The organism is Labilibaculum sp. K2S, assembly GCF_030372765.1.
Classification (GTDB): domain Bacteria; phylum Bacteroidota; class Bacteroidia; order Bacteroidales; family Marinifilaceae; genus Labilibaculum.
Window position 1 is genome coordinate 115,343 of record NZ_JAUCMW010000003.1, and the last position, 230,686, is coordinate 346,028.

The 230,686-nt window shown below is 36.4% G+C and carries 177 protein-coding genes, 6 tRNA genes and 1 pseudogene (2 of these 184 cut by a window edge); 108 read left to right on the forward strand and 76 right to left on the reverse strand.

Annotation, left to right across the window (positions count from 1 at the left end; translation table 11 throughout):
• The 3 genes in view from ubiE to QUH73_RS06165 are tightly spaced (at most 41 nt apart) and all read left to right on the forward strand, a layout consistent with a single transcriptional unit that may run on beyond the window.
• Positions 1–662, forward strand: partial view of a bifunctional demethylmenaquinone methyltransferase/2-methoxy-6-polyprenyl-1,4-benzoquinol methylase UbiE gene (ubiE, locus tag QUH73_RS06155; RefSeq protein WP_289529570.1) — the 3' portion only. 67 nt of this gene lie to the left of the window's left edge; only the last 662 of its 729 coding nucleotides appear in the window; its start codon lies off the left edge, out of view; its stop codon occupies positions 660–662.
• Between the two features lie 41 nt (positions 663–703).
• On the forward strand, positions 704–1,408 hold the full coding sequence (gene porT / locus QUH73_RS06160) for a type IX secretion/gliding motility protein PorT/SprT (RefSeq protein ID WP_289529571.1): 705 nt from the start codon (positions 704–706) through the stop codon (positions 1,406–1,408).
• Positions 1,409–1,437: 29 nt separating this feature from the next.
• Positions 1,438–3,006, forward strand: coding sequence for an NAD(P)/FAD-dependent oxidoreductase (locus tag QUH73_RS06165; RefSeq protein ID WP_289529572.1), 1,569 nt, complete (start codon positions 1,438–1,440; stop codon positions 3,004–3,006).
• On the opposite strand, the gene QUH73_RS06170 is transcribed toward QUH73_RS06165, so the two are convergent.
• A complete protein-coding gene (locus QUH73_RS06170; protein ID WP_289529573.1) occupies positions 3,007–3,777 on the reverse strand; it encodes a TrmH family RNA methyltransferase in 771 nt (256 codons plus the stop codon). It abuts the gene before it with no gap.
• Positions 3,778–3,885: 108 nt separating this feature from the next.
• Between QUH73_RS06170 and tamL the strand changes: the two genes are divergently transcribed.
• From tamL to QUH73_RS06280, 22 genes are all read left to right on the forward strand, one after another.
• Entirely contained in the window at positions 3,886–6,279 is a 2,394-nt protein-coding gene (gene tamL / locus QUH73_RS06175; RefSeq protein ID WP_289529574.1) for a translocation and assembly module lipoprotein TamL, read from the forward strand.
• Between the two features lie 126 nt (positions 6,280–6,405).
• On the forward strand, positions 6,406–7,482 hold the full coding sequence (fbaA, locus tag QUH73_RS06180) for a class II fructose-bisphosphate aldolase (protein WP_289529575.1): 1,077 nt from the start codon (positions 6,406–6,408) through the stop codon (positions 7,480–7,482).
• Positions 7,483–7,633: 151 nt separating this feature from the next.
• A complete protein-coding gene (locus tag QUH73_RS06185; RefSeq protein WP_289529576.1) occupies positions 7,634–9,001 on the forward strand; it encodes a sodium-dependent transporter in 1,368 nt (455 codons plus the stop codon).
• Between the two features lie 63 nt (positions 9,002–9,064).
• A complete protein-coding gene (locus QUH73_RS06190) occupies positions 9,065–10,168 on the forward strand; it encodes a helix-hairpin-helix domain-containing protein (protein WP_289529577.1) in 1,104 nt (367 codons plus the stop codon).
• Positions 10,169–10,349: 181 nt separating this feature from the next.
• Positions 10,350–10,541 (forward strand): 30S ribosomal protein S21, encoded by a 192-nt coding sequence (gene rpsU, locus QUH73_RS06195; protein ID WP_101263213.1) that lies wholly within the window; start codon positions 10,350–10,352, stop codon positions 10,539–10,541.
• A gap of 71 nt (positions 10,542–10,612) precedes the next feature.
• Positions 10,613–11,491 (forward strand): tyrosine-type recombinase/integrase, encoded by an 879-nt coding sequence (locus tag QUH73_RS06200; RefSeq protein ID WP_289529578.1) that lies wholly within the window; start codon positions 10,613–10,615, stop codon positions 11,489–11,491.
• A gap of 19 nt (positions 11,492–11,510) precedes the next feature.
• Positions 11,511–11,807, forward strand: a complete 297-nt coding sequence (gene hpf, locus QUH73_RS06205; RefSeq protein ID WP_289529579.1) for a ribosome hibernation-promoting factor, HPF/YfiA family — start codon at positions 11,511–11,513, stop codon at positions 11,805–11,807.
• A gap of 104 nt (positions 11,808–11,911) precedes the next feature.
• Positions 11,912–11,985: transfer RNA gene (locus QUH73_RS06210), tRNA-Thr, on the forward strand.
• 14 nt (positions 11,986–11,999) lie between these two features.
• A tRNA-Tyr gene (locus tag QUH73_RS06215) sits at positions 12,000–12,081 on the forward strand.
• 35 nt (positions 12,082–12,116) lie between these two features.
• Positions 12,117–12,189, forward strand: a tRNA-Gly gene (locus QUH73_RS06220).
• Positions 12,190–12,204: 15 nt separating this feature from the next.
• Positions 12,205–12,276, forward strand: a tRNA-Thr gene (locus QUH73_RS06225).
• A 57-nt stretch (positions 12,277–12,333) separates the two neighbouring features.
• Positions 12,334–13,521: an elongation factor Tu gene (tuf, locus tag QUH73_RS06230; RefSeq protein WP_289529580.1), complete on the forward strand. Its 1,188-nt coding sequence runs from the start codon at positions 12,334–12,336 to the stop codon at positions 13,519–13,521.
• 49 nt (positions 13,522–13,570) lie between these two features.
• A tRNA-Trp gene (locus QUH73_RS06235) sits at positions 13,571–13,643 on the forward strand.
• An 18-nt stretch (positions 13,644–13,661) separates the two neighbouring features.
• Positions 13,662–13,853, forward strand: a complete 192-nt coding sequence (gene secE / locus QUH73_RS06240) for a preprotein translocase subunit SecE (protein ID WP_289529581.1) — start codon at positions 13,662–13,664, stop codon at positions 13,851–13,853.
• 15 nt (positions 13,854–13,868) lie between these two features.
• Positions 13,869–14,417: a transcription termination/antitermination protein NusG gene (nusG, locus tag QUH73_RS06245; RefSeq protein WP_289529582.1), complete on the forward strand. Its 549-nt coding sequence runs from the start codon at positions 13,869–13,871 to the stop codon at positions 14,415–14,417.
• Positions 14,418–14,440: 23 nt separating this feature from the next.
• Positions 14,441–14,884 (forward strand): 50S ribosomal protein L11, encoded by a 444-nt coding sequence (gene rplK, locus QUH73_RS06250; RefSeq protein ID WP_289529583.1) that lies wholly within the window; start codon positions 14,441–14,443, stop codon positions 14,882–14,884.
• A 20-nt stretch (positions 14,885–14,904) separates the two neighbouring features.
• Positions 14,905–15,600 (forward strand): 50S ribosomal protein L1, encoded by a 696-nt coding sequence (gene rplA, locus QUH73_RS06255; RefSeq protein ID WP_124991242.1) that lies wholly within the window; start codon positions 14,905–14,907, stop codon positions 15,598–15,600.
• A 30-nt stretch (positions 15,601–15,630) separates the two neighbouring features.
• Positions 15,631–16,149, forward strand: a complete 519-nt coding sequence (gene rplJ / locus QUH73_RS06260) for a 50S ribosomal protein L10 (protein WP_101308770.1) — start codon at positions 15,631–15,633, stop codon at positions 16,147–16,149.
• A gap of 37 nt (positions 16,150–16,186) precedes the next feature.
• Complete coding sequence (rplL, locus tag QUH73_RS06265; RefSeq protein ID WP_289529584.1) at positions 16,187–16,561, forward strand: 50S ribosomal protein L7/L12; 375 nt, start codon at positions 16,187–16,189, stop codon at positions 16,559–16,561.
• 106 nt (positions 16,562–16,667) lie between these two features.
• The gene (rpoB, locus tag QUH73_RS06270) at positions 16,668–20,480 is read left to right on the forward strand and encodes a DNA-directed RNA polymerase subunit beta (RefSeq protein WP_289529585.1); all 3,813 of its coding nucleotides are present in this window, start codon (positions 16,668–16,670) and stop codon (positions 20,478–20,480) included.
• An 81-nt stretch (positions 20,481–20,561) separates the two neighbouring features.
• Positions 20,562–24,827, forward strand: a complete 4,266-nt coding sequence (gene rpoC / locus QUH73_RS06275; protein ID WP_289529586.1) for a DNA-directed RNA polymerase subunit beta' — start codon at positions 20,562–20,564, stop codon at positions 24,825–24,827.
• Between the two features lie 130 nt (positions 24,828–24,957).
• On the forward strand, positions 24,958–25,281 hold the full coding sequence (locus tag QUH73_RS06280; RefSeq protein ID WP_289529587.1) for a DUF3467 domain-containing protein: 324 nt from the start codon (positions 24,958–24,960) through the stop codon (positions 25,279–25,281).
• A gap of 76 nt (positions 25,282–25,357) precedes the next feature.
• On the opposite strand, the gene QUH73_RS06285 is transcribed toward QUH73_RS06280, so the two are convergent.
• Positions 25,358–26,803 carry a carbon starvation CstA family protein gene (locus QUH73_RS06285; protein ID WP_289529588.1) on the reverse strand — a complete coding sequence of 482 codons (1,446 nt, stop codon included), beginning with the start codon at positions 26,801–26,803 and terminating at the stop codon, positions 25,358–25,360.
• Positions 26,804–27,338: 535 nt separating this feature from the next.
• Here QUH73_RS06285 and QUH73_RS06290 point away from each other — a divergent pair.
• From QUH73_RS06290 to QUH73_RS06355, 14 genes are all read left to right on the forward strand, one after another.
• Positions 27,339–28,214, forward strand: a complete 876-nt coding sequence (locus QUH73_RS06290) for an electron transfer flavoprotein subunit beta/FixA family protein (protein ID WP_101308764.1) — start codon at positions 27,339–27,341, stop codon at positions 28,212–28,214.
• 109 nt (positions 28,215–28,323) lie between these two features.
• Complete coding sequence (locus QUH73_RS06295) at positions 28,324–29,343, forward strand: electron transfer flavoprotein subunit alpha/FixB family protein (protein ID WP_289529589.1); 1,020 nt, start codon at positions 28,324–28,326, stop codon at positions 29,341–29,343.
• 64 nt (positions 29,344–29,407) lie between these two features.
• Positions 29,408–31,123: an acyl-CoA dehydrogenase family protein gene (locus QUH73_RS06300; RefSeq protein WP_289529590.1), complete on the forward strand. Its 1,716-nt coding sequence runs from the start codon at positions 29,408–29,410 to the stop codon at positions 31,121–31,123.
• Between the two features lie 258 nt (positions 31,124–31,381).
• The gene (locus tag QUH73_RS06305; protein WP_289529591.1) at positions 31,382–32,416 is read left to right on the forward strand and encodes an outer membrane beta-barrel protein; all 1,035 of its coding nucleotides are present in this window, start codon (positions 31,382–31,384) and stop codon (positions 32,414–32,416) included.
• Positions 32,417–33,067: 651 nt separating this feature from the next.
• Positions 33,068–34,405, forward strand: coding sequence for a glycerol-3-phosphate transporter (gene glpT / locus QUH73_RS06310; protein ID WP_289529592.1), 1,338 nt, complete (start codon positions 33,068–33,070; stop codon positions 34,403–34,405).
• Between the two features lie 123 nt (positions 34,406–34,528).
• The gene (locus tag QUH73_RS06315) at positions 34,529–35,839 is read left to right on the forward strand and encodes a glycerophosphodiester phosphodiesterase family protein (protein WP_289529593.1); all 1,311 of its coding nucleotides are present in this window, start codon (positions 34,529–34,531) and stop codon (positions 35,837–35,839) included.
• Positions 35,840–35,859: 20 nt separating this feature from the next.
• The gene (locus tag QUH73_RS06320; RefSeq protein WP_289529594.1) at positions 35,860–37,212 is read left to right on the forward strand and encodes an OprO/OprP family phosphate-selective porin; all 1,353 of its coding nucleotides are present in this window, start codon (positions 35,860–35,862) and stop codon (positions 37,210–37,212) included.
• Between the two features lie 222 nt (positions 37,213–37,434).
• The gene (locus tag QUH73_RS06325) at positions 37,435–38,658 is read left to right on the forward strand and encodes an OprO/OprP family phosphate-selective porin (protein WP_289529595.1); all 1,224 of its coding nucleotides are present in this window, start codon (positions 37,435–37,437) and stop codon (positions 38,656–38,658) included.
• Positions 38,659–39,073: 415 nt separating this feature from the next.
• The gene (locus QUH73_RS06330) at positions 39,074–39,574 is read left to right on the forward strand and encodes a hypothetical protein (protein ID WP_289529596.1); all 501 of its coding nucleotides are present in this window, start codon (positions 39,074–39,076) and stop codon (positions 39,572–39,574) included.
• 10 nt (positions 39,575–39,584) lie between these two features.
• A complete protein-coding gene (locus QUH73_RS06335) occupies positions 39,585–40,361 on the forward strand; it encodes a Rossmann-like and DUF2520 domain-containing protein (protein ID WP_289529597.1) in 777 nt (258 codons plus the stop codon).
• A gap of 90 nt (positions 40,362–40,451) precedes the next feature.
• The gene (locus tag QUH73_RS06340; RefSeq protein WP_289529598.1) at positions 40,452–40,979 is read left to right on the forward strand and encodes a KdsC family phosphatase; all 528 of its coding nucleotides are present in this window, start codon (positions 40,452–40,454) and stop codon (positions 40,977–40,979) included.
• 25 nt (positions 40,980–41,004) lie between these two features.
• The gene (locus QUH73_RS06345; RefSeq protein WP_289529599.1) at positions 41,005–41,964 is read left to right on the forward strand and encodes a UbiA family prenyltransferase; all 960 of its coding nucleotides are present in this window, start codon (positions 41,005–41,007) and stop codon (positions 41,962–41,964) included.
• Between the two features lie 2 nt (positions 41,965–41,966).
• Positions 41,967–42,545 carry a Maf-like protein gene (locus QUH73_RS06350; RefSeq protein ID WP_289529600.1) on the forward strand — a complete coding sequence of 193 codons (579 nt, stop codon included), beginning with the start codon at positions 41,967–41,969 and terminating at the stop codon, positions 42,543–42,545.
• Between the two features lie 49 nt (positions 42,546–42,594).
• Entirely contained in the window at positions 42,595–44,751 is a 2,157-nt protein-coding gene (locus QUH73_RS06355; protein ID WP_289529601.1) for a S46 family peptidase, read from the forward strand.
• A gap of 352 nt (positions 44,752–45,103) precedes the next feature.
• On the opposite strand, the gene QUH73_RS06360 is transcribed toward QUH73_RS06355, so the two are convergent.
• On the reverse strand, positions 45,104–45,919 hold the full coding sequence (locus tag QUH73_RS06360) for a hypothetical protein (protein ID WP_289529602.1): 816 nt from the start codon (positions 45,917–45,919) through the stop codon (positions 45,104–45,106).
• Positions 45,920–46,248: 329 nt separating this feature from the next.
• Between QUH73_RS06360 and QUH73_RS06365 the strand changes: the two genes are divergently transcribed.
• Genes QUH73_RS06365 through QUH73_RS06415 form a run of 11 tightly spaced genes read left to right on the forward strand, consistent with a single transcriptional unit; the run spans position 46,249 to position 55,023 of the window.
• The gene (locus tag QUH73_RS06365; RefSeq protein ID WP_289529603.1) at positions 46,249–46,596 is read left to right on the forward strand and encodes a DRTGG domain-containing protein; all 348 of its coding nucleotides are present in this window, start codon (positions 46,249–46,251) and stop codon (positions 46,594–46,596) included.
• A gap of 4 nt (positions 46,597–46,600) precedes the next feature.
• The gene (locus QUH73_RS06370) at positions 46,601–47,014 is read left to right on the forward strand and encodes an ATP-binding protein (protein WP_289529604.1); all 414 of its coding nucleotides are present in this window, start codon (positions 46,601–46,603) and stop codon (positions 47,012–47,014) included.
• Positions 47,015–47,021: 7 nt separating this feature from the next.
• On the forward strand, positions 47,022–48,389 hold the full coding sequence (locus tag QUH73_RS06375; RefSeq protein ID WP_289529605.1) for a [Fe-Fe] hydrogenase large subunit C-terminal domain-containing protein: 1,368 nt from the start codon (positions 47,022–47,024) through the stop codon (positions 48,387–48,389).
• Between the two features lie 3 nt (positions 48,390–48,392).
• Complete coding sequence (locus QUH73_RS06380; protein ID WP_289529606.1) at positions 48,393–48,728, forward strand: DRTGG domain-containing protein; 336 nt, start codon at positions 48,393–48,395, stop codon at positions 48,726–48,728.
• Between the two features lie 10 nt (positions 48,729–48,738).
• Positions 48,739–49,485: a PHP domain-containing protein gene (locus QUH73_RS06385; protein ID WP_289529607.1), complete on the forward strand. Its 747-nt coding sequence runs from the start codon at positions 48,739–48,741 to the stop codon at positions 49,483–49,485.
• A gap of 25 nt (positions 49,486–49,510) precedes the next feature.
• Positions 49,511–49,888: a four helix bundle protein gene (locus tag QUH73_RS06390; RefSeq protein WP_289529608.1), complete on the forward strand. Its 378-nt coding sequence runs from the start codon at positions 49,511–49,513 to the stop codon at positions 49,886–49,888.
• A 41-nt stretch (positions 49,889–49,929) separates the two neighbouring features.
• Positions 49,930–50,469, forward strand: coding sequence for an ATP-binding protein (locus tag QUH73_RS06395; RefSeq protein WP_289529609.1), 540 nt, complete (start codon positions 49,930–49,932; stop codon positions 50,467–50,469).
• Positions 50,470–50,495: 26 nt separating this feature from the next.
• Positions 50,496–50,888 (forward strand): (2Fe-2S) ferredoxin domain-containing protein, encoded by a 393-nt coding sequence (locus tag QUH73_RS06400; protein WP_101308746.1) that lies wholly within the window; start codon positions 50,496–50,498, stop codon positions 50,886–50,888.
• Between the two features lie 20 nt (positions 50,889–50,908).
• The gene (locus tag QUH73_RS06405; protein WP_289529610.1) at positions 50,909–52,702 is read left to right on the forward strand and encodes an NADH-quinone oxidoreductase subunit NuoF; all 1,794 of its coding nucleotides are present in this window, start codon (positions 50,909–50,911) and stop codon (positions 52,700–52,702) included.
• 22 nt (positions 52,703–52,724) lie between these two features.
• Positions 52,725–54,488, forward strand: a complete 1,764-nt coding sequence (locus tag QUH73_RS06410; RefSeq protein WP_289529611.1) for an NADH-dependent [FeFe] hydrogenase, group A6 — start codon at positions 52,725–52,727, stop codon at positions 54,486–54,488.
• Between the two features lie 55 nt (positions 54,489–54,543).
• The gene (locus QUH73_RS06415) at positions 54,544–55,023 is read left to right on the forward strand and encodes an NADH-quinone oxidoreductase subunit NuoE family protein (RefSeq protein WP_289529612.1); all 480 of its coding nucleotides are present in this window, start codon (positions 54,544–54,546) and stop codon (positions 55,021–55,023) included.
• A gap of 151 nt (positions 55,024–55,174) precedes the next feature.
• Here the strand turns inward: QUH73_RS06415 and QUH73_RS06420 are convergent, their stop codons facing one another.
• Complete coding sequence (locus QUH73_RS06420) at positions 55,175–56,179, reverse strand: Kelch repeat-containing protein (RefSeq protein WP_289529613.1); 1,005 nt, start codon at positions 56,177–56,179, stop codon at positions 55,175–55,177.
• A 279-nt stretch (positions 56,180–56,458) separates the two neighbouring features.
• Between QUH73_RS06420 and QUH73_RS06425 the strand changes: the two genes are divergently transcribed.
• The 4 genes from QUH73_RS06425 (at position 56,459) to QUH73_RS06440 (ending at position 61,226) form a co-directional block, all read left to right on the forward strand.
• Entirely contained in the window at positions 56,459–57,916 is a 1,458-nt protein-coding gene (locus QUH73_RS06425) for a DUF4270 family protein (protein WP_289529614.1), read from the forward strand.
• A 34-nt stretch (positions 57,917–57,950) separates the two neighbouring features.
• Positions 57,951–59,234, forward strand: a complete 1,284-nt coding sequence (locus QUH73_RS06430) for a hypothetical protein (RefSeq protein ID WP_289529615.1) — start codon at positions 57,951–57,953, stop codon at positions 59,232–59,234.
• 208 nt (positions 59,235–59,442) lie between these two features.
• Positions 59,443–60,876: a [FeFe] hydrogenase H-cluster radical SAM maturase HydG gene (gene hydG, locus QUH73_RS06435; RefSeq protein ID WP_289529616.1), complete on the forward strand. Its 1,434-nt coding sequence runs from the start codon at positions 59,443–59,445 to the stop codon at positions 60,874–60,876.
• Between the two features lie 86 nt (positions 60,877–60,962).
• Positions 60,963–61,226: a hypothetical protein gene (locus tag QUH73_RS06440; protein WP_289529617.1), complete on the forward strand. Its 264-nt coding sequence runs from the start codon at positions 60,963–60,965 to the stop codon at positions 61,224–61,226.
• 153 nt (positions 61,227–61,379) lie between these two features.
• Here the strand turns inward: QUH73_RS06440 and hydE are convergent, their stop codons facing one another.
• A complete protein-coding gene (hydE, locus tag QUH73_RS06445; protein WP_289529618.1) occupies positions 61,380–62,561 on the reverse strand; it encodes a [FeFe] hydrogenase H-cluster radical SAM maturase HydE in 1,182 nt (393 codons plus the stop codon).
• A 271-nt stretch (positions 62,562–62,832) separates the two neighbouring features.
• Here hydE and QUH73_RS06450 point away from each other — a divergent pair, with 271 nt between their 5' ends.
• The 9 genes from QUH73_RS06450 (at position 62,833) to QUH73_RS06490 (ending at position 71,123) form a co-directional block, all read left to right on the forward strand.
• Positions 62,833–64,890, forward strand: coding sequence for an acetate--CoA ligase family protein (locus QUH73_RS06450; protein ID WP_289529619.1), 2,058 nt, complete (start codon positions 62,833–62,835; stop codon positions 64,888–64,890).
• A 38-nt stretch (positions 64,891–64,928) separates the two neighbouring features.
• Positions 64,929–65,078, forward strand: coding sequence for a hypothetical protein (locus QUH73_RS06455; protein ID WP_289529620.1), 150 nt, complete (start codon positions 64,929–64,931; stop codon positions 65,076–65,078).
• Positions 65,079–65,220: 142 nt separating this feature from the next.
• Complete coding sequence (locus QUH73_RS06460; RefSeq protein WP_289529621.1) at positions 65,221–65,913, forward strand: hypothetical protein; 693 nt, start codon at positions 65,221–65,223, stop codon at positions 65,911–65,913.
• 62 nt (positions 65,914–65,975) lie between these two features.
• The gene (locus QUH73_RS06465) at positions 65,976–66,497 is read left to right on the forward strand and encodes a flavodoxin (protein ID WP_289529622.1); all 522 of its coding nucleotides are present in this window, start codon (positions 65,976–65,978) and stop codon (positions 66,495–66,497) included.
• 207 nt (positions 66,498–66,704) lie between these two features.
• The gene (locus tag QUH73_RS06470; protein WP_289529623.1) at positions 66,705–68,021 is read left to right on the forward strand and encodes a pyridoxal phosphate-dependent aminotransferase; all 1,317 of its coding nucleotides are present in this window, start codon (positions 66,705–66,707) and stop codon (positions 68,019–68,021) included.
• A gap of 378 nt (positions 68,022–68,399) precedes the next feature.
• Positions 68,400–68,627: a 4Fe-4S dicluster domain-containing protein gene (locus QUH73_RS06475; protein WP_101308731.1), complete on the forward strand. Its 228-nt coding sequence runs from the start codon at positions 68,400–68,402 to the stop codon at positions 68,625–68,627.
• A gap of 48 nt (positions 68,628–68,675) precedes the next feature.
• Positions 68,676–69,761 carry a 3-methyl-2-oxobutanoate dehydrogenase subunit VorB gene (locus tag QUH73_RS06480; protein WP_289529624.1) on the forward strand — a complete coding sequence of 362 codons (1,086 nt, stop codon included), beginning with the start codon at positions 68,676–68,678 and terminating at the stop codon, positions 69,759–69,761.
• Between the two features lie 3 nt (positions 69,762–69,764).
• Positions 69,765–70,538, forward strand: a complete 774-nt coding sequence (locus QUH73_RS06485; RefSeq protein ID WP_289529625.1) for a thiamine pyrophosphate-dependent enzyme — start codon at positions 69,765–69,767, stop codon at positions 70,536–70,538.
• Positions 70,539–70,571: 33 nt separating this feature from the next.
• On the forward strand, positions 70,572–71,123 hold the full coding sequence (locus tag QUH73_RS06490) for a 2-oxoacid:acceptor oxidoreductase family protein (protein ID WP_289529626.1): 552 nt from the start codon (positions 70,572–70,574) through the stop codon (positions 71,121–71,123).
• Between the two features lie 466 nt (positions 71,124–71,589).
• Here QUH73_RS06490 and nadD read toward each other — a convergent pair whose 3' ends face one another.
• From nadD to QUH73_RS06520, 6 genes are all read right to left on the reverse strand, one after another.
• Positions 71,590–72,165, reverse strand: a complete 576-nt coding sequence (gene nadD / locus QUH73_RS06495; protein ID WP_289529627.1) for a nicotinate (nicotinamide) nucleotide adenylyltransferase — start codon at positions 72,163–72,165, stop codon at positions 71,590–71,592.
• 18 nt (positions 72,166–72,183) lie between these two features.
• Positions 72,184–72,750, reverse strand: a complete 567-nt coding sequence (gene gmk, locus QUH73_RS06500; protein ID WP_289529628.1) for a guanylate kinase — start codon at positions 72,748–72,750, stop codon at positions 72,184–72,186.
• An 82-nt stretch (positions 72,751–72,832) separates the two neighbouring features.
• Positions 72,833–73,711 carry a YicC/YloC family endoribonuclease gene (locus QUH73_RS06505; protein ID WP_289529629.1) on the reverse strand — a complete coding sequence of 293 codons (879 nt, stop codon included), beginning with the start codon at positions 73,709–73,711 and terminating at the stop codon, positions 72,833–72,835.
• A 133-nt stretch (positions 73,712–73,844) separates the two neighbouring features.
• On the reverse strand, positions 73,845–75,191 hold the full coding sequence (locus QUH73_RS06510; RefSeq protein WP_289529630.1) for an MATE family efflux transporter: 1,347 nt from the start codon (positions 75,189–75,191) through the stop codon (positions 73,845–73,847).
• Positions 75,192–75,244: 53 nt separating this feature from the next.
• The gene (locus QUH73_RS06515) at positions 75,245–77,107 is read right to left on the reverse strand and encodes an ABC-F family ATP-binding cassette domain-containing protein (RefSeq protein ID WP_289529631.1); all 1,863 of its coding nucleotides are present in this window, start codon (positions 77,105–77,107) and stop codon (positions 75,245–75,247) included.
• Between the two features lie 203 nt (positions 77,108–77,310).
• Complete coding sequence (locus tag QUH73_RS06520) at positions 77,311–78,168, reverse strand: C1 family peptidase (protein WP_289529632.1); 858 nt, start codon at positions 78,166–78,168, stop codon at positions 77,311–77,313.
• Between the two features lie 474 nt (positions 78,169–78,642).
• On the opposite strand from QUH73_RS06520, the gene nth reads away from it, so the two are divergent.
• Positions 78,643–79,305, forward strand: a complete 663-nt coding sequence (gene nth / locus QUH73_RS06525; RefSeq protein ID WP_289529633.1) for an endonuclease III — start codon at positions 78,643–78,645, stop codon at positions 79,303–79,305.
• Positions 79,306–79,794: 489 nt separating this feature from the next.
• Positions 79,795–79,965 carry a DUF362 domain-containing protein gene (locus tag QUH73_RS06530; RefSeq protein ID WP_289529634.1) on the forward strand — a complete coding sequence of 57 codons (171 nt, stop codon included), beginning with the start codon at positions 79,795–79,797 and terminating at the stop codon, positions 79,963–79,965.
• Positions 79,966–80,041: 76 nt separating this feature from the next.
• On the opposite strand, the gene QUH73_RS06535 is transcribed toward QUH73_RS06530, so the two are convergent.
• Positions 80,042–81,637 (reverse strand): YfcC family protein, encoded by a 1,596-nt coding sequence (locus QUH73_RS06535; protein ID WP_289529635.1) that lies wholly within the window; start codon positions 81,635–81,637, stop codon positions 80,042–80,044.
• 400 nt (positions 81,638–82,037) lie between these two features.
• Between QUH73_RS06535 and hutI the strand changes: the two genes are divergently transcribed.
• Together hutI and ftcD are read left to right on the forward strand one after the other, a co-directional pair.
• Positions 82,038–83,291: an imidazolonepropionase gene (gene hutI / locus QUH73_RS06540; RefSeq protein WP_289529636.1), complete on the forward strand. Its 1,254-nt coding sequence runs from the start codon at positions 82,038–82,040 to the stop codon at positions 83,289–83,291.
• Between the two features lie 463 nt (positions 83,292–83,754).
• On the forward strand, positions 83,755–85,446 hold the full coding sequence (gene ftcD / locus QUH73_RS06545; RefSeq protein WP_289529637.1) for a glutamate formimidoyltransferase: 1,692 nt from the start codon (positions 83,755–83,757) through the stop codon (positions 85,444–85,446).
• Between the two features lie 503 nt (positions 85,447–85,949).
• Here the strand turns inward: ftcD and QUH73_RS06550 are convergent.
• From QUH73_RS06550 to QUH73_RS06565, 4 genes are all read right to left on the reverse strand, one after another.
• Positions 85,950–89,717: a glycoside hydrolase family 2 TIM barrel-domain containing protein gene (locus tag QUH73_RS06550; protein ID WP_289529638.1), complete on the reverse strand. Its 3,768-nt coding sequence runs from the start codon at positions 89,715–89,717 to the stop codon at positions 85,950–85,952.
• A 1,359-nt stretch (positions 89,718–91,076) separates the two neighbouring features.
• Complete coding sequence (locus QUH73_RS06555; RefSeq protein ID WP_289529639.1) at positions 91,077–92,336, reverse strand: Nramp family divalent metal transporter; 1,260 nt, start codon at positions 92,334–92,336, stop codon at positions 91,077–91,079.
• Between the two features lie 178 nt (positions 92,337–92,514).
• The gene (gene odhB, locus QUH73_RS06560) at positions 92,515–93,762 is read right to left on the reverse strand and encodes a 2-oxoglutarate dehydrogenase complex dihydrolipoyllysine-residue succinyltransferase (protein ID WP_289529640.1); all 1,248 of its coding nucleotides are present in this window, start codon (positions 93,760–93,762) and stop codon (positions 92,515–92,517) included.
• A 91-nt stretch (positions 93,763–93,853) separates the two neighbouring features.
• Entirely contained in the window at positions 93,854–96,709 is a 2,856-nt protein-coding gene (locus tag QUH73_RS06565; protein ID WP_289529641.1) for a 2-oxoglutarate dehydrogenase E1 component, read from the reverse strand.
• Positions 96,710–96,957: 248 nt separating this feature from the next.
• Here QUH73_RS06565 and QUH73_RS06570 point away from each other — a divergent pair, with 248 nt between their 5' ends.
• The 4 genes from QUH73_RS06570 to QUH73_RS06585 are packed head-to-tail and all read left to right on the forward strand — an operon-like array spanning position 96,958 to position 103,695.
• The gene (locus QUH73_RS06570; RefSeq protein WP_289529642.1) at positions 96,958–97,626 is read left to right on the forward strand and encodes a YiiX/YebB-like N1pC/P60 family cysteine hydrolase; all 669 of its coding nucleotides are present in this window, start codon (positions 96,958–96,960) and stop codon (positions 97,624–97,626) included.
• A 33-nt stretch (positions 97,627–97,659) separates the two neighbouring features.
• Entirely contained in the window at positions 97,660–100,530 is a 2,871-nt protein-coding gene (locus tag QUH73_RS06575) for a PD-(D/E)XK nuclease family protein (protein ID WP_289529643.1), read from the forward strand.
• A 46-nt stretch (positions 100,531–100,576) separates the two neighbouring features.
• Positions 100,577–102,523, forward strand: coding sequence for an OmpA family protein (locus QUH73_RS06580; RefSeq protein ID WP_289529644.1), 1,947 nt, complete (start codon positions 100,577–100,579; stop codon positions 102,521–102,523).
• 11 nt (positions 102,524–102,534) lie between these two features.
• Positions 102,535–103,695, forward strand: a complete 1,161-nt coding sequence (locus QUH73_RS06585) for a cysteine desulfurase family protein (RefSeq protein ID WP_289529645.1) — start codon at positions 102,535–102,537, stop codon at positions 103,693–103,695.
• Between the two features lie 115 nt (positions 103,696–103,810).
• Here QUH73_RS06585 and QUH73_RS06590 read toward each other — a convergent pair whose 3' ends face one another.
• Positions 103,811–104,359 carry a hypothetical protein gene (locus tag QUH73_RS06590; protein WP_289529646.1) on the reverse strand — a complete coding sequence of 183 codons (549 nt, stop codon included), beginning with the start codon at positions 104,357–104,359 and terminating at the stop codon, positions 103,811–103,813.
• A 472-nt stretch (positions 104,360–104,831) separates the two neighbouring features.
• Here QUH73_RS06590 and QUH73_RS06595 point away from each other — a divergent pair, with 472 nt between their 5' ends.
• Positions 104,832–107,942 (forward strand): glycoside hydrolase family 3 N-terminal domain-containing protein, encoded by a 3,111-nt coding sequence (locus QUH73_RS06595; protein ID WP_289529647.1) that lies wholly within the window; start codon positions 104,832–104,834, stop codon positions 107,940–107,942.
• On the opposite strand, the gene QUH73_RS06600 is transcribed toward QUH73_RS06595, so the two are convergent.
• The 3 genes from QUH73_RS06600 to QUH73_RS06610 all read right to left on the reverse strand — a co-directional run bounded on the left by QUH73_RS06600 (position 107,913) and on the right by QUH73_RS06610 (position 110,170).
• Positions 107,913–108,371: a CYTH domain-containing protein gene (locus QUH73_RS06600; RefSeq protein WP_289529648.1), complete on the reverse strand. Its 459-nt coding sequence runs from the start codon at positions 108,369–108,371 to the stop codon at positions 107,913–107,915. The genes QUH73_RS06595 and QUH73_RS06600 overlap by 30 nt on opposite strands.
• Positions 108,372–108,389: 18 nt before the next feature.
• Positions 108,390–109,157, reverse strand: coding sequence for a type III pantothenate kinase (locus tag QUH73_RS06605; protein ID WP_289529649.1), 768 nt, complete (start codon positions 109,155–109,157; stop codon positions 108,390–108,392).
• A 62-nt stretch (positions 109,158–109,219) separates the two neighbouring features.
• Positions 109,220–110,170, reverse strand: coding sequence for an NAD(P)-dependent oxidoreductase (locus tag QUH73_RS06610; protein ID WP_289529650.1), 951 nt, complete (start codon positions 110,168–110,170; stop codon positions 109,220–109,222).
• 222 nt (positions 110,171–110,392) lie between these two features.
• On the opposite strand from QUH73_RS06610, the gene QUH73_RS06615 reads away from it, so the two are divergent.
• Genes QUH73_RS06615 through QUH73_RS06625 form a run of 3 tightly spaced genes read left to right on the forward strand, consistent with a single transcriptional unit; the run spans position 110,393 to position 111,909 of the window.
• A complete protein-coding gene (locus QUH73_RS06615) occupies positions 110,393–110,590 on the forward strand; it encodes a hypothetical protein (protein ID WP_289529651.1) in 198 nt (65 codons plus the stop codon).
• A gap of 3 nt (positions 110,591–110,593) precedes the next feature.
• Positions 110,594–111,562 (forward strand): ATP-grasp domain-containing protein, encoded by a 969-nt coding sequence (locus QUH73_RS06620; RefSeq protein ID WP_289529652.1) that lies wholly within the window; start codon positions 110,594–110,596, stop codon positions 111,560–111,562.
• A 17-nt stretch (positions 111,563–111,579) separates the two neighbouring features.
• Positions 111,580–111,909: a hypothetical protein gene (locus tag QUH73_RS06625; RefSeq protein WP_289529653.1), complete on the forward strand. Its 330-nt coding sequence runs from the start codon at positions 111,580–111,582 to the stop codon at positions 111,907–111,909.
• A 213-nt stretch (positions 111,910–112,122) separates the two neighbouring features.
• Here QUH73_RS06625 and QUH73_RS06630 read toward each other — a convergent pair whose 3' ends face one another.
• Positions 112,123–112,674: a GNAT family N-acetyltransferase gene (locus QUH73_RS06630; RefSeq protein WP_289529654.1), complete on the reverse strand. Its 552-nt coding sequence runs from the start codon at positions 112,672–112,674 to the stop codon at positions 112,123–112,125.
• Positions 112,675–112,964: 290 nt separating this feature from the next.
• Here QUH73_RS06630 and QUH73_RS06635 point away from each other — a divergent pair, with 290 nt between their 5' ends.
• Entirely contained in the window at positions 112,965–113,420 is a 456-nt protein-coding gene (locus tag QUH73_RS06635; RefSeq protein WP_101309336.1) for a cold-shock protein, read from the forward strand.
• An 85-nt stretch (positions 113,421–113,505) separates the two neighbouring features.
• Here QUH73_RS06635 and QUH73_RS06640 read toward each other — a convergent pair whose 3' ends face one another.
• From QUH73_RS06640 to QUH73_RS06655, 4 genes are all read right to left on the reverse strand, one after another.
• On the reverse strand, positions 113,506–113,697 hold the full coding sequence (locus QUH73_RS06640; protein ID WP_101260024.1) for a cold-shock protein: 192 nt from the start codon (positions 113,695–113,697) through the stop codon (positions 113,506–113,508).
• A 468-nt stretch (positions 113,698–114,165) separates the two neighbouring features.
• Entirely contained in the window at positions 114,166–114,357 is a 192-nt protein-coding gene (locus QUH73_RS06645) for a cold-shock protein (RefSeq protein WP_101260022.1), read from the reverse strand.
• 357 nt (positions 114,358–114,714) lie between these two features.
• Positions 114,715–115,470, reverse strand: a complete 756-nt coding sequence (locus tag QUH73_RS06650; protein WP_289529655.1) for a DUF4197 domain-containing protein — start codon at positions 115,468–115,470, stop codon at positions 114,715–114,717.
• 119 nt (positions 115,471–115,589) lie between these two features.
• Positions 115,590–116,477, reverse strand: coding sequence for a hypothetical protein (locus QUH73_RS06655; RefSeq protein WP_289529656.1), 888 nt, complete (start codon positions 116,475–116,477; stop codon positions 115,590–115,592).
• A 363-nt stretch (positions 116,478–116,840) separates the two neighbouring features.
• On the opposite strand from QUH73_RS06655, the gene trhA reads away from it, so the two are divergent.
• On the forward strand, positions 116,841–117,524 hold the full coding sequence (trhA, locus tag QUH73_RS06660; RefSeq protein ID WP_289529657.1) for a PAQR family membrane homeostasis protein TrhA: 684 nt from the start codon (positions 116,841–116,843) through the stop codon (positions 117,522–117,524).
• 116 nt (positions 117,525–117,640) lie between these two features.
• Here the strand turns inward: trhA and QUH73_RS06665 are convergent, their stop codons facing one another.
• Positions 117,641–117,967 (reverse strand): hypothetical protein, encoded by a 327-nt coding sequence (locus QUH73_RS06665; protein WP_289529658.1) that lies wholly within the window; start codon positions 117,965–117,967, stop codon positions 117,641–117,643.
• Positions 117,968–118,176: 209 nt separating this feature from the next.
• A complete protein-coding gene (locus tag QUH73_RS06670; RefSeq protein WP_289529659.1) occupies positions 118,177–119,556 on the reverse strand; it encodes a tryptophanase in 1,380 nt (459 codons plus the stop codon).
• 484 nt (positions 119,557–120,040) lie between these two features.
• On the opposite strand from QUH73_RS06670, the gene QUH73_RS06675 reads away from it, so the two are divergent.
• From QUH73_RS06675 to QUH73_RS06685, 3 genes are all read left to right on the forward strand, one after another.
• Positions 120,041–121,672: a DUF3078 domain-containing protein gene (locus tag QUH73_RS06675; RefSeq protein WP_289529660.1), complete on the forward strand. Its 1,632-nt coding sequence runs from the start codon at positions 120,041–120,043 to the stop codon at positions 121,670–121,672.
• A 113-nt stretch (positions 121,673–121,785) separates the two neighbouring features.
• Positions 121,786–122,253: a hypothetical protein gene (locus QUH73_RS06680; protein WP_289529661.1), complete on the forward strand. Its 468-nt coding sequence runs from the start codon at positions 121,786–121,788 to the stop codon at positions 122,251–122,253.
• A 95-nt stretch (positions 122,254–122,348) separates the two neighbouring features.
• Entirely contained in the window at positions 122,349–122,783 is a 435-nt protein-coding gene (locus QUH73_RS06685; RefSeq protein ID WP_289529662.1) for a rhodanese-like domain-containing protein, read from the forward strand.
• Here the strand turns inward: QUH73_RS06685 and QUH73_RS06690 are convergent.
• Positions 122,780–123,277, reverse strand: a complete 498-nt coding sequence (locus tag QUH73_RS06690; RefSeq protein ID WP_289529663.1) for an O-acetyl-ADP-ribose deacetylase — start codon at positions 123,275–123,277, stop codon at positions 122,780–122,782. The genes QUH73_RS06685 and QUH73_RS06690 overlap by 4 nt on opposite strands.
• Before the next feature lie 239 nt (positions 123,278–123,516).
• Between QUH73_RS06690 and QUH73_RS06695 the strand changes: the two genes are divergently transcribed.
• A complete protein-coding gene (locus tag QUH73_RS06695; protein ID WP_289529664.1) occupies positions 123,517–124,611 on the forward strand; it encodes a 6-phosphofructokinase in 1,095 nt (364 codons plus the stop codon).
• 68 nt (positions 124,612–124,679) lie between these two features.
• On the opposite strand, the gene QUH73_RS06700 is transcribed toward QUH73_RS06695, so the two are convergent.
• The 11 genes from QUH73_RS06700 to pheT form a co-directional block, all read right to left on the reverse strand.
• Positions 124,680–125,105 (reverse strand): thiol-disulfide oxidoreductase DCC family protein, encoded by a 426-nt coding sequence (locus QUH73_RS06700; RefSeq protein WP_289529665.1) that lies wholly within the window; start codon positions 125,103–125,105, stop codon positions 124,680–124,682.
• 43 nt (positions 125,106–125,148) lie between these two features.
• Positions 125,149–126,186, reverse strand: coding sequence for a permease (locus tag QUH73_RS06705; protein WP_289529666.1), 1,038 nt, complete (start codon positions 126,184–126,186; stop codon positions 125,149–125,151).
• 15 nt (positions 126,187–126,201) lie between these two features.
• Entirely contained in the window at positions 126,202–126,906 is a 705-nt protein-coding gene (locus tag QUH73_RS06710) for an aromatic aminobenezylarsenical efflux permease ArsG family transporter (protein WP_289529667.1), read from the reverse strand.
• Positions 126,907–127,016: 110 nt separating this feature from the next.
• Positions 127,017–127,484 carry a nitrophenyl compound nitroreductase subunit ArsF family protein gene (locus tag QUH73_RS06715; RefSeq protein WP_289529668.1) on the reverse strand — a complete coding sequence of 156 codons (468 nt, stop codon included), beginning with the start codon at positions 127,482–127,484 and terminating at the stop codon, positions 127,017–127,019.
• Between the two features lie 11 nt (positions 127,485–127,495).
• A complete protein-coding gene (locus tag QUH73_RS06720; RefSeq protein ID WP_289529669.1) occupies positions 127,496–127,732 on the reverse strand; it encodes a thioredoxin family protein in 237 nt (78 codons plus the stop codon).
• Between the two features lie 16 nt (positions 127,733–127,748).
• Positions 127,749–128,045, reverse strand: a complete 297-nt coding sequence (locus QUH73_RS06725; protein ID WP_289529670.1) for an ArsR/SmtB family transcription factor — start codon at positions 128,043–128,045, stop codon at positions 127,749–127,751.
• A 112-nt stretch (positions 128,046–128,157) separates the two neighbouring features.
• The gene (locus QUH73_RS06730) at positions 128,158–128,877 is read right to left on the reverse strand and encodes a hypothetical protein (RefSeq protein ID WP_289529671.1); all 720 of its coding nucleotides are present in this window, start codon (positions 128,875–128,877) and stop codon (positions 128,158–128,160) included.
• A gap of 243 nt (positions 128,878–129,120) precedes the next feature.
• The gene (gene tnpA / locus QUH73_RS06735) at positions 129,121–129,573 is read right to left on the reverse strand and encodes an IS200/IS605 family transposase (protein WP_289529672.1); all 453 of its coding nucleotides are present in this window, start codon (positions 129,571–129,573) and stop codon (positions 129,121–129,123) included.
• Between the two features lie 737 nt (positions 129,574–130,310).
• Positions 130,311–131,054 (reverse strand): hypothetical protein, encoded by a 744-nt coding sequence (locus tag QUH73_RS06740; protein WP_289529673.1) that lies wholly within the window; start codon positions 131,052–131,054, stop codon positions 130,311–130,313.
• A 670-nt stretch (positions 131,055–131,724) separates the two neighbouring features.
• Positions 131,725–132,282, reverse strand: a complete 558-nt coding sequence (locus QUH73_RS06745; RefSeq protein WP_289529674.1) for a DUF4395 domain-containing protein — start codon at positions 132,280–132,282, stop codon at positions 131,725–131,727.
• 211 nt (positions 132,283–132,493) lie between these two features.
• Positions 132,494–134,944, reverse strand: coding sequence for a phenylalanine--tRNA ligase subunit beta (gene pheT, locus QUH73_RS06750; RefSeq protein WP_289529675.1), 2,451 nt, complete (start codon positions 134,942–134,944; stop codon positions 132,494–132,496).
• Between the two features lie 347 nt (positions 134,945–135,291).
• Between pheT and surE the strand changes: the two genes are divergently transcribed.
• The 3 genes from surE (at position 135,292) to lpxB (ending at position 137,700) form a co-directional block, all read left to right on the forward strand.
• Positions 135,292–136,074 (forward strand): 5'/3'-nucleotidase SurE, encoded by a 783-nt coding sequence (gene surE / locus QUH73_RS06755; protein WP_289529676.1) that lies wholly within the window; start codon positions 135,292–135,294, stop codon positions 136,072–136,074.
• Complete coding sequence (locus tag QUH73_RS06760; protein WP_289529677.1) at positions 136,058–136,357, forward strand: hypothetical protein; 300 nt, start codon at positions 136,058–136,060, stop codon at positions 136,355–136,357. Before surE ends, QUH73_RS06760 begins: the two co-directional genes overlap by 17 nt.
• Before the next feature lie 215 nt (positions 136,358–136,572).
• Positions 136,573–137,700, forward strand: coding sequence for a lipid-A-disaccharide synthase (gene lpxB, locus QUH73_RS06765; RefSeq protein WP_289529678.1), 1,128 nt, complete (start codon positions 136,573–136,575; stop codon positions 137,698–137,700).
• A gap of 14 nt (positions 137,701–137,714) precedes the next feature.
• Here lpxB and QUH73_RS06770 read toward each other — a convergent pair whose 3' ends face one another.
• Both QUH73_RS06770 and QUH73_RS06775 read right to left on the reverse strand, forming a co-directional pair.
• Positions 137,715–138,458 carry a GIN domain-containing protein gene (locus QUH73_RS06770; protein WP_289529679.1) on the reverse strand — a complete coding sequence of 248 codons (744 nt, stop codon included), beginning with the start codon at positions 138,456–138,458 and terminating at the stop codon, positions 137,715–137,717.
• Positions 138,448–139,557: an acyloxyacyl hydrolase gene (locus tag QUH73_RS06775; RefSeq protein WP_289529680.1), complete on the reverse strand. Its 1,110-nt coding sequence runs from the start codon at positions 139,555–139,557 to the stop codon at positions 138,448–138,450. The genes QUH73_RS06770 and QUH73_RS06775 overlap by 11 nt, the downstream gene beginning before the upstream one ends.
• A gap of 194 nt (positions 139,558–139,751) precedes the next feature.
• Here QUH73_RS06775 and gldF point away from each other — a divergent pair, with 194 nt between their 5' ends.
• From gldF to QUH73_RS06805, 6 genes are all read left to right on the forward strand, one after another.
• On the forward strand, positions 139,752–140,483 hold the full coding sequence (gene gldF / locus QUH73_RS06780) for a gliding motility-associated ABC transporter permease subunit GldF (protein ID WP_289529681.1): 732 nt from the start codon (positions 139,752–139,754) through the stop codon (positions 140,481–140,483).
• A 12-nt stretch (positions 140,484–140,495) separates the two neighbouring features.
• Positions 140,496–142,208 (forward strand): gliding motility-associated ABC transporter substrate-binding protein GldG, encoded by a 1,713-nt coding sequence (gene gldG / locus QUH73_RS06785; protein WP_289529682.1) that lies wholly within the window; start codon positions 140,496–140,498, stop codon positions 142,206–142,208.
• A 298-nt stretch (positions 142,209–142,506) separates the two neighbouring features.
• Positions 142,507–143,637 carry a DNA polymerase III subunit beta gene (gene dnaN / locus QUH73_RS06790; RefSeq protein ID WP_289529683.1) on the forward strand — a complete coding sequence of 377 codons (1,131 nt, stop codon included), beginning with the start codon at positions 142,507–142,509 and terminating at the stop codon, positions 143,635–143,637.
• A gap of 101 nt (positions 143,638–143,738) precedes the next feature.
• Entirely contained in the window at positions 143,739–144,506 is a 768-nt protein-coding gene (locus QUH73_RS06795; protein ID WP_289529684.1) for a 3'-5' exonuclease, read from the forward strand.
• A 10-nt stretch (positions 144,507–144,516) separates the two neighbouring features.
• A complete protein-coding gene (locus tag QUH73_RS06800; protein WP_289529685.1) occupies positions 144,517–145,128 on the forward strand; it encodes a fumarylacetoacetate hydrolase family protein in 612 nt (203 codons plus the stop codon).
• Positions 145,129–145,363: 235 nt separating this feature from the next.
• On the forward strand, positions 145,364–147,160 hold the full coding sequence (locus QUH73_RS06805; protein WP_289529686.1) for an AMP-dependent synthetase/ligase: 1,797 nt from the start codon (positions 145,364–145,366) through the stop codon (positions 147,158–147,160).
• Between the two features lie 70 nt (positions 147,161–147,230).
• On the opposite strand, the gene QUH73_RS06810 is transcribed toward QUH73_RS06805, so the two are convergent.
• The 5 genes and pseudogenes from QUH73_RS06810 to QUH73_RS06825 form a co-directional block, all read right to left on the reverse strand.
• Positions 147,231–148,100, reverse strand: a complete 870-nt coding sequence (locus QUH73_RS06810) for a class I SAM-dependent methyltransferase (protein ID WP_289529687.1) — start codon at positions 148,098–148,100, stop codon at positions 147,231–147,233.
• 117 nt (positions 148,101–148,217) lie between these two features.
• Entirely contained in the window at positions 148,218–148,643 is a 426-nt protein-coding gene (locus QUH73_RS06815; RefSeq protein ID WP_289529688.1) for a GNAT family N-acetyltransferase, read from the reverse strand.
• The gene (locus QUH73_RS20865; protein ID WP_442913397.1) at positions 148,624–149,328 is read right to left on the reverse strand and encodes an NfeD family protein; all 705 of its coding nucleotides are present in this window, start codon (positions 149,326–149,328) and stop codon (positions 148,624–148,626) included. The genes QUH73_RS06815 and QUH73_RS20865 overlap by 20 nt, the downstream gene beginning before the upstream one ends.
• A gap of 36 nt (positions 149,329–149,364) precedes the next feature.
• Positions 149,365–150,063: pseudogene (locus QUH73_RS20870) on the reverse strand (NfeD family protein); the annotation flags it as partial.
• A 96-nt stretch (positions 150,064–150,159) separates the two neighbouring features.
• Positions 150,160–150,966 carry an EI24 domain-containing protein gene (locus tag QUH73_RS06825; RefSeq protein ID WP_289529690.1) on the reverse strand — a complete coding sequence of 269 codons (807 nt, stop codon included), beginning with the start codon at positions 150,964–150,966 and terminating at the stop codon, positions 150,160–150,162.
• A gap of 189 nt (positions 150,967–151,155) precedes the next feature.
• On the opposite strand from QUH73_RS06825, the gene purB reads away from it, so the two are divergent.
• The 3 genes from purB to QUH73_RS06840 all read left to right on the forward strand — a co-directional run bounded on the left by purB (position 151,156) and on the right by QUH73_RS06840 (position 154,710).
• The gene (purB, locus tag QUH73_RS06830; protein WP_289529691.1) at positions 151,156–152,493 is read left to right on the forward strand and encodes an adenylosuccinate lyase; all 1,338 of its coding nucleotides are present in this window, start codon (positions 151,156–151,158) and stop codon (positions 152,491–152,493) included.
• Positions 152,494–152,597: 104 nt separating this feature from the next.
• Positions 152,598–154,424, forward strand: coding sequence for an ABC transporter ATP-binding protein (locus QUH73_RS06835; protein WP_289529692.1), 1,827 nt, complete (start codon positions 152,598–152,600; stop codon positions 154,422–154,424).
• Positions 154,425–154,554: 130 nt separating this feature from the next.
• Positions 154,555–154,710 (forward strand): hypothetical protein, encoded by a 156-nt coding sequence (locus QUH73_RS06840; RefSeq protein WP_289529693.1) that lies wholly within the window; start codon positions 154,555–154,557, stop codon positions 154,708–154,710.
• 78 nt (positions 154,711–154,788) lie between these two features.
• Here the strand turns inward: QUH73_RS06840 and QUH73_RS06845 are convergent.
• Positions 154,789–154,861: transfer RNA gene (locus QUH73_RS06845), tRNA-Trp, on the reverse strand.
• A gap of 256 nt (positions 154,862–155,117) precedes the next feature.
• Here QUH73_RS06845 and QUH73_RS06850 point away from each other — a divergent pair.
• Positions 155,118–155,561 (forward strand): (4Fe-4S)-binding protein, encoded by a 444-nt coding sequence (locus tag QUH73_RS06850; protein ID WP_289529694.1) that lies wholly within the window; start codon positions 155,118–155,120, stop codon positions 155,559–155,561.
• Between the two features lie 33 nt (positions 155,562–155,594).
• On the opposite strand, the gene QUH73_RS06855 is transcribed toward QUH73_RS06850, so the two are convergent.
• From QUH73_RS06855 to QUH73_RS06930, 16 genes are all read right to left on the reverse strand, one after another.
• On the reverse strand, positions 155,595–156,461 hold the full coding sequence (locus QUH73_RS06855; RefSeq protein ID WP_289529695.1) for a DUF4249 domain-containing protein: 867 nt from the start codon (positions 156,459–156,461) through the stop codon (positions 155,595–155,597).
• A gap of 4 nt (positions 156,462–156,465) precedes the next feature.
• On the reverse strand, positions 156,466–159,048 hold the full coding sequence (locus tag QUH73_RS06860) for a TonB-dependent receptor (RefSeq protein WP_289529696.1): 2,583 nt from the start codon (positions 159,046–159,048) through the stop codon (positions 156,466–156,468).
• 8 nt (positions 159,049–159,056) lie between these two features.
• Positions 159,057–160,007, reverse strand: a complete 951-nt coding sequence (locus QUH73_RS06865) for a FecR family protein (protein ID WP_289529697.1) — start codon at positions 160,005–160,007, stop codon at positions 159,057–159,059.
• 144 nt (positions 160,008–160,151) lie between these two features.
• Positions 160,152–160,700, reverse strand: a complete 549-nt coding sequence (locus QUH73_RS06870; protein ID WP_289529698.1) for an RNA polymerase sigma-70 factor — start codon at positions 160,698–160,700, stop codon at positions 160,152–160,154.
• 143 nt (positions 160,701–160,843) lie between these two features.
• A complete protein-coding gene (gene hpf, locus QUH73_RS06875) occupies positions 160,844–161,137 on the reverse strand; it encodes a ribosome hibernation-promoting factor, HPF/YfiA family (RefSeq protein ID WP_289529699.1) in 294 nt (97 codons plus the stop codon).
• 347 nt (positions 161,138–161,484) lie between these two features.
• Positions 161,485–163,758: a beta-glucosidase BglX gene (gene bglX, locus QUH73_RS06880; protein ID WP_289529700.1), complete on the reverse strand. Its 2,274-nt coding sequence runs from the start codon at positions 163,756–163,758 to the stop codon at positions 161,485–161,487.
• A 15-nt stretch (positions 163,759–163,773) separates the two neighbouring features.
• The gene (locus QUH73_RS06885) at positions 163,774–165,234 is read right to left on the reverse strand and encodes a glycoside hydrolase family 30 protein (RefSeq protein WP_289529701.1); all 1,461 of its coding nucleotides are present in this window, start codon (positions 165,232–165,234) and stop codon (positions 163,774–163,776) included.
• Positions 165,235–165,326: 92 nt separating this feature from the next.
• The gene (locus QUH73_RS06890) at positions 165,327–166,913 is read right to left on the reverse strand and encodes a RagB/SusD family nutrient uptake outer membrane protein (RefSeq protein WP_289529702.1); all 1,587 of its coding nucleotides are present in this window, start codon (positions 166,911–166,913) and stop codon (positions 165,327–165,329) included.
• Positions 166,914–166,931: 18 nt separating this feature from the next.
• Positions 166,932–169,967: a SusC/RagA family TonB-linked outer membrane protein gene (locus QUH73_RS06895; protein ID WP_289529703.1), complete on the reverse strand. Its 3,036-nt coding sequence runs from the start codon at positions 169,965–169,967 to the stop codon at positions 166,932–166,934.
• Positions 169,968–170,329: 362 nt separating this feature from the next.
• A complete protein-coding gene (locus QUH73_RS06900; RefSeq protein WP_289529704.1) occupies positions 170,330–172,057 on the reverse strand; it encodes a glycoside hydrolase family 9 protein in 1,728 nt (575 codons plus the stop codon).
• Positions 172,058–172,069: 12 nt separating this feature from the next.
• The gene (locus tag QUH73_RS06905; protein WP_289529705.1) at positions 172,070–174,502 is read right to left on the reverse strand and encodes a GH36-type glycosyl hydrolase domain-containing protein; all 2,433 of its coding nucleotides are present in this window, start codon (positions 174,500–174,502) and stop codon (positions 172,070–172,072) included.
• Positions 174,503–174,565: 63 nt separating this feature from the next.
• Entirely contained in the window at positions 174,566–176,170 is a 1,605-nt protein-coding gene (locus tag QUH73_RS06910; protein ID WP_289529706.1) for an MFS transporter, read from the reverse strand.
• Between the two features lie 9 nt (positions 176,171–176,179).
• The gene (locus tag QUH73_RS06915) at positions 176,180–176,920 is read right to left on the reverse strand and encodes an NUDIX hydrolase (RefSeq protein WP_289529707.1); all 741 of its coding nucleotides are present in this window, start codon (positions 176,918–176,920) and stop codon (positions 176,180–176,182) included.
• A 659-nt stretch (positions 176,921–177,579) separates the two neighbouring features.
• On the reverse strand, positions 177,580–179,976 hold the full coding sequence (locus tag QUH73_RS06920; RefSeq protein ID WP_289529708.1) for a response regulator: 2,397 nt from the start codon (positions 179,974–179,976) through the stop codon (positions 177,580–177,582).
• Between the two features lie 4 nt (positions 179,977–179,980).
• Positions 179,981–183,037 carry a response regulator gene (locus QUH73_RS06925; RefSeq protein ID WP_289529709.1) on the reverse strand — a complete coding sequence of 1,019 codons (3,057 nt, stop codon included), beginning with the start codon at positions 183,035–183,037 and terminating at the stop codon, positions 179,981–179,983.
• A 41-nt stretch (positions 183,038–183,078) separates the two neighbouring features.
• Entirely contained in the window at positions 183,079–183,933 is an 855-nt protein-coding gene (locus tag QUH73_RS06930; protein ID WP_289529710.1) for a CheR family methyltransferase, read from the reverse strand.
• Positions 183,934–184,330: 397 nt separating this feature from the next.
• Between QUH73_RS06930 and QUH73_RS06935 the strand changes: the two genes are divergently transcribed.
• The 4 genes from QUH73_RS06935 to glpC all read left to right on the forward strand — a co-directional run bounded on the left by QUH73_RS06935 (position 184,331) and on the right by glpC (position 190,282).
• Complete coding sequence (locus QUH73_RS06935; RefSeq protein ID WP_289529711.1) at positions 184,331–185,794, forward strand: hypothetical protein; 1,464 nt, start codon at positions 184,331–184,333, stop codon at positions 185,792–185,794.
• Between the two features lie 338 nt (positions 185,795–186,132).
• Complete coding sequence (gene glpA / locus QUH73_RS06940) at positions 186,133–187,758, forward strand: anaerobic glycerol-3-phosphate dehydrogenase subunit A (protein WP_289529712.1); 1,626 nt, start codon at positions 186,133–186,135, stop codon at positions 187,756–187,758.
• 12 nt (positions 187,759–187,770) lie between these two features.
• On the forward strand, positions 187,771–189,015 hold the full coding sequence (gene glpB / locus QUH73_RS06945) for a glycerol-3-phosphate dehydrogenase subunit GlpB (protein WP_289529713.1): 1,245 nt from the start codon (positions 187,771–187,773) through the stop codon (positions 189,013–189,015).
• Between the two features lie 7 nt (positions 189,016–189,022).
• Positions 189,023–190,282, forward strand: a complete 1,260-nt coding sequence (gene glpC, locus QUH73_RS06950) for an anaerobic glycerol-3-phosphate dehydrogenase subunit GlpC (RefSeq protein WP_289529714.1) — start codon at positions 189,023–189,025, stop codon at positions 190,280–190,282.
• A 205-nt stretch (positions 190,283–190,487) separates the two neighbouring features.
• Here glpC and QUH73_RS06955 read toward each other — a convergent pair whose 3' ends face one another.
• The 3 genes from QUH73_RS06955 to QUH73_RS06965 form a co-directional block, all read right to left on the reverse strand.
• The gene (locus QUH73_RS06955) at positions 190,488–191,927 is read right to left on the reverse strand and encodes a TlpA family protein disulfide reductase (RefSeq protein WP_289529715.1); all 1,440 of its coding nucleotides are present in this window, start codon (positions 191,925–191,927) and stop codon (positions 190,488–190,490) included.
• Positions 191,928–192,159: 232 nt separating this feature from the next.
• Entirely contained in the window at positions 192,160–192,399 is a 240-nt protein-coding gene (locus QUH73_RS06960; protein WP_289529716.1) for a hypothetical protein, read from the reverse strand.
• 46 nt (positions 192,400–192,445) lie between these two features.
• Complete coding sequence (locus QUH73_RS06965) at positions 192,446–192,889, reverse strand: Hsp20/alpha crystallin family protein (RefSeq protein ID WP_156195029.1); 444 nt, start codon at positions 192,887–192,889, stop codon at positions 192,446–192,448.
• Positions 192,890–193,422: 533 nt separating this feature from the next.
• Here QUH73_RS06965 and QUH73_RS06970 point away from each other — a divergent pair.
• Entirely contained in the window at positions 193,423–194,340 is a 918-nt protein-coding gene (locus QUH73_RS06970) for a hypothetical protein (protein WP_289529717.1), read from the forward strand.
• Positions 194,341–194,437: 97 nt separating this feature from the next.
• Here the strand turns inward: QUH73_RS06970 and QUH73_RS06975 are convergent, their stop codons facing one another.
• The 3 genes from QUH73_RS06975 to QUH73_RS06985 all read right to left on the reverse strand — a co-directional run bounded on the left by QUH73_RS06975 (position 194,438) and on the right by QUH73_RS06985 (position 198,453).
• A complete protein-coding gene (locus tag QUH73_RS06975) occupies positions 194,438–195,133 on the reverse strand; it encodes a hypothetical protein (RefSeq protein ID WP_289529718.1) in 696 nt (231 codons plus the stop codon).
• A 440-nt stretch (positions 195,134–195,573) separates the two neighbouring features.
• A complete protein-coding gene (locus QUH73_RS06980; RefSeq protein ID WP_289529719.1) occupies positions 195,574–195,699 on the reverse strand; it encodes a hypothetical protein in 126 nt (41 codons plus the stop codon).
• A gap of 363 nt (positions 195,700–196,062) precedes the next feature.
• On the reverse strand, positions 196,063–198,453 hold the full coding sequence (locus QUH73_RS06985; protein WP_289529720.1) for a PAS domain-containing hybrid sensor histidine kinase/response regulator: 2,391 nt from the start codon (positions 198,451–198,453) through the stop codon (positions 196,063–196,065).
• Between the two features lie 637 nt (positions 198,454–199,090).
• Between QUH73_RS06985 and QUH73_RS06990 the strand changes: the two genes are divergently transcribed.
• Positions 199,091–200,623, forward strand: a complete 1,533-nt coding sequence (locus tag QUH73_RS06990; RefSeq protein ID WP_289529721.1) for an alpha-N-arabinofuranosidase — start codon at positions 199,091–199,093, stop codon at positions 200,621–200,623.
• A gap of 274 nt (positions 200,624–200,897) precedes the next feature.
• On the opposite strand, the gene QUH73_RS06995 is transcribed toward QUH73_RS06990, so the two are convergent.
• From QUH73_RS06995 to QUH73_RS07020, 6 genes are all read right to left on the reverse strand, one after another.
• Positions 200,898–202,505: an alpha-N-arabinofuranosidase gene (locus QUH73_RS06995; RefSeq protein ID WP_289529722.1), complete on the reverse strand. Its 1,608-nt coding sequence runs from the start codon at positions 202,503–202,505 to the stop codon at positions 200,898–200,900.
• Between the two features lie 27 nt (positions 202,506–202,532).
• Entirely contained in the window at positions 202,533–203,567 is a 1,035-nt protein-coding gene (locus tag QUH73_RS07000; RefSeq protein WP_289529723.1) for an arabinan endo-1,5-alpha-L-arabinosidase, read from the reverse strand.
• 22 nt (positions 203,568–203,589) lie between these two features.
• Entirely contained in the window at positions 203,590–205,203 is a 1,614-nt protein-coding gene (locus QUH73_RS07005; RefSeq protein WP_289529724.1) for an arabinan endo-1,5-alpha-L-arabinosidase, read from the reverse strand.
• Between the two features lie 123 nt (positions 205,204–205,326).
• Entirely contained in the window at positions 205,327–206,904 is a 1,578-nt protein-coding gene (locus QUH73_RS07010) for a RagB/SusD family nutrient uptake outer membrane protein (protein WP_289529725.1), read from the reverse strand.
• A gap of 21 nt (positions 206,905–206,925) precedes the next feature.
• Positions 206,926–209,940: a SusC/RagA family TonB-linked outer membrane protein gene (locus QUH73_RS07015; RefSeq protein WP_289529726.1), complete on the reverse strand. Its 3,015-nt coding sequence runs from the start codon at positions 209,938–209,940 to the stop codon at positions 206,926–206,928.
• A 137-nt stretch (positions 209,941–210,077) separates the two neighbouring features.
• Complete coding sequence (locus QUH73_RS07020; protein WP_289529727.1) at positions 210,078–214,448, reverse strand: two-component regulator propeller domain-containing protein; 4,371 nt, start codon at positions 214,446–214,448, stop codon at positions 210,078–210,080.
• 293 nt (positions 214,449–214,741) lie between these two features.
• On the opposite strand from QUH73_RS07020, the gene QUH73_RS07025 reads away from it, so the two are divergent.
• From QUH73_RS07025 to QUH73_RS07050, 6 genes are all read left to right on the forward strand, one after another.
• On the forward strand, positions 214,742–215,422 hold the full coding sequence (locus QUH73_RS07025; protein WP_289529728.1) for an NUDIX hydrolase: 681 nt from the start codon (positions 214,742–214,744) through the stop codon (positions 215,420–215,422).
• Between the two features lie 165 nt (positions 215,423–215,587).
• Positions 215,588–217,072, forward strand: a complete 1,485-nt coding sequence (araA, locus tag QUH73_RS07030; RefSeq protein WP_289529729.1) for an L-arabinose isomerase — start codon at positions 215,588–215,590, stop codon at positions 217,070–217,072.
• Positions 217,073–217,154: 82 nt separating this feature from the next.
• The gene (locus tag QUH73_RS07035) at positions 217,155–219,011 is read left to right on the forward strand and encodes a sodium:solute symporter family transporter (RefSeq protein ID WP_289529730.1); all 1,857 of its coding nucleotides are present in this window, start codon (positions 217,155–217,157) and stop codon (positions 219,009–219,011) included.
• 92 nt (positions 219,012–219,103) lie between these two features.
• Positions 219,104–219,790, forward strand: a complete 687-nt coding sequence (locus tag QUH73_RS07040; RefSeq protein ID WP_289529731.1) for an L-ribulose-5-phosphate 4-epimerase — start codon at positions 219,104–219,106, stop codon at positions 219,788–219,790.
• A 38-nt stretch (positions 219,791–219,828) separates the two neighbouring features.
• Complete coding sequence (locus tag QUH73_RS07045) at positions 219,829–221,541, forward strand: ribulokinase (RefSeq protein ID WP_289529732.1); 1,713 nt, start codon at positions 219,829–219,831, stop codon at positions 221,539–221,541.
• Between the two features lie 180 nt (positions 221,542–221,721).
• On the forward strand, positions 221,722–222,843 hold the full coding sequence (locus QUH73_RS07050; protein ID WP_289529733.1) for an aldose epimerase family protein: 1,122 nt from the start codon (positions 221,722–221,724) through the stop codon (positions 222,841–222,843).
• A gap of 79 nt (positions 222,844–222,922) precedes the next feature.
• On the opposite strand, the gene QUH73_RS07055 is transcribed toward QUH73_RS07050, so the two are convergent.
• The gene (locus tag QUH73_RS07055) at positions 222,923–223,981 is read right to left on the reverse strand and encodes a M24 family metallopeptidase (protein ID WP_289529734.1); all 1,059 of its coding nucleotides are present in this window, start codon (positions 223,979–223,981) and stop codon (positions 222,923–222,925) included.
• 273 nt (positions 223,982–224,254) lie between these two features.
• Here QUH73_RS07055 and QUH73_RS07060 point away from each other — a divergent pair, with 273 nt between their 5' ends.
• Both QUH73_RS07060 and QUH73_RS07065 read left to right on the forward strand, forming a co-directional pair.
• Positions 224,255–228,292, forward strand: a complete 4,038-nt coding sequence (locus QUH73_RS07060; protein WP_289529735.1) for a hybrid sensor histidine kinase/response regulator transcription factor — start codon at positions 224,255–224,257, stop codon at positions 228,290–228,292.
• A 401-nt stretch (positions 228,293–228,693) separates the two neighbouring features.
• On the forward strand, positions 228,694–230,686 hold the 5' portion of the coding sequence (locus QUH73_RS07065; RefSeq protein ID WP_289529736.1) for a SusC/RagA family TonB-linked outer membrane protein. Its footprint extends 980 nt past the window's final position; 1,993 of the gene's 2,973 nt are visible here — the first part of the coding sequence; its start codon is at positions 228,694–228,696; the stop codon falls past the right edge of the window.

The following is a 230,686-nucleotide window of genomic DNA, read 5'->3' on the forward strand; positions in this document are numbered from 1 at the left end:
TTGCAAGGAAATATGATTTTTTAAATCATTTTTTATCCATGGGAATTGATAAGCTTTGGAGAAGGAAAGCTGTTAAATTATTACAATCGATTCAGCCCAGACAACTTTTGGATATTGCAACAGGAACGGGTGATTTTGCCTTGGCTTGTTTAAAATTAAATCCTGATAAAGTTACAGGAATTGATATTTCAACTGAAATGCTTGCGGTAGGCCGAGAGAAGATTGCTAAGAAAAATCTTCAGGATAAAATAGAATTATTTGAAGGAGATTCGGAAAATATTCAGTTTGATGATAACTCATTCGATGCAATAACTGTAGCTTTTGGTGTTCGCAATTTTGAGAATTTAGAAAAAGGATTACAAGAAATGAATCGTGTTGTTCGTCCGGGAGGAAAAGTGGTTGTTCTGGAATTTTCAAAACCAAAAAAGTTTCCGGTAAAACAATTTTACAATTTTTACTTTTTTAATATACTTCCTTTCTGGGGTAAAATGGTTTCTAAGGACAGTTCAGCATATACCTACTTACCAGAATCTGTAGGAGCTTTTCCTGATGGAGAGAATTTTCTGGAAATATATAAATCCTGTGGTTTTGTAGATGCTGAGCAAATAAAGTTGAGTTTTGGAATTGCCTCCATTTACATCGGAACCAAACCAGTACAATAAAAGAGTATTTTGTAGGTTTATACTTAAAAGAATTCCAAAATTTGAAAAGAATACTATTTATACTGTTGTCATTGCTTAGCTTTTCATCCTGTTTTTCACAGAGAGGATATAAAGCTGAGAGCATTTTAAATTATCAAAAAATTGATCAGAAATGGTTGCATTTTGGGTTTACTTTGGGCGTGAACAGCATGGATTTTGCGATATATAATTCCGGGAAAGGTGATGCCCGCGCAGAACAGGTTGTTTTTTCTCCGGGCTTTACGGTTGGAATTGTTTCTGATTTGCGTTTGCATGAAGATTGGTCTCTGCGATTTCTGCCTGGTTTGGAATTTGGACAGCGAACCATAAGATATTCTAATCTGGATGTGGAAGAGGTTAATGTTGAATCGGTATTGGTAAATCTTCCTTTACTGCTTAAATATAGAGCCCGACGATTGAATAATTATCGTCCATACTTAATTGGTGGAGCAAGTTTTAAAATTGATGTGCAATCGCAGGATGCTTTAGATCCGGAAAACGATATGCTGGTGCGACTAAAAAATACAGATCTGTATTTGGAGTTGGGAGCGGGTATCGATTTTTATTTACCCTATTTTAAGCTCGCAACAGAATTGAAATTTGCTATCGGATTAAAGGATGTTATGAATCATGAATATGATATTGATAATCCGGGATATGAAGCTTACACCGATGTTTTTAGGAAAGTGAATTCCAAAATTATCACTCTTTCCTTTCATTTCGAATAGGGATTTTCATCTCATAATATTTTCTTAGAATGATTACCGAATTAGATATAGTATTAAGTCCGAAGGATGCTTCAGATAAAAAATATTACCAACCAATCTTAGCTAAAAAATTAGGTGTTAATGTTTCGCAGATTCATGAAATAAAAATTCTGAGAAAATCGATTGATGCACGTCGAAGAAACATTTTAGTTAATCTTCGGTTTCGTGTTGCCTGCGGGGAAGAATTCCCTCAATCCAAAGAATTTGCATTCGATTATTCTAATGTTGCAGGGAAAAAGAAAGTGATTGTGGTTGGAGCAGGACCTGCAGGTTTGTTTGCAGCTCTTCGATTAATTGAACTGGGATATCAGCCTGTTGTTTTGGAAAGGGGCAAAAGCGTTGAGGACAGAAAGAAAGATTTGGGAGAACTGCATCGGACAAGAAATGTAAATCCGGACTCTAATTATAGTTTTGGTGAAGGCGGAGCCGGAACATTCTCTGATGGAAAATTGTACACTCGTTCCAAGAAGCGCGGAGATTTGAAGAAAATTTTGAAGGTGTTGCATTTTCATGGTGCTCAGGATGACATTTTATTTGATGCGCATCCACATATTGGTACTGATGTTCTGCCAAAGGTAATTGTTCGGATACGTGAAAATATTTTAAAAGCTGGTGGACAGGTTCATTTCTCAACAAAGGTGGTTGATTATATTTTAGACGGTGATCGAATTTGTGGTGTTGTTACTGAAAGTGGTGAGGAAATTATTGGAGAGGGAGTAATACTGGCAACAGGTCATTCTGCTCGTGATGTATATCGTAAGCTTCACAAACAGGGAATTGAGTTAGAGGCTAAGTCATTTGCAATGGGTGTTCGAATTGAGCATTCACAAGAGTTAATTGATCAAATTCAGTATCACAATCCTGCCGGGCGAGGTGATTATTTGCCGGCAGCAAGTTACAGTTTTGTTCATCAGGTGGAAGACCGGGGTGTGTACTCATTTTGTATGTGTCCGGGAGGAGTAATTGTTCCTGCATCAACAGGAGACAGACAGCAGGTTGTTAATGGAATGTCTTCCTCGAATAGAAATACAGCTTTTGCAAATTCGGGTATGGCAGTTGAAATCCGCACTCAGGATTTGAAGGAATATCAGCAACACGGTGCTTTGGCGGGCTTGTATTTTCAGGAAGAATTGGAAGAAAGAGCATTTGTTGAAGGTGGCGAAAATTTAACGGCTCCTGCACAAAGAATGAATGATTTTGTGAATGGGAAAAGGAGTAGTTCTTTGCCTAAAACATCTTATCAACCTGGAATTGTATCGTCTCCTATGCATGAGTGGCTGCCGGAGCATATTCGACTCCGTTTGCAGGAAGGATTTAAAGTGTTTGGGCAGAAATCCAAAGGTTTCCTTACGAATGAGGCAGTTATTTTGGGCGTAGAGTCAAGAACGTCATCACCTGTGAGAATTCCGAGAGAACGGGAAAGTTTTCAGCACATCCGAATTGAAGGGTTATTTCCTTGTGGCGAAGGTGCCGGTTATGCTGGAGGAATTGTATCTGCAGCAATGGATGGAGAGCAATGTGCTGATGCATTTGACAGATATCAAAATCCCAATAAATAACTAGAATTCGGGTCTCCTGAATTCTGAGCAAATTATAGAGGTTGCAACCGAAACATTAAGAGATTCGGAAACAGCTTTTCCACTTGGAAAATCAGGAATGTAGAGCTTGTTGGTCACTAATTTTTGAATTGTTTCAGAAACACCTTTTCCTTCATTTCCCATTATGATGAACCCCTTTTTTTGAAGTTGACAATTGTAGATGATTTCCCCTTCGAGAAAGGTGCCGTAAATAGGAAAATCAGGTGTTTTATATTTCAAAATTAATTCTTCAAGGGAGGTGTAAATGACAGTAATACTGGAGATAGCACCCATGGTGGCTTGAATTACTTTGGGGTTGTAAAGATCAACCGTGTTAGGAGAGCAAAACAGATGTTTTATCCCAAACCAGTCGGCTATTCTTATTATAGTACCCAAATTTCCGGGATCCTGAACATCATCAAGAACCAGAGATAGTGAATCCTGAATGATTGTTTCATTTATAATTCGAGATGGGATTCTAAAAACAGCGACTACCGTTGATGGAGTTTTTAAAGAGCTGATTTTTTTTATCTGAGTCGCATCTGTTTCAATACGATTAGTAATTTTTGCTTTGTTGGAAACAGAATTACATTCTTTCCATTCTTTGGTGTAAATAAGAAATTCTACTTCGGTTTTTGCCTCAATAAGATCTGATACTAATTTATTTCCTTCTGCTACGAAAAGCTGATGCTGATCCCTGTATTTTTTCTGTTGAAGGCTGGTTATCAGTTTGATTTGATTTTTGGATAGCACGGTTTTTATTTTGAAAAATTATCATTTAAAGGCTGTTAAAGCCAAGAATATATCATTGAAGTTAAGTATCTTTGTCGTATTTTAAACCGAATAATACTTTTATTATATTTGAAATCATACGAGAAATACAAAAGTAGTTATAATTTCCCTATTTTATTTTTTTTGACAGGCCTGCTTTTAGTTTTAGGTGCTTGTTCTACTACAAAATATGTTGGTGAAGGTGAATATCTATTGAATAAGGTTGTTGTTAATTCTGACGACAAGTCCATTCCAAAAAGTGAATTAAAGCGCAATGTAAAGCAAACCCCTAATTTAAAGATTTTAGGGGTTTGGAAATTCCACTTGGGTTTATATAATTTATCCGGTAAGGATAAAGAGAAAGGATTTAATAAATGGCTAAGAAGAATTGGTGAGGAACCGGTTATTTATGAGGATTTTCAAACGAAGCGTTCCTTACGACAATTGGAGATTTATTTGCAGAAAAAAGGCTATTTCAATGCCGAAGTTCGGGATTCGGTAAGTTTTAAAAGAAAAAAAGCCAAAGTATATTACTTTATAAAATCCAAAGAGCCTTATCGTTATCGGAATGTTTATCGGGAAATAAACGAACTTCCTTATAATTTTCTTTCCCCTTTTCAGGAGAAAGGAGAGATGTCTGATTCCACTCTAATTCGTAAATATATTGTTTCCGATAAAAGTAATTCGGATGTTCAGTTAGGAGATAAAGTGGATTCCGACGTTTTGAATAAGGAGAGGATCAGGATTTCAAAATTGTTAAAGAATCAAGGGTACTTTAATTTTTCCAGAGAGTACATTCATTTTATTATGGATAGTACCAATAAAGCCAACAAAATGGATGTTTTTGTTGGAGTTAAAACACCTGAAGATAGTAAGGCCGTTAAAAAATACAAAATCAACAAAGTTTCAATATTTACCGAGTACGATCCTAAGTTGATGTTGATGAATGATGAGAAGTATTTAATGGATTTGGATACCATCCAGTATGAGGGTGTTGATTTTATTTACAGGAAAAGGATTAAAATTAAGCCAGACGTGATTTTATCTTCGATATTGATTCGTAAAAATGAACTTTACAATTTAAAATCAGTCGAACAGACATATAGCCACCTTCAATCTTTAGGTCAGTTTAAGTTTCTAAATGTAAAATTTGAAGAGAATACAGATTCTGATGAAGAGGAGTTCGGTAGCTTAGATTGCGTTATTCAATTAACTCCTCACGATCAGCAGTCATATTCCGTCGAATTTGAAGGAACTAATTCATCTGGGAATATTGGATTTGCAGGAAATTTAAATTATCAGCACAAAAATTTATTTGGTGGAGCAGAAATTTTTGATCTGCAATTTTCGACAGCAAAGGAAACCTTAAAATCTAATGAGCAAACAAATTTTAGTTCGTCGGAATACGGAGTTGAATCAAAATTGAGCATTCCGAAATTTTTATTGCCTTTGTTAACTGCCGAGAAATTCAGGAAATCTTACAATCCTAAAACAGTATTTTCTTTGTCGTATAATTTTCAAAAACGACCTGATTACACCAGAACGATTGCCGATGCCAGTTTTGGTTATGTTTGGAAATCTTCAAAGTATTTACGACACACACTTAATCTGATAGAATTGAATTTTGTTGATGTTAAAAACTTAAGTGAAGATTTTCTGGGATCAATAAGCAATTTATACATTAAAAATTCATTTACCGATCACGTAATTACAACCAGCAGGTATTCATTGACATATAATGATCAGAATATTAATAGGCCTGGGGATTATAATTACCTCAGATTTAATTTTGAGTCAGCAGGAAATAGCCTTAAAGCAATAAATAAGTTGATTGGGAAGACTGAAAAAAATGACCTTAACGATGAGGGAAATATTGAAGGAACTTATTCCAATTTTATTGGAATTCGATTTGCCCAATACTTAAAGAGTGATATTGAATATCGGTTTAGCCATCATATAAACAAAGCTAATACAATGGTTTACAGGGCTTTTGTTGGGGCGGGTTTGCCTTATGGAAACTTAGAGGTATTACCATTTGAGAAAAGTTATTTTTCCGGTGGAGCTAATGGTATTAGAGCATGGCAAGTGCGTTCATTAGGTCCGGGATCGTATTTTTCCGATGATGCAGCAATTTATCCAAACAATTCGGCAGATTTAAAACTTGAAGCCAATTTGGAATATCGTTTCAAATTATTCTGGGTTCTGGAAGGTGCTTTATTTGTAGATGCCGGTAATATTTGGGCAATTTCGAAGAGAGATAATCGTGTTGGAGCTGATTTTAAATTTGACAGGTTTTATAAAGAAATTGCTTTAGGAACTGGTTTTGGAACTCGTGTTGATTTGAATTTCATCCTTTTCCGTATTGATTTAGGTTTAAAATTGCACGATCCTTCTTTAGTATCTGGGGAAAGGTGGATTATTGCTCATCGTCCATTTAAACTTAATCAACTTACCTTTAATATTGGAATTGGATATCCTTTTTAAATCGCATTCGTTTGCGTAATTTTCTTATATCCAAAACAGTGCAAAATCTATAATTTCTTTTTAACTTCGTGCCAAATTGACTTCCCAGCCGATTTTATTTAGAACTATCCGATAAAAAATATTATTATGAAACGAGTATTAGATGTAGTTAAGCCAGGTGTTGTAACTGGTAACGATGTTCAAAAATTATTTCAAATAGCTAAAGAAGAAGGATTTGCTATTCCTGCTGTAAATGTTATTGGTACTAACTCAATCAATGCTGCTCTTGAGGCTGCGCGTGAAGTTAATTCTCCAATCATTATTCAGTTCTCAAATGGTGGTGCTTCATTTTTCGCTGGAAAAGGAATTGTTGCTGAAGGACAAGGTGCCGCTATTATTGGTGCTGTTGCAGGTGCTAAATATGTTCATGCTGTAGCAGAACATTATGGTATTCCAGTTATCTTGCATACCGATCATGCGGCTAAAAAACTACTTCCTTGGATCGATGGTTTATTGGATGCAGGTGAAGCCTTTTTCGCAGAAACAGGAAAACCATTATTTAGCTCACACATGTTAGATTTATCTGAAGAGCCATTGGAGGAAAATATTGATACTTGCGCTAAGTATTTAGAGCGTATGGATAAAATGGGTATGACTATCGAAATTGAATTAGGTTGTACTGGTGGAGAAGAAGATGGTGTTGATAATTCAGATATGGACAACTCATTATTGTATACACAACCTGCAGATGTTGCCTTGGCTTATGAAACTTTATTAAAAGTTTCTTCTAGTTTTACAATTGCTGCTTCTTTTGGTAATGTTCATGGTGTGTATAAGCCAGGTAATGTTGTCTTGACTCCAAAAATCCTATTAAATTCTCAGACTTTTATTTCTGAGAAATATGGAGTTGCGAAAAATACAGTTGATTTTGTTTTCCATGGTGGATCAGGTTCAAGTGTTGAAGAAATTCGTGAAGCAATCTCTTACGGAGTTGTTAAAATGAATATCGATACTGATACTCAGTGGGCATGTTGGGATGGTATCCGTACTTTCGAAGCTAAAAACCATGACTACCTGCAAGGTCAAATTGGAAACCCTGAAGGGGGTGACAAGCCAAATAAGAAATATTACGATCCCCGTGTATGGTTGCGTGCAGGCGAGGTTTCTATGAAAGATCGATTAGTTAAAGCTTTCGAAGATTTAAATGGAGTAGGACGTAACTAAATTACCTTCTATCGAAATATATAAAACCCGGATTTATTCCGGGTTTTTTGTTTTCAATGATTCTAAACTTCAATCGTGTTTTTGAATTTGAAGTTAATTTTAGCAAATTTGGAATTCCTCGAATTTGAATACAGGCAACTAAAAAGAACAAATGAATAAAGATAAGCTCTCTTCACGCGATGTGTTTTCAAGCAAGTTTGGTGTAATTGCAGCCGCTGCAGGTTCTGCTGTCGGTTTGGGAAATATCTGGAAGTTTCCATATATCACGGGAGTGTATGGCGGAGCTGCATTTTTATTTGTGTATTTAGGATTTATAGCTCTTATTGGATTGCCTGTAATGCTTTCAGAGTTGGCAATTGGACGAAAATCCAGACGGAATGTTTTTGGAGCCTTTAAGTATTTAGCTCCAAATTCTCCATGGAAATTTGTAGGAATGCTTGGTGTTGCTGCGGCGGTCATGATTTTAGCGTTTTATGGTGTTGTTGCAGGTTGGAGCATTGATTATATTGTTAAAGCATTTGCGGGTAGTTTTGTGGCTAAGAGTCCGGATGAGATGGAGTCGATGTTTGTGAATTTTATTGAGAGCCCTGTATCGCCAATTTTATATCAGCTTTTATTTATGGTAATGACAATGGCGATTGTTATTATTGGGGTAAAAGATGGAATAGAAAAATACGCAAAGTTTTTAATGCCCTTACTCGTTGTAATAATCATTGTGCTATGTGTTAGGTCAGTGACCCTTGAGGGGGCTTCAGAAGGGTTAAAGTTTCTTTTTAACCCTGATTTCTCAAAATTAACAGCTGATGGAATATTGAGTGCTTTAGGACATGCTTTTTTTTCTTTGAGTTTGGGGATGGGAACGCTGGTAACTTATGGCTCCTACATTGATAATAAGAATAATATTGCTGTTACAGCTCTTCAGGTCACTATTGCTGATACTGTGATTGCAATATTGGCAGGAATAGCTATTTTCCCTGCAGTTTTTGCATTTGGAATTGAGCCTAACAGTGGTCCAGGCCTTGTGTTTATTACCCTACCCAATGTTTTTCAACAAATGCCAGGTGGTTTTTTCTTTTCAATTTTATTCTTTTTACTCTTAACGGTTGCGGCCTTAACATCGTCAATATCTATACTCGAAGTTGTGGTAGCGTATTTTCGGGAAGAATTAAATTTGAAACGGAACTTCTCAACCATTTTGGCAACCGTAATGATCTCCTTTATTGGAGTGTTTTGCTCCTTGTCGATGGGGATGTTAAAAGAGTACACAATGTTTGGCTTGAACTTTTTTGATTTGTTGGATTGGATTTCTGCGAATATACTTCTTCCGCTTGAAGGCTTATTTATCTCCTTGTTTGTAGGATGGTATTTGGGAAGAAAGAAAATGGAAAAAGAGTTCGCGAAAGGGGCACGTACTGTAAATTGGTTAGTTGCGGCATTTATATTTTTGGTGAAGTTTATAGCTCCTGGTGCTATCGCAATTGTTTTCCTGCATGGATTAGGAGTATTTAATTTTGGATAATTGTCATAATTTATTAATATTGTTAAGTGTTAGTTGAGTTGATCATTGCACATTTCAATAAGAATGAATTTTAAGCACATAGTTAGAGAGTATTTTTCCTATTCAACATCAGAGAAAAATGGTTTATTGGTTCTGGTGGTTTTGTTGGTTATAATGTATTTTTTACCCTTGGTTTTTCAGCCTGGGGAAGTATCTGAATTTGTAATTGATCAAAAAAAACAGATTCAAATTGACAGTCTCATTTCTTCGATCGAAAATAAAGAGATCCATAAGAAGGAGCAAACTCTTTTTACGAATTTAGATTTCTTTGATCCCAATAAAACGAGTAAAGAAGAACTGATCAATCTTGGTTTTACCCCTTTTCAAACCAATAACTTAATAAAGTTTAGAAACAAAGGTGGAAGGTTTAAGGCGAAAACCGATCTTCTTAAAATCTATGGCATCACTCAATCCGACCTTGAGATAGTAAACGATTACATTCGTATTTCTGTTGATGAAAATAGTAAAAAAGAGAGTCGGGTAAGAACAAAGAAAGAATACCACCTATTTTCTTTTGATCCAAATGTAATATCCTTGAAGGAATGGAATCGCTTAGGTGTTGATAAAAGGACAAGCATTCGGATTAAAAATTATCTTGCTGCCGGAGGGTGTTTTAGGCAGGCGACAGATTTAAAAAAGATTTATGATTTTGATTCTGTTAAACTTGCGGAGCTTCTGCCTTATGTGAAGATCGTTGTTAAAGCTAATAGCGAAATGTCTTTGCAAAAAATACTTGTCCAACTAAATAGCTCTGATACGACCCAGCTAAAGCAACTGCCGGGAATTGGATCGGTACTTTCGGCACGAATTGTTAAGTATCGGGATTTGTTGGGAGGATTTGCTTCGAAAGATCAATTGCTCGAGGTTTATGGTATTTCAGAAGAAAAATTGATTCGAATCGAATCCAGTATTTGTGTCGATTCCATTTCTATCAGAAAGCTAATAATAAATTCTTTTGATGCACTGCGATTAAGAAAACATCCTTATATCAATCAACGAATTGCAAAAGATATTATCCGTTATCGGGAGCGAAATGGCAATTTCACCTCTGTTAGTCAATTACAAACTCATAAATTAGTCCCTGATTCAATATTTTTAAAATTGGTTCCTTATTTGGAATTAAACTAGAAAATTGCCTGTAAGTGGAGGAAGCATTGGTTATTTGCTATCTTTGTGCTCCCGCTTAGGACTGTAATTTCTTTATTTGAAGTAAATTTGTGTACTTTTCTTCGAATATATTTGAATTATAGTGAATGAATTGATAAATTTGCGGCTCAGTAAGAAAAATTAATATTTAAAGGAGAAAATTATGATTATTATTCCTATGAAAGAAGGCGAAAATATTGAAAGAGCCTTGAAAAAATTCAAAAGAAAATTCGAAAAGACTGGAGTAATCAAAGAACTAAGAGGAAGACAGGTTTATACAAAACCTTCTGTGAAAAAAAGAGTAGAAAAGCTACATGCTATCTACGTTCAGAACATGCAGCAGAACGAAGATTAATTTCTTTTTATTCCTTGATATCTTAATTTTTTGTATCTTGGATTATCCTGTTGGGTAAATATCCTGGATGTATGAGTTATAAGGAATCTTTTCTGTCTTATTTACAATTCGAAAAACGATATTCGGTACATACTATTCTATCTTACGACTGCGATTTGACTCAGTTTTTTGATTTTATGTCGAAAAATGAAGTTGAGGAAGTTAAAGATGTGGATTTTAAAAGTGTGCGGAAATGGATCGTTTTTTTAATGAATGAAGGTAACTCTTCACGAACAGTAAATAGGAAATTGTCTTCTTTGAAATCCTTTTTTAAATTCTTATTGCGGGAATCTGTTGTTGACACCAATCCTATGGATCGGGTTGTTGGGCCACGGCAAGGAAAAAAACTTCCTGGTTTTGTTGCTGAACATGCAATGCAGTTGTTGCGAGAAGTTGAATTTGGTGAAGGGTTTGAAGGGGTTAGGGATAGATTAGTTGTTGAAATGTTTTATCAGACAGGCATGCGATTGTCTGAGTTGATGAATCTTAAAATGACGAGTTTTGATCGTAAAACCTCTTTGGTGAAGGTCTTAGGTAAACGAAATAAGGAAAGGATCATTCCGGTAAGCAAAGGTCTGGAAAAACTTCTTGATGAATATCTTGAAGAAAGAAACAGAACTTTTGAAGAGAGGAGTGATTTTCTTTTTGTAACTAAAAAGGGGGTGCCTGTATATGAAAAGTTGTTGTATCGAATTGTGACAAAACATTTGTCAAAGATTACAACGCTTGCCAAGCGAAGTCCTCATGTGTTGCGGCATACGTTCGCTACACATTTGCTAAATAACGGAGCTGAATTGAATGCGGTTAAAGAATTGCTTGGTCATTCCAATCTTTCTGCAACCCAAATTTATACTCATACTACATTCGAGCGTTTAAATAAAGTATATAAACAAGCTCATCCAAGAGCATAATAAATGTGGAGGTATTAGCATGATAAATATTCAATCAATTGGTTTTGTTGCTGACAATAAGCTTGAAACTTTTATTCAGAGTAAATTGGATAAATTGTTGAAACTTGATGATGATGTTGTAGGGGGTGAGGTTTTTCTTCGTTTGGAGAAGTCCGATACTGCAGAAAATAAAGTAGTGGAAATTATTTTGGATTTGAAAGGTGTTGATTTGTTTGCCAAAAAGCAAAGTCAAAGCTTTGAAGAGTCTACAGATATGGTGGTTGAAGCTCTTCGTCGTCAGCTTGTGAAACACAAAGAAAAACTTCGCGCAAAATAATCGTAAAAAATGTTCGATTAGCTTGTGATAAATTTAAAATATTTTTACATTTGCAAACCATTTTCAGGGAAAAGTATGCCTGTTAAATAGGTGGTTTGTAAGTTGCCGATGTAGCTCAGTTGGTCAGAGCAGCTGATTTGTAATCAGCAGGTCGTGGGTTCGAATCCCTCTATCGGCTCGGTAATTTTTTTTGGGGAGATACCAAAGTGGCCAACTGGGGCGGACTGTAACTCCGCTGACATCGTCTTCGTAGGTTCGAATCCTGCTCTCCCCACAAAATTATAGGAGAAACAGAAATGTTTCTTTTTTGCGGGAATAGCTCAGTTGATAGAGCATCAGCCTTCCAAGCTGAGGGTCGCGAGTTTGAGTCTCGTTTCCCGCTCACATTTTTGTGATTGCCGTTGTAGCTCAGGGGTAGAGCGCTTCCTTGGTAAGGAAGAGGTCATGAGTTCAATTCTCATCAATGGCTCAGAAATATATTGTATTGTTTTTAATTGTTGTCTAATTTTAATTAACTTTTTGAGTTATGGCTAAAGAACATTTTGACAGGTCAAAACCACACGTAAATATCGGTACCATTGGTCACGTAGATCACGGTAAAACAACCTTGACTGCAGCGATCACAACTGTGTTAGCAAAAAAAGGATATTGCGAAATAAAGTCTTTCGATTCTATCGATAACGCACCTGAAGAAAAAGAAAGAGGTATTACTATTAATACTGCTCACGTTGAATATTCAACTGAGAATCGTCATTACGCTCACGTTGACTGTCCTGGTCACGCGGATTACGTAAAGAATATGGTAACTGGTGCTGCTCAGATGGATGGTGCTATTTTGGTTTGTGCTGCAACTGATGGTCCTATGCCTCAAACTCGTGAGCATATCTTGTTGGCTCGTCAGGTAAATGTACCTAAAATGGTTGTTTTCTTGAACAAAGTTGACATGGTTGACGATGAAGAGATGCTAGAGTTAGTAGAGATGGAAGTTCGTGAACTTTTGGATTTTTACGAGTTTGATGGAGATAATACTCCTATCATTGCTGGATCTGCTTTAGGTGGATTGAATGGTGAGCCAGAATGGGAAGAAAAAATTCTTGAGCTTATGGCTGCCGTTGATTCATGGATTCCACTTCCTCCTCGTGATGTAGATAAGCCTTTCTTGATGCCTATCGAGGATGTGTTCTCTATCACAGGTCGTGGTACTGTTGCTACAGGACGTATCGAAACTGGTATTGTTAAAACTGGTGAAGAACTTCAGATTATTGGTTTAGGTGCTGAAGGTATGAAAACAGTTTGTACTGGGGTTGAGATGTTCCGTAAGATTTTGGATGAAGGTCAAGCTGGAGATAATGTAGGATTGTTGTTGAGAGGTATTGAAAAGTCTGCTATCAAACGTGGTATGGTTATTTGTCATCCTAAAACTATTACTCCTCATACAAAAATCAAAGCTGAGATTTATGTGTTGAAGAAAGAAGAAGGTGGTCGTCACACTCCATTCCATAATAAATATCGTCCTCAGTTCTATATCAGAACTCTTGATGTAACTGGTGAGATCACTCTTCCAGAAGGAGTTGAAATGGTAATGCCAGGTGATAACGTTACTATTAATGTTGAATTAATCACTCCAGTTGCTTGTTCTATAGGTTTACGTTTTGCTATGCGTGAAGGTGGTAGAACTGTAGGTGCTGGTCAGATTACTGAAATTGTTGAGTAATTAAATATATAGAGATTGGTCTGGTTTTTCCGGATCAATCTTAATATAGACGGGTGTAGCTCAGTTGGTAGAGCACTGGTCTCCAAAACCAGGTGTCGGGAGTTCGAGTCTCTCCACCCGTGCAAAGACAAACAAGCCTTATGAGACTAAAAATTTATTTTGAAGAAGTTTATAAAGAACTGGTTCAGAAAGTATCTTGGCCATCATGGTCTGAACTTCAAAGTAGTGCGATCGTTGTAATGGTTGCTTCCGCTATTATTGCAACAGCGATTTTCGCTATGGACTTTGGGTTCAAAAATTTGATGGATATTATATACAGTATGTTTTACTAATTCCTGAAAGAAAACATGGTTGAAATTGATAGAAAATGGTATGTTCTTAGGACTGTCGGAGGAAAAGAGAAGAAAGTCAAAGAATATATTGATAGTGAAATTTCTAATCTAGGTCTGCAGGAGTATGTATCACAGGTTCTAATTCCTACCGAAAGAGTATTTCAAGTGCGCAACGGTAAGAAAATTAGCAAGGAAAGAATATTCTTACCTGGTTATATTCTTATTGAAGTAGCACTCGTTGGCGAAATTCCCCACATTCTTCGTGGTATCACGAATGTGATTGGCTTCCTGGGGGATACTAAAGGCGGCGACCCAACACCAATGCGAATGTCAGAAGTGAACCGCATTCTTGGAAAGGTTGATGAATTATCCGGTAAACATGAGGAGATTAATATTCCTTATTTTGTTGGAGAAATGATTAAGGTAACGGATGGACCGTTTAATGGTTTTACTGGTGTGATTGAAGAGGTGAATGCTGAGAAGAAGAAACTAAAAGTTATGGTTAAGATCTTCGGAAGAAAGACCCCTCTTGAATTAAGTTTCATGCAAGTAGAAAAAGAATAATTAAATCCTTAGAAAAGAAAGCTATGGCTAAAGAAGTTGCAGGATTAATAAAATTGCAGATCAAAGGTGGTGCTGCAAATCCTTCACCCCCAGTTGGACCGGCATTAGGGTCTAAAGGGGTTAATATTATGGATTTTTGTAAACAATTCAATGCAAGAACTCAAGATCAGGCAGGGAAAGTAATTCCAGTTGTGATTACAGTTTATTCTGATAGTTCTTTCGAATTTATTACGAAAACTCCTCCCGTTGCTGTTCAAATTCTAGAAGCTGCTAAATTAAAATCTGGTTCTGCTGAATCAAACCGTATTAAGGTTGGTTCTATTTCCTGGGATCAAGTTCGCGAGATTGCAGAAGGAAAGATGAAAGATTTGAATGCTTTTAAATTAGAAAGCGCCATGAGTATGGTTGCTGGAACAGCAAGAAGTATGGGTGTCACTATTAGTGGTGATAATCCTCTTAATCAATAATTATAAATACTGCAAGTAAAATGGGTAAACTAACAAAAAATAGTAAGTTAGCTTCAGAGAAAGTGGAGACTGGTAAGCTATATTCTATCGACGAAGCAGCAAAGTTGGTTAAGGAGATTACTTTCACCAAATTTGACGCCTCAATGGATATGGATGTTCGCTTAGGAGTTGACCCAAGAAAAGCTAACCAAATGGTTCGTGGTGTTGTTACCCTTCCTCATGGTACTGGTAAAAATGTTCGTGTTCTGGTTCTTTGTACTCCTGATAAGGAAGAAGAAGCGAGAGCTGCAGGTGCTGACCATGTTGGCCTTGACGATTATGTTGCCAAGATCAAAGGAGGATGGACTGACATAGATGTTATCATCACCATGCCAACTGTTATGGCAAAAGTTGGTGCTTTAGGACGAGTTTTAGGACCACGTGGTTTAATGCCAAATCCTAAATCTGGTACTGTAACAATGGATATTGCTAAGGCAGTTACCGAAGTGAAAGCTGGAAAGATTGATTTTAAGGTCGATAAATATGGTATTATTCACTCATCCATTGGTAAAGTATCTTTCGATGTAGACAGAATTCATGAGAATGCTAAAGAATTTGTTGGCATGATCAATAAATTGAAGCCTTCTGCAGCTAAAGGAACTTATATCAAGAGTGTATACCTGTCAAGTACAATGAGCCTTGGTATTCAGGTGGATGTCAAGTCTATTCTTGACTAATTTTAATTTTTAATCAAGACCTTAGTAATCATGAAAAGGGAACAAAAAATTCAGATTATTGATAGCTTGACGGAGGAAATCAACGCTTCAAACCATTTTTATCTTACTGACATCTCAGGAATGAGTGCAGAAAAAACATCTTCTCTTCGTAGAATTTGTTTTGAAAAAGAAGTAAAATTGGTTGTAGTGAAGAATACACTTCTTCGAATTGCTTTGGAAAAAGCAGAAGGTGATTTTGAAGGTTTAAATGTTGCACTTAAGGGATCTACTTCTCTTATGTTGGCGGAAACTGGAAATTTACCTGCAAAGCTTATCAAAGAGTTCCGTAAGGGACATGATAAACCTATCCTGAAAGCGGCATTTGTTGAAGAATCGCTTTATATTGGAGACAATGAGTTGAATGCTCTTTGTTCAATCAAATCTAAAGAAGAACTTATTGGTGATATCGTTGCATTGCTTCAATCCCCAATCAAGAATGTTATTTCTTCCTTGGAATCAGGAAAGAATATCCTAGCTGGTGTTGTGAAAACACTTTCAGAAAAAGAGTAATATATTTAGTAAATTAAATTTTAAAAACTGAAGGAAAATGGCAGATTTAAAAAAGTTTGCAGAAGAATTAGTTAATTTGACTGTTAAGGAAGTAAGTGAGTTAGCTACTATTTTGAAAGATGAGTACGGAATTGAGCCAGCTGCTGCTGCTGCTGTTGTTGCAGGTCCTGCTGCAGGTGGTGCTGAGGCTGCTGCTGAACAAACTGAATTCGATGTAATTCTTAAATCAGCAGGTGGTTCTAAACTAGCTGTTGTGAAATTGGTTAAGGAATTAACTGGTCTTGGATTGAAAGAAGCTAAGGCTGCAGTTGATGCTGCACCAGCTCCATTGAAAGAAAAAGTTTCTAAGGAAGAAGCTGAAGCACTAAAAGCACAATTAGAAGAAGCTGGAGCTGAAGTTGAACTTAAATAGAAGCGCTAAAACCTATATATAGGGTTATTTTGGTTTAGAGTTCCTAACCGGGACTCTAAGCCTTTTTGTTGTTTATTATCGTTTAGGTTCAATTAATTTTAAGTAAATGTCTTCAAATACAATTAGTCAAAGAATTAGTTTTACTTCAAATAAAAATCAGCTTGCATATCCTGATTTTTTAGAGGTTCAATTAAAATCTTTTCAAGACTTTTTTCAGCTGGAAACTACCCCGGAGAAAAGAAAGAACGAAGGATTATTTAAGGTATTTAGTGAGAATTTCCCAATTACTGATACTAGAAATAATTTCGTATTGGAGTTTCTCGACTATTTTGTTGATCCACCCCGCTACGCAATCGAAGAATGTATCGAAAGAGGCTTAACTTATAGTGTTCCACTTAAAGCAAAGCTAAAACTTTACTGTACCGATCCAGAACATGAGGATTTTGATACTGTGATTCAGGATGTATATCTTGGAACAGTTCCTTATATGACGGAAAAAGGTACTTTCGTAGTAAACGGAGCAGAACGTGTTGTTGTCTCTCAACTTCATCGTTCACCTGGTGTGTTCTTTGGACAAAGTGTACACGCTAACGGAACCAAGTTATATTCTGCCAGAATTATTCCATTTAAAGGTTCTTGGATTGAGTTTGCAACAGACATTAATAATGTGATGTTTGCTTACATAGATCGTAAGAAAAAACTTCCTGTAACTACATTATTACGTGCAATTGGTTATGAAAGTGATAAAGAAATTTTAGAAATTTTTGATCTGGCTGATGAAATTAAAGTTTCTAAAAGCGGACTCAAAAAAATTGTAGGTCGTAAACTTGCCGCCCGTGTTCTTAAGTCGTGGATTGAAGACTTTGTGGATGAAGATACTGGAGAGGTTGTATCTATTGAACGTAACGAGGTAATTATAGATCGTGAGACCATACTTGAACCAGAACATATAGAAGAAATTCTTGAGTCAGGAGCAAAGACTATTTTATTGCATAAAGAGGAGCAAAATCTTGCTGATTATGCAATTATCTATAATACTTTGCAGAAAGATCCTTGTAACTCTGAAAAAGAAGCAGTTCTTCATATTTATCGTCAGTTAAGAAATTCTGAGCCACCAGATGAGGCTACAGCCCGAGACGTAATTGATAAATTATTTTTCTCTGACAAGCGTTATGATTTAGGTGACGTTGGTAGATACCGTATCAATAAAAAGTTAGGCCTAAATACGGCCAATGATACTAAAGTATTAACCAAGGAGGATATTATTGAAATTATCAAGTATTTGATAAAACTATTGAATGCACGTACTGATGTTGATGATATTGATCACCTTAGTAATCGTCGCGTTCGTACTGTTGGAGAACAACTCCACACTCAATTCGGTGTTGGTTTAGCCCGTATGGCCCGTACTATTCGTGAAAGAATGAATGTTCGTGACAATGAGGTGTTTACTCCAATCGATTTGATTAATTCAAAAACATTATCTTCTGTAATTAATTCCTTTTTTGGAACAAATGCTTTATCTCAATTCATGGATCAAACGAATCCTTTGGCTGAGATAACACATAAAAGAAGAATGTCAGCACTTGGACCAGGTGGTCTTTCCCGGGAAAGAGCAGGTTTTGAGGTTCGAGATGTACACTATACTCATTATGGGCGCTTATGTCCTATTGAAACTCCTGAGGGACCAAATATTGGTCTGATTTCGTCTTTGTGTGTTTACGCAAAGATTAATAATCTTGGATTTATTGAAACTCCATACCGTAAGGTTGTAGATGGAAAGGTTGATTTATCTCTTGAGGGAATAAATTATTTATCGGCTGAAGAAGAAGAAGGGTTAATAATTGCTCAGGCAAATGCACCTATAAATGATGATGGATCTTTTGTTAATGCAAAAGCAAAATCTCGTATGGATGGTGATTTCCCTTTTGAGGAAGTTCATAAGTTAAATTTGATGGACGTTGCTCCTAATCAAATTGCATCTATCGCGGCTTCTTTAATTCCATTCCTTGAGCATGATGATGCTAACCGTGCTTTGATGGGATCTAATATGATGCGTCAGGCTGTACCGGTTATTAGTCCTGAATCACCTATTGTTGGAACGGGTTTGGAGGCGAATCTTGTAAGAGATTCAAGAACTCAGATCTGTGCAGAAGGGGATGGAGTAATTGAATTTGTTGATGCAACAAAAATTGTAATTGATTACGAGCGTTCAGAAGAAGAGGTTTTTGTGAGTTTTGAAGGAAATAGTAAAACTTATTTACTTCCAAAATATGGCAAAACTAACCAGGGTACAACAATGGATCTTAAGCCGATTGTAGCTAAGGGTGATAGAGTTGTTGCAGGTCAGATTCTGACTCAGGGCTATGCGACTCAATTAGGTGAACTTGCTTTAGGGCGTAATCTTAAAGTGGCATTTATGCCTTGGAAAGGTTACAACTATGAGGATGCGATTGTTATTTCGGAACGGATTGTTAAGGATGATGTATTTACTTCGGTTCACGTTGATGAATACACATTGGAAGTTCGTGATACTAAACGTGGTATGGAAGAGTTAACCTCTGATATTCCTAATGTTAGTGAAGAAGCAACACGAAATCTTGATGAGAATGGACTAATTCGGATTGGTGCCACAGTTGAGCCTGGAGATATCTTAATTGGTAAGATTACTCCAAAAGGTGAGTCTGACCCTTCTCCGGAAGAAAAATTACTTCGTGCTATTTTTGGTGATAAGGCTGGTGATGTAAAAGATGCTTCATTGAAAGCTTCACCTTCATTGCGAGGTGTAATTATCAACAAGAAGTTGTTCTCCCGTTCAATGCGCGATCGCAAGTCGAAGCAATCAGATAAGCCTTTAATTGCAAAATTGGATGAAGAACTTGCTAATCAGATTCACGAGTTAAAGATTCGATTGGTAGATAAATTGTTTATTCTGGTAAATGGAAAAACATCTCAAGGGGTTAAGGATTACTTAAATGTTGATGTAATCACTAAGGGAGTTAAGTTTACTCAGAAGCTTTTAGCGGATATTAACTACTTGGAAATTAATCCTAGTAAGTGGACTACCGATAAAGATAAAAACGATACCATTAAAAAATTACTGCACAATTACATCATTAAGTACAAAGAACTTCAGGGTGCTAATAAGCGTAAGAAATATAATGTTACCATTGGAGATGAGATGCCAGCAGGCATTATTCAGATGGCTAAAGTTTATGTGGCTAAGAAGCGTAAACTCCAAATTGGTGATAAAATGGCAGGTCGACATGGTAACAAAGGTATCGTATCACGTGTAGTGCGTGAAGAAGATATGCCTTTCCTTGAAGACGGAACTACGGTAGATATTTGTTTGAATCCACTTGGTGTGCCATCTCGTATGAACCTTGGTCAGGTGTTTGAAACTGTACTTGGTTGGGCTGGCAAAGAACTGGGATTGAAATTTGCTACTCCTATCTTTGACGGTGCAACTCTGGATGAGATAACTGAATATACTGATAGAGCTGGAGTTCCAGCCTTTGGTAAAGCTTATTTACACGATGGTGGTACCGGACTTCGATTTGATCAGCCAGCAACAGTAGGTGTTATTTACATGCTGAAACTGGGTCACATGGTTGATGATAAAATGCATGCACGTTCTATCGGACCTTATTCACTGATTACTCAGCAACCTCTAGGAGGTAAGGCACAGTTTGGTGGTCAGCGTTTTGGAGAGATGGAGGTTTGGGCTCTTGAGGCCTTTGGTGCGGCTCATATCTTACAGGAAATCCTTACCGTTAAATCGGATGATGTAGTGGGTAGAGCGAAAGCTTACGAAGCTATTGTTAAGGGTGATCCAATGCCTAGTCCTGGAATACCGGAATCTCTTAATGTATTATTACATGAACTAAGAGGTTTAGGGTTGAGCGTTAAATTAGTATAAGCCTTATTATAAAGCGAATGTTGGGTTTCCCGGCATTCGCCTTGCTTGAAACAAAATTGTTAATTTCCTAATTTTCAACATATGGCATTCAGAAGAGATAACAAAGTAAAGAGTAGTTTTACAAAAATCTCTATCAGTCTCGCTTCACCGGAAGAGATCTTAGAAAGATCCAGTGGTGAAGTTTTAAAGCCTGAAACCATCAACTATCGTACTTATAAGCCAGAACGCGACGGATTATTCTGTGAAAGAATTTTCGGTCCTGTAAAAGATTATGAGTGCCATTGTGGTAAATACAAACGAATCCGATACAGAGGAATTGTTTGTGACCGATGTGGTGTTGAGGTAACCGAGAAAAAGGTTAGACGTGAACGAATGGGACACATTCAATTAGTCGTACCTGTTGCCCACATTTGGTATTTTAAATCGTTGCCAAATAAAATAGGTTACCTTTTAGGTTTACCTACTAAAAAGCTTGATTCTATTATTTACTACGAAAGATATGTAGTAATTAATGCCGGAATTAAAGCGGCTGACGGAATAAAATACCTTGATTTCCTTACAGAAGAGGAGTATCTTGATATTATAGATGAACTTCCTGCAGATCAGCAGCATCTTGATGATGATGATCCAAATAAATTCATCGCTCAAATGGGTGCTAATGCTTTATTCAGCCTTTTAGCCCGTTTGGATCTTGACGCTCTATCATATGATTTGCGTCATAAAGCAAATACTGAAACTTCTCAGCAGCGTAAAAATGAAGCTTTAAAAAGACTTCAGGTTACTGAGTCTTTCCGTGAATCACAAGGAGTAAACCGTCCTGAATGGATGATTGTTAAGGTTGTTCCTGTAATTCCACCGGAATTACGTCCTTTGGTTCCATTGGATGGTGGACGTTTTGCAACTTCCGATTTGAATGATTTGTACAGAAGAGTTATCATCCGTAACAATCGTTTAAAAAGACTTATCGAAATCAAAGCACCCGAAGTAATTCTTCGAAATGAGAAGCGTATGCTTCAGGAAGCTGTTGATTCATTATTTGATAATTCCCGTAAATCGAATGCAGTTAAGACAGAAAACAACCGTCCGCTTAAATCACTTTCAGATTCATTGAAAGGTAAGCAAGGTCGTTTCCGTCAAAACTTGTTGGGTAAGCGTGTTGATTACTCTGCACGTTCGGTAATTGTTGTTGGACCTGATTTGAAAATGCACGAATGTGGTTTGCCTAAAGATATGGCGGCTGAGCTTTATAAGCCATTTGTTATTCGAAAATTGATCGAACGCGGTATCGTAAAAACAGTAAAGTCGGCGAAGAAGATTGTTGATCGTAAAGATCCTGTTGTTTGGGACATTCTTGAGAATGTACTAAAAGGACATCCGGTTCTTCTTAACCGTGCTCCTACTCTTCACCGTTTGGGTATTCAATCATTCCAACCTAAGTTGATTGAAGGAAAAGCAATTCGTTTGCATCCTTTAGCATGTACTGGTTTTAATGCGGATTTTGATGGTGACCAGATGGCGGTACATTTACCTTTAGGTAATGAAGCCATTTTGGAAGCCCAAATGTTGATGTTGTGTTCTCACAATATTTTGAATCCTGCTAATGGTGCTCCGGTAACCGTTCCTTCTCAGGATATGGTACTTGGATTGTATTACATTACCAAGGCCCGAAAAGGTGGTAAAGGAGAAGGTTTAAGTTTTTACTCAGCAGAGGAAGCGATGATTGCTTACAATGAGAAAGCAGTTGATCTTCACAGTCAGATTAAAGTAAAAGTTAAAGATCTAAATGAGAACGATGAATTGGTTGATACAACAGTTGAAACAACCATCGGTAGAATCATTTTGAATGAAGCAACTCCTCTTGGAGCAGGTTTTATTAATCAATTGATTACTAAAAAGGCACTTAGAGATATTATTGGATTTATTTTCAAGAAATGTGGTGTACATGCTTGTGCCAACTTCCTTGATGATATTAAAGATCTGGGATATCTTAAAGCTTTTGAAGGTGGATTATCGTTTAACCTTTCTGATGTTACGGTACCTGAAGAAAAAGAGGCTTTAGTAGCTGATGGTTATGCTCAGGTGGAAGAGGTGTTGAGTAACTACAACATGGGTTTCATTACGAATAATGAGCGTTACAATCAGATTATTGATATTTGGACGCATGTTAATGCGAACCTTACTCAAACTTTAATGACTCAGTTGGCTGAAGATAATCAGGGATTCAACTCTGTTTATATGATGCTTGACTCAGGAGCTCGTGGATCCAGAGAACAGATTCGTCAGCTTGGTGGTATGAGGGGATTGATGGCTAAACCACAAAAATCAGGTGCTACAGGAGGTCAGATTATTGAAAATCCAATTCTTTCTAACTTTAAGGAAGGTTTGTCAGTTCTCGAGTACTTTATTTCAACTCACGGTGCTCGTAAAGGTTTGGCGGATACGGCTCTTAAAACGGCTGATGCAGGATACTTAACCCGTCGTTTGGTTGATGTAGCACAAGATGTTATTATCAACGAACAGGATTGTGGTACTTTACGTGGACTTACGACTGCGGCAATTAAAAATCAGGAAGAGGTTGTAGCTTCATTGTTTGAGAGATTGCTTGGTAGAACTACTGTACATGATATTTTCCATCCTATTTCAGGTCAATTGATTGTTGAAGCAGGTGAGGAAATAACAGAAGAGATTGCCCAGCAAATTGAGAATTCTCCGATTGAAAAAGTGGAGATTCGTTCTGTATTGACTTGTGAGTCGAAACGAGGAGTATGTGCAAAATGTTATGGACGTAATCTGGCAACTGGTATAGCTGTTCAAAAAGGAGAAGCTGTTGGTGTTATTGCAGCTCAGTCTATTGGAGAGCCGGGAACACAGCTTACGCTTCGTACTTTCCACGTAGGGGGTACAGCAGGTAACACTTCTGCAGAGAATTCTGTTGTATCTAAATACAATGGTTATGCTGTGTTTGATGAGTTACGTACCGTTGAGCACAAAACTGAGGATAATAAAAAGTACGATGTTGTTATCGGTCGTTTGGCTGAATTACGTATTGTTGATAGAAATACCAATATTACATTAACAACACATGCAATACCATACGGGTCTAAATTGTACATTAAAGATGGTCAGGATGTTAAGATAGACGATCTTCTTTGTGAATGGGATCCATACAATGCAATGATCATTACTGAATTTTCAGGAAAGGTTTCATTTGATAATTTGATTGAAGGAATTACTTTCAGTCAGGAGTCTGATGAGGCAACAGGTTTTGCTGAAAAAGTGGTAATAGAATCTAAAGATAAATCTAAAAATGCCGGGGTTAAGATTTTAAATTCCAAAGGTGATGTTTTAAAATCTTACAATTTACCAGTAGGTGCTCACGTTTCTGTAGCTGAAGGTGAAATGGTTTTGGCAGGTCAGTCATTGGTGAAAATTCCAAGAGCTGTTGGTAAAGCTGGTGATATCACCGGTGGACTTCCAAGGGTGACTGAGTTGTTCGAGGCACGTAATCCTTCTAATCCTGCTGTAGTTTCAGAGGTAGACGGGGAGATTAGCTTCGGAAAAATTAAGCGTGGTAATCGTGAAGTTATCGTTACAACTAAAGGAGAAGATGTTAGAAAGTATTTAGTACCACTTTCAAGACAAATTCTTGTACAGGAGAACGATTATGTAAGAGCTGGAACTCCATTATCTGATGGTGCAACAACTCCTGCTGATATTCTTGCGATTAAAGGACCAACCAAAGTACAGGAATATATCGTGAATGAAGTTCAGGATGTATACCGTATGCAGGGTGTGAAGATTAACGACAAGCACTTTGAAATTATCGTTCGTCAGATGATGCGTAAGGTAATTATCGATGACCAAGGGGATACAAGATTCCTGGAAAAACAAATTATCGATAAGATGGCTATCATGGCAGAAAATGATGAAATTTTCGGTAAGAAAGTTGTTGTTGATGGGGGTGATTCAGAAGAATTGAAACCTGGAATGATTGTTACTTCTAGAAAACTGAGAGATGTAAACTCAGTATTGAGAAGAAGAGACTTGAAACTGGTTGACGCTCGTGATGCAATTCCTGCAACCTCTACTCAAATTCTTCAAGGTATTACCCGAGCTGCTCTTCAGACTAAGAGTTTTATCTCAGCTGCTTCTTTCCAGGAAACAACTAAGGTTCTTAATGAAGCTGCAATTAGCGGTAAAATTGATAATCTTGAAGGTTTGAAAGAGAATGTTATTTGTGGTCACCTTATTCCTGCTGGTACTGGTTTACGCGAGTACAGGGATATAGTTGTCGGTGCAAAAGCTGAATACGAAAAACTGTTAGATTCTAAGTCAAGAGAATATTAAGAGTTACTCTAAGTTATATAAAGGGTGTTTTCAAATTGAAAACACCCTTTTTTATTAGCTATTTAATCGGAATAGGGAATATTTTCATAATTTAGCAGGAAGACAAATTTTTTAATTATAAAAAACAATCATGAACGATAAAAAACAATCTAACCAAATAGATATTCAATTGAAGGAAGATGTTGCTCAGGGAACTTATTCAAACCTTGCTGTAATAACTCATTCCAGTTCAGAATTTGTTGTGGATTTTGTGAGAATCATGCCTGGAATTCCAAAAGCTGATGTTAAATCTCGAATTATACTTACACCAGAGCATGCAAAGAGACTGATGCTTGCTTTACAAGATAACATTCGAAAATTTGAATCGCTTCATGGAGCGATAAAAATTGAAGAAAACCACGGACCACAAGGTACTGTAATGCCTATGGGTTTTGGCCCTACGGGGCAAGCGTAATATCAAGCATATAAATATGAATCGGGAAATAGTTATTATTTTCCGGTTTTGTTATTATTTATGGTATGCGATCATATTACTTGTGGTTTTTGAATGTTTTTTTGTTACTTATCAGGAACCAAATAAATGTTGCACTTGCTATAAGTATTCCTAATAGAATACCCAATTGTGAGTCTATTGCAAGTCCTCCATTTTTGTTGGGTGCAACTAATAAATAAGTAAAGCATATTGCAGTCATAAATAGAGCAGGAATGCTTAGAGGTAAATGATTTTTGCCTTTTTTAGCCAAATATACAGCCGCTGTCCATAACATAACCATAGAAAGAATTTGGTTGGATAAACCCAAATATTTCCAAATGGTAGAAAACTCAAGTTGAGATAGTATAAACCCAAGAGCGAATAACGGTATCGATACTAATAATCTGTTTTTTATCGATTTTTGATTGTAGTTAAAGATATCAGCTATTGTAAGTCGGGCACTTCGAAATGCAGTGTCACCCGTTGTAATAGGGCAGGCAATTACTCCAATAATTGCGAATATAGCTCCGGTTTTTCCCAGCCAGGTATTGCATATTTCATTAACAATCCAAGCAGGGTTGTGGCCGGAAGAGATTGTGGAATTTAAATCGCTGGTATTACCGAAGAAGTTCATGGCGGCAGTAGCCCAAATAATAGCTACGATTCCCTCAGCAATCATCGCTCCATAAAATACAGGTCGCCCAAAACTTTCTTTTTTCATACAGCGGGCCATCATTGGCGATTGGGTGGAATGAAATCCTGAAATGGCGCCACAGGAAATTACAATAAACATCATTGGATATATAATATTCTGTGTGGGATTTACATGAAGGTTTTTTAGTTCTCCAAATGATATTTCATTCAAAATTAAAGCTCCTGTTGCACTTTTGAAAATCATTATACCGGCTATACTTACTGCCATGAGCAATAATGCGAATCCAAAAAGAGGATAAATTTTACCGATAATTTTATTAATAGGTAGTAGAGTTGCAAGAAGATAATATGCGAATATTCCATAAAGCCACCAGTTTAGACCACCTCCTGTAAAATCAGTAAGTAATCCTGCAGGACCGGTCACGAAAGCAACACCAACAAATAAGAGTAATAAGATTGTGAAAATCCTTATAAAATTCTGAATGCCAGTGCCTAAATATTTGCCAACGATCTCAGGAAGACTGGCTCCTTCGCTCCTAATGGAAAGCATACCTGAAAAATAATCATGGCTGGCTCCTATAAATATACACCCTAAAACAATCCAAATATATGCAATGGGTCCATACATGGCTCCTAAAATTGCTCCGAATATGGGGCCCAAACCTGCAATGTTTAGAAATTGAATGGTAAACATTTTCCAAGTTGGCATGGGTATAAAATCAACACCGTCTTCCAGTCTAACAGCTGGAGTTTTAATCGTGTCATCAGCACCGAAAAATCGTTCGATAAATCTACCATAGAAAATGTATCCAAGTACTAATGCCAAAATTGCGCTAAAAAATGTAATCATGTTTTTTAATCTTATTTATTTAAACAAATTTAAAATTTTAATTGAAATACTATTTCATCGATAGTAAAGAGGCATAAGTTGTGAAAGTTTTTTTCGGATATCCGAATGGAGGAATGACAAAAAAAAATTTAAACCAGAAGAGTTTTGGTTCAAGTTGGTAAAGGAATTTGGAGTGTTGATAGGGAAAATATGCAAATATGTCGAATTATTTGTAAGCAAAATGGTTTTGTAATATTGTCAATAGTGTGATTATTAGCGTATTGTTATTGCGATAATTGATTCTAAAACTTAATTATTTTTTACTAATATCACCTGTTGTGTAACTCGCAATCTAGATTTGTTTTAAGTACTCTAATCTTTATATTTGCTAATCTCTGATTTTGAGAAATTCAATCATTTTGGAGCAAACCTGAATAAGGAAATATTAATTAGTGATTTGATGATTTATTTAACTTGGAGAATTACACATAGGTAGTTTGAAAATAAGTTTTTGTATAAATCTGAATTAGTTACAGATGTTAAAATAGATATTACAATGAAAGGATTAAAAATTGTTGTTCTTGCTAAGCAGGTTCCCGATACCAGAAATGTTGGGAAGGATGCGATGAAAGCTGATGGAACCGTGAATAGAGCTGTATTACCAGCGATCTTCAATCCTGAAGATTTAAATGCACTTGAGCAAGCGTTGCGTTTGAAAGATAAGTACCCTGGAACAGAAATTACACTTTTAACTATGGGACCTGGCAGAGCCGCTGAAATTATTCGTGAAGGTCTTTATCGTGGTGCTGATAATGGAATACTTTTATCGGATCGTGCTTTTGCGGGTTCTGATACATTGGCAACTTCTTATGCTCTTTCTTGTACCCTTAAAAAAATGGGTAAAATTGATATTATTATTGCAGGTCGTCAGGCAATCGATGGAGATACTGCTCAGGTTGGACCTCAGGTAGCCGAGAAACTGGGATTTCCTCAAATTACATATGCTGAAGAAGTGGTTTCAGCAGAAAAAGGGAAAATTGTAATTAAACGCCGTTTAGAGCGTGGTGTTGAGACTGTAGAAGGAACTTTACCTATGGTGGTAACAGTAAATGCTTCAGCTCCTGAGTGTCGTCCGCGCAATGCTAAATATGTAATGAAATACAAGCATGCCAGAGCTGTTTCTGAAATGCAGAATGCTGATGAAGATTACATCTTGTTGCACAACAACCGTCCTTATTTGAATATTGGCGAATGGAGTGTAAATGATATCGAAACTAAAGCAGAAGAGCTTGGTTTAACTGGATCTCCTACAAAGGTAAAAGCTATCGAAAATGTAGTTTTTCAAGCTAAAGAGGCTAAAGTTCTTGAGCCAACTGATGCTGATATGGGTGAATTAATGAAAGAATTAATCGCTAACCATACCATCGGATAGCAGTTAACCAGGTTACAGTTCCCAGTTCCCGGTTGTCAGTTGTTTTTACACTGTTCACTGTTTACTGATTACTGTTCTCTGTAAAAGTGGAATTTAAAAATTTAAAACCGTGAACAACGTATTTGTATATTGTGAAATAGAAGAGGGACAGGTTGCAGATGTAAGCCTTGAACTTTTAACCAAAGGTCGAAAACTAGCTGACGATTTAAAATGTGAGTTGGAAGCTATTGTAATTGGAGCCGACCTTAAAGGTGTTGAGAAGCAGATTATGCCTTATGGTGTGGATACCGTTTGGATTGCCAGTGATAAGCGTTTGTACCCTTACACTACATTGCCTCACACATCAATTATTGTGAAATTATTCGGGGAAGAAAAACCGCAGATTGCTTTGATGGGTGCTACAAGTATTGGTCGTGATTTGGGACCTCGTGTATCTTCAGCTCTTCATTCAGGTTTAACTGCTGATTGTACCAGTTTGATTATTGGTGATCATGAAGACAAGAAGAACAACAAAGTATATAAGGATTTATTGTATCAGATTCGTCCTGCTTTTGGGGGAAATATTGTAGCTACAATTGTCAATCCTGACTGTCGTCCGCAAATGGCTACTGTTCGTGAAGGAGTAATGAAGAAAGAGATTCTTTCGGATGCTTACAAAGGAAAAGTGAAACAGCTCGATGTTGAGAAGTATGTAAATGCTGAAGATTTTGTAGTGAAAGTTATTGAGCGTCACATGGAAGCTTCAAAAGTAAACATTAAAAATGCGGGTATTATTATCGCAGGTGGCTACGGTGTAGGTTCTAAAGATAACTTCGATAAATTGTATGAATTAGCTGATGTTATTGGTGCAGAAGTTGGTGCTTCCCGCGCTGCTGTTGATGCTGGTTATGCATCTCATGAGCGCCAAATTGGACAAACAGGTGTTACTGTTCGTCCTAAACTATATATTGCCTGCGGTATTTCGGGGCAAATTCAGCATACTGCAGGTATGGAGGAATCCTCAATGGTTATTGCAATTAATACCGATAAGAATGCACCAATAAACAATTTTGCCGACTATATTATTACTGGTGATATTGCTGATGTGATTCCAAAAATGATTAAGCAGTACAAAGAAAACACTAAGTAAAAACCTATTTATGGTAATGGTGTTCGCTAATCGCTTTAATTTTTAACAAAAAACATCCAAAGAAATGGCTAATTTCTATAATGATAATGATGATTTGAAGTTCCACTTGGATCATCCGTTAATGAAAAAAATTGTTGCTCTTAAAGAGCGCAACTTCGAAGATAAAGAAACATATGATTATGCTCCTCTTGATTTTGAGGATGCAATGGATTCTTACGATCGCACACTGGAAATTGTAGGTGAGATTTGTGGAGATATCATCGATCCTAATGCGGAGAGCGTTGATCAGGAAGGCCCAAGAGTTGAAAATGATCGTGTAATTTATGCAAGAGGAACTCAAGAGAATCATGATGCTTTAACAAAAGCGGGTTTGATTGGAATGAGTTTGCCTCGTGAGTACGATGGGTTGAATTTCCCATTGGTACCTTACGTAATGGCTGCAGAATTAGTATCTCGTGCAGATGCGGGTTTTGCTAATATTTGGGGTCTTCAGGATTGTGCTGAAACAATTCATGAGTTTGCTTCGAAAGAGCAAAAAATGGATTACCTGCCACGTTTTGCCAAAGGAGCAACTGCTGCTATGGATTTAACTGAGCCGGATGCAGGTTCTGACTTGCAGGCTGTTCAATTAAAAGCTACTTATAATGCCAAAGAAGATCAGTGGTATTTAGACGGTGTGAAACGTTTTATTACCAATGGTGATGGTGAGGTTGCATTGGTTTTGGCTCGTTCTGAAGAAGGAACCAATGATGGTCGTGGTTTGTCTATGTTTATTTACGACAAAAAGCACATGGCTGTTAAAGTTCGTCGTATCGAGCACAAAATGGGTATTATCGGATCTCCTACTTGTGAGTTGGTATTTACTCATGCTCCTGCCGAATTGGTGGGAGACCGTAAAATGGGATTGATCAAATATGTAATGTCATTGATGAATGGCGCGCGTTTAGGTGTTGGTGCTCAATCGGTAGGTATTGCAGAAGCTGCATATCGTGAAGGTTTAGCATATGCTAAGGAACGTCGTCAGTTTGGTAAGGCAATTATTAAATTTCCAGCTGTTTACGAAATGTTGACCAATATGGAGGCGAAGTTGAATGCTTCCCGTTCCATGTTGTATGAAACTTGTCGTATGGTTGATGTTTACAAATGCTATTACCATATTTCTCAGGATCGTTCTTTGGATAAGGATGAGAGAAATGAGATGAAGAAGTACCAAAAAATTGCTGATGTACTGACTCCAATGTTGAAATTATTTGCATCAGAGTATTGTAATCAGATTGCCTACGATTCATTGCAGATTCATGCTGGTTCGGGTTATATGAAAGATTACCCAATTGAGCGATTGGTGCGTGATGCCCGTATTACGAATATTTACGAAGGAACATCTCAATTACAAGTTGTTGCAGCTGTTCGTGGGGTTACAACAGGTCAGTATTTAGCTTATATTAAAGATTATGAGGCTTCTGATTTAAACCCACAATTGGAATATATCAGAACCACGCTTAAAGGAATGACTGAGCAGTACGAAAAGGCAATCGCCAAAGTTAGTGAGATTAATGCAACAGCAGATCATAACGACTTTATGGATTTCCATGCTCGTCGTTTGGTTGAAATGGCTGGTTATATTATAATGGGATATCTTACTTTATTGGATACAACCCGTAATGATAAATACCATGAGTCATGTGAAGTTTATGTGAAAATGGGTAAATCAGTTTGCGCTTGTCATCTTGATTACATTCAAAACTCAGATTTGAAAGACTTAGGTATTTTCAAAAAATAAAAACTAAACAAATTATAGATAGCGGAAGTTCCTTAAGTGGGAGCTTCCGTTTTTTTTGTATTTAACTTTGTGAAGTGAAGAATTACCCGTATTTGAAAAAGTAGTATAGTCATGTTAATTTTTCGTTAAGTCGAATTAACGTTTATTTAAAACAGTTAAGAGTGAGACTTTTAAGAAACGAATTAGTTTTGTCGTCAGTTATTAAGAAAATGTGTCGACTTAATTGCAAAAAAATTACATACTACTAAAACAAACCAAATGAAAGGGAAAAAATTATTAATTGGTGCTATAGCGTTATTTTTAGGTTTTACTGCTGCTGCACAGGATAAAGCAGATTTCACTCCATCAGGAGAAGCGAATGCTAAAGTGTTCTTTAACTATCATTACGATATGACCAAAGGAACAGAAAAAGAAAGCAGCTTCGAAATTAAAAGAGCTTACTTTGGATACGATTACAATATTGCAAAAGGATTGAAGGCAAGTATTACACTTGATGTTGATAAAAATGACGGAGGTAGTGATTATACTGCATTCCTTAAGAAAGCTCAATTGGAGTGGAAAGCTTCTTCTGTGGTAAAAGTTTCTTTAGGTATGATTGGTACTGTTCAGTTTTCAGATCAGGAAAGTTTTTGGGGATATCGTTACATCATGAAATCATTTAACGATGAATATGGTTTCGGATCAAGTGCTGATTTGGGGATTAAAGCTAATTTTAAGTTAAGCGATTCTTTTTCTGCAAACGCATTTGTTATTAATGGTGAAGGATATAAGAAAGTACAGGATGAAGATGGAAAACAAAAAGTGGGAGCAAGTCTGATTTATCAGAACAAGGGCTTAATAGCAAAAGTATATGCTGATGCGAATACAACAACAATTGTTGGCGAAGGAGGAAGTGAAGAAGATGTAACTGTAACAGCTTTAGCTACTTTTGTTGGCTATAAATTTTCTGAGAAATTCAGGTTGGCTGCAGAATATAATCAATTGATTAATGCTACTAAGTATTCAAGTGCTTCAGACAATCACGATTTGGAGGGAATGTCGATTTATTCAACTTATACATTTGATAAGAAATGGGAAGTATTTGGAAGATATGATTACTTAACTTCAAACACTTTACAAGGAGAGACAGATAAATGGAATTTATCAAAAAATGGTAGTGCAATCACTGGGGGTGTTCAGTATGCGCCGGTAAAAGGTGTTAAAATGGCTCTAAACTATCAGGGATTTATGAAAAAGGATTCTGCATCGGAAGACAACTCAATGGTATACGTAAATTTGGAGTTCAAATTCTAAGAGAATAGATAGATATTATGATATTGAAAGACTGCCCTTGGGTGGTCTTTTTTTTGTTTTCTTTTTTGATTATTTACTAAGCTTAACATTGTGTTTTCTGATCTTAATTAAAATATGGAGTTGATTTGAAAGTTTTTAGTATTAGCTCTCTATATTGAAGGAATATCACAAAAACTTTAGTATAAATACGTTTTCAGGTTATTATTATGAGTGTTGTTTATTTTGAATTTAGCCGTTTATTATAATCATAAAGTTGAAGCATGGTCTGTTAATTTTTATAATACATTGACCAGTAGCATTTTAGATATTTGTATTGTAGAATAATTATAAATAATGAGGTATTTATAATTATTTTTGTTGAGGAATTATTTTATTCATATGTTTGTTGCCAGTTAAAATTAAAACGAAATACTAATGTCGTTTTTTTTTTATTCAAATACATAGCAATGCAATATATAAGGTAGAGTCATGTATGTAACTATAGGATGTATTTTTTAATGAGATATATTTTAAAAATCAAGAAAAGTTATCAATAGTAACTGCATTGAATTGAATAAGTTGAATGATTTGATTCGGCTTGGATAAAAAACAAATTGAAAAAACACAAATCAGAATGTGTTAGATTAATATAATCACTCTAAATCTTTTTATATGATTAGTTTTTTGAAACCGGCAGCACACCAGGAAATGTTGCCCGAAAATAAAATTGACTCAGCTTACAAACGATTACGGTTTCAGGTATTCGTAGGTATATTCCTTGGCTATGCAGGTTACTACCTTGTTCGAAAAGTGTTCTCTTTGGCGATGCCGGATTTAATTGCTTTAGGATATTCTAAAACGGAGTTGGGTTTTGCATTGTCTGGGGTGTCAGTTGCATATGGACTAAGCAAGTTTATAATGGGTAATGTTTCGGATCGAAGTAATGCCCGACGGTTTTTAACTTTTGGTCTTGTTCTTTCTGCAATTACCATGATAATAATGGGTTTATTGCCTGTTGCAACGTCATCGATTGTAATCATGTTTGTATTACTTCTGTTAAATGGATGGTTTCAGGGAATGGGTTGGCCTCCATGTGGTCGTGTTATGGTTCACTGGTTTTCTGTTCAGGAACGTGGAACCAAAATGTCTATATGGAATGTAGCTCACAATGTTGGAGGCGGAATTATTGGTCCGTTGGCAATTTTAGGTGTTGCTATTTTTACTGATTGGCATTCGAAATTATATTTCCCTGGCCTTGTAGCATTAGGTGTTGCATTTATTGCTTGGTTACTAATTCGTGATACACCTCAGTCTTGTGGTCTTCCAAACATTGAAAAATATAAAAATGATTACCCTGATTCTTATTCGGAGAAGTATGAAGAGGAGATGACAGCTAAGGAAATCTTTATGAAATACATCTTGAAAAATAGGTTGCTGTGGTCGATTGCCTTTGCCAACGCGTTTGTGTATTTGGTTAGATATGGTGTGCTTGATTGGGCTCCGTTATATCTGGAAGAAGCCAAGGGATTCTCAATTAAAGAAACAGGTTGGGCGTATTTTGCTTATGAGTGGGCAGGTATTCCTGGTACTATATTATGTGGCTACTTAAGCGATAAGGTGTTTAAAGGAAAACGTGCTCCTGTGAGTATTATTTATATGGTATTGGTTTTCGTTTCTGTACTAATGTATTGGTTCAGTGAGTCGATTTTGATGAATTCAATAGCTCTTATTTGTATTGGTTTCTTAATCTATGGTCCTGTGATGTTAATTGGTGTTCATGCACTGGATTTGGTTCCTAAAAAAGCAGCTGGAACTGCGGCAGGATTAACAGGACTATTTGGTTATATGGGAGGTGCCTTATTTGCTAATATCGCGATGGGTGCTGTTGTTGACGCTTGGGGATGGGACGGTGGTTTTGTTGTTCTCCTTGGAGCATGTGTTGCTGCTATCATCTTGATTGGGGTTTCTTGGATCCAAGAGCGTAACGGACACAATGGTTTACATGCTTAAATGTTTGAATTCCTATCAGATCGACTAGAAAACAGTTAAGATATATTGCTCGTTTGGAGTAGTAAATAATTTAAATAAAAATAATTACAAACCTAAATTTTAATACATATGAAAAACTTTAATGTGAAAAATTTGCTGGCTGGTGTTCTTATCCTGTCTGGTATCGGATTTGCAGGTTGTGAAGATGATACCCCTGATTATAATCCTTATAATAATTATAAAACTTATCCTCTTAAAGAGCTAAGCGCTGAAGCAAAAGCAGTTCGCGATTATGTGAAGGCCGATGCAGTTATTGCTCACCGTGGTTCTACATTTTGGGCTCCAGAAGAGACTGAAGCAGCTTTCCGTTGGGCTCGTAATATGGGTGCTGATTATTTGGAACTTGATCTTCAAAGAACTAGTGATGGTGTTCTATTAGCATTACACGATGGTAATCTTCAACGTACTTCTAATATTGAGTCTGTTTTTCCAGGACAAGATGATTATCCAGTAAGTCGTTTTACTTTGAAACAATTACGAGAATTAGATGCAGGTTCTTGGTTTAATATTGATAAGCCTGAAAATGCTCGTTCCTCATTCAAAGGACTACAGATCTGTACTCTAGAAGACGTTTTGTTAATTGCCGAAGGAATGAAAGTTAAGAGAAATTCTTTAAATCAACCATACTATAAGGTTGAGGATGGTTCTGAAACTATAGATTTAAAAGCTTCTACAGGTGTATTTGTTTTTGTTGTTGATGATAAAGATAATGGTAACCGTCCTGGTATTTATGCTGAGACAAAAGAACCATATTTATTTCCTAACATGGAAGCTGATTTAGCAGTATTCTTATCAGAAGTAGGATGGAATGTGACTGATTCTCCAAAAGTAATTCCTACAACTGTTGGTAAAGTTGATGTAGCGAACACAAAAGGTCGTTTTATTTTACAAACTTTCTCACGTGAGTCTGTTGTGAAATTAGAGAAAGTACTTCCCGGTGTACCTAAGTGTATGTTACTTTGGGAGGACGAAAGTGCTGGTTATGTTCGTCCTTCAAATTCCATTGAATCTATAGCGGAATTTATCAACTTTTCAGTTGAATACAACTGTCATATTGCAGGTCCTTCTATCGCTGGAAATCCAAATAAATATCCGGAATTAACAGAGCCTTGGATGTGTGAAATGTATCACCGTGCCGGTATGATTGTTCATGCGTATTCTTTCGATACTGAAGATCAGTTGAGAAAATACAATGGCGATTATTTTTATGCTGGAGTATCTCGTTTTGACGATCCTGCTCGTGCAATTAGTGGTGATTTTCAATATGACGTAAACCCTAATATGTTTATTGATGGTGGTTTTACGAACTTGACAGACTTGTCAATGAAGTATCAAAAACGTAGTGTTGATGAAACTGCTCAAGATGTATTTGAAACATTAGGTTACAATTTGTAAAATCTATAAACGATAAAGATATGTTAAGAAAATTATATATCGCTACACTAGCTTTAGGAATGGTGGCGACAAGTGCAATAGGGCAGGAAAAACAATTGACTGCAGAATCAAATAAAGGAGGAATCGTTTTAACCTCTGCTGATAAAGATTATCAAATTAGTCTTAACGGTAGAATTTACATGGACGGAGTACATTATTTCGATGATGCAACCGACTTAAGTTCGGATGCTTCTATCAGTGATATCCGATTAGGAACAAGCGTAAAATGGGGACAATGGAGTGCTAAAGTGAATGTTAGTTTTGGTAATGATGAAGTGAAAATCAAAGATGCATTTTTACGATATAATTATGCAACAAACAGCATTTTCACAGTTGGTAATTTCTTCGAGCCTTTTGGTATTGAAGGATCTGCGTCAAGTAAAGATCTTCGTTTTATCGGAGCTTCAAATATGACTGAAGCAATGGGAATTGGTCGTAGCATTGGTTTAGGCTACACTTACTATACCGATAAATTTTACGGATCAACTGGTGTTTTTGCAGGTTCGGTAGATAACCACAATAAAGGTGATCAGGGATTTTCAACAACAACAAAGTTGGTTTATACTCCGATTGTAAACGAGAAAGTAACTTTCCAATTGGGAGGATCATTTACTTATCGTATTCCAGAAGCAAATGGTTTCGATGAGTCTTTAAATGATGATGATTATAACAGAGAAGTTGTTTTAGCTGCAGGTCCTGAGCATAAATTTTTAAATGCAGATATTCAGCATGCAAGAACAGATATGCGTTATAATTTCCAATCAATGGTACTTAGCGGTCCTTTTATGTTGCAGGCTGAATATACTAAAACAAAAGTTACTCGTGACGATGACTATGTTTCAAGACTAATGAAGGATAATCCTTATTGGACTCATACTGCTACTGGAGGATATGCATGGCCAACTGTTCCAGGTGATTACCCAGGATGGTATGGTGAGTTACGTGATATCGAAACAAAAGCTTACTATGCTCAGGCAGGTTTCCTTTTAGGAGATAACTATGCTTACGATTCGGCATCAGCTTATATCAAGCGTCCAAAGGCAGGTTCTTACGAATTTCTTATACGTTACGATAATACTGATTTGAATGATATCGATGGTACTTATTTTAACGGAGCCTATGGTCCTGCTGATTTAGGTGCTGCTTTAGGCGGAGCTGGAAACATGAGTATTCAGGGTGGAAAATCAGAGAGCTATAGTGTAGCTGTTAACTATTACTTAAACGATAATGTAATGTTTCGTTTAAACTACAGCTACATGGATGTTCAAAACCAAGTGTATCCATTGGATGAAAAAATTGGTATGGTTAAAGCCAGAGTTCAAGTGAACTTCTAGTAATAAGAATACTATTTATCTATAATTTAGAGTGAGGTAATTTATTTTGCCTCACTCTTTTTGTATTTGATATGATCAAAATTTTAAATTGTTTTATTCTTGAGGAAAAACAAGAGCATGAGCTTGCTTTGTCAAATAAATAATTTATTGTTGATCTAAAAAATCTATTTGTTAAATTTACATTTTGAAAAAACACTGTACTAATCTTTACCAATACCCAAAATGAAAAAACACTATTTATTAACTTTTTGCCTGCTGCTTGTTGCAGGGCGTTTGTTTTCACAAGACTCTAATGAATTGAAATTAAGAGTCGAAAAAGGATCAATACAAATGGCCACTGATGATAGTCAGTTTAAATTTGGTATGGGCGGACGTGTGTTTATGGATGCTGCTGGTTATTTTGACGATAAAACAGATTTGGGAAGTGGCAGTGAAATTCGGGATGTTAGATTATTGATGACGGCTAGCCTTTGGGGAAAATGGGATGCAAAAATAAACATTGGTTTTGATGGGGGTGCAGTATCCCTTAAGGATGTATTCCTGCAATACAATATCAACAAGAATAGTTTTTTTAGAGCAGGTCATTTTTTGGAACCATTTGGAATCGAGCAAACGGAGAGTTCTAAAACAATTAAGTTTATGCATGTTTCGAGTACAGTAGAAGCATTCAGGCCAGGTCGTAATTTAGGGGTTTCTTATGACCGATGGGGCAATAATTATTATTGGGCTCTGGGTTTGTTTGGTAGTGATGTAAATAATACTGTAAGCAATCAAGATGAGGATTTTGGCATGACATCAAGATTAGTTGTTTCTCCATTTCACAAGGAAAATATAATGCATTTTGGTTTGTCCGGAACCTATAGGTCTGTAAATCCAATTACTACAAGTGTAGAGAATAGGTATTATAATACATCTACAGAAAAGGGATCGGTAAGATATCGTTCAAGAGCAGCAACACATATTGAAGGCCGTCGATTTATAGATGCTACAGTTGATAATGCTGAGTCTCAATTCAAATATGGAATCGAAATGATTGCAGCAACAGGACCTGTTTCAATTCAGGGAGAGGTAATTAAAGCAAAAGTAAATTATGATTCGGGTTCCAGTTATTATTCTGATGAATATATGACAAATGGTTTGTATGTTCAGATGGGTTTTTTACTTAAAGGTGGAAGTTATAAGTACAATATGAAATCTGCTCGTTTGGCCAAACCAAGTCCTGGTTCCATTGAACTTTTGGCAAGATATAATGAGACAGACTTGAATGATGATGATACTGAAATTATGGGAGGGAAACAAAAGGACATAAGTTTAGGATGCACTTGGTATGTAAATCACAATGTATTGATGAAATTGAATTTTACGAATGTTGATTTGGATGAAAATGCATTAAATGGAGAAGAGAATTTTAACATGATTCAAACCCGTTTGCAGTTTTCGTTTTAAGAAACATCAGAATAAATAGGAAATAAGGATGCTGTCTGTAAAGGGCAGCATTTTTTACAGGTTAAAATGTTGTGAGTAACATGTTTTTGAATGGCAAAGGTTCCAATTACCCACCACTTTTCACGATCCTGAAGAATGGGACAAAATAGTACTGGAGGGAGCCGTTAAAACGCCGGAGAACTCATAATAAATGCCGGAGAAGTGCTCAATATTGGTGGAGGACTACAATATATTGCCAGAGGGATACAAAATAACAGCGGAGAAGGGGGCAAATCTTCCGCGGGATAGTAGAATTAGGCCTTTCAGCTGTCTTCTCCTAAAATAGCTGCATAGCTTATCCTTAATTTCTGCAAGACTCACTATTTCCGATAAGATTGTGAAATGGTAATCGATATTATCTGTTTATATTTGTAGCATGGACAAAGAAAAAGCTGAACAGGAGAAACAGTTTATACGAAAGATTTTCATTGAGGAAATAGGTCGCTTGCAAAAAGAAGGATTCTATTTCTTCTCTTTTATCATGATGGGGCAGGCAATAGAGGCATTGGGATGTTTCCTGGATAATAAGCCATTAAAAGCCAAAGCTCAATCCTCCAAGCGTTTTTCAAAATCATTAAATATACTAATGGGGAACGATTATCGTGTTGTAAATAATGATCATTGGCTGTATGATAAGTTGCGTAATCAGCTGACTCATTCATTCGTGCCCAGTAAATCCTTACTGCTTTGTTCCCGTAAAAATCAGCCCGAAGGAGCTGAACATTTAGAGCAATTAAACGATAGATTGGTTTTGGTTGCTGAAGATATGTATGAGGATTTGGTAAAAGCTTGTGAAAAACTGTTTGGAATGATTGATAGGGGAAAAGTACCCTTGAAGCAAATAGCCGCATCGCCATTGGAGTTAGGCATAATATAAAATCAGGAAAATGATTCAAAAAGTAGTAATGATTGGTGCCGGTAATTTAGCGACTCAGCTATCTTTGGCTCTTCATGAAAATGGAATTGATATTTTGCAGGTGTACAGCAAAACTGTTGAATCTGCGAAAGCATTGGCCGGGAAATTGGACTGTTCGTTTACTATATCAGTAAAGAAAATAGAAAAGAATGCTGACTTGTACATTTTTGCTGTAAGCGATAAGGCATTGCAACCAATTCTTGATAAATGGTCGGTTCCAATAGGAAATTCTGTTCATACTGCCGGTAGTATTCCTGTGGATATTTTTGAGAATTATACGGAAAATTATGGTGTTTTTTATCCTTTGCAAACTTTCTCGAAGGAGCGTAAGGTCGATTTTTCAAACATACCTATTTGTATAGAATCAAATAGTTTGGAATTGCGAACAGATTTGATTGAGTTGGCAGCAAAAATATCAAACAGCGTTCATCTAATTAATTCGGAACAAAGGAAGCAACTCCATTTGGCGGCTGTTTTTACTTGTAATTTTACCAATCATATGTATTGCATTGGGCAAAAATTGCTGCAGGAAAAGGATGTTGATTTTGAATTGTTAAAACCTCTGATTGCAGAAACAGCACAAAAAGTATTGCAATTGGATCCTATGTCGGCTCAAACGGGTCCGGCTGTTCGTTTCGACGAAGAAATTATGAGTTCGCACGAGAAGGCACTAAAAAACACTCCTGTTTTTCAAAAATTGTATAGATTTGTGAGCGAAAGCATCTATAAGATGCATAAAAGTAAATAAGTAAATTTGTTGTATTTCGAAGAAGAAAATGGGAGGTAGAATTAAATATCTTTCTCACATCTCATATCTTGTTTCTCAATTCTAAATAAAATGGCGTTTTTTAAGGAAGATTTAATGAAAGTTTCTGCATTCATTTTCGATGTGGATGGAGTTCTTTCCAATGAGTGTATCGTTATTGATTCGTCAGGCGAAATGTTGCGGACCGCAAATACAAAAGATGGTTATGCCATTCAGTATGCTGTTAAAAAGGGCTATCCGATCGCAATAATAACCGGTGGAGTTTCAGATGCAGTCGAAAAGCGTTACCGAGGTCTTGGTGTTACCGATATTTACATGGGATCGAAAAATAAGAGTAAAGATTTTGAAGATTTTATTGCGAAATACGATTTAAATCCTGATCATATTATGTATATGGGCGATGATTTGCCTGATTATGAGGTGATGAAACGAATCGGAGTGCCGACTTGCCCATGTAATGCTGTGGAGCAAATAAAGGCTATTTCCAATTATATATCCGATAAAGAGGGCGGTTACGGTTGTGTTCGTGATGTAATTGAACAAGTATTGCGCGCACACAGTAAATGGCTCGAAGCAGATACAAATATCCAAAGTATATAAAAACAACCTTAACCCGAACAGCCCAATGAACAGTTATCTGAAATTGATCCGATTACCCAATCTGATTATTATTGCACTGACTCAATATGTGATGCGGTATTTCATTATTCAACCTATTTTGGGAATTAATAAAATTAAGCTTCAATTAGCCGATTTGGATTTTGCAATATTGGTTTTAGCTACCGTTTGTATGGCTGCGGCAGGTTATGTTATTAATGATTATTTTGATACAAAAGCAGATCGAATCAATAAAAAGGATGTTATTGTAGGTAGGAAGGTTACGCGAAGAATTGCCTTGTTTCTGCAGCAAATAATTGCGGCAATATCTGTTTTACTTGGAGGGTATGTGTCTTATAAAATTGGTCACTGGCAATTTGTGTTCATCTTTTTTATGGGAGGAGGCTTGCTTTGGTTTTATTCAACGTCTTACAAATATTACTTTTTATTGGGTAGTTTTTTAATCGCTTTTATTGTTGCCACTATTCCTTTTGTGGTAGTTATTTACGAAATTCCACCGCTTACTATAACTTATTCGGAAATATTAATTGCTTCAAAAACCAATTTTAATTACTTGTTGTATTGGGTAGGAGCCTTTTCTTTTTTCTCCTTTGTTGGTGTGCTCATTGCACAATTTATCAGAGATTTACTTTCCATTAAAGGAGACCGGGAAATTAATCGTCAAAGTTTACCGATTGTAATTGGTTTAAAATGGGCTAAGCTTGTAATCATACTGCTTATTTTGTTTTTATCTGTATCGGTTTTTGGAGTTTGGTATCAATTTCTAAATGCCCCAATGGATCAAATTACGCCATGGTATTTTGGTATTTTAATCATTTTACCATTATTTTTATTGGCTTATCGGGTATATCAGTTTTCGGAAGGAGACAAATTTAAGACTGGAATTTTTCTAATACGATTTGCCATTCTTGCAGGTATTTCCTATGCCTTTGTGGTCAATTATATTGTAAATCACACAAATTTTTAAGCATGCTGAATAATCTCAAAGATTATCAATTAATATTAGCCTCTCAATCGCCTCGAAGACATCAAATGCTGAAGGAATTGGGTTTGATTTTTGAAATAAGAACAAAAGAAGTAGAGGAGATTTATCCTGAAGGATTAACACCAGATCAAATTCCGGTTTACCTGGCCGAATTAAAAGCAAAAGCATTCGAGCAGGATCTTAACTCCAATGAGTTGGTGATTACTGCAGACACAATTGTTTGTGTTGATCATTGGATTCTTGGAAAACCAAAAGACAGAGAAGATGCTGTTAAAATGCTTAATGCATTGTCCGATAGATCTCACCAGGTAATAAGTGGTGTTTGCCTAATGAGTAAGGACAAGAAAATAAGTTTTTCTACAACTGCCAACGTTCATTTTAAAGCCTTGTCCGAAGAAGAGATTGAGTATTACATAGATAATTACAAACCTTTCGATAAAGCGGGAGCCTACGGAATTCAGGAATGGATTGGCTTTATCGGGATTGATGGCATTGAGGGATCTTATTTTAATGTAGTGGGTTTACCTATTCAACGCCTGTATCAGGAATTGTCAACTTTTTAAACAACAACACAAATATATTATCATGATTAAAAAATTAAGTCTACTTCTCATGGCAGTTCTACTGTTTATGGGAACTCAGGTAAAAGCTGATGAGGGAATGTGGATTCCCATGCTCTTGGAAAAATACAATATTGAAGACATGCAAAAGGCAGGATTTAAGCTTTCTGCTGCTGATATTTATGATATCAATAAGGCATGTTTGAAGGATGCTGTTATTGGTTTGGGACGTGAAGGAAGTCCGTTTCATCATTTTTGCACAGGAGAGCTAATTTCAGATAAAGGTCTGATTGTAACAAATCATCACTGTGGATACGGAGCCATTCAGAATCACTCAACTTTAGAGCACGACTATTTAAAAGATGGTTTTTGGGCGATGAGTCAGGATGAGGAATTAGTTAATGAAGGAATAACTGCTTCATTTTTAATTCGTATGGAAGATGTAACTGCGCAGGTTTTGGATAGTATTACTGATGAAACAAAGGAGGAAGTTCGTCAGAAAATGATTCAAAAGCGCATCAAGAAGATTCAGAATGCAACAGAAAAGGATTCGGATTACCGCGCAAGTGTAAAAGCTTTTTTTAATGGGAATCAATATTTTCTATCGGTGTATGAAATATATAAAGATGTACGTTTGGTAGGTGCTCCTCCATCAGCAATTGGGAAATTTGGCGGAGATACAGACAATTGGATGTGGCCTCGTCATACAGGAGATTTCTCGATGTTTCGGATTTATGCCGACAAAAACAATAAACCTGCTTCTTATTCTAAGGAGAATGTTCCAATGAAACCAAAGCAGTCATTTAAAATTTCACTTAAAGGTGTAAATGAAGGTGATTTTACGATGGTTTTTGGATATCCGGGAACGACCACTGAATATTTAACATCTGATGCATTGGATTTAATGACAAAGGTTGATAACCCACATAAAATCAAAATCAGAACAAAGAAATTGGATTTAATGAGAGCAGATATGGATGCTTCACCAATGGTTCGAATTCAGTATTCTGCAAAATATGCAGGTGTTGCAAATTCATGGAAAAGATGGCAGGGAGAAATCGCAGGTCTAAAGCGATTGAATGCAATTTCCAAGAAAAAAGAATTGGAAGAAAAATTTGAAATCTGGGCAAATAGCAGTGACGATTTGAAGGAAAAATATGCTGGAATTGTAGCAGAACTGGGAGCTTTGTACAAAGAGCTGACTCCAATTAGTTTGGCCCGCGATTATGCCATTGAGGCTGGTATGCGTGGCTCAGAAGCTGTAACTTTTGCTGTTAAATTTAAGAAACTGGCAAGCCTGGCCAAAAAAGATCAGGATCAGCTTGCTGGTCTTGTTGCTGAGTTGAAGAAGTCGAGTGAAGAGTTTTTCAAGAATTATAATAATCCAACAGATAAAAAGCTTTTGGCTGCTTTGTTGAAAATGTATAGTGAGAATCTGACAGATGAGTATTTGCCGAAAGAGATTGTAAATATCCGGGAGAAATATAATGGCGATTTCGAAGCTTATGCAGAGAAGGCAATGTCTAAATCGGTATTTGCTGACGAGAATAAATTGAATAATCTGCTGAATAATTATAAGTTGTCATTGGGTAAGCGTTTGACTAAAGATCCTATTTTTGTTTTGGCAAACAGCATATACTTCTTTTACGAATCGGAAATTTCTCCGGTTTACAGCAAAATTCTCACAAAAACGGCAAAGTTGCAACGTGCTTATATGGCCGGTTTAATGGAAATGCAAAAAGACAAAACCTTTTATCCTGATGCCAATTCAACGTTCAGAGTTCATTATGGGAAGGTAGCTGGTTACAAAGCTCGAAACGCTGTAACTTACGATTATTATACCACATTAGAGGGAATTATCGAGAAAGACAATCCTGAGATTTTTGATTATGATGTTCCTCAGAAACTAAGAGATCTTTATCAATCTAAGGACTTTGGGAACTATGCAAATACTAAAGGTGAAATGCCGGTTTGTTTTGCTGCAACCAACCACACTACCGGAGGAAATTCGGGCAGTCCGGTTTTAAATGCCAATGGTGAGTTAATCGGTTTGAATTTTGACCGCGCTTGGGAAGGCGTAATGTCTGATTTAATGTACGATCCTGAAATTTGCCGAAACGTATCACTGGATATTCGCTACGTATTATTTCTTGTTGATAAATTTGCCGGGGCAGGCTATTTGTTGGATGAGATGAATATCGTTCAGTAATTATTTCCTGATGAGTGCAAGAGTAATGAATTACTCTTGTTATTTTATAAGAATTTCCTTGTACAATACAAAGGGGTTTCCTAGCATTAGGGAGCCCCTTTCCCTTGTACTAGGAAACCCCTTTGTATTGTACAAGGGAAATCTTGTGTGTAATGCAAGAAAAAAGAAGAAACGTAGTACCAGAAAAATAATTGCGGCAATGCCAGGAATATAACAAACAAAATGAAAGAGACTGCTCTAAAAAAAAGTTCTATTTTATTGTGATTCTGTACTTTTGAAATGGGCTCTTTTTTATTGGAGTGAATTCAAGTTTCGGAAATGAATTAATGGGGCGCATTTGCAATATATTTTACTAATTGCAAGGTAAGTAGTAGTCTTTTAATGGATTAATAAATAGAATCGGATTGTCTTCTTTTTTAAGAATGCTTTTTAGTTGACTGGGACCGGACCAGGAGGCGATCCAGCCAGGATTACGATTCGACATGAGTACGATTAAATCGGAATTATAATTTTTCGAAAATTGAATTGCTTCCCTGTTGATGCTTTTGCTTTGGCATTCTGTTTTAACAATTTTGTATTCGAACTTAAACTGTTCAAACATTTTTTTAGTGAATAAAAGGGTTGCTTTTATGGTACGAAGATATCCTTCTGATTTTTCATTGGGAGCAATCAGATGAATGACTGCATTGTTGAATCTTCCAAAATAACTAGCCCAAATCATCTTCTCTTTACTCTCTCTCCTGTAATCTATTGGAACGATTATATTCTTGTATTCACAATCTGGATTCGTTTGTTCTGTTACAAGTATAGAAGGAATTTTTGCTTCCAGTATCCATTTGAAAATGGCATTTCGTTTTAGAAAATGATTTAGTGATTCTTTAGGAAATTGTGTTACAATAAAAATTGCATCCAATTCTTGTATACTGAGATTAGGTTCCCGTTTGTTATTTTTTAGTTCTATTATTTTGTAAGGGATTGACTGCAGATTAAATTTTTCAATCTGATTATGACTTATGGAGGGATGAGTTTTCCCCTTTAGCGAAGGGAAATTTGCAAAGGCTGCTTCCGATTTGAAAAATTTAGCTAATGTAAAAGCATGTTTAATCGCTGCGTTAGAACATTCAGGATCTTGAATTAAAACGAGTATGTGTTGCTTCTTAATGTTCATTAAATAAAGAAAAAAATAAGTAATAGAGTTCTGGTATTCTGCACTTGTATGCGAATATAATCAAAATAAACTTGTCTGTTTTATTCTAAACCTGCAAGAATTTAGAACAATTGTATTGACATAAAATGCCTGCGGATTTATGATCGTGTTGAAGTGATAAAATTGTAATTTGTCATGATCTGTTTTGTCTTTATTGAGTTATTTAGATTTAATATGTATTTTCTTTTTTTGTATCTATTCCGTTATATATCATTTATTAATCCTGCTCAAATACTTATCTTAGCGCAATCGGAATAGAATAAATGATAAACATAAGTTAGTACTGCGATATGGTGAAAGTGGCTGATCTAGTTGATAAACTTAATGCAAGTGTTATTTGTGGAAAAGATGATCTGAATCAGGGTATAAATTTTGGTTTTGCATCGGACTTGATGAGTGATGTACTAACATTAGATACAGATAACCTATTGTTAATTACTGGGTTAAATAATCTTCAGACAATTAGAACATCTGAAATGTCAGACATCTCTTTCATTTTATTTGTGCGGGATAAGAAGGTGTCACAGGAGATGAAAGACTTGGCTTGTGAGAATAATATTACATTAATTGAATGTGGTTATTCAATGTTTAAAGCATGTTCTATATTGTGTGAAATGGGGTTAGAACCAGTATATTAAAGGGATGAAGTTTACATTTTTTATTGAAGGGGAGAATTTTTCAAAAGCAGGAACGGCCTCTAGTGAAGTTAAAAAAATATTGAAGCAGTTGAATGTTGACCCGAAAATCATAAAGCGGACTGTTGTGTCATTGTATGAGGCTGAAGTGAACGTGGTCGCACACGCTTTTGAAGGGAATATGAATGTTGAAATTTTTCCGGATAAGATAGTAGTCAGGATCGAAGATAAAGGACCTGGAATTCCTGATATCGATAAGGCAATGGAAAAAGGCTTTTCTACAGCAACACCTAAAGTTCGGGAAATGGGTTTTGGAGCTGGAATGGGATTGCCGAATATAAAGAAGAATTCAGATGAGATGAATATTAGTAGTAAAGTTAATGTTGGAACAAAATTAGAAATCGTTAACTATCTGAAATAAAAAGAAGATGGAGAAGGCTCATTTTTATCATGCTCTTAAAGTGGTTGAGGAGGTTTGCATTGGTTGCACACATTGTATGAACGTGTGTCCAACTTCGGCAATTCGTGTGAAAAATGGAATTGCTGATATTAATAAAAATGCTTGTGTTGATTGTGGCGAGTGTTTAAATTCATGTCCGGTTAATGCGATTATTGTTGAGCAGGATGACTTTTCTCAAATTTTCCATTATAAGCAACGGGTTGCTCTTCTTCCAACCGTTCTTTTAGGGCAATTCCCGGATGATATATCCGAAAAACAAATCTATTCTGTTATCCTTGAGTTAGGTTTTACTCATGTATATGAAGTGGACGAAACTGCTGATATTCTTACGGAAGTTACTAAAACTTACATGCAGAAGCATCATCAGGAACGTCCGTTTATTTCCAGCTTTTGTCCTGCAATCGTTCGCTTAATTCAGGTTAAGTTTCCTGCCTTGGTTGAGCATATTATTCACTTAAAGCCGGTTATTGATATTTCAGCTATATTTTATCGTGAAAAACTAAAAAATGAAGGGTTTAGTGATGATGAAGTCGGGATTTTCTACGTGACTCCATGTGCAGCAAAAATTGCTGCAGTGAAAAGTCCCGTTGGTGAAGATAAATCTTTTATTGATGGTGTTATCAACATGGATTTCATATACAATAAAGTATTGCTAAGTATTAAGCAGAACAAATCGAAAGAGCTAAAATATGAATTGAACAAACACATATCCAGAAGAAGCATTGGCTGGACATTAACCAATGGAGAAGCATCACAATATTCTGGCAGATGCTTGGCTATAGATGAAATTCATAATGTGATTGAGGTGTTGGAGAAGCTGGAAAATGAGGAGATTACTGATGTTGATTTTATAGAACTACGGGCTTGCGACCATTCTTGTGCAGGTGGTGTTTTAACTACAGAAAATAGATTTTTAGCCATAGAGAGATTACGGAAAAGAGCAGATTGGTATCATCGAAATAAACCGATTATACTTGAGAAGAAGGAAATTGAAGAGTATAGACCATATTTGTTGGAGAACATTTCCATTAAGAGTATTGAACCCCGCTCAATCTTAAGTTTGGATACTGACATGATGGAGGCGATGAAAAAGATGGAGAAAATCAATCGCATTCTAAAAGTTTTACCAAGTATCGATTGTGGCGCTTGCGGTGCTCCGCGTTGTCAGGCTTTAGCAGAGGATGTGGTACAAGGAAAAGCCAAGATGACACAATGTGTTTTTTTACAGAAGATGCTGACAAAAGAAGGTTTGATTACTCCTCAGGAGTCTTTTGATATATCTGAAAATACCTGGGGGGTAAAAAGATTCGAAAAGAAAAATATAAACGATCATTAGATAATGAAAGTACAAGACATAGTTGATAAGTTGGGATTAAAAGTGTGCAGTGGAGCCACTGGATTAAATCGCAAAATTGAAGGAGGATATACTTCTGATCTTTTAAGTGATGTGATGGGAAACGCAGATGAGAATCAGGTTTGGGTTACTTTGCAAACTCATAAAAACATCATGGCAATTGCATCTTTAAAGGAGTTGGCGGCAATAATTCTTGTGAAAGGATACGAACCGGAAGCTGATGCCACTGAGCAAAGTAATTTAGAGGGAATCCCTATTCTGTCCTCAGAGGAGGAGACTTTTGAATTAACAGGAAAATTGTTCGAGTTATTGAAGAAGTAAACGAATTGAAATGAAAGTTTTTCGAGCTGATTTGCATACTCATACTGTCCTGTCTCCATGTGGAGATTTGGAAATGAGTCCTGTGAATATCGTTCGGATTGCAAAAGAGCGTGGCGTTGACATTTTGGGAATAACAGATCATAATTCAACCTTGCATGCTCCATTAATCAGGCAGTTGGCAGAAAAAGAAGGAATTATGGTGATGATGGGAGCAGAGGTTACCTCCAAAGAAGAAGTTCATTGTTTGTGCTTTTTTGAAACTGAACACTTGCTTTCTGATTTTCAAATTTACCTCGATCAACATTTGCCTAATATTCCAAATGATACAAAATACTTTGGATATCAGGTTGTGGTGAATGAAGAGGAGGAGATTGTGCAGGAAATAGATAATTTGTTGATATCAGGCTTGAATCAAGGAATCAATGAGGTTGAACAGAAAGTTCATAAACTTCAAGGTTTGTTTATTCCAGCACATATTAATAAGACACAAAATAGTATTATTAGTCAACTGGGTTTTTTACCGCCAGATTTAAAAGTGGATGCTTTGGAAATTTCAATGCATACCACGAAAGATGAGTTTTTAAGTAAGAATAAGTATCTGAAAGGCTATACTTTTATCCAAAGTTCGGATGCACATTATGTCGATAATATAGGTAATGTATGCAGCAGGTTAACAATGAAAGAAGCCAGTTTTTCTGAGATCAGAATGGCTTTAAAAGGAGAAGATGGAAGAAGTGTTGAGTTGGAAAAAAGGTAAAAGGTAAAAGAGGAAGGTTTGATGGATGAGAAATTTTAGATCTTTAGTTGTATGGCAGAAAGGTATGTCGATTGTAACGAAGACATATGATTTAACTGCAATGTTTCCCAATGAGGAAAAATACGGTCTGAAGAGTCAGATGTGTAGAGCCGCAGTTTCGGTTCCTTCAAATATAGCGGAGGGGTGTAGCAGAGGAAGTGATAAAGATTTTGTCAGATTTTTAGAAATAGCATTGGGATCATTATTCGAATTGGAGACACAATTATTATTAGTTCAAGAATTGAACTACTCGAATCAGGAGAGTGTTAAGTTATTATTATCTATTGTTTTGGAAGAAGAAAAAATGATTAGTGGGTTTGTTAATATGCTTAAATCTGAAATTTATAAAGTGAAATGCAAATAATGCTTTTAGCTAATACCTTTAAGCTTTAACCTAAAGCGAATATGAAAGACCTGTCTTTACATATAATGGATATTATCCAAAATTCAGTGAGAGCTGAAGCTTCTAATGTTGAATTGGAAATAAGGGAGGATTTGGAAAAAGATATCTATTCAATTTCTATTAAAGATGATGGATGTGGAATGTCGGAAGAAGTTCTGAGCAGAGTATTGGATCCTTTTTTCACCACGAGAACCACACGTAAAGTTGGACTGGGTTTATCGCTGTTAAAGCAAAGTGCAGAGCAGACAGGAGGTAAATTGGAAATTTATTCTAAAGAGGGAGTGGGAACAGAACTTCAGGTTTTGTTTTCTCATAAAAATATAGACAGACCGGTAATTGGAGATATTGCCGGGGTTATGGTGTTGTTGGTGAGTGCAAATCCAAATATGGATTTTGTATATAAGCACCATACAGCGAAGGGGGAGTATATTTTTGATACAAAAGAAATAAAAGAAGTGCTGGAAGATGTTTCGGTAACAGATCCAAATATTATGCAGTATTTGAAGGAATTAATAAACGAGAACCTAAACACAATAATATAAATTTTAACCTTTAATAATTTGAGATTATGGCAAAAGTTAAATCCCTTGCAGATCTGAAGAGAATGAAAGAAGAGCTTCAGTCGAAGATGGATCTTAGGGAGAAAAGCAACGATCCGGAAGGCCTTGTGCAGATTAAAGTTGCAATGGCTACATGCGGAATTGCCTCAGGAGCTAAAGAGGTAATGGAATTCCTTATTGAAGAAACAGCAAAAAGAGGAATTCGAACTGTAGTTACCCAAACCGGATGTATGGGATATTGTTATGCAGAACCTACAATTGAGGTTCAAATTCCAGGGAAAGAACCCATCGTTTTTGGCGATGTAGATATTAAAAAAGCTGACCAAATTGTTGAAAAATACATTAAAAATGGTGAATTGGTCGACGGAATAATACCTGTAAACTACAAAACTCTAGACTAAATCTAAACGAAACAACAATTATGGAAAAGTATAAAATGCATATTCTTATTTGTGGAGGTACCGGTTGCCGGGCTTCTGCCAGTGAGGCTATTCAAAGTAATTTGCAGGAAGCAATTAAAGCCAAAGGACTTGAAGATGAAGTACAGGTTGTAATGACCGGTTGCTTCGGATTTTGTGAAAAAGGTCCTATTGTTAAAATTCTTCCGGATAATACTTTCTATGTGGAAGTGAAACCTGAAGATGCAGAAGAATTAATCGAAGAGCATATTATTAAAGGTCGTAAAGTAATGAGATTGCTTTATGTGGATCCTGAAAATAAAGAAATGATTAGTGATTCGAAACATATGGGATTTTATAAAAAGCAAATTCGAATTGCGCTTCGAAATTGCGGTTTTATTAATCCTGAAAATGTAGATGAATACATTGCAAGAGATGGTTATGCAGCCTTGGGTAAGTGTTTGGCTGAAATGACTCCGCAGACGGTAATTGACGAAATTAAGGAATCTGGATTACGCGGACGAGGAGGAGGAGGATTTCCAACTGGTTTAAAATGGGAATTTGCAGCAAAAAATGAAGCCGATCAAAAATATGTGGTTTGTAATGCTGATGAGGGAGATCCCGGAGCATTTATGGATCGTTCTATTCTGGAAGGTGATCCACACTCGGTTTTAGAGGCTATGGCTATTTGCGGATACACCATGGGAGCTGATAAAGGTGTGATTTATATTCGTGCTGAGTATCCTTTGGCGATTACCCGATTAAAAGTTGCGATTAAGCAAGCTCGTGAATACGGTTTGTTGGGCAACGATATTTTAGGTTCCGGATTTAATTTCGATGTTGAAATGCGTTACGGAGCCGGAGCATTTGTTTGTGGTGAAGAAACGGCTCTGATTCACTCCATGGAAGGTCTTCGTGGAGAACCTACAGTTAAGCCTCCGTTTCCTGCCGAATCGGGATACAACGGAAAGCCAACGAACGTAAATAATGTTGAAACATTTGCAAATATTCCTGTTATCATTAACAAAGGAGCAAGTTGGTTCAATAAAATTGGAAGTGAAAAATCAAAAGGTACCAAAGTATTTGCATTGGCCGGAAAAATCAACAATGTTGGTTTAATTGAAGTGCCAATGGGAACTACTCTTCGTGAAGTAATTTACGAAATTGGCGGTGGTATTAAAGATGGTAAAAAATTCAAAGCTGTTCAGACCGGTGGTCCGTCAGGAGGATGTTTAACAGAAAAGCATTTAGATACTCCTATCGATTTTGATAATTTGATTGCTGCAGGTTCCATGATGGGATCGGGTGGTATGATTGTTATGGATGAGGATGACTGTATGGTGTCAATGGCTAAATTTTATTTAGAATTTACTGTTGAAGAATCCTGCGGTAAATGTACACCTTGTCGCATTGGTAACAAGCGTCTTCACGAAATACTCCATAAAATTACTTTGGGCAACGGAACAAAAGAAGATCTGGATTTATTAAGAAATTTGAGTACTGTAATTAAAGATACCTCTCTTTGCGGATTGGGGCAAACATCTCCGAATCCTGTTCTTTCGACACTAGAGAATTTCTACGATGAGTATATTGCTCATGTAGAAGATCATAAATGTGCTGCGGGGCAGTGTAAAGCTTTAATGCAGTATGTCATTGATCCTGAATTGTGTGTTGGTTGTACTCTATGCTCACGTAATTGTCCTGTTGATTGTATTTCAGGAGAACGTAAGGAAGCTCATATCATTGATGCATCGAAATGTATTAAGTGTGGTGCGTGTATGGAGAAGTGTAAGTTTAATGCAATAAGCATACAGTAAGGAGGATCTTAATATGGAAAAAATGATCAAATTAACCATTGATAAAAAACAAGTAGAAGTACCTCAGGGAACTACTATTTTGGAAGCCGCCAAAGGAATCGGTGTTGATATTCCAACTCTTTGCTATATGCATCTTGGCGATATGGGAATTGAACACAAGCCCGGCGGATGCCGAATTTGTGTTGTTGAGGTGGAAGGTCGTCGTAATTTGGCACCATCCTGTAACTCGAAGTGTGAGCAGGGTATGGTAATTCATACTCATAACATGAGAGTGTTAAATGCACGTAAAACTGTAATGGAACTGATGCTTTCAGATCATCCATTCGATTGTTTGGTGTGTGCGAAATCAGGAAACTGTGATTTGCAGTCAACGGCTCAACAATTAGGTGTTCGTGAACTGCACTATAAAGGTGAACAATCAACCTATAAAGTAGATTATTCTCCGTCGATTATTCGCGACATGGACAAATGTATCATGTGTCGCAGATGTGAAACAATGTGTAACGATGTGCAGACTGTTGGAGCTCTATCTGCAATAAACAGAGGTTTCCAATCTGTTGTTGCAACAGCTTTCGAAATGGATTTAGAAAAATCAACATGTACTTATTGCGGACAGTGTGTTGCAGTTTGTCCTACAGGAGCATTAACCGAGAAAGATCATACGAATCAGCTGATTAGAGATCTTGCAGATCCTAAGAAGACTGTTGTGGTTCAAACTGCTCCTGCTGTACGTGCTGCTTTGGGTGAGGAGTTTGGTATGGAACCAGGAACTTTGGTGACCGGAAAAATGGTTTCAGCTCTGCGTCAGTTAGGATTTGATAATGTATTTGATACTGATTTTGCTGCTGATCTTACCATTATGGAAGAGGGAACAGAATTATTGGGTCGTTTAAAAAGACATTTGGACGGTGATAAAGATGTTAAATTACCAATTTTAACCTCTTGTTGTCCGGGATGGGTGAATTTCTTTGAACACCATTTTCCTGAAATGAAGGATATTCCTTCTACAGCTCGTTCTCCTCAGCAAATGTTTGGCCCTATTGCTAAAAATTATTTGGCAAAGAAAATGGGAATCGAACGTGAAGACATGATTGTTGTTTCTATTATGCCATGTTTGGCTAAGAAATACGAATGTCAACGCGATGAGTTTAAAGTTGACGGCGATCCTGATGTAAATTATTCGATTTCAACCCGTGAATTGGCAAACTTGATTAAGCAGGCTAATATGGATTTAAAAACTCTTCCGGATGAAGAATTTGATCATCCACTTGGTGAATCTACTGGTGCGAGTGTTATTTTTGGTGCAACAGGTGGTGTTATCGAGGCTGCTGCCCGTACTGCTTATGAAATTTATACTGGAAAAACATTAGAGAATGTGAATTTTGAGGCTTTACGTGGCATGGAAGGCATTCGAAGTGCAACGGTAGATTTTGATGGGTTAGATGTTAATATTGGTATTGCTCACGGATTGGGAAATGCCCGTAAACTTCTCGAAGATATTCGTGATGGTAAATCAAAATATCATGCAATTGAGATTATGGCTTGTCCTGGAGGTTGTATTGGGGGTGGAGGTCAGCCATTGCATCATGGCGATTCTTCAATCCTGAAAAAACGTGCAGCGGCTCTTTATCGCGAAGATGCAGGAAAAGCGATTCGTAAGTCTCACGAGAACCCATACATTATTAAATTGTATGAAGAGTTCTTAGGTAAGCCATGCGGTGAATTATCTCACAAATTATTGCATACTCATTATTTCGATAAGAGTAAAGATATTGAGATTGAATAAATTATTTTGAACCATTAGGATTGATAAAATCCAATTAATATAAAGAGTTTATATTATGGCAAAAATTAAATTAGCAAAATCCAAAGTGGATAAACTTGTGGAGATTTGCAAATCATTTGATAATGAAGGAAGCGAGTTGATTAATGTGCTTCATAAAGCTCAGGAGACCTTTGGGTATCTTCCAGCTGAAGTTCAGGAAATTATAGCCCGCGAATTGAACGTTTCTGTTGCTCATGTTTATGGTGTAGTAACATTCTATTCATTTTTCTCGATGGTACCAAAAGGAGAATTTCCAATTTCTGTTTGTATGGGAACTGCCTGTTATGTTAGAGGTGCAGAGAAGGTGTTGGAAGAATTCAAACGTCAGTTGAGTGTTCCTGTTGGCGAAACTACTGAAGATGGTAAGTTCTCAATAAGCTGTTTGCGTTGCGTGGGGGCTTGCGGATTAGCTCCGGTTGTTACTATTGGAGAACGTGTTTACGGACGCGTTTCTGCAGGTGACGTAGCTGATATTATTAAAGAATATCAAAAATGAAGTGCTATTTTGTATTTGAAACCTCCGGCTCTTGAGTCGGAGGTTTTTTATTATTACAGATTTTTGTTGTCAGTTTAAATAATATCTGATTTTGAAGCAAAAAAAAACACTGCAATTATGCAGTGTTTTGAATTAAATATTTGGAGATAATTTAGAAATTATCATCATCAGTTTCTTTCATCGTTGGATTAAATTCCCACATGTTACTAAGGTAACCATTACCGTATCCAGTTGCAATAAATCCTTTGTTGTTTAAAGAGAAACCAACAGCACCTTCTCTTACGCCAACTTCATATTCTAAAGACGTTTTTTCGCTCCAATCATCTATTGTTGGATTATATTCCCATACCTCATTTGTGTAAGATCCAGTTTTTCCTGTAGCCACATAACCTTTGTTGTTAATCACAAAAGAAACTGCCTCAGAACGTTGTACATCTTCCCATTTGTTATCCTTATTCAAACTTTTTTTGGCTGTGAAACCTACTGCCGGATCAAATTCCCATACATCATTGGCACTACCTTCGCCTGAAATAATATAGGCTTTTCCACCAATAACAAAGCTGGTTGTGTTTCTACATTTTTCTCCGTTAAAATTAATTTTAGACCAAACTCCATTTTCAAATTTGTAAAAATCTTTAAGAAGGCTTCTGTCTTCTCCCTCAAGGAAACCGTATCCTGTACCAACATATCCAATGTTGTTGATTGAGAAAGCAACCGCATCTTGTCTTTTACTGCCAGGAAATTCACCTGCTACTAAAGTCCAGGTTCCAATTTCCTTGCCATCAGCATCAACAGCCGGAGTATATTCATAAAAATCAGATAAACGATTGTCTTCGTCATCTACTCCTGTACCTACGTATCCTTTAGAGTTTGCAGTAAATGCAACAGCTTTTAATCTTGCTGTACCAGGGAAATCAGCAATTTTCTCCCAATCTCGGGTAATTGTATATTTGTAGAATGAAGTTAATGCATCTTTGCCATTAAAACCTGTTCCAACATAAACAGCATCATCAATAACAAAGCTAACAGCTCCACTACGCTCAATACCCGGAAAAGTTGAGCTTTTAATCCAGTTACCATCTAGGTTGTCGCTACTGCCACAGCTGGTTATAAATAGAGATAATGCGAAAAATGCAAATAGTAATCTTAGTTTCATTTGTTATGAGTTTATCAATAAATATTGTAATTATTAAACTTTAAAAATGAAGAGAAAAAAGTATTCCCGTCCATATTGAGGACAAATATAAATAAAATTCAATAGGATTGTTTTTCTGTTCCTGAAAATAATGGGTTGTTTAGAAAATTTAACATTTAGAATAACGATATTTTATATACATTTGCGGGGTGTTTGATGATTTTAGTTAATTGTTGGCATAGTTTTTTGTTCATGATTTATCTTTTTCCTTATATGATTAGTAAACCGTATTTATTAAAAATGAGAAAACTTATTACTATACTATTTGTTTCTGTTCTTGGTTTTTTTACCAGTTGCAATTCAGATACTTTTCAGGAACACGAGATCGGTGACAATTTAATCGATAAATCGACTGAAGTACATTTAATAGACACATTTACTGTGCAAAGTGCAACTGTAAAATTGGATTCGGTATTAACTTCAGGTTATCCAGATATTTCACGACCTTATACTAATATTTTGTTTGGGGGCTACCATGATGATCACTTTGGTGATGTTACATCTGAGTTTTATACTACTTTAAGTTTGGGTGGTGCTTTTGAAATGGTGGCTGATATAAATAATAAGAAAAATATACCATTGCAATTTGATTCTTTGGTTTTTATAGGTTTTCCAGATACACGTTATTACGGGGATACCTTACAAGAGCAAACAATTAGTTTTCATAAATTAAATAAAGAGATTTATTTGCCAAATGGACAAAAAGGATTTTATGGACATCATACTATCGCCAATGATGATGTTGCATTTGGAAGTTCGGCATTTTATCTTAAACCTAGAAAGCAATCGGTAGAAATTAAGACAATCGGCGATAAAGCGATACCTGAAATAGAGAGAAAAAGGGACGGTTTACGTTTGAGAATAGCAGATGCTTTTGGACAGGATATTGTGAACCGGGTTAATTCGAATGATGATACGTTGCATAATATTTTTAAATGGAGAAAGTTTTTTAATGGAATGGTTTTGAAGCCCGGTTCGGGAAATTCTGTGATGTTTTCGTTTAAATTAGGAGATCCGGGAATGAAACTGCGTCTTTATTTTACCTATTCCGGGAGCAAAAAAGGCTATCATGATTTTCCTGTTGTAATCTCGAGGAATAGAAGTTCTGAGAGTACTTTGCCCTACTACAATTTTTCCAATTTTATTTCAGACAAAACTTCAACACCTCAGGATTTGGGTCGGATTGTTGAAGAAACAGAAGAACTGAAATCGGAAGAGACCGATAACCTCGCATTTATTCAGGGAGGGATTGGATTTTATGCAAAAGTGAAAATCCCTTACGTTGAAAATTTAAATAATTTGGGTGTAACAGGTGGTGTATTGAAATCTGAGTTGATTTTTTATCCTTTAGAGGGAAGTTTTGATAACTCAATTTTCAGGTTGCCATCTTCTGCGATTAGTGTATATGTTACAAACAGGGATAATAATAGAGTGGCGGCGTTAACAGACTCAAGAGGCTCTGCTTTATCAGCTGTATATAACAATTACACAGAGCATAAAAATGAAGGGTACTATTCTATAGATCTAACAAGCTATGTTAATGGTATTCTTACTAATGGTCAGGATTTTGAAGATGGATTATTAATTGGTTTCTCTTATGAAAATATTGGAAATACATTTGATCGGATGATTATTGAAAATGATCCTGGTTCTGATTTTAGAATTCGCCTAAAAACAACTTACGTTGTACAAAATTAATTACTAAACGTTGAATAATATTAATTGCAATTATATGTGGAACGTAAGAATGAATATTAACTTTTTTAATTCTACCGGAAAAATTACAGCACTGTTTGTTTTAGGTTTGTTACTTATTACTTCGAATGTTTTTTCTCAAAATAATACAAGTTCTCCTTATTCTTATTTTGGATTGGGTGAGCGCATGCAAAATATAAATGGAAATAGTGCTGCAATGGGTGGTGTTAGCTACGGTTACAAGAGAGGCGATGTTCTCAACTTAAGTAATCCGGCATCCTTAAGTAGTATTGACAGCTTAAAATTCCATTTTAATATTGGTACGACTTTTAAGTTTAGCAAATTAAATCAAGGAGATAAGAGTGATCACTTTAATGATTTTAATTTGTCGAGAATTGCATTTGGCTTTAAAGTTTCTCCTAGATATGGAACAGCTTTATCTATTTCACCTTATTCCAGTTTAGGTTATGAGATCAACAAACGTGATGAAATACTTGGAGATTCAAGAAGTGTGATTAGATCGCTGTTAGGATCGGGAGGGCTAAATCAGTTTGTCTGGTCAAATGGAGTTCAGTTAAGCAAAGATTTATCTTTAGGGGTAAATGGTATTTATTTATTTGGAAACAATACCCGAAGCGAAGATGTCGTAATTGAAGGTGGGGCTTCTACAGTTTATCGTGGTAAAACAGAATTAATATCTAAGGGGTTATATTTTAATTTGGCTCTGCAATACGAAAGAACCTTTGGAGATTATAAAATTAATTTTGGCGGTATGTATCAGCCGAACATTGGTGTGGATGCGAAGAGGATTACAAGTGTTAGTGTTTCAAATAGTGCGGCAATTAAATTTGAGGATGAGGATCGTGGCACCTTTGATGTTCCGGAAAGTTTTGGTGCGGGTTTTGGATTAAATAAGGGAAAACACTTTTGGTTTGGCGGCGATTATACTCATGAAAAATGGAAAGGAACAAGAATTTTTGATGAAGTTACTGATCTGGTTAACCGTGATAAGTTTAGTCTTGGAATGGAGTATAATGCCAATGATGGTTATGCAAGGAAATTCTTAAAGAAAATGACTTATCGTATGGGCGGATTTTATGATACTGGTTATATAAAAGTAGGAGGTAATAATATCGATTCTTATGGGCTTAGTTTGGGACTTGGAATTCCGATGGCACAACAGAAAGGAATGTTGAATATAGCATTAGAATTCGGGAGTACCGGAACCTTAAGTAATAATATGGTGCGTGAAGATTTCACTCGAATAACAATTGATTTTAATCTGTTTGAAACTTGGTTTGTAAAACGTAAGTATCAATAATAGATCTCATTAATTTATGTATAACCCAAGGCAGTTTTAGCCTTGGGTTTTTTTATGGAATACAAATAAAAATATAATAACTCTTAAACTCTAAATTATTCTTGAATCAAAATAATAATGTTTAATTTTGATCTGAAAACTAACAAAGTACATGAAAATATGGGGGCGTATGTGCTATCCATTTTTTTGTAACAATACAGCGCAAAACATGAAAATGATCTACAAACCTCAGGAGTATCGGATTAAAGATGAAAGGATGAAACCTTTTATTGATGAATCTGAAATTTGGGAGATTTTGGAAGAAGCCCAACCAACTGAAGAAAATGTTCGTCGAATTATTCAAAAATCATTGAATAAGAATCGGTTAAGCTTGCAGGAGACTGCCGTTTTATTAAAGGTTGAAGATGAAAAATTAATTGAAGAAATTAAAGCTGGGGCAAGAGAGCTTAAAGAAAAGATATATGGTGACCGTATCGTTATTTTTGCTCCTTTGTATATTGGGAATAAGTGTGTAAATAATTGTACCTATTGTGGTTTTAGAGCCTCAAATATCAAACAAAAAAGGACAACACTTGCACACGAGCAAATTAGAGCGGAAGTTAAGGCCTTAGAGGATTCCGGTCAAAAAAGACTGATACTGGTTTATGGAGAACACCCAATGTACGATGCTGATTTTATTGCTGATTCTGTAAAGACAGTATATGATGTGAAATCGGGTAATGGCGAGATCAGAAGAGTTAACATCAATGCGGCACCTCTTGATATTGAAGGATTTAAAATAGTTAAGGAATCGGGAATTGGAACCTATCAGATTTTTCAGGAAACCTACCACCGTGAGGCATATGCTAAATATCACTTAAGTGGTAAAAAGAGAGATTTTGAGTGGCGGATAACTGGTCTTGACAGAGCACAGGAGGCGTTAATTGATGATGTTGGTATTGGTGCATTGTTTGGTTTGTATGATTGGAAATATGAAGTGTTAGGTTTGCTTCGTCATGTGAATCATTTCGAAGCCTGTTACAATGTTGGACCACACACAATTTCTTTCCCGCGAATTAAAGCGGCTTCCGATTCTAATATTGATCCGGAATTTGAAGTTAGCGACAAGGATTTTGTTAGACTTGTTGCGATTCTTAGACTGGCAGTTCCTTATACGGGAATGATTCTTACAGCCAGAGAGTCAAAGGAAATAAGAGAAGAGGTTATTAAGTTGGGGGTTTCTCAGATTGATGCTGGTACGAACATCCAATTAGGAGGATATTCAGAAGATAATGCTAAAGAGCAAAAACTGGAGCAGGAACAATTTGAAATTGGAGATCCCCGTAGTTTATCGGAAGTGATTGATGAGCTTTTGGATAAGAAGTATTTGCCTTCATTCTGTACTGCCTGTTATCGGAAAGGTAGAACGGGAGAGCATTTTATGGAGTTTTCTGTTCCTGGTTTTATAAAACGGTTTTGTTCTCAAAATGCGATTCTAACTTTAGCTGAGTATTTGGAGGATTACGCCACACCAGAGATGAAAAAGAAGGGATATGATTTAATCGAAGTGAAGATTGATGAATTGAAAGATTTTCAGAAAACTGAAGATTTGCTTAAACGTTTGGAGATGGTGAAACAAGGGGAACGTGATCTTTATTATTAGCAATTTAAAGCGAATTTTTATTTTTGGAGATGAGATGTTTTTTGTAACTTGTTACTGATCCGTCTGACGACTCTAAATTTGCTTTTATGGAAACATCAGCTATTTGGATATTTGGTATCCTTATCCGCGACAAAGAAAAAGAAGATGGTTGTGTACAGAAAATTCTAGTTCAATATGCAGATTCTATTAAAACCCGCTTGGGTTTATATGATGTTGAACATCGGAAGAGTCATCCTCAGGGGTTGCTTTTGATTCAGGTGATTGGATCAAAAAAAGAAATGGAACAATTCGAAAAAGAAATTTATATGATTGAAGGAGTTGAAATTCAACATATGATGTTTGAATCGTAGCGACTAAAAAAGTTCGGTATTGCCGAACTTTTTTTACATCGCTTTTTTTAGTTCTATAACAAAATGGGAGTCTTTTCCGGGTTCACTTTCGCACCATACTTTATCTTTCATTGCCTCTATGTATTTTTTAATAATGGATAATCTCAGGCTTGTTTATTTTTCACCTGCAGATGGTTTGGTTCTTAAAATTTGAAATTTACCCAAGAGCTTTTTCTGATCTTCTATTGGAGCGACTGAAGACGCTTTATATTTGTTTTTACGTTTTTGATAGTGTTGAGAATCTCCCCATTCTCCGTAGCCTATAACTCCATCTGCCATATTAATTCTGGCTTCCATGCAGTTGGTGCAATCATCAGCACCTTCATCAATGCATGGTTTGTTTTGGTAAAGTAGATAATTTGCTCTTTCGGTGGTTGGCGTAATGTTGGGCATAATAATATTGGCTCCAATTCGCAGTGCTTTTTCTCTTCCCAGCGGATCGATTGCTTGAAGGGCAGTGGCCGAAGCAATATTAATATCCTTCATCATGATTCTAAGTACAGCAATCATTTTTAAAGTGAGGCGGAATCGATCATTCAAACTCATTAATTGATCTTTGAATTGATACATTGGAGTTTGATCGTGTTCAATAAATGGTCCCATGCCAACCATGTCGATATCAAACTTTTGCATAAAAAGCAGGTCGTTGGCCAAATCATCGTAAGTCTGAAAAGGAATTCCAATCATGACTCCGGTTCCGGTTTGATAGCCAATTTCCTGAAGATATTTTAGGCATTTCAACCTTGTTTCGTGCGAATGTTCTTCGTTGTTAGGGTGGATTCTATTGTAGAGATCTTTGTTGCTCGATTCAATGCGCAATAAATAACGGTGAGCACCTGCATCAAACCATTTTTGATAGGTTTCTTTTGTTTGTTCTCCTATCGAAATGGTAATTCCGAGTTCATTATTACTGACTTTTTTAATCTCTTTCAGTAAGTTCTCAATTCGATCAATAAATTTTTGGTCCGATCTTTCTCCCGATTGCAATACTAAAGAACCATACTTGTTTTCGTAAGCAAATTTTGCCGCTTTCAGTATTTCTTCATCTGCAATATCGTATCTGTTTACGGTGCTGTTGCTTGCACGAATTCCACAATAAAGACAATCTTTTTTACAAATGTTTGAGAATTCAACCAATCCACGGAAGTGCACATTTTTCCCAACATATTTTAGTTTTATTTTTGATGATTTCCCAAATAATGCTTTTTCATCTTCATCTTTCGATTGTAATAATCGAATAATATCACCTTTGGTGAATTGATCTTGTTGCAAGATCTGCTCAATTGTTTTAGTCATCTGGAATTAGTTGCTTTTAACTTGACAGCAAAATTACAGATAAAATTTTAGCTTTTTGTACCATGCGATACAAAATGGATATTTGCATTGTAAACTCCGAATTTAATTATTTTGTAATGCATTGATAAAAAAATGCTTATCTCAAATTTGAGAATTGTCAGTTTTTACGTTAACGTTTGTTTTTGCTTACAGTTTGTTGGGTAAATCACTCTTTTGGGAATAGAATATTATTATATTTGTCGCAAAATAGCAAAACACTAAACAACAAAAAATGATAAACGAACAGTTACTTAACCCTAAGAGTATTGTAGTTGTCGGAGGTTCCGATGATGTGCAAAAACCAGGAGGTAAGGTCTTAAAAAACTTAATTGATGGTAATTTTAAAGGAGATCTTTATGTTTCAAATCCTAAAATGGACAAAGTTCAGGGGGTTGAATCATACAAAGATCTGAAGGATTTACCACAAGTAGATTTAGCAATTATAGCCATTGCCGCTAAATTTTGTCCTTCAACCATTAAATTTCTTGCTGAAGAAAAAAATACGAGAGCTTTTATCATTCTTTCTGCCGGATTTAGTGAAGAAAATGAAGAAGGTGAGAAACTTGAAAAAGAGATTGTGGAGATTGTTAATTCAGTGGGAGGTTCTTTAATTGGGCCAAACTGTGTTGGTGTATTAAATTCCAATTATAATGGTGTTTTTACAACACCTATTCCAAGTTTAGATTCCAAAGGATGTGACTTTATTTCAGGTTCGGGAGCAACGGCAGTGTTTATTATGGAATCTGGTGTTCCAAAAGGATTATCTTTCTCAAGTGTATATTCTGTAGGAAACTCCGCACAAATGGGTGTTGAAGAGATTCTTAAATACATGGATGAGAGTTTTAATCCTGAAACAAGCAGTAAGGTTAAGTTATTATATATCGAGAACATCGATAAGCCAGCCATGCTTTTAAAGCATGCTTCCTCTTTAATCCGTAAAGGGTGTAAAATTGCAGCTATCAAATCGGGTAGTTCCGAAGCTGGAAGTCGAGCTGCATCTTCGCATACAGGAGCTCTTGCCAGTCCTGATGCGGCTGTTGCTGCCTTGTTTGAAAAAGCAGGTATTGTTCGTTGCAAGGGGAGAGATGAATTGGCTACGGTTGCCTCAATTTTCATGCATCCGGAGTTAAAAGGAAAAAATATTGCTATAATTACTCACGCTGGAGGACCTGCGGTAATGTTAACAGATTCTCTTTCTAACAATGGATTGGATGTTCCTCATATCGAAGGACTCAAAGCAGATGCGTTGTTAGAGAAACTATATGGCGGATCATCGGTTTCTAATCCTATTGATTTTTTAGCAACAGGTACTGCACAGCAATTAGGAGATATTATTGATGCTTGTGAAAATGACTTTGATAATATTGATGCAATGGCTGTAATATTTGGTAGTCCGGGATTATTTCCTGTGTACGATGTTTATGATCTTCTGCATGAGAAAATGAAGCAATGTAAAAAACCAATCTACCCAATTCTGCCATCGATAGTTAATGTTAAAGATGAAATTGAGCATTTTTTGGCTAAAGGAAGAATTAATTTCCCAGATGAAGTTGTGTTTGGTGATGCATTGGCAAAGGTTTATAATACATCAAAACCTCAAGCTGAGGAAATTGAAATGCCTGAAGTTGATAAAGAAGCAATTCGTAAAATTATTGATGAGGCTGAAAATGGTTACTTGAGTCCGGAACAACTGCATAATTTATTGGATGCAGCAGGAATTGCAAGAGCCAAAGAAGGTGTTGCCGATACTGAAGATGAAATTGCAGCTATGGCAAAAGAAATCGGTTTTCCTTTAGTGATGAAGGTTGTTGGACCGGTTCATAAATCGGATGTTGGCGGAGTTACTTTAAATGTGAAAGACGAGGAAACTGTTCGTTCTGAATTCAGAAGAATGATGCAGATTAAAGATACCTATGCCGTTATGCTGGCACAGATGCTAAAAGGTACCGAAGTGTTTATCGGAGCAAAACGCGAAGATAAGTTCGGGCACATGGTGTTGTGTGGTTTAGGAGGTATTTTTATCGAAATTTTAAAAGATGTGAAAGCATCATTGGCACCAATTGCCAGGCAAGAAGCACACGAAATGATTCAAGGATTAAAATCTTATGGAATTATTAAAGGTGTAAGAGGACAGGAACCTGTTAATGAAGATAAATTTGCTGATGCAATTACAAGAGTTGCGGCTTTAATGAAAGTTGCTCCTGAAATTTTCGAAATGGATTTAAACCCTCTTTTAGGAAATAAAAATGCTGTAGTTGCTGTTGATGCACGTATTCGAATTGAAAAATAATCCCGAATTTATTCGGAATTAAAATTTATAATTTTGTGATGAGAAAGTTGAAAGATCTAAGTTTAAATGAGAAGTTGATGATTAGTTTTGTGGTGATTTTATTGTTAGGAATTGCCGTGAAATGGAAAGGAGTTAAAGAAGGTTTTTTCAATGGGTGGAATAAATACACAGAACAAACAGATAAATAATAGTATTGATAGCATGGGAATTTCTCATGCTATTGATTTAGAATAAAACTATACATGAAACGTCCATGTATAAAGCTTTCTGCACACAGGGAGATGATTATATGGCAAGTTCCATCTGACAAGAACTTAAAATTATAAACAGATGAAAAAACAAGATTTTATTTTTGCCTTTAGCTTCCTTCTTTTGTTTTTGCCATTTTTTATTTCTCAAACAGTTTTTGATTTCTATGTTGACTTTAACAAGGCGCACGGAATGATTACCAGTTTTGCGAAATTTGCAGTGTTGGCAACTATAGGTGAGCTTATAGGACTTAGATTAAGAACAGGAAACTATTGTCAAACCGGATTTGGAATAGTTCCACGGGCAATCGTTTGGGGATTTTTAGGGATGACCATTAAATTGGCTTTTGTGATTTTTGCAACAGGAACACCTGTTTTCTTATCCTATTTGGGTGTTGAAGGAGCTGTTGACGCAATGAAAGGAGATTTTTCTCTTGTGAAATTATTGGTTGCATTTGTCACCTCTGCCTGTCTTAATTTAATTTATGCTCCGGTTATGATGACACTTCATAAAATTACCGACACGCATATTCTTGATAATGGAGGTACATTGTCAGGATTTATGAGACCAATTCAGATTTCCAGAATTTTCATCAATCTTAATTGGGATGTTCAGTGGAATTTTGTCTTTAAAAAAACCATTCCTTTTTTCTGGATTCCTGCCCATACAATTACCTTTTTATTACCTCCCGATTTTCAGGTTTTGTTTGCGGCCTTATTGGGGATCGTTTTAGGGGTTTTACTTGCAATTGCAAGTTTGAAAAGTTCCAAATAATTTTAACTTTGTAAGAACGTTAAACACACAAACAAAATTGATATCACTAAACACTGTATCCTATGAGTAAAATTGGATTGTTTTATGGCCCGGAAGGTGGAAATGTAGAAAGAGTAGCTAAGCTACTTGCTGAAAAAGTAGATTCTGATCGAATTGTAGTTCATAAGGTTAAGGATTGTGAGGCTAAAGATGTAGCTCAGTATTCCAATATTATTATGGGGATTTCGACTCTAGGTAAACACACTTGGTCTTCAGATAATTCCGGAAATGATTGGGATATTTTCTTGCCAAAATTGAATGGGGTAGATTTAAAAGGAAAAAAAGTAGCTCTTTTTGGTTTAGGTGATCATATTGCTTACGCAGATTTCTTTGTTGATTCAATGGGCGATTTGGCTGATAGTATTAAATTAACTGGTGCCGAAATTGTAGGACAGGTAAGTGATGAAGGGTATGAATATAGTGAGTCGAGAGCTTTTAGAGAGGGTAAATTTGTTGGTTTACCTTTAGATGAAGATTTTGAAGATGATTTAACTGAAGAAAGAGTGGAGAATTGGGTGAAATTAATTCTTCCTGAATTTGAATAATTAGAGGAATATAAATATTTAGGCTGACGGTTTACCGATCAGCCTTTTTTTTGTGCCGATTGTGTTGATTTGATATTTCGACAACGATTACTTTGATTGTATTTCAATTATATCAGGATGATTAGTTTTAAATTGTAATGAATTTTCGTAAAATTGCAATGATCTAAAATTACACCAGTTTTTAATAAAATACGTAAACCAAAAATGATGAAAACCCCAATAAACTCTCAAATTGTTGATCAAAAACTTGCTTTGTGCGAGATTCATAAGATGGAGGATGCCACAATTCGAGATGTGGTTCGTGTTGTTAATATGATTGAAGAAGAAAGTGGCGAGAAGTTCATTCGTATGGAGATGGGAGTTCCGGGACTAAAACCGGCAAAAGTAGGAATAGAAGCAGAAAAACAAGCTTTGGAAGATGGCGTTGCTTCTGCTTACCCTATGTTGGAAGGAGTAAGAGCATTAAAAGAGGAAGCATCAAAGTTCGTGAAGAATTTTATGAATGTAGACATTGCCCCTGAAGGTATTGTTCCCACAGTAGGTTCAATGCAAGGTGGTTATGCTGCATTTATGGCCATAGGTAATTGTGATGCTAAAAAAGACACCATATTATTTATTGATCCAGGATTTCCGGTTCAAAAAACTCAGTTAGAGGTAATGAATCAGAAATATGAATCTTTCGATGTATTCAATTATCGGGGAGATAAGTTGAAAGCAAAACTGGAAGAGTTTTTGGTAAAAGGAAATATCGCGGGTATCATTTATTCGAACCCAAACAATCCTGCATGGATTTGTTTTAATGAGGATGAGTTGAAAATAATAGGAGAGTTGGCGAATAAGTATGACACAATTGTTATGGAAGATTTAGCCTACTTCGCTATGGATTTCCGAACTGACCTTAGTCAGCCTGGTGTTGCTCCTTATCAGCCAAGTGTTGCTAATTATACCGACAATTATGTGTTGATGATTTCCAGTTCAAAAGCATTTAGTTATGCCGGTCAGCGTATTGGATTGCTATGCATTTCAAATAAATTATTTCACAAGCGTTTCGAACATTTAAAATCACGATTTGGAGCCGATGAATTTGGTTATACTCTTATTTATAGAATTATTTACACCTTATCATCCGGGACTTCTCATTCTGCTCAATATGCTTTACGTGCAATGTTGAAGGCTGCCAATGAAGGTGAATTTAATTTTATTGAAGAGGTAAAAGAGTATGGAGAGAGAGCCAAAATCATGAAAAAACTATTTTTAGAAAATGGCTTTGAGTTGGTGTATGAGAGTGATATTGATTTGCCTTTGGCTGATGGGTTTTATTTTACGGTTACATATCCTGGTTTAACCGGGTCGGATTTAAATAAAAAGCTATTGTATTATGGAATCTCAGCAATTTGTTTGAATGAAACCGGTAGTTTAAAAGAAGGACTTAGAGCTTGCGTTTCGCAAGTTTCCCGAAAGCAGTTTAATGTATTGGAGTTTCGGTTAAAAGAATTTCATAAACATCATCAGGTATTGGCTTAACAGATTGTTGCTAATGATGGTGATAAAGAAAATGTATTTGTTTGATAGATAGTGATTTGTGCGAAATACAGATTGAAACTTCAAAATAACAACACTTAAAGTTTCATGGATTTGTATTCATGAAACTTTTTTTTTGATGTATATTTATATGTTAGAGAATTGATTCTTGTATAAATAATATTATTTATATCAAGTTTCAATTTGTAAGCTACAAGAGGATAAAACAAATAAATTGTTACTTTAAGTTGGGATATTTATTTAGACTGATTGTAAATTTCGCAAAATCATAATGAATCGAAAGCAAAATAATGGAAAGTGCTTTTGATTTGTTACCTTTATCAGGTAAAATAAAATATAATTCTTAATTCTAAATACGCTATGGCAAAATTCAAAGGCGCTATTGTTGTTGATACCGAAAAATGTAAAGGTTGTGGCTTATGTGTTGTAGCCTGCCCTACAAAGGTTATTGAACTTGCGCGCGACGTGAATGGCAAAGGTTATCATTATGCACATATGGCCAATGCAGATGCATGTATTGGTTGTTCAAGTTGTGGTTTAGTTTGTCCGGACACTGTAATTACCGTTTACAGAGTAAAAGCAAGCTAGATTAAGCTACCTTATTCTAAATCTGAAAAATTTATAAAAATATTTGTAATGGGAGACGTTCGTTTAATGAAAGGAAATGAGGTTATTGCTGAAGCAGCCATTCGCTGCGGATGTGATGGGTATTTTGGTTACCCGATTACTCCTCAATCCGAAATAATGGAAACCCTAATGATCCGCAGACCTCAGGAAGAAACAGGGATGGTGGTTCTACAAGCTGAAAGTGAAGTTGCGGCCATCAATATGGTTTATGGTGGAGCTTCATGCGGAAAAAAAGTAATGACTTCTTCATCAAGTCCTGGTATTAGTTTAAAAGCAGAAGGGATTACCTATTTAGCGGGTGCCGAATTGCCTGCTTTGATTGTTAATATCGTTCGGGGCGGACCAGGTTTAGGTACTATTCAGCCAGCTCAGTCAGATTATTTTCAGGCTGTTAAAGGTGGAGGTCATGGTGATTATAAATTAATTGTATTGGCTCCCGCATCTGTGCAGGAAATGAACGATTTTGTAGATCTTTCATTTAAATTGGCCTTTAAATATTTAAATCCGGCAATGATTTTATCTGATGGTGTTATTGGTCAGATGATGGAAAAAGTTGAATTGTCAGATTTCAAACCACGATGGACTGCTGAGGAAATAAAGAAAATTTCGGGATCTTGGGCTACCATAGGTAAAACGGCGGATCGCGAGCGTAATATCTCGACTTCTCTAGACTTGGATTCTGCTAAACAAGAAATATTCAATCATAAATTGCAGGCGAAATATCGCGCAATGGAAGAGAATGAAGTGAGATTCGAAAAGATTGCATGTGATGATGCAGAATATCTTTTTGTTGCTTATGGATCTAGTGCCCGTATCTGCCAAAAAGCAGTAGAGCAAGCTCGTGAAAAAGGAATTAAGGTTGGATTGTTACGTCCGATTACCCTTTTCCCATATCCTACTAAAGCGATTCAGGAAATGTTGAAGGATGTGAAAGGAATTTTATCCGTTGAGATGAGCGCAGGTCAAATGGTTGAGGATGTTCGTCTTGCCGTTAACGGTAAAGTGCCTGTTGAGCATTTTGGACGTTATGGTGGAATCATTCCTACGCCTGAGGAAGTAGTTGAAGCATTGGAACAAAAAATTTTAGGAAAATAAGTTATGACAGCAACGACTGAAATCAACAAAATAATTAGCAAAGAGAATCTGGTTTATGGTAAAACCAGTGTTCTTTTGGATAATGAAATGCACTACTGTCCTGGATGTACTCACGGAGTAATTCATAAAGTAATTGCAGAGGTTATTGACGAGATGGGGATTCAGGATAAAACAATTGGTGTTTCACCAGTTGGATGTTCTGTTTTAGCCTACAACTATATTGATATCGATTGGCAGCAAGCCGCTCATGGCCGTGCTCCTGCATTGGCAACGGCAACTTCCCGTTTGATGCCAGGGAAATATGTTTTCACTTATCAAGGTGACGGTGATTTAGCATCAATTGGTTGTGCTGAGATTATTCACGCTTGTAACCGAGGTGAAAATATCGTCGTGTTTTTCGTGAATAATGCGATTTATGGTATGACAGGTGGTCAAATGGCTCCAACTACATTGGAAGGTCAGGTTACTGCCACTACTCCTTACGGACGTGATTGTAAAGTCACAGGATTTCCAATGAAAATTACTGAAATGATTGCCATGTTGCCAGGTACACGCTTTGTAACCCGTCAATCAGCAGAAACTCCTGGAGCAGTAAGAAAATTAAAGAAAGCAGCTCAGAAAGCTTTTGAAAATACACGAGAAAACAAAGGATTATCTTTTATCGAGATTGTTGGTACCTGTAGTTCCGGATGGAAACTTTCACCAGTTAAATCTAACGAGTGGATGAAAGAAAACATGTTTGCTTACTATCCGTTGGGTACATTAAAGGATGAATAAAAATCCATTTTAATCAATTAAACTGTAAAAAAAATGACAGAAGAAATAATAATTGCAGGATTTGGTGGTCAAGGTGTACTTTCAATGGGTAAAATTCTCGCTTATTCTGGAATCATGCAAAATCAGGAAGTATCATGGATGCCTTCTTACGGACCTGAAATGCGTGGAGGAACTGCAAATGTAACAGTAATCTTAAGTGATGATAGAATTAGTTCACCTGTTTTGAAAAAGTTTGATACTGCGATCATTCTTAACCAGCAATCAATGGATAAGTTTGTGGATGAGGTTAAACCAGGTGGTACTTTATTGTATGATCCAAATGGTATTACGCATCATCCGGAAAGAAAAGATATTAATATTTATAGAATTCCTGGAGCTGCTCTTGCTGCTGAATTAGGAAATCCTCAAACTTTTAACATGATTATTATGGGAGGTTTCCTTAAAGTGAAGCCAATCGTATTATTGGAAAATGTTAAAAAAGGTTTGGAGAAGTCTTTGCCAGAGCGCCATCATAAATTAATACCTTTAAATATTGAAGCAATTCAAAAAGGTAGTGATTCTGTAGAGACGGTTCACACCATATAAGAAATAGCACAACTATACTAACATAAGGATAGTCAAAAGGAGAATTCTATGTGGGATTCTCCTTTTTTGTTTCGAATTGTAAAATGAGAATATCTATTGTTATATGATTGATTTAGATTTTGTTAGTTGTTGTGTGAAGGTGGTTTGTATCTGCTGGAATAAGTCTCTGATTAAATACAAAAACCTTTGTTTTAGTTGAAATACTATTTGATGAAGGGGAGTTTGGAAGCGTTATTTTCTTTTTATAAAATGTGATGAAAATAACTGAAATTTTAATTTGAAATCGTTTTGAGGTTTTGAATTAATGTTTACCTTTGCACTCCGATTCGGGAGTGTAGTGGTTAGGCATGATGATCGTATCGGAATTTCCTTATGAATAGTATATGGTTTTAGGGTTAAAACTTCGTATTGGAAATCATTTTGGGTTAGATAAAAGGCTGGTGGGGACCAGCCTTTTTTCATTTCATCACTTTTCGTAAAAGTGCATCTCCTTCAGGTAATTGTAAGCCTTCTCGGGCATGAAATAAGGAACTTCTTTCTTCTCTTTTACAGCTTTACGGATGAAACTTGAAGAGATTTCTATTAAAGGGGCATCTGCAGTGTGAATGTTGCCTTTTAAAGTAATGTCTTCGCTCTTGAAATTGGGACGAGGATAGACAAATAAATCATGGTTTTTTAGAATTAATTCATGATTCTTCCATTTTGTGAAGTTTTTCAAATTATCAGAACCAATAATCAGACAAAATTGATGAGAAGGATTCTTTTCTTTTAAATAAGCAAGAGTGTCGATGGTAAAAGAAGGCTTAGGCATCCCGAATTCAATATTTGAGGCTTTAAAATTAGGATATCGTTCAATAGCTCTGTTTACCAATTCAAGACGATGGTAATCGGCTAAAAGACTGTTTTTACTCTTAAAGGGATTGTGAGGACTAACCACAAACCAAATTTGTTCCATATCGGTATATTCTGCCATGTAATTAGCAATAGCAAGATGTCCAATATGTATTGGATTAAATGATCCGAAAAACAATCCTATCTTCATCCTTTTTGTGTAATGCGCTTATTTACTAAGAAAATCGTGCAAAGCTGTTTCAGCTTCAGCGAAAGCATCTTCCAGTTTATCGTTAACAATTACTTTATCAAACTGATTGGAGAAAGCTAATTCAAATTTAAACTTTTCAACTCGTTTGGCAATTACTTCATCTGAATCAGTATTTCTGTTACGCAATCTGTTTTCCAATTCAGTAATTGACGGAGGCTGAATAAAAATAGCTAATGCTTCATGTTTGTAAAATTTCTTGATATTTGTTCCACCCACAACATCAACATCAAATATTACGTTTTTACCTTTTTTTCTAATCTTGTCAACCTCACTTTTAAGAGTTCCGTAAAAGCAACCTTCATAAACTTCTTCCCATTCAAGAAATTCATCGTTTTCGATTCTTGTTTTGAATTCTTCAACAGATAAAAAGTGATAGTCTTTACCGTCTGTTTCATTGGCTCTTTTGGCTCTGCTGGTGGCCGATATTGAGAATTCCAACTTGAAATTCTGTTTTAACAGATGTTGAACTATTGTGGTTTTTCCAGATCCACTTGGAGCGGAAAATATGAATAATTTACCAGACATTTGATATTGCGTTAGAGAGATTAGTATTATAAAAAAGCGCAGAGTGACTAACCCTACGCTAAAATATGATTTATTGTAATAATTACAAGACGTTTAAAAGTTGTTCCTTTATTTTTTCCAATTCATCTTTCATGTCAATTACAATTTTTTGGATGTTGGAATCATTGGCTTTTGAACCCAGTGTGTTGATTTCACGTCCAATTTCCTGAGCAATAAAACCTAGTTTTTTACCCTCAGAGTTGCCTGCATTCGATGTTTCTATGAAATATTTGCAATGGTTAGCCAAACGAACTTTTTCTTCTGTAATATCTAATTTTTCAAGATAGTAGATAATTTCCTGTTCGAAACGGTTTTTATCTACATTCTGTTTTTCAACAAAATCTCTAAGATTATCATTAATTCGGGTGCGAACTGTTTCAATTCGGTCATTTTCGTATTGAGGAACCTCGGCCAATAGATTCTCGATATTTGCTATTCTGGCAAAAATATCTTCCTGAAGTGCATTTCCTTCTTGATTACGGAAATCCATAATTCCTGCGAGGGCAGTTTTAAATCCTTCAAAAATAAGATTCCATTCTTCTTCGTCAAGTTCTTGATATTCTACTTTAAGAGCATCCGGCAACTTTACAATGGTTTGAAGAATAGGTTCTTTATCAATGGCGATTCCAAGATCCTGAGCCAGCTCATTTAATTGCTTGTAGTACGCTTCAACAATAGGTTTGTTGATTTTAGTTTCCTTGTCAGTACCAACACTTTCAATGAAAATGGAAAGTTCTACTTTTCCTCGTTCCAGCTTATTTTTAATCTCATTCCTTATCACCAAATCCTTTTCTTTGTAAAGGTTTGGTATTCGGGTATTGATATCTAGTTGTTTACTGTTTAGGGATTTGATTTCGATTGAAACCTTTTTGTTTTCCAGTTCAAGAATGGCTTTACCAAAGCCTGTCATCGATATTAACATATTTGGGCTATTTATTTCGGCAAAGGTAAGAGTTTGAAGTGGATTTACCAATCAAATTCTTTAGAAGCTCGAAGTTGATTAATTATTAATTCTATTTAATTTCTTAAGTAATTATTAGTAGATAAGGTTCTGTTTATGAGTATTCCTGATGCGATACAATGGATTTTTTTTTCCATCGACCAGTGCGGTAGTAAAGATATGAGAATATTGTTCCCATTGACCAGCCAATAGGTATTGACCACCAAATTCCGGTTTCCCCAATGTGGGATGAAAGAAAATAGGCGCAGGGAATACGAATAAGCCAAAGGGAAAAGAGCGTGATAAACATTGGTATTAATGTGTCGCCGGCACCTCTTAAAACTCCATTTGTTGTAAACATTGTAGAGAATAGAAGATAGAATGAGCTCACTATAATAAGGTACTTTTCACCAATAGCAATTACGTTTGCATCTGTGGTAAATAGTTTCATTAAGTGACTGCCAAATAGGATTATTATAGCTGTCATCATCAGGCAAAATACATTCGACATAATGAATGTAACCTTAAATCCTTGTCGCACCCGGTCAATTTTATTGGCTCCTAAATTCTGACCTACAAATGCAGCTACTGCCTGTGAAAAGTTCATTGCCGGCATTATAGCCAAGGAGTCAATTCTTCCAGCGGCTGTATAGGCTGCAATTACATCGGTTCCAAACGTATTTACAATTCCGAGTAAGGCCATCATTCCAAGTGCAACAAAAGTATGTTGAAGCCCCGAAGGGATTCCAATCTTTAAACTTTTAATAAAGAGCTCCTTATCAAACACTAGTTTAAAAAATGAAAAGTTAATGATGTTATGATTTCGGTTTAAATAAATTATACCAGAAATAAATGCACCACTTTGAGCCAATACTGTAGCCCATGCAGCTCCTGCAATTCCCCATTTAAATACCATTACAAATAACAAATCGAATATGATATTGAAGATAGAAGCCAGTATTAAAAAGTAAAGCGGCGTTTTGGAATCTCCCAGTCCCCGAAGGATTGAACTTGTTCCGCTAAAACCAAAAAACATGATCATTCCGGCCATGTAGACATTCAAATAGCTTGTTGCCTGAGGTATTAGTTCAATTGGCAGTTGTAGTAAAAGAAAAAGATCTTTACTAAAATAGATTCCGAGCACGGAAACTAAAATACCGGCACCGAATAAAAACAGGTACATGGTATCAATGGTTCTTTTTACTTTATTGATATCTTTTGCACCGTAAAATTGGGATATTACAATGGAAAACCCGGAGCCGATTCCAATAAGTAAAGCTATTAGGGTGAAAATAATCGGAAATGATGCTCCAACAGATGCCAGAGCTTCTTTCCCCAAAAACTTCCCAACAATAATGCTGTCTACAATGTTATAGAGTTGTTGGAACACATTCCCCAACAACATCGGTAATGTGAAATTAAAGATTAGTTTGGTAATATTTCCTGTGGTAAAATCTTTCATTAAGTTCCATGTTGGAGCTATAGAGCTCTGCTTATTTTATGAAGTTCGGAGAATTAAGCGCGCTCGCTCAATTCCAGCCATCGGAATTCTTTCTCGTCAATTAATTCAATTACTTTTTCAATACGACTCGCTTTTTCCATTAATTCATCGTTTGATAAGTTCCCTGAACTCATTGCAATTTCGATCTCTTCTTTTTCTGATGTTAAGGTTTCAATATCTACTTCCAACTGCTCAAATTCTCTTTTTTCATTAAAAGATAATTTTTTTGTCGGTTCCGATTTTGGTTTTGCTTTTTTAGGTGTTGCTAATTTTTCTGTTTTTTTGATTTCCTTTTCCTGCTGATCTAAAGAATCACGATAAATGGTGTAATTTCCGGGGAAATTTCTGATGATTCCATTGCCTTCAAATACAAATAATTGATCCACAACTTTATCCATAAAGTATCTGTCGTGAGATACAATGATCAGACATCCTGAAAAGCTAAGTAAATAATCTTCCAGAACATTCAAAGTCATAATGTCCAGATCATTGGTTGGCTCATCCAGAATTAAGAAATTCGGGTTTTTCATCAAGACAGTCATCAAATACAATCGTCGTTTTTCACCGCCACTTAATTTAGCAACCTGATTGTACTGAGTTTTAGTTGGAAAAAGAAAGTATTCCAGAAATTGAGAGGCCGACATCACTTTTCCATTGCCTAAATCAATAGATTCTGCAATTTCTTTAATTACGTCAATGATTCTTTCATTCTCATTAATTGTAATGCCATCCTGCTTGTAGTAGCCGTAAACTACAGTTTCTCCAATTTCAATTGAACCTGAATCGGCTTCAATATTCCGGGTAATCATGTTTAAAAAGGTTGATTTTCCGGTGCCATTTTTACCTACAATTCCTATTTTTTCTCCCCTTTGAAATTTATAGCTGAAATCTTCTAGTATTTTTAAATTGCCATAGCTTTTATACAGACGATCCAGTTCCAGAATTTTATTTCCCAACCTTGCGGATTTAATATCTAAATCCATTTTTGTTTCTTTAAATCCAGAGCTTGCTTTTTTCTTGATATCCTCAAAGGCATCAACTCTGTACTTGGCTTTTGTTCCTCGGGCTTGTGGCATTCTCCGTATCCATTCCTGCTCAGTTTTCATTAGTTTTTGAGCCTTACCAACTTCAGCATTTAGATTTTCAATTCTCTCAGCTCTCTTTTCTAAATAGTAGGAATAGTTGCCTTTGTAAGTGAATATGGTATTGGACTCCATTTCGATGATTTCATTACAAACCCGATCCAGAAAATATCTATCGTGAGTAACCATCAATAATGTACCTTTCGATTTGTTTAGGTATTCCTCAAGCCATTCTATCATTTCCAGATCCAAGTGGTTGGTAGGCTCATCAAGAATTAAGAAGTCAGCATCAGTGATTAAAACTTTAGCCAATCCAACCCTTTTTTTCTGACCTCCGGAAAGCTCGCCAATAATTTGATCGAAATTGGTGATTTTTAGCTTGGATAAGATTTGTTTGACCTTGTTTTCGTAATCCCAGGCCTTGAATTGATCCATTTTTTCAAGGATATCTGTCATTGCCTCCTGATCATTTTCATTGATTATCCTTTCGTAGTCGCGAATTACTGAAAGAACAGGATCTGAAGAGTTAAAGACTTCATTAAGAATTGTATTGCTGTTGTTGAGGTCAGGGTTTTGTTCCAGATATGCTATCTTTAAATCACTGCGAAAGCTGATATCTCCACTATCCTGACTGTCTAGTCCTGAGATAATATTTAAAAGTGTAGTTTTTCCGGTACCATTTTTTGCAATTAATGCAATTTTTTGTCCTTGTCCAACGCCAAAACTAATGTTTTCGAATAGTGTAAGCTCTCCGTAACTCTTGGTAAGGTTTTCAACCTGTAAATATGATATCATGTAATCTGTTCTTAAAATTATAGGAGCTCAAATTTACGAATAAGTACTGATACAATACTAATCTGTTCTTGAATTAGAATTAACTTGTAGAGGTGGGGGTGAATTACACTCGCAGAGAGAACCTTATTGGGCATAAAAAAATCCTGCTATTATATAAATAGCAGGATATAACTGACTTTGTTTCAATGACTACAATTTCAATTTTATAATTCGTTTAGTACATATGCTTCCGACCATACTTTGGTCATGATGCTGTAGGAAACCCATCCAAATCCATTGGTTCCCCAGTTTGTTCCCCATGAGTTCATTACAAGAAAAGCACCTTTACTGTCGTCGTAACCCACAACACAATAACAATGTCCGCCGTAATTTCTAACTGTTTTGGTTTGGATTTCATTATAACCCAAATAGTAAAACTGACGATAAACAGGTCCGCCAACAACAATTGGTTTGCCTGCAGCAAGTTGGTCTTTGAATGCATCGACTGTTTTTGGCACTGTATTATAGCTTGCTGCTTTGTAATTTGCTGCTTGCAATACTTGGTAATTGTCCGGATATACATCGCAGGAAATATCAGTGTATGGCATATCATTCCAAACACAAACTCCTTGGTCTACAACCAAATCTAAACCATCAGTTACGTAGGAGCCACTGGCACAGTCGGTAATTTTAATTTGATTGTAGATGTATTCAGGGCTGAAAATATTTGCGCTATAGTTGTATGAACCACCATATAAAGCTTGCCAGCTAATACTTCTCCCAGCGTATCCAACTCCCCACGAAACGCAGGATCCTTCTCCGCCTTGATTAAGAATTGGAGGACAGGAAAGGTTTACTGAAAGAGGGTAAGATTTAGTTGTGCTGATTTGTTTAGCACTGGGAATTTTATTGTATTGCTCAATTGGAAGTGGCAAATAACCCGAGTTTATGATGATATTTTCATCCTGGATTTGCTCTTGATTTGCAATAGAATCGTCATTGCTAGTACATGAAGGTGTTAAAAACAGGAAACTCAATGTGAATACAGAGAGTAAGGTGATTCTGATTAAATTCTTTTTCATAAGTAAATTGTTAAAAGTTTGTAATAATGGTTTTGTAGTTTTATTGAAACAGTAAAAATATCAAGAGTATCAGTCTAATACCTTGTTATGGTTTCAGTTGACGTGAATTTACAATAAATTTGTTATGTGTAAAATTAATTGTGGGTGTTGAAATGTGAATTATTTCACATTAGTGTAAGTTTTTTGAATTTTTGTGTATTAATGGTGTTGTTTAAGCATGTGGGAAAGGTGTTGTTAGGTCTTATTGATGATGGGTGATTTGAATTTATTTATTGTCTTTTTGTTTCGCAGGAAGATCTATTAAATTTCGTATAATCTCAGAATTTACAATTACGAAGGGGTATAATTCTTTGACTTTATTAAATTCGTATGATCCAAAGATAGATGAGGGCTATTTTTATTTGAGAACCTTAATTTGAAAATAGACATGATGGATTTACAAATTGAATATTAATCAGAAAGGATAAATTGACTATGCGAAAGAAAGATAGATTTGAGAATATAATATCATGGTTTAAAGAAAATATGCCTGTTGCAGAAACAGAGTTGCATTATTCCAATCCATATGAATTATTAGTTGCTGTTATTTTGTCTGCTCAATGCACGGATAAAAGAGTTAATATGATGACTCCGTTTTTATTTGAAAAGTATCCTACTGCTTTTGAATTATCTCATGCAACTCAAGATGATGTTTTCAATTTAATACGTTCTTGCTCTTATCCAAATAACAAAGCGAAACATTTGCTGGGGATGGCGAAAATGCTGGTGGCGGATTATAAAGAGATTGTTCCCGATGATATTAAAGAACTGCAGAAATTACCAGGGGTTGGCAGGAAAACGGCAAATGTAATTGCTTCGGTGGTTTACGATAAGCCTGCTATGGCTGTAGATACACATGTTTTTAGGGTTTCTGAAAGAATAGGGTTAACTACAAATTCGAAAACACCTTTGGAAACAGAAAAACAATTGGTGAAGTTTATTCCTGAGGAATATATTGCAACAGCTCATCATTGGTTAATACTGCACGGTAGGTATGTGTGTGTGGCACGAAAACCGAAATGTAAAGCGTGCGGAATTAAAGAGTATTGTAAATATTTTGAGAAGGAAGAAAAGAAAAAAGAAAAAGCGTCCGATTGAGACTCTTACTCTCTTGTTATAAGAAATCGGAGTAAGTGAAATGCCATAACAGCCATTAAGCCGTAAATAGCAATAAACAATATTCCACAAAAAATGAGATAACCCTATGCCAGATATCGGTAACTTCACCATGATCAAGAATTAATGCATTTTTTTTGCTTTTTGAAATATTTCTGCTAGTGATACGTAAATCATTACTATAGCAGAGAATCTTGGGGAAAGTGCCGGAAATTTAGTGTTTGTACGTTTGGTGATGAAGTCAATTGCATTTTCCATTCTCGTAGCCCGGCAAGCAAGATCATTCCAAATGCTATAGCAAGGGTATTCAATTCAAATTCCAAATATAGTTTATCCTCCTTGTGAATATTTAGAATTAATCTAAATAATGCACTGAGATATTTACATCTTGTTTTCAAAAAAGGCAAGTGGTAAATTGATTTAAATCAGATTGAGTTGATTCAATAACTTTTTAATTTAAATAATAAAATTATGGCTTATATTATTTCAGATGACTGCACTGCTTGTGGTTCTTGTATAAATGAATGTCCGGTAGATGCAATTTCGGAAGGAGATATTTATGTGATAGATGCAGAGGCTTGTATTGATTGTGCTGCCTGTGCCGAAGTTTGTCCGGTTGAAGCAATTTCAGAGGCGGATTAAAATTATCGGATTAAAGTTAAAATAAGGGCTCCAATTCGAATTGAGGCCCTTATTTTGTGTTTGAATTAAGATAGCATTAAAACCCATTCAACTCCATAGTAACGGTCGGGATTAATAGTAATAATCCCAATAAAATCAGGATAGCCATAAAACCGCCGATCCATTTTACCCATTTGTCATAAGGAATTTTGGCAACACCCAGTACGCCGATAAGAACACCGGAGGTTGGCGTAATCATATTGGTGAAACCGTCACCAAATTGGAAAGCCATTACGGTTGCCTGGCGTGATACACCTATTAAATCGGAGAACTGCGACATCATAGGCATGGTAAGAGCTGCTTTTGCCGAACCGGATGGAATGATAATGTTGATGATGTTTTGAATCAGATACATCATGCTTACTGAAGCCATTTTTCCAAAATCGTTCATCGATTGAGAGATGTAGTAAAGGATGGAATCGATAATGTGACCTTCTTCCAGAACGATTAGGATGCCGCCCGCCAATCCAACAATCATGGCTGCAGAAAGAATATCGCGGGCACCGTCAAGAAAAAGTTGAGTGATTTCGTTGGCTGTGTTGTTAAAGGCAATTCCTGAAAAGATTCCCATGGCAAAGAAAAGGGTGGCAATTTCCATGATGTACCAGCCGTAGCCCATTACGCCGACAATCAGGAAGATAATTGTGAACAGAAGTAGGTTTAGGATATAAAAATGAACCGATTTACGCAATGACATTATCCCTGAAATGGCAAATAGAGCCGTGATAATTGGCAACACCATAAAAGTACTTTCAGAGTTTCCGATTTTCAGGGTACTAACAGGATAGTAGTAGGAAAAGCCAATCATGGAAACCAGCAGAACGATGTAGGTTAGCCATGCTGATTTTGGCGTGTAATATTCAATAGTCTCCATATCGGTATTATGATGCTTTCTCCAGTATTCATCATCGGTGTAAACCAACGATTTTGCAGGATTTTTGCGAACTTTGGCCGCATATCGTAAGATGAAGGCAAAACCGATCACATTAATGACTAGCCAGCAGAATAATCGGTATTCGATACCTGAGAACAATGGCAGGTTTGATAATCCTTGTGCAATGCCAATGGTGAATGGATTTAAAAGTGCTCCGGCAAAACCTAATCCGGCAGCAACAAAGCAAATGGCTACACCAACAATTGAATCGTATCCCATTTTAATGGCCATGGGTACAAATATAATTGTGAAGGCTATGGTTTCCTCACTCATGCCGAAGGTGGCACCAAAAATGCTAAATATGAGCATGATTAGAGTGAGAATAATGTTGTTGACTCCAATTTTCCGGATCAGTTTGTTCTTCTCCAGTTTCTTGGTGAATTCGAGAAAGGAGTAAATTCCAATATCGATTGACTTGCTCGCATTCATGATCCAGAAGGCACCACCAATTACCAGAATGAACATGATGATGTCTGCTTTATCAACAAATCCCTTAAAAAAAGAAGAGAAAATCTCCCATGACTGCCCCTGGCTCTCGATTTGTTGGTAGGAATCCTGTACAATAACCTCGCGGTTGGTTCCATTAACATTTACGGTAGTTCGTTCGAATTCGCCCCCCGGAATCAGCCAGGTGAGAATGGCTGATAGAACGACTATAGCGAATACAATAACATAAGTATGAGGTATCTTTTTAAACATGATTTGTAGGTTTGTTGTAAGTTTTGTTTGTTGTTGTAAAATTGAATGTGTAAAAATAGAAAAATATGAAGAGAATGGAAGCTTTGAATTTATTTTAAAAGCATACCGAAAAGGTTTGTAAATTGCCCATTTTTCCCTAATATTTGCATTGTGATTTCCCAACTTTTTAGATTGTGAAAAGCAGTAGCTGAAAGTTGGTGGGCTGATCAATGATACAGTGCGTTAAGGATTGAAACGGATACCCCGGGTTGTGTTGGATTTTGCGGGGAAGGACGAGGAGTAGAAGTGAAAAGCCTGACCCGACCCAAGGAGGGAAACGCCCGGAAAGAAATATTGAGTTAAGAAAAAACAGAGAATGGGAATTTCTCATGTCTCACATCTAATATCAAATATCTATAACATGAAGTTGCTGATAAGTAATATAAAAACATTAGTTCAGGTTGATACGGAAGCTCGTAAGTGGGTTGCCGGAACCGATATGGCCAATTTGAATTGCATTGATGATGCCTACTTACTGATTGAAGGCGATAAAATTACTGATTTTGGTAAGATGGAAGACATTCCTGACTTTGATGATAAGGAAGGTTTTGATTGTATTGAGGAGTATGATGCTACCGGGCGAATGGTTTTTCCTAGTTTCTGCGATTCGCATACTCATTTGGTGTATGCAGGAAGTCGTGAAATTGAATATTCCGATAAAATTAAAGGTTTATCGTACGAAGAGATTGCCAAACGCGGTGGTGGAATTTTGAATTCGGCCAAATTGATGCACGAAGCAACGGAAGAAGAGTTGTTCGAATCAGCCATGGAGCGCATTCATGAGATTATTGGATCGGGAACCGGAGCTGTCGAAATTAAAAGTGGTTATGGTTTAACGGTTGCCGATGAGTTGAAAATGCTCCGTGTGATTAAGCGCATAAAGAAATCAACACCTTTGACCATTAAATCGAGCTTTTTGGGAGCACATGCTGTGCCTGCTGAATACATTGGCAGACAAGCTGAGTATGTTGATATGGTAATTAATGAAATGATACCGATGGTTGCCGCGGAAGATTTGGCAGACTATATTGATGTTTTCTGCGACAAGGGATTTTTTACGGTTGAGGAAACCGACCGGATTTTAAATGCAGGAATGAAACATGGCATGCGAGCTAAAATTCATGCCAATGAGCTGGATTATTCAGGCGGAATTCAGGTAGGAGTGAAGTACAATGCACTTTCGGTTGATCATTTAGAGTTTGTTGGCGATGCCGAAATTGAAGCTTTAAAAGGATCGGAAACCATGCCTACGGTATTGCCCGGAGCGGCATTTTTCCTAAACATGGTTTGTTCGCCGGTGCGTAAAATGATGGATGCAGGATTACCGGTTGCTTTGGCATCCGATTTTAATCCGGGATCGTCGCCATCGGGAAATATGAAATTTATTATGTCGCTGGCCTGTATCAATTATAAAATGCTGCCACAGGAAGCAATTAATGCAACCACCTTAAATTCGGCTTATGCCATGGGTGTTGAGGATGAATTGGGAAGCATTGCCAAAGGGAAAATTGCCAATGTTTACATCACCAAAGAAATTCCTTCGGTGGAGTACATGCCGTATGCCTACGGGAGCAACCTGATTGACGTAGTGATTTTACGCGGAAAAGTGTTGTAAGGCTATCTCTCAAGTTTAGAGGAGCGAATAATTAAAAACACCTCACCTAAGCTTCTCCTGAAGGAGAGGGAACAGAAGTGAAGTTGCAAGTTAAGTTCTCCCTTTTTAAGGGGAGATGTCCGAAGGACAGAGGGGTGATTATTTATAACTAATAAAGCACCCTTTTCCCGAATGTTGGGATCGGCACTTTCCCTTACAAGGGAAAGATTCTTTGATTGGGTGGAGGTGTAATAGATAAATGAAGTAAAATTCCCCTTTGCCTTTAGTAGAAGGGGCTGGAGGATGAGGTGAAAGAGGATAGAATTCGGGGATTTTAAATTTCTTTTCAATAAATTATCGAAAAAACTTTGAGCCCTTTGTGAAGTACTTTGTGCTCTTTGTGGTTAAATAATTAAACAGAATTCAAACAAATACTTAAAATACGATCAGGTAGCTAACAACTTGATTTAACAATTACACTATAATGAAAAAACTAATAGAATGCGTTCCTAATTTTTCTGAAGGGAACGACATGAATATCATTAAGCAGATTACCAACGAAATTGAATCTGTTGAAGGCGTACGTTTAATCGACGTTGATCCAGGAAAAGCAACCAACCGTACCGTAGTAACTATGGTGGGTACGCCCGATGAGGTTTGCGAAGCAGCCTTTCGTGCTGTAAAAAAGGCAGCCGAGTTAATCGATATGAGTAAGCACTCGGGTGCGCATCCGCGTTTTGGAGCTACCGATGTTTGTCCCTTGGTACCGGTTGCCAACATCACTATGGAAGAGACTGTAGCCTACGCACACAAATTAGCGAAACGCATTGGCGAAGAAGCAGGTGTTCCTGTTTATTGCTACGAAAGTGCAGCGCAAATACCAGAGCGTAAAAATCTGGCTGTTTGTCGTGCAGGCGAGTACGAAGCCGTTAAAGACAGAATCGGTACCGAGCAGTGGAAACCCGATTTCGGACCATCAGCCTTTACGTCAGCCGTTGCAAAAAGCGGGGTGACAGCAGTAGGAGCACGTAACTTCTTAATTGCCTACAATTTCAACTTAAATACAACATCAACCCGTCGTGCCAATGCCATCGCATTCGATGTGCGCGAGCGTGGACGTACCTTGCGCGAAGGAAATCCGGCAACGGGAAAAATAGTGACCGACGAAAAAGGAAATCCTGTAATGATTCCCGGAACCCTTAAAGCCACTAAGGCAATCGGATGGTTCATAGAAGAATTTGGCGTTGCCCAGATTTCTATGAACATGACCGACCTTACGGTAACCTCTATTCACAAAGCATTCGACGAGGTTTGCGCCAAAGCTCAGGCTCGTGGTATCCGTGTTACCGGATCGGAGCTGGTAGGTGTTGTGCCCTTAAAAGCAATGTTGGATGCCGGTAAGCATTACCTTCGTATGCAGGAACGTTCAACCGGTATTGCCGACCGCGAAATTATTAAGATAGCCGTTAAATCACTTGGATTGGATGAGTTGTATCCATTCGATGCCGACAAAAAAATTATCGAATACATTCTCGAAGATAAAGAGCAGAAGAAACTGGTTGACCTGAATCTGACTCAGTTTGTTGAGGAAACAGCTTCAGAATCGATGGCTCCGGGTGGCGGATCAATTTCTGCCTACATGGGAGCTATGGGTGCTGCTTTGGGTTCAATGGTTGCCAACCTGTCGGCTCACAAGCCAGGATGGGACGATCGTTGGGAAGAGTTCTCCGATTGGGCCGAGCAAGGCAAATCGTACCACAGAAAGCTGGTTCATTTGGTTGATGAGGACACCAATGCCTTTAATAAAATTATGGATGCCATTCGTTTGCCAAAAGGCACTGATACCGAGAAAACTGCCCGCACCGAGGCTATGGAAGAGGCCACAAAATTCGCGACTATGGTTCCTTTTCAAACCATGGAGCTGTGTTTGGGATCGATGGATGTTGCCAAAGCAATGGCCGAAATTGGAAATCCTAATTCGGTAACCGATGCTGGTGTTGGCGCATTGGCGGCCCGTTCGGGAGTTTTGGGTGCTTTCATGAATGTGAAAATTAACGCGGCCGATTTGCAGGATAAAGCCTGGGCTGCCGATATCATCGCCAAAGGACAGGCAATTGTTGACAAAGCCATTGCTCTTGAAAACGAGATTGTAGCCATGGTAAACGCTAAAATTTAATTCGTATTAATGATATTTTATTTAGACCTGTCAGGCTTCCAAAACCTGACAGGTCTTTTTTATTGCAGAAACCTGACGGCGGTTTTTAATCCCCGTCAGTGTTTTCATGAACGCCATAGCATGCTCTTACATTTCATTACCCATTATTAATTACCAATTTTTAATTATTTGTGGGGTTTCCACTGCTCCCGATAGCTATCGGAATCTTAACCCGCGGATGCGGGCATGGTGTTATTACATTATATTTAAAGAAAGGGTTCGGTTCCCTTAATATTAGCCCATAGCTAAGTGGTGTGACTAGTTCACCTTTACTCTTTCGGATAACTTAAATTCTTATCTAATTTAATAATGTAAATATAAAGGTGGTGTGAAAGCCTCTCCCTGCTAGTGATTACTAGCGGGGCGGGCTATTCGACTGTAGCCAGTTATTTTTTGAACACCTAAAGCCCAATGTCATATAGTTAAGCATTATATAGCTCTTATTATTTTAAATATTATCTGGCTTACTTATTGATTTTAAATGGTTTTATCGAACTTGTGAACTGTATGGTTTGAGGAACGGTTTGATATTTATTAATCACCCCTATTGCCGTACATCCTACCCCGGTAGTTTGATAGTCGAAATTGAATGTTACACCATCCGATTTGATCAATTGATAGGTGTATTTTGCCTTTGACAAATTTTCGGTGCTGTAATTATAGCAATTGAAATTGAATGGTTCTGCTGCCGAAAACTCAATTCCTATTCCTTCAGCATTTGTCAGTCGCACATAGCGGTTGTCGGTGCGTAAGCCACAATCCTGAGGAATCAAATACGGTACAAACATCTCATCAACGGTCGACTGATAAAGCCCAATACGGTAGCCGGTTTTGCGGTCGGGATAATTCTCCTGCGACCCACGTCCAAACCATTCAACATTTTGCATTTGGTCATCGAAAACCCATTTTGTCCCGATGCGTGGCAACGACATGGGCATTTTTCCTTTCGGATTAATCGTGTGCTGTAAACTAATTTCACCGTCGGGCGAAATTGTATAAATCATTTCATTTTCGAAGCCTGCATTGCCGGCATTTCCAAAAAGAGCAATTTCACGAATATTGACAATTACATTTTCAGCCTTATTTTCAATCCGAAATGATTCAAGTTTTGACTTCATCTTATCCAAACCGATGGCATACCATGAATTAGCAACCATCCTTCCGTAGCCCTCGGCTCTGCCTGAACCAGCGGTCCAGTCGTCCAGTTCGTTTGCCAGAGGTGCACGCCAAACATTGAGTTGCGCTCCCTGTTTCAGCAATTCTGTACCCATGTATTTCATGGAGTACAATTGTCCATCGGCTTTATTAAAGGCATAATCGAAATTTACTCCGGATACAATCAAATGTTGCTCATTTTCTGTCACTTTTAAAGGATTGGTCTGCTGCTGTACCAATTTTTTATCGGCGGGAACAAACCATGGCAATTCCAATTGATCCCAATACAGTTCAAAACCCTTCGGCGCCCATTGTGTAGCTTCTTTCGAATGAAAACTAACTGTTGCCAAATAGCTTGCACCAGCTTTTAGCTGAGGCTTTGAGATAGGTAGCACGTAGATTTTTTTTGCTTCCGGTTCCACATCCACCTCCAATTTTCCGGAAGCTATTGATAGTCCGTTTTCCTCCAGATTCCATCGTGCTTCAAAGGCATTCGCATTGGTAAAAAAGTTTCGGTTGTGCACTTCAATTTCCATTTTTTCGGCATTGCTCCATTTTACAGAAATGGGTTGAGCCGACTTTTTCATTTGCCACATCTCAGGTTGCGGAATACGATCAGGAAAAATACTTCCATAGGTACGCGCACCAATTCCATAGCTGAAAAACTCGCCTTCGTTTTGCTCCTGTTCAAAATCGAGCCACAAAGCTGCACGATTTTTCAAGTCTGGTTTTGCTGCAAATAAATCATTGATTTCAATCGCTTTTGGGAAAATACCCACCTGATCGATAATGGCATCGCACAAATAACCGGAGGTATGCTGACCATGTGTCTCTGCATTCTTGCCCACATTAAGAGGAAAAGGAAAATTGGTAATGTTCCCGGTGACCGGTTCTTCAGCCACCTTTTTATTGTCAATAAATAGTGACATCGATTTCCCGTTATAAATACCTGCCACATGATGCCAGTTTTGTGTCCAATCACGGGGTAATTCAGCACTGATGACTGTTTTTTTCGAATTGTAGATTCTTGAAGTATTGATGTAGAAATCAAGTGATTTGTCACCATTTTGCTGCAACCCAAATTGATAGTTTCCTTTGGTGAGCAGTGTTCCACCCATTTTCATTAAATCGCGTGGAAAAATCCAAAGCGAAACTGTTAGTTCATCACCAGAGATTTCAATATTTTTATCCTGATAAACTTCCACCCACTGATCGTGACCGTTAAGATCTATGCCTTTTCCTTCGTGCCCGGCAACCAGTTTGGCTCTTCCCATGATGTGAGTTGCTACCTTGTTGGGTGAAGAATCTGTCAATTTGCGAACTGGCTCGCGCAAGCCTGGACTCACAAAATCCCAGATTGCTCCGCCCATGATGCGTGGATATTCGTAAATCACATCCCAATATTCGTCCAGTCCACCACCGGCATTTCCGGCAACGGAAAGGTATTCGTCCATAAACGATGGTCGCGAATCCACACTTTCAGGTACCATCCCCACTTGGTTTTTGAGTTCAAAAGGTGATGGGTAACGTGGGCCGATAATCTCTTCGCAAGGGTGTGAAAAAGCATTTCCGCCATACATCCAAGAACGGGTAGTATCGTATTTTTTTCCTTCTTCAATCACTGCACAAATGTTTTTCCCTTCGCCACTTTCATTTCCGGCGCTCCAAAACAGAATACTGGCATGATTCCGGTCGCGCAACACCATTTTGCGCACCCGCTCGCGGTACATGGGCTCCCATTCAGTTTTATCGCTTAAATATTCAGTTGCATGAGCTTCATCTCCTGCTTCATCAATAATATACAATCCATATTCGTCGGCCAACTCCAGATATCTTGAAACCGGAGGATAGTGTGAAGTTCGCACACAATTGATATTGAATTGCTTTAGTATTTCAAAGTCTTTCCGGATGGTCGTTTCGTCCATGGTGTGCCCCAAATCGGGATGTTGCATGTGCGAGTTTATACCATTCAGTTTGATTGCTTTTCCGTTCAAATAAAAAACCTGATGGCGAATTTCAGTCTCTTTAAAGCCAATGCGACCGGCAATTATCTCTTCGGTTTTACCTTCGCCATTGATTAATTCCAGGGTTAACCGGTAAAGATTGGGCGTTTCTGCGGTCCACTTTTTAGGATTTAATACTTCTGATGAAATAGTAATAATTTGCTTATTATCAGCAGTTATTTGAACTGCATCAGAAGTAAAATTCTGAACCAACACATTGTCTGAATTATACAGCGAAGCTCGAACCTTGTAGTTCTGTTTATCGGTTTTCGATTGGTTATTTACCGTAATCTGCAAATTCAGTTTTGCGTTCTCATAGTTTTCGTCCAGGTCGGTAGTGGCATACCAGTCGAAGAGATGCACATCCGATTTTGCGTACAACCAAACATCGTCGAAAATACCAGCCAGGCGCCAATAGTCCTGACTTTCGAGATACACACCATCTGAATATTTAATTACGTTGACGGCAATGGTATTTTTTCCTGGTTTCAGGAAACTGGTAACATCATATTCAGCAGACTCGTGCGCACCTTCGTTGTAGCCAACTTCCTGTCCATTGATCCAGACAAACGATGCCGAAGCGGTTTTCTCCATGCGCAAAAAAATGCGTTTGCTTTTCCAATTTGCCGGTATGGTAAATGTTTTGCGATACGAGCCAGTCGGGTTGTATTCACGCGGAACAAAAGGCGGATTGGCGTGAAACGGTTGTGCAACATTTCGAAACAAAGGATCGCCAAAACCCTGCATTTCCCAGTTCGACGGAACTGTAATTTCAGACCATTTCTGATCATTAAAATTTGATGTAAAAAAGTCGTTAGGTGTACCTTCCGGAGTATTGGCAAAATGGAATTTCCACCTTCCATTCAACGAAAGCACATTTTCTGACTTCGATTTCTGAAGATTTAATGCTTCACCAACCGATTTAAAAGGAATACAAACCGTGTGACCTTCAGTTTGGTTGATTTCAAATACCGCTGTATTTTCGATGAACGGATAAACATCTGTAAATTTCGATTGCTGTGCTGAGATTGTAAAACTTGTCAAAGTGATAAATAAACCAACTATATTTTTCATGCTCGTTTGCGTTTTTATCTTGATGGAAGATTATATTTTTTCTCGAAGATAGACTATATGACATTGCCCAAAAGCCCAATTTCACCAATAAGTCCGTCCTTTAACTTTTTCGTAAATTTCAATTATGAGTCGGAGAACATAAATCCCTTCTCTTTGAGCTTTTCTTTCAGAAATTTATTTACAGCTTCTATAAATACTTCTTTAGGTTTCATGTCAATATTTAATCTTTGTGTGCTCAGTCTGTATAATTGGCTACAACGGCAGTCTGTCTAAAAACTTATAAAACTGCTCAATTAAGTCTTAAATATAGCGGTTTTAAGCATACATAAAAATTGAAAATCATTTTATTTGGAAATAGAATTAAGGTTCTTATTTGGGTCACATTTATCTCTAACAGCAACATAATTTCAAGAAAATAAGATAATTGTTGTAGAGCCCATTTTATGAGGGTTTTAATGCCAATTATATTGATTAAACGACGTAGGTTATAGGCGGTCATTAGTAAGCCCACATCAGCACTTGCCCTTGCCATGCTTTTTTTTGTCATAATGCGGTCGAATCCCTCCCGATTAATCATCATGTCTCCATTTCCTGGTGGCTGGGTTCTGTCAGGCCTTCAGCCTGAAATTCCTGCTTTCGCAGATATGTTATCTGCATGTTCCGTCCATTTATCATGAGATTGCCATGTCCTCATTCTTCGTCCTCGGGTTTTATAAAAACCTGCTGTGGTTTTACCCGAAACCTGCTGTGGTTTTACTCAAAACCACACGTGCTTTTGGATGAAACCACGTGTGGTTTGCATCGAAACCACACGTGGTTTTCTGAAAATATCAGATTTTGTTAAATTCAGCGTCTTTTATTGGATTGTATAATGCGACTGCAAGTATGGTAATTAACACCTGCTTTTTTAATTGAAACCGAGTTTCCTTTTGCAGCTTCCGGCCTCTTCTTCCAGTTGCCTCACTAAAGTCGTCCGGTTGATGACCAGCCGATGATAAAAGCAGGAGAGTAGGTCGTTTTTTAATTGATCAGGTTCCTGTGGGTTTGGAAGATTAATTTGACTGATTTTGCTGTAAAGGATATGGAAAAAAGGAAATGCTGGTTTGTGATCCTGATCAGAGGGAACACAATGTTTAGATGTCATGCTGGGTGGGGTGAAACATCTCCTTATTAATCAAACGGATTCTTCGGCTTCGCTCAGAATGACAATTACCGGGGCTTTTTTATGGTGGAAACCTAAGGGCGGTTTTAATCCCCGTCAGCGTTTTGTTTGGAAGAGTGAATCAGACCCAAAAGGGCAATGTTTTAGCATAAAAAAACGAGCGATGATCATTACAATTATCGCTCGTTGTTTTGTGTTTAGAAAAAGCTAACGAAAAGGGCAATATTAAGCAGGGTGATTATTCCTCCCATGGCATAAAGTGTGTACTTCGATAGGGGCGAGTTTTTGTATTTGCCCATTACTTTTGGTGATGAGGTTAGGTATACTTGTAAAAAAATGGTGAATGGTAACTGAATACTCAATATCATTTGCGAAATAATCAATCCCTGAAAAGGATTGGAGATAAAAAAGATAATTACCAATGCAACTATCAGCGAAATGGCGACCCCCAATCGGGAATGATTGTCTTTAATATCGTAGGGTTCTTTAAACATTCCTGCAAATATCGATCCGGCAGCCATTCCCGAGGTAATGGTAGATGCCAGTCCGGCGAACAAAAGAGCTATGGCAAATACAAATGCGGCATGCTCACCCAAAAGAGGTGCCAGTAAATGATTGGCTTGTTCCAATTCGGTAACCGGAGTTTTTGTTTTAAAGAAGGTGGCGGCCGCCAATAAAATCATGGCACTGTTTATTGCCCAGCCTATTATCATCGACACAAATGTGTCCATAAACTCATATTTCAATTGCTTTTTTATCACTTTTTCATCTTCCCGGTTCCATTGACGGCTTTGAATAATTTCGGAATGCAGGAATAAGTTGTGAGGCATTACAACGGCTCCCAATACACTCATAATTACAATCATCGAACCTTCAGGAAAGCTGGGGGTTACCCATCCTGTCATGGCACTGTTCCAATCAATATCTACCAACGAAAGTTCATAAAAAAACGACAGACCAATCACCGATACAAATGCGATGATCCATTTTTCAATCATCCGGTATGCATTGGTATACAGCATAATTAGTACGAATACGGTAACCAGAAAAGCTCCGGCCCGCATGGGCAAATCAAAAAGCATATTTAGAGCAATGGCTCCGCCTAGTATTTCGGCCAGGGAGGTTGAAATAGAGGCAAGCATAGCTGATGAAAGAATGAATTTTGAATAGAAAGGTTTGGTATGTATCATTGCAGCCTCCGAAAGACACAATCCGGTTGCAATGCCCAAATGCGCTACATTGTGCTGCAAAAATATCAGCATGATGGTAGAAAGACTCACCATCCACAACAGCGCATAACCATAGTCTGCTCCTGCAGCAAGATTAGAAGCCCAGTTGCCCGGATCGATGAAGCCGACAGTTACCAATAGTCCGGGCCCAATGTATTTGAATATGTCCAATCCACCGTATTGTGGCTTGTAACCTTTTTTGTCAATATTCTTTAGTCGTTTAAACATGCTATTTGTTGTGTTAATAAAAGGAAGTTGATACAGTTATCCCAGAGGTCGAAAGCTATTTTAGAGAGTATGTTCAATTCCTGATAGGGGCAGCGTTTTTTTCTAAATGCAAACCGGAAGCTGTATTGACCTCCGGTTTATAAATTTTTCTTTTCATTGAAAGGTGATAATCGGGAGATTATATTTCCAATAACAATGAATCCGGATCTTTGCCTCCGAACAGCATTTTCTGAGGATTCTCAATCATTTCTTTAATCTTTACCAAGAAACCAACCGAATCCTTGCCATCAATTACCCGGTGATCGTAGGACAGGGCGATGTACATCATCGGGCGGATTTCTACCTTGCCGTTGACAGCAACCGGTCGTTCCACAATATTGTGCATGCCCAAAATACCCGATTGCGGCGGATTGATAATTGGAGTACTCAACAAAGATCCGAATACACCACCATTGGTAATGGTAAAAGTGCCGCCGGTCATTTCGTCCAGACTAATTTTACCCGAACGGGCTTTGTTGGCCAAACTCATCAATTCCTTTTCAATATCTGCCAAACTCAAAGTTTCGATGTTTCGGATTACCGGAACCATCAACCCTTTTGGTGTTTGCACTGCAATAGCAATATCGGTGTATTCAGGACTTACAATTTCCTCACCATCCATCATCGAATTTACTGCAGGGTGAAGTTGTAAAGCCTCCGAAGCCGCTTTGGTAAAGAAGGACATAAAGCCCAGCTTAATATCGTGGGTTTCTACAAATTTCTTTTGATACTTGCTGCGCAATGCCATTACCGCACTCATGTCAACTTCATTAAAAGTAGTCAGCATGGCCGTTTCATTTTTTACGGAAACCAAACGGGTGGCCAGCTTCTTCCGAAGATTCGACATTTTTGTGCGTTTCACTTCTCTCGAAATGCCTTTGCTTTGCGCTGGAATTGCTGCCTGATTGCCAGGATTACTGACTACTGCCTGAATGTCTTTTTTCGACAAACGTTGAATGCCTGCAATTACATCATCAACCGAAAGGTGATTTTCTTCCATTAACTTTTTTGCAACGGGCGAAATCTTAACATCCTTGTACGTTTCAGAATTTGTTGGCTTAGATGCTGCAACAACTGCAGGAGCCGTTTTCTCAGCAGGAACTTCTTCTTTTTTAGCTTCTTTAGGAGCAGAGGAAGCAGATGCTTCTCCTGCAAAACTTGTGTCTATGCTGCAGGCAACAGATCCAACAGCAACCGTATCGCCTTCCTGCGCCATAATCTGAATTTTACCACCTTCATCAGCAATAAGAGTCAGAGTGGCTTTATCCGATTCAATTTCTGCAATTTCCTGATCCTTTTCAACAATGTCACCATCTGCTACAAACCAGTTGGCTATTTCTACTTCGGAAATGGATTCTCCGGGACTAGGTATTTTTATTTCGATCATCTTTATTGTATTATTGTTTTATCATCGGGTAAAAGCAACTAAACCAGTTGCATGTCTTGATACTTTGTACTTTTTACTTGGGTATTTTGATTTACATTAGCAACTTACTTTTCTTTTCTTCGAAATATTCGTGCTGAAGAAGGATGTCTGCATGAGAACTGCCTTCTACACATTGCAACCCGCAATATTTCAGTTTTCGATCGCAATTGCATTTTCGAAATACCTTGTTTATGATTTCGTTTTGCCCTGCCAGGTGAATTTTATTCAATCCGGTTGCCGGACTGCCACTGGCCTGGCGTGCTACAGGCACCAATTTAACATCTTTGTTTTTAAACTTGTAGTTGATAAACTGCCAGGCTCCCATGTTTTCCGGTTCTTCCTGAACCCACAAATGAAGAAGGGCATTTGGATATCGACTCAAAATCTGATCAACCTGTTTATCAGGAAACGGATACAACTGTTCCACGCGAACCAAGGCAATATCCTGAGCAAACAATTCCTCTTTTCGGGCCAGTAAATCGTAATAGATCTTTCCGGAACAGAATACAACACGGCGAACTTCCTCAGCAATAATATTGTTATCGTCAATTACTTCCTGAAACTGACCTTTGGCCATGTCATCCATTTTCGAAACACATTTTGCATGACGAAGCAGACTTTTTGGCGTAAAGCAAATTAACGGAACCCGTATGTCACGTTTCACTTGTCTTCGTAACATGTGAAACAGGTTTGCAGGTGTAGTTGGGTTTATCATCTGCATGTTGTTGTTGGCACATAGAGTAAGGAAGCGCTCCATTCTTGCGCTCGAATGTTCTGCGCCTTGTCCTTCGTATCCATGTGGCAAATACATCACCAAACCATTTTTTATGCCCCACTTGTCTTCGGCAGCACTGATGTATTGGTCGATAACCGCCTGAGCCACATTATGGAAATCACCAAACTGAGCCTCCCAAATGGTCAGTCCGGAAGGATGCGCCAAGGCATATCCGTATTCAAATGCAAGTACACCATATTCACTAAGCAATGAATTGTAGATGTGGAAAGGTGCTTGCTCGGGGCTGATATTTTTCAGCGGGAAATATTTCTCGTCTGAGTTCTCAATCACCAAAGCGGCATGCCGGTGCGAAAATGTACCTCTTTCCGTATCCTGTCCGCTGACACGAACACTTTTTCCTTCTGCCAGCAGGCTTGAGTAGGCTAACAATTCTCCCATGGCCCAATCCAATTCATCATTCTCAACCATATTTTTGCGATCGGTCATTAACTTCCCAATCTTTTTGAAGAAAGTAAAATCATCGGGCAAATTGGTAATGTTCCCGGCCAACTCAAGCAAAGTCTTTTTCGCAACTCCTGTTTTAGGAGAAGATTCAAAATCTTCCTGGGTTGAGTATCGTATGTCTTTATAGTAATCCTCCAGAAAAGGCTGTATAATTACCTTCTTAAATGTTTTAGACAGTTCAAAATCTTTGTCCAAAAGCTTGTTGTAATCATCGTTGCTGTTTTTAATCTCTTCTTTGGTATAAATTCCTTTTTCAATCAGGAAATCGGCATAAATATCTCGTGGATTTTTATGCTTTGCGATTTCTTTGTACAAAATTGGTTGGGTAAAACGGGGTTCATCCCCTTCGTTATGACCAAATTTTCGGTACGAAAGAATATCTATAAAAACATCAGAGTTAAATTCCTGACGGTATTCCATAGCCAGTTTGATTGTGAAAATTAAAGCTTCCACATCATCACCATTTACATGAAACACAGGAGAACGGGTTACCTTTGCAACATCGGTACAATAAGTGCTCGACCGGGCATCCAGATAATTGGTTGTGAAACCTACCTGATTATTGATGATCAAATGGATGGTTCCTCCGGTTTTATATCCGGTTAGCTGCGACATCTGGATTGTTTCGTACACAATTCCCTGACCTGCAATAGCCGCATCACCATGAATGATAACAGGGACCAGTTTGTCCTGATCGCCGGTGTAGTCGTTATCAATTTTCGAGCGTGAAATTCCTTCAACAACAGCACCAACAGTTTCCAAATGCGAAGGGTTGGGTGCCAAATGAAGTTTTACTTTACTTCCATCATCTGTTTTTACCGTATTTCCATATCCCAGGTGGTATTTTACATCCCCCAAAGCAATGTCTTCTTCGAACTCTTCGCCCATAAATTCTTTGAAAATATTGGCGTAAGGTTTCTCTAAAATATTGGCCAGTACATTTAATCTTCCCCGGTGAGCCATCCCGAAGATAAATTCCTGAACACCAAGCTCAGCACCACGTTCAATCATGGCATCCAAAGCAGGAATTAAGGTTTCTGTTCCTTCGAGGGAAAAGCGTTTCTGACCGACAAATTTTTTGTGAATATAGTTTTCGAAACCAACGGCAAGTTTTAAATGATAGTAGATGTGTTTGCGTTGCTCATCGTTAAAATTCGGGGTGTTTTTAGTACCTTCCATCTTGCTTTGCAGCCATCGCATCATTTGAGGATGACGTACAAAAACATATTCTGCACCTATCGATTTGCAGTAGGTTTCTTGCAAATGGGAGACAATATCTTTTAATTTGGAAGCTCCCAATCCTATTTCAGTACCCGCATGGAAAACAGTTTCCAAATCTGATTCTGACAGATCAAAGTTTTCGATGTCGAGTGTTGGGAAATATTTCCGTCGGGTCCGAACCGGATTTGTCTTGGTAAAAAGATGTCCGCGCTGACGATAGGCATGAATCAGATTCATAACATTGAATTCCTTACTCGTCGGATTTGCGGCAGGAATATTTTCGTTGGCCGTTTGTTCCTTAATTGGAAATTTGGCTGTTGCAAAATCAAATCCCTGAAAAAATTGCCTCCAGCTTTCTTCAATAGATTCAGGATCATTCTTATAGGATTGGTAAAGTTGGTCGATAGATTCGATTTCACTGTTACCCAAAAAGCTAAATTTATCCATATAATTGTTCGTTGTACTTAGTCTGATTATCGTTGTTACTTAAACAAATGTATTAATTTTTAAGCCTTATGGTGATATCAAAAACGAATAAAAGATAAAAAGATCATTTTTTTTACAGATATCCATATAGAGTTTTTCTATAAGATGTTTTGATTTAACATTACTAAAAATAAACAGCACAATTCTTTTATTTGATGCCTGTTCGAATTACTTTAGATTTTTTAAGACAAACATGTAAAACCTCACAGATGTATTTTCTCCGTATTTTGATTGTTTTGGCACTTGGTGCTCCATTCACGGCCTGTCATAATTTACAAAAAAAACCTCGCTTTGCTCTCGAAAAAGGAGATCTTCTTTTTCAGGATCTGGATGCTGATTCTATTTCAGATGCGATAGAATCAGTAACAGGAGGAGATAAGAATCTGAGCTTTTCGCATGTTGGGATTGTTGATATTCATTCAAACGGGGATACTGTGGTTTTAGAGGCCATCTCAAAAGGAGTTACCTACACCAAACTCACTGATTTTTTACAGCGAAGTACAACTGCTGACCAAAAACCAAAAGTTGAGGTGGGAAGGCTAAAGCCTGAATTTACTGCTTTTATTGATAAATCTCTGGAGTCGGGAGGGAAGCTGATTGGAAAACCATACGATGATATTTACATCATGGGAGACTCAACCTACTATTGCTCTGAGCTGATTTATGACCTATTTGTAAATGCCGGAGATTCTATTGAAATCTTCCAGTTAAACCCGATGACTTTTAAAGATGCTAAAACCGGTGATTTTCTTCCTTTTTGGATTGAATATTACAAAAACTTAGGGGTAGATATCCCGGAAGGAAAACCGGGTTTGAATCCCAATGGGATGCACGAGTCTCCGAATATCGAGATTGTATTTTCCTACTTGCGACAATAATCTCACATCTTTCATTCAAATCTTACTTAAACAATGAACTCATTTTTACGCGAATTAACCAGCGAGCTGTACGAAAAATACGGCAGTAATTTATCCAATTGCATGTTGGTGTTTCCAAATCGCCGTGCAGGTTTATTCTTTTCAAAATATTTAAATGAATTGATTGAAAAACCAGTTTGGGCCCCCAGGATTTTAACCATTAATGATTTTTTTAAAACTCATTCTCAGTTGCAGACCGAGGATAATCTGGGTTTGCTTTTTCGCTTGTATAAAATCTACATTCAAAAAATGGATGTGTCGGAAAGTTTCGATGAGTTTTACCATTGGGGAGAAATGCTTTTGGGCGATTTCGACGATTTGGATAAATATCGTGTGAATGCAAAACATTTGTTTCAGAATTTAGCGGAGGAAAAAGAGATTGATAATCTGTTCGATTACTTAACGGAAGAACAGATTGTTGCCATTCAATCATTTTGGAGTTCATTCCGTCCCGAGAAATATTCAGAGCATCAAAAAGAGTTTGTGAAGCTATGGGAAAATCTGTATCCTATTTATTCTGATTTTAGAAATCAGCTGGAAGCAGAGGGATTGGCTTATGAAGGAATGGCTTCCCGAAAATTGGTTGATGAGCTGGAATCAGGAAAGATTACGATCAAAGAGGAACGAATTATTTTCATTGGTTTTAATGCCCTAAACCGTTGCGAAGAAAATTTGTTTGATGAATTGAAAAAGCAGGATAAGGCTGATTTTTATTGGGATTACGACGAATCATATCTTCAGAATCCTTATCATGAAGCCGGATTGTTCCTGCGCGAAAATATCAAACGGTTTCCGGCACCAAAATCCAATATCCGCTTCGATAATATAAAGAACAATCAAACAAAAGTTGAATTTGTTTCGCTCTCGTCGGAAGTGGGACAGGCGAAGTATGCCCACGCTGTGGTTGAGGAATTCTGTAGGAATTCGGAGGATGCTTTAGAGGAAACGGCTATTGTTTTGGCCGATGAGGAGTTGTTGCTTCCGGTATTGCATTCCATTCCTAAAATTGCAAAGAATGTGAATGTAACCATGGGATATCCTGCCAAAAACACGCCTGTGGCAAGTTTGCTGCGTTTGGTGATCGATCTTCAAAAAAGTGTGAAAAAATCCAATGGAGAGGTATCGTTTCATCACAAACAGGTATTGTCTCTTCTGAATCACCAATATTTGAATTCTGTTAATCCTGAATTGGCGCATTCCATAACACAGGATATTCTAACAACCAATAGAATTGAAGTTCCGCAACGTTTAATTAAGGGTGATTCCGTTTTGGAAAAGCTTTTTTCTCCGGTGAGTAGTGTAGAGCAATTTTCAATATATCTGCTCGAATTGCTTCAGGGAATTTATCAGAAATTAGAAACGACTAACGAGGAAAAAACCTTGGTAGATAAAATTGAACAGGAATACATCTATCATTTGTTTTTGGCAATAAAACGTCTCAATTCTTTATTAAATCAGCACAAAATAGAACTAAAGCAGGATACTTTTTATAAGATTCTGGATAAAATGATACAAAGTCTGAGCATTCCATTTGAAGGAGAACCCTTGGCTGGTTTGCAGGTAATGGGAATTTTGGAAACACGATTGCTCGATTTCAAAAAGATTGTCGTGCTTTCGATGAACGAAGGGAAATTGCCCAAAACAGGAGCTGCAAATTCTTTTGTTCCCTACCATTTACGTAAAGGCTTTGGAATGCCGACAATCGACCATCAGGATGCTATTTTTGCCTACTATTTTTACCGGTTAATTCAACGTGTTGAAGATCTTAAATTGCTGTACAGCACTCAAAGTGATGGGATTCGCACTGGTGAAATGAGTCGCTTTTTGTATCAGCTGAAATACGAATCAGATTTTGAGATTGTTGAGAACAGTCCGTCCTACAATATTTCTTTGCAGGAAACCAAGCCGATTAGCGTGGTTAAAAACGAACGAATTCAAACCTACCTAAGCAAGTATTGTGGTGATGGAATAAAGAGTTTTTCGCCGTCTGCCTTAAATACTTATATGAATTGCAGCCTAAGCTTTTATTTTAAATATTTGGCTGGTTTAAAAGAGCCCGATGTGGTTTTGGAAGAGATCGATCCGCCAACTTTCGGGAATTTATTTCACTCGGTTTTGGAAGAATTGTACAAGCCTTTTAGTGGCAAAACAATTCGGAAAGAAGATTTGGAAGGATTGCGGAAAAACAAAGTTTTGCTGGATCAGGTTTTGAAAGATGCTTTTCGAAGCATCTACTTTCAGCTAAAAAAGGAGCAGCCAATGGAAATTGGCGGCAGAAACCTTCTTGTTTTCGATATCTTAAAGAAGTTTATTGATCGGATATTGATTTTGGATCAGAAATTTGCACCCTTTGAAATTGTTTCTTTGGAGGGAAAATATAAGATTCAAATGCCAATAGGGGAGAATGCCGATCGAAAGGTAAACATTAGCGGATTGATTGACAGAGTAGACAAATTGAATGATACCATTCGCATTTTGGATTACAAAACCGGTAAGGCTGATCTTATTTTTAAAGACATCGCTTCTCTTTTCGAGAAAGAAGGAAAAAATAAAAATAAAGCGGCATTTCAAACTTTGCTCTATTGCTTGTTTTACGATGAAAATTACAATCCAAGTGTAGCAATTTCTCCTGGAATATACAGTCTGAAAGAGTTTTTTAACGATGGGTTTGATTGTACCTTAGCTCAGAAAGAAGGGCGTGGAAACGCCGTTCGTGTTGATGATTACAGAATGTTTAAAGCTGAATTTGTTGAAGGCTTAAAAAAATTGCTGGAAGAGATTTTTAATCAGGATATTCCTTTTTATCAGGTAGAAAATAAAGATATTTGCCGAACTTGTGTGTATGCCGAAATTTGCCATCGATAAGTTGCGGCTTCTTTTGTTCTTGTTACGAATGCAAAATATCAATACAATGTGTCGATCAGTTATTTTACTATTATTTTTCCTGTTCGTTGGTTTTACTTCCAATGCACAAAAAAAATACAGTATCACTTCAAAGAGAGCGATTAAAAGCTACGAGTTGGCAGCAGAGGCTTATCGGCAGATGGATAATGCTGAAGCTTTGAATCATTTGGATGAGGCAATAAAGCAGAACCCAAAATTTATTGAAGCATGGCTTTTTAAAGCTGATGTTTTGCACGAAACTGGCAATACAGAATCCGAAATTGAGGCCTATCTGGGGGCAATAAATATTGATGCCGGTTTTTTTCCGAATGTGCATTTTAATTTGGGGAATGCCTATCTGAAAATCGGAGAATATCAAAAGGCATTAACGAAATACGAAGAGTTTCTGTCACTTTCAAACAGTTCCGACAGAAATAGAAGGTTGGCAGAAAAAAGACTGGAAAGTTGCCGGTTTGCGATCAAGTCGATAGCAAATCCTGTCGATTTTAAACCGGTAAACCTTGGTGATAATGTGAATTCCGAATTTGATGAGTATTGGCCCAGCCTTACGGCAGATGAGAAATTGCTGGTATTTACGCGATTGCTGTCAGGGAAAAAAGAGGGTGCGGAGGTGAAAATTAAGAGACAGGAAGATTTTTATGTATCCCGCCAAAACGATAGTTTATGGATGCCTGCTGAACCATTATCCTTAGTTATCAATACGGATAAGAACGAAGGAGCTCAAAGCATTACAGCAGATGGAAAATACATGTATTTTACGGCCTGTGATCGTGCCAACGGATATGGCCGGTGCGATATTTACTATTCAGTTCGGGAAGGAGATGTTTGGTCGGCACCAATAAATGTTGGCAAACCGATTAATTCAAAAGATTGGGAAGCTCAACCTAGCATATCTGCTGACGGACGGGAATTGTATTTTGTGAGCAACCGAAAATCAGGAAAAGGGAAAATGGATATTTGGCATTCCAGATTGATTGAAACTCTGGAAGATGGAAAGCAACGATGGACACAGCCGGCTAATCTTGCTGTTAATACTGCAGACAATGAAATGTCACCCTTTATTCATGCTGGAAACCAGTATCTGGTTTTTTCTTCGGATGGGATGACCGGAATGGGAGCTTATGACTTGTTTAAGACAGAACGGGATAAAGATGGGAAATGGAGCAAGCCCGAAAATTTAGGATACCCAATTAATACGTATACTGATGAAATTGGATTGGTGATTAATGCCAAGGGGGACAAGGCCTATTTTTCTTCAGACAGGATGAAAGGCAAAGGGAAGGATATTTTTAGTTTTGATATGCCTGCAGAATTACAGCCGCCATCGGCATCATGGTTAAAAGGAATTGTGCTTGATGCCAGTTCGCACAAACCGGTGTCAGCATCTGTGCTGTTAATAGATTTAATGACGAAAGATACAATTACCCAAATCAAATCGGATCGTAAGGACGGAAGCTATTTGGTTTGTTTGCCTTCGGATAGAGAATATATTTTTTCTGCTGAGGCCGATGATTATCTTTTTTATTCCAAACATTTTGAGATGTTGAATGATCAGGGGAAATCGACTCCACAACAATTAGATATCTTTTTAGATAAGATTGAAAAAGGAAAAGAAATCGTACTTCGGAATGTGTTTTTTGATATCGACTCCTGGGATATTTTATCGAAATCTGAAATTGAATTGACCCGCTTGTATGATCTGTTGGCAGCTTATCCTAAATTAAAAATTGAAATTGCCGGTCATACCGATAATACCGGAACTGAAGATTACAATCTGAACCTTTCCAATAACCGGGCAAAGGCGGTTTGCGATTATTTAATTTCAAAAGGAATAGACGCAGCACGATTAAGCTTTAAAGGATACGGTGCTTCACATCCTATTGCGGACAATGAAACGGAAGAGGGACGAAGTTTAAATCGAAGAACAGAATTCAAAGTTATTGAAAATCAATAATAACCAATAAAATGAAACCGATATATCTTGATTACAATGCGACTACACCTATCGCACCTGAAGTTGCTGATGCAATGATTCCGTATTTAAAAGGTTTTTTTGGCAATCCGTCAAGCTCACATTTTTATGGACGGCAATGCAAAGAGGCTGTAGATAAGGCAAGAAAACAAGTAGCAGCATTGCTGAATTGTGATGCTGAAGAATTGATATTTACCAGTGGTGGTTCTGAGTCGAATAATTATGCATTAAAAGGCTATGCTTTTGCAAATCAGGATAAAGGCAAACATATTATCACATCTTCTATCGAGCATCCGGCAGTTACAGAGGTATGTAAATTCCTGGAGACACAAGGGTTCGACGTTACCTATCTGCCGGTTGATGAAACAGGACGGGTACAATTGCCTGATGTGAAAAAGGCCATTCGATCAGATACTATTTTAATTTCGATTATGTATGCTAATAACGAGGTGGGAACTTTACAGCCTGTTTCTGAAATTTCGAAATTGGCGAAGCAAAATAATATCATTGTCCACTCCGATTGTGCTCAGGCAGTTGGTAAAGTGCCTGTTAATATTCAGGAACTGGGTGTTGATTTGCTGACTCTTGCAGGTCATAAATTCTATGGTCCGAAGGGAATTGGAGCCTTGTACATTCGCGAGGGAATCAAATTGCAGAAATTGATTCACGGTGCAGATCATGAAAGGAATTTACGGGCAGGAACCGAAAATGTATTGGAAATTATTGGTTTGGGAAAAGCCGCCGAATTGGCCATGGAGGAGGAAGACAAACGAATGAGACATGAAAAGAATTTGATTCGGATTTTGCGCAGGAACTTATCTAAACTTTCAGATGTTCAGTTTAATGGGAATAACGATTTTTGTTTGCCAAATACCTTAAGTGTTTCCTTTAAAAAAATTCAGGTAAACGAGATTTTAAGTCGGTTGAAAAATGTGGCTGCATCAGCGGGTGCTGCATGTCATACTGATTGTGTGAATGTTTCCGCAACACTGGATGCTATGAAAGTTCCTTTGGAATATGCAATGGGTACAATTCGCTTTTCTGTGGGCAGATATACCACTAAAACAGAAATCGATTTGGCTTCAAATGAAATAATTGAGGTGATTAAAAGTTTACGCAGAGATGCCAATCAAAAGAAAAGCAACCCAATGTAAAACAATTTAATTATTTGAAACGTCCATGTCAAAGGTATTTTGATGCACAAGGACAAGATTATTGGTTCATGGTAATCCCGAAAGCTTTCACGACCATCTAATCATAAAATAAAAATTATAAACAGATAAAAAACGCATTTCCACTGGCTAATAATTCTTCAGCTTTGGAAATGGTGTTTTTTTTAACCAAGCTGTTTAGCCAAGGCAGATTGCCTTTTTTTTTGCGCAATTTTGCTTTGGAGTACCAATCTTTAGGATAGGAAATTATGGATGGAGTTCCTTGCTTCCCATATTCCGGATAGGATTTATAGTAGATATCACTAATGCCAACAATTAATTGGTCTTCCGCACTGTGAATTGAAAGTGTAAAATGCATTTCAATCTGGAAAACGGAAGGTCTTTCGCTTAAAGAAATAGGAACCCAGCCTTTGTATCGAAATTCGCCTGAATGTGAATTAATATATTCGATCTTACCATTTACGTGATCAGGAAATGAGGAAATCCATTCTCGAATTTGCTGATCTGTTATTGCTGTTTGCAGATATTTTGTTTCCAAACTTATATTTCCATCATCATCTAAAAATAAGTCGATGTTCTTTTTTTGTTGGGCAATTATGAATGAGCTAAAAGCAAAGGACAGTATAAGAAGGAAGATTTTTTTCATAATGTGTAGTTTAAGAATTGAACATACTATTTGAGTTCGTCTCATTTTTTAATTTAATCCTTTTTATTGATTTTTCAAAAGGAATAGTTTTCCTTACAATTAAGTTGTAAGCCCTTGTTTGAGGGTAATCAGATAAATAAGGGCTTGTTGTTATGTTCAATGTAAAGAAAATGGCACATTTGACACTTGTTTTATTATACCTATTACAATATTTTTACTTGTGTAGTGAAGGTTTAAATTCCTTCAATTTTCATATTTGGCTTGATAAGTTTCAGCTCTTTTTAAGTTGCAAGTATGGTTTAGTTGTTAGTAATTAAAAGAGGGGCTTTGCCCCTTTTTTATTTTACGATATTTATTCTCCTCTAAATAATTTATAAATCTTTCATTTTAAGTGATGAATCATTCTGTTTATTGACAGGGTATGTCTAATTTTGTTACTCTTCACTGTTTTTATAGCCAAAGAAAGATTTTCATGACACATATATATTCTCTGAACAGATTGTTTATTATTCTTATTCTCCTCGGAAGTAATTTTTTTGTCTCGGCACAAAATATTTCTTTGGAAGAAGATAGGTTGGTTGATAGATTGTCTCAACCCAATATCTGGGCAGATTCCATTTTCTCGACTTTAAGTGATGACGAGAGAATCGCTCAATTGTTTATGCTTGCAGCATACTCAAATAAAGGAAATGATGAATCTGAGAGAATTGCCGGCTTAGTGAGTAAATATCAAATTGGAGGAATTATATTTTTTCAAGGAGAACCGGGAAAGCAAGCCGAGTTGACAAATAGGTATCAAGATTTGGCAAAGGTTCCTCTTTGGATTGGAATGGATGCAGAGATTGGACTTGGATCGAGATTAAAACAAACAATAAGTTACCCAAGGCAAATTATGCTGGGTGCAATTCAGGATAATGAATTGATTTTCCAGTTGGGAAAACAGATCGGTAAAGAGTGCAACAGGCTTGGTGTTCATGTGAATTTCTCACCCGTAATGGATGTGAATAATAATCCGCGAAATCCGGTAATTAATAGCCGTTCCTTTGGCGAGGATCGTTACAATGTAACCAACAAATCGTATGCTTTTGCTTCAGGAATGCAGAAATCAGGAATTATTGCTGTAGGCAAACATTTCCCAGGCCACGGAGATACCGAAACCGATTCGCATTTTGATCTTCCTTTGGTAGATCATCCTATTGAAAGACTTGATTCTATTGAACTATTTCCATTCCGTCGTTTAATAAATAATGGTTTGGGGGGGATTATGGTTTCTCATTTAAATGTACCGGCGCTTGATCCTTTGCAAAAAGTAGCGACACTTTCCCTCCCTATCGTTTCACAATTGCTGAAAGAGGAAATGGGTTTTAAAGGTTTGGTATTTACGGATGCTTTAAATATGGAAGGCGTTCGTAAATTTTATCCGAAGGGTGTGGTTGATGCTAAGGCTTTGGTTGCGGGTAATGATGTTCTTCTTTTTACTGAAGACGTTGCAATAGCAATTAAAGAGATTAAATTGGCACTTAAAAGCGGTGAGCTTTCCTGGGATGATATCAACGAGAAGTGTTTGAAAATTTTGAAAGCAAAGTATTGGCTCAATTTGAATGAGTACAAGCCAATTGATCAAAATAGACTATGGTCAGGATTAAATACACAGCAAGGATTTATTTTAAGACGAAAGTTGACCGAGAAGGCAATTACATTAGTGAAAAATGATGATCAGTTGTTGCCATTAAAACGATTGGATACCCTGAAGATTGCTTCTGTTGCTATGGGTGTCCCTATCCGAAACAGATTTCAGGAATATCTTGGCAGGTATGCAGATATAGATTTTTTTCAGATTGGGAAAAGCGTTTCGATTGAAAGTTATTATCAATTATTGAAAAAGCTTGATAAATACAATTTGGTGATTGTAAGTAAGCACGACAGCGATATGCGGGCATCAAAAAATTTTGGAATTACGAATCAAACCATTGAATTTCTTTCTGAGCTTTCAAAAAACAAGAAGGTGATTTTTGATCTGTTTGCAAACCCTTATGGTTTGGATTTATACGAAGGGACTGATCGGTTAAAAGGAATTTTGGTTTCGTATGAAGATAACATAGAAACTCAAATGGCTTCATCGCAAATTATTTTTGGTGGCTTGGCTTCTCAGGGACACTTGCCGGTTACAGTTAATGAACGCTTTCCGGTTGGCACTGGTTTTGAAACCAAACACAACCGTCTGGGTTTCTCTTTGCCCGAACAAGTTGAATTAAATACACTTAAATTGAATGTTATTGATTCGATAGTAAATGATGCCATTAAAAAAAAAGCAACCCCAGGCTGTCAGATCCTGATAGCTAGAAAAGGAAAGGTTGTATTTCATAAATCATACGGTCATTATACCTACAAAGGAAAAGTTGAAGTTCGTAATCCTGATATTTATGATTTAGCGTCACTAACAAAGATTACAGCTACACTTCCGGCACTAATGCAGTTAAGTGATGAAGGTTGGATTAATGTGGATCATACATTGGGTGAGTATTTTTCAAAAGCCAAAGGAACCAATAAGGATACTTTGATTTTAAAGAAAATATTAGCTCATGAAGCTAGATTGTTGAGTTATAAGCCATTTCAATGGGAGGCTGTTGATTCTTCAAGCTTCGATGGAGATTTATTTAGTCGGAACTATTCGAAACGTTATAGTCTCAAAGTGGCTGATAATTTGTATTTAGATAAAAATTATAAATTTAGAGAGGGAATCTTTTCCCATCAGGTTTCAGAGGAATACCCGGTTCAAGTTGCTAATAATATGTTTGTTAATAAAGGATATCATGATACGATAATCAATCAGGTACTTGCATCAGAATTGAGAGAATCAAATGGATACAAATACAGTGACCTTGGTTTTATTATGATGGGAGAGATGATTAAGGATATTTCCGGTGAAAGTTTGGATGGCTATGTGAAAAGACATTTATACGACATGCTGGGAGCCTCAAGTTTGGGTTATTATCCTTTAAAGCGCTTCAGTATCGATCGAATTGTACCAACACAAGATGATAAGTTCTTTAGAAAGCAGTGGGTTAGAGCTTATGTGCACGATCCAACAGCTGCAATGCTTGGTGGTGTTTCCGGGCATGCAGGAATGTTTGGTAATGCTGGCGATCTGGCAAAACTGGCACAAATGTATCTTCAGGAAGGAACTTATGGCGGTGAAACCTATATAAGTGCTGAAACGATGAATCGATTTACTGCACGTGCCTACCCAAATTCAGAAAACAGAAGAGGAATTGGTTTCGATAAACCTTTTTACGATCCCGAAGAAAAAGGTGGTCCAACATGCAGTGAGGCTTCCGAATTAAGTTACGGACATACCGGTTTTACCGGCACTATGATTTGGATTGATCCCAAATATGATTTGTTGTATATTTTTCTGTCGAACCGAATTTGTCCTGATGAATCAAATACTAAACTGATGGAGATGGATGTGCGGACTAAAATTCAGGAACAGATATATAAGTCAATGATTGAAGAGGAGAAAGTCGACCCGGAATTCAGAACATTACCCTTTTCACCATTTGGAAAAGGGATGTTTTATTAGTTCTACATTTAAATATTTACTTTCATTTGTGACTTCCCGATCAATCCATTGTGGCAACTCAAATTTCTCGTTTTCAGAATTGAGTTCAATTTCAGCTACAATTAAACCCTTGTTGTCGCCTTCAAATACGTCTATTTCCCAGAATAAATTATCTTGAGGAATCACGAATCGTGTTTTTTCGATCTTCGAATCACAAAGAACTAAAAGATCTTGAGCATCTTTCATCGGAATCTCATATTCAAATTCAGATCTGCTCAACGGATCACTTCCGGTTTTGATGGTTAAAAAAGATTGATCTCCTGCAATTCTAATTCGCAAACTTTTATCCGGATCACTCCAAATATATCCTTGAATAAGTTTCTTTCCCTCTTGAGGAAGATCTGGTAAGTTTGATTTTATGAGGAACTTTCGTTCTATTTCTATAGGCATATGCTGCTGGGGCTTGTTTTATTTGTAAAATTGATTTCCAACGATTTTAAGTCCGTCGAGGGTTAACATTGGCTCATGATGATCTAAACTGTTAAGAATAGGAAGCATCACAGTGGCTAAGCCACCAGTGACAATTACCGTAGTTTTGCCTTCCATTTCCTTTTTCATACTTGTCAAGAGCGATTCTATTAAGCCTTTGTAGCCTAGTATAATACCAGCTTGCATTGCATGAACCGTATTTTTCCCAATGCAGGAAGGCGGCACAACCAGATCGACATTTGGTAATTGAGCTGTCTTTTGAGAAAGCGATGCCATGGCAGTTTTAAGCCCGGGAGCAATTGTCACACCCAACAAATTCCCATCTGCTTTTATTACAGTAAAAGTAAGAGCAGTTCCAAAATCTACAACGATGCAATTGCCCGAATACTTGTTGTGAGCAGCAACGGCATTGGCAACTAAATCCGTTCCTATTTCATAAGGATTACTGATTCCAATATCTAAACGCGGATACAATTCCGGACCGAGAACTAAAGCTTCCTGGTTGAACAGTTTTCGAATCATCTCACGAATAGGAAGTATCAGCGAGGGAACTACGCTACTCACAACTACCCGGTCAATCTCTTTTAAATCGATATTCCGACTCGCAAGTAAGGTTCTGTAAATGACTTCATATTCATCGGATGTTTTGTTGGCAACAGTATGAATTCTAAATTGTTCTGTCCAATGATTATTGCTGGATAAACCGCAAACTACATTTGAATTTCCTATGTCGATGGCTAAAAGCATATGTTGGATTGTATTTATTGCTAACTGCAGATAAAGGTCGGCAAAAGCTTTAAAAGAAAAGCCTAATTAACCCTGTTTTTTGTAATTCCATTTTTTAAATATTCAATAATATTCTGACTGGCTTCCCGGCTCATTTCAATTCTGGTTTCGCTTGTTGCAGTGCCAATATGCGGTACTACAAGAGCTGTTTTCCGCTTTAATAATTTTGGATGAATAATGGGTTCGTTCTCAAAAACATCCAGTGCGGCACCGGCAATTTCTCCTTGTTCCAAAGCTAAGGCCAAATCAGCTTCATTAACAACTGCACCTCGGGACGTATTAATTAAAAAGGCCGTTTTTTTCATTCTCAGGAACTCCTTTTCTCTGAATAAATGATGCGTTTCAGGAGTTAAGGGGCAGTGCAGGGAAATCACATCCGATTTTTCAAGTAGATCTACCAAATTCATATAAACAGCATCCTTCCATTTAATCTCAGAAATGGGCTTCCTATTGTGATAAGCGATACTCATACCAAAAACCATTGCCTTTTCGGCAACCGATTTACCAATATTGCCCATCCCAACAATCCCTAAGGTTTTTCCTCGCAGTGTGCTTCCTAAATTTTTCATCACTCCCCATTCAAATTCCGGATTTGTTTTTAACCCATAATTGCATAACGAAATTTGTCTGCTCAGGGATAATAAAAGTCCCATACACAATTCTGCAGTTGGTTCACATACAGCCTCAGGAGTATTGCAAACAATAATTTTTTGCTCATTTGCAGCATCTAAATTGATATTATTAAAGCCAACTCCGTAATTACTGATGATTTTCAGATTCTTTCCGGCATTTATTATATCGGCAGATACTTCTCGGTTAAAAATAGATAACAAACCAATACAGTCCGGAATTAGTTCAATTAATTCTTCTTTTGTGAAGAATTCCTTTTCGGGATAAATCAAATCAAAATGAGTTTCCAATTCGGTAAGTCCCTCTTTGGGAATTGAATAGGTAATAAGTATTTTATTTTTCACAGAATTAACATTAGTAGTATTTAGAGCCTAAAAGGTAGGGATTTAATAAAAATGAGCATTATTTAAAGCTTTGGAATTTAGCAAACTTTTTTATTTGCCTCTTGATTGCTTATTTGATGTATTGAGTTTGATCCATCCTTTTTATGAATAGATTACCATAAACATATTTTGTAGCTTTGTGTAAGATTTGACTCCTAACAACACAACTAACATTACTATTGCATGATTTTATTAGATAAACCTTACGTTTCGAAGTTCTTAAAGGATACAATTGTAAAATATAACTTCCCGGTTTTGGACACAGGTAATGTTACCGAGACGGGGGAGCTTTCATTGATTGGTTCAGAACAGTTTATTCAACATTTTCGTGATAATACGAATAGTCGTATTTATACTAATTCCGAGAATTCAATCAATTAGGTTGTGAACCATTTAAGTTTCACTAAACTACCGCAGTACATTAATGTATTTAAAAATAAAATTGAGTTTCGAAAATTGATTCAGGGAATGTATCCTGATTTCTTTTTTAGGGAAGTGCTCTTTAAGGATTTGGATGAAATTCAACTGGCAGAATTACCAATACCGTTTATAATTAAGCCAGCAGTAGGTTTTTTAAGTCTGGGAGTTCATAAGGTTGTAGATGAAAGTGATTGGTTAAGAGTGAAGCAATTAATTCGTAAGGAATTTACAGATGCTCAGGCTTTATTTCCGATCGAGGTAGTAAATGCATCTTCCTTTTTAATTGAAGAAGTAATTGCAGGAGAGGAGTTTGCTTTCGATGTTTATTTTGATGAAAATGGAGAGGCGGTTGTATTGGGAATTCTAAAGCACCTATTTTCTTCTGATAAGGATGTAAGCGATCGTGTTTATTACACTTCAAAAGAATTGATTAAGGCATATCTTCCACAATTTAAGCAGTTTGTACAGAATCTTGGAGAGCGGGTCGAATTGAAAAATTTTCCTGTTCACGTCGAAGTTCGCGTGGATGAAGCGGGTAAATTAGTTCCGATTGAAGTGAATCCAATGAGGTTTGGCGGTTGGTGTACTACGGCAGATTTAACTTATTTGGCCACTAAATTGAATCCGTATCATTGTTTTTTAAGCAATATTAAACCCGATTGGGATCAGATCTTAAATGAAATGGATGATGAGATCTATTCTTTGATTATTTTGGACAATTCCACTAAAATACCATCCGGTAAAATTACACATTTTGATTACGAAAAATTATTGAATCATTTCTGTAATCCATTGGAATTGCGAAAGATTGATTACAAAATGTACTCTATTTTTGGGATGTTGTTTACCAAAACTCCAAGAGATGAATTCCATGAAATTGAAGAGATATTAGTTTCTGATTTATGTGATTTTGTCATTGAAGAGTCTCATTAAAATATCAGTGCAGCGATATGATTACCGATTTTATTATTCGTAAAGCCGAAACTTCAGATGCTCTTTGTATTGCGATGTTTAAAATTCAAGTTTGGCTTGATACCTATGCTACGGAAGGATTAAATGATGAATACGCGGAATATTTGGCTTCTGAAATCACCAAAGAAAAAACGGAAGCCATACTTCGGAATCCGAATAAAAAAATATTTTTAGTTGAGAAGGATATGTGTTTAATTGCGTGCTCTCAACTGGATTACGATACTTCTTGTCCGGTAAAAGATATTACAGATCCGGAGCTATCCGTACTATATGTATCAAGACATTTTCATAGACAGGGAATTGGGTAAAAACTTTTGCTGCATGCTGAAAATGAGGTGATAAAAAATAAGGGTTCAGGTTTATGGCTCACAGCTTATTACCAAAACCAAAATGCTCTTGATTTTTATCATTGCCGGAATTATTTGGTTGCTGGCAAGTGTTTTTTCGAAATGGGTGAAAATAAATACGAAAATTGGTTGTTCTATAAAAAGCTAAAAGTTTAGGGGAATAAGGAGAGAAAGTCAATCTTTCTTGGTTTTATTTGTCCACTCGTCTTTAAGAATTGCATAAATTACATCGTCAACCCATATTCCATCTATGAGGATACTTTTTATAAAATGAGCTTCTTTTCGAAAACCTAAACGCTCAAGCATTGCTATCGATTTTATATTTGCCGGATCGACCGAAGCAGTAATACGATGTTTGCTTAAATCAGTAAAAAGGAATCGAATTACTTCTGATAGTGCTTCGTTTGCAAAGCCTTTTCCATGATGAGTTTTTGCCAGAGTACAACCCAATTCGACCTGTTCTTCGTTTTCGTCTAAAAAATGAATTCCAATATCACCAATCACTTTCTGATCTTCTCTGCAGATAATTACGAATTGATACCATGTGTCAATCTGATCGATGCTTTTGGAAACTTTATTGCTGATGAAATCATAAACATCATCAATGTTTTTCGGGATCCAGCCTTGGTATTGGTTGGTCTTAGCATCTGAACGATAATCGAATACTTCTTTAGCATGTTTATTTTGGATTGTTTGTAAGCATAATCTTTCTGACTGTAATTCCATAATAAATCTATTTGTTTCAAAGACAGGAAAGATAATTTTCTGAAGTGGATTTTGCAAATATGAGTTTAAATCACCTGAAATGGATTTTTTTTATAAAGATAGGGGAGTGGAATGACAGCTTAAATTTGTCATATTCAGGTGCATATTATACCCTTAAGGATAAATAATTAGCAATTTGTTGAGAATATTTCCGTACATTGCAGAACCTTTAAGAAATGAACAGATAGAAGTATTAATTATCGGATTTAATTTTTGAGGGATTATAATGAATTTCGAATCTTAAAAAAGCTATGGCAAGACCAAAAGAAACTTACAACAAAAAAGAGAAAGAGAAGCAAAAACTCCAGAAAAGAAAAGAAAAAGAAGCGCGTAAAGAAGAACGAAAATCCAGTCCAGGTCGTACTTTCGAAGAAATGCTTGCCTATACCGATGAGTTTGGCAATTTGAGTGATACGCCACCAGATCCAACTAAAAAGAAGAAAGAGATTAACGAAGAAGACATTGTTCTTGGTGCACGAAATAGTGATGACGGTAACTTTGAACAACCTTTAAGAGAGGGTGTTGTATCTTTTTTCAATACAAGTAAAGGATATGGATTTATCAAGGATTTAGAAACCAAGGAGAGTATTTTTGTGCATATCAATGGTCTTGTAGATTCAGTAAGTGAGAATGATAAAGTTAACTTTGAAACTGAGCGTGGTCCTAAAGGGATGAATGCTGTAAATGTTACTTTAGTTAAAAAATAAACAGCTGTTTTGGTTGTTACAATTTTAAGAAATAAAAAACCACCCTTTTGGGGTGGTTTTTTATTTTGTATGAAAGTAATATGAACTAGTCGATTACTCTTACATTTACTGCGTTCATACCTTTTCTTCCTTTTTCCATATCGTACTCAACTTTATCGTTTTCACGAATTTCGTCGATAAGACCCGATGAGTGTACGAAGATGTCTTCACTTGAATCTGCTGGTTTAATGAATCCAAAACCTTTAGATTCGTTAAAGAATTTTACTGTTCCTTCCATTGTAATGTTTTTTAAAATAATAAGATGTTTGTTTAAAGTCTGTATTCTTATTTAATTGCCAGTAACAGTTCTATTATTTTTATTCCTAAACGGAATGAATAGTAATGAATGGTATTGAAATTATTATTTAATAAGACTTTCGAACAAAACAAATATAAAAAAAACAATTTTTCAATCCAAAAATAACCGTCAAAGTTTTGAGTTCTGTAATGATACTTGTTGTGAGGTGATTATGGATTTAGTTTGGTTGGATTTTCACTGTTTGGTCTATGGAGATTACTTGCGAGAAGGAGTGATTAGATTTGGAAAAGAGATGGTATTTATTCTTGCTGAGTTAATTTTCTAGCATAGAAATGCAAGGCTGACATTTGTAAAGAAGAGCTATTGGGGATGTATTTACCGATTTATAGATATAAAAAAAAACCACCCTGTTGGATGGTTTTTTATTTTGTATAAAAGTAATACGAATTAGTCGATAACTCTTACGTTAACGGCATTCATACCTTTTTTTCCACGTTCTGAATCGTACTCAACTTTATCGTTTTCACGAATTTCGTCAATAAGACCTGTTGAATGTACAAAGATGTCTTCACTTGAATCGTCTGGTTTAATGAATCCAAAACCTTTAGATTCGTTAAAGAATTTTACTGTTCCTTCCATTGTAATGTTTTTTAAAAATAATAAATTAAACGTTTAAAGACTTTAATTTAGTAATTAGCAGTAACAAACCTATTATTTTTATTCTAAAAGAAACAAATAGTAACGAATGATATTGAAATTATTGGTGGAGATAAATCTCCCTTAAGACTTTTAAACTATTGCAAAGATATATAAAACTTTTACTCTATCCTAACTAAGTGCAGTATAGTTTTTGTTTCCAGCATAGAAATTAAAGAATATATCTAATAATATTACGGCTTATTTTTGTATTGTCCTTATATATAGGCGGTTGCAATTTAGGTTGTGAAGCCCTCTATTGTGAACTTAGTTGTGGTTGAGTACTAAAAATAGATCATTTTACTTATCCAGTTCACCAAATACTCTTCTTAAGAGATCATTAACCCTCTTTAAAGGGTCTTTTCTGATCAGTTTCTCTTCATCTGCAACTTTAAGAAATAAAGCACTTAGTGCTTTTTCGGTAACATATGCATCGAGCTTGGTATTTATTGGCTCTAAACTGGCTAATTTTCCGGCAAAACTTCCTGCCACAGCATTGTAATTTTTGGTTAATAAACTCCACGATTCATTCGTGGATAAATTTGCAACCAGCTTTTTATCTAAGGAGGCCTTTACTTTGGGCATAAACAGATCTTGTAATTTATTTTGAGTTTTGTTTTGAAGATATATGGTTGCTGCATTGTTTCCTCCTTTAAGAATGCCAAATGCATCTGCAATTGTCATTTCAGTAATAGCCGAAACAAATATTGGTGTTGCTTCAGAAACCGCATCTTCTGCAGCACGGTTAAGTCTAAGAACAACTTTATCTACTAATTCTGAGCCTCCTGGTAGCAGATTGATATTTTTTGTAATGCTTTGTGCCTCCGGAGGCAGCAGTATTTTAATCAACTCGTCTTTGTAGAAACCATCCTTCTTGGATAGCAGGCTTGACGCATTCTTACTGCCAATTTTTAATGCCTCTTTTAATCCGGAACTTACTTCAGCGCTGGATAAAGGTTTTGGTTGAGAGAGTGCATACTGATCCATGAAAGGCTGTAGCTCAGCGCAAGAAGCAAATAGGAAACAAATTAATAGGATTGAGGTCGTCTTATTCATAATTGTTGCTTTAATGAAGCTGTTTGTTTTTAAACGCAACAAGGTATCAAAAAATGACAGGAAATTCAATAAGAAAAGCCTGCAGAAAATTATGCAGGCTTTACAATCGATAGTTGTATTTACTCAGTTATTGCTTTCATAAAATCTTCTACATCTCCAGGGGTGCTCATTATTCTCATAAATGTTCCCATAGTTAGTTCTGGCCAATACAAGGCAAAACGATATTTACCATGTAGCATACTTGCCTCTTTTCCTTCCAAAATAATCTCATAAGGCATGGCCGCAATATGATCTTCTCCAATTATTGGAAGAAATTGTTTTTCCCCATCTTCTGAGTCTAATAAACCAATTCCAAATACGGCTATGTTTTTGTCTTCAAATACTTGTTCGTAAACTAAACTGGTATTTCCTTTTTTTGTTTTTAAATTTTTACGGATAGTTGTTAGTCCTGCTTCGAATGATTCAAACTCATTTAAATCCACAGGATCACTAAAATATGGCATCATCATTTTGTAATGATACTTTTTTAGTGAGCTTTCTTTTATTTCCCCGCCAAATGGAGCGAATTTATCACCTATTGCGGATAAGGATTTTTTTACATCAGAGGTGATCTTTGAAAGCAAAGATTTGTCGGTTTCGTAGTTACTTAAATAGGCGCAAAAAACATAGTCTGGGTTAAGCATACTTACTATAGTGCTTTCTCCTTTTTTAACCAAACCTATTTTAAGCACACTGGCCAAAGCACCTCTGTCTGCTGATTTTAGGCATAATTCACTAAGATCATTTCGCGTGAAACAAATTACGTAGAGTTCTTGGCTGGCTTCAGGCTGGTATTCTCCTATTATTGAAAATTGATTTGTTTCAAGATTTTGTTTTATGCTTGAAATCAGTGAACTGATATCCGTTTGTGATGTTCCGACTTTAAAGAAAGGAGACATTTTATTTTCTTGAGCATTGCTAATCTGGACCCAGGCAAAGCAAATCAGAATTAGGATTATTTTCTTCATAGTAATATTAGTTTGTAGTTATTAAGATGTTTATAACTCCTAATATATAAATATGAAAATAGATAGACTGTGTTATGGGAATTGTTTTCTGTTTAAATTTTTTGGACTAAAGGTGTTTATTATCCGAAACTTCAATCAATACAGCACTTTTCATTCTATTTTAAATGATTGTAAATTGAGGTATTATTAATTTTGTGGCGTCGAATCTTTTCCTGAAATTTGATTTCCCTTCCAAAAGGATGTAAGAATCAGGTATTTAAACTGGATACTATGAAACGACCATGTAAAAAGTGTTACACACAGGGGGATGATTATTGGTTCATGGTAAGTTCCATCTGACCATAAAATAAAAAATATAAACAGATGAAATGGATTTTGTTGCTTGTAAGTTGGTCCAAAGAGGAGAAGAAAAGATTCTCATCTGATAAGGACGCAATTCATGAATTTGCAAACTGGCTTTCTCATGGACTTGGCTTGATGTTTGGTATTCCGGCAGGCGTGTGGTTGCTAGGTATAGCCTACGAAACGCAGAATATTTATGGATTTGCAGCATGCATGCTCTTTGTTATCGCATTTAATTTACTCTATGCTTCATCAACTGTTTACCATTATATGGTCGGAAGTCCAAATCGTAAATTATTTAGAAAGTTCGATCATATCAGCATTTTCTTCATGATTGCAGGAACTTATACACCGTTTCTTGTTATTTATTTGAATAATCAGGTTGGCAGACTCTATTTGATGATTTTGTGGGGATTGGTAGTTGTTGGAATATTTTATAAAATATTTTTATTAGGCAGATATCGTTGGATCTCTCTTATGTTATACATATTTATGGGCTGGATTCTGTTTTTTAATTTCTCTGCATTTAGTTCATCTCTGCCTGCTTTGTGTTTGCAGTGGATAATTGCAGGTGGTATCTTTTATATGTTGGGTGTGGTTTTTTACATGTGGAGAAAGTTGCCATTCAATCATTTTATATGGCATTTATTTGTTTTTGCAGGTAGCATTTCTCACTTTATTGCCGTGTATTATTGCATTATATAGTAGAGGCTGACTCAAAATAGGGAGGGTCGATTCTTTGATATACTGATGTTTCTCTATATTGAATCAAAAAAATGGTTTGTGTCTGAGACAGCCTCAGGATAATTTTATTTCCGTTGCTAACAAATTCTGCAGTTTTTAACATACCAGGAAACAGAATGCTCATTGTTGTCAACCAATTCTTTTATAATTTTTCGATCATCCCAAACAGCACAACAAGAGGTTGATTGATTTAGGGCCTTAGTCAATTTTGACCAGCGATCCATGATTTCCATGGTTAGAAAATTTTCGTACTCTTTGAATACTTCGATAGCACATGAACCACAAAAATGTAATTGATCTTCAAGCGGTTTAAGATTTTCATTTTTTGTAAAAATGTGCTCGCCTACCTTAAAAAATTCATTCTCTTTTAATTGAAGAGTTAATTTTAAATCAATTGTAGTCATAGGTTTGGAGATTAGGGTTTGCTTCTTTTTTTCTCTATTTAAATATTTATGGTTTTTCTTTTATTGTCTGATAATCTGCTGATTCTAATGCATAATTAAAAATACGCAATTTTAAAGTCCCGAAAAAATAAAAAATCATTAAGGATAGAATTCTTTATTTAGATCAAAAAAAAGCTCCCCTAAGGAAGCTTTATTATCTGATGTTTTTATTAGTCAATTTTTTGAAGTTGAACAGTGAAATGTCTCATAATTGGAGCTTCGTCAATAATTTTAAACCCATGTTTAATTTCATTCCTTCGATCATAAACATTTTTCAGCGCTACTGCAACAACATCCATATGGTTGTTGGTATAGGTTCTTCTAGGTATTGCCAAACGCAGCAACTCTAAGGCAGGATAACGGTTTTTTCTGGTTTCAGGATCTCTATCCGCTAAAATTGCACCGATTTCAACTCCACGAATTCCTGCTTCTAAGTACAATTCACAACCTAAAGTTTGTGCCTGATACTCTTCTTTAGGAATGTGAGCTAAAATCTTTTTGGCGTCAACAAAAATTGCATGGCCTCCTATTGGCTTTTGGAACGGAACACCAAATTCCTTTAGTCTGCCACCTAAATATTCTACTTGCTTAATACGGGTTTCAAGATATTCAAATTCAGTTCCTTCATCAAGGCCTTGCGCCAATGCATTCATATCACGTCCCGACATACCTCCGTAGGTAATATATCCTTCAAACATGATATTGTAGGTAGATGCTTGTTTCCAAAGATTTGCATCTTTCATCCCGATGAATCCGCCCATGTTTACAATTGCATCTTTTTTGGAACTCATTGTTGCCATATCAGCATAAGTATACATTTCTTTAACAATCTCTTTAATTGTTTTATTCTGATATCCTTCTTCACGAGTTTTAATGAAGTAAGCGTTTTCGGCAAAACGCGCAGAATCGAAACACACAGGAATTTCATATTTGTCGGCCAATTCTTTAACGGCTTTTATATTAGCCATGGAAACAGGCTGACCACCCGAAGTATTACAGGTAACAGTCACAATAATCATTGGTACTTGTTCTTTGGGATAAGTAGAAAGAACCGATTCAAGCTTAACAAGATCAAGGTTACCTTTAAAAGGATGATCGATTACTGTATCAAAAGCTTCATCAATTGTGCAGTCAACAGCTTTTGCTTTTCTAAATTCAATGTGTCCTTTTGTTGTGTCAAAATGTGAGTTTCCCGGAACAATATTGCCTTCTTTAACCAATACCGAGAACAATACATTTTCAGCAGCCCGGCCTTGGTGAGTAGGTAAGAAATGATCGAATCCCATGATGTTTTTTATAGCTTCTTTCATGTTGTAGTAGGAGCGTGCACCAGCATAACTCTCATCTCCCAACATCATTGCCGACCATTGTTTATCACTCATTGCACCTGTACCGGAATCGGTAAGCAAGTCGATAAATACCTGATCACTTTTTAGATTAAAAAGGTTGTAATTAGCATCTTTAAGCCATTGTTCCCTTTCTTCACGAGTACTTCTCTTGATGGTTTCAACCATCTTGATTTTATATGATTCTGCGAATGGTAATTTCATAATGTTTCGTTGTTTATATTATTGTGGTATATAGCCGTGTAATTATCTATAGGATATAATTTTCCCATATCAATTATGCGCTTTTTGTAAATGTATACGTAAAAATTTGAGGCAGAATGCCTCAGGCGAATCTAGAAGTGAAACTCGTCTCTGTTTTTAATGTTAAGGTAGACTTTGTGTGTCAGTTTTGGAAGTTGATATTTTGTTTCCATAGTTTCTGATTTTCTACTTCTGCCAAAAATAGAATAAATTCTGCTGAATAAAAAGAGGAACAGGATATTTTATGCAAACGTTTGTTTTTGAAATCTGTTTGTAAGAGTTTCAAAAACTCACATTTTTTAACCTAAATGACCAGGATTATTCTTTTTATAAAGAAATAATTTCAACAAATTTGCATGTGCCATATTTTTAGTTGGCATTTTTCTTATTAATAAGATTTTCCATTAGCCATTTAACTATTTAAAGAAGTAAAGATCATTGCCCTATGATTCGAGTTTTTTGTGTTTTGCTGATTCTGCTTCAATCATTAATTTCTTTTTCACAACGAAATGTTAAGAAGGATTTTGTTTTTCCTGACAAAATAAAATTGGATAAATCTGCTTATCGATTGAAGCAAAATAAGGCTGATTCAATCAAGTATTGTTCCAATGATACTGTTTTAAACTTACTTGTTGATCCTTTGCACCATATAGATAATGTGGGTTTTAGATTCATTGTTCGTGAATTGGAGATGAATTATTCAAAAAAGAAACATCAGACCGATTCTGTGCAGGATGCAGTAAATACTTTATTGCAATACGTAAAAAATGATAGTATTCGGGATATGGTTTACTACCTTAAGAAATACATTGAAACACGAAAGACTGAAGAAGCACTCCGAAAAGTGAAAAAACAAATGGAGTTGGAGAAAGTGTTGAGTTACCAGCCGGAATTACTAAAACCTGAAGAGATGGATACAGATGATGCTTGGAAGGTTCATGCAATGGAGGAGTTGTTTGAGTATGTTGAAAATGATCCGGTTCATCAGTGGATCCGGGAAATCAGCAGAGACTCGGTTCTTTTAGGGGTGAAAAATTATCAGAACGATTCAATTAAATTCTGGATTAATAATGGGAAACAGGATTTCAAACGATTTTGGTTGAAGAAAAACAAAAGGGATTCTATCGGGATATGGGTTCAGAATACCAAAGATCGATCGGTTCGTATTCTTGTTGATGACGATGTATACCAGCAGTCAGTTCAGAAATCAAAAATGAGAGGGACACGAGTGAAACTGGAAGAGAAAATTTCAAGCGATCAGTATAGTTTAGCGAAACTAGGTAAGTATAAACGCTATTCTCAAAAATGGAAATTGGGCGCTACTATTGGATTCTCTTTTAATCAAGGTCATGTAAGTGATAGTTGGGCCGGAGGAGGCGAAAGTTCAATTGCTACCATATCAACCATAGGTGCATTCGCAAACTACAAAAATGGGAACCAAGCATGGGATAATAAATTAGCTGTTAAGTATGGTCTTTTAAAGTCGGGAGATAATGAGTTTCGAAAAAATGAGGATCGTATAGAATTTGAGACGAAGTATGGTCAAAAGGCTGTTAGAAAATGGTATTATTCGGCATTATTCAACTTAAAAACTCAGGCAGTAAAGGGATATGATTATCCTTCTGAACAAAGCCGAAAGCTTAAATCTGATTTTTTTGCACCTGCTTATATTATTGCATCGATTGGTATGGACTATAAACCAAGTAAAAACTTGTCAGTCTTGTTGTCTCCAATAGCAGCCAAATATACAATTGTAAGAGATACTAGTAGTATTGATCAAACAGCCTACGGAGTAGATGCTGATAAAAAAGTTAAAAAAGAAATCGGATCATATGTTAACGTTTATCACAAGTTTGTATTTTGGGATGAAATGAGTCTTGAAAATAAACTGACCTTATATTCCAATTACGCAATGAAACCTAAAAATATTGATGTGGACTGGGAGATGATTCTGGTAATGCCAATTAATCAATACATATCTACAAAATTATCAACTCATTTGATATCAGATGATGATACAGGTTCAAAAGTGCAGTTTAGAGAAAACCTTGAGGTGGGAATCAGCTATCGGTTTTAGGTATGTAATTATTTGCAATTGTCTTTTTGTATCAATATAAAAGATGTTTTAAAACCTTTTTAACTTACTATAAAAAACACTATTTTTCTGATCTAAATTTAAAGTATAAATCGATGAGTTTAATTTATAGAGTACCTGGTGTTGGAAGGATTGAAATTGACACTTTAGTTGTTGATTCGAATGGAACATTAACGGTTAAGGGGGAAATTGTTTCTGGTGTGATTGAAAGAATACAGCGGTTACAGTCCTTTGGAGTAAATGTTGTGATGATTTCTTCTGATCAAAGAGGAAACGCACGTGAATTGTCTGAATCTACGGGAATTACCTATTACGAAGCTAATAACTCGAGAGAAAAAGAAGATATATTGCTTTCATTAGGAAGTAACAAGGTTGCTGCAATTGGTAATGCCCGTATTGATATTGGGCTGTTTGTGCAGTCGGTTGTTTCTATTGCTACATTGCAAGGCGAAGGAATTCATAAAGATGTGATTGATCATGTGGATGTAATTGTTCCATCTATAAATGATGCTTTAGATTTCTTTTTGGATGAAAATACATTTATAGCAACAATGAAACGTTAATTGTGTTTTACTAAAACACATAGAATCTCCTTATTGGAGATTTTTTTTTGCTTTGCTGTAAACTAATGGGTACTTTTTAAGAAAATGATATTTATATGGATATGCTTTTACTAATTATTTCAGTTGTTGCGATAGGTTTTGGAATTTATTGGTATTTTATTCATACTCCTGATTATACCGGATATATCTCGGTTGATGGGGGTGAATTAAAAAAATACAGCAAAGTAGAAGAACTATTTACTTTAACTCAAAGTCCTGTTGATAATATTTGGATAGTAGATACCCGGGAGGAAGAATATTTTCTATTGGGACACATTCCAACTGCTGTTAATTATCCTTTTGATGAAATTGAAAATAGATATTCCGAAATATCATTGGGAACCAAACTGATTTTTTATTGCGATTTAACATTAAAATCTCAAAATGTCATCAATTTTTTAGAGGAAGAAGGCCATACCCAAATGCTGAATTGGGGCAAATACAAATACTGGACTTATCCTGAAATTGTAGAGGAAGATATATCTATTTAAAGTAAATTTTGATAGAGGTTAAGGTTTTCATCATCGAAAATGCAAAAAATAATTTTGCGAATGGATTTTAGCTGTTTCGCTTCTTCTTGAATTGTTTTAATGGCTATCTCAGCGGCGTCTTTTTTTGGGAAACCATAAACTCCTGTGCTGATATTTGGAAATGCAATGCTTTCTAAATTTAGATTTTCAGCCAATCGGATGCTGTTTTTGTAGCAATTTTGGAGGAGCTGTTTTTCATTGTGATTTCCTCCTTTCCAAATTGGACCAACGGTATGAATGACATGCTTTGCCGGAAGATGGTAAGCCTTGGTCACCTTTGCTTCACCAGTAAGACAACCATTTAATTTTTTACATTCTTGTAACAATTCAGATCCTGCTGCTCGATGAATGGCTCCATCAACACCACCTCCGCCAAGCAGGCTTTCATTAGCCGCATTTACAATTGCATCAACTAGTAATTTGGTCAGATCCGATTTTTCAATTAAAATTTCCATTGTTGGAGCGGATGATAGTTTAAATCATTGTTTTTCAGTGTATAATTTCCAAAACTGACTTTCAATTTCTAAATTTATAGATTAGCTTAAAATTAATAATTCAAATTCATTATAAAAAATGCCCCCGAAATCGATTGCAATTCATTGATTGTGAAATTGTTTGTTCGAGATTGAAAAAATATTTTTACTTTAGCCGAGCTAGCCAAGCAAATTGATTGAAATATATTAAATTGACAATTATGAAAAGAGTATTAGTTGCAACCGGTGGTGGTGATTGCCCAGGGTTGAATGCTGTAATTCGCGCCGTTGTGAAACGTGCAGCTCAGGAAAAAGATTGGGAAGTAGTAGGAAGTATTCAGTCGTTTGATGGAATATTGAAAGAACCAACTGAGATAAAAATATTAGATGATGCTGCCGTAAAAGGAATCCACTACCAAGGTGGTACAATAATTGGAACTACCACAAAGGGTGGCCCATTTGCTTGGCCGGTTAAAAATAAAGATGGTTCTTGGGGTTCTGCCGATCGTTCAGACGAAATGATTCGCAAATTACAATACTTGGGAATCGATGCTGTAATTAGTATTGGTGGTGATGGTTCTCAGAAAATTTCACAAGCTCTTTACGAAAAAGGGTTGAACATTATTGGGGTGCCTAAAACCATTGATAATGACCTTTCTGCAACAGATTTTACATTCGGTTACCAAACTGCAGTACAGATTTGTACTGAAGCTGTTGATAAGTTAAAAACTACTGCAGCATCTCATAACCGTGTTTTTATTTTGGAAGCTATGGGGCGTGATGCGGGATGGATTGCTTTAAGTGCGGCTATTGCCGGTGGTGCAGAAGCTTGTTTGATTCCAGAGATTCCTTATGATATTAAAAAAATTAAGGAAAAGTTAGATACTCGTTTCCTAAAAGGAAAAGGTTTTGGTATTATAGTTGTTGCTGAGGGTGCTATGCCAATAGGTGGTGTTGCTTTGGCTGCACAAAGTACTGAAGTAGGTAATCCTAACTTGAAATTAAGCGGTGCTGCCGATCGTTTGTTAGTTGAATTGAAAGAAGCAGGTGTTGAGGCTGATATTCGTACAACTGTATTGGGTCACTTGCAACGTGGGGGTATTCCTTTGGCTTACGATCGTGTTTTGGCAACTCAATTTGGTGTTAAAGCATTCGAGATGGTGTTGGAAGGAAAATTCGGTCAAATGGTGGCGTATCGTCATCCTGAGGTTGTTGGAGTTCCTCTTCCTGAAGCTATTGGAAAACAAAATCTTGTTAATCCTAAAGCTAATTTGGTTAAAACAGCTAAAGGTGTTGGTATCGCATTTGGAGACTAATTCTTTTGCTGAGATATATAGCCGGAGTCCTTATGGATTCCGGTTTTTTTATGCTTTAATAGTTTTAATTATTCAGAAAACCGATGTTTCCACTCAGGTTTTGGAATCATACATTGGTTTTTTTTACCAAACCAATTGTATCTGTTTTTTGAAATTAGATTGTATACCCAATCGGTAATCATTCTTGGTACGAACTTAAAGAAGTACAATGCTCTCCAAGGATAAATTAAGTGTTTTGTTAGTTCTAAAACAGCAGTGCTTTTTGTGTAAATTCGCTCGTTTTCGATGAATATAATGGTGCTAAGTTCTTCATTGGTAAGTTTGTATTGAATAAGTAATTCTTGGGCAAAATCAGACTGAAGGGATGCAAAATGAAGATTTTCTTTTCTGTTATAGGCAAGTAAAAATTGAACGGAAGTAGTGCATAAATTGCAAACCCCATCGAAAAGTACGATAGGGTTTGAATAATTTTGATCTGATTTGATCTGTAGCATAGAATTATACTTAAAACGGGTTGCAGGACAAATTGTTCATCCCTTAATAGATAAAATTAAAAATAAATCCGACACAAAGAATTCCTGCAGCTACTATTCCAACAAATGCCAATATTAAAGGCATTTTTAATACCTTTTTAAGGATAATAATTTCGGGTAAGGACAAACCGATTACCGACATCATAAAGGCAAGTGAAGTTCCCAGCGAAGCTCCTTTTTCGATTAAAACGCTCACAATTGGAATGATACCTGCTGCATTTGAATACATGGGAATCCCGATAAGGATTGATAAGGGGACAGAGTACCATGCTGATTTTCCCATTAATGCAGCCATGTAATCTTCAGGAACGTAACCGTGTGCCGCAGCGCCAATTGCAACACCAATAACAATGTAGAACCATATTTTGCCAACAATTTCTTTTACGGTATCATAACCAACTTTAATTCTACCGGAAAAGGACATTTTAGTTTCGTCTTCGCCGGCTTGTCCGGTTTTCACATCAAAAACCCAGGCTTGTACATATTTTTCAAGTTTTAAAACACCTATTAGGTAACCTGCAAAAATTGCAATGAGTAAACCTGTTAAGGTATAGATTATTGCAGTTTTCCATCCAAATAAACCAACCAGCATAATGAGTGCTATTTCATTTACCATCGGAGCTGCAATCAAAAAACTGAAAGTAACTCCTAAGGGTACACCGGCTTCAACAAATCCTAAAAATAAAGGAATTGCAGAACAAGAACAGAAGGGAGTCAGAACACCGAGTAGTGCTGCCAGAATATTTCCCATGAAAGTGGATTTTCCAGCCAAAGCATTTCGGGTTTTTTCAGGTGAGAAATAACTCCTGATAATACCTACACCAAAAATAATGAGGACTAATAACAGCAGAACTTTAGGGACTTCGAAAATAAAGAAGCGCAAGGTTTCAGTAAGGTGCGTGCCTTTTTGCATCTGAAAAACGGTATCGATTAAAAAATCGGATATATTTTGCAGATTGGCATACAACAAATACCATACGGGAAGTAAAAGCAAAGCCAGAAGGAGTTGCTTTCTATTTGTGATTTGTATTGATTTAATCATAATGATTGATAGCCTTTAAGCAATAAAAAAGATGTAAGTGAAATAGAGACCGGATAGAATAAAAATGACAGCAGCCACTTTTCTAAACCAATACTCGAAGCTTTTAACCTTATTGTAAAAACTACCTACACCCGATAAAGTGAATGCAAGCAGGTAGGCAATGATTATAACCGGAAGACCAGTTGCAATGGCATAAACTATTGGGAGAAACAATCCATCGGGTTGCGAAATACTCAGCGGAATTAACATTCCGAAGTACAAAATACCGCTATACGGGCAAAAAGCAAGAGCAAAAACAATACCTAAGAGCAATGCTCCCCAGTAGCTTCCTTTGATCTTTTCGCCATTAATTTTATTCGTTAGTCTTCCTACTCCCGGAAAATTGATCGAAATTATATCGAGCATAAATATTCCAACAAGAATTAAAAGAGGACCTAATAATCGTTCACCATAGGTATTGAAAAAGGATGAAACGTCGAATTTGCTGGCTCCAAAATACAAAATGATACCCAAAACGGTATAGCTAACAGCTCTGCCAAGTGTGTAAATAAGTCCGCTGATAAAAATCTTTTTCCTGTTCCCCAAATCCTTACTGATGTATGCAGTTGCAGTAATATTTGTTGCTAAAGGACATGGACTAATTGCAGTCATTAGGCCCAGCAGGAATGCTGAAAGAAAAGGCCAGTTACTTTGGGCTAAAAGTTGATCTAAATATTCCATTTTGCAATTGTTTCTGAAAATAATAACGGCAATATATCTTAATTACATCATAATTTATATTGCCGTGTGTCATCAATATTTCTTTCATCAAGTCAATAATGAAATGGAAATTACATATCGGCTTTTAAGGTGGATTCCAGTTTTTCGATGTAAGCTTTGGTGTCGTTAATAGCAGTGCGGAATGCAAAATTGGTTAAGTTTTCAATTTCACCTGATTTGCTGTGCTTAATGAAAAGGGAAGAGCCCGATGCCTGAAATTCTTTAGCCACAGCCTCATTTCCTTCTTCATCCAAATTAATATCGAAGAATTTTGCATTCATTTTTTCTGCAATCTCCTTTGCCTTTTCGCCTACAGCTTTACATGTTTTGCATTTTCTGTCGCCATGAAAATAATAGATACCTGCGTTTTCAACGTTTTGCGTGCTTAATTTGGTTTCCACTGATTTTTCACATTTACTGCAATCATTAGTGCAGGCAACTTTGGTTTCTGCTTTTGCAGTTTCTTTTTTTGTATTCGATTGACAAGAAGCAAAGCTAATACCAATTGCCAGTAGACTGTAGAATGCTAGATTTTTCATTTTATAAATATTTATGCGTTTTGAATAAATTCTTTGATTTCAGATACTGAAGGCACTTTCCCGCTCACTACCACTTTTTCGTTGATAACAAGAGCCGGAGTTGACATCACACCATAAGATAGAATCTTTACCATATCATCCACTTTCGTGATGTTTGCATCAATTGCAAGTTCTTCTACTGCTTTTTTTGTTGCTTCGGCTAAAGTGCCGCATTTTTTACAACCCGGGCCTAATACTTTTATTTCCATTTTATGTGTTTGTTATTTATTTGAAAAATTCTTTAAATAATTTTTGAGCCATAGCCCAATTTTCTTTGTTTAGGCAGTATTTAATTTTAGGAGCGGTAATTTCGCCCTGAATTAAACCTGCATTTTTTAGTTCTTTTAAATGCTGAGATAGGGTAGATCTGGCAATAGGAACTTCCTCTGCCAAATCGCCGCTGTAGCAACAGGTTTGTTTCGAAAGTAAATCGCAGATATAAATACGCACAGGATGCGACAAGGCTTTGGCAAATCGAGCCAATTGTTTTTCTTCAGTGGAATAGAACTCTTTTACTTCCATTTGTTTCGTATTTCGTAAAACTACGAAACGAAGGTAGTGGGAAATTTTTAAAAGGCAAAATATTCACACAAAAAATCGATATTGATATGGTGGGTCTGTTTTTTATTTCCCTTTAAAGTGAATGCTTGTTGCTATAGGGAATCAATTTGGTCTTACCGTGTTTATAGCGGTCTTTACAATTTCTGATGTCTCCCTTGAACCTAAGTTTTTTCGGAACCCCCAATCTAAATATCCCTTTCCCTTTAGCCATTCGTTCAAGTTTACAAATGGCCTTTTCGGATAACTGATGATACAGAGGCTGAAGAATTTTACATTGTTCAATGTTGCCATATTTCTCATCCCATTTTAATGCTTTTTTTCCTTTAATGATTTCATTGGAAAAATAAACATCCCGTATTTGAGGAAATGCAAAGGCAAATACTTTTTCTGATCCTTCATGTGCAAATGTTACCAATTCTTTATTGCGGATGATGAAAATACGAAGAAAATCATTCTCCATTTTAGCCAGTTGATTAGCGGCAACCGAAGCAATTCCCAGCCATTTTATATCGTGACCTTTCTCTATACAGACTTTGTTGAAAAAGGTATAAAAATCTCTTATTTGGCGAATGCTTTTGTATTTCTCATTCCCTTTGTCGATACCCAAATTGTAGATGTTGGCTTGTTGCCACACTTCGGTGTTTTTTTTGCGGTCTTTTTTTAACCAGCAACCATCTTGTAAAACAGTATTTTCAGTTTCTTTTTTGTATGCATGTAAACTTTTCCACTCCTGTGAGAAAACAAGAGTAGTAGGGAGAAGAATGAGAAGGAGAATTTGGAGTATTTTTTTCAAGAGAATATATTTTAATACTTATTGCGCCCCTTTGGGGCTTACCTTTTTATTTTGTGTTATCACAGGGCTGCACCCTGTGTTATTGTGTTACGCTCCTTTGGAGCTTGTTTCCATTGTTAATTGAATACAATGTATATGTTAGCCCCAAAGGGGCGGTAATATGGTAGCATAGGGCAACGCCCTATGAAAAATGATTAGTATATAGTGAAGCCCCAACGGGGCGAAATATTTTGAGGATTTCATTTAATCCCAAACATAGCATTCATCGAATTCGATATGGTATTTTTTCAAAAGGCTTCGATATTCATCTTGAAAAGTCTTGTTTCTATGATGATTTTCTTGATTTTGAATGTAGCGTTGAACAATTTCCACATCTGTGGGATTGACTGAAAAACCACCATATCCATTTTGCCAGTAAAATTTTGAATATTTACCTCCTTTTGTTTTTATCCATTTCGAAGAGTGAGATTTTACTTCTTCGATAAGTTTCATCAATGCAATTTTTCTTGAGAGCTTGCATAGAATGTGAACATGATCTTCAACACCTCCAATCTCAATAGCAGGAGATTCCAACTTTTTGCAAATACCACCTAAATAAGCAAACAATTCCTGTTTGATCTGATGATCAATAAATGGAAATCTTTCTTTCGTACTAAAACAAATATGGACATAGTTTTTTACTAAAGATTGTGGCATAGTGTTGTTTTTGATTGTAATTTATTGCGTCCCTTTGGGGCTTACCTTTTTATTTTGTGTTATCACAGGGCTGCACCCTGTGTTATTGTGTTACGCTCCTTTGGAGCTTGTTTCCATTGTTAATTGAAACAATGTATATGTTAGCCCCAAAGGGGCGATAATAATACAGCGCAGGGTTTGTAACCCTACGAGTATTGTGTGATATGCACGTAAGCCCCAAGGGGGCGATAATAACGCAGCATAGGGCAACGCCCTATGAAAAATGATTAGTATATAGTGAAGCCCCAACGGGGCGAAATATTTTATTTGACAGGAATTTCAACATTACAACCCGACAGGTTTATTTGCATCTTTTATAATTAGCCTGTCGGGTTTTATTCTTTATAGTTGGTTATTAAAAAATAAAAATCGAATTTAAGAATAATACCTAACATCCATGCAGGATTATTCTACTACTAAAAAAAACATCCCAAATTTCTGCCTGAGATGTTCGTAATTGTACTTTTTTGTATATAGTGATTATTAAAAAGGATTCCCATTGGTCGAATCCATATTCCTATTGGAGGTTTTTGTATTCCTGATGTAAATTTTAAATGCCTATCGGACTTTTTTATACTCCTGATTCCTGAATTGGTTTATCTGATGGTTAAAATTGACTCCTGATTCATGAAAATATGTTTCGGATGTATAAATTACACCTCTGATGCAAAATAGGTGAACAGATTCAAGCTTTTCAGCTAGTTCTTCATTTCATTTAACTTGCTGTTTTTTTTGTTTTTATTTCTTATATACTCACTCGAATATCTCTTCTGTTTTTCTTTGTTGTTCCAGAAAGCATATTTTCCGTAGGCACGAATTTCGTCAACCAATTGTTTCAGATAGGTGTAGGCTCTGTCGCGGAGCTGCTTTTCGGGTCTGTTTTTGCTGTTTTTTACTCCATCAACCCGGTTCATCAGTTCGTGCAGCTCATGCGACAGTTGTTTCGAGCGGTCAATTTTAGTTGTATCAAATAGAATCGCGGCCAAAGGTTCCGGATATTGTTTGGCAAAGGCAGGGTAGTCGCTCATGTCCTGAATTAAATTCATATGGCCACTGCCTTTCAATATGTTTTGCAGTTTTTTTAGAATATCCGGATTGTTTCTGTAGGCAAATTTAAAATCGCACTTTAATTCCCTTTGCAATTGGCTGGCTTCAGTAATTTTTGCTTCCCATTCTTTGGTGCTGGTTAAAGCTGATTGATAAACTGCAGTCCATATTGATTGTTGTTCTTGTAAAAAAGCAGCTCTTGCCGTAAGCTCATTAATTGAATCTTCGCTTACTCCTTTTGCCAAAAGTTCTTTTTTGTCTTCCATTGCATTTTGGTGAAGTACTCCAGCTTCGCCAATGGTAATATCTACCGGAATAGTAGGTGAAACAATCTTGTTTTTAGGAATTTCAAGAACTAATTCTTTAATTGTTTTTGCCGCTGTTACATCTGTCATTGATTACAATTTTTCAGGGTTTAATGATCAACAGGTTTGGTAAATAAAAGATTTTGGATTCTGAAATTAGAAAAGATATGTTAAAAACAAAAGCTTGTGCCAATAAATTATTTTTTTTGTGATCAGACTCTGGGGCTTTGGTGTTTGCAGGAGGGAACCGGAGTGGAAAATTAGGGGTAATACTTGTGTCTGTTGTTCTTCTTTTGATGTTCTATTGCCAGTGTTTTGTTAAAATTATTGAAATGCTTACAAGTCTTACTTTCTACTGGGTTGATAGAACCACTATGCGTATCATATTTGCCTTGTTATGAGTGTTTTTTGCACAAACTTAAATTTTGAGACGGATTTGCGTGAAGGATTGAAGTGAAAACCCCGCAGTTTGAGTTGGCCTGGTGGGTTGGAACGAGGAGTTGCAACGGAAAGCCTGACCCGAAGAATTGAGGGACACGCCCCTAAATAATTAGTAGTAATAGAGGAGTAAGGCAGAATTAATGTAGAAATAAGCTTTTTAAAATGTTTTTATTCTGTGATATCATGGTTGAAAAAGATGCGAGCTAAGTGGTTCTGTTTTACTTTTCGGTCTCGATCTTGCTAAAATTTAATTAAAGTAAATTTTCTCACAATAGACAAAGCCGGTTTCCCCTAAAAGGAAACCGGCTTTTTGTCATCGTTAATTTGTATTTATTTCTGCAGTCTGTATTTCGCATGAATTGCCCATACAGTTCGGTTTTACTTCTGGTTGTTTCATCAATTTTAATTTAATTGCCAAGAAATAAAGCTGACAACCAACGCAAATGCCAAATGCTGTCTCGATAAACATGAGTAGCGAGCAAATTAGGCAAAGCATACACACCGATTCAAAAATAGCCGGATCACTTTGTAAAGGAATCGATAGAAAGAATACGATAGCTGAAAGAATTAAACCTAAACTCCAGGCGAATCTTTTTTGCACGGCACCAATGTATATAGGCTCTTGTTTAATAACGATTAAACGGGCAAGGGCATTGGCTGGAGCATATTTGGGATTGATAAAAACACTAATGCCAAAGTTGAGTACGATAAATCCTGAAACATAAGGAATAGGAGCGTAATTTTTGAAAAATACGGCTGCAATTAAGGTTACTAAAATCATAAAGAACAACAAGCCTGCAGTCGCACGAACTTCTCTTTCGTTTAAAACCTTGTAGCCAATTCCATCTACATATTCTCCAAAACACACTATTGACATCTTCTGGTATTTTTATTAATATTCGGAGTGCAAAGTAATAAAAATACCTGCAGGTATTAAATGTAAATAGTTAAGCAAATGTTAAAGTAGGTTTTTCAATTGTCGCGGGATTTATCATAGGAATAAGAATGATTCAGGATTATTATTTATTTTGGGAATAAAAAAAAGCCGGCTCCCTAAAGGAAACCGGCTCTATAGAATTATTTGTAGCTTATCTAATCTGAGCTCCCAATTGTTTTTCGTAGCTCTTAATCAGTTTCTGCATAATCTTATCAATTTGCTTGTCTTCCAATGTTTTTTCAGTGTCCTGAAGAATGAAACTTACTGCGTATGATTTTTTATCTGCACCCAGTTTTTCACCTTCGTAAATATCAAACAGAGAAACAGATTTCAGCATGCTCTTTTCACAGTTGAAAGCGATGGTTTTAATTTCAGCAAAGCTGGTTGCCTTGTCAATCAGTAAAGCCAAATCTCTTTTAACAGCAGGGTATTTAGGAATCTCGGTGTAAGCAACTTTGTTTTTAGTAGCTTCTCCAATTAAGGTTTCCCAATCGAAATCAGCATAGTAAACAGGAACATCAATGTCCATTGCTTTTAAAATTTTACCGCTTACCATTCCAACTTCAACCAATACCTTTTTTTTAACGCCGTAGCTTAAACCTTCGGTAAACTGGTCGTTTTCGTTTTCGTTAATTCTTAACTTATCGATTTGAAATCCCAAACGTTTCAGTACATTTTCAGTAAATGCCTTTATGTGGAAGAAGTTTGCAGGTTCTTCTTTTAAATTCCAGTTTGCAGCAGTTTTGTTACCACACATGAAAACACTCAGGTGTTCTTTTTCGAAATAGTTGTCAACCGGATTCTCGTTTTCTTCATTCTTAAAGTGCTGGTACGATTTACCAAACTCATAGAATTTTAAATCCATATTTCTGCGGTTGATATTGTAAGCAATACATTCCAGTCCACCAAAAAGGAGACTCTGACGCATTGCATTTAAATCGGAGCTAAGTGGGTTGAAAATACGAACGGTATTCTCTATCTTCAAGCTTTCCAATCCTTCGTAGTAAGAGGCTTTGGTCAGCGAATTGTTCATGATTTCGTTGAAACCAGAATACGATAACAGATCTGCAATGGTATTTCTTAGTTTGTGCTCGTCTGGTTTTGGAGCATAGCTTAATGATGCATTTACCTTACCGGGAACTTCAACATTGTTGAAACCATAAATACGCAATACTTCTTCCACAATATCGGCTTCACGTTTTACATCCACACGGTACGGAGGAACCAACAGGTTCAATGTATCACCATCTTCTTTTTCGATACCGATTTCAAGAGCTGTTAAAATGTTTTTGATAGTTTCCTTACCAATTTCCTTACCGATTAAGCGCTCGATACGATCAACGCTTACCTCAACTTTAAAATCGGCAACCGGGTTCGGATAAATATCAATCACTTCGGATGAAATGCTTCCACCTGCAATCTCCTTAATTAAAAGAGCTGCACGTTTCATCGCATAAATGGTATTGTTAGGATCAGTTCCACGCTCAAAACGGAAAGATGCATCGGTATTTAAACCATGGCGACGAGCCGTTTTACGAACAGATACTGAATCGAAATAAGCACTTTCAAGAAATACAGAAGTAGTTGATGCACTAACACCTGATTCTAATCCTCCGAATACACCTGCAATACACATTGGTTCTTCAGCGTTACAAATCATCAGATCGTTTTCGTTCAATTCCCTTTTTGTTTCGTCAAGAGTTATGAATTGAGCGCCACCGGCAAGTGTTTTTACAATTACTTTATTGCCTGCTATTTTCGAGTAGTCGAAAGCATGCAATGGCTGACCGGTTTCAAACAATACGAAGTTGGTGATATCCACTACGTTGTTAATCGGCTTTAAGCCAATTGCCTTCAAACGGTTTTGCAGCCATTCCGGCGATTCTGCTATGGTAATACCACTTACACAAACACCCGAGTAACGGTGACAAGCTTCGGGGTTTTCAACAACAACCTCAATTGGAGTACTGTTGTTTTCAATTGTAAAAGCTTCAACCGAAGGCATTTTATATTCTATAGCTTTTTGTTGTTTTAAGTAAGCCGCCAAATCTCTGGCAACACCAATGTGTGATGCACCATCAATACGATTAGGAGTCAAGTCAATTTCTATGGCAATATCGTCTTCAATATTGAAGTATTTTGCAGCAGGAGTTCCTGCAACAGCTTCGGCAGGAAGAACCATAATTCCCTCGTGACCGGTACCAACACCAATTTCATCTTCGGCACAAATCATCCCCAATGAAACCTCGCCTCTAATTTTCGATTTTTTAATGGTAAAGCTTTCGTCTCCATCGTACAAAACAGTACCAACAGTAGCTACCACCACTTTTTGTCCGGCGGCCACGTTGGATGCACCACAAACAATTGGTAATAATTCTTCGCCATTTACATCAACACTTGTTATGCTCAAATGATCCGAATTTGGATGGGGAATACAAGTTTTCACTTCACCAATAACCAAACCTTCCAAGCCACCTTTAATGGATTGGATTTTTTCGATTCCACCAACTTCCAAACCAATTTGAGTTAGAATGTCATCCATTTCAGCAGGCGTAAGATCAATATCAATGTAATCTTTAAGCCATTTGTACGATACCTTCATTGTATGTGTATTTTATCAGATAGTTTTCAAAATTATGGATAAAGTGATGCATTTACTTCACCTTATTCTACAAGCTTACAAAAGTAGAAATTTTACCTTCAAGTAACAAGTAGGATAGAGGCTTAAAATTGGTAAGTTTTTAGAAAATGAATTAAGCACGAAGGCATTCGTTTTACTCATTATTCTCAAAGTAATGAACGAAGGAACAGAAAGACATTAAGAGATCTCCTTTGTGTTCCTTCGTGAAATCCTTAGGGTTTCCTTTGTTGTTAAATGGATTTATCGTTCCAGGAAATTGATTATTGCCCCGAATTCGAATATATTTGTAGAATTATCAAAACAAAACTATGAGCGAACTGAAAGAGAAACCAATCATACTTGTAACGAATGACGATGGCCTTAATGCTAAAGGGATAAAGGCTTTGGTTGCTATGGTTAAAGATTTTGGAGATATTTATGTGGTAGCGCCAAACCGAACAAATTCCGGCAAATCGAATTCCATAACTGTTGAGGTTCCTATTCGAATTAAAAAAGTTCGGGATGAGGAGAATCTTCATATTTATAGTTGTAAAGGAACTCCTGTTGATTGTGTTAAGCTCGCATTGAATAAGATTTTGCCAAGAATACCTGATTTTCTGGTTTCCGGGATTAATCATGGTGCAAATACATCGGTAAGTGTTTTATATTCCGGCACAATGGGCGCTGCCATCGAAGGTTGCATCAATGGAATTCCATCCATCGGATTTTCATTGAATGTATTTGATGCTGATGCTGATTTTACACAATCAGTAAAGTATGGCCGTAAAATATTTGCTAATTTGTTGCAAAATGGGTTATCAACCGGTGTTTGTTTGAATGTGAATTTCCCTAAAGACGAGATCAAAGGCATTCGTGTGTGTCGACAGGCTGCCGGCAGGTGGAATGAGGAATTTGACCACAGACAAGATCCTTTTGGAGGAGACTATTACTGGTTGACCGGGCATTTTAAGAACGCAGAACCGCATAATGAGGAAACCGATGAGTGGGCCATTAAAAATGGATTCGCATCTGTGGTTCCTACTCAAATAGATATGACAGCACACGCTTTATTAGAGGATTTAAAAAAATGGAATTATGAAGTCCAGGATTAATTCAACCACTTTGGGATTGATTATTGGGATTTTGGTTCCTATTCTTTCAATTTTTCTTGTCTTTGCTGTCAGATTCAAAGCCGAGATGAGCTTGGAAACGTTTATCGATAGCTTGTTGGTTCATAAAATTTATACAAAGGTAATGGCTCTTGGAGTGTATTTTGGGAACATTGTTTTCTTTTTCCTTTTTATAAAAACAGATTTGTTGAAAGCTGCAAGAGGAGTGCTGTTGGCAACAATATTATATTCTCTGGCAATCATGGTTTTCCGTTTTGGAATGTAGATTCAGGTAATTAGTAACCAGTCAATAAGTAACTGGTATATTTAGTACTGTGAAATGTCCATGCCAAAACGATTTTGACACACAGGAAGATGATTATTCCAGCATGGTAAGTTCCATCTGACCATAAAATAAAATTATAAACAGATGAATAAAATGATCTTTTTAGTATGTACTTTATCTAAGTACTATTTACTCTGTACTAATTGCTGAAAAAAATGAAATACTATATCATCACAGGGGAAGCATCAGGAGACCTTCACGCATCGAATTTAATGAAAGAATTGAAAATTCAGGATCCGGAATCTGAATTTCGATTTTGGGGAGGTGATTTAATGCTTGCACAAGGAGGTGAATTGGTGAAGCATTATCGCGAAACTGCTTTTATGGGTTTTTTGACTGTGGTGAAGAATTTGGGCAAGATAAAAGCTAATTTTTCTCTTTGTGAAAAAGATTTGCTGAAATTTAATCCAGATGTTTTGATTTTGGTTGATTACCCAGGATTTAATTTGCGTATGGCAAAATTTGCCAAAAAGCATGGGATTCGTGTTCATTACTACATTTCGCCTAAAATCTGGGCTTGGAAAGAGTCCCGGGTGAAGAAGATTAAAGCCTATGTAGATCGGATGTTTACCATTTTTCCTTTCGAGACTGAATTTTATCAGAAACACAACTTTGAGGTAAGTTTTGGTGGAAATCCTCTTTTAGACGCCATTGAGAATCGTCCGAATAAAGAGGAAGGTTTCCCTGATTTTATTAAAAGAAACAAACTGAGTGAAAAACCAATCATTGCTTTACTTGCCGGATCGCGTAAGCAGGAAATTGAGCGGGTGTTGCCTGTAATGTTGGAATGTGTAGATTCTTTTCCTGATCATCAGTTTGTAGTTGCCGCAGCTCCATCAATTGATGCGGAATTTTATGCTTCTGTGGTAGGCGATCAAAATGTGCAATTTGTTTATGGGCAAACCTATGATTTACTGCAGCAAGCGAAAGCTGCTGTTGTTACTTCGGGCACTGCAACTCTGGAAACGGCATTGCTTCGTATTCCTCAGGTAGTCTGTTATTTAACTGGAGGAGGGAAGTTGTTGTTTACAATAGGGAAACGGCTTTTAAAGGTGAAGTACATTTCGCTCGTTAATTTAATTATGGATCAGTTGATTGTAAAGGAACTAATTCAACACACCTGCAATAAAGAGATGATTACCCAAGAACTAAATCAAATTCTTTTCGATAAAGAGTACCGTATTCAAATGCTTTACAATTATCAGTTGTTAAACGAAAAATTAGGTGGAGCAGGAGCATCTGCCCGTTTTGCTAAAATGATTTATGAAGATTTGCAGAAGTAGGTTTTTTTTAGTGTTTATTCTGGTAATACTTTTGCTGTCGGGCTTTGGTTGTTTACTTGTATCCGATTGATGGTAACAACAGGATTTCCTTTGTAATACATGTTTCCGCTACTGTAGATGGTTACTTTTAGTTCGTTTTCGGCCCAAACATGAGCTTCTCCAATTCCATTTTGTGCTAAATTTATTTTCTCGCTTTGTAATTCTGATGCCTTAATGTTGATGATGCCATTTAAAATGTAATTTACAGATGGACATACACCAGTAAATTCATAACCACCAGCAGCACTACCATAAGTGTGAAAATCAAGAGTGTTGTATTCTAAATCAAGTTTCATTTCGACCAATTCACTTTCTGAGGTGATATCAATATCCATTCGATTTCCGCTTAATACTCCTTTACTTGTATAATAAGCCGGAGCATCTGCAGTAATTAGTTTGAATTCTTTTAAATGAATCTCAGCTTCGATTAAATTGAAATTTTTCAGCTTGTTTTTATGAGAGTGATCAATAGTAAGGTTTTGATCATTTATAATAACAGATACTTTTGATATGATGTTCTCACCGCCTTTTAACAGAAGAAATTCTTCATCATCTTTTACTAATGTTATTTTGAATGTATTGAGATTTTTAATACTGGAAATATCAGGCAGATCGATTCTTTTTTCCATGTACTCTCCATCATTCTCAAAAGGATTTAGAGTTTCACAAGATGTTAGTGTGAGTAGTAATAAAACGAATATGTAAATCTTATTTTTCACTTTTATTTTTTTTGATTCGATATCCAATTCCCCATTCTATATAATCGGCTTTTCCCATATGTGCTTTTAAACTCAAACTGGTTATTAAATGTGTGTTAAGTCTGTAGCGAATGCCAAGTCTCGTATAAACAGGTTTCTCAGGCTCAGTTCTGTAATAGGTGTAAGCGCCGATATTGGCAATGATACTAAATTTCTCTAGAACAAGATCATGAGAAATAAAAATGGCTTGACTAAAACGATTTTTAAAGCTCGTTTCAGGCTCAAAATCCCATTTTCCTCTATTGGCTGCTTTATTGTAAAATAAATCAATTCCAAATCCTATTTTTTGTTTTGAATTAATTCCTATTGAATAGTTTCCTGTTAAACTGGAGGTGTAGTATTTATGATGGTCTTTCTCCGAAGTTTGTTTTATTCCATTTCCCCAAATCAATAAAAATTCATTGGACAATTTCTCTTCTCTTGGCACCGATGTAAATGATTTCCGGCTTTTTCCATTCCAAAAATAGGTTAGTCCGAGGCTTCCTGTCAATAAATTCAGTCCTTTGTTTGGCGAACTGAAAGAGCCATTTGATAAATGATTGAATCCGACACCGGCATTAACATTCCAATTGGAGCAAAAAGCATAAGCTCCATTTGCCATCAGTTTAAAAAAAGCATTGTATTTTGTTCCTAATGCTAAGTTCGTGTAATTCTCAACCGGGTCGAAGTGTTTTTTTGTATACCCAAGCCCAATTCCCAATTGTGTGTTCACTTCCCATTTATTCCCTCGTGATAGGGGGAAGTTAATGTAAGGGAAAATGGCGGTAACATTGCCTAAAACCTTATCGTTACCCAAACTGCCGTGATAAAGACCAAGGCCAATTTCCGGTTGTTTGTACAACTTGGCCCAGTTCTTTTCATTCGATGGAATGTAACCCATATTTAATTCTATGGCAGAAATTTGATCATTTATTAAATAGCTAATGGATTTATGATGAGGCATAACCACTCCGTAATGATATCGAATAGTAGTAGTGAATATGTCCTTATTGTTTTTTTCCTGGGCAAATGTACTATTACAGAAAAGAAAAAATATAAAAAGGAGAAAGTAGTTTTTCATTTTATAATGTTGATTTCATCAAAGGTCTTTGTTAAAATGTTAACTTAGAATTTATCCGAAAAGTATAGTTTCCAATTGAATTTTGTAATCACGGATCAAATTTATGTAAGTAAATTGATTTCCCAAAGAGTTTTTTCAACTGGAATAATTTTGCAAATTTGTAGAATAAGAATTTTTAACCAGAACCTAACTATATGTTGCCACTGCTTAGTAAGGAAATCAGGACTTTTTTCAGTTCAATTTCCGGGTACTTAATTCTTTCCATATTTTTAATTGCAACAGGATTGTTTGTTTGGGTTTTTCCGGGCAATTCAAATCCTTTGGACACAGGATATGCGAATTTGGATGTTCTTTTTGAAATGGCACCCTGGATTTATTTGTTTTTGATACCGGCAGTATGCATGCGGTTTTTTGCCGAGGAGAAAAAGCAGGGAACAATTGAACTTTTAATGACTCGTCCAATATCCGACATGGGAGTTGTGCTGGCAAAGTATCTTGCAGGTCTTACTGTTGTTGCATTTTCATTACTGTTCTGTCTGGTTTACTATTATTCCATTTATTATTTGGGCAGCCCTGTTGGGAGTATTGATTCCGGAGCATTTTGGGGTTCTTTTATTGGGCTGTTTTTATTGGCAGGAGTTTATGTTTCAATAGGTGTGTTTGCCAGCTCTTTAACAGATAATCAGATTGTTGCTTTCTTATTGGCTTTGGTGTTTTGTTTTGTGTTTTTTATTGGTTTCGATTATTTAGGAGAGATCAGCAATATGCAATATTTGCAAAACATGATTGTTTCGATGGGAATTAATGAGCATTACCGATCCATATCAAGAGGCATTGTTGATTCCCGGGACTTGCTGTATTTTATAGGAATTATAACGGCTTTTCTTTTGTTGACACGGACAGTTCTTAAGAGTAGAAAATGGTAATTGAATTTAGATATGGTACGAAATAGAAAATTAAAAGACCTTTTTCAATTGCTGATATCGTTATTGGCTTTAGTAATTGTTATTCAAGTTTTACAAGTGTATTTTTTTCGTTTGGATTTGACTGCTGAAAAACGATATTCTTTATCGGATAATACTAAGGAATTAGTGTCTCATTTAGAGAAAGACTTATATTTTGAAGTGTATCTTTCCGGAGATTTACCTTATGGATTCACAAAACTGCAAAAGGCCTGCCTGGAAATGATTGATGAGTTTTCGTCTTACTCCAATGTTAATATATCGTATTCTTTGATTAATCCTAATGATGTTTCTAATCCGCAAAAGCGAAAAGAATTTTTTGATCAATTGGTGAGTCGGGGTTTGAAACCAATTAATTTGCAGGAGAAAACCACTGATGGCAGCTTAAATCAGAAGTTGGTGGTTCCTGGAATTATTGTTCATGACAGAGAGAAGGAGACTAGTGTTCATTTATTAAAAAGTGTGGCTGGTTTATCATCCGAACAAAATTTAAATCATTCCATTGAGGAGCTGGAGTTTGAACTGACCTCGGCCATTAGGATGCTTCAGAATAATACGCCAAAAGAAATAGCATTTCTTACCGGACATGGTGAATTGGGAGAGTATGATGTGGCTGATTTTACAGCTTCTCTTCTGCAGCGATATGAAGTGAAAAGAATTAATGCTCAGGCTTTAAATATTCAGCAAAACAGATATTCTGCCTTAGTAATTGCACAACCGCGTAAGGAGTTTTCCGAAGAAGATAAATATCAGATCGATCAGTACGTGATGAATGGCGGACGTGTGATGTGGTTGGTTGATGAGGTGATTGCTTCGATGGATAGTTTGGTGACTAAGGAGAGTACAATGGCCTTTTTTCAGCCATTAAATATGGAAGACCAATTGTTTAGATATGGTGTGAGAATTAATCCGGATTTGGTGTTGGATGTTCAGAGTCAGTTGATTCCTGTGCAGACAGCTTTGCCTGGGCAGCCGGCCAGGTTTACACCGGCACCTTGGTATTATTCGCCGCTTTTAGCCGCTCCCGATTCTCATCCAATCACACGAAAATTAAATGTGATAAAAGCTGAGTTTGCAAACTCGATAGATTTTGTGGGTGATAACAAACAGATAAAAAAGCAGGTTTTATTGGCTAGCTCGGAGTATACAAGACTGGAAAAAGTTCCTAAACCAATTAGTCTGAATATTGTAAATCAAAAAATGGAGGCGTCCGACTTTCCTGCCGGACCAAAAAATATTGCTGTTTTATTAGAGGGGGTATTTCCATCTGTTTTTCAGAATAGAATCTGGAAAGGAATCAATAAGAACGATTTTAAACCGGAAAGTGTTCCAACTAAAATGATTGTAATATCAGATGGTGATGTAATTAAGAACAGGGTAAGAGGAGTGGGGAATAATCGTCAAATTGAAGCTCTGGGATACGATAGATATAGTAAATCAACATATGGCAATAGAAATTTTCTGCTTAACTGTGTTGATTATTTGTGTGATGATAGTGGATGGATGGAATTGCGGTCACGCGAGGTGAAATTAAGAATGCTGAACAAAACCAAAATCCGATCGGAAAGATTGTTTTGGCAGGTTGTGAATGTGTTACTGCCTCTAATTCTACTACTTATTTTTGGGCTTGTTCGTTTCTATTTCAGAAAACGAAAATTTGCATCTTTGGGTGATTCAAATATTGCTTAGAAATACTATTTTTGTTGCCACTAAAATAAAGTTTAAGAAGGTCTTAATTTTATTCTGAGTTTTATTTTATGATTTTTATTGTGGTGCAATAATGTGTTTTGATAGTAAATTACAACCATTCAATTAAATAGTGGTTTTATTTGTTGAAATCAGCTTTGTTTTTTGAATGAAGATTGTCAGGTTTCCTTAATAAATTTGTATATTCACCACTTATTATGTGCCCTATGCCACAATTGAATGTTTCTTGTGTAAGGGTTCCGGATTTTGAATTTTTGGTTAATTTTTAAATATTATGCAAATGAAATTTGTAGTATCAAGTACAGAATTGTTAAGTCATTTACAGGCAATTAGTCGTGTTATTAGTAGTAAGAATACCTTACCTATTCTCGACAATTTTTTGTTTGAATTAAAAAATGAACAATTGGTAGCTACTGCTTCGGATTTAGAATCTACCTTAATTACTACAATTCCATTAGAGACTTCGGTTGGCGAAGGGGTAATTGCTTTTCCAGCTAAAATTTTGACTGATACTTTAAAAGAATTTCCAGAACAGCCCCTTACATTCGATATTGATCTGACTTCTTTGGCAGTAAAAATTACTTCCGAAAACGGGGTGTTTAGTATTGTTGGACAGAACGGAGAAGATTTTCCAAAACTTCCTGTAAAACAGGAAACTAATTTGGTGAATATTTCGGTTGAAGGTTCCGTTTTATTAACTGGTATCAATAAAACATTGTTTGCAACTGCTGATGATGAACTTCGTCCGGTGATGAACGGGATTTTTGTAGAATTGGGAAATAACGATCTAACTTTTGTAGCTTCTGATGCTCATAAATTAGTTCGTTACAAAAGACTGGACGGAAGATCAGAAGTTGAATCATCATTTATTTTGCCAAAGAAACCAGCGTCGCTATTGCGAAATATTCTTCCGAAAGAAACGAATCCTGTTCGCGTAGAGTTTGATGAGAAGAATGCATTTTTTACTTTGTCTAATTACAAGTTGATTTGTCGTTTGGTTGAAGGGAACTATCCAAGTTACAACTCGGTGATTCCTAAAACGAATCCTAATAAATTAACGATCGATAGGGTTGAACTATATAATACATTAAGAAGAGTCTCTGTATTTTCAAATCCGGCAAGTAACCTAATTAAATTTGAATTGAAAGCAAATGAATTGGTTGTTTCTGCTCAGGATATAGATTTTTCAATATCAGCAAGAGAAAGATTACAATGCCAGTATGAAGGGCAGGATCTGGAAATTGGATTTAAATCAGTATTTTTGTTAGAGATTTTGTCTAATATTTCTTCCTCAAATGTTATGGTCGAATTATCTGATCCAACAAGAGCAGGTATCTTCCTGCCTTACGACAATGATAATGCTGATGAGGATGTGTTGATGTTGTTAATGCCAATGATGATTAATGCGTAAGCAAAGACTTATATGATTACGAAATAAAATAGCCCAACAGAACGTAAAGTTCTGTTGGGTTTTATATTTTTGTTGCACAAGCTAAATTTCATAAGAATCCCATGAATCTGAATTTAAAGAATCCAATTGCTTTTATCGATCTTGAAACAACAGGAATTAATGTTGCGAAAGATCGTATTGTAGAAATGTGTATTGTAAAAGTGAATCCCAATGGTGATGAGGAGGTGAAAACCTTTCGGGTAAATCCGGGAATGCCAATTCCGGCACAATCAAGTGCTATTCATGGTATTACTGATGAGGATGTGAAAAACGAACCATTGTTTAAAGAAATAGGTAAAACTATTGCAAAATATTTGGAAGGGTGCGATTTGGCTGGATACAATTCCAACCGATTTGATTTTCCTTTGTTAGCAGAGGAGTTCTTGCGTGCTGATATTGATTTTGACATGAAAAAAAGAAAGTTTGTGGATGTACAGACTATTTTTCATAAAATGGAACAGCGCACACTTGTTGCTGCCTATAGGTTTTATTGCAATAAAGAACTAGAAGGTGCTCACGGTGCCGAGGCAGATACAAAAGCAACGTATGAAGTTTTAAAATCACAGTTGGATAGATACGATAACTTGGAAAATGATATCGATTATTTGTCTAAATACTCATCTCAAAATAATAATGTTGATTTTGCCGGTTTTATTATCAAGGATGAAAATGGGATTGAAACGTTTAATTTTGGAAAAAATAAAGGTGTGGCTGTAGAAAAAGTATTGGCTGATCAACCTGGTTATTACGGTTGGGTGATGAATAGTGATTTTCCATTGTACACCAAAAAAGTGCTTACAGAGATTAAATTGAGAGGGTTTAATAAGTAATAGATTATTGATGAAAATTTTAGCAATAGGAAGAAATTACGAGAATCATGCAAAGGAGCTTAATAATCCGGTTCCTGAAGAGCCTGTGGTATTTTCAATGCCCGACTCTGCACTTTTAAAAAACAATAATGATTTTTACTATCCTGACTTTTCCAAAGATATTCACCATGAGGTGGAAGTAGTGGTGAAAATTTGCAGAGTAGGAAAGAACATTCCTTTGGAATTTGCTCATCGATACTATGATGAAATCGGTTTGGGTATTGATTTTACCGCCCGGGATATTCAAGCTGAATGTAAAAAGAAAGGCTTGCCATGGGAAAAAGCAAAGGCATTTGATGGTGCTGCGCCAATCAGTAAATTTATATCGAAAGATAAGTTCAAGGATATTAATCAATTGAATTTCCATTTGGATATAAATGGAAATCGTGTGCAGACAGGGAATACTTCAAATATGATTTTTTCAATTGATTATCTGATCTCGTATTTGTCGCAATATTTTACGCTGAAAATCGGAGATCTGATTTATACAGGAACACCGGAAGGTGTGGGGCCTGTTGCAATTGGCGATCATCTGATTGCTGAGCTTGAAGGGGAAAGAATGATGGATTTTAGCATTCGCTAAGTAAAATACTGTATTATTTCTTTATTAAATATATGGAACGACCGGAACACTTATGTTTATGGTCGTTTTTTTATAACTTGTTGAGAGGTAATTACTTTGGAGCTGTCTTGTTTTTTTATGTCGCCCTATTTATATGATATTTAACACTTTAGCTTATGAGCTTTGCTTTCGAAAACCTTTTAATAGTTGGGAAACATCACTATCTTTGCGCTAATATCACAACTAAATAACTTTTATGGAATATCAACATTGGGGCAAATTAATTCGGGATCGTATTGAAAAATATTCAGATCGAATTGCTATGCACTATAAGGATGAAAAAAGTGGGGAATGGGTTGGTGTAAGTTGGACTAAATTTGGTTTAGATATTCGACAAATATCAAAAGCTCTGATAAAAATTGGTATTGAGGAAAAGCAAATGGTTGCTATCTTCTCGCAAAATATGCCGGAGTGGATTACTGCCGATTTGGCGATTATGTGTGTGCGGGGTGTAACGGTTCCAATCTATCCAACAAATTCAACAGCAGAAGCAAAATATATCATTGAAGATTCCGAATCGCAGGTTATTTTTGTAGGAGAACAAGAGCAATACGATCGTGCCATGGAATTAATTAAGACGGTTCCTCATGTGAAAATGGTGGTTGCTTTTAATAAGAACATTGTTTTGTCTGATTTTGAAAGATCAATGCATTGGGATGAATTCTTGATTTTTGGAAAGAATTCTATGCTTGGTGCTGAGTTTGAAGAGCGTTTTCAAAGAGCTGAAATTGATGATCTTGCAACTCTGATATATACTTCGGGAACTACAGGTGAGCCAAAAGGAGTGATGATTGATCACAATAACATTTCAAGTGTATTGGTTTCACATGATGCGGAGCTGAATGTATCTGATAAAGATATTTCGTTGAGTTTTTTGCCTTTAAGCCATGTTTATGAGCGAATTTGGTGTTTCTACTGTTTTCATCGTGGAATAGAGATTTATTTCAATTTGGATCCTAAAAAGATTGGGGATGCTATGAAAGAGGTAAAACCCACTCTAATGTGCACGGTTCCCCGAATTTACGAGAAAATTTATGCGGCCATTCAGGAGAAAAGTAAAGGTGCTTCAGCTGTAAAGAGATCTTTAATGAATTGGGCGATTAAAATTGGCGGTAAGTACAATAATGAATACCTCCTGTTTGAGAAGAAAGTTCCTGTTGGGTTGAATTTCAAGCATAAGCTTGCTGATAAATTAGTGCTGAGTAAACTTCGCGATATATTTGGTGGCAGAATAAATTTTATGCCTTGTGGCGGAGCTCCATTAGATTCGAACATTATTGAATATTTTCATGCCACTGGTTTAAATGTAAAAATGGGATATGGCTTAACCGAAACCATGGCAACAGTATGTTTGTATGGTGATAAGCATATAGATTTTAACACAACGGGTCGTATAATTGTTGGAACTGATATTAAAATTGGTGATAAGGATGAAATTTTAGTGAAAGGACCTGGTGTTATGCGGGGATATTACAAGAAACCTGAAGCTACTGCTGAAGTAATAAAGGATGGTTGGTTTTGTACTGGTGATGCAGGTAGAATTGATGAAAATGGTGCTGTAACCATCACCGATCGTATTAAAGATTTGATGAAAACTTCGGGAGGAAAATATGTTGCTCCTCAAAAGTTGGAAAAAACCTTGGTCAATGATCAGTTTATTGAGCAGATAGCTGTAATTGGTGATTGCAGACAATATGTAACAGCTTTGGCAGTTCCGGCAATGGAACCTCTCCAAAAATATGCAATACAGAATAATATTGGTTTTGAAACCATTGAAGAGTTATTGGGTAATTCTCAAATAATAGAGTTTTTTGAAAAACGTTTTGAGGAAATGCAAAAAGAATTTTCGCGTTTCGAGAAGATTAAAAAATTTACTTTATTACCGAAAGAGTTTTCGATCGAGGCTGGTGAGATAACTTCAACATTGAAGCTGAAACGAAAAGTAATTCAGGAAAAATACAAGCATCTTATTGATAAGATGTATAAAGAATAATAAACCCACCAGTTTATTTAGTAAACTCCGACAGAATTAATTTTCTGACGGAGTTTTTTTATTTTGTTCATCACGTTTTTTGTGCAACAAATCCAATCCAAGGACTGTTTTCCTCGAAAGGTTTTCCTTGCAGATCCGACCAGTAGTCTTTCACACTAAAACCACTTTCTTTCATCATGGAGATAGCGCGTTCCAGCGAAAAATAATGTTTCCATATGTTATGAGTCCGGATTTCGCCATTTTTTAAAATCAGCGTGTATTTATCCAATCTAACCTTATCTTTCTTGTATTTGTAATGAGATTGTAACAAAAGATGTTCTTCCTCACTCCAAAATCCGTCTTCTTTGCTGATGTACCACGATTGGTCTGGTTCTTCATTCTCGAAATAATGCTTTGTGAACACATCGAAAATTAAGTAACCTCTTGGTTTTAACGCTTTTTTTACTTTTTGCAGAAGTAAGCTTCTGTCATCATGAGATAACACGCATAAATCGCCGTAAATGAGAGTGATTACATCGAATTCTTCTTTGTAATCCATTTCCATGTAGTCCTTGCAGATGTATTTAATACGATAATTAAATTCTTCAGCTTGCTCTTTGGCATAATCAATAGAACTTTGCGAGAAATCAATTCCAGTTACAGCAAAACCCTGACCATAGAAGTTTTCGCTGTACAAACCGGGACCGCAGCCCAAATCAAGTAATTTACTGTCTTCCGGAAGTTTCAGATATTCGCTCAACCAAAGTACAGATTGCAGTATGTCCTGATATTTTCTGGAACCTTGATCCGATTCATCGTCAAGATGAGCATTTAGTAAATGCTCTGAAACGTACGGGTCTTGCCAAAAATTTCCATCGTCTTTTGCAAACAATTTAGGTTTCTTGGTAATCTTTTCAAGAAGGGAGAAATCGAGTAATCCCTTAGGTGAAATTAAAGTCATAGTTTTCTAAAAAATATATTACTGATTTTATTGTAATTTTACTCTTTTAATTCCTGAAATACTAAAAATAGAAGCCAAATCAGTTTATTTTACGGAGTGTTGAATGTGTGATTTTTTTTAATGCCCTCGTTTAATCATTACTTCGTATCCTTCAAGGAATTTAAATCCCAGTTTTTCATAAATATTTAGCGCTGTTTTGTTTGAATGATGAACCTCCAGTTTAATTTGCATGTTTAAGCTCTTAACATGTGCCAATGCTGTTTCTGTAAGAAATTTCCCGTATCCTTGGTGCTGATATTCAGGATGAATTCCCAAATGATGCAGATACAGTCGTCTGGAATCATTGGTGATCCAGCAACAGCCAATTATTTGCGCGTTTGTGGTGTCTTCAAGAACCCAGAATTTGCCTCCATGCAGTAAGCCTATTTCAATTGTATCTGAATTGTCGCCACGCTCTTCACTTCCCAATTTGGTTATTTCCCATAATTTAAGAACTGATTGATAATCGTTTGATTTGTAGCTTCTAAGCTTGATTGAGCTCATCATCTTCTTTTTTTATAACATATACCTGACCGGTTTCAAAACGGATTACTTCTATAAGTGTGTCTTTATCTATAAAACCATCCTCCGATTTAGCATCGTAAATTTGGTTTTCGATAAATACCTTGCCCGACGGACGAAGAACACTAAGAACGGTTCCTGTTTTTCCTATTAGTGATTTGGTTTTCATATCTACACTAACGTAACCATCTTCTGGTTTTTCTACTGTGCCCAGAGTTAAATGTCCTAAAAATGAATTTGATGCGAATAGTCTTTTGCTTGCATAAATTGATCCCAGTATTGAGGTAAACATTGAAAAGACAACCAGCATAATTGCACCAAGCAAAGCTCTTATGTGACGAGGTTGAAAATCAAAAGCAACATTGTCAACCAAACTTAAAGAGAGACCGGTAATAATGAGAATAATTCCTGAAATACCAGCAACTCCAAAGCCTGGAATAACAAATATTTCCAGGGCGAGGAGAATGACACCAGCAACAAATAAAAGGATTTCCCAGTTTTCGGCCATTCCTTCCAAATAAAGGGGAGAAAAGTAGAGAACTGCAGCAATCGCAGATGCCAGTATCGGAAATCCGATTCCCGGAGTTTGTAACTCAAAATAAATTCCTCCAATAATAATCATGATTAAAATCCCTTGTAAAATGGGATTAATCATTAAATCAATCATTTTTTCAATTCCCGTCGGCTCATATTTTTTAATCGTATATTCTTTTATCCCAGCCTTAGCTAGGACTTCCTCCACACTATTTGCAATTCCTTCGCAGTATCCGTTTTTAATTGCTTCAGCAGGTGTGAAGGTTAGAACTTTTCCTGTGTCAATTACATTTTCAATATAAGTTCGGGGATCAACCATCGCTTCAGCAATTAAAGGATCTCTTCGCCATTTGTAAATCGTGTCACCTTTTTGAATCAATGTGTCTTTTCCATGCGATTCAGCTGTTGCACGCATTGTCGATCGCATGTACGATTGATATTTATCGGGCATTGCCGCACCTGTTTGATTTACAACAGTTGCAGCTCCAATATTGGCTCCGGTTCTCATGTAAATACTATCGCAGGCGATGGAAATAAGAGCTCCGGCAGATGCTGCATTGTTATCAATAAAAACATAAACGGGAATTTTACTATTTAAGATGGCTGTTCGAATTGAATCTGCATGAATTACTGTACCGCCGTAGGTATTCATGTGAATAAGAATGATATCAGCATTCGATTCAACAGCTTCCTGAAGTGCGTACTTTGTTTGTCTCCAGGCGGCAGGTCCAATTTCCTGTTTAATATCAAACTTGTAAACCAGAGTCTTATTAATTTCAGGAATACTGTCAGCAGGCTGATTTGCTATCAACTGGAAAGTTAGCGATATAGAAAAAATGGTAAAGAGAAAGTGACGAATGTTATTCATGTTTGTATTTGTTTTGCTGTGTTTGATTGTATTCAAAACCTAAGTCCGATAATTCACAGGAGGAATTTGAACTTATATGTAAGATAGCAATTAAGTTTAAATTTCGTTTGGTTTTCTGTTTGGGTATTTGTCATCATCCCATATTTCATTTACTGCTAAAGTTCCTGCAACAACTGAAATAATAGCCGCAAAACTTGAAAAAGAAACACCGCAAAAAGGAACGATCAGGCAGAGTGAAAAAATAAAACCATTAGCGATAACAATCCCTTTGTTTTCTCTCATGAACCGAACACTTTGTGTAATGCTCATTTTTTTGCGTTCAATTGCATAATCCAGAAACGAAAATCCGTAGAAATACGCCGAAATGAAAAATAAGAATATGGCCGTAATCCAACCTATTATCGGAATAAAACTTAAAATAAACATGAGTATCGTTAAAGCCAGTTCAATTAATAAGTTTCGAACAGCAATAAAAACTCCGCGTACAATGTCCTTTAGAAACTGTTTTATTTCAAATGGATAGTTGTTTCCTGTTTTTATTTTTTCTGTTCGTTCTGATAAATAGGAGAATACAGGTGACATAATGATGAGGATGATGTAACCACCAAAATAAGCGAATATCAGAAAGAACAGTATTTTGAACAACACCCAAATAAATCCGCCAAGAGTCGCTTTTAAGAAACCGGAACCCCAAAATTCAGCATTTTCTAAATCCAACCATCCATCAAGGTAGGTTTTCGATTGCTGAGCCAAATCGCCAATATAATCCCAGCCAACCCAAAATAAAATGATATTGAGAAGAATCGGGAATATGAAAAACCAGGCCAATCGTTTTCTGAAAATATATTGAATGGCTTCAGTGTAAGTTCGTAAGCCAAAGCTAAAATCTTTAATAAATTTCATCGATTCTTTCTTAAGTTAAGTGACTTAACAAAAATAACATTTATCGATAAAATGCGAAATAGAAGATTCAATGTTTGATTAGATAATGCTTTCTTATTGCAGATCATTCTCCGAAAGCTTTCGGGACTCATCGCTTTTAATTACCTTTGGGCTTCTAAATAACCATTATTGACATTTAATTTTTTTGAAATGCAGAGTTTGACAGCAATTTCGCCGATTGACGGACGTTACCGTGATAAGGTAGACGTTTTAGGAGAGTATTTTTCGGAATATGCTTTGGTGCGATACAGAGTTTTGGTAGAAGTAGAATATTTTATTGCCTTATGCGAGGTTCCTCTTCCGCAATTAAAAGATTTCGATAAGGATTTATTTGCAGATTTGCGTAGTTTATATATCGATTTTACAGTTGAAGATGCGCAAAAAGTTAAAGATATTGAAAGCGTAACAAATCATGATGTTAAAGCTGTTGAGTACTTTATTAAGGAAAAATTTGATGCTTTAAGTCTTCATAAATACAAAGAGTTTATTCACTTCGGATTAACTTCTCAGGATATTAATAATACTGCAACACCTTATTCATTGCGCGATGCGGTGCATGATGTATATTACCCACTTTTAGACGAATTGATTAATAAACTGGGCAGTCTTTCCGAAGATTGGAAAGAAATTTCAATGTTGGCCCGTACTCATGGTCAGCCAGCATCTCCAACTCGTTTGGGAAAAGAAATTCAGGTATACGTATATCGTTTAAAGAAGCAGTTGGATCTTTTGAAAAGTGTTCCATGTTCAGCAAAATTTGGTGGTGCTACAGGTAATTTTAATGCTCATCATGTAGCATATCCTAAAACCGACTGGAAAGAATTTGGGAACCATTTTGTAAATGATATTTTGAAATTGGAACGTGAGGAATTCACCACGCAGATTTCCAATTACGACAATATGGGAGCTATTTTTGATAATCTAAAACGTATCAATACTGTTTTGATTGATTTGAATCGTGATTTCTGGACCTATGTATCCATGAATTATTTCAAACAAAAAATCAAAGAGGGCGAAGTTGGATCATCAGCCATGCCTCATAAGGTTAACCCAATCGATTTTGAAAATTCGGAAGGAAATCTTGGATTGGCGAATGCTGTTTTTGAGCATTTGTCGGCAAAATTGCCTATATCCAGATTGCAACGCGATTTAACCGATTCTACTGTTTTAAGAAACATTGGAGTTCCTTTTGCTCATACAATTATTGCCTTTAAGTCTTTATTAAAAGGTTTGGATAAATTGATTATTTCGAAAGAAGCTTTTCAGGCCGATTTGGATGCGAACTGGGCGGTTGTTGCCGAAGCAGTTCAAACCATTCTTCGTCGCGAAGGATATCCAAATCCTTATGAAGCATTAAAAGCTTTAACCCGAACCAATAGTCATATAACAAAAGAAAGTATTGCTGAATTCATTGATACTTTAGATGTTGATGATCATTTAAAGTCTGAATTAAAGGCAATTAGCCCTGCTAATTATACAGGAATCTAAAATATTAAATCTTGTTAATACTTTGTAAATAGGCTGTAAGAGTTGTACTTTTACAGCCTTATTTTTTTACAGCTTATTGATAATTTTTACACACTAATTACTTGATGAAAAATTTTATTAAGGTTCTTAATCGATTCTTGCCTCCTTATCGATTGGATTTGGGAATGATGTTTTTTTATAACTTGCTATCTGCTTTGTTTGGTGTATTTTCATTTGGAGTAATGATTCCGGTACTGAATATCATATTTGGTATTTCAGGAGACCCTGTAACTGAAAAAGTTGCATGGGAGTTTACTACAGATGCTTTAACCAATAATTTCTACTATTATACTTATTTACTGACTCAGAATTATGGTGCCGATGCTTCCTTGATGTTTGTTGGGCTTGTTCTCTTGGTTATTGTTTTGTTTAAGGTTGCTTTTGCATTTTTAGGATCTTATCATAGTGTAAGCATTCGAAATGGCGTAGTGCGTGATATGCGTCAGATTATCTATAGTAAGATTGTGAATTTGCCATTGCCTTATTTTACAGATGAAAAGAAAGGTGATATTATGTCCCGTTCAACAGGTGATGTAGCTGAGGTTGAAAACTCGATTATGAGTTCAATAGACATGTTTTTCAAGAACCCGGTTATTATCATGGTCTACCTTGTGGGAATGATTATTATGAGCCCTCAGCTTACTCTTTTTGTTTTTATATTACTACCAATAGCTGGGTTTATAATAGGCAGAGTTGGCCGGAATTTGAAGAAAAGTTCACGGTCGGGACAGGATAAAATGGGCGATATTCTTTCTACTATTGAAGAGACTTTATCAGGCCTTCGGATCATTAAAGCATTTAATGCTGAGGATAAAATGAACGATCGGTTTATGGTTGAGAGTAATGATTACCGAAAGATCATGAATAGCATGATGAGACGTTACGTTCTGGCTCATCCCTTAAGTGAACTTTTGGGAACGATGGTGATTGTAATTGTTTTATGGTATGGAGGACGATTAATTCTTAATGGTACAGGTAATTTGAATGCTTCTGCCTTTATTGCCTATTTGGCTATGTTTTATTCTGTGATTAACCCTGCAAAGCAATTTTCAAAAGCCACTTATAGTATTCAAAAAGGATTGGCTGCAATGGATCGTATCGATCAATTATTGGATGCAAAATCGACAATCACAGAAAAAGAGGACGCAAAAAGTGTTGAGGTTTTCGAAAAATCAATTGAATACAGGGATGTGACTTTTTCTTACAATGGAGAACGTGATGTTTTGAAAAAGGTTAGTGTTACTATACCAAAAGGGAAAACTGTTGCATTGGTTGGTCAATCGGGGTCAGGTAAAACTACATTTGCGGATTTATTACCGCGGTTTTACGATGTAAACGAAGGTGGTATTTTTGTGGATGGTGCCGATATTCGGGATTATAAAATGAAGGATTTGAGAAACTTGATGGGAAATGTGAATCAGGAATCCATTCTGTTTAATGATACGATTTTCAATAATATTGCTTTTGGTGTAGAAAATGCCACATTGGAAGAAGTTGAGGCGGCAGCTAAAATTGCCAATGCTCATGATTTTATTACGGCAACAGAAGATGGTTATTATACCAATATCGGAGATCGTGGAGGCAAACTTTCCGGAGGACAGCGCCAGAGGTTGAGTATTGCCAGAGCGGTTCTTAAAAATCCTCCTATAATGATTTTAGATGAAGCTACTTCTGCTTTGGATACGGAATCGGAACGATTGGTGCAGGATGCTTTGGATAAGTTAATGCAGAATCGTACTTCAGTTGTTATTGCACACCGCTTGTCGACAGTTAAAAATGCCGATTTAATTTGTGTTTTTCATGAGGGAGAAATTATTGAAAGAGGACAGCATGATGAGCTAATTCAAAAAGGCGGAGCATACAAGAAATTATACGACATGCAATTGTTATAAAATTCTTAAGATGATACAGTAAGAAAGATGAGTCAATTAATTGGTTCATCTTTTTTTTTGTCACTTTTTTTTATTACTTGCGTAGAAAATAAATAATAGTGTACACTTAGTTTTTTTAAAATTTAAAGTTATGTCGAAAACTATTAGATCAATTCAGCCCCAAAAGGAGAAGAAAAAAAGATTTCATTCAGAAAAATCAAAAAGAGAGATTCCAAACTATAAATTGAGAGAAGGAATTGTAGAGATGGATGCAAATGAAAAGTATTACTTAAAGGATAATTTATAAAAATGCAAAAAGCGATCAGAAATGGTCGCTTTTTTTATAAAACAAAAAAACCTTCCTAATTACTTAAGAAAGTTTTTGCACGGGTGGAGAGACTCGAACTCCCGACACCTGGTTTTGGAGACCAGTGCTCTACCAACTGAGCTACACCCGTCTGTAATCAGCCTTTCCAAAAATATTTTTCCGAAAAGTCTGCGACAAAAGTAGGATATTTTTTTTGATGTGCAAGTCCTTTTTTAGTCTTGATTTATTTTTTCACATATGAAACTTTCCTTTGGTTTTGCAGGGATTTCAGAATGAGATGATTGCTGTTGAAGGAGCGATTTAATTTGTCGAAAAATAATTTAATAATATTCACGAAAATGTAGTAAATTAATAGGTGAAGTAGAAAACACCAAAAATAATGAGCTATGATAAAATCGAAAAAGGAATATTCCAATGGAGTGGTTACAGTAGTGTACGAATCTGACTTATGTATTCATTCCGGTGTTTGTTCTAAAGGATTGCCAGATGTTTTTCAGCCGGGAACAAGACCTTGGGTTAAAGCAAAAGGAGCTAGTACTGAAGAGATCATTAAGCAGGTGCAAAAATGTCCGTCCAGAGCGCTATCTTTTTATATGAATAGTCCCGATCGTGAAGACGGTGAAAAAGGTCCGGTTAAAGCGATTGAAGCCGGGCACAAAGTAGAAGTATTTAAAGATGGTCCTATTATGATGGAAGGACCAATAACACTTGTTGGTTCAGATGGACAGAGGAAAGTCGTTGCGAACGCTTGCTACTTTTGTCGTTGCGGAGCATCTAAGAGTAAACCATTTTGCGATGGTTCCCATAAGGACATCGGGTTTAAAGGATAAAAAAAGAAAGAGCACCAAAGGTGCTCTTTAAATTTATTGTTCAATGTTAACTGTAATGGAATTGCGTGTGATGGAATAAACTGCAAAAAAGCCAATTGCATCATTCGAAATATTGCTTCTTATGTTGGCAGGCGGACCTGAAAACATGGGTGATTGTGTTTGGTCCATTGTTTGAAATTCATTAACAAAGTCAAAATAGTCTTCAGTCATAGCGTATGTTTCTAAAGTAATTTTGTCATTAGTATAAATTATTTCATCTGGTTTTTCCTGGTCGAAAAATCCAACGTCAACACCTTTTGAATCTCCTCCATTAAAGAAAGTATCTTCGGCTATTACAACTTCAGTTATGGTATCGTGTACCAGTATATTATTAATTTGGCAGGCAAAACCATAATAATTTTCCGTTTCGATATCATCTTGTAAATACAAGGAAAGAAGCCAATATGCTTTTCTGTCACCATCGTCATTCATGTGTCTTTTGTCGTAATTCATCTTAATTGAATCAACATCATAAGGGAATGGCATCACAGATTGAGCTTGGTATATTTCCTTTTCTCCATTCTGATCAATATCGACATTAGAGATTGATAAATAGTATGTTATGCCTGGGATTCCCGAAAATTTGCTAACGCTTTCGTAATATCCCTGGCTTGTTTCATCATAAAGATAATCGGATATGCCATCGCTGACTTTTATATTCGCTTTAGTCACAGGTATTGCTTCTTTGTTAAAGAATACATCGCTCGATTCACTTAACTTCACGAAATGCCTTTTCAAATCATTTGTGATTTTGGCTTCAACACATAGGCGGGTAGAAGTGCTGTCCAATTTTACATCCATTTTCTCGGTGCAAGAGCTTAGTATTAATATAGATGTGATAAGATATATTACTCGTTTCATTATTTTAGAATTTAAAATTATAGGTCACTGAAGGAACAAAAGTGAACAGATACGTTTTTTCTGCATAAATCTTTTTAGGATCATTTTCATCCTGAACGAAATTTACGATCCAAGGATTTTTTCTGCCGTAGGCATTGTATAAGGAAAAGTTCCATTCACCTTCCCATTTTTGATTTGGTTTTTTCTTATTCTTAACGGTTAAAGCCAAATCCATTCGATGATAATCCGGCAAACGGTAGGAATTTCTATCCGAATATATTTTTATAAATGCACCTTGATATTCTGCCCGCCCTGTCGGGAAGGTTATTGGTTTCCCTGTAGAATAGGTGAAATTAGCAGAAATGCTTGTTCTTTTTGTTAATTGATAACTTAGGGCAGCTTTAATATCATGAGGTACGTCGTAAGGTGAACGATAGGTGTTGCCTTTATTAATACCTGTAACAGTTCGTTTAGTACTTGCATAGGTATACCCAAACCATCCTTCCAGGCGATTTAAATTAAGCTGTGCCATAAATTCTAAACCGTAAGCTTCAGAGGAACCAAATCGTAATTCGCCTTCCAATTCTTTGTTTAAAAGAAGATTGGCAAAATCCTTAAAATCAACAGTGTTTTTCATTTTCTTATAGTACAGCTCCACTGATGTTTCTATTGCGTTGTCTTTGAAGTTACGGAAATATCCTATGGCATATTGATCTGATTTTTGCGGTTTAACATTAGGTGAAGAGGGAAACCAAACATCCAAAGGCATTCCTCCTGACGAATTCTGAGCAAGCTGCATGTATTGTGAGGTTCTGGAATAGCTCATTTTAATAGAAGAAACCTCATTTAAAGAATATTTTGCTCCAAGTCGTGGTTCCCAGTTAGTATATGTGTTATATATATTTCCTGATTTGTAAATTGAAGAATCAGTAACTTCATAATTGTTATTAAAATCATAAACGGTACCTTTTCCAATATTGTTAAACATTGAAAAACGTATTCCATATTTTAATGTCAATCGTTCTCCTATTTTTTGTTCGTTAGAAACAAACAGGGCTTCTTCCAACGCATTTGAATTATTAACCTTGTATTCTGATATAAAGGATTCCTCACCAATTCCGTGCGCATAACCAGGTTCAAATTTATGGTAGGTGAATATTCCTCCGAATTTAATTGTGTTGTTTGAATTTAAAAAGTAATTAAAGTCTTGTTTTACGGACAAATCTTCAAGTTTAGAATCCCACTTAAAGGCATTAGCTCCACTGCTATTAGACAATTCATAATTGTATTTGCTCCAAAGTAGAGACGTGTTTGAGAATAGTTTGTTTGAAAATAAATGATTCCACCTAAGAGTTAAGGTTTGATTTCCAAACGAAAGTTGGCTGTCGTTGTTTTTAAACTTGTCTTTCCCAAAATAGGTCGAAATAAATATTCTATTCTTACTATTAATTCGATGATTAATTTTAGCATTTAAATCGTAAAAATAAATAATATTGTCGTTTACATCTTCATTTGATGAAAGACCAAGAAATAGATCCAAATAACTTCTTCGACCACTTAAAATGAATGAGGTTTTATCATTTTTTCCAATTGGTCCTTCTAAAGTTAAGCGTGATGAAATGGTTCCTATTCCACCGCTTCCAGAGAATTTTTTAGAATTTCCATTTTTCATTCTGATATCTAAAAAAGAGGATAACCGGCCTCCTATGCTTGCAGGAATATCTCCCTTGTAGAGTTTTAAATCGCTTATGGCATCGTTATTAAAAATGGAAAAGAAACCTAAAAGATGAGAAGCATTGTAAACGGGAGCTTCATCCAAAAGAATTAAATTTTGATCTGGATTTCCTCCACGAACGCTAAATCCAGTTCCTCCTTCGGCAGCAGGTTTTACGCCGGGAAGCATTTGAATGGCTTTGATTAAATCAACTTCACCCATTAGTGCAGGAAGTTTTTTTACAGTTGAAACAGGAAGTTTTATAACACTCATTTCATTGCGCTTGATGTTTTTGGCAGCACCTTCTCCGGTTATCACAACTTCATTTATTTGCTGACTTTCATTATCTAATTCAACAGTTAAAACTTTATCTTCTTCAATTTCGATAATCGATTCTTCTGTTTTGTTGCCTAAAAAGGAATAGCTAACCGTGTATTTCCCGGAAGGGATACTGAGCGAATAAAACCCATACACATTACTAACTGTTCCACTTGCTAATTCCTTAATGTAACATGCGGCTCCAATTAAGTCTTCACCCGTTTTCTTATCACGAATATATCCACTAATGGTTACTGTTTTTTTTTGTATAGTTTTAAATGATATTTGCTTCTCAGTTATCCTGTATTTAAGTTGCAATTGAAGAGATATTTTGTCTAACAGAAGATCCAGTGCATATTCCTTTTTACCCAGATTAACTGTTTTTTGACTGAGATCACTATCTGTTGGATACGTGTAATTGTATCCGGATTGAGTCTTTATCACGTTCATCAATTCATTAAATGTATAGGAATTCTTTTCTGTTTTTATAATATTATTGATTCTATTTTGTGACAATAGATTTGTACTCCCCAGCAACATTATTATGCAGCTAAGGGTAAGAATGATGTGCTTCATTTATTAATTTACTTTAGTAGGATTATATTTTCTTTTTGTTCGGGTTCGAGATTAAGAGTGAAGCAAAGAGATTTTATTATGTTTTCCAGATTTTGATCCTCAAATACCGCAGAAAGCGAAAGTTGAGATTTTGATACATTTTGGATCTGAATAGTGGTGTTAAAGAGTTCGCTTAAATCTTTGCATATTACTTCTAACCTCTCGTTATTATATTTTAATAGTTTTACAGTAAAATCAATTTCATTAGATTCAGAATCACTTTTGAGAACCACTTTTTGATTGTTTACAAATTGCGCACAATCACCTTTCAGTAATCTGGTTTTATTTTTCGGATTTCCTTTTTCCATAAACTCCACAATTCCAGTCCGAACTTTTATCGTTGTTCTGTCAATTTCTTCTTTTATTCTAAATGATGTACCAACAACCATTGTTCGGGTTTGCCCAGATAAGATAACAAAAGGTTTTTCTTTGTTTTTGGCAACATTAAAAAAAGCTTCTCCCCTTAAGGTAATCAGTCTTTCACTCTTCGAAAAATGATCTGGATATTCAATTCTGGATCCTTCTGCAAGAATAATGGATGTACCATCAGGAAGTACCAAAGTTTTTTCAGTTTGTTCCATGTTCGAAACAATTAAGTTTGAATTTTCAGGAGCAATAAAAAGATATCCGAACAAACTGGTTGAAATAAAAGTGGCTATAAGAGCAGCATACCGAAGTGTTCTTTTTAGATATTGTGATTTCCTTTTTGATTTTTTTGCTAATAAATTTTGAAATCCTGCTTCTGAATCGAATTCGATTTTTGCAGATCTGGATTTTTTCGCATCCCAATATATCTTTAGCTCATTAAGATACTTCTGATTATCAGGATTTTTATCCAGCCAAATTTCTAGTTTTTGCTTTGTTTTTTCGTCATATTTTTCATTTAAATAATCGGTTAATACTTCGGTGTTTACCTTCATGGCGCATGATATTATTGGCATTCGAAACAAAAAAATTGCAATTTCAATTGTCTGAGTTTCTACAAAATGTAGGGTGTTTTGTTTAAACTCTATTGGTAAGACAATGATTATGCATTTTACCCCTAGTTGAAAAGTGATTTTTTTTTATTTTTTTTCGAGAAAGAAAAAATAGATTAGGAAATCGGACTTGCTTAATTGAGTTCTCAATTTTTTAATTGCGGAATTCATATGGTTTTCAATGGTCTTTTTCGAGATATTCAGTTCAATTGATATTTCATTATAAGACATTTGAAAATTACGACGAAGTAAGAAAATCTCTTTGCATTTGGGAGGGAGTGAATTGATCGCTTTTTCAATTTTTTTGTTTAAAGCTGTCAAGTCTTTTTCGCGGTTTAATTCATAAGGGGAGTCAATAGGATCTTCAATTTCTTCAATTGGAATAATCGACTGCTTGTAACTTTTTCTCATATGGTCAAAGCAGGAATTTTTAACAGCTTGGTATAGGTAAGACGATATGGAAGTGTTAATATCTGGAGATTTATCCCATATTTTCAGGAAAACATCTTGTACAAGGTCTTCACATAAATCATGGTCAGGAAGTAAGGAGTATGCAAAATTGCACAATGGAGAATAAAACTCTTTGAATGTTTTTTCAAAATCAAGATTCGTTTTTGTTTTAGAAAGCGCAAGCATAATATCTCCGTTTTAAAAATCAAAAATAGAAAAATAATTCTGTATTAAAGATTTTTTATGTTTTTGGGATGGGCTTTTGATGAGGGGATGAGTCTGGGGAAGAGGAAAAAGAAAACCCTCTGCATTAGCAGAGGGTTGGTATTTTATTTGCTGGATTTTACTTCTTTGTATTTTAATATTTGGGTTCGTAATGCTTCTGAAACCAAGTCGGCAGCTTCTTCAAACGAGGTGCTTTTCTTTTTTGCAAAAAGCTCACTTCCCGGAACTTTAATCTTCACTTCAACTACTTTATTGTCTTTTGTACTTGATTTGTCAACATTAAGTATTATATCGTAACCAGTAATTGTACTTTCCAACTTTTCAAGTTTCTTAAATTTTTGGTTAATGAAAGCTTCTAGTTTGCTATCTGCCTTAAAACCTACGGATTGCATTTTCATGTTCATCACAATTCCTCCTATATTTTAATATGCAACTTTATTGCACAAGTTAATATTCTGTTAAATATAAACCGGTTTTTGTTATTCGCGCGTTAATGGCTTTTAAAGCCATAAATGATTAATCTTTCTAGATTGAAAATACGCAAAAAAACTAAAGAAAAGAAATGCAAAAGCTGAATTTAAATGTCTTTAACAATTTTAATTTCACAATAGCTTAAGGATAAGGTGTATAATTTTTATTGAAAATTAAACTTTTAAAATTTGATTGTTTCAATTTACCAAAAGGGGGTTGTTTTTTACAGAAAAAGGCAAAAAACAAGATTGTTTTCTGCCTTTTAAAAAATCAACTAATCTATAAGTGTAAAATTAACTTGACGAACTTCCTGAGAATTTCCTCCAACATAAATGTGATACTCTCCTGATTCTATCAGGAATTCTCCTTCTGGGGAATAGTATCCCAAGTCTTCAGATTTTAATGTGAATGATACCTGTATGTTTTCGTCTGGTTTTAGATTGATTTTTTTGAATCGTTTTAATTCTTTAACCGGACGGGCATAGGTTGCTTTAGGATCTTGAATGTATAGTTGAACAATTTCTTCACCTTCATATTTTCCTGTATTAGCAAGTGAGATTTTTATCTTAATGGATTCATTCTTTTTTATCTCATTTGAATTTATTGTTGCTTCCCCATAGGCAAAAGATGTGTAGCTTAAACCATATCCGAATGGATATAATGGTGTATTTGGTGCATCGGTATAGTGTGACCAAAACACATTATTCGTTGAAGTGGGTCTGCCTGTGTTCATGTGATTGTAGTAAATCGGACATTGACCTACATTTCTTGGGAAAGACATGGTTAATTTACCTGATGGATTGTAATCTCCAAAAAGAACATCTGCAATTGCATTTCCTGCTTCGGAACCACTAAACCATGTTTCCAGAATAGCATTTGCATTTTCAGCTATTTCGGGAATGGCAAGAGGCCGGCCATTCATTAATACGACAACAATGTTCTTGTTTACTTTTTTAACGGCATTAAATAAATCCTGTTGCTGTCCTTTTAAACGAATGTCTGTTTGACTTCTGCCTTCACCGGATTGCCAACAGTCCTCTCCAAGAGCCATAATCACGACTTCTGAATTCTGCGCCGCTTTTATTGCATCCTGAAATCCCGATTTGTCATTTTTCTCATAAGAGAGTTCCTGAAGAAAACTTCTATCTCCAATGGTCAGATTACAGCCTTTACTGTAGTTTATTTTCGTTTTTGCAGACACGGCTGATTGAATTCCTTCCAGTAGGGATACAGCCGAGTTTTTAATAGCTTTTGCTCTCCAACTTCCCAGAGGGATATCCTTACTGTCGGCCAACGAGCCAATAAGGGCAATCGACTTTATTTTTTTGGATAAAGGAAGTAACTGAGCCTTGTTTTTAAGAAGTACCATTGAGTGACGGGCTACTTTTCGGGCAGCAGCCCTATTTTCTATGCTGTAGATTTCTTTTTTCTCACGTTCAATATTAGAGTATTGATATGGATCATTGAACAAGCCTAGTTTGTACTTAATTTTTAAAATGCGTTTAACTGCATCATCAATCAATTTTTCATCTACTTTGCCTTCATCTACCAATTCTTTAAGATATTTGCTGTAGGCATTGGATTCCATATCCATATCCGAACCTGCTTTAATTGCAAGCAGGCCAGCCTCTTTTAGATTTTCGGCAGCTCCGTGATTCGAGATTTCTTCAATGCTTCCCCAGTCGGAAACAACAAATCCTTTAAAATTCCATTTGTTTTTTAGTAAGTTGCGTTGCAGATATGGGTTTGCTGTAGAGGGCGTTCCATTTATAATATTGAATGAATTCATGAACGTAGAAACACCAGCTTCAGCTACCGCTTTAAAGGGTGGTAAAACAATATTGTGAAGTGTATAGGATCCAATATCAACAGTATTGTAGTCTCTTCCGGATTCTGAAAATGCATAGCCTGCAAAGTGTTTTGCACAAGCGGCAATGGTATTGTTTGCCGATAAATCATCTCCTTGAAATCCGTTAATACGAGCTACAGATAAAACACTTGCTAAATAAGGATCTTCTCCGCAACCTTCCATTATTCTTCCCCAACGTGCATCTCTACCCACATCCATCATGGGAGCAAAGGTCCACTGTAAGCCGGCAGCAGAAGCTTCTTTCGCAGCAACTTGTGCTGATAGTTTAACAATTTCAGAATCCCAGGATGAGGCTTCAGCTAAAGGAATTGGAAACATGGTTTGATAACCGTGAATTACATCGTAACCAAAAATCATAGGAATGCCTAAACGGCTGTTTTCAACGGCTAATTTTTGAGCTTTACGAGTTGCATCTGCTCCTGTAACATTTAGCATGGATCCAACTTCACCATTCTTTATTTGTTCCAGTTGATCCTGAGAGTCATTATTTTTTGGAGCAGGTCCTGTCATTTCCCATCGGCTTGTATGTTGGTTTAATTGTCCTATTTTCTCAGAAAGAGTCATTTTGCCGAGAAGTTCAGATACAAATTCATCTTCTTTAGATAGTGTGTATTTCTCTTGATTACAGGATGAAAGTACAAGTAATGAGATGATGATTAGATTTACTTTTTTAATCATTATTGTAGTATTTTATTAAAATATAATGGTTTGTATGGCTCTTGCCGGAATTTTAATTGATGTTGCAATATTGGCTCCAATATATAATTTGTAGCTCATAGTCTTTTCTGTACTGTTCATCACAATTGTTGCCATTTTACCATCTTCGTTAATAAATGACGTACTTTGAAGAAAGCTGGTACTTGTGACAGTACTTACCCTTTTTGCTCCCGGGCGGATATATTTTGAGAAATGTCCCAAATAGTAATACGATGGGGTGTAAATTAAGCTGTCTGTTCTAGTATCTGCATGAATAGGGGAGAAACATAAATTCCCAACATGATTTGGGCCTCCTGTTTCATCCAATAGAATATTCCAGTCCGTCCAGCCAACGGTTCCACGATTAAAGTCATTAATCATTGAACGACCATATCGCTCTGCATTTGGCCAATACTGATATTTTAAAGAATCGAATGCTTCGTTGCAACCTTCGGTAAATAGTAATTTTTTATCCGGATAGGCTTCTTGTATTTTCTGTAAGTTGTCGAACATTGGTTCTCCGCCTCTCCAGGTTTCATACCAATGAAAACCGGTTCCCCATGCATATTTTGCTGCTTCAGGATCATCGAAAATGGTATTTGCCCTGTGTGTGATTAAATCTCTGTTGTGATCCCAAACTACAATATTTTTATTACCAAGTCCTTCTTGTTCTAATATTGGACCTAAATGGTTTTTCAGGAAATCTCTTTCTTCTTCTGCAGTGTAAATGCAAGATTCCCAACGTTGAACTGCCATGGGCTCATTTTGGATTGTTATTCCCCATACCGGAATTCCTTCCTTCTCGTATGTTTTTATGAATTTTGCGTAGTATCTGGCCCAGGTATCGTAATATTCAGGAAGTAATTTACCACCCTGAAGCATGTTTTTATTGTCTTTCATGAATGCGGGAGGACTCCAGGGACTCGCATAAAATAAAATGGAACCTCCGGCTTTTGCAATTGCTTGTTTAATCATTGGCAAACGATATTGTCTGTCGTGTTCAATTGAGAAGGTTTCTAAGTTTTTGTCTCCTTCTTCAATATATGTGAAGCTGCCACTACTAAAATCGCAGCTGTGAATAGACGTACGAATTAAGGAATAAGCATTTCCTTCTTTGCCATAGTAGGCAGTAATCAGTTTTTTTTGTTTTTCTTCTGAAAGTTTTGCAAATACTTCTGCAGATGCATCGGTAATAGCTCCACCTATTCCGATAAATGTTTGAAATGTATTGTTTGGGTTTACAAAAATTGAGTTTTCAGTTTCTTTTGCTTGTTCTGTTCGTTCAAATTTAAATTGTCCGGTTTGGCTTAATTTAAGATCTGTATCCTTGGCTGTTGTAATTACAGTTGCCGTTTTTCCTTCAGCAATAAACCCTTTAGTAAAGTTGTTTTTCTCGTTCTTATTTGGCTGCGAGCATGCAGTTAAGGCAATTGCTATAACGGGGATAAATCTTTTCATAGTCTTTTTTCTATATTCTTATGAATTAGTAAAAGACTACCCTAAAAATAAGGGTAGTCTTTTCTATGATTCAAATTTGATATAATAATATATTAATATCCAGGGTTTTGATCAGCCTGACTTAGTTTATTGTTAAGATCTATTTCGATTTGTGGGATTGGAAGTACTTCGTTCTTTCCAGCTGTAAATTTTGGACCTAATTCGGAAGTGTCACCCCATCGAACACAGTCGAAAAAACGATGTCCTTCAAAAGCTAGTTCAAGTCTTCTTTCGTCTTTAATATTTTGCAAACTAACAGAAGATAAGTTAGGTAAGTTTGCTCTGGTTCTAACTTTATTAATTTCTATTAAGGCTTTACCAGCTTGACTGCTTTCAAGGTAAGCTTCAGCAGCCATCAATAATACATCAGCATAACGGATTACCTTAACTGGAAATTGCCAGTTTGTTTCAAAAGCTGGCTTACCGGTTTCGAGAGTGTCACAGGTATATTTCAAGCGAAGATATCCTTCATAATCATCCCAGTTGAAAGTTCCAGGACTCTTATAGTCGTCGTTGTCGTCTGTATAAATGGCTGCAGCTTCGGGGGAGTTAATATATCCACCTGCGGCACTGAAATCTGCTCCAGACATTACAGACGCTGCGCTTCTAACATCACCATTCGCGGCAGATGCATCGAATAGTTCACCAATTTCTTTAGTAGGAACATTCATACCCCATCCGTTAATATACTCTTTTCCAAGTGCTATGTCAAGATTATTGAACGACCAATCTCCCCTAATTCCCATTAAAATAGTCATATAATTAGATTCACCTGTACCATCCCAAGTATCCCAATTGTTACCTGATTCACTAGAATAAAGAATTTCAAACACAACTTCCTTACCGGCTTTAGCAACTCCGTCATATATTTCTCCATAATTATCTTCCAAATCGTATTCTTCGCTTGAGATTACGGCAGCAAAATTAGTTGCTGCTTCAGCATATTTTTTCTGGAATAGCTGTGCTTTGCCTAAAAGAGCCTGGGCAGCACCTTTCGAAGCTCTAAATTTGTACGCATCACTATAAGTACTTTTTAGTGGGAGTGAGGCTACAGCAGCAGTAAGATCTAATTCAATTTGTGCATAAATCGCTTCAACTGAACTTTTAGCTACATGATTGTCTGCTTCTGTTTTTGGATTTTCTAATCGTAATGGTATTGAACCAAATAGGGTTACTAATTCGAAGTAGTTGTATGCTCTAACAAATTTTGCTTCGGCAATTATAGTTTCTGCACTTGCTAGTTCTGTAGGTACATTATCAATAATGTTATTGGCCATGTTAATAGCCTTGTAATACCCCTTCCATACGTTTTTTACAACAGCATTGTCTGCTCTCTGATTGTAATCATCAATTTCCTGGAATTTTTGCTGATCGGTAGCGCTACCACCTCCGGCATTGGAATCATCTGATAAAAGAACACGTGTAAGAAAAACACTACACCAATCTTCCTGGTTGTTGTTATTCACCTGCATGCGATCGTAAAGACCGATTAATGCATCAAATGCTTCTTTTTCGGTAGTTAAATATTCTTCACTTGCCAATTTACCCGTTGGCTCTAGTTCTAAAAAATCGGAACTGCACCCCCAATAGGTAAAAAGGCTAAACAGAACGATTGCTATTTTATATATTCTATTTTTCATTTTATTTTTTTTAATAGATTAAAGGCCTACAGAAAATCCAAACATTACTTTCTTGATAGAAGGATATACTCCTCTGTCAATTCCTTGTGAGTCATTACGATCTGTACCTGCTTCAGGATCTAATCCCGGATACTTCGTAAATGTAAAGAAGTCGTCTAATGATACGAATGTTCTTAACTTCGACAGGTGGAGTTTATTTAGGTATTTTTTTGGAATGTTATAGCCTAATTGAATCTGTTTTATTCTTATATAAGAAGCATCTTTTACCATTAAATCGCTACGGTATAAATCATCGCTGCTGTTGTCTGGTTTAGGCATAGAGGCAATGTCGCCGGCTTGTGTCCACCTATCAGTAAAGAAATACGCCGGTTTGTTAGAATAGGGACGGTCATTTCTGAACCAAGCCATGTAGTTTTCATTTCCGGATGTACCTTGCATGAATACAGCAAAATCGAATCCTTTATAGGCTAAATTAAGATTTGCACCAAAGATTAAATCCGGATGGGGACTGCCAATATTAGTCATGTCATCAGAAGTTATTTCTCCATCACCATTTACATCAACAATGTTTATTGAACCGTTAGTAGGATTTATACCATTGGTTTTATATCCTTTGTAGTACCAGATTGGTTCTCCTTGCTCAAACCATGTTAATTTTGTACTTCTAACTTCAGCTCCGGGAACTGGGGTGTTGCGAGTTAAGCTGGTAACTTCATTTTTAACTGTTGCTAAATTTAAGTTGATACTGAATTCCAGTCCATCAAAATTATCTTTGTAGCCCAATTCAAAATCGAATCCTTTGTTAGAAACATTACCTCCGTTTATCATCGGATTTGCGTTGTTTCCAACAGAAGGAGCAGTTTCACCGGTAACAATCAGATCTTTAGTTGTTTTTTCGTAATAGTCAGCGGCGAAAGTCAGTTTACTATTGAAAGCTCTCACTTCTGCACCAATATTTGTTTGTTCTGATTTTTCCCATCGAAGATCTGTGTTTACCGCTTTTTCTACGCGAGTACCTCCAGTAAAGAGTCCTCCTGTAGGATTAGGATATCTCAGGCCTGATTGCCAAAACTCTCGGTCTTCGAAACCAGGGGTGTTTGCAACACTACCATTTTGTCCCCAACTGGCTCTTAATTTTAAATAATTGATAACATCTGATTTCCAAAAATCTTCCTCAGATGCTAACCATCCTATTGAAATGGAAGGGAACGTATCCCATTTATTACCTTCAGCCAAGTTGGAATGACCATCATATCTTAAAGTAGCTTCAGCCATGTACTTCCCAGCATAGTTATATGATACTCTCCCGAAATAAGAGTTTTTAGTATTTTCTTCAATTTTTCCTCCAGTTCTGTCTTGGGTATCGTCTAAGGTATAATCATGATAGGCATAATTAGAGCCTTCTTTTACCATTGGTCCTGATTTTAAATAATAGTTAGGGTGAACGTATTTTTCAGCCGCTGTACCTGCAAGAAAAGTAAAATCATGATCTCCAAAAGTAGTGTTGTATGAAGCAAAATTCTCCCACAACCAAGTATAATATTTGTCAATATTATCTTCTACATTGGTTGTTTCATTTTTTTGCTCGGTTGAGAAATTATAAATAGGAGCCCATCTGTTTTGAGTGTTGTAGGCTAAGTCTAAACCAATACGAGAGGTAATGGTCAAACCTTTTACAGGTTTTAAGCTTGCAAAAGCCATTCCTAAAACTTTGTCGACAGTAAATTTATTGTTACTCATTTCAATAAATGCAGCAGGATTCTGAATTTCACCAGTTACATATTTTGATTTTCCGTAAGCTTTTCCACTTGGAGAAACCCAACCGGCATTGTTCGAGTCAAAAACAGGAGATAAAGGATCAGCCAAAAGAACGTTGTTCATAATTCCTCTGTACTCATCATCTTCTGAAATGGTTCTTCTGGTTTGATGTGAATAACTCATATTTACACCAACATCCAACCATTCTTTCATTTCACTTTTTAAGTTGATACGAGTTGTGAATCGTTCAAAATTTGCATTGCTGCCTCCTATAGCTCCGTCTTGATCAATATAAGATCCGGAAAGCATGTAAGATGTTTTATCCGATCCACCTGCAAAACTTAAATAATGCTTCTGAATGGAAGCATTTTCTGAAACTTCATCAATCCAGTTTGTATCAACTCCTGAGTCATCGTTAATTGAATTTCCGGCCTCTGTTTGGAATTGCATGTATTCCTGAGCATTCATCATTTCAGCTTTGGTTGAAATCGACTGAATTCCATAGGAAAAATTGTAGTTAATTTCATTCTTTTTTCCTTTACCAGATTTGGTAGTAATAATTAGTACTCCATTGGCTCCTTCGTTTCCGTAAATTGCTGCTGATGCTGCATCTTTAAGGATTTCAACTGATGCTATATCAGCGGGTTCAATATTGTCAATAGCACCTGTTTTCATGCCGTCAACGATGTATAATGGAGATGAGTTTCCATTTGAACCAACACCACGAATACGAATTTTAACACCAGCACCTGGAGCTCCGGAAGTTGGTAAAATTGATACTCCTGCTGATTTCCCCTGAAGTGCTTGTTCCAATAGTCCTGTTGATGTTTTTTCAATATCTTCACCTTTAATAGAAGATATTGCTGCTGTAACAACACTCTTTTTTTGAACACCATAGCCAATGACTACAACTTCGTCTACACTTAATGCATCTACAGCCAGAACAACATTAATTGTTGTTTGATCGCCAACCAAAACTTCCTGTGTTGTGTATCCAATGAAACTGTATACAATAACGTTTTCGGAACTTGCAGAAATAGAATAACTTCCGTCGATATCGGAAACTGTTCCGATAGTTGTTGCCTTTAAGGAAATATTAACACCAGGTATACCAAAACCGGAGGAGTCAGTTATTTTACCGGTAATTTCTGTGTTAGAACTTTGACCAAATATGATGGCTACATTGCAAAATACCATCAGTAGTAACATGGATGACTTTAAAAGCCATCTAAGGTTGTTTAGCTTCCCTGTTTTAAGGCAATGTGTGGGAGCATTAAAATTCTCAGATTTTTTCATAAAATTAAATTGATTCATTAGCGTATTATGGTTATAATTTATTTCCCAAAAGGAGAGGACCAACACATCCTAATGGGTTTTTGATATAAATTTTTTTTAATCTTTGTTTTTTTTCATATGTGTGTTTTTTAGAGTTTAAATTTATATAGCTATTGAAAATAAGATTTACATCGTTTTCGATATTCCCAAAGAGAAAATAAGAGTATTGTCTTTTGTGAATAGTTATTTTATTATTGTTTATCAGAGAATTAGTGCTCTTCTAGTTCCCATTTTTTTCATAAATTTGCGCCGATTCATTAGCGTATTAATAAAATGAATTATTTGTCGGAAGGAGAGGACCAACTAATCTTTCCGGCATTTTTTTATTCTTCATTAGTGCCTTTTCCATAAGCATCGATTCCTGAGGTTAAATAAACAAGAGGAGCATTCCAGTTAATGGCAATTTCATTAGTCGAATAACTGCATTGCTCATCAGTATAGGATTTAGCAGGGTATTTGGATCTGATAACATCAGAACCACAATCGTTGGGAACAATTAAATTGGGACCGCCAACCAAAAAGCCAGGCACAGGTTCTAGAACAGAATCGGCAGCTGAAGGTCGGTGGTGAATATTCATTGGGCTCAAAGAACCAAACCCTGTTACAAAGCAATAAGCAGTTGCATTTCGGCCAAGCAAATAGTCTAAACTCTCTCTTGCTGAGTTCAGGTATTTGGAATTCTTTGTTATTTGGTATGCAAGTAATTTCATCATTCCCTGATTGGCAAATTCTGAATTACTTCCCCATTCATATTTCTCAATGGCGATTCTATATGGTGAATTGTTTTCAATCTCAATTAGTTGATCGATATTCTTTAAAAAAACATCTTTCAATTCGGTGTATTCACCCTTCATATCAGAAGTTAGTAATGAAATTATGCCTAAGGTATTTACATCCCTCCATCCTGGAGTTGTAATATTATTTTTTTTATGATGTTTATTATACTTATTGTTGGATGTTGCCAGATATAATTCGGCAGATGCCCAGTACCATTCATCGCTTAAATTAGTATCATCATAAGCTCCGGTGTTAATATCGGATGCCTGTTCATATAGGGTATTTGGATTTTTAATGGCCCATGTCCATGCTTTTTCTGACTGAATTAAACAAGAATCAGCCAAACCAGGCAAGCTCGAACTAAAATCAGCAAAAAGCCGGGAAGCATAAGCCATTGTTGCAGCAAAATCCAATGTTGCAGCCGTACTTTTTTGAACCAAATATCTTTTATTGGTAGCTTCATGTGGCATTACAAAATCTTCAAAATTTTTAGTGGTTAGCTTGTGATAAACGCCACCATCAAAAGTATCCTGCATTGTCATCATCCATCGTAAATTGTACAATGCTTCGTCCAAAATATCAGGAATTTCGTTATTTGATTCCGGGATGTTCAGGTTTACTTTATTGAAATAATCCGCAAAGGAATTATAAGCAAATAGTAAGGTGTAGGTTGAAATACTGCTGTTAACGATGTATTTGTTGTAATCCCCGGCATCGTACCATCCTTTTGGTGATGATGTAATACTATTTTCAGGATGATTTTTATCTGCAGCAGAAGAGTGATAATATACAATTGTATCGGGATGACCTTCCGCGCGAGCCCAAATCCCTCCATACAAACTGTCAATTTTCATTCCTGAACGATTCATATAGAAAGACTTAAGCGAAGCTTTTGCAAGTTTCGCATAAGGTCTTTCTGTTATGATGATTTTATTTGAGATGATGCTGTCATTTACTACAATATAATACTCACCCTTATCTGTTAAGTCTGAAAAGTCAATAGTTTGAACCGTATCGCCAGAAAATGAGCAATATTGTTTCGAACCATTCGTTTTTTCAAATATGGTTTTACCATTACTGTTTTTAATTTGAAACAGATCGGCACTTGTTCTGATCATTGCTTTTTTAGGAGCATTGTTCTCATATCCAACTTGATTGGTAAGTATGAGCTGTTCGTTTGCCGGAACAGGCTCATCCAATTTTTGGGCACAAGCGAATGCTGTAAACAGAACAGAAAGCAGGTATGCGTATATTTTATAGTTCTTGATCTTCATCTCTATGTATTGTTATCCGATAATAACCGTTACTTTGTGAGCTCCTGATTTTAAAATTGGAATCATGTTGCCATTCACTGATGCTCCATCAATTTCCATTGATTTTACTCCTTTGTTTTTCCCATCAGGATTCAAGATCTTAATTTCATAACTTACTCCACGAAATTGACGGGTTATGGTGTATTCTTTCCATTCTTTAGGAATACAAGGATCAATCCGTAATCCATCGTAATCTGGTTGAATACCTAAAATGTATTGAGAGATGGCGTAGAAATTCCACGATGCAGTTCCAGTCAGCCAGCTGTTTTTTCCTTCGCCTGGTTTAAATGCATCTTTTCCGGCTACCATTTGGCAGTACACGTAAGGTTCAACTTTGTGTAATTCACTGATTTCTTCTAGGTACGACGGACAGATTTTACGAAAATAGTCCCAAGCCTGATCTCCTCTTCCTAATATTGCTTCTCCAATAATTATCCATGGATTATTGTGGCAGAAAATACCTGCGTTTTCTTTATATCCGGCAGGATAAGTTGATATTTCACCATATTCAATTTTATATTCGGTGAAGGCCGGATTGTTCAAGACAATTCCAAAAGGAGTATCCAAACGTTCCTTAACACTGTTAAGTGCTTTTTCCATTAAGCCTTCTTCCCGGCCAATTTCAGCCATGGTGCACCAACCTTGCGATTCAATGAAAATTTTGCCTTCTTCGTTTTCTTCTGATCCCACTTTTTTACCGTAGTAATCATATGCTCTCAAGAACCATTCACCATCCCAGGCATGATCCTTAATTGTTTGAGTCATTGCCTCAACATACTTGGTGGCTTTGTCGGCCTCTTCGGTATTGCCAATTCGATCGCATAGTTTAATGAATTCTTTTCCATACACTACGAATAATCCAGCAATCATAACCGATTCGGCAGTTCGTCCTTTTTTATTTCCTGTTGTTTGGAACGACTCGTTCGGATTTGTTGAGAAACAGTTCAAATTCAGACAATCATTCCAATCGGCACGACCGATTAAAGGCAGTTGATGAGGCCCTAAATTATTGATAACGTGATTGAATGATACTTTTAAGTGATGGAATAAGGACTGTGCTTTCGACTCATCATTATCGAAAGGAACCATTTCATCCAGAATACTGAAATCACCTGTTTCTTTGATGTAACAGGTTACAGATAAGATTAACCATAGCGGATCATCATTAAAATCGCCGCCTAAGGCATGATTCCCCATTTTTGTTAATGGTTGGTATTGGTGATAACATCCGCCATCCTCAAATTGAGTGGCTGCTATATCTAAAATTCGTTGTCTTGCTTCGGCAGGTATCTGGTGAACGAAACCAATGATGTCCTGATTGGAATCACGGAATCCCATGCCACGACCAATTCCACTTTCGAAGAAACTTGCGCTTCTCGACATGTTAAAGGTGACCATGCATTGGTATTGATTCCAGATGCTAACCATTCTGTTCAGCTCGGTTTCTTTACTTTCCAAATTGAATTTATCCAGTAGTTTCGACCAATAGCTTTCTAAATCTGCGAAAGCAGCATTTACTTTCTCTGTAGTATCAAATTGAGCCATCATTGCTTTGGCTTTCGCCTTATTGATGATTCCTTTCGAGCTCCATTTTTCTTCATCTTTGTTCTCTACGTATCCTAAAATGAAAACAAATTCTTTTTCTTCGCCTGGCTGTAATTCAACTTCGATGTAATGCGATGCAACTGGCGACCATCCGTGAGCAACGCTGTTTCCAGCCTTGCCATTTTCAATTGCCTGTGGTTTGTCGAATCCATTGTGCATACCAATAAAGCTTTCGCGATCGGTATCAAAACCGTTAATTTCAGAATTTACTGAAAAGAATGCGTAATGATTTCTACGTTCCTTGTATTCTGTTTTGTGATAAAGAGCAGAACCTTCTACTTCCACTTCACCTGTTGACAGGTTGCGTTGAAAGTTGGTCATGTCATCTTCAGCATTCCACAAACACCATTCAGCAAACGAGAATAGTTTTACTTTTTTTGTTTTGTTTGTTTCATTTTTAAGTTTCAAAAGGTGCACTTCTCCCATGTAGTCAAGTGGGATGAAGCAAAGTAAATTTGAAGTAAGTCCATTTTTACTACTTAAAAAACGGGTATAACTAAGACCGTGACGGCACTCATATTGGTCCAGCTCTGTTTGAGTTGGTTTAAAGCCTGGGTTCCATGTGCACTCCTCATCTTTTATATAGTAATAACGCCCGCCCATGTCTACAGGTACGTTATTGTAACGATATCTCGTTAATCTTCGAAATTTCGCGTCTTTATAAAAAGTATATCCTCCCGCTGTGTTTGATATTAACCCAAAAAAATCTTTATTTCCAAGGTAATTAATCCAAGGGAACGGAGTTTTCGGTGAGGTAATAACATACTCCTTGTTGGCATCATCAAAGAAACCGTACTTCATAATACTAATATTAAATTGTTTACTCTTTTAGGTTTTGTTGTCACCTAATTATACTTATATATTCTAATTTTTTTCTCTTGTTCTTCTGTCTGTAAGTTCAAGAGTTATTTCGTTCATTTTGGTTTGATTCAATGGATATATTGTCATGAAAATTGCACCTAAAATGGCAATGATCGCGGGTACCCAACTCATCAACATTGTAATTCCTGGAATTGCTCCCTGAATGGCAGAATAATCTTGTCCGTTGTAATGAAAAGCAGCCAAAATAAAACCGATTATTGCACCCGCTATACCACCACCAAATTTGGTAGCAAACGAACCTGCGGAATAAATTAATCCGGTAGCGCGTCGGCCATTTTTAAATTCGGAATAATCGGCAGCATCCCCAAGCATGGCAAAGAATAAAGTTGGGAATATCGCAGCGGCAAATTCAGAAATAATACCTAAGGCAAAAATTGCGCTTATATCGCCTGGACCACAAAATATAATGGATGCATTTACTACACCCGAGAAAATAAAGGCGTAGATGAATAGCTTTTTCTTGCCTAACTTTTTGCTTAAAGGAGCTGTAATCATAGCTCCGCCAATTGACGCAAACATGAGGGCTACCATAAAAGAAGCAGCTAAAATCTGATTGTGTAAATAATGAGTGAAATAAATTACTACGATTCCCTGCTTAATTGAATTGTAGATGCTGAATAGTAATCCGATTGTTAATAGGACTACCCAAGGTTTGTTGCGGATCAAATCTTTTAAATCTCTCCAAAGATCGCTTTGCTGTTCTTTGGGGGGTTGAACTCTTTCTTTCGTAGTCCAGAAAGTGATAAACATGAAAAGGACTAAAAAAGCTGACATTACATAAATGGAATAACTATATCCACTTTTCTGATCGATTACAACTATTTTTTTATTGCTTAGATTTTGTTCCCCTGAAACAATAAATGAATAAGCTTTGTTTGCTTTCATAGAAAAACTCTTTCCTGTTGTAGGAGTATCTGAAGCTGTTCTATCATCTTCCCAAATGAAGTTGGCAATACCATCTTTTGTCTTAATATTTACATTTTCTACATCGGAAGGAGCCGAGACAGTTACCTGAAATCTATCGGAAGCCAACTCGTTTACGCTAATCGTTGGATTGATATTTCCAAAATGTGCAACCAAATAGAGTAAAGCTCCTTGTACGAGCATTCCGCCGGCAAAAGCACCCACCATTCTGTACGATCCAATACTTGTTCTCTCTTTGTCGTCACCTGTCATTACCGCCATTAATGCGCCGTAAGGAATGTTGTTGGCGGTATAAACCAATGTGAAAATGATGTACGTTGTATAGGCATATATTATCTTACCTGTAGAACCAAGATTTGGCGCTGTGAAAAGAAGGGATAGAATTACACCTAGAGGAATAGCGGTAAACAGAATCCAAGGTCGGAATTTGCCATACTTGGTATTTGTGCGGTCACCGGCAACTCCCATTAATACATCACTAATTCCATCAGAAAAACGGGCAATCAGCATTAGCAAACCAACAGCCGCAGGATCTATACCAAAAACATCAGTGTAGAATATGAATAGAAAAGTAGCAACACCTCTCCATGCTATATTTGCAGCACCATCACCAAGAGCGTAACCCAATTTTTCTTTAAAGGATATTTTAGTTGAATCTGACATTTTTCTTTTTTAGACTGTGAAATCAAACAATTCTTTTTTCGTTTTTTCATAAACTTCTCTGCTGAAAACATACAGACGGGCAGGTTTATGAGAAACTCCTGTTTGTTTTTCATCTGTAGGAATTAGATATTTCATGCGAGCAATTTTTTTTCTGAAATTTCTCTTATCCAACTCAGTGCTTAATATCACCTCGTATATGTTTTGCAGTTGTGTCAGACTAAATTTTTCAGGAAGTAATTCAAAGCCTATTGGTTCTTGTTTAATTTTATTTCGTAATGCAATTAAAGCTTCCTCCAGAATTTGATTGTGATCGAATGCTAGTTCTCCTACCTCTGATACCGAAACCCATTTTACGTTTCTGCCTTTCCACTCTAAAGTGATATTTTGTGTTGCCAGAAGAGCAAAATATCCGATTGATACAATTCTTTTATCAGGATCTCTGCCATCATGAAGCAGCCATTTTCTGTCGTTCTCTTTTTTTAATCTGTCGGGATGTGCAAATGTTTTGAATTGATCAAGGAATACATTTTTCAGACCTGTTAAGTCAAATAAAACACGATAAGCTGCCTGCTCAATGGTTTCGTCTTCATAGATGTGATTTCCTGTTAAGGTTAAATCTGTAAACTCAGGCTGGCCGGTAGAATTATCAATAAGTGTTCTATCTACAAGTAGTACCTGTAGTTCTTGTCCATTGTATCCGAATATTACGCAATCGACAGATATATAATTGTTAAGTGGTCTTCTTAGCATCTTTCTGGTTGGGGTTTATATCTTTCTTTTTTAATTAAGTGTAAAATCAACACTAACTATGTTTGACGCTAATGTAAATCCTTTTTTAGAAAAATCAAAAAATGATTTATACCTTTTTCGAAATCGTATGCGGGACAGGTTGTATAAAGTACACTAAGTTGGTCTGTTTTTCGGCCTTTTGGGATGTTGATTCTCTTTTATTAGAAAATGTTATTTGTAATGATTATAAATAAATTCGATTTAAAATTGTGGAGGAAGGAATCGAAACGGAGGATCATGCATATTCAATTACTATGCATTAGGATGAAGTTGATAAGGTGTAGTAGAACCGTAAATGGAAAATTCATGATTAAATTTTCCATTTAATAAAACCTTTTTTCAAAGTAGATTTTCGATGTGTTTTTAGTCTGCCATGTAAAAGCAGCAAAGGCTATTCATTTGAAAAGCCTTTGCTGAGATGTACTATCTTTTTTTTGAAATTTTATTGAGAATATCTTCATATTCTTTGAATCGATGTTCGCGAACAGGTCTTATTTTTGGTTCTGTTGAAAAATAAAGTAATAAACAAGGAGTAATGTTTTTGTATTTCTCAACGTATTCGTAACGTATCAATTCATTGTTATTAATCCGTTGTTTAATCTTGTTATGATAGGGATACATTATTTGGCTGAAGTTAGCTGGTTAATTTTGTTGAAACATTTATTGATTGCATCCAACAGTGTTTTTTTTCCTACCGGTTTTGAAAGGTAGAGATCACAACCAATTGATAATATTTTCTCCCGATCGCCAGACATTGCATATGCTGTTTGTGCAATAACCGGAAGTTCCGGTTTTATATTTTTTATTTGTTTTGTCGCCTCATATCCATTCATTACAGGCATATTGATATCCATTAACAGCAAATCAACTTTTTCAATCGTTTTGCAATAATCGACTGCCTCCCTGCCATTTTTAGCCCGAATACATTTGGCACCTTCTCTGCCAAGTATTTCTATTAAGTATGAATAACTTGAAGCGTCATCTTCGGCAATAAGAATCGTTTTTCCTTTCAGACTAAGTTTTTGCTGATTAGTGCCATTGGTATGGATTTGTTTTGCATCGTCCACATAATCGGGAATCGTAAAAAAGAAGGAAGCACCTTTCTCTATTTCAGATTCAACCCATATTTCACCACCCAATAAATTGATTAAACGTTTGCATATGGTTAATCCCAAGCCGGTTCCGCCATATATTCTGGTTTTAGATTCATCGACCTGTCTAAATACTTCGAAAATTAATTCTTGTTTATCAGGTGGAATACCAATTCCAGAATCAGTAACATAAAATTTCAGCATTGGAATTTGATTTTGAATAGATTCATGGCAGCCAAATTCAACGCTTCCCGAATGTGTAAATTTTAATGCATTTTTTAACAGGTTAAGTAAAACCTGTTTGATTCTATTTTGATCTGAATTTAAAATCGGATCTATGTTTCCAAAGTCAGCATGCATTTTTAGTTCTATCTCTTCTTTACCCAAAATTAGTTGCTCATTTTTAATGATGAACTGCACTTCATCTAACATGGATTGGATTGAAAATGGTTCATTCTCAATTCTGATATCGCCTGTTTCTATTAAAGAGATATCAAAAAGATCTTCAATAAGAGCTAATAAATTATTACCACTCTTGTTTATTATGTCATTAAAATTGAGAATATCTTCCATGTTTGAATTTTCATTAATAAGTTCCGAAAATCCGATTACAGCATTCAAGGGAGTTCTTAATTCATGCGACATACTTGCTAAAAAGGTCGATTTTATCCGGTCACTTTTTTCAGCATTTTCCTTGGCTGTAATTAAAGCTTCGGTAAGATTTTTTCTTTGTGTAATGTCTTCAATCATGGCCAAATGACAAGATTTTCCTTCTGTCTCAAAATCAACTTTTGCTACTGTTAACGTAATCCAACAGTAGGAACCGTTGGGTTGTATTAACCTTTTTTCAATGGTGTAATTTGTAATTTCGCCTGTCATTAGCGATTTCATCTGATGCAAATCTTGCTCTATGTCATCAGGATGTGTTATTGACTTCCAATCGATTTTAGATAATTGTTTTTTTGAGTACCCGGTAATCTCACAATATTTGGGGTTCACACGAAAAAATGTTCCGTCATTAGAATTTACTAAAGCTATGCCAAGTGGAGCTCCTTCAAAGATCTTTTGAAACTTTTCTTCATTTATTTCATTTGATTTTTCGGCGTTTTTTCGTTTGGTGATATCCGTAATAAAGCCTTCCAGCGATACCAGATGATCTCCATCAAATACACCACGGCCACGCTCCCAAATCCAGTGAATTTCACCATTTTTATTTCGAATGGGATATTCTGCTAAAAATGCTTCTTTACGCCCCAGAGTTTCCTGCCATTTGTTCCACAAAGACTCACGATACTCAGGAAGAATGATTTGGTTGAAGTTGATTTTCTTTTTTTCGAGAAAATCTTTAGGAGTGTAACCAGTTATTTCTTTACAACCTTCACTAAGGTATTCCATTTCCCGGTCTCTGTCGTTGGTGCAACGATATACAAAACCTGGCAGGTTATCAAGCAACGTAATCATCTTGCGTTTGCTTTCTTCTAATTCTTCTATTTTTTGTTTTATGTCGAGACCTAACTCCGCGTTTTCCTTTCTTAGTTTATCTTCCGCATTTTTTATTCGTAGCATAACATTCAATTGTGCTATTAACTCTTCTTCCTCAATTGGTTTGGAAAGGAATGCATCTGCTCCTATTTCTAATCCTTTAATCCTGCTTTTTTTATCGCCGCGCATGGCTGTAATCAGAATTATGGGAATGTGTTTGGTTTTTGCTTCTTGTTTTAATTTCTCACAGGTTTCAAACCCATCCATTCCAGGCATAATAATATCTAAAAGAATGGTGTCGGGTTGTTCTTTTATTGCCATTTCTATTCCTTCTGAACCCGATAGGCAAGTTATAATTGTACAGTTCGGATAGTACCTTTTAAGTATTGCCCGATAAACCACCAAATTATCGTTATTGTCGTCAATTGCTAGAATTTTTCTCATAGTATTAGATAAAGAAGTTTTCAATTTTTGATAGAATCTCCAAATGCCCAACCGGCTTTGTTACATAGGCGTCGCAACCTGCTTGCAGCATTGCTTTTTTGTCTTCGATCATTGCCATCGCAGTCAATGCAATAACAGGAATGTGCTGAGTTCTTTTGTCAGATTTAACTCTCCTTAAAACTTCCAAACCATCTATTTTTGGTAGAGCCATATCCAGCAAAACTAAGTGGGGAAGTAGAGTATTGATCATTTCAAGACCTTTTTCGCCATCAACAGCTTCGTGAATTTCATACTTGCTTCCCAGTATGGATTTGATTGTCACCATATTATCTGGATTGTCTTCAATAATCAGAACTTTGGCTTTTGTATCCTTTTTAAGTTTAATCTTTAAAGCTGTTTTTGGTGTGGATACGTTTTCGGATGTTCCCAATTGCTCACTCTGACCAAACATCTTATGTATTTTACTAAGCAGTGCTTCTATGTTTACATCTCCTTTTTGAATTAACTGTTGCACATTATTGGCACTTAACCTGCTTAAATCTTCTCTTGTTAGATCTTTAGCAGTTAAAATAACAACAGGAATATTTGCAGTATTTTCTTTACTTCGGATTTGTTCCAGAACTTCAAAACCATCTATTTCGGGCATCATAAGGTCAAGGATAATGCCGTCAGGAATTGTATGATTAATGTATTCAAAAGCTTCTTTTCCTCCATGTGCCACATCCACGATATAGCCTTTCATTTCAAGAACATGTTTCATTTGAATAATGGCTGTTTCATTGTCTTCAATCATTAAAATTCGGGTATCATTGAGAGATTTCGCATGAAGACCTGATGTTAGATTTAGTTTGTCTTTCACCGAAGAAGAACCGTTTTCAAAATGAGAATCAAAATTTAGAACGAAAGGTGAATTATCTTTTTCTAAGTACCATTCAAGAGGAAGAGTAAGGGTAAAGCAGGAGCCTTTATCTATTTGACTGCTCACATTAATTTTACCTCCAAGCATTTTAACCAATTTGTTAACAATGGCTAATCCAAGTCCTGTACCTTGATATTGGCGAGAGGAACTTCCATCAATTTGTGTGAACTCATCAAAGATACTTTCAAGATTTTTCTGAGGTATCCCTATGCCCGTATCCTTAACTTCAATTTTAATTTGTTCCTTGTCTTGAAATGCCGAAACAACAACGTATCCTTTTTCTGTGAATTTTATCGCATTGCTGATTAAATTGGTTAGAATCTGGCTCAAACGAACCTCATCAGAATCAAAATTAGGTAAATTGTCAGAACACCTGATCTCTAATTTTATTCCTTTTTGATTGGCTATTGGTTCTATGTTTTCTTGCAGTAGTTTAAGGATGGGATGGAGTTTAATTTGACTTGGATATACATCCATTTTCCCTGCTTCAATTTTCGATAGATCTAAAATGTCATTTATTAATTGCAGGAGATTCGTTCCATTTCTTTCTACAATTTCGAGGTACGAATTTTCTTCTTCACTAAGTTTGTCTTTAGTCTGCATAATAAGTGTTCTCGAGAGTGCCATAATTGAATTTAAAGGAGTTCTTAATTCATGGCTCATATTGGACAGAAATTCACTTTTAAGGCGATTTGCCTGCTCAACTTCCAGCGTTTTTACTTCCAGACTTTTATTTTTTTCGTATAGTTCCGTTGCCTGATTTTGCAGTTCATGCGATTGTTCTTGTAATTCGTTGGTTTGTTCTCTTAGTTCTTCCGACTGAACTTCAAGCTTCTGATTGATGATCATTAAATTTTCAGCCAGTGACTTCGTTTTTCTTACAGAAAGCAATTTTTCAAAAGCAATATTAATGGCAGGACTGGATAAAGTAAGAATTTCTGTATTTTCAGGGGTGTATTTTTTCAAATTACTAAGCGATATAATTGCTTTTACTTTATTTTTTCGCAGGATGGGAAAGGTAAGTATCTCTTTTGGAGCATAATTCCCAACACTAGTTGTAAATTCAAAACCCGGATGATTTTGCAAACCATCCACAATTTGCATTCTCTTTTTCATGATTGCTATGCCAAATTCTCCCGGAGGATTATTCATCGGAAAATTCCGTAATGAATTTTTATTCGTTGCGATCGATGCAAGACTCACATAGCTTTTCTTGTTTTCTTTAAGCAGGTAAAAATTAGCACTATTCGAATTGGTGACCTCTAACAAACATTCGAGAAGCTTTTTAGCGAAATCTTTCACTTTAACAGATCCAATTAATGATTTATTGATGGATGAAATACCATTCTGGATATCTACTCGCATTCGAAGTGAATCAGTCATGTTATTAATTCCTTGAGCAAGAGAATCAAGTTCATCCTTGGTCGTAATTTCATTTCGAATGTTCAAATCACCTTGCTGAATAGCTTCAGAGATGGCATTCATTTTTTTGATGGGATGTTTTATGCTTTTTGTGATTTTATGAGAAATGTAAATACTTAAAAATATGCTAATGAGTAATATGAATAAAATGGTTCGAAATAGCAATTTGCCTTGCTCCAGCGAAGAATTCCAAAACGAATTTGCTTTTTGATGAGCAAATTCTTTCATCTTCTTCATTTTTTTGTTTAGATCCAAGATGATCAGAGTTTCTTTCCCGATGGTGATTTCTTCGGCTTGATCTTTCTTTCCGTTTTTTGCCAATTCAATTATTTCAGAACGAATTGGTTTCCATGCTTTAAAAGAATTCCATGCTGTTGTTACATCCTGCTGATTTCCTAAAAACTCTTTTGATACGATTGCGAATAATCTTGTTATTTCCTCATCAAGTTCTGCAACCGATTTTGTTTCAAAATCAATTTTGTTATTATCATCAGTAAGAGCAATATCTTTCATCGCGAGATGAATGGATACGATATGAGTTTCTATTTCTTGAACAGAATTGCTTATCGTGTATGGATGATTGTATAGATCATCAATTGTATTTAGGTATTTGTCGGAATTTAATAAAGCAATTACCCCAATACTAATTGAGAATAATGTGATAGACAGGAATCCCATAAACAGACGAAATCCGATGGATAAATCTCTTGTTTTCAGCATAAAAATAATATTGAGTAATGTTGAAATTCTTTGATCTTGGGTTATGATTTTTGATAAATTTTGAAAAGCATCGATTCTTTATGGAACTTTTTTTTATATATCCCAGTAGGCTCTTCAACTTCTCCCAAAATTAGAAAGCCTGAAGTATTCAGGGATTTGTATAATTTGTTAAAAATAATTTCCTGATATTCTTTATTAAAATAGATTAGAACATTTCTGCAAAATATTAAATCGAAGTCGCCGTAAATACTTTCTTCAGGAGCGTATTGCTGATTGTTTAAAAGATCGAAAGTTGAAAAATGAACCATTTTTTTAATTTGTGGCAGAATGGTGTACTTTCCCTTATCATATGAAAAATAATTCGTGATAATTTCCAATTTTGTTTCTTTCAGCGATTCTGTTGTATATTCTCCTTTTTTTGCATTTTCTAATGATTTTTGATGAATGTCGGTTGCAAAAATGTTTACGTCCATTTTTAAACCAGTTTTACGTAAATACTCATCGATTAGGATGCCTGTCGAATAAGCTTCTTCTCCCGTAGAGCATCCGGCAGACCAAATTCGAAATACTGGTTTTGGGGTTTTTAACTTGGCATTTATAATTTTGGGTATTATAATTTTGTTTAGATACTCAAATGTAAATGAGTTCCTAAAAAAATGACTCACATTTATGGTTAGAACATCTTGTAGATTGTCAATTTCATTTGGATTATTTTGTAAATATTCCAGATATTCCTGATGGTTTTCTGTTTGCGTTATGCCCATTCTTCTTGAGATACGTCGATGCAAAAAATCCAGATTACTGCCATTCAGATTAAGTTTTTTCGAAAGGAAGAGAAGATTCAGTATTTCATGAATCCCTTTATTTGTAATATCTTTTGAGGAACTAGTTGGCATTTCCGCTTGCTTTTTTGTTATTTTATGAAAGTGATTTATTCTGATTACCTTATTGAAAATCAATTAATTTGGAAGCATTTATTTTACCCAAATTTTCATGAATATAGTCAATTAAATTTGAAATTGCATCTCGTTTTTTGTATCACTAGTACGACTGGAAAAAATAAATGAAGAGTTTTATAAAACAGTATTAAAAATCGATCTTTTAGTGTTAATAATCAATATAAATTGGATTGGTGAGTTTGTGTTTAATGTAATAATTAATTGTGTGATTGAGTAGATGCAAACGATATAAGTATTCCAGACATTAAATTAGAGGGATTTGGACGGGTTGTGATTGATTGGAATTCTGTATTTTTGTATTGGGAACATTCCCGGACATAAATTGATATAGCGTATGATAAATGAAACTGTAAAAGTTCATGATAAATTTTCTGTAGAGATTAAAATGGGGTACGAACCTCGTAAAGATCGGAAGGTGAGTGAATTTTCCATTAAAACCTGGTTTTTTATACCAAGTGGTTTGGATATTAATTCGTGGACCTATACGAAAGAGGACTTTTACAACGATTTTAATTCGAACATTCGATTGATTACGCCTACCTATTTGTTGAGGGATATTGCTGTAGGAGATCATTCTGTTTTCAATCATCTTGAGGAAGCGTTTCATAAGGTAGCCAACCAGCCCAATACTAAAAATGAGGCAAACTATGAGTACCACATTCGAATGTTTCATATCATTATCCGATCAGCACTTCGCAGGGAAATTCAACATATTCTAACCAATGAATTAGCCGGTGATCGTCAGTATCTTATTGATGAATACATTTCGAATGTTCGAAAAATTGGGCGACACTATCGCGATTTGCGCAGAATTGTAAATGTGCCAACCATTAAAAAGGAAATGTTCGATTACTATTTGTTTGGCGATGAGTTTATGAGCAATCAGTTCGAGCAGCATTCTTACTATTTGCACCGAGGATTGAAAAAAATGTATCATTCCGATTTTGAGCTTAGTAAAGAAGAGATTATAAAGCTCATTCAGGAAGAAATTGCTTATAAAAGAAGTAAAGGTTATCTGGTAGTTGAGGAGAATGCTCAGGATAAAAATCGATGGTTGGTTCACCGCAGAGGTGCTTTCAAGAAATATTTCGAAGGTCAGTTGCTGCTCAATTCCCGAAAGAAGAAGGAGGGCGTGTTGGCCATGCAGATATTGTACAGTTTAGCTGCTGGTTTGGCTATGATTTTTGGAGCTGCTCTTACCTTTATCTTCCAAAAAAGTTTAGGCACTTTTACCATGCCTTTGTTTATTGCTTTGGTAATTATTTATATGCTTAAAGATCGAATTAAGGATTTGAGTCGGCTTTATCTGGTTGGAAAAATTAACAAACGTTTTTTCGATCATAAAACCGTTATTCGTGTAAAACAAGACGAGGAAATTGGTTGGTGTAAAGAGAGTTTTGATTTTGTTCGTGAAGACAGCGTACCTAAGCGAGTGATGAAACATCGTGACCGATCGCGAATTGTTGATGTAGAAAGCCGTGGGGTGGGCGAGAAAATTATATTTTATCGAAAACTTCTTCGTTTGGATAAGGTGGCATTGGATAATTCTTACGGTGATTACAACATCACCGGAGTTGTAGATATCATTCGATTTAATGTCTCGAGATTTATCCAGAAAATGGATAATCCGGAAATACCGCTTTACTATTTAAAGGACGATGAGTTTGAGAAAATATATGGAGAAAAAGTTTACTTCGTAAATATGGTATTTCGTTTTAAACTCGATAATGAAACCAGTTACCGTCGTTACCGAATTATTTTTAACCGACGAGGGATAAAAAAGGTAGAGAAAGTATAAGAAGCTGTAAATTTAGAAGAGGCTTTATCAGATTTGATAAAGCCTTTTTTTTTGCGAATATCCATAAGCTATTTTTAGTTGGAGATTGGTGTTGTTTTTAGCACTTGTTCTTGTAATGTTATTATGTGTTTAGAATTAGGCTCTTACAATATAGAATACATCTAAAAGGTATGTACTTTGTAATGCTAGGTAATTTTTTTATATTTGTCCTGTGGAAATCAGTAATTGTTGTTCGGCTGAAATAAAAACAGAAGGAGTCTTATAAAAGGTCTGGAGTAATAGATTTTATTGAGCAATACAATTGAAAATAGGAAGATGTCAAAAAAATAGAACTCATCATGAACAAGAATATATCCAAAGAGTACGATGTAATAATCATTGGAGGTGGAGTTACTGGTGCTGGTACAGCTCGGGATTGTGCGATGCGTGGGCTAAGTGTTTTACTTGTTGAACGTCATGATTTTGCTACCGGGGCTACCGGACGGAATCATGGTTTGCTGCATAGCGGTGCACGATATGCTGTGACCGATCATGAGTCAGCGGCAGAATGTATTAAGGAGAATATGATTCTGCGTCGTATTGCGAACCATTGCGTGGAAGAAAATGATGGATTATTTATTACACTGCCGGAAGATGATATCGCTTTTCAGTCTCAGTTTGTGGATGCCTGTAAAACTGCCGGTATCGGAACTGAAATTCTTGATCCTGATTTTGCCCGACGTATTGAACCTTCGGTCAATCCGGATTTGATTGGTGCCGTAAAAGTTCCCGATGGTTCTGTGGATCCATTCCGCCTTACGATGTCGAATGCCTTGGATGCCAGAATTCATGGAGCTGTTCTTTTAACACAGCATGAGGTAAAAGGTATTGTGAAAGAGCAGGACCGGGCTATTGGTGTGGAGTTGTTCAATCATGAAACAAAACAAAACGTTAACTATTACGGCAAAATAATTGTGAATGCCGGAGGTATTTGGGGCCACCACATTGCGAAGCTTGCTGGTGTCAATATCAATATGTTTCCTGCAAAAGGTTCCTTACTTATTTTTGGTCACCGCGTGAATAAAATGGTAATTAACAGATGCAGAAAGCCATCTAATGCAGATATTTTAGTGCCGGGAGATACTATCTGTTTGATTGGTACTACATCGGAACGTATTCCATACGACCAAATTGATAATATGTTTGTATCCAGACAGGATGTGGATGTGCTTATTCGTGAGGGAGTAAAGCTCTCTCCGACATTGGCTACTACCCGTATTTTACGTGCCTATGCAGGTGTACGTCCTTTGGTTGCTGCAGACAATGATCCAAGTGGACGAAGCATTAGCCGCGGAATTGTACTTCTCGATCATCAGGAGCGGGACGGACTATCCGGTTTTATTACGATTACTGGCGGCAAGCTGATGACCTACCGATTGATGGCTGAAGAAGCTACCGATTTAATCTGCAAAAAACTGGCTGTTGATAAGCAATGCGAAACAGCCGAAAAATCATTGCCGGGAGCCGAAAAGAGTGAGCATCCGCTGAGTATTGCTACCGAAAAAGTTTATACAGGGGCTAATATCTCTCAAAAATCGGCGAAGGATCGTCATGGTACGCTTGCAAAAAACATTTTGAACGGAGACGACTACGAAGATTCATTGGTTTGTGAGTGCGAGGGAGTGTCGATTGCCGAAGTAAAATATGCGATTAATGAATTGCATGTAAATAATCTGATCGATTTACGTCGTCGTACCCGTGTAGGTATGGGCACATGTCAGGGGGAATTGTGTGCTTGCCGTGCGGCCGGTCTCCTTTGCGAATCTTTCGAAAAACCAGGTAAGGCAAAAGATGATCTGGCTAATTTTCTTCAGGAACGATGGAAGGGAATGTTGCCTATCACCTGGGGTGAGGGAATCAATGAGATTCAGTTTACTTCCTGGATTTACGAAGGCATATATGGTTTGAAACCGGATAACAATTAAGCAAGGATTACTATGAAATTCGATAACATTATTATAGGAGGTGGGTTGAGTGGACTCACCTGTGGAATTAAACTGGCAGAACAAGGAAAAAAATGTGCGATAGTTTCATCGGGACAGAGTGCAATCCATTTTTTTTCCGGTTCGTTCGATTTGCTTGGAAAGCTAAATGGACAAGAAGTGAAAAATCCGCTGGAAGCGATAAAAACATTGCCCGATGCACATCCTTACCAACGTGTTGGGATTAAAAATATCGCCCGTTTGGCTGTTGAAGCTCCGCAGTTGTTGGATCGTGCCGGCTTACAGTTCTCTGGAAAATCAGACCAAAACCATTTTGTATTAACCCCAATGGGAATTATGAAACCGACGTGGTTGACTATTGATGATTTCACCCGTTTCGAACAAAATGATGTATTTCCCTGGAAAAAAGCAGTCATCTTAAATTTTAGCGGATTCCTCGATTTCCACACCTTATTTGTTCAGGATGGACTGAAGAAATACGACGTGGATGTGCAAATCAAAAACTTTGCGATGAAGGAGTTTGAAGCAATTCGCCGCAATCCGAGTGAAATGCGTTCTACAAATATTGCGAAGGTATTCGATCAGGGAGAAGATGTTCTTAATGAATTTGCCCAAAAAGTAAATCAGCTGAGTGAAGGTTTTGAAGTAGTAATTCTGCCGGCAGTATTTGGTTTGTTTACTAAAAACGTTGTTACGGATCTAAAATCCATGATAAACAAACCATTGGTATTGATTCCGGCCATACCACCATCAGTTCCTGGTATCCGAAGTCAGATATTGTTGCGTAAACGATTCGAAGAATTAGGAGGGACTTATTTCTTGGGTGATATTGTAGAAGAAGGCACTTTCAAAAACAACCGACTGGTTGCTGTTCAGACCAATAATCATGGCAACATTAAACTGGAAGCTGATCAATTTGTTTTGGCCAGCGGAAGCTTCTATAGTAAAGGTATTGTGGCTACACGCGATAAGTTATACGAGCCTATTTTGGGGCTTGATATTGATGGAGATATCGATAGTGAAAAATGGCTCGATGAGAAGTTCTTTAACGACCAGCCATATATGCATTATGGGGTTAAAACCGACAGTGGCTTTCGTGCATTGAAGAACGGGAAGCCAATTGAGAATTTATTTGCAGCAGGTTCTGTGCTTGGAGGGGCTAATGCCCTTAAAGAAGGCAGTGGAGCCGGCATCAGTTTATTGACTTCGTTGCATGTAGCTGAGCAAATTTTAAAATAACAGGATCATGAAAAAGGAAATATTTGAACCATTCAATAGCAGCGATAATAATTTTGAACAGTGTGTGAAGTGTACGATTTGTACTGTTTATTGTCCCGTTCTGGAAGTGAATCCAGATTATCCGGGACCAAAACAGTCGGGGCCTGATGGAGAACGGTTGCGTTTGAAGGATCCAAACTTTTTCGATGAATCATTAAAGTTGTGTCTTAACTGCAAACGCTGTGAAGTTGCTTGTCCGCACGGAGTGAAAATTGGAGATATTATTCAGCTGGCGCGTATCAAATACAGTAAGAAAAAGCCAAAAGTTAGGGATATGATTCTTGCAAATACGGATATTGTAGGTACTATGGCAAGCACATTTGCACCTATTGTGAATCCTATTGTTGCTCTAAAGCCTGTTCGGCTCATAATGGATGGTGTGCTGAAAATAGATCATCACCGTATATTCCCTAAATATGCAGGGATGAGGTTCGAGACCTGGTACCGCAGATATGCTGCATCAAAGCAGAACGATTTCAAGAAACATGTCAGCTACTTTCATGGCTGTTATGTAAATTATAATTTTCCTAAGCAAGGCAAAGACCTGATTAAAATTATGAATGCGGCAGGTTATGGTGTTCATCTTCTCGAAAAGGAAAAATGTTGTGGAGTAGCTTTAATTTCTAATAATCTTATCAAACAAGCCACAAAACAAGCACGTCACAATGTGGAAGCCTTTAAAAAATCGATCGTAGACAAGAATATGCCTGTAATATCCACCTCCTCAACCTGTATATTCACCATTCGCGATGAGTATCCGCATTTATTGGGGGTGAAGAACGACGAAATTCGCGACAAAAGCGAACTGGCTACCCGCTTCCTGTTCCGTTTAATCGATTCAGGTAAGCTTAAATTGGTTTTTAAGAAGGATTACAGAAAACGAATTGCTTACCATACTCCTTGTCACATGGAGAAGCTTGGCTGGTCTATTTATTCCACCGCCTTACTGAAAATGATTCCGGGAATTGATTTTGTATCGCTTGAATCGCGATGCTGCGGTATTGCGGGGACTTATGGTTTCAAAAAAGAAAATTACAAAACGTCGCAGGGAGTAGGGAAACCGCTCTTCGATCAGATAGAGAGCTCAGATGTCGATTTTGTAGCTACCGATTGTGAAACCTGCAAGTGGCAAATTGAGATGTCGACCGCAAAAAAGGTAGAACATCCTATTTCTATTCTTGCCGAAGCATTGGATGTGGAAGCAACTGTAAAATTATGGCAAAAGTAAATTGATGAGAATCATGAGAAGGGTGGCTTAACAGGGTACCCGGGTTTTATAAATGTTAGGGTGTAATGCCGCAATTATTGGATGATAAAATTCTTTGCTTGCGGCATTATTGTTTCTGGTCGATTCGGTTTTTCTTTCAATAAGTATCGGTAAAAGCATAAAAAAAGGACGCCTAAGCGTCCTTTATCTTTCGTATTATTTGGGGTTACCTGCCGGCCAATTGTAATAGTTGTTCTTTTAGTTTTGGATTGTTTGGTCTGTCAGCATTGTATGATATTAATCTGCCATCCTTATCAATGATGATATAGGTTGGTACTGCATTAATTGAAAGCAACTGGTGTAGCTTAGAATTAAAGCCATTTGCAAATCGATACTGATTCTTTTCCGATTGAGATACTTTGTATACTTCGGGCCACAGATTGTCCGATTTTTTATCAACAGTCATGTAGACAAATTCGATAGCCTGATCGCTTAGATCTTCTTTTAATTTTTTGGAAGCAGGCATTGCCATACGGCAGGGACCGCAGCCCAAGCTCCAAATATCTAAATAAACTACTTTGCCTTTGTATTTGTCCAGCATTCCTCTTACGGTTAATTCGTTTTCGTTGCTGTCGAATAGTGTTGTTTCAAGAATATCCTGCTGAAGTGGTGCACCAATCATTGCTTTTTTAGCCTCGTATTTGCTAAGTTCTCTGTCAGCAATTTTCCTGCAGTTGTCGTCGGTGTTAATCTTGTAGAAGGTTTCTATTAATTTTGGGTCATCTGTATTTCTATACGTCACGTTAAAATAGATTTCAAGAAGCATTGTATATTCCCTCGTTTTGCCGCTAAGCGAATCCATAATAACCGAAAGTTTTGCATCCTCTTTGCTAAGAGTAGTGTCGGAAGCCATCCTTTTTAGAGCTTCCTTTCGAATTAAAGAGTTAAAAAGGTTAATGTAATCACTGCAAATTAGATATTCATCGTTTTGAACGGAAGCAAACGTTTTGTACTTGTCGGCTCCTTTGGGTAATTGCAAGGAGTCTATGTTTTTTCTGTTTTTTCTGGAATAAACTAATGGTGCATTCTGCAATAAATTGATGTTGTCAATTTTCGTTTCTATTTCGAAAAAGTGAAGGAATTCTTTTTGCAATTCATGTTTCTGTTTGAAAACGGCCAATTCACTTTGTCTGATGTTTACGTAGTCAGTAATCATTTTAAACATGTCTTCGAGTGTGTGATCTTCGGTGTACCATGATCGCACCAGTTCATTTCGATCGCATTTTTTTACTTTTTCGAGCTGATATAGAAAACTGTTTTCAGCAGCCCCGGTTCCTTCAAACCGAAGAGAGTCGCCATCAACAGTTATTTCCAATTTATCGCCGGGGCTAAGAACCAATGAGTTTCGGTTATTGTTGCAGGTCATCATTCCTTTGCTGATACTCTGAATAGGTATATCAATGCTAAAATGTCCGGCACTGTCTACCTTGGCTGTTTGTGTTTTGCCTAAAGGTTCAGCAGGGTTTTCTTTAAACCACATAAACTCTATTTTCTCCGCATCCGAGGAGAGTATTTTGCCGTTGACTGTTGCAAATTTAGCTTGTTCTTTTGGTGTGCAGGAGCTTACAAGCAGTAAGAATGCACAGATTACAGATAGTTTATACATTTTATTGTTTTGGGTAAATAGTTAAAAAATATTGGGTTCGATATAATTTTCGTCTAATATAATAATTAATATTCCTGTGTATCTGCTATGAGTTGTGAAATTAAACACAAATTGTATTGTTAAACTTTTTTTTTCAAAAAAAACAGAAGGCATAAAAAAAGGATGCTGTAAGCATCCTTTTTTAAACTAGTTTCTCTGTTTACTTTTTAAATTTAAGAAATCATTTATGTCATTAGGCTCCTTCCTGAATCAACGAATGTCTAAATGCCTGCTCAACACAATCTTTGTGAGAAAAATAGAAATTACTTTTTAACCAGGTAAACAACTCAAATAGTTCTTTTTCGTTTAACCATTCGAATGATTTCAGAAGTTCTTTTCGAAACAAATGTTTCTGATCTGAAACCGATTGTAAAACAAATTTCTGATGTTCCAGCATAGCGGTAATGTTTTTGATTTCAGTAACTTTCTTCAAGTTTAGTTCCATTAGGGAAGCAAACTAGTCCTTCCCTTTTCTTACTTTAGGTGATAGAAATACTTCTTGAAGGTTTTGGTTTTGCTTCTTCCTTTTTGGGTAGATGAATGGTAAGAATTCCATCATTGTACTTGGCAGAAATTTTATCGCCGTTTACCAGATCGATCGGTAATTGGAATGATCTGTGAAACGACTGATAACAAAACTCCCTTCGTGAGAATTTTCCATCCTTGCTTTCCTTTTCTTCTTTTAGTTCCGAAGAAATAGTAAGCAGATTGTTCTCTACATTGATCTTAAAATCACTCTTTTTCATTCCCGGAGCAGCAACTTCAATCAGGTATTCATTTTCGTTTTCGCGAACATTTACTGCGGGCAATGTGGTGTTGGTATTCGAAAAGTTCGAATTGTTCCAATCCACCCAGTCTCTTGAGAAGAAATTGTCCAATAAGGATGGAAAGAAATTGTCTGAATTTCGTTTTACTAGTGTCATGATAAATCCTCCTAAATTTTACAGTTATTAATTCAAAAATAAATAAGTACGTACTTGTAAAAATATTCGAATCGCGATTCATTATCATTCGATCAAAACAGATGCCAAAATAGAAAATGTTGAGCGTGTGTTGGTTCCTAAAAGGCAATAAAGACAGGTGTTTTAAGTTTTTTTTTTGATGGCATCGGTAGACTTTTAAAGCTTTTTTGTTTGACATTTTGACGCGTCGGATTCGAAATAAATGTCATTTTGACGTTTCAGATTATGTATCAATGTCATCCTGACTTAAGAGAGGTAAGCTTTGTAATATTTCCTTGTAAAAAACATCCGAACAGAAGCAATATTATTTTTTAGGAGTACCGTACTGCTTACTTTCACGCTACTATTAATCAGTTTTCCTGACCAATTTATTTTTTTGTTTTGCCAGTAAATTAGATTTAATTTAGCGGGATTACTGATTGTAACAGTGGCATGAATTCTTGCCGTCATCAGAAAAGAAAAACATTGTATCATTAAATACATAGGAGGTTTGTATGAGTAAGTTAAAAATGATTTTGCTGATGGGTTTTGTGTGCGTGTTTGGCATTAAATTGCAGGCACAGTACATTATTGAACAAATTGCTTATGAAATTCCCATTAACTATGAATTAGTTCCGGCGGATAAGGAGTTTGAAGATGCTGCCGATGAGGCCCGGTTTTTTCTTCAGCTTCCTGAAAGTAAATTAAAAGATGCGGCTCAAAAAGAGTATGGGGATATCGAGATCATTAAATCAACAATTTATATCGACGGCGATAACTTTGCCGTGGAAAGCCTGTCGAAAGAGGATGGCAGAACTACCGTGATTTTGAACCATAACAAAGGCTTAATTTACTACGTTTTATGGTCGCAGAAGAAGATCTACGAGATGTCGGCTGAGGACATGGCAGAAATTCAGAAAGGTGCCGGTGCAGCCATGCAAAAGATGATGGCACACTTGCCGCCCGAAATGCAGGAGCAGGCAAAAATGGAAGAAGGACAGCCGCAAACCGCGAAACAAATTACAGCAACCGGACGCGAGATGGTTAAATACGGACAGCGATGCAGCGAATATTTATTGGAAGACGAGCAGGAGCTGTTGGTAATTTGGGCTGCGGACGATAGTATGGGTTTGGCCAAAAAAGCAAAAAGTATGTCAGAGAAAATGGCTGAAATTTTTCCTTCGATGGATGAGGAGGAGCAGGACGAATGGGATTTTGTGGCAGGGAAAATACCCGTTGAAGTACGAACCTTTCGCCTCGATGCAATGGATGGAGCCCAAATGGAGATCCAGGCAATTACCCGAATCAATCAAGTTAATCCTCCTGTCGAAAAATTCATTTTGCCTGCCGAGGCTGTTGGTTTCGAGAGAAGTTCTTTTAAAGACATGATGACCCAAATGCAGCAAATGATGCAGGGAATGGAAGAAGACTAAACAACTGCGGGAACGAATACCTTTCCTAAAAAACTCCCCTTCAGTGCATTCAAGCTGAAGGGGAGTTTTCCTTTTAAATATAATTTGTGTTCTCTGTTTAGGATTCGATTAAATCATCGGGTGCGTTTTGCGACGATTTTGGTTTTGGCAATGTATATTTTGCCATGCGGGCAGCATCATCGCTAAAAATGATTTGCGCAATATCGTTTATTGGTTTAACCAACTGATACACTTCGTTAAGTATTTGAGTGCGTTGTTGAGTAATAACGCCACGCTTTTTTTTAAATATTTCCTGTTCAATATTGGCTTTTTTCAATTGTTCGGCCTTGCTCATTAGCTGGCTGATTAATTCCTGCGAACATCCGGCAGCCACCAAATTGGCTTGATAACTTTCGGAGGTTTTCGCATGTTGTTCCATAAACAGAACCATTTTGGCTTGCGAATCTCTTACATTACTAATGTCATTAAAACCAAATTGATTTTGAACCGCGGTATTGCCTTTAAAGGCTTTGCGAACAAAATAAGCTATGGTTTTGTAGGAATGGTTGCAGTCTGCCATGGCATCGAGTACCATTTGGGTGTGCTCGGCCATTTCATCAATAATTACCTGATCCGATTTTTGTGCCATTACCGCGGCCAGTGAATCTTTAATTTTTGTTCCGTATTCCGGAGTAAAAGTGGAGTCGAATGCAATAAATGCATCCGAATCGTTGAGGTACATTTCAGCAACTACCCCTGCATATTCAAGAAGGCTTGCTTCCGGAATTTTAAATAATCTATCGTTTAAAGACATATTTAAATTGTTTTTTAGTGTTTTTAAAAATGTGAATGCTTATATATCCGGATTAATTGTCCGGTTATGAGAGGATGAAAAAAAACGAACCAGAATCCTAATTTGGTTCGGTTTTAATCGGGATTAGCTGTATTTATTGAGCGGAGAAGTATCCGCATTTTGGGCGAATCTTACCCGAATTTGGGCGGGCAATGCCTCATTTTGAAATGATTCTCCACAAATCGGGCGGACAATGCCCCATCTCGGAATGGCTCTCCACAAATCGGGCGGACAATGCCCCACTTCGGAATGACTCTCCGCAAATCGGGCGGACAGTGCCCCATCTCGGAATGACTCTCAGCAAATCGGGCGGACAGTCCCGACAAAATTGCAAAGGCATTCCCGATTGTTTTGCTCTTTGCCTTAACTAAAGGCTCTTTTTGCATTTGTATTTATCCTGATTAAAATGTCAAAGAATCCATTTGTAATTTTAAAACACCTCTATCAGTTAAAATTGCAATGTTTACTAGTTGTAAGCATTGCCAATCTTCTTGTTGGTTTGTTGTATCTTCTGTGTTTTTTGCCATTGTAAGTGGTTTTATCACAGTTATAAGCCGATGTGGAAATGTTTCAAATAACTAAATGCGACCGAACTTAAGTAAAATATATTATTTTACAGCCTGTCAAATGTGCCAAGTTATTTAAATTGCAGAATTTAACATTTTTTAAATGTTTTTGATAAGGGGAGGAGTGGAGATAAAAAGCTTCGTTTGGAGGTTTTTAATTGATAATCGATGGCATTTGCATCATTGGTGCCTCAATTGATTTATTGTTATGCCCCAAAAAGGGGGCATATTAATCCCATACGATACGTATCTCTCGTTATAACCGGCCTTGCATTTTTTAAGAAAAGCACGGTATTCATCTTTATTTTCGCCGGGTAACAGTCTTTATTGCATTAAGTAGCTACTTGTTAAAGCAAGTAATTTTTCTTTTTTTATTGGTTTTGAAATAAAATCGTTGCAGCCAGCAGCTATCGCTTCTTCTTTCTCCTGAGATGTTGTGTATGCTGTCTGTGCAATAATGGGTAGGCTGTACTTCAATTGTCTGATTTTTTTTGTGGCATCGATACCGTTCATTACCGGCATTTTAATGTCCATAAGAATTAAGTCAATTTGATTATTGGTTTTACAAATCTCTATGGCTTCTTTTCCATTTTTTGCGTGAAGGATTGTTAATTTGTCATCAAACTCAGAAAGAAGAATTTCTAAAAACAGGAAATTAACGTCTTCGTCTTCGGCAACCAAAATAGTATAATTCCTTGTTTTGTTTGAATTTGGAATGGGACTGCTTGGTGTATGGTTTATGGTTTGTTCTATTGCCTTATAAGGCAGGCTCACATAAAATGTTGTCCCTTTCCCTTTTTCCGATTCCAAAGTGATTTTTCCACCCAGAAGTTCTGCGTTTTCTTTGGCTATTGATAAACCTAAGCCTAAACCTCCAACATTTTGAGAGACTTCTTTATCTTCCTGTGAAAATCGTTCAAAAACAAGTTCTTGCTTTTCGGGATGTATTCCAATGCCTGTATCTTTCAAATATATTACGATCTTATCATCCTGCAAAGTATATCCCAGTTCTATGAATCCGTCTTGCGTAAATTTTAATGCATTCTCCAATAAATTACTAACGATCCGGTTCAGCTTATAGGGATCGGTGAGCAGGGTACTTTTGCTGTTGGGAAGACCCATTTTTAGAGATAAGGGCGTATGGTTTTTTTTTGCCTTTTTTTCGAATATTGTGAATAATTCCGATAAGAATTCATTTAGACACAATTCCTCTATTTGAGGTTTTACTTGTTTTGTTCCAAGTGCAGAAATTTCAAGAATATCATCGATAATGTGAAGTAACTGATTTCCGCTGCTTTGAATGATTTGGATGTAGTATTGTCTTTTCGCATTTGTAATATTCTGTTCATTTAATAAATCTGAAAATCCGAGAATTCCATTCATCGGTGTTCGGATTTCATGCGACATATTATTAATGAATTCAGTTTTTAGACGGTCACTTTCTTCAGCTTTTTCTTTTGCTGTTTTAAGTTCGTATTCGGTTTTTTTCTGATCTGTAATGTCCCTAAATTCTACAACCCGAATATTTTTTCCTCCATATGGAATTTGGCGGGCTTCTAATCTTATCGGGTATTCATCTCCATTTTTCCGCAAGCCAATACTATAATACGGGTTTTCGTATTCGCTTAAGATATTTTCCATAACAAGCTCACGTTCCTGCTCAGCGATCAGCAACAATCCATTCATTCCAATTAGCTCTTCAGTAGAATAGCCGGTTATGGCAACAAGTCCCTGATTGCAGTCTAAAATCATTCCCTTGTCGTGTATGGCAATTCCCCCAAAGGAAGCATTATGGAGCGTTTTAAACCGTTTTTCACTTTTTTCTGCTGTTTCTATAGCTGATAATAATTCTTCATTTTGGACTTGATATTCTTCGTTAAGAACTAGGTATTCTTCATTTTGTTCCTGAAGAAGAGTCTCTGCAATTTTTTTATCGGTAATATCTTCAACACTCGACCATATAAGTTCCTGATCATCTTTTTTAATCATTTTCCCATGCAATCGAATTGGGATTAGTTTTCCCGATTTGTGAATGTATTCTTTTTCGTAAGGACCATAAGCTCCGGTTTTTCTTAGCGAAACTAATTGAAGTTTTTCCAGCTTGGTATATTTCTCAGGAGTAATATCCCAATACGTTAATTTCAGCGTTTCTTCGATTGAGTAGCCAATGATATTTGCATATACTTCGTTAGCCTCTACCAATTCGCCGTTAAGTTTGGTTAGAACCAAACCAATTGGAGACTCAAGGAAAAGCATTTGAGTGAATTTTTCGCTTTGGATGGCCTGCTCTTTCGTACGTAAAATTTCTTGGTGTTTTTGGTGTAATTCTTTTGATTGAGCTACTATTATTTCTTGATTTTTTTGTTTTGAAGCAATTTCTGCTGACAGCCATTTTTTGATTAGAATCGTTAAAATTACAATGGCTGCAATAAGGGTGATCATTTTTGGAATAAACACAATTTTAGCCTGGGCTAAATATTGGAATATTTCAATCGGAATTATTTCGGAAAGCGATGTATACCAGGCGCCAAAATAGATGCTTTCGAAAAGAGTACGGAAAGCATCAATCGATAAAACAATAAGAAGTAATTTCAATAATTTGTCTGACTTACCAAGTAATCTTATTTTTCGGACATAAAATATAAGGATGTAAGACCAGATTAGTACCAATAGCCAATAGGTAATTGGTGTAGCAAATTTAAAAAAATAGTCCATATTATTTGTTTTGTGTTAATACAGCTGTTGATTATTCTACCTAAGATATTCATTTTTTTTTAATATGCTGTTGATGATGTTATTGAAAAAGAGTTGCTGTTTGTTGTCGTTTATGTTTTATTGTGCTTGATGCGGGGGAGAAGAGGGGCTTTGTGCCGGTTTAATATAATCCTGTAATTTAGGTGTTTTTTATTTGCAGAAAGAAATAGAAGAGGGGGCAATCGGAGTCATTGGTTTGTCTCTTCTCATTTTTTTAGTTCGTATTTTAATTCATGCTTGCATTGTTGCCAATTTCAGATTTTAAGGAGTTTTAAATTGGATACTTATTGCGAATTTTCAGTGGAATGAATCGATTTATAGACACGTAATAATTTCCTAAAAAATAAAAATTATCACTATGCCGGACGAAGGCAAAGAGATTTTTTTAAAGAGTTTATAACCTGCGTTATTAATGAGTTATAATACATGCTTTTTTACAGTTTTTAATTAAAAAGTCTAAAATACTTTTATTATATTTATGAGCGTTTTATGACCAATGAAAATGAGGTGGTAAGTGAAATATTTGTCAACTAATTTATCTCATGCATGGGGTCTCATTATTTAATTGAAAACCAATATCTAATTAAATATTTTTCGTATGAAAAAAAATACAATTTATTCAATTCTACTTTTTTCCTTAATCAGCTTTAGTGCGATTGGGCAAAATACAATGACGGTTCATACCGATCTTGCAAAAACAAAAATTAACAAAGAAATCTACGGGCATTTTGCTGAACATTTGGGGCATTGCATTTATGGTGGAATTTATGTTGGTGAAGATTCTCAAATTCCGAATGTAAAAGGATTTCGGGAAGATGTAGTGGGTGCACTTCTGGATATGAAGATTCCTTTGCTGCGTTGGCCCGGTGGTTGTTTTGCTGATACATATCACTGGAAAGACGGTATCGGCCCCAGGCAGCAAAGACCTTCTATGGTGAATATTCATTGGGGAGGAGTTACCGAGGATAATAGTTTTGGGACTCATGAATTTCTTGATTTTTGTAAATTGATTAAAGCGGAACCATATATTAATTTGAATGTTGGATCGGGAACGGTTCAGGAGGCTTCGGAGTGGGTTGAATATGTTACTTCGAAAAATATTAGTCCGATGACCGATCTACGAAAGAAAAACGGACAGGAAGAGCCTTGGAATGTTAAGTTTTGGGGAATAGGCAACGAAAATTGGGGTTGCGGCGGCAATATGACTCCGGAATACTATGCTGATTTGTACAATCGATTTGCTTCGTATTGTGGTGGTAATTTGTATCGTATTGCCGGCGGACCTAATGTTGATGATTACAATTGGATGGATGTATTGATGAAGAAAACAACCCGCCACCGTCATTTGGTTCAAGGTGTTTCGCTTCATAGTTATACATTTACAACAAGCTGGGAAGATAAAGGATCGGCTACAGAATTTGATGAAAGCGGTTGGTTTGCTGATTTGAAAAATACCCTGAAGATGGAAACGCTGATTCAGGAGCATTCAAAAATCATGGACAAATACGATCCTGAGAAAAAAATTGGTTTGATTGTAGATGAGTGGGGAAACTGGTTTGATGTTGAACCTGGTACAAATCCAGGATTCCTTTATCAGCAAAACACACTTCGTGATGCATTGGTTGCGGGGATTAATCTGAATCTTTTTAATAATCATGCCGATCGTGTTGCTATGGCTAATATTGCGCAGGCTGTTAATGTGCTGCAATCGGTTATTTTAACCAAAGAGGATGAAATGGTATTAACACCTACTTATTATGTGTTTAAAATGTACAGTGTACATCAGGATGCTACTTTGATTCCTACAGATTTGAAATGTGAAAATTATGAGTTTAACGGGAAGTCAATTCCTGCAGTAAATGCTTCGGCTTCGACTAAAGATGGTGTTGTGTCTGTTACTTTTTGTAATTTAAATCCAAACAAGAAGGAAAGTATCGATCTGACACTGGCCGGACAAGAATTTAAAAGTGCAACAGGACAGATTATTACCAGCAAAAATATGAATGATTGTAATGATTTTGGGAAAGATGAAATAGTGAAGATTAATTCGTTTGAGGTAAAAAAACCAAAAAATGGAAAACTTAGTATTGATTTGCCTGCTAAATCAGTTGTTTTGATACAATTAAAATAGAATTAATTCAATATACCAAAAGGGTGCTGTTACAATTGTGACAGCACCCTTTTTTGTTGAATCGCTGTTCCTGTGTATAAAAGTGTGCGTCTGAAAGATTAGGTGATTTTGATTCTGAACGAAGCTGAGGAAATCATTTCTGTATTCTTTTGAAAGGAGGGTATTCCAATTCCTGAAAGGAGTAAGGGATTCAAATTAGTTACGGGTATTATAAAAAAAGAGATGAGAATTAATTCTAATTCTCATCTCTAACTATAAACTTTGAACAAATGTATTACTTCACTATCGAGCCTTTAATCATGGTAAAAGAATGTGCCGGAAAATCGTAAGTGATTTTATCGGTTTTCTTCACTTTTAAAGAAGACTTTTTCTTTGTCTCTACGCTTGTTTTCCCGAAGTCATTTTCAGATTTAATGTCAGGACCATTTATTTCGTACACCTCAAATTCGCCGTCAAAAATTCCTTCCTGACAAAGTAAATCTGTTGTAATTGCCTTGTCTTTATTCCGGTTCATTACGCAAACAATTACTTCGCCGTTGTTATAGGTAGCCGAAACATCCAAAAATGGAACGTCTTTTTGAATGGTTGTTGATTCGCCCAATCCTATGAAAAATTTGCCCGTGTCATATGTCTCACAATCAACATGAACATCCAGAGAGGTTCCTTTTACATTGTTGGCAAATAATTGAATAGGATAGAAGATGGTTTGCTTAAACATTCCTTTTTCGGATGTGAATATAGGCGCAATAACGTTAACCAATTGTGCCATATTCGCCATTTTCACGATATCTGCATTACGGATAAATGCATTTAAAAAGCCTGAAATAACCAGTGCATCTTCTAAATTGTAGCGTTCTTCGAGCGCTTTGGTACCTGCCATGGTTTCTTCTCCTCGGGCACGATACCAAATGTTGTATTCATCCCAGGCAATATAAATTGGCGGGCGGTTTCCCCGGTCTGCATTTTGCATTTCGCGGTCAATCAAACCTTTTACAACACGGGTTCGTTCTTCCAGAACTAAAGGAGAGGAAACAAAATTGTAATAATTGTTTTCAACATTACCAACATACATATGCAAGGCTAAATAATCAATTACATCACGCAATTCGTGAAGTACTTTTTCGTTCCATTCGTTGGGATCGGCGTTGGGGCGGTAGTTTGACGAACCGGCTGCTATCAGCTTAATTTCCGGAGATGTTAGTTTCATCAATTTAGCTGCCTCTCTTGCTTTTTTACTGTAATCTTCAGCATTTAGATGACCCATCTGCCAAAATCCATCCATTTCATTTCCCAGACTCCAGTATTTAATGTTGTATGGCTCTTCGTGACCATTCTTTTTCCGGAGTTCAGCATAATAGGGACCGCTTTTAACGTTACAATACTCTACCCATTCCTGGGCTTCCTTTATTGTTCCTGTTCCCATATTTACCGAAAAATAGGGTTCTGTACCCATTCTTTTGGCATAAGCCATAAATTCATCTGTTCCAAAGCGGTTGCTTTCCAAACGCGACCAAGCCAATTCCATTCTGGCAGGACGATCATCTTTTGGCCCGATACCATCTTTCCAGTTGTAGTTCGAAACAAAGTTTCCTCCCGGGTAACGGGTAATCGATACATTCAGCTCTTTTACTGCATCCAGTACATCCAAACGAATTCCGTTTTCATCGGAAAGAGGAGAATTTTCTTCGTAAATACCTCCGTATACACAACGACCCAAATGTTCTACGAAATTCCCGTAGATATTTTTATCTACTTCACCAATGGTTCGGTCTACATCTATTTTGATGCGTGCATTTTGTGCTGATAATGTTTGCGTACCCACCAGAATTGTCAGCGAGCTTAGAACAGCAATTACATATCTTTTTGATTTTATAATCTTCATATTTACAGCTTTATTTTGTATTGTGTTTTATAATTTAACGCTTGGCCACTGATCTTTATCCCAGGTAATTTCTTTGATTAAGAGTTTTGGATTGCCATTATCAGAAGCATCATAAGCATGGAAAACTAAATAGTCGGTTCCATCAAAACTTACAGTTGCATTGTGTCCAAGTCCGTACCAATCCTTATTTCCTGATAAAAGAATGGTGCCACCTCCTGTATTCATTGGTTTGTTGTCTTTATCCAGATAGGGACCAGTTATAATTTTTGATCGGCCAACAATCATTTTATAGTTGCTGTTTACACCTTTACAGCAGTAATCAATAGATGCGAAAAGGTAGTAGTACCCGTCTTTTTTAAAAATAAACGGAGCTTCTATGGCATTTCCTCCTGCATCTACAGGATTGTTGTCAATTGCCGGAGGATTGGGTAAACGAGAATCTTCTTTACGAGAGGCTATGGTTGGAATTTCCGTTAAATCATCGTCTACCGACATTGCATCATCGGAAAGTTTTACCAATTTGATTCCATCCCAAAAAGAACCAAAACTTAGGAATGCCTGTCCTTGTTCATCTACAATTAAATTGGGATCAATGGCATTCCAATTTGTTTTGTTTGGAAAAGACTGGATGATTTTGCCATGATCAACCCATTTAAAATCAGGATCACTTGTATCTAATGTTTTATTCGTTGCCAAGCCAATGCAAGAGGTGTTTTTACCAAATGCGGAAACGGAATAGAATAAGTAATACTGTCCTTTGTAAAATGAAATGTCAGGAGCCCAAATATGACCTTTAAAACCATCAACAGCTTCAACAGCCCATTTTGGAGCATTGTCAAATACAGGTTTCTCTACTGTCCAATTTTTCATATCCGTTGAGGACCAAACATTGATTCCCCATCCAGTACTAAACAAATAGAACGTATCATTCTCGCGGATCATTACCGGATCGTGAACGGAAATTTTATTTTGTCCAACAGATATTTGAGTAAACAGTAATAAACTTGCAAAAATGAACAATCTCACAAACGTCTTACTAATTTTTATAGATAATTTTTGCATTGTAATACAGATTTTGTAACTATTATTTGGTTGTTTTTTTACCCCAAATTGGTTTTCCTCCGGATGTTAAACCCGAGTAGGTAAAGGTTGTTGTTCGGGGCGATGCTTCCCAGTCCCAACTTTTTTCCAGATTGAGCTGCTGCTCTCCAATGGTAAGAATCTTTTTATCCTGATCGTAAGACCATGTGCCACTTAATGCCCCGGATGCTGTCATGTTGGACGAAAGAATCAGCTGAGATGATTTTTGTTGAACCTTATATTCGTAATTCATTGATATGTTTTCCCACGTACCTGTTAAATCGCTTTCGCTGATGCTTGGTTGTGGCACACCTGCATAACGTTCAGGCATAACAACCGGCCAGCCGTCTTCTGTCCATGCAATTTTCCGAATATTCCCCATCATAATGGCATTGCTGTAGGCATTTCCATTGGTATTGGCAGGCAAACGGGCTTGCGAACTGTAGAACCATTCGTTTGTTTCTTCGTTTTTGAAAACAGCACAGTGCGAAATTCCTACCCAGCCTGAATGATTGTTGAACTTGTACGGATGTGTTAACATGGGCCAGCATTCGCCACCCCCGGTAATGTTGGTTCCATCAATACCAAGATAAGGGCCTGTGATACTTGTTGATCGGCATACTCTGGTATTGTAGGCAACTGACAGTTCATCGTAAGCCAGGAAGAGATAATAGAATCCTGTTTTTTCATTGTAAATGATTTCAGGACCTTCCTGTGCCTGCCAACGATTAAGCTCGCTGTTTTGACGGCGTGCAATAAGAGTTCCGTAGTCTTCAATTGATGATAGTTTATCGGGTTTTCCTGTTGAAGGATTCACCTGTAATGCGACAATGCCTGAATGCCACGAACCGTAAATCAGCCAGTGATTTCCCTCTGGGGTAATTATAAAAGTTGGATCTATCGCATTCCATTTAAAATAGGCGTTCCAGTCGCTTGTACTCGAACGCGACCAGTTGGTCTCTCTGTCCGAAACAGAACTAACTACCATTCCTTTATCCACCCAGGTGTTACTGCTTAAGTCATCCGATTCCATGAGACCGATAAAAGCACGTTCTGTCCAGGAACCATCAAAGTTTGCAGGAGTATTGGCTTTTCCTGATTCGATGTAATTGTCAATTACAATGCTGTAATACATTCGGTATTTATCTCCAACTTTCCGGACAACCGGAGCCCAGTGTCCATAAATAGGAGAGTCTATAATATCAAGCCCTGCCCGAACCCGCATGCTGTTGAGTGTGTCTTTTACCCATGAAGGAGTTTCGGTCATTGCCATTCCACGAAATTCCCAGTCAACCAAATCCTTTGATCTGCGAGAAAGAAAATGTCCGTGACCTTCGTGTGCATTTCCATAGGAAGCATCTGTTCCGTATATATAATAATACTCACCATCATATACTACAGAAGGGTCGTGAACATTGGCTAAATTCCAGGAAGTCCGATTGTCCCAACTTGATAGGGCTGAATAATCATCAGCATATTCAGGACCGGAATAATCATCCACCGGAGGATTTTCTACTATCGGATCCGGTTCTTCGGGATCAATAATATTATCGTTGCTGGAACAGCTTGCAGCCATTAGAAAAATCACGAATGCTACTGAAGAAATAAATCTCATCATGTATTTTATTATTAAAATAGAGTGATGTTGGTTTTTATCTCGTTGGATTATTGAAATTACGAGGGGGTATTAAAGTAGGATGCCCACGTATGCGGACACCCTCAAAATTAGGTCTGAGTTGACTTAGTAGCCATCATTTTGTACCATTCCCTTGTTTGTATCCATTTCGGATTGAGGAATTGGGAAATATTCGCGGCCAGGAGTGTAGGTGTTGAATTCAGCATCTCTTGTTTTTAGCCAAGCTAATTTAGATGAATCTTCTAACCATCCCCATCGACGGATGTCATCAAAACGGTGTCCTTCCAAAGAAAGTTCTAAAAACCGTTCATGGGCAATTTGCTCTCTCATTGCGGTTTGCGTCATGTTTGGTTTAACGGTTGCTAAATCCGGCAGGTTTACACGATCTCTCACCATTTGTATGTACTGATAAGCATCATTGGTAGCTCCGGTCTCGTTTAAACATTCTGCATACATTAACAGCACATCTGCATAACGCATGATGCGTTCGTTGATTCCAGATCTCCAATCATATTCGTTTGCAAAATCGCCATCCGAATTTTCATACTTTCTGCAGTATAAATCATTTAGATTGGATTCGTTAGTTGCATAAAATGTTGCGAAATCCTGACCGTATAATGACATTCCAACACCGTCGTATGCATTTTTATTGTAGAATATTGTTGCGTCTAATCGCGGATCTACTTCTCCATCAACAGTTAATTCTTCTCTGTATTCATTAAACAATGCCCAGGTAGGTTGTAAATCTGCATATCCAAAGCCCGCAGCACCATATGTAATTGCTCTGCCTGAAGTTCTTCCCCAACCAGGTGCCGGCGTTCCTCCCCAGCTTAGATCTACACCGCCAGCTTCTCTGCTAAATTGTACTTCAAATACAGATTCTGAATTGTTTTCGTTTGTTACGGTGAAATTATCACGGTAATCAGCAACTAAAGAGTACACTTTCAGATCGATAACTTTCTTAAATGTCACTTTTGCAGATTCGAAGTCTTTTGTAAATAATTGTGCTTTTCCGATATAGGCCAAAGCTGCACCTTTTGTTGCTCTTCCTATTTGTCCTGCGTCCAGCCCGGATACATCATCGTAGGAAACAGGCAATAAATCGGCAGCCATTTCTAAATCAGAAATTACCTGAGCCCAGCCTTCTTCATTTGTTTTTTGTTCGTGGTATAATTCACTGTTGGATAATGGCAAAGGAACATTTTTAAACATGTTAACCATGTGGAAAAGATACAAGCCTCTTAGAAAATAAGCCTGTCCCAGAACACGGTCTTTCAAATTGCTATCTTCCATTTCTATGGACGGCACATTATCCAATACCTGATTTGCCCGGTAAATTCCCTGATAGAAATCACGATACGCCCAACTGTAAATGTCTGGATTTGCAATACTCGAGTTGAATTTGCCGATAACGGACATTGCGGTCCAAGGGCTGTTACTTCTGGTTGCATCATCCTTTAAATCGAGCATCATAGGCGTGCTTCTCATGTAACTGCCATCTATTAGCATACTGCCATACACCGAATTAATTCCTTTAAGTGCATCGTTATCTGTCTTCCAAAATGCTTCTTCCGTATCAACATTTGGATCTATCTGCACTAAATCGTCCTCACTAACACAGCTTGAAACCAAACTGGTCAGCGCAAACAAAATAGCTATACTGTAAATATTTTTATATCTCATTTTATTTCTGTTTTAAGCATTTTAAAAGTCAATCTCTACACCTAAAATAAAAGTTCTTGGATTTGGAAAAGACCCATAGTCGAAACCTCTGGAGAATAATCCATCACTCATAAAGTCAGGGTCATAGCCTTTGTATTTACTAATGGTCAACAAATTTTGTCCTGAAACATAAACTTTTGCATGTTCCACTATATTATTTGCTTTTAAAGGAATATTATAGGCCAACTGGGCATTTTGTAGTTTGATATAGTTTCCGTTCTGGATAAATCGATCAGATGCTCTTGCATTTTGATTGGTTTCCAATTGATCAGGACGTGGTATGTTTGTATTTGTATTGGTTGGAGTCCAGTAATTCAACATGTCTGTATGGTGATTTACAAGTCCGCCAATCATCAAACTATTGTAAGTTCCGTTGTAGATTTTATTACCTGCACTACCTTGCCAGAACATTGAGAATTCCCAGTTTTTGTAAGATCCGTTTAAGTTTAAACCATAGCTTACTTTAGGAATTGAAACGCCTTGGTAAGTTCTGTCTTCATCGGTAATTAAACCATCTTTATTTACATCTTTAAACTTAACGTCACCTGCAACAGCACCAGGCTGAGTGGCATGAGAATCAACATCTGCCTGACTCTGAAAAAGACCTTCTGTTTCGTACACATAAAGTTCACCAATAGACCGTCCTACTTCGGTTCTTGAGTTCGTCCCATTAATTGGAGTATCATCTGTTCCTATTTTTAATACTCTGTTTTTTAGTGTTCCAACATTTGCCGAAATATTGTACTTAAACTCTTTTGAGGAGTTGCTGTAACTCAATAAGAATTCAAAGCCTGTGTTTTTTACTGCAGCTGCATTTGTCATAACCGATGATGACCAATCGCTGCTAATTGTTCCGGTAGAAAGAGGTAGTGGAACTCTGGCTAACAGGTCTGTTGATTTTTTCTCGTAATATTCAGCAGTAAACTGTAGTTTGTTATCAAACATTCCTAATTCTATTGCTGCGTTTACAGTTTCTGTATCTTCCCATTTAAGATTAGGATCCGTTGCATCAACAACAATTGTACCTGGAGCTAATGTGTTTCCGAAAAGATAGCTTGCAAAACTATTGGTTGTAGGAGTGTAGGCATATACTCCTGCAGTATTGTTTCCCAAAGTACCATAACCTCCTCTTAACTTCGCAGTATTCATCCACTGTGGAAGAGTGATAAAACTTTCGTTGTGCAATTTCCAGGCTCCGGAAACAGAGAAGTAATCTCCTGTATTATTTTGCTTGGCAAAAAGAGATGTTTTGTCTTGTCTGTAATTTGCTGTTAAAAAGTATTTGTTATCAAAATTGTAGTTAATTCTGCTTAAATAGGATATGCCGGTTATTGTACTTTCGTATTCACCGGTAGAGGTGTCGTCAGCATATTCCAAATGACTGATTTCATTGTCATCAAATCCAACTCCTCTTGACCAGTGATTGTAATAATTTGTTTTCTCCTGAACCCATCCCACAAGTGCATCCAACTTATGTTTGTTTATTTCAATATTGTACGTAAGCAGGTTATCCAGCGAAGTAAAGGTTTTGCGGCTGTCGTTAATGTCAAGCGAAGATTCTGAATTTGTAGTAATATAATACCATCCTAAATCACTTGGAGGAACAAAATATCTTGTGTGAGTATCCAGTTGATCAGCACTGGCGCTAATTTTATATTTTAAGCCTTTTACAATTTCAAGCTCACCCCAGATATTACCAATAAATCTGTTTCTTTCAGCCTGATTATCAATCAGGTTGTTGAATCCAATCACATTTAAAGTGATTGCCTTTTGGGTCAGATTATCAGTACCTCCGTAACCACCTAGTCTGTTTTCGTCATAAACAGGCATTGTTGGGATCGATTGAAGCAGGTTTATTACCGATGAGGTGCCTACATTGTATTCGTTAAAGCTTTCTTTATCTGATTTTGTATAACCCAGTTTAGCACCATATTTAAATTTGCCTTTTTTCCCATTCAAATTTAAGCTGGTTGAGATTCGTTCATAATCCTGAGGAGTATCTACATAACTTGAGTTTTTGTAATAATCTGTGTTGAAATTGTAACCGAAATTTTCAGAACCTCCGTTGAATGATACCGTATGATTTTGGATGGTACCTGTTTTGAAAGCTGCATCCTGCCAGTCGGTATTCACGTTGTCAATATAATACTCGCTGGTAGGATCGTTACCTGGAAGTATCGCTTGTCCTGAATTCAAATAAGCAGCATTGGTAATTTTTTGATATCCTTCTCTGTCGGTAAGTGAAATTTTCTTGGCAACATTCTGTATACCGAAAAGAGATTTGAATTTCACTTTTAAATCTCCATTTTGAACTCCTTTTTTTGTGGTGATGATTACAACACCATTTGCACCTCTCACACCATAAATGGCAGCGGAAGAAGCATCTTTTAGTACTTGCATTGATTCGATATCGCCGGGAGCGAAATCATTAGGATTATCAACAATCATTCCATCAATTACAAATAATGGGTTGTTATTATTAAAAGAAGTAATGCCTCGGATTTTAATATTCACCGATCCTCCAGGTTCACCGGAAGATTGAACAGTAACTCCCGGAGCTTGACCTTGCAGCATTTTTGCGACATCATAAGTCACTGTTTTTTTAGCATCATCGGTATCAATAACACTAACAGCACCTGTTAAATCCGATTTTTTTTGTGTGCCATATCCAATAACCACAACTTCATCAAGCTTTGATACATCTTCTTTTAGTGTAACATTGATTGAAGTTTGATTATTTATTGGAATTTCCTGTGATAAATATCCTACAAAGGAATAAATCAAACTTGCATTTGGATCTTGAATCGTTAGGGAATAGTTTCCGTCAATATCCGTTATTGTTCCATTTGTTGTTCCTTTTTGAACAACATTAACTCCAGGGAGTGTGGTATTGCCGGTAGTTTCATAAACAACACCTTTAACGGTAATTTGAGCTTGACTTACTCCTGAAAGAATCAGGAAGCAGAACAAAAATCCGCCTAAAAATATTTTTTTCATAGAATAGAAATTAAATGTTACTTATCGTTTATAACGTTTGCAATGTAAGTCGATAGCTCTGTAACGAGGTGGACAATTACACAATTAGAGTGGATGATTTCGGAAAATGAAGAAATAAGCTTATTGAAATAAGTGGTTTAGTTATTGTTGTTCAGTGAGTTGGCTGTAAAGTCTGAGGGGCTCATTCCATAATGTTTTCGGAATACTCTGCTAAAATATTTGGGGTCATTGAATCCAACGGCAAATGCAATATCAGAAATTGGGAGTTTGTTTTCCTGTATCAACTCCATCGCTTTTTTTAATTTGAATGTGTTTATAAAATTTGTAATGTTTAAGTCTGTTATTACTTTCAATTTTTTGTATAACAAACTGCTGCTTACAAACATTTCACTGGCAAATTGATTGATTGTGAAGTCGGGATTGGTGTAGTTTTTTTCCAGTATTCGATATATTTTATTGATGAATTCTTCATCAACAGGGTTTGATGTAATGTTTTCCGCAGAAATGTTTTGTGACGAATTGAACATTCGTTTTAATTTCATTCTGCTTTCAATCAGATTTTTCATTCTAATCTGTAACAGTTGCAGATTGAAAGGTTTTGAGATGTAATCGTCAGCACCGGTTTCAAGGCCTTCAACCCAGTTTTCAACCATGTTTTTTGCTGTTAACAGAATAATCGGAATATGGCTTGTCTGAATTTCCTTTTTCATACATTTACACAGCTCAATGCCACTAAGTACCGGCATCATTACATCAGAGATAACTAAATCAGGAGAATGTTTTTTAGCCATTGTAAAGCCAATATTACCGTTCTCCGCCCCCAGTATTCTATAGTCTTCTTTTAAGGTTTGCATTAGAAAGGTACGCAAATCAAAATTGTCTTCAACAATCAGTACCAATGGTTTTGATTTATCCTGTTTTCCGGTGTTTTCAAATCCTAAATTTGATTCTGGATTAACCATGTTATGAACTAATGTATCAACACGGGTTTTTAATTTCACCTCAGCCTGAGCGTTCTTTCGGTCCAGATCTTTTTCGTTATAACGATCGGTTGTATATGGCAAATAGACTTGAAAACAACTTCCTTTTTTGATTTCACTTTGAACTTGAATTTTACCGTGTAATATTTTAATAATTTCAGAGGTTAAAGCCAAGCCAATTCCAGAGTTGTTCTTGTCTAATTCTCTTTCAGATTCAACGTGGTAAAACCGTTCAAAAATAAATGGCAGATGTTCCTTTGCAATGCCTTTTCCGTTATCGGTAACTTCAATGTAAGCATAAGGTGCAGGGAAAATATTATCAGTATCTTTCTCTACAAACTTAACTTTCATTGTAATTTCACCATTTTCAGGTGTGTATTTAAAAGCATTGGATAGCAAATTGTAAAAAATATTTTCTAGTTTTTCTGCATCAAACCATGTTTCTGAATTTGTTTGCTGCGCTTCAAAATGGTACTTCATTTGCATGTGTTGAGCCAAATTTTTAAATGATTCAAAAATATCATGTAAAAACTCATTTAAATTGCCTTTACTCACAACCAGATCCATTTTTTCGTTTTCGATTTGTCGGAAATAAATAAGACGGTTGATGAGATGAAGCAGTCGTTTGGCATTTCGGTCAATAATTTTTAAAGTGCTGATCGTGTTTTGATCACCACTTAATTTTTTCATTAATTGTTCCAGAGGATCAATAATTAGGGTAAGGGGAGTTCTAAATTCGTGAGAGATATTCGTGAAAAACCGTAATCGAAGTTGATTAATTTGCTTCACTTCCTTGTTTAATTCAATCATTTTGTCGCGCTGTTGGGCAATTTTTTTATTTTGAATTTCCAGTTCAAGTTTCTGCCCGCTAATTAACAGTTGCCTGTCAGCTAATTCCTGATTTGTTTGCTGCAAATGCTCAGCCTGATGTCTTAGTTTGTCTTTTTGTTCTTCGATTTTTTCAGTTCGTTCCAGTACCTGATTTTCTAACTTCCTTTTTTGCTCTTTTAAAAAACGTATTCTGTATTGAATGTAGCTGATTATTATTAAAACGATTGCAATCAGGAGTGTAAATTGAAACCACATTGTTTGCCAAAAAGGTGGATGAACTTTTATTTTTAATTCTGCAATCTTGTCTGACCACACACCATCGCTGTTAGAGGCTTTAACCATGAATTTATATTCTCCTCCCGAAAGATTTGTGTAATTGGCAAATCTTCTGCTCGACGGAACATTAACCCAATCCTTATCAACACCTTCCATTTGGTATGAATATTTTATTTTTTCAGGTAGAAAATAATCAAGAGCCGAGAATTCTATTGAGAAAACAGCGTCCTTGTAGGAGAGCTCAATTGAGTTTGTTTCAGATATGGATTTATTTAAAATTACATTGGAATGATATTTTTGTCCAATTTCAACAGGCCTGTTGAATACTGAAAATTCAGTAAAAACCGGTTTTGATGCCTCTTGGTAGGATTCAACATTTTCCGGCATAAAATAGTTCAATCCAGCTATCCCCCCAAAATAAAGTCTGCCATTTTCATCAACGTCTGATGCTGACCAATAAAATTGGTTACTTAGAAGTCCATCTTTTACAAAGTAATTTTGAAAAGATTCAGTTTTCGGATTAAATTTCGAAAGACCATTGTCCGTGCTGATCCATAAATTGCCTTGTTTGTCCTCTTCTATGGCATAGGCTACATTGTTGCACAGACCATTTTGGTCATTATAAGTTATAAATTGAAACTTACCGTTATTATCAATAGTGAATTTACAGATTCCACTTCCGTAGGTACCAATCCATATGGTACTGTCTTTCGATTCAAACAAGGAAATGATGTAATTTCCAGGAAGAGAGAATGCGTTATCCTGCTGATTGAAAAAGGCATCATATTTAATGCTTGTTTTTTGATCAAGTTGATTTAATTCATCTTTTGGAATGCGGAACAATCCATTACGGGTACCAATCCAAACCTGATTTTTCTGATCGTTTAAAATACATCCAACTTCGAGATGGGCAGACAGTTTCATTTTCTCATCGAGATGGGTAAAGGTGTTCAGCTTGATATTAAATAAATCGAGTCCTTTTAATGTTCCTATCAGCAATTGGTCTTTATCCAATTCTGTGATTGAGGAAACGAAATTCGAACAAAGACTGTTCGAAACTTCAAAGTTATTACGATAGGTATCAATGTTTTTGGTGATTACTGATTTTAGTCTTTTTAAACCGTCTCCCCATGTACCTAACCAAAGTTGTTTACTGCTGCTTCGATATATTGAAGTTATAAAGTTCGCGCCAATTTGTTCTTGAGGTGAATTGCTAAGATTAAAATGGTCAACATTTTCTCCATTATTAACGATTCTGTTTAAACCACCACCAGCGGTTCCTATCCAAAGAATGTTTTTTTCACTTAAAATAGAGTTGATTGTATTGTGACTTATGCTCTTAGGGTTTAATGGAGTGTGAGTGATAGAATAAAAAGGTTTTTGATAAATGTTGTAAAAATTAACACCTCCTTTATCGGTACCTATCCATACATTTCCCTGTTTATCAGTTAGTAATGAGTTTATGAAGGGGTTGTTTAATTTTTGATCTTCTTTGAAATCATCACCCAAATGATAAAAAGAGTGCGAACTTGGATCAAAAAAATTTAGTCCGGCCAAAGTACCAATGATAATTGTGCCTGAATTGTCTTCAACAATTTCTGTAATTGCTATGTGGTTTAAACCAGATGAATTCTTTGGCTGATGTGTGTAAAAATAGATTTGTTTATTGTATGGTTCATATTGATATAAGCCATTAGAGGTTCCGATCCAAATATTTTCTTTGGTGTCAATAAAAATGCAATTTACAGCAAGGTTTGCTGCAGATTTAATTAGTTTGTTTAAAGTGGTATCATTTTGAAAATTAGTATTGTCGACAATGACCAAACCATTCTCTGTTCCAATTAATATATTTTTTTCATGAATTAAGATGTGATTGATGTGTTGGCTTGGCAAAACAATTTCAGTAATCTTCTTTGCTGAATATGAGTTTGTTTTCTCTTCCTCAATAAGCCAAACTCCGTCATCTTCTGTCGCTACCCAGATCTTATTTTGTTTATCAATGGATATATGAGGTATGGAGTGTCCTTTTAGATTCGACTTGATATTCTCAGGCAGTGAAAAGCGATTCTCATTAAAAAGGAATCTGGTTAACCCATTCTTTGTTCCAATCCAGATATTTCCTTTGCTGTCTTCACTCATCGATTGAATAAAGTTGTCAGGCACACCGTTAAGATCTTTAGTTTTGTTATACGTTGTAAAAGAGTAACCATCGTAACGACACAGTCCGTTCCACGTGCCAAACCACATAAATCCCCGGCTGTCTTGTAAGATACAATCTACTGTGTTTTGCGCTAATCCGTTGTTGTTATTTAAGTAATGGAAACGAATATGCGAAATTGGCGATTTTTGAGTTTCTCCAATAAGAGTATTGCTGCAAAAACAAAGAAGGATAAAGAAACTGGAAAAAATACATCGCCGCATGATATACTGTATTTTTATAATTTTAAATTAAGAGTGTATCGAACTATCAAAATGTGGTATTTGTACAAGTATACTTACATTCTTTGAATGCGCAAAACCAAGAATTCGTAATTTGTACTATTTATTATTCATTCCGAAAGGAATAAGTTAACCTTAAAATAAATTAATGCTTATCATTGCTTAAGAGTTTAATATTAATTTTTTTTGTAAATTTCGTCGGAAAATTAATTTTTTTTACAGGAAAATAATAAAAGTCAAAAATACTTTATATATTTGAGGAGAAAATTGATATTATGAATCCACAATATAAACACCCTAAATATCATGTTGCTGTCGATTGTGTAATCTTTGGATACCATGAAGGGGAGCTTAGATTATTACTTTATCCCAGAGGTTTTGAACCGGCGATGGGAAGTTGGTCCTTACTAGGGGGATTTGTTCAGGAAGATGAATCTGCTGATATGGCGGCTCGTAGGGTATTAAAGAAAACGACAGGCTTGAGTGATATTTATTTGGAGCAGGTGCAGTCATTTTCTGAGCCAACCAGAGAAGAGGGGACACGGGTAATTTCTTTAGCATACTATGCATTAATTCGAATTGACAAGTACGATACAGATTTGGTTCGCGAAAATGGAGCGCATTGGTGGCCAATAAGTAAGCTTCCTACTATGATTTTTGATCATGAAAATATGGTTCACGAAGCATTGGACAGACTTCAGAAAAAAGCAAGTTTTGATTTAATAGGAGAAGAACTGCTTTCAGAGATGTTTACACTCTTGCAGTTACGAAATTTATACCAGGCAATTTTTCAGAGGGAGTTTGATCCTGGGAATTTTAGAAAAAAGGTTTTATCCTTAGGACGACTGGAAAAATTGAATGTTAAAAATACTACGGAATCCAAGAAAGGGGCATTTTATTATCGGGCGATTAAAGGAGATGTTGAAAAAACATTTGATAGAGTCGTTAAATTTTAAGGCTTGAAAAGATAAATTTAAAAAGCAAAAATTGCTTTTTTTACTCAATATAAAAGTAGAAAGTACTGATAAAACAATTGTTCGAAATGATTGGTAAATCTTATTGTTATTAATGTGATGATTAATTGTATTTAATAAAAAAGTATAAAATACTATAAGAATAAAATGAAAGAGCTAAAAGAAAAAGAAATTTGGTTTGTAACCGGAAGTCAACACTTGTATGGTCCTAAGACATTAAAACAAGTAAAAACAAATTCAGAAGAAATTGCTGAAGGGCTTAATGCATCAGATGCAATTCCTGTAAAAATTGTTTTTAAATCGGTATTAACAACTCCTGACGAGATTTATAATTGTTGTCTTGAGGCAAATACAGACAACAACTGTATTGGATTGATTACATGGATGCATACTTTTTCGCCATCTAAAATGTGGATACAAGGTTTAAGTATATTGAGCAAGCCATTTGCACATTTACATACTCAGTACAACAGAGATATTCCTTGGGGTGAGATTGATATGGATTTTATGAATTTAAATCAATCGGCACATGGTGGTCGTGAGTTTGGATTTATATGCACACGATTGCGATTAAATCGCAAGGTAATTGTAGGTCATTGGAAAGATGAAAAAGTTCGCAAAACCTTAGGAAGCTGGACAAGATCTGCTGTTGGATATAATGAATCCAAAAATTTAAAAATTTGTCGTTTTGGCGATAATATGCGTCATGTTGCCGTAACAGAAGGCGATAAGGTTGAAGCTCAGAAAATATTGGGTTGGCAAGTAAATTATCACGGGGTTGGTGATCTTGTTGTTAGTATGGATTCGATAACAGAGCAAGAAATTGATTCTTTAATGGATGTTTATGCTGCCGAATACAAATTAGCAGATAAAACAAATTCAAACATTCGTTATCAGGCTAAGATAGAATTGGGACTGAAAAAATTCCTGGATGAAAATGGATATAAGGCCTTTACTACCAATTTTGAAGACTTGCATGGTTTAAAACAACTTCCGGGATTGGCTTCTCAACGATTAATGGAACAAGGTTACGGTTTTGGAGCTGAAGGTGACTGGAAACAATCTGCTTTGGTAAGAATCATGAAAGTAATGTCGGCAGGGATGAAAGGTGGATGTTCTTTTATGGAAGATTATACTTACCATCTTGATCCTGCTTGTCCTTCGGTATTAAGTGCACACATGCTTGAGATTTGTCCTTCAATTGCTAAAGAAACTCCAAGTATCGAAGTTCATCCACTTGGCATAGGTGGAAAGGATGCTCCTGCCCGTTTTGTATTCGATGTGCCTGAAGGGGAAGGAATAAATGCAACTCTTGTTGATATGGGAGGACGTATGCGAATGATTGTTAATCCTGTGACAGTTATTACACCTAAAGCATTGCCAAAACTTCCTGTTGCCCGTGCCCTATGGGTTCCACAACCAAATTTGGAAATTGGTGCTGCTGCATGGATTCTTGCTGGTGGTGCTCATCACACTAGTTTTAGTATGGCTTTAAACAAAGAATGTCTTGAAGACTTTGCCGAAATGGTTGGCGTTGAATTCGTAGCAATTGAAAATTCAACTACAATTTCAGATTTTAAGAAAGAGCTAAAATGGAATGATTTATATTACCATTTGGCGAAGGGGTTGTAGCGTATATTAAATATCATCTAAACAATACTAATTCAAAATACTCTCGGCCGTTTTGCTGAGAGTATTTATAAAACTAATCACTATGAATGCAGGTTTTACGGCCATAGATTATGCTGTTTTTATTGCTTATGCAATATTAATTGTAGGTCTCGGTTTATGGATTTCCCGAGGAAAAAAAGGTGTAGAGGAAAGTTCAAAAGATTATTTTTTAGCTGGAGGAACACTTTCCTGGTGGGCTATTGGAGCATCTTTAATTGCAGCAAATATTTCTGCTGAACAATTTATTGGTATGTCTGGTTCTGGCTTTGTTGTTGGTTTGGGAATTGCAGCTTATGAGTGGATTGCTGCGATTACTCTTATTTTAGTTGCAAAGTTTCTATTGCCACAAATGATTGATAAGAAAATTTACACAATGCCTCAGTTTGCCAAGGAAAGATATGGGAGTGGAGTCAGTTTCTTTTTCTCATTTTTCTGGTTATTGGTTTATGTCTTTGTAAATCTTACTTCTGTTGCTTGGTTAGGAGCCATTGCAATGGATCAAATTCTTGGATTCCCAATGGAATATGGAGTGCCGGCTTTACTTCTTTTTGCGGGTGTATATTCTGTTTATGGTGGTCTTAAAGCTGTGGCATGGACTGATGTTGTTCAGGTTGTTTTCCTAGTTGGAGGAGGATTAATAACTGCATGGTTTGCTTTGGATGCAGTAGCAGGTGATGGTTCTGCAATCGATGGTTTTTTGCTGGTTCTTAGTAAAGTTAGAGAAGTTCCTGGAGACGTTCATTTCAATATGATTATTGATGAAAATATAGATGCGACAGTCTTCAAAGATTTACCTGGTCTTGCTGTTATTTTTGGAGCTATGTGGCTTACCAATATTGGGTACTGGGGGTTTAATCAGTACATTATTCAAAAAGGATTGGCGGCTAAAAATTTGAAAGAAGCCAAAAGAGGACTTCTTTTTGCAGGATATTTAAAAATTCTAATTCCGATTATTGTTATCGTACCAGGTATTACTGCTTACGTAATGTTTAATCATCCTGATTTAAGAGGTGCTATTGATGGATTGTCAGGTACTATTGACAGACCAGATCAGGCGTATCCTTGGCTGCTTCGTAATTTTGCTCCTGAAGGGATTAGAGGTTTAGGGTTTGCAGCACTTGCAGCTGCAGTTGTATCGTCTTTAGCTTCGATGCTGAACTCAACAGCAACAATCTTCACTCTTGATATTTATAAAGAGCATATTAATAAAAATGCAACCGAAAAGAAATTGGTACTGGTGGGGCGTCTTACTGCTGTTGTTGCCTTAATAATCGCAATCATTGCAGCAAAACCATTGTTGGGAGGATTGGATCAGGCATTCCAGTACATTCAGGAATACACCGGATTTATTTATCCTGGGGTAGTTGTTGTATTTGGAATGGGAATTCTTTGGAAACGTGCAACCAACAGAGCAGCTCTTTGGACTACTATTGCCACTTTGCCAATGGGTATTTTTATGAAAATGTTATTGCCTGAATTGCCATTTATTATTCGTATGGGATATGTCTGTATGGCTTTAATTTCTTTGGCAGTAATTCTGGTTCTTACTGATAGTCATAAAATAGAAGCTGAAAAAATTTCAGGAAAGAATCGTGAGACGTTACTCTTGGGTGGTAAACTATTTGCCGGATTAACAATTATTACTTTAGCAGCAGGTATTGTTTGGGGTACTGATTTGTTTGGTGTTAGTTTAGCTCATCTAGGTTTTCATTCAATTTTCATGATGACATTTATGATGGCCTTTTTAGCGGTAATCATGTTTACGAATGCAAATTCCAAGAAACAGGATGGCAAGGCGTACTCTTTCGATCCTGAGCTTTTCCAGACAGATAAAACATTCTTTATTAGTGCAATGGGTATTGTTGTGATTATTGTTGCATTATATGCTTATTTCTGGTAAAATAATATAAATAGGTGTGAATTAAATTGCCTGGTAGTTGAGTTAAATATGGTAAGGTTAAAAACTATCAGGCAATTTTTAAAATTCGAATAATGGACTTAAATAAGTTAAAAGAAGAGGTTTTTAAAGCCAATCTTGATTTGGTGCAATATGGATTGGTACTCTTTACATGGGGAAATGTAAGTGCTATTGACCGGGAAAATGGTTTGGTTGTAATAAAACCCAGTGGTGTTTCCTATTCCGAAATGAAGAGTGAAGATATGGTTGTGGTTGATTTGGACGGAAATGTTGTTGAAGGCAAATTACGTCCCTCATCAGATACGCCTACTCATCTTGAATTGTATAAAAGTTTTAAGGAGATTGGCGGAATTGTTCATACTCATTCAACTTATGCAACAGGATGGTCACAAGCAGGAATTGGAATTCCAATACTTGGAACGACACATGCTGATTATTTTAATGGACAAATTCCTTGTACACGGGATATGAATGAAGCCGAGGTAAAGGGAGCTTATGAAAAAGAAACAGGCACCGTAATAATTGAAGCATTTAAAGAATTGAATCCGATGCATGTTCCTGGTGTGATTGTTAAAAATCATGGTCCGTTTACTTGGGGGAAAAATGCAAATGATGCTGTTCACAATAGTGTTGTTTTAGAGGAGTTGGCCAAAATGGCTTTCATAGCAAAAACCATTCAGCCAAATGCCTCAATGAATTCTCTTCTGACAGATAAGCATTTTAGTCGCAAACATGGTAAAGATTCATATTACGGTCAGTAGGTAAAACTGCTTTGATTTAATGATTAAAAATACAGTTTATGAGTGCAAAGAAATATGTAATAGGTCTTGATTATGGTTCAGATTCAGGAAGGGCTGTTGTAGTAGATGTTGCTACCGGAGAAGAAATAGCATCGTCAGTTATGAATTATCCCCGATGGATGGAAGGTAAGTATTGTGATCCTGTAAAGAATCAATACCGTCAACATCCATTGGATTATATAGAAGTTATGGAGTATCTGATTAAAGATGCTCTGGCAAAATCGCCAAAAGGGGTTGCTGGAAGTCTGGTGGGGCTTTCATTTGATACAACAGGAAGTACTCCTGTGTTGACGGATGAGAATGGCACCCCTTTGGCTTTATTGCCTGAATATGCAGAAAATCCGAATGCAATGTTTGTATTGTGGAAGGATCACACTGCGGTTAAAGAAGCTGCCGAAATTAACGAATTGGTGAAAAAGTGGGATATTGATTATTCTCAATATGAAGGTGGAATTTATTCTTCGGAATGGGTGTGGGCAAAAATGCTGCACGTATTGCGTGAAGATGAATCCATACGGGATAAAGCAGTTTCCTGGATAGAACATTGCGATTGGATGTCGGCGGTATTAACAGGAAAACTGAAACCAACAGAAGTGTTGCGCAGCCGCTGTTCTGCGGGTCATAAAGCGATGTGGCATGAGTCATGGAATGGATTGCCTTCAGAGGAATTTTTGACCAGTCTCGATCCTTTGTTAAAAGGTTACCGCGATCAGTTATATGATGAAACTTATACGAGTGATATTTCTGTAGGGAAAATTTCTCCTGAATGGGCTGAACGTTTGGGTATAAGCACCGATGTAGCTGTTGGAGTTGGAGCATTTGATTGCCACATGGGGGCTGTTGGGGGTGAGGTAACTCCAAACGTTTTGGCACGAGCCATAGGAACTTCAACCTGCGATATCATGATCGCTTCTTACGATCAGATTGGTGATAAATTAATTCCTGGTATTTGCGGACAAGTAGATGGTTCGGTAATTCCAGGTTATGTTGGGTTGGAAGCAGGACAATCAGCTTTTGGCGATTTGTATGCATGGTTTAAAAATGTTGTTGCCTGGCCAATCGAAAACATTCTTTCAAAAACGACTTTGATTGATGAGGAAACCCGTGAGAAATTGATCGATGAAGCAATTTCTCAGATTATTCCGGAGTTGAGTAAAGAAGCTGAAAAAATTTCAATTGAAGAATCTACAATTGTAGCTGTTGATTGGATGAACGGACGACGTACTCCAGATGCAAATCAGGAAGTAAAAGGTTCCATCACAGGATTAACTTTAGGCTCTTCGGCACCTCGTATTTTTAGAGCATTGGTGGAGGCTACAGCCTTTGGATCGAAAGCAATCGTCGATCGTTTTGTTCGTGAAGGTGTTGAGATTAAAGGAATAATTGGTTTAGGTGGAGTAGCCAAGAAGTCGCCTTTTGTGATGCAGACTTTAGCCGATGTGTTGAATATGCCGATAAAAATTGCGCGTACCGAGCAAACATGTGCTTGCGGTGCTGCAATGTTTGCTGCTGTTGCTGCAGGAGTTTATAAAACAGTAGGAGAAGCTCAAAAAGCAATGGGGCAAGGTTTTGATATGGAATACATACCAAATCCGGATCGTGCTAAAAAGTATCTGGATATTTACGAAAAGTATGTAAAATTAGGAACTTTCACCGAGCAGGAATTGTTTGGAAAAGATAAAATAGTTGAAACAACAGGACAAATTAGTTAGATTAGTTAGCGGGAAACCGAGGGGGAAATCTTAAGTTCCATACCCTCGGTTTTTTTTGGTAACATTTCGGAGTGTATGCAAGCTTCATTAAAAAATCAGTATTGAATTTAAAATAGATTAATATTGGTCTTTTCAGGATTTATGCAATTAGAAGAAATTGATAACATTAAACTAAATATTATGAAACTATTAAATGTGTTATGTGTTGTAGCGGTTCCTCTTTTGATGAGTTGTCAGAAGCCGGAAAAAAAGGAATTGATTTCTCCGGCAGATTTTGCCAGTGATTACAATGGGAAAAAGGTTGAGCTTTTTACATTAACCAATAAGAACGATTTGGTTTGTCAGTTAACAAATTTTGGAGCAAGAGTTGTTAGTTTATGGGTGCCGGATAAAAATGGAAAGTTTGCTGATGTTGCTGTTGGATATGGAACAGGAAAGGATTTTATAGACAAGAAAGAATATTTTTTTGGGGGAACAATAGGTCGTTATGGAAACCGAATTGGTCAGGCTAAATTCACTCTGGATGGAATAGAATATCAGCTTGAAGCAAACAATGGAGAGAATCATTTGCATGGTGGATCAAATGGCTTTTACCGGCAAATTTGGGATGTGAATCAAATTGATAAGCAAACTTTGGAGTTTAGCCTGCATTCAGCAGATATGGACGGAGGATACCCTGGTAATGTTGATGTAAAAGTAAAATATCAGCTTACAGATGATAACGAATTAAAAATCGAATATTTTGGAACAACTGATAAGCTTACAGTTCTAAATCTTACCAATCATACTTATTTTAATCTTAAAGGAGCAGGTGAAGGAACAATTAACGATCATCAGTTAATGATCAATGCTGATTCTTACACTCCAGTGGATGCCGGTTTAATTCCAACTGGTGAAATTTTACCTGTAAAAGGGACGGCATTCGATTTTAACAATTTAACCGCTATTGGCGAACGGGTTGATAATGATGAAACGCAGCTAAGCTATGGTAAAGGTTACGACCACAATTGGGTGTTGAATAAATCAGACGAAAAGCTGACTTTAGCTGCAAAAGTTGTTGAGCCATCATCGGGAAGAATCCTTGAAGTTTATACCAATGAACCTGGAATTCAGTTTTATGGTGGTAATTTTTTAGATGGAGTTGTTGGTAAAGGAAATAAGAAATATGATTTTCGAACTGCATTTTGTTTGGAAACACAACATTTCCCAGACAGCCCAAATCAGGCAAACTTTCCTGATGTGACAGTTAAGCCGGGAGAAGAGTATTATTCAATTTGTATTTACAAATTTTCCAGCAAATAATTTTTTAGTTAGTGTAAGTGAAATAGGCTGAATCTGTAATGGATTCAGCCTGTTTTATTTCTATTGGGGGTAAAAGAGTTTACAATTCAATTAAATTTCGTTCGAATAAATTGAGAGGTTCGCATCCATCCTTTGTCACCAACAGAGAGTCTTCGATACGCAAACCACCCCATTCGGGGATATAGATTCCAGGTTCCATTGTGATAACCATGCCAGATTGAAATGTAAATGATGCATCGTCCTTAATAAAAGGATTTTCATGTATATCAAGGCCAACTCCATGGCCAATTCCCGGATAATAATATTCTAAATATTTAGAAGGTATTTGTTTTCGTACCATCTCAGCAATTTCTTTACCCTCAACGCCCTCCTTTATTGAATTGATGGCTAGTTTGCCGGCATTATTTATACAATCGTAAATTTCTCTTTGCTGATCGTTTGCTTGTCCAAGAACAAAACTTCGGCTTATATCTGCATGATAGCCATGGTATAACGCACCAAAGTCGAATAGGATTAAATCACCATTTCCGACACGTTTTTTACCTGGTTTTCCATGTAATAGTGAAGTTCTTTTTCCCGATAAAACCATCGTTTCAAAAGAGAGATTATGAGCGCCGCACTTTTTAAGGTTGTATTCAAGTTCAGCAACGATATCAATTTCCATAACTCCTTCTTTTATTGAAGAGAGTGTATTTTTAAGTGCCTCATCGGAAATTTGGCTGGCTTTTCTCAGATTTTCAATTTCATCTTTGGATTTTATAATCCGAATCTGTTCTACTAAATTTTGAGTAGGAACTTTATTTCCATTAATTTCAGAATATTCCTGAAATGTGATATAATTGCTTTCAAACCCAATTTTTTGAATGAGCAAGGATTTAATGAGAAAATCATAAGTCAAAGAATTGTATCTCTTGTCGTTAATCCATTCAAATACAATTATATCCTTATGGCATTCATTTTTAGCCTGCTCAATATATCTTGGGTCAGTTATCAGATAGCAAGATTGATTTGCTAAGAGCAAGCGTGATGAATCTCCAGAGAAACCCGATAAATAGGTAACATTTGATTCGGAGGTAACCAGTAAAGCATCAATATCTTGTTTTTCTAATAGCTGAAGTGTTTTTTGTATTCTTTCCATGTTTATATTTTCAAATGAGCTTGATGTAGATTCTATGTAAAGGAAACAAAAATTCAAATTCGCAACTACAACAAATGTGTATCAAACTTATATAAGTGTTTTATTTTCTGTTTGTAGAAAGAATACATCCATATTAGAAATAGGGAGTGAAAGATTCATGAAAATGACTCAGATTTTTAAAAGTGTTTTGTATATTTAAAATCTAACTTAAGGTCTTGTGTTCTTTTGTTAATGGGGGTAATCAGGGGTTTTATTAAAATAATATTTATTTGTATGAATAGAATGATTTTAATTGTTTTTACTTTCATTTGCTCAACTTTTGGGAATTTAGCTCAAGCGGATAATGATTTCTTAAAATTTGTTCACTATACAAATGTGGATGGATTGCCATCATCCTATGTGAAGAGTATAACTCAAGATCAGGATGGTTTTATCTGGGCAGCAACAAGAAGTTCTGTATGCCGGTTTGATGGGAAGAAATTTGCGGGGTTTCAATGTGTTGAGAATGGTAAGTGCTCAGATATACAAAGTGATAAAATCTTCATGTTGTGTGATACAATTTTAGTGTGTAGAACAATTAAAGGGAAGTACTATCAATTTGACTTTAACAATGAATATTTCAAACCCTATGAACCATTAAATGAAATAAAGGGACTAACTAATATTGTTCCAACTGAAGGAGGTGCATGGTTATGTGCTGAGCAACGCCTAAAATATTTTGACGGAGAAAATGGTCAATGTGTAAATCTGGAAGATGAAATTAAATTTGCTGTTTTACCTAAGAATACGAAAATTGTTGATGTTAGGGAAAAAAACAATAAAATTGTTGCTTTAACAGAGAATTCGATCATATATGTTATCGATCGGGATAAGAGATTTGTGAAGGGGATAGACTTGCCCCCAGAAGCCAAAGGAGAATCTTTTTTGGGTTTTTTTTTAGATAGCAACAATAAGATCTGGCTGGCAACCTCTAATACCGGTATTTGCCGAATTAATATAGAGGATGGGCAATACATTCATTTTTCAGAAGAACAAAAAGGCTCGCACCATATATTGCACAATATGGTGCATTGTTTGGCTGAAGATTCGATTGGAAGGGTTTGGATGGGGACTGAAAACGGACTGTGTGTATGGTCACCAGTAACAGAAAAATTCACCTGTCAACAGTTTGATCTAACCAATCCTGATGGAATCAATACCAATCCGATATACAATGCTTTTAAGGATAGTAGCGGGAACATTTGGTTTGGATCCTATTTTGGAGGGATAAATTTATGGTGTTCTAATTCAAGGTTTTTTAAGAAATGGAAGGCCGGAACAGGTAAAAGAGATTTATCGGGTAATGTAGTTAGTTGTCTGATTGAAGATCAGAAAGGAGATCTATGGATTGGCCTTGAAGATATGGGGCTAAATAAAATGAATATCTCAACTGGAGAGATAACGAAATTCCAAAGTTGCGCAGAGGGAAATGGCTTGAATTTTAATAATTTGCATTGTCTTATTTTTGAATCCCCCGAAAGATTATGGATTGGAACCTATACTTATGGTATTAATATTTTAAATACTAAAACAGGCCGGTTTGAATACATTACAACAAAAAATCATCCTTTGTTACCCTCCGATAATATTTATCATTTTTTGAAAAAGGGAAATCTGATCTATATCTCAACAAGCAATGGTGTTGCAGTTTATAATACAATAAGCAAGTCGATATCTCCTTTTTTTAAAGACATACTTGAAGGGGTACAAATCGAATATATGTGTGATGCCGGTGAATACATCTGGCTTTCATCATTTACGGGTGTGTATCGTTACAAGGTGCAGGATCAAACGTTGTCAAAGTTTGATAAAATTCCTTTTATGAAAGGAATAAATTTTGTAAAAATAGATTCGAAAAGACGGGTTTGGATTGGTGACTCTTATGAGGCACTTTGTTATTACGATGAAGCGAATGATAAAGTGGTTCAGTTCAATAAAGATAACGGGTTTCCTGTTTCGTGGATTTTCAGTCTTGAAGAAGGAGAAAATGATGATTTTTGGGCCAGTAGTGATAAAGGCTTGGTTAAATTTAATCCTGAAACAAAGAAATACACTTTATTTGATCTTGATTCAGGCATTCCTTTTGAACAATTTAATTACAGAGCTTCGTATAAGGATAGTCGCGGGAATATATATTTTGGTGGAAATAATGGAATGGTTTCATTTTATGAATCGGGAGAAGAAGTTAAATCTAAACCTTTGGATGTAGTGTTTACCGAAATGCAGCTATTCAATAAGGTTGTAGTTCCGGGTGTTAATTCACCTCTTAAAAAATCACTGAACAGGTCATCTGAAATCAACTTAAAATATAAAGAAAATGTTTTTACGATTGGTTATTCAGCTCTGAATTATGAAAATCAAGGTAAGTGTCAGTATGCTTACTATCTTGAAAATTTCGATAAATCCTGGAATTATGTGGGAAATAGAGGGTTTGCTACCTATACCAATCTTAGTCCGGGAAATTATACTCTTCATGTTAAGGCTTCTACCGATAAATCGGAATGGAGCGATCACCAACGGTCCATCAATATTCATGTTAAACCACCATTTTATCTGTCCATCTGGGGATATCTAATTTACTTTTTTATTGTTTGTCTCATATTTACAGGTATTTATCTTGTTGGTTCGCGAATTCAAAAATCTAAGGCTATTGCTAATTTAGAAAGACGCGAGAAAGAATATGCCGTAGAGTTGAATCAGGCAAAACTTGAATTTTTTACAAATATTTCACATGAATTCAGAACTCCTTTATCACTAATTATTGGTCCTCTTTCAAATATGATTGAAAATGAGAATATTAGTTTTTCGGTAAAACAGAAATTTATAGGAATTGAAAAAAATGTAAAAAGGTTATTGCGGCTTGTAAATGAACTGCTTGATTTTAGAAAGGTAGAGCGGGGAAAAGAAACATTACAGGTCAGCAAAAACAATATTAATACTCTTTTACAAGACTTGAAGGAATCATTTTCGACTACAGCTGAAATGAAAGGTGTTGATCTTATCCTTGAGACAGAAGGTTCTGATTCTGAAGTGTGGTTTGATTATTCTAAAATGGAAAAGGTGCTTGTTAATGTATTATCTAATGCTTTCAACTTTACAGACAGGGGTGATTCAATCAGACTGACCGGAAAGGTGCAAAATGAAGTTTGTTTAGATAAAGAATTGAAACAGACTCTTGTGTTGTCGGTGTTGGATACTGGACATGGGATAGAATCCGATAAGCTTGATAAAATTTTTGACAGGTATTTTCAAGCCGAAGATAAGGTCAAAGTTTATTCGGGATCGGGAATTGGATTGGCATTTGTAAAGGGATTGGTTACTCTTCATAAAGGAAGTATAGCTGTAGAAAGTAAACTTCAGGAGGGTACTAAATTTACAATTTCACTGCCGGTCTCTGAGTCGGATTACTCTGATGATGAATTGACGGACTGTTGCTGCAGAAGCAGTATTCTTAAGAATATTGAAATTGAAGGTGATCAGGTGAGTTACGCATTGGCAGACAAATCGGAACAAATAAAAAATTTGCCATCCATTCTGGTCATCGATGATAATCTGGAGCTGCTTGAATTTATTCGTGAAAGTCTTCAGGAAGATTACAGAGTAACAACGGCCTCAAGTGGTGAAGAGGGGCTGACCCGAATTGCTGAATGTACTCCGGAACTTATTATTAGTGATGTTATGATGCCTGGAATTGACGGTTTGGAGCTAACGAAAAGGATAAAAACCAATATTGAAACATCACATATTCCTGTCATTTTATTAACCGCAAAAGGAGGAACGAATAATGAATACATCGGCTTAAAAACGGGTGCTGATTTATTTATTGAGAAGCCTTTTTACCCACAGATATTAAGTCAGAATATTTGTAATATCCTAAATACCAGAAGAAATATTATTGAGCGATTTAAGAAAGATGCTTTTATTGCACCTGCTGACATAACACATTCTGAATCGGATCGTGAGTTTGTTCAGAGTCTCACATCTCTTATTATTGAAAATTTAGATCAATCTTCAATGGATGTTTCTTTTATCACAAAGGAAATGGGGATTAGCAGATCTCTGTTGCATATTAAACTGAAAAGAATAACGGATTGTTCGGCAACTGAATTTGTTCGGACTGTTCGGTTAAGAGAGGCTGTGAAATTAATTTCTGATGGAAAATGTAATATCTCTGAGGCGGCTTATCGAACAGGATTCTCCAATCCAGCCTATTTTAGTCGAAGATTTAAAGAATTTTTCGGAAAATCTCCGCGCGATTATTTTGAAATTTAGTTTTCATTTTCATTATTTTTTGACAAGATACTTCCTGTATCATTTAAATTCTGAGTTTATAGTATTGGTTTTTTGATTAATCAATCGTTCATTACCTGCATTACCAATTTGTTTTTTCTCAATTGATGCGTGAACTGCATAATTTCGATTTTTTCCGGAATCGATTTCAATGAATTTTCATCTTCTGTCTTTGTCAGACATTTATTTTCCATTTATAATATCTCGAAAATCCATAGTCTTATTAGTCAAGATGTTGATATTCAGTCATGTTTGTTGTTGCATCACTTTCGATTACACATGTGTATATGTTATTTCAACATGCGTACATGCACTTTTGTCATTATAAATACATTTTTGAAATATCAAAATGATCCTAAATCTATTTATAAAATTAAAAACGTATGAGAAAAAAACTTGAACAAAAGAGTAGAAGTAATTTAAAACATTATCAGTTGATGTTTTTATTATTTCTAAGTGTTGTGTTTTGTTCTTCAACAATTGGCTTAGCCCAGGAAAAAGTTGAAGGAATTGTTTTGGATGAAATAGGTTCTCCTTTACCTGGAGTTACTGTTCTTATTAAAAGCACAACAATTGGTACCATTACTAACTCTGAAGGATATTTTAATCTTGATGCAAAAGTGGGTGATATTGTAAGTATATCATTCATTGGATATAAGACTTATGATATTAATGTCGTAAAAGAAATGCCAAAGCAAGAAGTGCATTTGGAAGCTGATTTTGTTGGCTTAGAAGAGGTTGTAGCAATTGGATATGGAACCCAGCGAAAAGGGGATGTAACTAGTGCTGTTGCGAGTGTGAAATCGGAGGATTTTCTTTCAGGTAATACACAGGGAGCTGCAGATCTTATTAAAGGTAAGGTTGCTGGACTTGTGATCACCAAGGCCTCAGGTGATCCAAATGCATCTTCAAGCATTAACTTAAGAGGAATGGTGTCTTTAGAAGGGAGTTCTGATCCTTTGATTTTAGTAGATGGAATCCCGGGAGGTTTAAATACAGTAGCTCCTGAAAATATTGCTTCCATTGATGTGTTAAAAGATGCATCTGCTGCAGCTATTTATGGTACCCGAGGTGCTGGTGGTGTTATTATTATTACAACAAAATCAGGTAAGAGGATGCAGAAACCTGAAGTTTCTTATGCAGGCTATTATACAACTTCTGAATTTTATAAAGAAGCTGATTTTATGGATGCAGAAGATATAAGAGCTGGCAAAACTGTATTTAAAGATGCCGGTTATGATACTGACTGGTTGAAAAGTATCAAACAAAAGGCTTATACTCATAATCATAGTGTAAGTATTTCAGGGGGAACTGAAAATGCAACTTACTCAGGTAATATTACTTACCGTCAGGAAGAGGGGATTATTAAATCAACAGGAAATGATGAGTTGAAACTTAACTTTGATGTAAATCAGTATTTTTTAAATGATATTGTAAAAGTTAATTTGAATATTGTAAAAGGACTTCACAAGCATGACATTGCTGATCCAAAAGATGCTTATCGACAAGCATTAATCCGAAACCCAACTTTACCGGTAAGAAATGAAGATGGCAGCTACAGGGAAGATTTTTCGGTTCTTCAATATTATAATCCTGATGCTATTTTGCAGGAAAAGGATGGGGAAAACAGAAGCGAGTATACTCGTATTACCGGTAATTTAACTGTTGAGCCTATTAAAGGTTGGAAAACAAATGTAATGGTTGCTACAAAGCGTAGTTTTTCAAATGACAAAACCTATACAACATCAAAATTTTATAAGGCAACAACTAATAATAGAATTGGTGAAGCTTATCAAAAATCATATAATGACCAAACTGATTATTTGGAAGCAACTTCCAGTTACGAAAAAACAGTTGCCGATCACCGTATTTCTGCATTAGTCGGATATAGTTACCAAGAATCATTTTTTGAGTCGTTTTTGGCTTCTAACTATGGATTTCCAACAGATTATTTTGGATATGATAATCTTAAGGCCGGTACTGCTCTTACTGATGGAAAAGCAAATATGGAGAGTGAAAGAAAAGAGGACAAATTGATTGGTTTTTTTGGACGTGTGAGTTACAGCTTTAAGAATAGGTATAATATTTTAGCAAGTATCAGACGCGAAGGTTCTTCTAAATTTGGAGAAAACCACGAATGGGGTAATTTCCCTTCTGTATCTCTGGGGTGGACAATTAGTGAGGAATCATTTATGGATTCATTTTCATGGTTGGATAACTTTAAATTAAGAGCTGGTTATGGTGTTACTGGTGTGGTTCCTAAAGATCCTTACCTATCTATATCGAGATATTCATATGGTGATGATAATTACTTTGATGGCAGCGATTGGAAAAAAGGTTTGGGAGTAGTTTCAAATCCAAACCCTGATTTGAAAT

Coding starts and splice junctions, on each gene's coding strand:
- hpf (WP_289529579.1), top strand. CDS start 11,511: ATGATAAATATTCAATCAATTGGTTTTGTTGCTGACAATAAGCTTGAA.
- QUH73_RS06450 (WP_289529619.1), top strand. CDS start 62,833: ATGATAAACGAACAGTTACTTAACCCTAAGAGTATTGTAGTTGTCGGA.
- QUH73_RS06900 (WP_289529704.1), bottom strand. CDS start 172,057: ATGAAGATCAAGAACTATAAAATATACGCATACCTGCTTTCTGTTCTG.
- tuf (WP_289529580.1), top strand. CDS start 12,334: ATGGCTAAAGAACATTTTGACAGGTCAAAACCACACGTAAATATCGGT.
- QUH73_RS06805 (WP_289529686.1), top strand. CDS start 145,364: ATGGAATATCAACATTGGGGCAAATTAATTCGGGATCGTATTGAAAAA.
- hpf (WP_289529699.1), bottom strand. CDS start 161,137: ATGAAAATGCAATCCGTAGGTTTTAAGGCAGATAGCAAACTAGAAGCT.
- QUH73_RS06860 (WP_289529696.1), bottom strand. CDS start 159,048: ATGAAGCACATCATTCTTACCCTTAGCTGCATAATAATGTTGCTGGGG.
- rplK (WP_289529583.1), top strand. CDS start 14,441: ATGGCTAAAGAAGTTGCAGGATTAATAAAATTGCAGATCAAAGGTGGT.
- QUH73_RS06590 (WP_289529646.1), bottom strand. CDS start 104,359: ATGAAAAAAATCTTCCTTCTTATACTGTCCTTTGCTTTTAGCTCATTC.
- QUH73_RS06425 (WP_289529614.1), top strand. CDS start 56,459: ATGAGAAAACTTATTACTATACTATTTGTTTCTGTTCTTGGTTTTTTT.
- QUH73_RS06480 (WP_289529624.1), top strand. CDS start 68,676: ATGGGAGACGTTCGTTTAATGAAAGGAAATGAGGTTATTGCTGAAGCA.
- QUH73_RS06200 (WP_289529578.1), top strand. CDS start 10,613: ATGAGTTATAAGGAATCTTTTCTGTCTTATTTACAATTCGAAAAACGA.
- QUH73_RS06285 (WP_289529588.1), bottom strand. CDS start 26,803: ATGATTACATTTTTTAGCGCAATTTTGGCATTAGTACTTGGATACATT.
- QUH73_RS06470 (WP_289529623.1), top strand. CDS start 66,705: ATGAAAACCCCAATAAACTCTCAAATTGTTGATCAAAAACTTGCTTTG.
- glpA (WP_289529712.1), top strand. CDS start 186,133: ATGAACAAGAATATATCCAAAGAGTACGATGTAATAATCATTGGAGGT.
- QUH73_RS06350 (WP_289529600.1), top strand. CDS start 41,967: ATGCTGAATAATCTCAAAGATTATCAATTAATATTAGCCTCTCAATCG.
- rplA (WP_124991242.1), top strand. CDS start 14,905: ATGGGTAAACTAACAAAAAATAGTAAGTTAGCTTCAGAGAAAGTGGAG.
- QUH73_RS07040 (WP_289529731.1), top strand. CDS start 219,104: ATGGACTTAAATAAGTTAAAAGAAGAGGTTTTTAAAGCCAATCTTGAT.
- purB (WP_289529691.1), top strand. CDS start 151,156: ATGCAGAGTTTGACAGCAATTTCGCCGATTGACGGACGTTACCGTGAT.
- nusG (WP_289529582.1), top strand. CDS start 13,869: ATGGTTGAAATTGATAGAAAATGGTATGTTCTTAGGACTGTCGGAGGA.
- QUH73_RS06645 (WP_101260022.1), bottom strand. CDS start 114,357: ATGGAAGGAACAGTAAAATTCTTTAACGAATCTAAAGGTTTTGGATTC.
- QUH73_RS07015 (WP_289529726.1), bottom strand. CDS start 209,940: ATGAAAAAAATATTTTTAGGCGGATTTTTGTTCTGCTTCCTGATTCTT.
- QUH73_RS06630 (WP_289529654.1), bottom strand. CDS start 112,674: ATGGAATTACAGTCAGAAAGATTATGCTTACAAACAATCCAAAATAAA.
- QUH73_RS07005 (WP_289529724.1), bottom strand. CDS start 205,203: ATGATGAGATTTATTTCTTCAGTAGCATTCGTGATTTTTCTAATGGCT.
- QUH73_RS06420 (WP_289529613.1), bottom strand. CDS start 56,179: ATGAAACTAAGATTACTATTTGCATTTTTCGCATTATCTCTATTTATA.
- secE (WP_289529581.1), top strand. CDS start 13,662: ATGAGACTAAAAATTTATTTTGAAGAAGTTTATAAAGAACTGGTTCAG.
- QUH73_RS06825 (WP_289529690.1), bottom strand. CDS start 150,966: ATGAAATTTATTAAAGATTTTAGCTTTGGCTTACGAACTTACACTGAA.
- gldF (WP_289529681.1), top strand. CDS start 139,752: ATGTTGCCACTGCTTAGTAAGGAAATCAGGACTTTTTTCAGTTCAATT.
- QUH73_RS06655 (WP_289529656.1), bottom strand. CDS start 116,477: ATGAAGAAAATAATCCTAATTCTGATTTGCTTTGCCTGGGTCCAGATT.
- QUH73_RS06965 (WP_156195029.1), bottom strand. CDS start 192,889: ATGACACTAGTAAAACGAAATTCAGACAATTTCTTTCCATCCTTATTG.
- QUH73_RS06430 (WP_289529615.1), top strand. CDS start 57,951: ATGTGGAACGTAAGAATGAATATTAACTTTTTTAATTCTACCGGAAAA.
- QUH73_RS06705 (WP_289529666.1), bottom strand. CDS start 126,186: ATGATTAAATCAATACAAATCACAAATAGAAAGCAACTCCTTCTGGCT.
- glpT (WP_289529592.1), top strand. CDS start 33,068: ATGATTAGTTTTTTGAAACCGGCAGCACACCAGGAAATGTTGCCCGAA.
- QUH73_RS06375 (WP_289529605.1), top strand. CDS start 47,022: ATGGAGAAGGCTCATTTTTATCATGCTCTTAAAGTGGTTGAGGAGGTT.
- QUH73_RS06635 (WP_101309336.1), top strand. CDS start 112,965: ATGGCAAGACCAAAAGAAACTTACAACAAAAAAGAGAAAGAGAAGCAA.
- QUH73_RS06925 (WP_289529709.1), bottom strand. CDS start 183,037: ATGCTGAAAACAAGAGATTTATCCATCGGATTTCGTCTGTTTATGGGA.
- ftcD (WP_289529637.1), top strand. CDS start 83,755: ATGAAAAAACTAATAGAATGCGTTCCTAATTTTTCTGAAGGGAACGAC.
- QUH73_RS06980 (WP_289529719.1), bottom strand. CDS start 195,699: ATGGCAAAAAACACAGAAGATACAACAAACCAACAAGAAGATTGGCAA.
- glpB (WP_289529713.1), top strand. CDS start 187,771: ATGAAATTCGATAACATTATTATAGGAGGTGGGTTGAGTGGACTCACC.
- QUH73_RS06340 (WP_289529598.1), top strand. CDS start 40,452: ATGGCGTTTTTTAAGGAAGATTTAATGAAAGTTTCTGCATTCATTTTC.
- QUH73_RS06380 (WP_289529606.1), top strand. CDS start 48,393: ATGAAAGTACAAGACATAGTTGATAAGTTGGGATTAAAAGTGTGCAGT.
- QUH73_RS06885 (WP_289529701.1), bottom strand. CDS start 165,234: ATGAAAAGATTTATCCCCGTTATAGCAATTGCCTTAACTGCATGCTCG.
- QUH73_RS06775 (WP_289529680.1), bottom strand. CDS start 139,557: ATGAAAAACTACTTTCTCCTTTTTATATTTTTTCTTTTCTGTAATAGT.
- QUH73_RS06465 (WP_289529622.1), top strand. CDS start 65,976: ATGAGTAAAATTGGATTGTTTTATGGCCCGGAAGGTGGAAATGTAGAA.
- rpoB (WP_289529585.1), top strand. CDS start 16,668: ATGTCTTCAAATACAATTAGTCAAAGAATTAGTTTTACTTCAAATAAA.
- QUH73_RS06335 (WP_289529597.1), top strand. CDS start 39,585: ATGATTCAAAAAGTAGTAATGATTGGTGCCGGTAATTTAGCGACTCAG.
- QUH73_RS06595 (WP_289529647.1), top strand. CDS start 104,832: ATGACACATATATATTCTCTGAACAGATTGTTTATTATTCTTATTCTC.
- QUH73_RS06550 (WP_289529638.1), bottom strand. CDS start 89,717: ATGAAAAATATAGTTGGTTTATTTATCACTTTGACAAGTTTTACAATC.
- rplJ (WP_101308770.1), top strand. CDS start 15,631: ATGAAAAGGGAACAAAAAATTCAGATTATTGATAGCTTGACGGAGGAA.
- QUH73_RS07045 (WP_289529732.1), top strand. CDS start 219,829: ATGAGTGCAAAGAAATATGTAATAGGTCTTGATTATGGTTCAGATTCA.
- glpC (WP_289529714.1), top strand. CDS start 189,023: ATGAAAAAGGAAATATTTGAACCATTCAATAGCAGCGATAATAATTTT.
- QUH73_RS07010 (WP_289529725.1), bottom strand. CDS start 206,904: ATGAGATATAAAAATATTTACAGTATAGCTATTTTGTTTGCGCTGACC.
- QUH73_RS06325 (WP_289529595.1), top strand. CDS start 37,435: ATGAAAAAACACTATTTATTAACTTTTTGCCTGCTGCTTGTTGCAGGG.
- QUH73_RS06715 (WP_289529668.1), bottom strand. CDS start 127,484: ATGAAAAATCTAGCATTCTACAGTCTACTGGCAATTGGTATTAGCTTT.
- QUH73_RS06360 (WP_289529602.1), bottom strand. CDS start 45,919: ATGAACATTAAGAAGCAACACATACTCGTTTTAATTCAAGATCCTGAA.
- QUH73_RS06440 (WP_289529617.1), top strand. CDS start 60,963: ATGGAAACATCAGCTATTTGGATATTTGGTATCCTTATCCGCGACAAA.
- QUH73_RS06915 (WP_289529707.1), bottom strand. CDS start 176,920: ATGCTAAGAAGACCACTTAACAATTATATATCTGTCGATTGCGTAATA.
- QUH73_RS06865 (WP_289529697.1), bottom strand. CDS start 160,007: ATGAAGGTAAACACCGAAGTATTAACCGATTATTTAAATGAAAAATAT.
- QUH73_RS06490 (WP_289529626.1), top strand. CDS start 70,572: ATGACAGAAGAAATAATAATTGCAGGATTTGGTGGTCAAGGTGTACTT.
- QUH73_RS07060 (WP_289529735.1), top strand. CDS start 224,255: ATGAATAGAATGATTTTAATTGTTTTTACTTTCATTTGCTCAACTTTT.
- QUH73_RS06665 (WP_289529658.1), bottom strand. CDS start 117,967: ATGACTACAATTGATTTAAAATTAACTCTTCAATTAAAAGAGAATGAA.
- QUH73_RS06485 (WP_289529625.1), top strand. CDS start 69,765: ATGACAGCAACGACTGAAATCAACAAAATAATTAGCAAAGAGAATCTG.
- QUH73_RS06330 (WP_289529596.1), top strand. CDS start 39,074: ATGGACAAAGAAAAAGCTGAACAGGAGAAACAGTTTATACGAAAGATT.
- QUH73_RS07055 (WP_289529734.1), bottom strand. CDS start 223,981: ATGGAAAGAATACAAAAAACACTTCAGCTATTAGAAAAACAAGATATT.
- dnaN (WP_289529683.1), top strand. CDS start 142,507: ATGAAATTTGTAGTATCAAGTACAGAATTGTTAAGTCATTTACAGGCA.
- QUH73_RS06305 (WP_289529591.1), top strand. CDS start 31,382: ATGAAAGGGAAAAAATTATTAATTGGTGCTATAGCGTTATTTTTAGGT.
- QUH73_RS06475 (WP_101308731.1), top strand. CDS start 68,400: ATGGCAAAATTCAAAGGCGCTATTGTTGTTGATACCGAAAAATGTAAA.
- QUH73_RS06760 (WP_289529677.1), top strand. CDS start 136,058: ATGAAGTCCAGGATTAATTCAACCACTTTGGGATTGATTATTGGGATT.
- QUH73_RS06510 (WP_289529630.1), bottom strand. CDS start 75,191: ATGAAAGATTTTACCACAGGAAATATTACCAAACTAATCTTTAATTTC.
- lpxB (WP_289529678.1), top strand. CDS start 136,573: ATGAAATACTATATCATCACAGGGGAAGCATCAGGAGACCTTCACGCA.
- QUH73_RS06535 (WP_289529635.1), bottom strand. CDS start 81,637: ATGTTTAAAAAGATACCTCATACTTATGTTATTGTATTCGCTATAGTC.
- QUH73_RS06710 (WP_289529667.1), bottom strand. CDS start 126,906: ATGGAATATTTAGATCAACTTTTAGCCCAAAGTAACTGGCCTTTTCTT.
- QUH73_RS06850 (WP_289529694.1), top strand. CDS start 155,118: ATGATAAAATCGAAAAAGGAATATTCCAATGGAGTGGTTACAGTAGTG.
- QUH73_RS06670 (WP_289529659.1), bottom strand. CDS start 119,556: ATGAAATTACCATTCGCAGAATCATATAAAATCAAGATGGTTGAAACC.
- QUH73_RS06190 (WP_289529577.1), top strand. CDS start 9,065: ATGAATTTTAAGCACATAGTTAGAGAGTATTTTTCCTATTCAACATCA.
- QUH73_RS06580 (WP_289529644.1), top strand. CDS start 100,577: ATGTGTCGATCAGTTATTTTACTATTATTTTTCCTGTTCGTTGGTTTT.
- QUH73_RS06650 (WP_289529655.1), bottom strand. CDS start 115,470: ATGAATAAGACGACCTCAATCCTATTAATTTGTTTCCTATTTGCTTCT.
- QUH73_RS06575 (WP_289529643.1), top strand. CDS start 97,660: ATGAACTCATTTTTACGCGAATTAACCAGCGAGCTGTACGAAAAATAC.
- QUH73_RS06615 (WP_289529651.1), top strand. CDS start 110,393: ATGATTTTATTAGATAAACCTTACGTTTCGAAGTTCTTAAAGGATACA.
- QUH73_RS06460 (WP_289529621.1), top strand. CDS start 65,221: ATGAAAAAACAAGATTTTATTTTTGCCTTTAGCTTCCTTCTTTTGTTT.
- QUH73_RS06795 (WP_289529684.1), top strand. CDS start 143,739: ATGAATCTGAATTTAAAGAATCCAATTGCTTTTATCGATCTTGAAACA.
- QUH73_RS06355 (WP_289529601.1), top strand. CDS start 42,595: ATGGCAGTTCTACTGTTTATGGGAACTCAGGTAAAAGCTGATGAGGGA.
- QUH73_RS06185 (WP_289529576.1), top strand. CDS start 7,634: ATGAATAAAGATAAGCTCTCTTCACGCGATGTGTTTTCAAGCAAGTTT.
- QUH73_RS06870 (WP_289529698.1), bottom strand. CDS start 160,700: ATGCTTGCGCTTTCTAAAACAAAAACGAATCTTGATTTTGAAAAAACA.
- QUH73_RS07050 (WP_289529733.1), top strand. CDS start 221,722: ATGAAACTATTAAATGTGTTATGTGTTGTAGCGGTTCCTCTTTTGATG.
- QUH73_RS06625 (WP_289529653.1), top strand. CDS start 111,580: ATGATTACCGATTTTATTATTCGTAAAGCCGAAACTTCAGATGCTCTT.
- QUH73_RS06905 (WP_289529705.1), bottom strand. CDS start 174,502: ATGAAGTACGGTTTCTTTGATGATGCCAACAAGGAGTATGTTATTACC.
- QUH73_RS06385 (WP_289529607.1), top strand. CDS start 48,739: ATGAAAGTTTTTCGAGCTGATTTGCATACTCATACTGTCCTGTCTCCA.
- hydG (WP_289529616.1), top strand. CDS start 59,443: ATGAAAATGATCTACAAACCTCAGGAGTATCGGATTAAAGATGAAAGG.
- nadD (WP_289529627.1), bottom strand. CDS start 72,165: ATGAAGATAGGATTGTTTTTCGGATCATTTAATCCAATACATATTGGA.
- QUH73_RS06675 (WP_289529660.1), top strand. CDS start 120,041: ATGATTCGAGTTTTTTGTGTTTTGCTGATTCTGCTTCAATCATTAATT.
- QUH73_RS06365 (WP_289529603.1), top strand. CDS start 46,249: ATGGTGAAAGTGGCTGATCTAGTTGATAAACTTAATGCAAGTGTTATT.
- QUH73_RS06585 (WP_289529645.1), top strand. CDS start 102,535: ATGAAACCGATATATCTTGATTACAATGCGACTACACCTATCGCACCT.
- QUH73_RS06975 (WP_289529718.1), bottom strand. CDS start 195,133: ATGTCTTTAAACGATAGATTATTTAAAATTCCGGAAGCAAGCCTTCTT.
- QUH73_RS06505 (WP_289529629.1), bottom strand. CDS start 73,711: ATGTTAATATCGATGACAGGCTTTGGTAAAGCCATTCTTGAACTGGAA.
- QUH73_RS06800 (WP_289529685.1), top strand. CDS start 144,517: ATGAAAATTTTAGCAATAGGAAGAAATTACGAGAATCATGCAAAGGAG.
- hutI (WP_289529636.1), top strand. CDS start 82,038: ATGAAGTTGCTGATAAGTAATATAAAAACATTAGTTCAGGTTGATACG.
- QUH73_RS07020 (WP_289529727.1), bottom strand. CDS start 214,448: ATGCGGCGATGTATTTTTTCCAGTTTCTTTATCCTTCTTTGTTTTTGC.
- tnpA (WP_289529672.1), bottom strand. CDS start 129,573: ATGCCACAATCTTTAGTAAAAAACTATGTCCATATTTGTTTTAGTACG.
- QUH73_RS06410 (WP_289529611.1), top strand. CDS start 52,725: ATGATCAAATTAACCATTGATAAAAAACAAGTAGAAGTACCTCAGGGA.
- surE (WP_289529676.1), top strand. CDS start 135,292: ATGAGCGAACTGAAAGAGAAACCAATCATACTTGTAACGAATGACGAT.
- QUH73_RS06405 (WP_289529610.1), top strand. CDS start 50,909: ATGGAAAAGTATAAAATGCATATTCTTATTTGTGGAGGTACCGGTTGC.
- QUH73_RS06520 (WP_289529632.1), bottom strand. CDS start 78,168: ATGAAAAAGAATTTAATCAGAATCACCTTACTCTCTGTATTCACATTG.
- QUH73_RS06695 (WP_289529664.1), top strand. CDS start 123,517: ATGAAAAGAGTATTAGTTGCAACCGGTGGTGGTGATTGCCCAGGGTTG.
- QUH73_RS07025 (WP_289529728.1), top strand. CDS start 214,742: ATGAATCCACAATATAAACACCCTAAATATCATGTTGCTGTCGATTGT.
- QUH73_RS06415 (WP_289529612.1), top strand. CDS start 54,544: ATGGCAAAAATTAAATTAGCAAAATCCAAAGTGGATAAACTTGTGGAG.
- bglX (WP_289529700.1), bottom strand. CDS start 163,758: ATGATTAAAAAAGTAAATCTAATCATCATCTCATTACTTGTACTTTCA.
- QUH73_RS06910 (WP_289529706.1), bottom strand. CDS start 176,170: ATGTCAGATTCAACTAAAATATCCTTTAAAGAAAAATTGGGTTACGCT.
- gldG (WP_289529682.1), top strand. CDS start 140,496: ATGGTACGAAATAGAAAATTAAAAGACCTTTTTCAATTGCTGATATCG.
- gmk (WP_289529628.1), bottom strand. CDS start 72,750: ATGTCTGGTAAATTATTCATATTTTCCGCTCCAAGTGGATCTGGAAAA.
- QUH73_RS06370 (WP_289529604.1), top strand. CDS start 46,601: ATGAAGTTTACATTTTTTATTGAAGGGGAGAATTTTTCAAAAGCAGGA.
- araA (WP_289529729.1), top strand. CDS start 215,588: ATGAAAGAGCTAAAAGAAAAAGAAATTTGGTTTGTAACCGGAAGTCAA.
- QUH73_RS06320 (WP_289529594.1), top strand. CDS start 35,860: ATGTTAAGAAAATTATATATCGCTACACTAGCTTTAGGAATGGTGGCG.
- odhB (WP_289529640.1), bottom strand. CDS start 93,762: ATGATCGAAATAAAAATACCTAGTCCCGGAGAATCCATTTCCGAAGTA.
- QUH73_RS06555 (WP_289529639.1), bottom strand. CDS start 92,336: ATGTTTAAACGACTAAAGAATATTGACAAAAAAGGTTACAAGCCACAA.
- QUH73_RS06290 (WP_101308764.1), top strand. CDS start 27,339: ATGAAAGGATTAAAAATTGTTGTTCTTGCTAAGCAGGTTCCCGATACC.
- QUH73_RS06680 (WP_289529661.1), top strand. CDS start 121,786: ATGAGTTTAATTTATAGAGTACCTGGTGTTGGAAGGATTGAAATTGAC.
- QUH73_RS06990 (WP_289529721.1), top strand. CDS start 199,091: ATGAAAAAAAATACAATTTATTCAATTCTACTTTTTTCCTTAATCAGC.
- QUH73_RS06700 (WP_289529665.1), bottom strand. CDS start 125,105: ATGCTACAGATCAAATCAGATCAAAATTATTCAAACCCTATCGTACTT.
- QUH73_RS06530 (WP_289529634.1), top strand. CDS start 79,795: ATGGCTTATATTATTTCAGATGACTGCACTGCTTGTGGTTCTTGTATA.
- nth (WP_289529633.1), top strand. CDS start 78,643: ATGCGAAAGAAAGATAGATTTGAGAATATAATATCATGGTTTAAAGAA.
- QUH73_RS06565 (WP_289529641.1), bottom strand. CDS start 96,709: ATGGATAAATTTAGCTTTTTGGGTAACAGTGAAATCGAATCTATCGAC.
- QUH73_RS07000 (WP_289529723.1), bottom strand. CDS start 203,567: ATGCAAAAATTATCTATAAAAATTAGTAAGACGTTTGTGAGATTGTTC.
- QUH73_RS06300 (WP_289529590.1), top strand. CDS start 29,408: ATGGCTAATTTCTATAATGATAATGATGATTTGAAGTTCCACTTGGAT.
- QUH73_RS06840 (WP_289529693.1), top strand. CDS start 154,555: ATGTCGAAAACTATTAGATCAATTCAGCCCCAAAAGGAGAAGAAAAAA.
- QUH73_RS06810 (WP_289529687.1), bottom strand. CDS start 148,100: ATGACTTTAATTTCACCTAAGGGATTACTCGATTTCTCCCTTCTTGAA.
- trhA (WP_289529657.1), top strand. CDS start 116,841: ATGAAATGGATTTTGTTGCTTGTAAGTTGGTCCAAAGAGGAGAAGAAA.
- hydE (WP_289529618.1), bottom strand. CDS start 62,561: ATGACTAAAACAATTGAGCAGATCTTGCAACAAGATCAATTCACCAAA.
- fbaA (WP_289529575.1), top strand. CDS start 6,406: ATGAAACGAGTATTAGATGTAGTTAAGCCAGGTGTTGTAACTGGTAAC.
- QUH73_RS06745 (WP_289529674.1), bottom strand. CDS start 132,282: ATGTCAATAGTGTGTTTTGGAGAATATGTAGATGGAATTGGCTACAAG.
- QUH73_RS06895 (WP_289529703.1), bottom strand. CDS start 169,967: ATGAAAAAATCTGAGAATTTTAATGCTCCCACACATTGCCTTAAAACA.
- QUH73_RS20865 (WP_442913397.1), bottom strand. CDS start 149,328: ATGATTGATTTAATGATTAATCCCATTTTACAAGGGATTTTAATCATG.
- QUH73_RS06970 (WP_289529717.1), top strand. CDS start 193,423: ATGAGTAAGTTAAAAATGATTTTGCTGATGGGTTTTGTGTGCGTGTTT.
- QUH73_RS06280 (WP_289529587.1), top strand. CDS start 24,958: ATGAACGATAAAAAACAATCTAACCAAATAGATATTCAATTGAAGGAA.
- QUH73_RS06570 (WP_289529642.1), top strand. CDS start 96,958: ATGTATTTTCTCCGTATTTTGATTGTTTTGGCACTTGGTGCTCCATTC.
- QUH73_RS06605 (WP_289529649.1), bottom strand. CDS start 109,157: ATGCTTTTAGCCATCGACATAGGAAATTCAAATGTAGTTTGCGGTTTA.
- QUH73_RS06855 (WP_289529695.1), bottom strand. CDS start 156,461: ATGAAACGAGTAATATATCTTATCACATCTATATTAATACTAAGCTCT.
- QUH73_RS06395 (WP_289529609.1), top strand. CDS start 49,930: ATGAAAGACCTGTCTTTACATATAATGGATATTATCCAAAATTCAGTG.
- QUH73_RS06600 (WP_289529648.1), bottom strand. CDS start 108,371: ATGCCTATAGAAATAGAACGAAAGTTCCTCATAAAATCAAACTTACCA.
- QUH73_RS06955 (WP_289529715.1), bottom strand. CDS start 191,927: ATGTATAAACTATCTGTAATCTGTGCATTCTTACTGCTTGTAAGCTCC.
- rpsU (WP_101263213.1), top strand. CDS start 10,350: ATGATTATTATTCCTATGAAAGAAGGCGAAAATATTGAAAGAGCCTTG.
- QUH73_RS06995 (WP_289529722.1), bottom strand. CDS start 202,505: ATGAAGATTATAAAATCAAAAAGATATGTAATTGCTGTTCTAAGCTCG.
- QUH73_RS06685 (WP_289529662.1), top strand. CDS start 122,349: ATGGATATGCTTTTACTAATTATTTCAGTTGTTGCGATAGGTTTTGGA.
- QUH73_RS06935 (WP_289529711.1), top strand. CDS start 184,331: ATGATAAATGAAACTGTAAAAGTTCATGATAAATTTTCTGTAGAGATT.
- QUH73_RS06725 (WP_289529670.1), bottom strand. CDS start 128,045: ATGGAAGTAAAAGAGTTCTATTCCACTGAAGAAAAACAATTGGCTCGA.
- QUH73_RS06720 (WP_289529669.1), bottom strand. CDS start 127,732: ATGGAAATAAAAGTATTAGGCCCGGGTTGTAAAAAATGCGGCACTTTA.
- pheT (WP_289529675.1), bottom strand. CDS start 134,944: ATGAAGGTATCGTACAAATGGCTTAAAGATTACATTGATATTGATCTT.
- QUH73_RS06400 (WP_101308746.1), top strand. CDS start 50,496: ATGGCAAAAGTTAAATCCCTTGCAGATCTGAAGAGAATGAAAGAAGAG.
- QUH73_RS06815 (WP_289529688.1), bottom strand. CDS start 148,643: ATGAGCTCAATCAAGCTTAGAAGCTACAAATCAAACGATTATCAATCA.
- QUH73_RS06515 (WP_289529631.1), bottom strand. CDS start 77,107: ATGATATCATATTTACAGGTTGAAAACCTTACCAAGAGTTACGGAGAG.
- QUH73_RS06985 (WP_289529720.1), bottom strand. CDS start 198,453: ATGGACTATTTTTTTAAATTTGCTACACCAATTACCTATTGGCTATTG.
- QUH73_RS06640 (WP_101260024.1), bottom strand. CDS start 113,697: ATGGAAGGAACAGTAAAATTCTTTAACGAATCTAAAGGTTTTGGATTC.
- QUH73_RS06390 (WP_289529608.1), top strand. CDS start 49,511: ATGAGAAATTTTAGATCTTTAGTTGTATGGCAGAAAGGTATGTCGATT.
- QUH73_RS07035 (WP_289529730.1), top strand. CDS start 217,155: ATGAATGCAGGTTTTACGGCCATAGATTATGCTGTTTTTATTGCTTAT.
- QUH73_RS06920 (WP_289529708.1), bottom strand. CDS start 179,976: ATGAGAAAAATTCTAGCAATTGACGACAATAACGATAATTTGGTGGTT.
- QUH73_RS06930 (WP_289529710.1), bottom strand. CDS start 183,933: ATGCCAACTAGTTCCTCAAAAGATATTACAAATAAAGGGATTCATGAA.
- rpoC (WP_289529586.1), top strand. CDS start 20,562: ATGGCATTCAGAAGAGATAACAAAGTAAAGAGTAGTTTTACAAAAATC.
- rplL (WP_289529584.1), top strand. CDS start 16,187: ATGGCAGATTTAAAAAAGTTTGCAGAAGAATTAGTTAATTTGACTGTT.
- QUH73_RS06455 (WP_289529620.1), top strand. CDS start 64,929: ATGAGAAAGTTGAAAGATCTAAGTTTAAATGAGAAGTTGATGATTAGT.
- QUH73_RS06345 (WP_289529599.1), top strand. CDS start 41,005: ATGAACAGTTATCTGAAATTGATCCGATTACCCAATCTGATTATTATT.
- QUH73_RS06165 (WP_289529572.1), top strand. CDS start 1,438: ATGATTACCGAATTAGATATAGTATTAAGTCCGAAGGATGCTTCAGAT.
- QUH73_RS06835 (WP_289529692.1), top strand. CDS start 152,598: ATGAAAAATTTTATTAAGGTTCTTAATCGATTCTTGCCTCCTTATCGA.
- QUH73_RS06740 (WP_289529673.1), bottom strand. CDS start 131,054: ATGACAGATGTAACAGCGGCAAAAACAATTAAAGAATTAGTTCTTGAA.
- QUH73_RS06890 (WP_289529702.1), bottom strand. CDS start 166,913: ATGAAAAATAGAATATATAAAATAGCAATCGTTCTGTTTAGCCTTTTT.
- QUH73_RS06690 (WP_289529663.1), bottom strand. CDS start 123,277: ATGGAAATTTTAATTGAAAAATCGGATCTGACCAAATTACTAGTTGAT.